Annotated in this window: 223 protein-coding genes, 7 tRNA genes and 8 pseudogenes (2 of these 238 cut by a window edge); 93 read left to right on the top strand and 145 right to left on the bottom strand. The window is 56.3% G+C overall.

From position 1 onward, the window contains the following. The 3 genes in view from P5706_RS29705 to P5706_RS29695 are tightly spaced (at most 18 nt apart) and all read left to right on the top strand, a layout consistent with a single transcriptional unit that may run on beyond the window. Window positions 1–696, top strand: partial view of a TolC family protein gene (locus P5706_RS29705; protein ID WP_285683798.1) — the 3' portion only. It extends 525 nt beyond the left edge of the window; 696 of the gene's 1221 nt are visible here — the last part of the coding sequence; the start codon falls outside the window, past its left edge; the stop codon is at window positions 694–696. An 18-nt stretch (window positions 697–714) separates the two neighbouring features. Beyond that, window positions 715–1821 carry an efflux RND transporter periplasmic adaptor subunit gene (locus P5706_RS29700; protein WP_285683796.1) on the top strand — a complete coding sequence of 369 codons (1107 nt, stop codon included), beginning with the start codon at window positions 715–717 and terminating at the stop codon, window positions 1819–1821. An 18-nt stretch (window positions 1822–1839) separates the two neighbouring features. Next, window positions 1840–4974 carry a CusA/CzcA family heavy metal efflux RND transporter gene (locus P5706_RS29695; protein WP_285683794.1) on the top strand — a complete coding sequence of 1045 codons (3135 nt, stop codon included), beginning with the start codon at window positions 1840–1842 and terminating at the stop codon, window positions 4972–4974. A 651-nt stretch (window positions 4975–5625) separates the two neighbouring features. Here the strand turns inward: P5706_RS29695 and P5706_RS29690 are convergent. The 3 genes from P5706_RS29690 to P5706_RS29680 form a co-directional block, all read right to left on the bottom strand. Then, on the bottom strand, window positions 5626–7020 hold the full coding sequence (locus tag P5706_RS29690; RefSeq protein WP_285683792.1) for a heavy metal sensor histidine kinase: 1395 nt from the start codon (window positions 7018–7020) through the stop codon (window positions 5626–5628). Continuing rightward, window positions 7017–7691: a heavy metal response regulator transcription factor gene (locus tag P5706_RS29685; protein ID WP_017137677.1), complete on the bottom strand. Its 675-nt coding sequence runs from the start codon at window positions 7689–7691 to the stop codon at window positions 7017–7019. Before P5706_RS29685 ends, P5706_RS29690 begins: the two co-directional genes overlap by 4 nt. Window positions 7692–8033: 342 nt before the next feature. Continuing rightward, window positions 8034–9353 carry an OprD family porin gene (locus P5706_RS29680; protein ID WP_285683789.1) on the bottom strand — a complete coding sequence of 440 codons (1320 nt, stop codon included), beginning with the start codon at window positions 9351–9353 and terminating at the stop codon, window positions 8034–8036. Window positions 9354–9579: 226 nt separating this feature from the next. Here P5706_RS29680 and P5706_RS29675 point away from each other — a divergent pair, with 226 nt between their 5' ends. From P5706_RS29675 to P5706_RS29665, 4 genes and pseudogenes are all read left to right on the top strand, one after another. After that, window positions 9580–9912 carry a DUF2790 domain-containing protein gene (locus P5706_RS29675; protein ID WP_285683787.1) on the top strand — a complete coding sequence of 111 codons (333 nt, stop codon included), beginning with the start codon at window positions 9580–9582 and terminating at the stop codon, window positions 9910–9912. After that, window positions 9912–10745 (top strand): annotated as a pseudogene (locus tag P5706_RS37320) (PAS domain-containing protein); the annotation flags it as partial. The gene P5706_RS29675 and the pseudogene P5706_RS37320, both read left to right, overlap by 1 nt. A gap of 156 nt (window positions 10746–10901) precedes the next feature. Further along, a complete protein-coding gene (locus P5706_RS37315; RefSeq protein WP_370589429.1) occupies window positions 10902–11333 on the top strand; it encodes a methyl-accepting chemotaxis protein in 432 nt (143 codons plus the stop codon). A gap of 60 nt (window positions 11334–11393) precedes the next feature. Continuing rightward, window positions 11394–11969, top strand: a complete 576-nt coding sequence (locus P5706_RS29665; RefSeq protein WP_285683784.1) for a flavin reductase family protein — start codon at window positions 11394–11396, stop codon at window positions 11967–11969. A gap of 3 nt (window positions 11970–11972) precedes the next feature. Here P5706_RS29665 and P5706_RS29660 read toward each other — a convergent pair whose 3' ends face one another. Next, window positions 11973–12857, bottom strand: a complete 885-nt coding sequence (locus P5706_RS29660; protein ID WP_285683782.1) for a LysR family transcriptional regulator — start codon at window positions 12855–12857, stop codon at window positions 11973–11975. Window positions 12858–12978: 121 nt separating this feature from the next. Between P5706_RS29660 and P5706_RS29655 the strand changes: the two genes are divergently transcribed. Beyond that, the gene (locus tag P5706_RS29655; RefSeq protein WP_455930066.1) at window positions 12979–14316 is read left to right on the top strand and encodes an MFS transporter; all 1338 of its coding nucleotides are present in this window, start codon (window positions 12979–12981) and stop codon (window positions 14314–14316) included. Between the two features lie 801 nt (window positions 14317–15117). On the opposite strand, the gene P5706_RS29650 is transcribed toward P5706_RS29655, so the two are convergent. Beyond that, on the bottom strand, window positions 15118–15927 hold the full coding sequence (locus P5706_RS29650) for an AraC family transcriptional regulator (RefSeq protein ID WP_017137672.1): 810 nt from the start codon (window positions 15925–15927) through the stop codon (window positions 15118–15120). Between the two features lie 137 nt (window positions 15928–16064). Between P5706_RS29650 and P5706_RS29645 the strand changes: the two genes are divergently transcribed. Together P5706_RS29645 and ddlA are read left to right on the top strand one after the other, a co-directional pair. Continuing rightward, a complete protein-coding gene (locus tag P5706_RS29645) occupies window positions 16065–16703 on the top strand; it encodes a LysE family translocator (protein ID WP_138816965.1) in 639 nt (212 codons plus the stop codon). A gap of 44 nt (window positions 16704–16747) precedes the next feature. Next, the gene (ddlA, locus tag P5706_RS29640) at window positions 16748–17842 is read left to right on the top strand and encodes a D-alanine--D-alanine ligase (protein ID WP_285683777.1); all 1095 of its coding nucleotides are present in this window, start codon (window positions 16748–16750) and stop codon (window positions 17840–17842) included. A 179-nt stretch (window positions 17843–18021) separates the two neighbouring features. Here ddlA and pgeF (P5706_RS29635) read toward each other — a convergent pair whose 3' ends face one another. From pgeF (P5706_RS29635) to P5706_RS29605, 7 genes are all read right to left on the bottom strand, one after another. After that, window positions 18022–18744: a peptidoglycan editing factor PgeF gene (gene pgeF, locus P5706_RS29635; protein ID WP_285683775.1), complete on the bottom strand. Its 723-nt coding sequence runs from the start codon at window positions 18742–18744 to the stop codon at window positions 18022–18024. A 25-nt stretch (window positions 18745–18769) separates the two neighbouring features. Continuing rightward, a complete protein-coding gene (ggt, locus tag P5706_RS29630; RefSeq protein WP_285683773.1) occupies window positions 18770–20599 on the bottom strand; it encodes a gamma-glutamyltransferase in 1830 nt (609 codons plus the stop codon). A 35-nt stretch (window positions 20600–20634) separates the two neighbouring features. Then, window positions 20635–21414, bottom strand: a complete 780-nt coding sequence (locus P5706_RS29625) for a PhzF family phenazine biosynthesis protein (protein WP_285683771.1) — start codon at window positions 21412–21414, stop codon at window positions 20635–20637. Window positions 21415–21510: 96 nt separating this feature from the next. Beyond that, window positions 21511–22344, bottom strand: coding sequence for an EamA family transporter (locus P5706_RS29620; RefSeq protein ID WP_285683769.1), 834 nt, complete (start codon window positions 22342–22344; stop codon window positions 21511–21513). Then, window positions 22341–22907 carry a ribosomal protein S5-alanine N-acetyltransferase gene (rimJ, locus tag P5706_RS29615; RefSeq protein ID WP_285683767.1) on the bottom strand — a complete coding sequence of 189 codons (567 nt, stop codon included), beginning with the start codon at window positions 22905–22907 and terminating at the stop codon, window positions 22341–22343. The genes P5706_RS29620 and rimJ overlap by 4 nt, the downstream gene beginning before the upstream one ends. 95 nt (window positions 22908–23002) lie before the next feature. Next, window positions 23003–23079 (bottom strand) — tRNA-Met (locus P5706_RS29610). A 336-nt stretch (window positions 23080–23415) separates the two neighbouring features. Next, entirely contained in the window at window positions 23416–23967 is a 552-nt protein-coding gene (locus P5706_RS29605) for an RNA polymerase sigma factor (RefSeq protein WP_200432574.1), read from the bottom strand. Window positions 23968–24230: 263 nt separating this feature from the next. Between P5706_RS29605 and P5706_RS29600 the strand changes: the two genes are divergently transcribed. The 11 genes from P5706_RS29600 to sctU are packed head-to-tail and all read left to right on the top strand — an operon-like array spanning window position 24231 to window position 34398. Further along, entirely contained in the window at window positions 24231–25328 is a 1098-nt protein-coding gene (locus tag P5706_RS29600; protein ID WP_285683764.1) for a TyeA family type III secretion system gatekeeper subunit, read from the top strand. Next, a complete protein-coding gene (gene sctV, locus P5706_RS29595; protein ID WP_200432576.1) occupies window positions 25325–27418 on the top strand; it encodes a type III secretion system export apparatus subunit SctV in 2094 nt (697 codons plus the stop codon). Before P5706_RS29600 ends, sctV begins: the two co-directional genes overlap by 4 nt. A 37-nt stretch (window positions 27419–27455) precedes the next feature. Further along, window positions 27456–28355, top strand: coding sequence for an FHA domain-containing protein (locus tag P5706_RS29590; protein ID WP_285684927.1), 900 nt, complete (start codon window positions 27456–27458; stop codon window positions 28353–28355). Beyond that, window positions 28352–29707 (top strand): FliI/YscN family ATPase, encoded by a 1356-nt coding sequence (locus P5706_RS29585; protein WP_285683761.1) that lies wholly within the window; start codon window positions 28352–28354, stop codon window positions 29705–29707. Before P5706_RS29590 ends, P5706_RS29585 begins: the two co-directional genes overlap by 4 nt. Continuing rightward, complete coding sequence (sctO, locus tag P5706_RS29580) at window positions 29694–30122, top strand: type III secretion system stalk subunit SctO (protein ID WP_200432577.1); 429 nt, start codon at window positions 29694–29696, stop codon at window positions 30120–30122. The genes P5706_RS29585 and sctO overlap by 14 nt, the downstream gene beginning before the upstream one ends. Then, window positions 30119–30574, top strand: coding sequence for a type III secretion system HrpP C-terminal domain-containing protein (locus P5706_RS29575; protein WP_200432578.1), 456 nt, complete (start codon window positions 30119–30121; stop codon window positions 30572–30574). Before sctO ends, P5706_RS29575 begins: the two co-directional genes overlap by 4 nt. Beyond that, on the top strand, window positions 30574–31584 hold the full coding sequence (locus P5706_RS29570; protein ID WP_285683759.1) for a FliM/FliN family flagellar motor switch protein: 1011 nt from the start codon (window positions 30574–30576) through the stop codon (window positions 31582–31584). Before P5706_RS29575 ends, P5706_RS29570 begins: the two co-directional genes overlap by 1 nt. Beyond that, window positions 31581–32234 carry a type III secretion system export apparatus subunit SctR gene (gene sctR, locus P5706_RS29565; protein WP_138816951.1) on the top strand — a complete coding sequence of 218 codons (654 nt, stop codon included), beginning with the start codon at window positions 31581–31583 and terminating at the stop codon, window positions 32232–32234. The genes P5706_RS29570 and sctR overlap by 4 nt, the downstream gene beginning before the upstream one ends. A 7-nt stretch (window positions 32235–32241) precedes the next feature. After that, window positions 32242–32505, top strand: a complete 264-nt coding sequence (gene sctS / locus P5706_RS29560; RefSeq protein ID WP_200432580.1) for a type III secretion system export apparatus subunit SctS — start codon at window positions 32242–32244, stop codon at window positions 32503–32505. A gap of 10 nt (window positions 32506–32515) precedes the next feature. Further along, on the top strand, window positions 32516–33304 hold the full coding sequence (sctT, locus tag P5706_RS29555) for a type III secretion system export apparatus subunit SctT (protein ID WP_200432581.1): 789 nt from the start codon (window positions 32516–32518) through the stop codon (window positions 33302–33304). Then, entirely contained in the window at window positions 33301–34398 is a 1098-nt protein-coding gene (sctU, locus tag P5706_RS29550) for a type III secretion system export apparatus subunit SctU (RefSeq protein WP_200432582.1), read from the top strand. The genes sctT and sctU overlap by 4 nt, the downstream gene beginning before the upstream one ends. On the opposite strand, the gene P5706_RS29545 is transcribed toward sctU, so the two are convergent. The 19 genes from P5706_RS29545 to P5706_RS29455 all read right to left on the bottom strand — a co-directional run bounded on the left by P5706_RS29545 (window position 34399) and on the right by P5706_RS29455 (window position 49809). Then, on the bottom strand, window positions 34399–34770 hold the full coding sequence (locus P5706_RS29545; RefSeq protein WP_285683755.1) for a transcriptional regulator: 372 nt from the start codon (window positions 34768–34770) through the stop codon (window positions 34399–34401). Beyond that, window positions 34767–34970: an HrpT family type III secretion system protein gene (gene hrpT / locus P5706_RS29540; protein WP_244657825.1), complete on the bottom strand. Its 204-nt coding sequence runs from the start codon at window positions 34968–34970 to the stop codon at window positions 34767–34769. Before hrpT ends, P5706_RS29545 begins: the two co-directional genes overlap by 4 nt. After that, entirely contained in the window at window positions 34967–37105 is a 2139-nt protein-coding gene (sctC, locus tag P5706_RS29535; RefSeq protein ID WP_200432584.1) for a type III secretion system outer membrane ring subunit SctC, read from the bottom strand. Before sctC ends, hrpT begins: the two co-directional genes overlap by 4 nt. 14 nt (window positions 37106–37119) lie before the next feature. Beyond that, complete coding sequence (locus P5706_RS29530) at window positions 37120–37509, bottom strand: type III secretion protein (protein ID WP_285683752.1); 390 nt, start codon at window positions 37507–37509, stop codon at window positions 37120–37122. A gap of 214 nt (window positions 37510–37723) precedes the next feature. Then, on the bottom strand, window positions 37724–38686 hold the full coding sequence (locus P5706_RS29525; RefSeq protein ID WP_017846754.1) for an IS30-like element ISPsme1 family transposase: 963 nt from the start codon (window positions 38684–38686) through the stop codon (window positions 37724–37726). A gap of 242 nt (window positions 38687–38928) precedes the next feature. After that, window positions 38929–39465 (bottom strand): type III secretion system stator protein SctL, encoded by a 537-nt coding sequence (gene sctL, locus P5706_RS29520; protein ID WP_244657826.1) that lies wholly within the window; start codon window positions 39463–39465, stop codon window positions 38929–38931. Window positions 39466–39499: 34 nt separating this feature from the next. After that, a complete protein-coding gene (locus tag P5706_RS29515) occupies window positions 39500–39958 on the bottom strand; it encodes a type III secretion protein (protein ID WP_285683749.1) in 459 nt (152 codons plus the stop codon). 118 nt (window positions 39959–40076) lie between these two features. Then, window positions 40077–40856, bottom strand: a complete 780-nt coding sequence (gene sctJ, locus P5706_RS29510) for a type III secretion system inner membrane ring lipoprotein SctJ (protein WP_200432589.1) — start codon at window positions 40854–40856, stop codon at window positions 40077–40079. Window positions 40857–40863: 7 nt separating this feature from the next. After that, a complete protein-coding gene (locus tag P5706_RS29505; RefSeq protein ID WP_285683746.1) occupies window positions 40864–41229 on the bottom strand; it encodes a hypothetical protein in 366 nt (121 codons plus the stop codon). Between the two features lie 66 nt (window positions 41230–41295). Beyond that, complete coding sequence (locus tag P5706_RS29500; protein ID WP_200432591.1) at window positions 41296–41472, bottom strand: hypothetical protein; 177 nt, start codon at window positions 41470–41472, stop codon at window positions 41296–41298. Between the two features lie 162 nt (window positions 41473–41634). Then, a complete protein-coding gene (locus P5706_RS29495) occupies window positions 41635–42579 on the bottom strand; it encodes a sigma 54-interacting transcriptional regulator (protein WP_200432592.1) in 945 nt (314 codons plus the stop codon). 316 nt (window positions 42580–42895) lie between these two features. Further along, a complete protein-coding gene (ychF, locus tag P5706_RS29490; protein ID WP_200432593.1) occupies window positions 42896–43996 on the bottom strand; it encodes a redox-regulated ATPase YchF in 1101 nt (366 codons plus the stop codon). A 21-nt stretch (window positions 43997–44017) separates the two neighbouring features. After that, window positions 44018–44602: an aminoacyl-tRNA hydrolase gene (gene pth / locus P5706_RS29485; RefSeq protein WP_010213318.1), complete on the bottom strand. Its 585-nt coding sequence runs from the start codon at window positions 44600–44602 to the stop codon at window positions 44018–44020. Between the two features lie 168 nt (window positions 44603–44770). Continuing rightward, on the bottom strand, window positions 44771–45370 hold the full coding sequence (locus P5706_RS29480) for a 50S ribosomal protein L25/general stress protein Ctc (RefSeq protein ID WP_200432594.1): 600 nt from the start codon (window positions 45368–45370) through the stop codon (window positions 44771–44773). A 139-nt stretch (window positions 45371–45509) separates the two neighbouring features. Continuing rightward, a complete protein-coding gene (locus tag P5706_RS29475) occupies window positions 45510–46451 on the bottom strand; it encodes a ribose-phosphate pyrophosphokinase (RefSeq protein ID WP_003208392.1) in 942 nt (313 codons plus the stop codon). 46 nt (window positions 46452–46497) lie between these two features. Beyond that, window positions 46498–46572: transfer RNA gene (locus P5706_RS29470), tRNA-Gln, on the bottom strand. Window positions 46573–46609: 37 nt separating this feature from the next. Next, on the bottom strand, window positions 46610–47413 hold the full coding sequence (gene ispE, locus P5706_RS29465) for a 4-(cytidine 5'-diphospho)-2-C-methyl-D-erythritol kinase (RefSeq protein ID WP_207161068.1): 804 nt from the start codon (window positions 47411–47413) through the stop codon (window positions 46610–46612). A gap of 49 nt (window positions 47414–47462) precedes the next feature. After that, window positions 47463–48080, bottom strand: coding sequence for a lipoprotein insertase outer membrane protein LolB (gene lolB, locus P5706_RS29460; RefSeq protein ID WP_200432596.1), 618 nt, complete (start codon window positions 48078–48080; stop codon window positions 47463–47465). A gap of 4 nt (window positions 48081–48084) precedes the next feature. Next, window positions 48085–49809: a tetratricopeptide repeat protein gene (locus P5706_RS29455; RefSeq protein WP_200432597.1), complete on the bottom strand. Its 1725-nt coding sequence runs from the start codon at window positions 49807–49809 to the stop codon at window positions 48085–48087. Window positions 49810–49991: 182 nt separating this feature from the next. Between P5706_RS29455 and hemA the strand changes: the two genes are divergently transcribed. The 6 genes from hemA to P5706_RS29425 all read left to right on the top strand — a co-directional run bounded on the left by hemA (window position 49992) and on the right by P5706_RS29425 (window position 55348). Beyond that, entirely contained in the window at window positions 49992–51281 is a 1290-nt protein-coding gene (gene hemA / locus P5706_RS29450; protein WP_056859135.1) for a glutamyl-tRNA reductase, read from the top strand. After that, a complete protein-coding gene (gene prfA / locus P5706_RS29445; RefSeq protein ID WP_285683738.1) occupies window positions 51278–52360 on the top strand; it encodes a peptide chain release factor 1 in 1083 nt (360 codons plus the stop codon). Before hemA ends, prfA begins: the two co-directional genes overlap by 4 nt. Then, window positions 52361–53191 (top strand): peptide chain release factor N(5)-glutamine methyltransferase, encoded by an 831-nt coding sequence (gene prmC, locus P5706_RS29440; protein WP_285683736.1) that lies wholly within the window; start codon window positions 52361–52363, stop codon window positions 53189–53191. Continuing rightward, window positions 53185–53940 (top strand): molybdopterin-synthase adenylyltransferase MoeB, encoded by a 756-nt coding sequence (locus P5706_RS29435; protein ID WP_200432600.1) that lies wholly within the window; start codon window positions 53185–53187, stop codon window positions 53938–53940. Before prmC ends, P5706_RS29435 begins: the two co-directional genes overlap by 7 nt. Then, window positions 53933–54727, top strand: coding sequence for a glutamate racemase (gene murI / locus P5706_RS29430; RefSeq protein ID WP_200432601.1), 795 nt, complete (start codon window positions 53933–53935; stop codon window positions 54725–54727). The genes P5706_RS29435 and murI overlap by 8 nt, the downstream gene beginning before the upstream one ends. 102 nt (window positions 54728–54829) lie before the next feature. Then, window positions 54830–55348, top strand: coding sequence for an acyloxyacyl hydrolase (locus P5706_RS29425; RefSeq protein WP_200432602.1), 519 nt, complete (start codon window positions 54830–54832; stop codon window positions 55346–55348). 372 nt (window positions 55349–55720) lie between these two features. On the opposite strand, the gene P5706_RS29420 is transcribed toward P5706_RS29425, so the two are convergent. The 12 genes from P5706_RS29420 to P5706_RS29365 all read right to left on the bottom strand — a co-directional run bounded on the left by P5706_RS29420 (window position 55721) and on the right by P5706_RS29365 (window position 65714). Then, window positions 55721–56026: a YkgJ family cysteine cluster protein gene (locus P5706_RS29420; RefSeq protein WP_285683730.1), complete on the bottom strand. Its 306-nt coding sequence runs from the start codon at window positions 56024–56026 to the stop codon at window positions 55721–55723. 54 nt (window positions 56027–56080) lie between these two features. Next, window positions 56081–56572, bottom strand: coding sequence for a DUF2878 domain-containing protein (locus tag P5706_RS29415; RefSeq protein WP_200432604.1), 492 nt, complete (start codon window positions 56570–56572; stop codon window positions 56081–56083). After that, window positions 56565–57836 (bottom strand): SAM-dependent methyltransferase, encoded by a 1272-nt coding sequence (locus P5706_RS29410; RefSeq protein ID WP_285683728.1) that lies wholly within the window; start codon window positions 57834–57836, stop codon window positions 56565–56567. The genes P5706_RS29415 and P5706_RS29410 overlap by 8 nt, the downstream gene beginning before the upstream one ends. Then, on the bottom strand, window positions 57823–58632 hold the full coding sequence (locus tag P5706_RS29405) for a DUF1365 domain-containing protein (RefSeq protein WP_285683725.1): 810 nt from the start codon (window positions 58630–58632) through the stop codon (window positions 57823–57825). Before P5706_RS29405 ends, P5706_RS29410 begins: the two co-directional genes overlap by 14 nt. Beyond that, entirely contained in the window at window positions 58629–59876 is a 1248-nt protein-coding gene (locus tag P5706_RS29400; RefSeq protein ID WP_285683723.1) for an NAD(P)/FAD-dependent oxidoreductase, read from the bottom strand. Before P5706_RS29400 ends, P5706_RS29405 begins: the two co-directional genes overlap by 4 nt. Continuing rightward, window positions 59873–60655, bottom strand: a complete 783-nt coding sequence (locus P5706_RS29395) for an SDR family NAD(P)-dependent oxidoreductase (protein WP_285683721.1) — start codon at window positions 60653–60655, stop codon at window positions 59873–59875. Before P5706_RS29395 ends, P5706_RS29400 begins: the two co-directional genes overlap by 4 nt. Then, complete coding sequence (locus P5706_RS29390; RefSeq protein ID WP_200432608.1) at window positions 60652–61074, bottom strand: nuclear transport factor 2 family protein; 423 nt, start codon at window positions 61072–61074, stop codon at window positions 60652–60654. Before P5706_RS29390 ends, P5706_RS29395 begins: the two co-directional genes overlap by 4 nt. Continuing rightward, entirely contained in the window at window positions 61067–62509 is a 1443-nt protein-coding gene (gene phrB / locus P5706_RS29385; RefSeq protein ID WP_285683719.1) for a deoxyribodipyrimidine photo-lyase, read from the bottom strand. The genes P5706_RS29390 and phrB overlap by 8 nt, the downstream gene beginning before the upstream one ends. Then, window positions 62510–63439 (bottom strand): MerR family transcriptional regulator, encoded by a 930-nt coding sequence (locus tag P5706_RS29380; RefSeq protein ID WP_285683717.1) that lies wholly within the window; start codon window positions 63437–63439, stop codon window positions 62510–62512. It lies immediately after the preceding gene. A 3-nt stretch (window positions 63440–63442) separates the two neighbouring features. After that, on the bottom strand, window positions 63443–64402 hold the full coding sequence (locus P5706_RS29375; protein ID WP_285683715.1) for a YbgA family protein: 960 nt from the start codon (window positions 64400–64402) through the stop codon (window positions 63443–63445). A 113-nt stretch (window positions 64403–64515) separates the two neighbouring features. Continuing rightward, window positions 64516–64731: a TIGR02450 family Trp-rich protein gene (locus tag P5706_RS29370; protein WP_200432612.1), complete on the bottom strand. Its 216-nt coding sequence runs from the start codon at window positions 64729–64731 to the stop codon at window positions 64516–64518. Then, window positions 64728–65714, bottom strand: a complete 987-nt coding sequence (locus P5706_RS29365) for an NAD(P)/FAD-dependent oxidoreductase (RefSeq protein WP_200432613.1) — start codon at window positions 65712–65714, stop codon at window positions 64728–64730. The genes P5706_RS29370 and P5706_RS29365 overlap by 4 nt, the downstream gene beginning before the upstream one ends. A gap of 238 nt (window positions 65715–65952) precedes the next feature. Here P5706_RS29365 and P5706_RS29360 point away from each other — a divergent pair, with 238 nt between their 5' ends. Beyond that, a complete protein-coding gene (locus tag P5706_RS29360; RefSeq protein ID WP_285683711.1) occupies window positions 65953–66852 on the top strand; it encodes a TIGR01777 family oxidoreductase in 900 nt (299 codons plus the stop codon). 14 nt (window positions 66853–66866) lie between these two features. Continuing rightward, on the top strand, window positions 66867–67892 hold the full coding sequence (gene hemH, locus P5706_RS29355; RefSeq protein WP_200432615.1) for a ferrochelatase: 1026 nt from the start codon (window positions 66867–66869) through the stop codon (window positions 67890–67892). Window positions 67893–68764: 872 nt separating this feature from the next. Here the strand turns inward: hemH and P5706_RS29350 are convergent. The 3 genes from P5706_RS29350 to algW all read right to left on the bottom strand — a co-directional run bounded on the left by P5706_RS29350 (window position 68765) and on the right by algW (window position 72856). Then, on the bottom strand, window positions 68765–69484 hold the full coding sequence (locus P5706_RS29350) for a DUF4198 domain-containing protein (protein ID WP_285683708.1): 720 nt from the start codon (window positions 69482–69484) through the stop codon (window positions 68765–68767). Between the two features lie 12 nt (window positions 69485–69496). Continuing rightward, window positions 69497–71593: a TonB-dependent siderophore receptor gene (locus P5706_RS29345; protein ID WP_285683706.1), complete on the bottom strand. Its 2097-nt coding sequence runs from the start codon at window positions 71591–71593 to the stop codon at window positions 69497–69499. A gap of 108 nt (window positions 71594–71701) precedes the next feature. Then, window positions 71702–72856, bottom strand: coding sequence for a Do family serine endopeptidase AlgW (algW, locus tag P5706_RS29340; protein ID WP_285683704.1), 1155 nt, complete (start codon window positions 72854–72856; stop codon window positions 71702–71704). A gap of 102 nt (window positions 72857–72958) precedes the next feature. Here algW and P5706_RS29335 point away from each other — a divergent pair, with 102 nt between their 5' ends. The 3 genes from P5706_RS29335 to cysN all read left to right on the top strand — a co-directional run bounded on the left by P5706_RS29335 (window position 72959) and on the right by cysN (window position 76812). Continuing rightward, entirely contained in the window at window positions 72959–73717 is a 759-nt protein-coding gene (locus P5706_RS29335) for a Nif3-like dinuclear metal center hexameric protein (RefSeq protein WP_200432619.1), read from the top strand. Window positions 73718–73986: 269 nt separating this feature from the next. After that, a complete protein-coding gene (gene cysD / locus P5706_RS29330; protein WP_003171640.1) occupies window positions 73987–74904 on the top strand; it encodes a sulfate adenylyltransferase subunit CysD in 918 nt (305 codons plus the stop codon). A 9-nt stretch (window positions 74905–74913) separates the two neighbouring features. Then, window positions 74914–76812 (top strand): sulfate adenylyltransferase subunit CysN, encoded by a 1899-nt coding sequence (gene cysN, locus P5706_RS29325; protein WP_285683700.1) that lies wholly within the window; start codon window positions 74914–74916, stop codon window positions 76810–76812. A gap of 189 nt (window positions 76813–77001) precedes the next feature. On the opposite strand, the gene yihG is transcribed toward cysN, so the two are convergent. The 3 genes from yihG to P5706_RS37310 form a co-directional block, all read right to left on the bottom strand. Then, a complete protein-coding gene (yihG, locus tag P5706_RS29320; protein WP_285683698.1) occupies window positions 77002–77901 on the bottom strand; it encodes a 1-acylglycerol-3-phosphate O-acyltransferase, YihG family in 900 nt (299 codons plus the stop codon). Beyond that, window positions 77902–80001: a phosphate acetyltransferase gene (gene pta, locus P5706_RS29315; RefSeq protein WP_285683696.1), complete on the bottom strand. Its 2100-nt coding sequence runs from the start codon at window positions 79999–80001 to the stop codon at window positions 77902–77904. A 79-nt stretch (window positions 80002–80080) separates the two neighbouring features. Beyond that, the gene (locus P5706_RS37310; RefSeq protein ID WP_244658025.1) at window positions 80081–80371 is read right to left on the bottom strand and encodes a DUF3565 domain-containing protein; all 291 of its coding nucleotides are present in this window, start codon (window positions 80369–80371) and stop codon (window positions 80081–80083) included. Between P5706_RS37310 and P5706_RS29305 the strand changes: the two genes are divergently transcribed. After that, window positions 80370–80855 carry an FKBP-type peptidyl-prolyl cis-trans isomerase gene (locus P5706_RS29305; protein ID WP_003188398.1) on the top strand — a complete coding sequence of 162 codons (486 nt, stop codon included), beginning with the start codon at window positions 80370–80372 and terminating at the stop codon, window positions 80853–80855. The genes P5706_RS37310 and P5706_RS29305 overlap by 2 nt on opposite strands. A gap of 310 nt (window positions 80856–81165) precedes the next feature. On the opposite strand, the gene rpsT is transcribed toward P5706_RS29305, so the two are convergent. Next, the gene (gene rpsT / locus P5706_RS29300) at window positions 81166–81444 is read right to left on the bottom strand and encodes a 30S ribosomal protein S20 (RefSeq protein WP_003171647.1); all 279 of its coding nucleotides are present in this window, start codon (window positions 81442–81444) and stop codon (window positions 81166–81168) included. Window positions 81445–81697: 253 nt separating this feature from the next. Here rpsT and murJ point away from each other — a divergent pair, with 253 nt between their 5' ends. The 6 genes from murJ to ispH all read left to right on the top strand — a co-directional run bounded on the left by murJ (window position 81698) and on the right by ispH (window position 89242). Then, entirely contained in the window at window positions 81698–83236 is a 1539-nt protein-coding gene (gene murJ, locus P5706_RS29295; RefSeq protein ID WP_200432623.1) for a murein biosynthesis integral membrane protein MurJ, read from the top strand. A 119-nt stretch (window positions 83237–83355) separates the two neighbouring features. Continuing rightward, window positions 83356–84294 (top strand): bifunctional riboflavin kinase/FAD synthetase, encoded by a 939-nt coding sequence (ribF, locus tag P5706_RS29290; RefSeq protein ID WP_016971190.1) that lies wholly within the window; start codon window positions 83356–83358, stop codon window positions 84292–84294. Between the two features lie 14 nt (window positions 84295–84308). Next, window positions 84309–87140: an isoleucine--tRNA ligase gene (gene ileS, locus P5706_RS29285; protein ID WP_285683690.1), complete on the top strand. Its 2832-nt coding sequence runs from the start codon at window positions 84309–84311 to the stop codon at window positions 87138–87140. Further along, window positions 87133–87645: a signal peptidase II gene (lspA, locus tag P5706_RS29280; RefSeq protein ID WP_138816904.1), complete on the top strand. Its 513-nt coding sequence runs from the start codon at window positions 87133–87135 to the stop codon at window positions 87643–87645. The genes ileS and lspA overlap by 8 nt, the downstream gene beginning before the upstream one ends. Before the next feature lie 7 nt (window positions 87646–87652). Continuing rightward, the gene (gene fkpB / locus P5706_RS29275) at window positions 87653–88090 is read left to right on the top strand and encodes an FKBP-type peptidyl-prolyl cis-trans isomerase (RefSeq protein WP_010213263.1); all 438 of its coding nucleotides are present in this window, start codon (window positions 87653–87655) and stop codon (window positions 88088–88090) included. Window positions 88091–88294: 204 nt separating this feature from the next. Further along, window positions 88295–89242, top strand: coding sequence for a 4-hydroxy-3-methylbut-2-enyl diphosphate reductase (gene ispH / locus P5706_RS29270; RefSeq protein ID WP_138816903.1), 948 nt, complete (start codon window positions 88295–88297; stop codon window positions 89240–89242). On the opposite strand, the pseudogene P5706_RS29265 reads toward ispH, so the two are convergent. After that, window positions 89196–89782, bottom strand: a pseudogene (locus P5706_RS29265) (GspH/FimT family pseudopilin). The gene ispH and the pseudogene P5706_RS29265 sit on opposite strands and share 47 nt — an antisense overlap. Before the next feature lie 213 nt (window positions 89783–89995). Between P5706_RS29265 and pilV (P5706_RS29260) the strand changes: the two are divergent. From pilV (P5706_RS29260) to thiO, 5 genes are all read left to right on the top strand, one after another. Continuing rightward, a complete protein-coding gene (gene pilV / locus P5706_RS29260) occupies window positions 89996–90481 on the top strand; it encodes a type IV pilus modification protein PilV (protein ID WP_285683686.1) in 486 nt (161 codons plus the stop codon). Further along, window positions 90478–91185: a prepilin-type N-terminal cleavage/methylation domain-containing protein gene (locus P5706_RS29255; RefSeq protein WP_285683685.1), complete on the top strand. Its 708-nt coding sequence runs from the start codon at window positions 90478–90480 to the stop codon at window positions 91183–91185. The genes pilV (P5706_RS29260) and P5706_RS29255 overlap by 4 nt, the downstream gene beginning before the upstream one ends. Window positions 91186–91191: 6 nt before the next feature. Then, window positions 91192–91716, top strand: a complete 525-nt coding sequence (locus P5706_RS29250; protein WP_285683683.1) for a pilus assembly PilX family protein — start codon at window positions 91192–91194, stop codon at window positions 91714–91716. Between the two features lie 14 nt (window positions 91717–91730). Further along, window positions 91731–92132, top strand: coding sequence for a type IV pilin protein (locus P5706_RS29245; protein WP_200432628.1), 402 nt, complete (start codon window positions 91731–91733; stop codon window positions 92130–92132). A 62-nt stretch (window positions 92133–92194) separates the two neighbouring features. Then, window positions 92195–93304: a glycine oxidase ThiO gene (gene thiO, locus P5706_RS29240; RefSeq protein WP_285683680.1), complete on the top strand. Its 1110-nt coding sequence runs from the start codon at window positions 92195–92197 to the stop codon at window positions 93302–93304. Here thiO and P5706_RS29235 read toward each other — a convergent pair. Continuing rightward, window positions 93291–93524, bottom strand: a complete 234-nt coding sequence (locus tag P5706_RS29235) for a PP0621 family protein (RefSeq protein WP_285683678.1) — start codon at window positions 93522–93524, stop codon at window positions 93291–93293. The genes thiO and P5706_RS29235 overlap by 14 nt on opposite strands. Before the next feature lie 126 nt (window positions 93525–93650). Beyond that, window positions 93651–94676, bottom strand: a complete 1026-nt coding sequence (locus P5706_RS29230) for an outer membrane protein assembly factor BamD (RefSeq protein ID WP_200432631.1) — start codon at window positions 94674–94676, stop codon at window positions 93651–93653. 149 nt (window positions 94677–94825) lie between these two features. Here P5706_RS29230 and rluD point away from each other — a divergent pair, with 149 nt between their 5' ends. The 7 genes from rluD to P5706_RS29195 all read left to right on the top strand — a co-directional run bounded on the left by rluD (window position 94826) and on the right by P5706_RS29195 (window position 100036). Then, window positions 94826–95788, top strand: a complete 963-nt coding sequence (gene rluD / locus P5706_RS29225; protein WP_110622036.1) for a 23S rRNA pseudouridine(1911/1915/1917) synthase RluD — start codon at window positions 94826–94828, stop codon at window positions 95786–95788. Next, the gene (gene pgeF, locus P5706_RS29220) at window positions 95785–96510 is read left to right on the top strand and encodes a peptidoglycan editing factor PgeF (protein WP_285683674.1); all 726 of its coding nucleotides are present in this window, start codon (window positions 95785–95787) and stop codon (window positions 96508–96510) included. The genes rluD and pgeF (P5706_RS29220) overlap by 4 nt, the downstream gene beginning before the upstream one ends. Before the next feature lie 149 nt (window positions 96511–96659). Next, window positions 96660–99224: an ATP-dependent chaperone ClpB gene (gene clpB, locus P5706_RS29215; RefSeq protein ID WP_200432633.1), complete on the top strand. Its 2565-nt coding sequence runs from the start codon at window positions 96660–96662 to the stop codon at window positions 99222–99224. Between the two features lie 303 nt (window positions 99225–99527). Continuing rightward, a tRNA-Asn gene (locus P5706_RS29210) sits at window positions 99528–99603 on the top strand. A gap of 10 nt (window positions 99604–99613) precedes the next feature. Next, window positions 99614–99690: transfer RNA gene (locus tag P5706_RS29205), tRNA-Pro, on the top strand. A 5-nt stretch (window positions 99691–99695) separates the two neighbouring features. Next, window positions 99696–99771 (top strand) — tRNA-Lys (locus tag P5706_RS29200). Between the two features lie 188 nt (window positions 99772–99959). Beyond that, window positions 99960–100036: transfer RNA gene (locus tag P5706_RS29195), tRNA-Pro, on the top strand. Between the two features lie 169 nt (window positions 100037–100205). On the opposite strand, the gene P5706_RS29190 is transcribed toward P5706_RS29195, so the two are convergent. Next, window positions 100206–101525: a site-specific integrase gene (locus tag P5706_RS29190; protein WP_008432853.1), complete on the bottom strand. Its 1320-nt coding sequence runs from the start codon at window positions 101523–101525 to the stop codon at window positions 100206–100208. Continuing rightward, window positions 101522–103408 carry a MobH family relaxase gene (gene mobH, locus P5706_RS29185; RefSeq protein WP_008432854.1) on the bottom strand — a complete coding sequence of 629 codons (1887 nt, stop codon included), beginning with the start codon at window positions 103406–103408 and terminating at the stop codon, window positions 101522–101524. Before mobH ends, P5706_RS29190 begins: the two co-directional genes overlap by 4 nt. Before the next feature lie 205 nt (window positions 103409–103613). Between mobH and P5706_RS29180 the strand changes: the two genes are divergently transcribed. Together P5706_RS29180 and P5706_RS29175 are read left to right on the top strand one after the other, a co-directional pair. Next, window positions 103614–104102 (top strand): hypothetical protein, encoded by a 489-nt coding sequence (locus P5706_RS29180; RefSeq protein ID WP_019821334.1) that lies wholly within the window; start codon window positions 103614–103616, stop codon window positions 104100–104102. Window positions 104103–104337: 235 nt separating this feature from the next. After that, window positions 104338–104661 (top strand): Ac45/VOA1 transmembrane domain-containing protein, encoded by a 324-nt coding sequence (locus P5706_RS29175; protein ID WP_008432855.1) that lies wholly within the window; start codon window positions 104338–104340, stop codon window positions 104659–104661. Window positions 104662–104693: 32 nt separating this feature from the next. On the opposite strand, the gene P5706_RS29170 is transcribed toward P5706_RS29175, so the two are convergent. From P5706_RS29170 to P5706_RS29150, 5 genes are read right to left on the bottom strand one after another with little or no spacing between them, the layout of a single operon-like run. Next, on the bottom strand, window positions 104694–106208 hold the full coding sequence (locus tag P5706_RS29170) for a conjugal transfer protein TraG N-terminal domain-containing protein (protein WP_008432856.1): 1515 nt from the start codon (window positions 106206–106208) through the stop codon (window positions 104694–104696). Further along, on the bottom strand, window positions 106205–106585 hold the full coding sequence (locus P5706_RS29165) for a hypothetical protein (RefSeq protein WP_008432858.1): 381 nt from the start codon (window positions 106583–106585) through the stop codon (window positions 106205–106207). Before P5706_RS29165 ends, P5706_RS29170 begins: the two co-directional genes overlap by 4 nt. Before the next feature lie 8 nt (window positions 106586–106593). Beyond that, a complete protein-coding gene (locus tag P5706_RS29160; RefSeq protein WP_024073345.1) occupies window positions 106594–107955 on the bottom strand; it encodes an integrating conjugative element protein in 1362 nt (453 codons plus the stop codon). A gap of 20 nt (window positions 107956–107975) precedes the next feature. Next, window positions 107976–108917, bottom strand: a complete 942-nt coding sequence (locus tag P5706_RS29155; RefSeq protein ID WP_008432863.1) for a TIGR03756 family integrating conjugative element protein — start codon at window positions 108915–108917, stop codon at window positions 107976–107978. After that, window positions 108914–109342, bottom strand: a complete 429-nt coding sequence (locus P5706_RS29150; protein ID WP_008432865.1) for a TIGR03757 family integrating conjugative element protein — start codon at window positions 109340–109342, stop codon at window positions 108914–108916. Before P5706_RS29150 ends, P5706_RS29155 begins: the two co-directional genes overlap by 4 nt. Before the next feature lie 948 nt (window positions 109343–110290). On the opposite strand from P5706_RS29150, the gene P5706_RS29145 reads away from it, so the two are divergent. The 5 genes from P5706_RS29145 to P5706_RS29125 all read left to right on the top strand — a co-directional run bounded on the left by P5706_RS29145 (window position 110291) and on the right by P5706_RS29125 (window position 113879). Further along, the gene (locus P5706_RS29145; protein ID WP_008432869.1) at window positions 110291–110623 is read left to right on the top strand and encodes a DUF2790 domain-containing protein; all 333 of its coding nucleotides are present in this window, start codon (window positions 110291–110293) and stop codon (window positions 110621–110623) included. A 217-nt stretch (window positions 110624–110840) separates the two neighbouring features. Beyond that, on the top strand, window positions 110841–112166 hold the full coding sequence (locus P5706_RS29140; RefSeq protein WP_008432871.1) for an OprD family porin: 1326 nt from the start codon (window positions 110841–110843) through the stop codon (window positions 112164–112166). 219 nt (window positions 112167–112385) lie between these two features. Continuing rightward, window positions 112386–112661 carry a metal/formaldehyde-sensitive transcriptional repressor gene (locus P5706_RS29135; RefSeq protein WP_024073346.1) on the top strand — a complete coding sequence of 92 codons (276 nt, stop codon included), beginning with the start codon at window positions 112386–112388 and terminating at the stop codon, window positions 112659–112661. A gap of 11 nt (window positions 112662–112672) precedes the next feature. Continuing rightward, the gene (dmeF, locus tag P5706_RS29130; protein WP_008437453.1) at window positions 112673–113638 is read left to right on the top strand and encodes a CDF family Co(II)/Ni(II) efflux transporter DmeF; all 966 of its coding nucleotides are present in this window, start codon (window positions 112673–112675) and stop codon (window positions 113636–113638) included. Between the two features lie 43 nt (window positions 113639–113681). Continuing rightward, window positions 113682–113879: a DUF1289 domain-containing protein gene (locus tag P5706_RS29125; protein WP_008437450.1), complete on the top strand. Its 198-nt coding sequence runs from the start codon at window positions 113682–113684 to the stop codon at window positions 113877–113879. Window positions 113880–114182: 303 nt separating this feature from the next. Here P5706_RS29125 and P5706_RS29120 read toward each other — a convergent pair whose 3' ends face one another. From P5706_RS29120 to P5706_RS29100, 5 genes are all read right to left on the bottom strand, one after another. Beyond that, on the bottom strand, window positions 114183–114650 hold the full coding sequence (locus tag P5706_RS29120) for a DUF411 domain-containing protein (protein ID WP_008437448.1): 468 nt from the start codon (window positions 114648–114650) through the stop codon (window positions 114183–114185). A 162-nt stretch (window positions 114651–114812) separates the two neighbouring features. Then, window positions 114813–115865 carry a copper resistance protein B gene (locus P5706_RS29115; protein ID WP_008437443.1) on the bottom strand — a complete coding sequence of 351 codons (1053 nt, stop codon included), beginning with the start codon at window positions 115863–115865 and terminating at the stop codon, window positions 114813–114815. Then, entirely contained in the window at window positions 115837–116082 is a 246-nt protein-coding gene (locus tag P5706_RS29110; RefSeq protein WP_024073347.1) for a hypothetical protein, read from the bottom strand. Before P5706_RS29110 ends, P5706_RS29115 begins: the two co-directional genes overlap by 29 nt. Before the next feature lie 12 nt (window positions 116083–116094). Continuing rightward, entirely contained in the window at window positions 116095–117999 is a 1905-nt protein-coding gene (locus tag P5706_RS29105; protein ID WP_008437439.1) for a copper resistance system multicopper oxidase, read from the bottom strand. 177 nt (window positions 118000–118176) lie between these two features. Then, on the bottom strand, window positions 118177–118383 hold the full coding sequence (locus P5706_RS29100; RefSeq protein ID WP_019821302.1) for a co-regulatory protein PtrA N-terminal domain-containing protein: 207 nt from the start codon (window positions 118381–118383) through the stop codon (window positions 118177–118179). Between the two features lie 386 nt (window positions 118384–118769). Between P5706_RS29100 and flgB the strand changes: the two genes are divergently transcribed. Further along, window positions 118770–119183, top strand: coding sequence for a flagellar basal body rod protein FlgB (flgB, locus tag P5706_RS29095; protein ID WP_008437437.1), 414 nt, complete (start codon window positions 118770–118772; stop codon window positions 119181–119183). Window positions 119184–119213: 30 nt separating this feature from the next. Here the strand turns inward: flgB and P5706_RS29090 are convergent, their stop codons facing one another. The 5 genes from P5706_RS29090 to P5706_RS29070 all read right to left on the bottom strand — a co-directional run bounded on the left by P5706_RS29090 (window position 119214) and on the right by P5706_RS29070 (window position 123281). After that, complete coding sequence (locus tag P5706_RS29090) at window positions 119214–119414, bottom strand: heavy-metal-associated domain-containing protein (RefSeq protein ID WP_008437435.1); 201 nt, start codon at window positions 119412–119414, stop codon at window positions 119214–119216. A 111-nt stretch (window positions 119415–119525) separates the two neighbouring features. Next, window positions 119526–121883 (bottom strand): heavy metal translocating P-type ATPase, encoded by a 2358-nt coding sequence (locus P5706_RS29085; protein ID WP_024073349.1) that lies wholly within the window; start codon window positions 121881–121883, stop codon window positions 119526–119528. Window positions 121884–121885: 2 nt separating this feature from the next. Next, window positions 121886–122131 (bottom strand): DUF2933 domain-containing protein, encoded by a 246-nt coding sequence (locus P5706_RS29080; RefSeq protein ID WP_032899631.1) that lies wholly within the window; start codon window positions 122129–122131, stop codon window positions 121886–121888. A 94-nt stretch (window positions 122132–122225) separates the two neighbouring features. Beyond that, complete coding sequence (locus P5706_RS29075; RefSeq protein ID WP_008437431.1) at window positions 122226–122762, bottom strand: cupredoxin domain-containing protein; 537 nt, start codon at window positions 122760–122762, stop codon at window positions 122226–122228. A 165-nt stretch (window positions 122763–122927) separates the two neighbouring features. Then, window positions 122928–123281, bottom strand: coding sequence for a co-regulatory protein PtrA N-terminal domain-containing protein (locus P5706_RS29070; RefSeq protein WP_008437430.1), 354 nt, complete (start codon window positions 123279–123281; stop codon window positions 122928–122930). Window positions 123282–123486: 205 nt separating this feature from the next. Here P5706_RS29070 and P5706_RS29065 point away from each other — a divergent pair, with 205 nt between their 5' ends. From P5706_RS29065 to P5706_RS29030, 8 genes are all read left to right on the top strand, one after another. Beyond that, complete coding sequence (locus tag P5706_RS29065; RefSeq protein ID WP_008437429.1) at window positions 123487–124182, top strand: heavy metal response regulator transcription factor; 696 nt, start codon at window positions 123487–123489, stop codon at window positions 124180–124182. Next, a complete protein-coding gene (gene copS, locus P5706_RS29060) occupies window positions 124179–125567 on the top strand; it encodes a copper resistance membrane spanning protein CopS (protein ID WP_008437425.1) in 1389 nt (462 codons plus the stop codon). The genes P5706_RS29065 and copS overlap by 4 nt, the downstream gene beginning before the upstream one ends. 359 nt (window positions 125568–125926) lie before the next feature. Continuing rightward, window positions 125927–126310, top strand: coding sequence for a copper homeostasis periplasmic binding protein CopC (gene copC, locus P5706_RS29055; protein ID WP_008437424.1), 384 nt, complete (start codon window positions 125927–125929; stop codon window positions 126308–126310). A gap of 3 nt (window positions 126311–126313) precedes the next feature. Continuing rightward, window positions 126314–127252 (top strand): copper homeostasis membrane protein CopD, encoded by a 939-nt coding sequence (gene copD / locus P5706_RS29050; RefSeq protein ID WP_008437423.1) that lies wholly within the window; start codon window positions 126314–126316, stop codon window positions 127250–127252. A gap of 74 nt (window positions 127253–127326) precedes the next feature. Further along, complete coding sequence (locus P5706_RS29045) at window positions 127327–127668, top strand: hypothetical protein (RefSeq protein ID WP_073844967.1); 342 nt, start codon at window positions 127327–127329, stop codon at window positions 127666–127668. 99 nt (window positions 127669–127767) lie between these two features. Beyond that, window positions 127768–129024 carry a TolC family protein gene (locus tag P5706_RS29040; RefSeq protein ID WP_008437421.1) on the top strand — a complete coding sequence of 419 codons (1257 nt, stop codon included), beginning with the start codon at window positions 127768–127770 and terminating at the stop codon, window positions 129022–129024. Beyond that, window positions 129021–130505: an efflux RND transporter periplasmic adaptor subunit gene (locus tag P5706_RS29035; RefSeq protein ID WP_008437420.1), complete on the top strand. Its 1485-nt coding sequence runs from the start codon at window positions 129021–129023 to the stop codon at window positions 130503–130505. The genes P5706_RS29040 and P5706_RS29035 overlap by 4 nt, the downstream gene beginning before the upstream one ends. Further along, window positions 130502–133660 carry an efflux RND transporter permease subunit gene (locus tag P5706_RS29030; RefSeq protein ID WP_008437418.1) on the top strand — a complete coding sequence of 1053 codons (3159 nt, stop codon included), beginning with the start codon at window positions 130502–130504 and terminating at the stop codon, window positions 133658–133660. Before P5706_RS29035 ends, P5706_RS29030 begins: the two co-directional genes overlap by 4 nt. 105 nt (window positions 133661–133765) lie before the next feature. Here the strand turns inward: P5706_RS29030 and P5706_RS29025 are convergent, their stop codons facing one another. From P5706_RS29025 to P5706_RS37055, 22 genes and pseudogenes are all read right to left on the bottom strand, one after another. Next, complete coding sequence (locus tag P5706_RS29025) at window positions 133766–134422, bottom strand: DsbA family protein (RefSeq protein ID WP_099313236.1); 657 nt, start codon at window positions 134420–134422, stop codon at window positions 133766–133768. A 23-nt stretch (window positions 134423–134445) separates the two neighbouring features. Next, the gene (locus tag P5706_RS29020; protein ID WP_008437414.1) at window positions 134446–134742 is read right to left on the bottom strand and encodes a hypothetical protein; all 297 of its coding nucleotides are present in this window, start codon (window positions 134740–134742) and stop codon (window positions 134446–134448) included. Continuing rightward, window positions 134739–137702 carry a conjugative transfer ATPase gene (locus tag P5706_RS29015; protein ID WP_024073351.1) on the bottom strand — a complete coding sequence of 988 codons (2964 nt, stop codon included), beginning with the start codon at window positions 137700–137702 and terminating at the stop codon, window positions 134739–134741. The genes P5706_RS29020 and P5706_RS29015 overlap by 4 nt, the downstream gene beginning before the upstream one ends. Further along, a complete protein-coding gene (locus P5706_RS29010) occupies window positions 137702–138130 on the bottom strand; it encodes a TIGR03751 family conjugal transfer lipoprotein (protein ID WP_008437412.1) in 429 nt (142 codons plus the stop codon). Before P5706_RS29010 ends, P5706_RS29015 begins: the two co-directional genes overlap by 1 nt. Beyond that, window positions 138108–139598 carry a TIGR03752 family integrating conjugative element protein gene (locus P5706_RS29005; RefSeq protein ID WP_024073352.1) on the bottom strand — a complete coding sequence of 497 codons (1491 nt, stop codon included), beginning with the start codon at window positions 139596–139598 and terminating at the stop codon, window positions 138108–138110. Before P5706_RS29005 ends, P5706_RS29010 begins: the two co-directional genes overlap by 23 nt. Further along, window positions 139588–140490, bottom strand: coding sequence for a TIGR03749 family integrating conjugative element protein (locus tag P5706_RS29000; protein WP_008437410.1), 903 nt, complete (start codon window positions 140488–140490; stop codon window positions 139588–139590). The genes P5706_RS29005 and P5706_RS29000 overlap by 11 nt, the downstream gene beginning before the upstream one ends. Further along, on the bottom strand, window positions 140490–141143 hold the full coding sequence (locus tag P5706_RS28995; protein WP_020302977.1) for a PFL_4703 family integrating conjugative element protein: 654 nt from the start codon (window positions 141141–141143) through the stop codon (window positions 140490–140492). The genes P5706_RS29000 and P5706_RS28995 overlap by 1 nt, the downstream gene beginning before the upstream one ends. After that, window positions 141140–141520 carry a TIGR03750 family conjugal transfer protein gene (locus tag P5706_RS28990; RefSeq protein ID WP_008437403.1) on the bottom strand — a complete coding sequence of 127 codons (381 nt, stop codon included), beginning with the start codon at window positions 141518–141520 and terminating at the stop codon, window positions 141140–141142. Before P5706_RS28990 ends, P5706_RS28995 begins: the two co-directional genes overlap by 4 nt. 13 nt (window positions 141521–141533) lie before the next feature. Continuing rightward, window positions 141534–141872 carry a TIGR03745 family integrating conjugative element membrane protein gene (locus P5706_RS28985; RefSeq protein ID WP_008437401.1) on the bottom strand — a complete coding sequence of 113 codons (339 nt, stop codon included), beginning with the start codon at window positions 141870–141872 and terminating at the stop codon, window positions 141534–141536. 18 nt (window positions 141873–141890) lie between these two features. Next, window positions 141891–142130: a TIGR03758 family integrating conjugative element protein gene (locus tag P5706_RS28980; protein WP_008437400.1), complete on the bottom strand. Its 240-nt coding sequence runs from the start codon at window positions 142128–142130 to the stop codon at window positions 141891–141893. Next, window positions 142127–142435, bottom strand: a complete 309-nt coding sequence (locus P5706_RS28975) for an integrative conjugative element protein, RAQPRD family (protein ID WP_178110642.1) — start codon at window positions 142433–142435, stop codon at window positions 142127–142129. The genes P5706_RS28980 and P5706_RS28975 overlap by 4 nt, the downstream gene beginning before the upstream one ends. 157 nt (window positions 142436–142592) lie before the next feature. Further along, the gene (locus tag P5706_RS28970) at window positions 142593–142904 is read right to left on the bottom strand and encodes a hypothetical protein (protein WP_008437393.1); all 312 of its coding nucleotides are present in this window, start codon (window positions 142902–142904) and stop codon (window positions 142593–142595) included. Between the two features lie 75 nt (window positions 142905–142979). Beyond that, a complete protein-coding gene (locus P5706_RS28965; protein ID WP_008437391.1) occupies window positions 142980–144458 on the bottom strand; it encodes a UvrD-helicase domain-containing protein in 1479 nt (492 codons plus the stop codon). 9 nt (window positions 144459–144467) lie between these two features. Further along, window positions 144468–145223 carry a TIGR03747 family integrating conjugative element membrane protein gene (locus P5706_RS28960; RefSeq protein WP_008437388.1) on the bottom strand — a complete coding sequence of 252 codons (756 nt, stop codon included), beginning with the start codon at window positions 145221–145223 and terminating at the stop codon, window positions 144468–144470. A gap of 18 nt (window positions 145224–145241) precedes the next feature. After that, on the bottom strand, window positions 145242–147458 hold the full coding sequence (gene traD / locus P5706_RS28955) for a type IV conjugative transfer system coupling protein TraD (RefSeq protein WP_024073353.1): 2217 nt from the start codon (window positions 147456–147458) through the stop codon (window positions 145242–145244). A 3-nt stretch (window positions 147459–147461) separates the two neighbouring features. Further along, window positions 147462–147872 carry a hypothetical protein gene (locus P5706_RS28950; protein WP_008437384.1) on the bottom strand — a complete coding sequence of 137 codons (411 nt, stop codon included), beginning with the start codon at window positions 147870–147872 and terminating at the stop codon, window positions 147462–147464. After that, a complete protein-coding gene (locus tag P5706_RS28945; RefSeq protein WP_024073354.1) occupies window positions 147832–148116 on the bottom strand; it encodes a hypothetical protein in 285 nt (94 codons plus the stop codon). Before P5706_RS28945 ends, P5706_RS28950 begins: the two co-directional genes overlap by 41 nt. A gap of 7 nt (window positions 148117–148123) precedes the next feature. Beyond that, window positions 148124–148627, bottom strand: coding sequence for an integrating conjugative element protein (locus tag P5706_RS28940; RefSeq protein ID WP_008437383.1), 504 nt, complete (start codon window positions 148625–148627; stop codon window positions 148124–148126). Next, complete coding sequence (locus tag P5706_RS28935) at window positions 148624–149181, bottom strand: lysozyme family protein (RefSeq protein ID WP_008437382.1); 558 nt, start codon at window positions 149179–149181, stop codon at window positions 148624–148626. The genes P5706_RS28940 and P5706_RS28935 overlap by 4 nt, the downstream gene beginning before the upstream one ends. Further along, window positions 149166–149918: a TIGR03759 family integrating conjugative element protein gene (locus tag P5706_RS28930; protein ID WP_024073355.1), complete on the bottom strand. Its 753-nt coding sequence runs from the start codon at window positions 149916–149918 to the stop codon at window positions 149166–149168. The genes P5706_RS28935 and P5706_RS28930 overlap by 16 nt, the downstream gene beginning before the upstream one ends. A gap of 40 nt (window positions 149919–149958) precedes the next feature. Beyond that, on the bottom strand, window positions 149959–150675 hold the full coding sequence (locus P5706_RS28925) for a hypothetical protein (RefSeq protein WP_024073356.1): 717 nt from the start codon (window positions 150673–150675) through the stop codon (window positions 149959–149961). Between the two features lie 159 nt (window positions 150676–150834). Then, window positions 150835–151066 (bottom strand): annotated as a pseudogene (locus tag P5706_RS37055) (DEAD/DEAH box helicase); the annotation flags it as partial. 191 nt (window positions 151067–151257) lie between these two features. Here P5706_RS37055 and P5706_RS28920 point away from each other — a divergent pair. The 5 genes and pseudogenes from P5706_RS28920 to P5706_RS28900 all read left to right on the top strand — a co-directional run. Beyond that, window positions 151258–151563, top strand: coding sequence for a transposase (locus P5706_RS28920; RefSeq protein ID WP_093235877.1), 306 nt, complete (start codon window positions 151258–151260; stop codon window positions 151561–151563). After that, complete coding sequence (gene tnpB, locus P5706_RS28915; RefSeq protein ID WP_024073357.1) at window positions 151560–151895, top strand: IS66 family insertion sequence element accessory protein TnpB; 336 nt, start codon at window positions 151560–151562, stop codon at window positions 151893–151895. The genes P5706_RS28920 and tnpB overlap by 4 nt, the downstream gene beginning before the upstream one ends. A gap of 61 nt (window positions 151896–151956) precedes the next feature. Next, window positions 151957–153264: pseudogene (gene tnpC, locus P5706_RS28910) on the top strand (IS66 family transposase); the annotation flags it as partial. 578 nt (window positions 153265–153842) lie between these two features. Then, window positions 153843–155504: a group II intron reverse transcriptase/maturase gene (gene ltrA / locus P5706_RS28905; protein WP_024073359.1), complete on the top strand. Its 1662-nt coding sequence runs from the start codon at window positions 153843–153845 to the stop codon at window positions 155502–155504. 104 nt (window positions 155505–155608) lie between these two features. Next, a pseudogene (locus P5706_RS28900) lies at window positions 155609–155830 on the top strand (transposase domain-containing protein); the annotation flags it as partial. A gap of 38 nt (window positions 155831–155868) precedes the next feature. Here the strand turns inward: P5706_RS28900 and P5706_RS28895 are convergent. After that, the gene (locus P5706_RS28895; RefSeq protein ID WP_024073360.1) at window positions 155869–156831 is read right to left on the bottom strand and encodes an arsenic resistance protein; all 963 of its coding nucleotides are present in this window, start codon (window positions 156829–156831) and stop codon (window positions 155869–155871) included. Window positions 156832–156924: 93 nt separating this feature from the next. Between P5706_RS28895 and P5706_RS28890 the strand changes: the two genes are divergently transcribed. From P5706_RS28890 to P5706_RS28875, 4 genes are all read left to right on the top strand, one after another. Continuing rightward, window positions 156925–157359 carry a MerR family transcriptional regulator gene (locus P5706_RS28890; RefSeq protein ID WP_024073361.1) on the top strand — a complete coding sequence of 145 codons (435 nt, stop codon included), beginning with the start codon at window positions 156925–156927 and terminating at the stop codon, window positions 157357–157359. 265 nt (window positions 157360–157624) lie between these two features. Beyond that, on the top strand, window positions 157625–157756 hold the full coding sequence (locus P5706_RS28885; protein WP_024073362.1) for a hypothetical protein: 132 nt from the start codon (window positions 157625–157627) through the stop codon (window positions 157754–157756). Between the two features lie 514 nt (window positions 157757–158270). Beyond that, complete coding sequence (locus tag P5706_RS28880) at window positions 158271–160730, top strand: heavy metal translocating P-type ATPase (protein WP_024073364.1); 2460 nt, start codon at window positions 158271–158273, stop codon at window positions 160728–160730. Between the two features lie 46 nt (window positions 160731–160776). Next, window positions 160777–161175, top strand: a complete 399-nt coding sequence (locus P5706_RS28875) for a TFIIB-type zinc ribbon-containing protein (RefSeq protein ID WP_073844972.1) — start codon at window positions 160777–160779, stop codon at window positions 161173–161175. A gap of 124 nt (window positions 161176–161299) precedes the next feature. Here P5706_RS28875 and P5706_RS28870 read toward each other — a convergent pair whose 3' ends face one another. Next, a complete protein-coding gene (locus P5706_RS28870; protein WP_181125140.1) occupies window positions 161300–161581 on the bottom strand; it encodes a DUF411 domain-containing protein in 282 nt (93 codons plus the stop codon). A 227-nt stretch (window positions 161582–161808) separates the two neighbouring features. Between P5706_RS28870 and tnpC (P5706_RS28865) the strand changes: the two are divergent. Next, window positions 161809–162659: pseudogene (gene tnpC / locus P5706_RS28865) on the top strand (IS66 family transposase); the annotation flags it as partial. A 761-nt stretch (window positions 162660–163420) separates the two neighbouring features. On the opposite strand, the gene P5706_RS28860 reads toward tnpC (P5706_RS28865), so the two are convergent. Together P5706_RS28860 and P5706_RS28855 are read right to left on the bottom strand one after the other, a co-directional pair. Continuing rightward, window positions 163421–164095, bottom strand: coding sequence for a heavy metal response regulator transcription factor (locus P5706_RS28860; RefSeq protein ID WP_019818115.1), 675 nt, complete (start codon window positions 164093–164095; stop codon window positions 163421–163423). A 495-nt stretch (window positions 164096–164590) separates the two neighbouring features. Continuing rightward, a complete protein-coding gene (locus P5706_RS28855; RefSeq protein WP_024073368.1) occupies window positions 164591–165934 on the bottom strand; it encodes an OprD family porin in 1344 nt (447 codons plus the stop codon). A 392-nt stretch (window positions 165935–166326) separates the two neighbouring features. Between P5706_RS28855 and P5706_RS28850 the strand changes: the two genes are divergently transcribed. From P5706_RS28850 to P5706_RS28820, 7 genes are all read left to right on the top strand, one after another. Continuing rightward, window positions 166327–167598, top strand: coding sequence for a TolC family protein (locus tag P5706_RS28850; RefSeq protein ID WP_131672237.1), 1272 nt, complete (start codon window positions 166327–166329; stop codon window positions 167596–167598). Between the two features lie 67 nt (window positions 167599–167665). Continuing rightward, a complete protein-coding gene (locus P5706_RS28845) occupies window positions 167666–168910 on the top strand; it encodes an efflux RND transporter periplasmic adaptor subunit (protein ID WP_024073370.1) in 1245 nt (414 codons plus the stop codon). A 24-nt stretch (window positions 168911–168934) separates the two neighbouring features. Beyond that, window positions 168935–172087 (top strand): CusA/CzcA family heavy metal efflux RND transporter, encoded by a 3153-nt coding sequence (locus P5706_RS28840; RefSeq protein WP_024073371.1) that lies wholly within the window; start codon window positions 168935–168937, stop codon window positions 172085–172087. 149 nt (window positions 172088–172236) lie between these two features. Further along, on the top strand, window positions 172237–172563 hold the full coding sequence (locus P5706_RS28835) for a DUF2790 domain-containing protein (protein ID WP_019818112.1): 327 nt from the start codon (window positions 172237–172239) through the stop codon (window positions 172561–172563). Window positions 172564–173352: 789 nt separating this feature from the next. Continuing rightward, window positions 173353–173772, top strand: a complete 420-nt coding sequence (locus P5706_RS28830) for a GtrA family protein (RefSeq protein ID WP_024073372.1) — start codon at window positions 173353–173355, stop codon at window positions 173770–173772. After that, complete coding sequence (locus tag P5706_RS28825) at window positions 173738–174721, top strand: glycosyltransferase family 2 protein (protein ID WP_024073373.1); 984 nt, start codon at window positions 173738–173740, stop codon at window positions 174719–174721. Before P5706_RS28830 ends, P5706_RS28825 begins: the two co-directional genes overlap by 35 nt. Beyond that, window positions 174715–176154 (top strand): ArnT family glycosyltransferase, encoded by a 1440-nt coding sequence (locus P5706_RS28820; protein WP_019818109.1) that lies wholly within the window; start codon window positions 174715–174717, stop codon window positions 176152–176154. Before P5706_RS28825 ends, P5706_RS28820 begins: the two co-directional genes overlap by 7 nt. A gap of 187 nt (window positions 176155–176341) precedes the next feature. On the opposite strand, the gene P5706_RS28815 is transcribed toward P5706_RS28820, so the two are convergent. The 4 genes and pseudogenes from P5706_RS28815 to P5706_RS28800 form a co-directional block, all read right to left on the bottom strand. Then, window positions 176342–176572, bottom strand: coding sequence for a hypothetical protein (locus tag P5706_RS28815; protein ID WP_019818108.1), 231 nt, complete (start codon window positions 176570–176572; stop codon window positions 176342–176344). Between the two features lie 605 nt (window positions 176573–177177). Next, window positions 177178–178593, bottom strand: a complete 1416-nt coding sequence (locus P5706_RS28810; RefSeq protein WP_019818107.1) for a heavy metal sensor histidine kinase — start codon at window positions 178591–178593, stop codon at window positions 177178–177180. Beyond that, window positions 178590–179264 carry a heavy metal response regulator transcription factor gene (locus P5706_RS28805; protein ID WP_019818106.1) on the bottom strand — a complete coding sequence of 225 codons (675 nt, stop codon included), beginning with the start codon at window positions 179262–179264 and terminating at the stop codon, window positions 178590–178592. The genes P5706_RS28810 and P5706_RS28805 overlap by 4 nt, the downstream gene beginning before the upstream one ends. A gap of 486 nt (window positions 179265–179750) precedes the next feature. Then, window positions 179751–180657: pseudogene (locus P5706_RS28800) on the bottom strand (cation diffusion facilitator family transporter). Window positions 180658–181490: 833 nt separating this feature from the next. Between P5706_RS28800 and P5706_RS28795 the strand changes: the two are divergent. Beyond that, the gene (locus P5706_RS28795; RefSeq protein ID WP_019818104.1) at window positions 181491–182246 is read left to right on the top strand and encodes an NADPH-dependent F420 reductase; all 756 of its coding nucleotides are present in this window, start codon (window positions 181491–181493) and stop codon (window positions 182244–182246) included. 485 nt (window positions 182247–182731) lie between these two features. Here P5706_RS28795 and P5706_RS28790 read toward each other — a convergent pair whose 3' ends face one another. From P5706_RS28790 to pilL2, 18 genes and pseudogenes are all read right to left on the bottom strand, one after another. Beyond that, the gene (locus P5706_RS28790; protein ID WP_019818103.1) at window positions 182732–182956 is read right to left on the bottom strand and encodes a hypothetical protein; all 225 of its coding nucleotides are present in this window, start codon (window positions 182954–182956) and stop codon (window positions 182732–182734) included. An 83-nt stretch (window positions 182957–183039) separates the two neighbouring features. Continuing rightward, window positions 183040–183645: a DUF3275 family protein gene (locus tag P5706_RS28785; RefSeq protein ID WP_019818102.1), complete on the bottom strand. Its 606-nt coding sequence runs from the start codon at window positions 183643–183645 to the stop codon at window positions 183040–183042. Window positions 183646–183722: 77 nt separating this feature from the next. Next, window positions 183723–184058, bottom strand: a complete 336-nt coding sequence (locus P5706_RS28780; protein ID WP_019818101.1) for a hypothetical protein — start codon at window positions 184056–184058, stop codon at window positions 183723–183725. 74 nt (window positions 184059–184132) lie between these two features. Continuing rightward, window positions 184133–184633: a hypothetical protein gene (locus tag P5706_RS37305; RefSeq protein ID WP_440462038.1), complete on the bottom strand. Its 501-nt coding sequence runs from the start codon at window positions 184631–184633 to the stop codon at window positions 184133–184135. A gap of 108 nt (window positions 184634–184741) precedes the next feature. Then, complete coding sequence (locus P5706_RS28770; RefSeq protein ID WP_019818099.1) at window positions 184742–185278, bottom strand: STY4534 family ICE replication protein; 537 nt, start codon at window positions 185276–185278, stop codon at window positions 184742–184744. 95 nt (window positions 185279–185373) lie between these two features. Next, the gene (locus tag P5706_RS28765) at window positions 185374–185625 is read right to left on the bottom strand and encodes a hypothetical protein (RefSeq protein ID WP_008437363.1); all 252 of its coding nucleotides are present in this window, start codon (window positions 185623–185625) and stop codon (window positions 185374–185376) included. 304 nt (window positions 185626–185929) lie between these two features. After that, entirely contained in the window at window positions 185930–186229 is a 300-nt protein-coding gene (locus tag P5706_RS28760) for a hypothetical protein (protein WP_073451708.1), read from the bottom strand. Window positions 186230–187160: 931 nt separating this feature from the next. Continuing rightward, the gene (gene pilM / locus P5706_RS28755) at window positions 187161–187601 is read right to left on the bottom strand and encodes a type IV pilus biogenesis protein PilM (protein WP_019818097.1); all 441 of its coding nucleotides are present in this window, start codon (window positions 187599–187601) and stop codon (window positions 187161–187163) included. 57 nt (window positions 187602–187658) lie between these two features. Next, window positions 187659–188096, bottom strand: coding sequence for a hypothetical protein (locus tag P5706_RS28750; RefSeq protein WP_124356003.1), 438 nt, complete (start codon window positions 188094–188096; stop codon window positions 187659–187661). Continuing rightward, the gene (gene pilV / locus P5706_RS28745; protein WP_019818096.1) at window positions 188029–189345 is read right to left on the bottom strand and encodes a shufflon system plasmid conjugative transfer pilus tip adhesin PilV; all 1317 of its coding nucleotides are present in this window, start codon (window positions 189343–189345) and stop codon (window positions 188029–188031) included. The genes P5706_RS28750 and pilV (P5706_RS28745) overlap by 68 nt, the downstream gene beginning before the upstream one ends. Further along, on the bottom strand, window positions 189335–190276 hold the full coding sequence (locus tag P5706_RS28740) for an ATPase, T2SS/T4P/T4SS family (RefSeq protein ID WP_008437359.1): 942 nt from the start codon (window positions 190274–190276) through the stop codon (window positions 189335–189337). The genes pilV (P5706_RS28745) and P5706_RS28740 overlap by 11 nt, the downstream gene beginning before the upstream one ends. 10 nt (window positions 190277–190286) lie before the next feature. Continuing rightward, entirely contained in the window at window positions 190287–190802 is a 516-nt protein-coding gene (locus tag P5706_RS28735; RefSeq protein WP_019818095.1) for a type 4 pilus major pilin, read from the bottom strand. Window positions 190803–190827: 25 nt separating this feature from the next. Beyond that, window positions 190828–191967: a type II secretion system F family protein gene (locus P5706_RS28730; protein ID WP_285683591.1), complete on the bottom strand. Its 1140-nt coding sequence runs from the start codon at window positions 191965–191967 to the stop codon at window positions 190828–190830. Then, a complete protein-coding gene (locus P5706_RS28725; RefSeq protein WP_019818093.1) occupies window positions 191957–193516 on the bottom strand; it encodes a GspE/PulE family protein in 1560 nt (519 codons plus the stop codon). Before P5706_RS28725 ends, P5706_RS28730 begins: the two co-directional genes overlap by 11 nt. Window positions 193517–193528: 12 nt before the next feature. Continuing rightward, complete coding sequence (pilP, locus tag P5706_RS28720) at window positions 193529–194101, bottom strand: type IV pilus biogenesis protein PilP (protein WP_008437355.1); 573 nt, start codon at window positions 194099–194101, stop codon at window positions 193529–193531. Further along, window positions 194091–195422 (bottom strand): annotated as a pseudogene (pilO2, locus tag P5706_RS28715) (type 4b pilus protein PilO2). The gene pilP and the pseudogene pilO2 overlap by 11 nt, the downstream one beginning before the upstream one ends. Window positions 195423–195425: 3 nt before the next feature. Next, window positions 195426–197240, bottom strand: a complete 1815-nt coding sequence (gene pilN, locus P5706_RS28710) for a PilN family type IVB pilus formation outer membrane protein (RefSeq protein ID WP_019818091.1) — start codon at window positions 197238–197240, stop codon at window positions 195426–195428. After that, complete coding sequence (pilL2, locus tag P5706_RS28705) at window positions 197240–198397, bottom strand: PFGI-1 class ICE element type IV pilus protein PilL2 (protein ID WP_019818090.1); 1158 nt, start codon at window positions 198395–198397, stop codon at window positions 197240–197242. The genes pilN and pilL2 overlap by 1 nt, the downstream gene beginning before the upstream one ends. Window positions 198398–198853: 456 nt before the next feature. Here pilL2 and P5706_RS28700 point away from each other — a divergent pair, with 456 nt between their 5' ends. Genes P5706_RS28700 through P5706_RS28680 form a run of 5 tightly spaced genes read left to right on the top strand, consistent with a single transcriptional unit; the run spans window position 198854 to window position 202298 of the window. Next, on the top strand, window positions 198854–199204 hold the full coding sequence (locus tag P5706_RS28700; RefSeq protein ID WP_008437351.1) for a metalloregulator ArsR/SmtB family transcription factor: 351 nt from the start codon (window positions 198854–198856) through the stop codon (window positions 199202–199204). Between the two features lie 22 nt (window positions 199205–199226). After that, entirely contained in the window at window positions 199227–200516 is a 1290-nt protein-coding gene (locus P5706_RS28695; protein WP_008437350.1) for an arsenic transporter, read from the top strand. Between the two features lie 9 nt (window positions 200517–200525). Next, window positions 200526–200996: an arsenate reductase ArsC gene (locus P5706_RS28690; RefSeq protein WP_008437349.1), complete on the top strand. Its 471-nt coding sequence runs from the start codon at window positions 200526–200528 to the stop codon at window positions 200994–200996. Continuing rightward, window positions 200996–201730, top strand: coding sequence for an arsenical resistance protein ArsH (gene arsH / locus P5706_RS28685; RefSeq protein ID WP_008437348.1), 735 nt, complete (start codon window positions 200996–200998; stop codon window positions 201728–201730). Before P5706_RS28690 ends, arsH begins: the two co-directional genes overlap by 1 nt. Window positions 201731–201749: 19 nt before the next feature. Further along, a complete protein-coding gene (locus P5706_RS28680) occupies window positions 201750–202298 on the top strand; it encodes an arsinothricin resistance N-acetyltransferase ArsN1 family B (protein ID WP_008437347.1) in 549 nt (182 codons plus the stop codon). Between the two features lie 255 nt (window positions 202299–202553). On the opposite strand, the gene P5706_RS28675 is transcribed toward P5706_RS28680, so the two are convergent. The 22 genes from P5706_RS28675 to P5706_RS28570 all read right to left on the bottom strand — a co-directional run bounded on the left by P5706_RS28675 (window position 202554) and on the right by P5706_RS28570 (window position 222602). Beyond that, the gene (locus tag P5706_RS28675; protein ID WP_024073377.1) at window positions 202554–204509 is read right to left on the bottom strand and encodes a DEAD/DEAH box helicase; all 1956 of its coding nucleotides are present in this window, start codon (window positions 204507–204509) and stop codon (window positions 202554–202556) included. After that, complete coding sequence (locus P5706_RS28670; protein ID WP_019818088.1) at window positions 204506–206386, bottom strand: hypothetical protein; 1881 nt, start codon at window positions 206384–206386, stop codon at window positions 204506–204508. Before P5706_RS28670 ends, P5706_RS28675 begins: the two co-directional genes overlap by 4 nt. 110 nt (window positions 206387–206496) lie before the next feature. Beyond that, entirely contained in the window at window positions 206497–208401 is a 1905-nt protein-coding gene (gene topA, locus P5706_RS28665) for a type I DNA topoisomerase (RefSeq protein ID WP_008437341.1), read from the bottom strand. Between the two features lie 99 nt (window positions 208402–208500). Next, complete coding sequence (locus P5706_RS28660) at window positions 208501–208698, bottom strand: CrpP family ICE-associated protein (RefSeq protein ID WP_073845721.1); 198 nt, start codon at window positions 208696–208698, stop codon at window positions 208501–208503. 178 nt (window positions 208699–208876) lie between these two features. After that, on the bottom strand, window positions 208877–209302 hold the full coding sequence (locus P5706_RS28655; RefSeq protein WP_008437339.1) for a hypothetical protein: 426 nt from the start codon (window positions 209300–209302) through the stop codon (window positions 208877–208879). A 110-nt stretch (window positions 209303–209412) separates the two neighbouring features. Beyond that, entirely contained in the window at window positions 209413–209877 is a 465-nt protein-coding gene (locus tag P5706_RS28650; RefSeq protein WP_008437336.1) for a single-stranded DNA-binding protein, read from the bottom strand. Window positions 209878–209892: 15 nt separating this feature from the next. Beyond that, complete coding sequence (locus tag P5706_RS28645) at window positions 209893–210432, bottom strand: DUF3158 family protein (RefSeq protein WP_008437334.1); 540 nt, start codon at window positions 210430–210432, stop codon at window positions 209893–209895. 5 nt (window positions 210433–210437) lie between these two features. After that, window positions 210438–211163: a PFL_4669 family integrating conjugative element protein gene (locus P5706_RS28640; RefSeq protein ID WP_008437331.1), complete on the bottom strand. Its 726-nt coding sequence runs from the start codon at window positions 211161–211163 to the stop codon at window positions 210438–210440. A gap of 68 nt (window positions 211164–211231) precedes the next feature. Continuing rightward, the gene (locus P5706_RS28635; RefSeq protein ID WP_124356005.1) at window positions 211232–211822 is read right to left on the bottom strand and encodes a hypothetical protein; all 591 of its coding nucleotides are present in this window, start codon (window positions 211820–211822) and stop codon (window positions 211232–211234) included. 203 nt (window positions 211823–212025) lie between these two features. Beyond that, window positions 212026–213327 carry an STY4528 family pathogenicity island replication protein gene (locus P5706_RS28630; RefSeq protein ID WP_019816979.1) on the bottom strand — a complete coding sequence of 434 codons (1302 nt, stop codon included), beginning with the start codon at window positions 213325–213327 and terminating at the stop codon, window positions 212026–212028. Then, entirely contained in the window at window positions 213324–214019 is a 696-nt protein-coding gene (locus tag P5706_RS28625; RefSeq protein ID WP_008437329.1) for a DUF2857 domain-containing protein, read from the bottom strand. The genes P5706_RS28630 and P5706_RS28625 overlap by 4 nt, the downstream gene beginning before the upstream one ends. A 28-nt stretch (window positions 214020–214047) precedes the next feature. Then, window positions 214048–215814 (bottom strand): ParB family protein, encoded by a 1767-nt coding sequence (locus P5706_RS28620; protein WP_008437328.1) that lies wholly within the window; start codon window positions 215812–215814, stop codon window positions 214048–214050. Beyond that, on the bottom strand, window positions 215811–216047 hold the full coding sequence (locus P5706_RS28615; protein WP_008437327.1) for an Arc family DNA-binding protein: 237 nt from the start codon (window positions 216045–216047) through the stop codon (window positions 215811–215813). The genes P5706_RS28620 and P5706_RS28615 overlap by 4 nt, the downstream gene beginning before the upstream one ends. Before the next feature lie 33 nt (window positions 216048–216080). Then, a complete protein-coding gene (yejK, locus tag P5706_RS28610; protein ID WP_008437326.1) occupies window positions 216081–217082 on the bottom strand; it encodes a nucleoid-associated protein YejK in 1002 nt (333 codons plus the stop codon). Then, entirely contained in the window at window positions 217082–217321 is a 240-nt protein-coding gene (locus P5706_RS28605; protein ID WP_008437325.1) for a type II toxin-antitoxin system HicA family toxin, read from the bottom strand. The genes yejK and P5706_RS28605 overlap by 1 nt, the downstream gene beginning before the upstream one ends. Continuing rightward, the gene (locus tag P5706_RS28600) at window positions 217318–217839 is read right to left on the bottom strand and encodes a hypothetical protein (RefSeq protein WP_008437321.1); all 522 of its coding nucleotides are present in this window, start codon (window positions 217837–217839) and stop codon (window positions 217318–217320) included. The genes P5706_RS28605 and P5706_RS28600 overlap by 4 nt, the downstream gene beginning before the upstream one ends. 180 nt (window positions 217840–218019) lie before the next feature. Next, window positions 218020–219369, bottom strand: a complete 1350-nt coding sequence (gene dnaB / locus P5706_RS28595) for a replicative DNA helicase (RefSeq protein ID WP_008437319.1) — start codon at window positions 219367–219369, stop codon at window positions 218020–218022. After that, window positions 219366–219584 carry a hypothetical protein gene (locus P5706_RS28590; protein WP_008437317.1) on the bottom strand — a complete coding sequence of 73 codons (219 nt, stop codon included), beginning with the start codon at window positions 219582–219584 and terminating at the stop codon, window positions 219366–219368. Before P5706_RS28590 ends, dnaB begins: the two co-directional genes overlap by 4 nt. Continuing rightward, complete coding sequence (locus P5706_RS28585; protein ID WP_020301295.1) at window positions 219568–220287, bottom strand: HNH endonuclease signature motif containing protein; 720 nt, start codon at window positions 220285–220287, stop codon at window positions 219568–219570. Before P5706_RS28585 ends, P5706_RS28590 begins: the two co-directional genes overlap by 17 nt. Beyond that, complete coding sequence (locus P5706_RS28580; protein ID WP_008437315.1) at window positions 220284–220985, bottom strand: DUF2786 domain-containing protein; 702 nt, start codon at window positions 220983–220985, stop codon at window positions 220284–220286. Before P5706_RS28580 ends, P5706_RS28585 begins: the two co-directional genes overlap by 4 nt. Then, on the bottom strand, window positions 220982–221740 hold the full coding sequence (locus P5706_RS28575; protein WP_008437314.1) for a hypothetical protein: 759 nt from the start codon (window positions 221738–221740) through the stop codon (window positions 220982–220984). The genes P5706_RS28580 and P5706_RS28575 overlap by 4 nt, the downstream gene beginning before the upstream one ends. A 1-nt stretch (window position 221741) precedes the next feature. Beyond that, a complete protein-coding gene (locus P5706_RS28570) occupies window positions 221742–222602 on the bottom strand; it encodes a ParA family protein (RefSeq protein WP_008437313.1) in 861 nt (286 codons plus the stop codon). A gap of 242 nt (window positions 222603–222844) precedes the next feature. Between P5706_RS28570 and P5706_RS28565 the strand changes: the two genes are divergently transcribed. Beyond that, window positions 222845–222921 (top strand) — tRNA-Pro (locus tag P5706_RS28565). A gap of 191 nt (window positions 222922–223112) precedes the next feature. On the opposite strand, the gene P5706_RS28560 is transcribed toward P5706_RS28565, so the two are convergent. The 3 genes from P5706_RS28560 to P5706_RS28550 form a co-directional block, all read right to left on the bottom strand. Then, window positions 223113–224411, bottom strand: a complete 1299-nt coding sequence (locus P5706_RS28560) for an NAD(P)/FAD-dependent oxidoreductase (RefSeq protein WP_017134502.1) — start codon at window positions 224409–224411, stop codon at window positions 223113–223115. Window positions 224412–224471: 60 nt separating this feature from the next. Next, window positions 224472–224645, bottom strand: coding sequence for a DUF3094 family protein (locus P5706_RS28555; protein WP_017134503.1), 174 nt, complete (start codon window positions 224643–224645; stop codon window positions 224472–224474). Window positions 224646–224734: 89 nt separating this feature from the next. Continuing rightward, entirely contained in the window at window positions 224735–225364 is a 630-nt protein-coding gene (locus tag P5706_RS28550) for a DUF1780 domain-containing protein (RefSeq protein WP_053254334.1), read from the bottom strand. Window positions 225365–225493: 129 nt separating this feature from the next. Here P5706_RS28550 and P5706_RS28545 point away from each other — a divergent pair, with 129 nt between their 5' ends. Both P5706_RS28545 and P5706_RS28540 read left to right on the top strand, forming a co-directional pair. Beyond that, window positions 225494–226183, top strand: a complete 690-nt coding sequence (locus P5706_RS28545) for an energy-coupling factor ABC transporter permease (protein ID WP_285683546.1) — start codon at window positions 225494–225496, stop codon at window positions 226181–226183. 74 nt (window positions 226184–226257) lie between these two features. Further along, complete coding sequence (locus tag P5706_RS28540; protein WP_003171680.1) at window positions 226258–226473, top strand: hypothetical protein; 216 nt, start codon at window positions 226258–226260, stop codon at window positions 226471–226473. Here P5706_RS28540 and yacG read toward each other — a convergent pair. Together yacG and coaE are read right to left on the bottom strand one after the other, a co-directional pair. Further along, on the bottom strand, window positions 226470–226670 hold the full coding sequence (gene yacG, locus P5706_RS28535; protein WP_200432635.1) for a DNA gyrase inhibitor YacG: 201 nt from the start codon (window positions 226668–226670) through the stop codon (window positions 226470–226472). The two genes, P5706_RS28540 and yacG, sit on opposite strands and share 4 nt — an antisense overlap. Continuing rightward, window positions 226667–227134, bottom strand: partial view of a dephospho-CoA kinase gene (gene coaE / locus P5706_RS28530; protein ID WP_200432636.1) — the 3' portion only. It continues 156 nt past the right edge of the window; only the last 468 of its 624 coding nucleotides appear in the window; its start codon lies off the right edge, out of view; it ends in the stop codon at window positions 226667–226669. Before coaE ends, yacG begins: the two co-directional genes overlap by 4 nt.

Below are 227134 nucleotides of genomic sequence, written 5' to 3'. Positions count from 1 at the left end.
TTGTCGGAGATCCGCCTTGAACTGAACCGCGCGCAGATCGGCCTCACGGATGCCTACCGCCGCCTCGCCGCCAGCACCGGCAGCGCCACCCCTGACTTCCAGGCGGTCGCCACGCAAAGCCAATCCGCACCACCGTTGCCGCCCTCGGCACAATTGCTGGCGCGCCTTGAGCAAACCACCGAGTTACGCCTGGCTGAACTGCAAATTCAGCAAAACGAGGCCAGCGTGGGCCTGGAAAAAGCCCAGCGAATTCCCGACCTCGACGTGTCGATCGGCAGCCAGTACGACGCCAGCGTGCGTGAACGTGTGAACGTGGTGGGCGTGTCCATGCCGATCCCGTTGTTCAACCGTAACCAGGGCAATGTGCTTGCCGCCAGCCGACGCGCCGACCAGGCCCGCGACCTGCGTAACGCCGCCGAACTGCGCTTGCGCACCGAGACCCGCCAGGCCCTGGACCTGTGGCAAACCGCCAATACCGAAGTCAGTGCGTTTAACCAACAGATCCTGCCCGCCGCCCAAAGCGCAGTGGACAGCGCCACCCGTGGCTTCGAGATGGGCAAGTTCAATTTCCTCGACGTGCTCGACGCCCAGCGCACCTTGATCGCCGCACGCACCCAATACCTCATGGCGACCGCCCAGGCCACCGATGCCTGGGTGCGTATCGAACGGATTTACGGCGACCTCGCCCGGTTTTGATTTTTTCTGGAGTCCTCTATGAAACATAAACATGGCGTGGCGCTCGCCGTCGCCCTGGGCCTGATGCTGTCTGGCTTTGCCGTCGCCGATGAAGAAGAAGGCGCGCTTGAACTCACTGAACAGCAGATCCAGGCCGCCGGTATCCAACTCGCCCAGGCGCAACCGCGCTCGATCAGCACGGTGCTGACGCTGCCGGGGGAGGTGCGTTTCGACGAGGACCGTACCTCGCACATCGTCCCGCGTGCGGCCGGTGTGGTGGAGGCGGTGAAGGTCAACCTTGGCCAGTCGGTGAAGAAAGGCGAGCTGTTGGCGGTCATCTCCAGCCAGCAGATTTCCGACCAGCGCAGCGAGCTGGCGGCCAGTGAGCGCCGGGTCGAGTTGGCGCGCACCACCTTCCAGCGTGAACGCCAATTGTGGAAGGACGAAATCTCCGCCGAACAGGATTACCTGCTCGCACGCCAGACCTTGCAAGAGGCCGAAATCGCCCTGAACAATGCGCGCCAGAAGATGACCGCCCTCAGCGGCAGCGCGGTCCTGGTCGGTGGCAATCGTTATGAACTGCGAGCGCCGTTTGCCGGCGTGGTGGTGGAAAAACACCTTGGCGTCGGCGAGGTGGTCAGCGAGACCAGCAACGCCTTCACGCTCTCGGACCTGTCCCAGGTGTGGGTCACCTTCGGCGTGTTCCCCAAGGATTTGAACAAGGTGCGGGTCGGCAAACCGGTGAAGGTCATCTCCACGGAAATGGGCACCGAGGTGCAGGGCACCGTGGCCTACGTGGGCAATTTGCTTGGCGAACAGACACGTACCGCCACCGTGCGCGTGACCGTGCCCAACCCCGACGATGCCTGGCGCCCGGGCCTGTTTGTGACAGTGCAATTGGCCACCGACACCTACCAGGCCAAGGTCACCGTACCGCAAACCGCGATCCAGACCGTCGAGGACAAACCCTCGGTGTTCGTGCGCACTGCGCAGGGTTTTATCACCCGTCACCTCGAACTCGGCGTGAGCGAAAACGGCTACGTCGAAGTGCGTCAGGGCCTTGAGGCCGGAGCGCAGGTGGCCACCGTCGGCAGCTTCATCCTCAAGTCCGAACTGGGTAAAGGCTCGGCCGAGCACGCCCATTGATCCTGCGAGTGATTCCCCATGTTTGAGCGCCTTATCCAATTCGCCATCGAGCAGCGCATCATTGTGCTGCTGGCGGTGCTGTTGATGGCCGGTGTCGGCATCGCCAGCTATCAGAAGTTGCCCATCGACGCGGTGCCTGACATCACCAACGTGCAAGTGCAGATCAACTCGGCGGCGGCCGGTTTTTCGCCGCTGGAGACCGAGCAACGCATTACCTTTCCGATTGAAACCGCCATGGCCGGGTTGCCGGGTTTGCAGCAGACGCGTTCGCTGTCGCGTTCGGGGTTGTCCCAGGTGACGGTGATTTTCAAAGACGGCACCGACCTGTTCTTCGCCCGCCAATTGGTCAACGAGCGCCTGCAAGTGGCACGCGGGCAATTGCCGTTGGGTATCGAAACAGCGATGGGGCCGATATCCACCGGCCTTGGCGAAATTTTCCTGTGGACCGTCGAGGCCGAAGACGGCGCGCGCAAGGACGACGGCACGCCCTACACGCCGACCGACCTGCGCGTGATCCAGGACTGGATCATCAAGCCGCAACTGCGCAATGTGCCGGGCGTGGCCGAGATCAACACCATTGGTGGCTTCGCCAAGGAATACCAGATAGCCCCGGACCCCAAGCGCCTGGCGGCCTACAACCTGACGCTGGGTGACCTGGTCACGGCGCTGGAGCGCAACAATGCCAACGTCGGCGCCGGTTACATCGAGCGCAGTGGCGAGCAATTGCTGATCCGTGCGCCGGGGCAGGTGGCGTCGATTGAGGATATTGCCAACATTGTGATCACGACCTCGGACGGCACGCCGATCCGCGTGCGTAATGTGGCGCAGGTGGAAATCGGCCGTGAGTTGCGTACAGGCGCGGCCACTGAAAACGGGCGTGAAGTGGTGCTGGGCACGGTGTTCATGTTGATCGGCGAAAACAGCCGCACCGTGTCCCAGGCGGTGGCGAAGAAACTCGAGGAAATCAATCGCTCGCTGCCCGCCGGTGTGGTCGCCGTGACGGTCTACGACCGTACCAACCTGGTGGAAAAAGCCATCGCCACCGTGAAGAAAAACCTCTTCGAAGGCGCGCTGCTGGTGGTCGCGGTATTGTTTCTGTTCCTGGGCAATATCCGCGCTGCGTTGATCACGGCGATGGTGATCCCGCTGGCAATGTTGTTCACCTTTACCGGCATGTTCACCAACAAGGTCAGCGCCAACCTGATGAGCCTCGGCGCGTTGGACTTCGGCATTATCGTCGACGGCGCGGTGGTGATCGTCGAAAACGCGATCCGCCGTCTGGCCCATGCGCAGCAGCGACATGGGCGGTTATTGACGCGCAGCGAGCGCCTGCATGAAGTGTTCGCGGCGGCCAAGGAAGCACGGCGGGCGCTGATCTTCGGGCAACTGATCATCATGGTGGTTTACCTGCCGATCTTCGCCCTGACTGGCGTGGCCGGGAAGATGTTCCATCCCATGGCCTTCACCGTAGTGATTGCGTTGCTGGGCGCGATGATTTTATCGGTCACGTTCGTGCCTGCCGCGATTGCGCTGTTCGTGACCGGCAAGGTCAAGGAAGAAGAAAACCTGGTGATGCGCACTGCACGTCGGGTCTATGCGCCGGTGCTGGATTGGGTCATGACGCGCCGCTCTTTGGTGTTCGGTTTGGCGGTACTGACCATCGTCGCCTCTGGCGCGGTGGCCAGTCGCATGGGCAGTGAATTTATCCCCAGCCTCAGTGAAGGCGACTTCGCCCAGCAGGCTTTGCGCGTACCCGGTACCAGCCTGTCGCAATCGGTACAGATGCAGCAGCAGCTGGAAAAAATACTGATCGCCAAAGTGCCGGAAATCGAGCGCGTATTTGCGCGTACTGGCACGGCCGAAATCGCTTCCGACCCGATGCCGCCGAACATTTCCGACAGCTATGTGATGCTTAAACCGAAGGACCAATGGCCGGATCCGAAGAAGTCTCGCGAAGCGCTGATCGCCGATATCCAACGCGCCAGTGCGATTGTGCCGGGCAGTGCGTATGAACTGTCGCAACCGATCCAGCTGCGGTTTAACGAGCTGATTTCCGGAGTGCGCAGTGATGTGGCGGTGAAGGTGTTTGGCGATGACATGGCGGTGCTCAACAAGACCGCCGGGGAAATCGCCGAGACCCTGCAAAAGCTTGATGGCGCCTCGGAGGTGAAGGTGGAACAGACCTCTGGTCTGCCGGTGCTGACGATCAATATCGACCGTGACAAGGCCGCACGTTTTGGCCTGAACGTGGGTGATGTGCAGGAAACAATTGCCGTGGCCGTGGGTGGGCGCCAGGCCGGTACGTTGTACGAAGGCGACCGGCGTTTCGACATGGTGGTGCGGTTGTCCGATGCGTTGCGCACCGATATCGAAGGCTTGTCGCGGTTGTTGATTCCGGTGCCTGCGTTGGCCGGCAGTGCGGCGGGGCAGTTGGGCTTTATTGCCTTGTCCCAAGTGGCGAGCCTGGACCTGGTGCTCGGCCCGAACCAGATCAGCCGCGAGAATGGCAAGCGTCTGGTGATCGTCAGCGCCAACGTGCGTGGGCGTGATATCGGCTCGTTTGTCGAAGAGGCCGAGACGGCCATCAGTACCCAGGTGAAGGTGCCTGCCGGTTACTGGACCACCTGGGGTGGCCAGTTCGAACAGTTGAAGGAAGCCTCCGAGCGTTTGCGCATCGTAGTGCCGGTGGCGTTGCTGCTGGTGTTCGGGTTGCTTTTTATGATGTTCAACAACCTCAAGGATGGCTTGTTGGTGTTTACCGGAATCCCGTTCGCCTTGACTGGTGGAATCATGGCGCTGTGGTTGCGCGATATTCCGCTATCAATCTCGGCGGGCGTGGGCTTTATCGCGCTGTCCGGTGTGGCGGTGCTGAACGGCTTGGTGATGATTGCCTTTATCCGCAACCTGCGTGAAGAAGGGCGCTCGTTAGCGTTGGCGGTCAACGAAGGCGCGCTGACACGCTTGCGCCCGGTGTTGATGACGGCGCTGGTAGCGTCACTTGGGTTTATCCCCATGGCGCTCGCCACCGGCACCGGCGCCGAAGTGCAGCGGCCGCTGGCAACGGTGGTGATCGGCGGGATTATTTCCTCTACGTTGCTGACCTTGCTGGTGCTGCCGGCGCTGTACCAGTGGGCGCATCGCAAGGAAGAATGACGCGCATGAGCTGAGCGGGCTTGATACTGAAATCACCAAAGCTCCCACAGGGGATCGGCTTTGTTGGTTAGGTCTTGGTCAGCAGGGCCATCGCGTCGAACGCAGATTTTGCCAGCGACAAAGCTCAAATGTGGGAGCTGTCGAGCCCCGGCGAGGCTGCGAAGGCGGCGGCACAGGCGAGATATAAGGTGCCTGACCCACCGCTTTCGCAGCCTCGCTAAAGCTCGACAGCTCCCACAGGGGATCGGCTTTGTTGCTTGGGTCTCGGTCAGCAGGGCCATCGCGTCGAACGCAGATTTTGCCAGCGACAAAGCTCAAATGTGGGAGCTGTCGAGCCCCGGCGAGGCTGCGAAGGCGGCGGCACAGGCGAGATATAAGGTGCCTGACCCACCGCTTTCGCAGCCTCGCTAAAGCTCGACAGCTCCCACAGGGGATCGGCTTTGTTGGTTAGGTCTTGGTCAGCAGGGCCATCGCGTCGAACGCAGATTTTGCCAGCGACAAAACTCAAATGTGGGAGCTGTCGAGCCCCAGCGAGGCTGCGAAGGCGGCGGCACAGGCGATATATAAGTTGCCTGACCCACCGCTTTCGCAGCCTCGCTAAAGCTCGACAGCTCCCACAGGGGATCGGCTTTGGTTTGAAGTTCGCATTCCCTATTCAGGCAGTACCCGAGGAAACACCAGGCGAAACAAGGTAAAGCCACCGGGCAGGCTGCGCACGTCAGTCTGCCCCTGGTGCAGGGCCATGATGGATTGCACGATGGCCAGGCCCAGCCCGGTGCCGCCTTCGGTGCGGGCGCGGCTGCTGTCGACGCGGTAGAAACGTTCGAACAGGTGCGGCAGGTGCTGCGCTTCGATCCCTGGGCCGGGGTTGCTGACCGACAGCGCAACCTGATTGCCATAGGCCTCCACCAGCAGCGAAATATGCGAGGCCGCCGGGCTGTGGCGGATGGCGTTGGACAGCAGGTTGGACAGCGCACGTTGAATCATCAGGCGGTCGCCCTGCACCTGGGCATCGCCGCTGAGGGTCAGGGTCAGTTGTTTGTCTTCGGCACTCAGGGCAAACAAATCCATCACGCGATGGGCTTCGTCCGCCAGCGATACTTGGGTAAATGAGCCTCGCGCTGCCGGATGGCTGACCTGGGCGAGAAACAGCATGTCGGAGACGATGCGCGCCAGGCGCTCAAGCTCTTCGGTGTTGGATTCCAGCACCGCCTTGTACTCCTCCGGTGGCCGCTGGCGGGACAGCGTCACCTGGGCCTTGCCCATCAGGTTGGTCAGTGGCGCGCGCATTTCGTGGGCAAGGTCATCGGAAAACTGCGACAGCTGTTGCACCCCCGCGTCCAGACGGTCGAGCATCACGTTGAAGCCATGGGCCAATTCGCCCAGCTCATGGGGCAGGTTGTCGACGGATAAACGGTGAGTCAGGTCCTGGGTGGTGACTTTGGCCGCCACATGGCTGAACTGCTTCAACGGCGCGAGCCCGCGTTGCACCAACCACCAGGCACCCATGCCAATCAGGATCAGCAGCATCGGCAAGGCAATCAAGGTGGCGCGCAGGTAGGCACTGAGCAACGCCTGGTCGTCCATGCGGTCCAGCGACAGCAACACGCGCACCCTTTCGCCATTGGCCAGGCGCATCAGGCTGGAGGCGCTGAGCACCTGGTTGCCATTGCTGTCGGCCCAATTGAGGTAGCCGAGGGTTTCCTTGGGCGTGAAGTCCGTCAACAAAGGCTCTTGAGGCTTGGCGCCGATGCTCAGCAGGACGCTTTCATCCGGTGCGGTGCCGACGATGGTCAGGTAGAAATTGTCGTGGCCGATCACCAGGTCCATCAATGAGTGCGGGCGAGCGCGGATGCGGTTGGCATCCAGGCCTTGGGCCAGGCTGTGCTGGATCTGCTCCATCTTGCTTTCCAGGTTCTTGCGCGCCAACTTTTCCAATTCGTGGGTCAGCGCCACGTACGCCAGGGTCGCCAGCAACAGCACCAGGCCTGCGCCCATCAGGCTGACCGTCAAGCCGAGGCGCATCGACAAACTGCCGGTTCTCATCCGCGTGCCTCCAGCACATAACCCACGCCGCGAATGGTGTGGATCAGCTTGACCTCGCTCTGGTCATCGACCTTGGCCCGCAGGCGGCTGATGGAGACTTCCACCACATTGGTGTCGCAGTCGAAATTCATGTCCCACACCAGCGAAATAATCTGCGTGCGGGTCAGTACTTCGCCGGTCTGGCGCATCAGCACCTGCAGCAGCGCGAATTCCTTGGTGGTCAGGTCGATGCGCCGGGTGCCGCGATAGGCGCGATGGCGGCGCGGGTCCAGTTCCAGGTCCAATACGCGGAACACGTCCGGCTGCGGGATATGTTCGCTGCGCCGCAACAGGGTACGCACCCGCGCCAGCAGCTCGGGAAACTCGAAGGGTTTGACCAGGTAATCATCGGCGCCCATGTCCAGGCCCTTGATCTTGTCGGCCAGGCGGCCACGGGCAGTCAACATCATCACCCGTTGCGTGCCATTGCGGCGCAATTGCTCCAGTACTTCCCAGCCATCCTTGCCCGGCAGGTTGACGTCGAGAATCACCAATTCATAGGCGTGCTGCCCGGCCAGGTGCAGGCCGTCGATGCCATTGGACGCGCAGTCCACCACATAGCCGCTTTCATTCAGGCCCTGTTGCAGGTAGTCGGCGGTTTTTTGCTCGTCCTCAACCACAAGGATACGCATGGGGATTTACCTTTTACTGAGGGAGAAGGGCTCCATTTCCTTATGGAATCAGTTGTTTTGGGAGTAGGAAAAGTCTGAACCGTGAAGTAGCTTCAGGGTCAACTGCGACCATTGGTCGCTGTTAAACCTGCCTGCAAAAAAAAACGCCCCGAGGGGCGTTAAAAATTCATCTCTTTCCAAAGGAGCTACAAAAAAGCTTCTAGAGACGAATGTTGCTCGGTGCAAATAAGTTGATGCGAGTATAGGAAGTTCAACTTAACGAGAAGCTGAGCTCAATATTACAGTTTTGATAACTGGCTATTTGTGAACAGATGTTAGTTAACGGCAAGCGAATGTAATGACTCACAGTGCAACCAGTGGGTATTCGGCGATCAAGCGAACTTCCTCCAAGTCTGACTCGAACGCACTGGAGCGCACCGTGGCCTGGCGTAAACGCAAGGACAAATCCTTGAGGCTGCCACTTTGCACCACGTACTTGGCCTCGATATCCCGTTCCCATCGGCGTTGATCGGTCAGCGGGTTACCCGCCGCATCGCGGCGCATGTACACCGCGTTGGCATTGCTGTAGTCGGCGCCGGTGCCTTTGGCGTAGCGGGTCATGAATGACAGGCCGGGAATGCCGAAAGCCTGCATGTCCAGGTCGTAGCGGGCCATCCATGAGCGCTCCTTGGGCGAGTTGAAATCGCTGTACTGGATCGAGTTGTTGAGGAAGATCGAGTCCGACTGGCGCAGGTAATCGAAGTCGTCATTGCCGTTGTTGCGCTGGTGCGAAAGCGCCAGGCTGTGGGCGCCGACCTTGACCCCAAGCCTGGCACTCCAGATGTTGTTATTGAATTCGCCGAGCAGTTTTTTGCCTTCGTCCACGGCCTTGTAATAGTTGACGTCGCCAAACAAGGACACGTCTTCGCTCAGCGGGTAACTGGCGTTGGTGCCGACGTAGTACTGGTCCCAGGCGTCTTTTAAACGGCTGCTGTACAGGCTGACGCTCAGGTGTTTGTTGACGGTGTAGTCGCCACCGAAATAGCCGATCCAGGGCGAGTCGACTTTGCCCGCATAGAAGGTCGCAAAGCCTTTGTTCATGCCGCTTTCACTCGGCTGGCTCATGCCGCTCAAGCGCCCGCCTTGCAGGCTCAGGCCCTCAAGGCTGGTGTTCTGCGCGGTGACGCCGCGAAAGCTTTCCGGCAACAAGCGCGAATCGCCAGCGGCCACCACCGGTGTGGCGGGGAACACGTCGCCGGCTTTGATTACCGTATCCAGCACCCGCAGTTTCGCCGCGCCGCCGAATTTGCTGTAACCGCTTTCGGGGTGGTTGTCGCTGTCTACTGGCAATACGCCGAACGAACCCTTGCCGCCGCTGCGACCGGTGCCCGAGTCGAGTTTGAGGCCGTACATGGCAAACGCATCCAGGCCAAACCCTACGGTGCCTTGGGTAAAGCCCGACTCGAATTTGCCGATCAAGCCTTGCGCCCAGGCTTCTGAGTAACCATTGCCTGTGGGGCTGGACTGGCCCTTGCGGTCGTCGCGGTTGAAGTAAAAATTGCGCGCCAGCACGTTGACGCTGCTGCCCTCGATGAAACCTTCGGGCTTGTCCTCTGCGGCCGCGGCCGCCAGGGGCAACGCGGCCAATAAGGAAAAGGGAAGGGTGTAGTAAGCAATATGCATGTTTCGCTCCTGGGTAGTGGCAGTTTTCGGCTTCTTATAGAGGCGGGCGTTCTTATTGATCTGGCCCGGGCTGATAGTTGCAAACCGTGGATAACGAACTCATGGCGTGAACATTACAATTCTGGAAACTCACCGCCACCTAACAAATAAGTAATGTTTTGGTGAACATTGCGTCAGGGTTGCTTGATTAATCTCGTCACTGAACTTTTCAAACGAGGAACTAATGATGAAAGCTTATAAAGTTGCCCTGGGTGTGTTGGTTGCGGCCTTGTCTTTTGGTGCGTTGGCCGAAGGCGGCGGGGACCGCACTTTTGCCCTGATGATGGAGCGCAATGAAAAAGCCATGGCTGCTTACGCCGAAAAGAAGGGCAAGCCCGCGCCCGAGGTGCAGGCCTACCGCTATGGCATGAAGTTGGACATTGAGAAGGTGGTGAACGTGACGCCGCCGATCCGCTCTTGCGAAGCGGTGCCTTCACGCATGACCTATGAAGACTCCACCGGCAAGCTCAATACCCTTGAATATCAAGTGATGGGCGTGTGTCGAAACAACGGCGGTTAATGGATCCAAAAAAACAGTTGGCTGCGGCGAAAAAAGCGCTTCAGAAAACGCCGGCAGCGCCGATGCAGGTCAGATCCACCTCCCCAAATGCCCATCGGTGCCCCATGTTCAATACCCGCCTGAAGCAAGAGCTGTCTGCTCTTCGCGAAGAATTGTCGAGCTTGCAACAGGTCAAGGAGAGCCTGGAAAGTGAAATGCTGTGCCTGACGCTGGATGCCGACGGTCGGGTGGAGTGGGCCAATGCCAACTTCCTGCAGGAACTGGTGTACCAGGCCGGCAACATTGTGGGGCGTCACATTGATGAGCTGGTGCCGCCGCATGTGCGCCAGGACGAATTCCAGCTGCGCTTTAAAAATGCCCTGGTGCGCGGCGAACACTTCGCCGGTGCCGTGCGCCTGATGCGTGGCAACGGCAAGGAAGCGTGGCTGCGCTCGATCGTGCAGCCGGTGCGCAACGCTGAGGGGCGCATCAAGCATTTTTCGATTTACTCAAGCGACCTCACCCGCACCATCGAGGCGTCGCGCGAGCATGAAAACCTGATTACCGCGCTGGTGCGTTCCACGGCGGTGATCGAATTCGACCTCGACGGGCATGTACTCACGGCCAATGATCGCTTTCTCGGCGGCATGGGTTACAGCCTGGCGCAGATCCAGGGCAAGCATCACCGCATGTTCTGCGAACCGCAAGAGTACAACAGCACCGAATACCAACAGTTCTGGAAGCGCCTGAACGCCGGTGAATTTGTTGCGGCACGCTTCAAACGGGTCGACAGCCATGGCCGCACGGTTTGGCTGGAAGCCACGTACAACCCGGTACTGGACGCCAATGACCGACTGTACAAAGTGGTCAAGTTCGCCACGGTGATTACCGATCAGGTCAATCAGGAGCAAGCCGTGGCCGAGGCTGCCAACATTGCCTACAGCACCTCGTTGCAAACCGACAACAGTGCCCAGCGCGGCACTACCGTGGTGACCCAGGCGGTGGATGTGATGCGTGACCTGGCCAAGCATATGCAACAGGCCGGTGATGGCATCGAGGCGCTGAATGCCCAGTCCCAAGTGATCGGCACCATCGTCAAGACCATCAGCGGTATCGCCGAGCAGACTAACCTGCTGGCGCTCAACGCAGCCATCGAGGCGGCGCGTGCCGGTGAGCAGGGCCGTGGTTTTGCGGTGGTGGCCGATGAGGTGCGTCAGCTGGCGTCACGTACCAGCAAAGCCACCGAAGAAATCGTCGGTGTGGTGCGCCAGAACCAGGACATGGCCCGCGATGCGGTGACCTTGATGAACGACGGCCGCCTGCAAGCCGAGCAAGGCTTGGCCCTGGCGGCCGAGGCGGGCACGGTGATCGTGGAAATCCAGGACGGCGCGCAAAAAGTCGTCAGTGCGGTGGGGCAGTTTGCCAATCAGCTGTCGAGCTGACCCGCAGGGCTTGTGCTTGAGGTATCGTAGGTTTTTTCTTGCTTGAAGAGCCGACCCTCCATGAGCCCGACCCACCGTCGTCCCGTTCCGCTGTCCAAGGCCTACCGTTTGCTCAACCATGGGCCGACCGTGCTGGTGAGTGCCGCCCACGACGGCAAACGCAATATCATGGCGGCTGCCTGGGCCATGCCGCTGGATTTTGAACCGCCGAAGGTCGCCGTGGTGTTGGACAAGTCCACCTGGACCCGCCAACTGCTGGAAGGCGCCGGCACGTTTGTGTTGCAAGTACCCTGTGTGGCGCAGGCCGATCTGGTGCAGACAGTCGGCAATACCACCGGTTCGGAAACGGACAAGTTCGCCGCCTACGGCCTGCACACCTTCAGTGGCGAGCACACCCAGGCGCCGCTGCTGGAAGGCTGCGTGGCCTGGCTGGAGTGCCGTTTGCTGCCCGAGCCGCACAACCAACAGACCTACGACCTGTTCCTCGGCGAAGTGGTCGCCGCCTATGCCGATGAGCGTGTGTTCAGCGAGGGGCATTGGCACTTCGAAGGGCAGGACGAATTGCGCACCTTGCACCATATCGCCGGCGGGAATTTCCTTAGCATCGGCGCGCCGGTTGTCGGGCGCCAGTTGTAGGCCTTACCAGCGCGCGTTTGCCAAGGCTTCGGCAAACGCCATGAGCTTCGGCGAGTATTGCCGGGACGGTGGGTAGACCAACGAGATCGCCCGACTGCGCCCGGCAAACGCTTGCAGTATGGGCACCAGCCGCCCGGCAGCGAGGTCATCACGCACGGCAAAATCCATCACTTGGGCGATGCCGAAGCCGCCCAGCGCGGCGTCCACCATCGCGTCACCGATATCAAAGATCAACCGACCTTCGACGTCTGCGTCCTGCACCTTGCCGTCGCACATGAATTGCCAGTCGACCAGGCGGCCGTTGCGCAGATTGCGTACGGTAATGCAGTTGTGATCCTTAAGATCCTCAATGCTGTGCGGGGTGCCGAAACGTGCAAGGTAACTGGGCGCGGCGACCGTAACCCAGCGCAACGGCAGTAGTGCGCGGGCGATCAGGCGCTGGTCCTGGATTTCGCCGGTGCGCAACAATGCATCAAAACCTTCGTCGACAATATCCACCAGGCGGTCGGTCATCACCGCTTCAATGCGCAGCTCGGGGTAACGCAAGGTCAGCTCGCCGATCACCGGCATCACCACTTTGCGCCCGAACAGCGACGGCGTGCTGATCTTCAACAGGCCGGATGGACTGCTGCGCCGGTCGAGCATCAACTTTTCGGTTTCGGCCAATTCCGCCAGTAACGGCGCGCAGCGTTCGTACAACATTTGCCCGTCGGGTGTGAGGCTGACGCTGCGGGTGTTGCGTTGCAGCAGGCGCACGCCCAGCTCGCTTTCCAGCCGCGAGATGGCGCGCGACAGCCCGGATTGGGTGAGCCCCAAGTCGCCCGCAGCACGCGTGAAGCTGCGAGTTTCGGCCACACGGGCCAGCAGGCGAACAGCGTTCAGATCCATGATTAAAGTCATTACTGAAAGATTAATAGCGCTATTTATCATCTGCTGCGCATAAAAGACACTGGCAGCCTCTTATCTTGGACAGGACGCTGTGATGTCTTCCGCTCAACCCTCTGGCTGGATGCTGGTGTTGCTGGCCACTGCGCAACTGATCATCGCCCTGGATGCCACCATCGTGTTCGTGGCCTTGCCACAGATCGGCACCCATTTGGATTTTTCCGCCCAGCAATTGCAGTGGGTCGTCAGCGCCTACAGCGTGGCGTTTGGCGGTTTCTTGCTGCTGGGTGGCCGGGCAACGGACCTGCTTGGCAAGCGCCGCTTGTATCGAGTTGGCCAGTCTCTGTATGCGCTGGCGTCGCTGGCGGCAGTGCTGGGCGGCAGCGCGGTATTGCTGGTGCTGGCGCGGGCGGTGCAAGGCGTGGGCGGGGCGTTGTTGTTCCCGGCCACATTGGCGCTGATCAATACGCACTATGCCGAAGGCCCGGCGCGCAACCGCGCGTTTGCGGTGTGGAGCGCGGCGTCGGCAGCAGGGTTGGCCCTCGGCGCGTTGCTGGGTGGCGTATTGACCCAGGCGTGGGGCTGGGAAGCGGTGTTTCTGGTGAACGTGCCGCTGGCCGGCGGCTGTGCGTGGGCGGCGCGCTATTGGATCCCGGCCGATGGCGAGCGTGCGCGCGGGCGCAAGTTTGATCTCGCAGGCGCACTGACCGTGACCGTTGGCGGCACCTTGCTGGTGTTCTCGCTGGTGCAAGGCCCGGAATGGGGTTGGGCCGCCCCCTCGACGTTGGGTTGCATCGTCTTGGCCGTGGCGCTGCTCGGGGTGTTCGTCTGGATCGAACAGCGCGGCCGCGACCCGCTGATGCCGCTGCGGCTGTTTGCCTATCGTGAACTGCGCATGGCCATGGTGCTGACGGCAGTATTTATGAGCAGCTTCGGCGTGCAGTACTACTTCCTGGCGCTGTATTACCAGCAGGTCTACGGCTACAGCGTGTTGCAGGCAGGGTTGGCGTTTTTGCCGGCGACCCTGGTGTGCACGTTCGGCATCTGGCTGGCGGAGCGCTCGCTGGCAAGGCTCGGGTTGCGCAACACCTTGGTCATCGGGCAATTGGCGGGAGCGGTGGGCATTGCGCTGGTGTGCTGGGCGTTGCCGACGGGGGTGGGGTTCTGGTCGTTGTTGCCGGGGATTTTTATTTTGAGCATCGGCCAAGGCATGACTTGGACCGCGATGTGGGTGGCGGCGGGCTTGGGTATCCGGCCAGGCGAGCAGGGCGTGGCGGCGGGCATGGCCTCGACCAGCCAGCAGATTGGTGGGGCGTTGGGGCTGGCGGTGCTGGTGTCCGTGGCCAATAGTGGTGGGATCGAGCTGGCGTTGTGGTGGAGTGCGGCGATTGCCTTGATAGGCGGCGTGTTGGCGCTGCGCCTCAAAGCGCCCGCGCCGAGCGTGATTTTAACAACCACATAGGTCAAATGTGGGAGCTGGCTTGCCTGCGATGGCGGTCGTTTGGTGGGGTACATATCCGTTGCTGCAGTAACGGCGGCTTAGGGTTCCGCTCTTACAGCGGGTCACTTTTGGAAAGACCGGAATGCCGGCCCAGCCAAAAGTAACCAAAAGGTCTTCGCCCCAACACTCGGTGCCTCGCTTAGGCTCGGCATGCCCGCAATCCGCCAGTGATTTGGGGCCATCGTGTTTGACGGGGCGATTTCAGATCAAGATCAAGATCAAAAGCGCAGATCAAAAGACCGCTGACTTCGTCATCGAAAAGGATGTAAGGGCCAGAGCAACAGCAACAGCAAAGCCATGCTCGGTCTAATGTGGGAGCTGGCTTGCCTGCGATGGCATCAACTCGGTGTGCCTGATGTACCGAGGTGTCTGCATCGCAGGCAAGCCAGCTCCCACAGAAAAGCGGCTCTTCAGTGTATGCAAATCCGCTTTAGCTTTTGATTCAACCACTCAGGTCGGCTTTCAGGCCGCCGTGCTGTAGATCTTGATCTTGATTTTGATCTGAGACGCCCCGTTAACCACGCTGGCCGGAGTGAGGGCACACCGAGCCTAAGCGAGGTGCCGAGTGGTGGGGCGAAGACTTTTTGGTTACTTTTGTGTCTTTACAAAAGTGACCCGCTGTAAGAGCGGAACCAATAGCAGCCGTTACCGCAGCAACGGATATGTACTCCCTCACCCCAGACGCCAATAGTTGTGCAGATGCCTATGGCCATCGCAGGCAAACCAGCTCTCAATGGTTTAATCGCATTTCAGGTGGGCCAATCAGCGCCCGAGCATCTTCACCCACCGCGACGGCGGCATGCCGTAGGTGCTGCGAAATTGCCGGGTCATATGGCTCTGGTCGGTGAACCCTGCGGTCAGGGCCGCGTCCACCAGCGATTGGCCTTGGGCCAGCAAGCTGCGCACCAAATCCAGCCGCCGCATGGTCAGGTAGCGGTAGGGGCTGGTGCCGAACAACAGACGAAAGTCCCGCGACAGCGCCCAGCGATCGCGCCCGCAGTGGTCGGCCATTTCATCCAGGGTGATGCTGCGGCCCAGGGCGCTGTGGATAAACTCGCGAGCGCGCTCGGCAGCCACATAATCGAACGACTTGCGGCTGATGATTGCGCCCGACGCCGCGTTCAGCGCGTGTGCCAGGTCGAACAGGGCGTCCTGTTCCTGCATCGGGTCAACCGGGCAGTCGAGGTTTTGCAGCAACACTTCGCTGGCGCGAAACAGGCGTGGGTCAGTCGACAAGCCGTTGTGGATAAACGGTAAAGGCCGACCGCCGAGGATCTGTTGGATCAGCGCCGGCTCCACATAAATCATCCGGTACTTGAAACCCTCCACGCTGCTGGCGCGGCCATCATGGGATTCATCGGGGTGAATCACCATGGTCCGGCCCGGCAGGCTATGGGTCATGCAGCCGCGGTAGTGGTAGCTTTGCACGCCAAACAAGGTGCGGCCAATGGCGTAGGTGTCATGGCGATGCGGGTCGAACGCAAAGCCGGCAAAGTACGCCTCGATACGGTCCAGGCCGCTGGCGTGCGGGGCGCGGTGCAGCCAGTCGAGGGTGGAAGTGGGTTGGCCCATGATGACTTGTCACATGTAGAGGTGGAAACACGTTAACCGAGTCTGCAGCGGTTGTCTGCCGGGGTCTTGTACGATTGTGCAAGCGTGAGCCGAGGCCTATGATCCGGGTTCGTGCACTGCGCTGACGGAGCTGCCCCATGGATTTTTTCAACCCCGCCTATGTGGCACCGTTGGTCTCGCTGGCGCTGCTGTGGACGGTCGCTGTCGTAACGCCTGGGCCGAACTTTTTCAACACCGCGCAGTTGGCTGCCAGTTGCTCCAGGCGCCATGGCGTTGTGGCGTCGGCGGGTGTAGCCAGCGGCACGATCATTTGGGGCTTGGCGGGCGGCTTGGGCATCAAGTCGCTGTTTACCGCCGCGCCAATGCTCTACCTGGCGTTCAAGATCATCGGCGGTTGTTACCTGATTTACCTTGGGCTCAAGTTGTTCAAACGCTCGGCTCCGTCTGTGGGCCAGGCCGTGCTGCCCGACGAACCGCAGCGCTCATTGTTTTCCGCCTGGCGCTTCGGGTTGTTGGGCAACTTGTCCAACCCCAAGGCTGCGCTGTTCGTCGCCACGGCCTTTGCCTCGACCATGCCGCCTTCGCCTTCGCCGGCCTTGTTGACCCTGGCGGTCATCACCATGGCCACCTTGTCGTTCAGTTGGTATTCGAGCGTTGCCCTGGTGTTTTCCAGCGAGCGCATGGCCAACCTTTACGCGCGTTCACGCAAATGGCTCGACCGCTTTGCCGGTGGTTGCTACCTGCTGTTCGGCGCACATCTGGTAGCGAATCGCTGACCGCTCATGGTAAGAAGCCTTACTTTCAACAGTGAGGCCGGGTCATGAGCAAGGTGCGGGTAGGTATTATTTTTGGTGGCCGTTCGGCCGAGCACGAAGTCTCGTTGCAGTCGGCGCGCAATATCGTCGATGCGCTGGACCGTTCGCGCTTTGAGCCCATCTTGATCGGCATCGACAAGGCTGGCCACTGGCACCTCAACGACTCGTCGAACTTTCTGATCAATCAGGAAAACCCGGCGCTCATCGCTCTCAACCACTCCAACCGTGAACTGGCGGTAGTGCCGGGCAAGGCCAACCAGCAAGTGGTGGAAACCTCCGGGCAGGGCCTGCTGGAACACATCGATGTGATCTTCCCCATCGTCCACGGCACCCTCGGCGAAGACGGTTGCCTGCAAGGCCTGCTGCGCATGGCCGACCTGCCTTTCGTCGGCTCCGACGTGCTGGGTTCGGCGGTATGCATGGACAAAGATGTCAGCAAGCGTCTGCTACGCGATGCCGGTATTGCCGTGACACCGTTTATCACCCTGACTCGACGCAATGCGGCGCGTACTTCGTTCGAAACGGCTGTGAATAAGCTTGGCCTGCCAATGTTCATCAAGCCCGCCAACCAGGGTTCTTCGGTGGGTGTGAGTAAGGTTGGCAACGAAGCCGAATATCACGCCGCCGTAGCACTGGCCTTGGGCTTCGATGAAAAAGTGCTGGTGGAATCTGCCGTGCAAGGCCGTGAAATCGAATGCGCCGTATTGGGCAACGACAACCCCATCGCCAGCGGCTGTGGCGAGATTGTGGTGAACAACGGTTTCTATTCCTACGACAGCAAATACATCGACGGCCAGGCGGCCCAAGTGGTGGTGCCAGCCGATATCAGCGTCGAAGCCAGCGAGCGCATTCGCCACCTGGCTATCGAAGCGTTTGAGGTATTGGGCTGCGCGGGTTTGGCGCGGGTTGATGTGTTCCTCACCGAGGACGGTGAGGTGTTGATCAACGAGATCAACTCATTGCCAGGCTTCACACGTATCAGCATGTACCCGAAGCTGTGGCAGGCGGCGGGGATGAGTTACAGCGAGCTGGTAAGCCGGCTGATCGAGCTGGCGCTGGAGCGGCATGCCGGGCGTAAGGGGCTTAAGATCAGCCGATGAAATGACTCGAGTAAAATGTGGCCTCTGTGGCGAGGGAGCTTGCTCCCGTTGGGGCGCGAAGCGGCCCCAAAACCAGACAGCACGGTTCTACCCTGAAATAACGTAGTGGCTAAATTGGGGCTGCTGCGCAGCCCAACGCGGGGCAAGCCCGCTCGCCACAAAAGCACCCTTGGCACTGATCAGGGGTTGCGAGCAATCCACGAATAGATCAACGTCTTCGCTTCTTCAGGGTGATGCGTGCGCCTGCGATAGCTGGCGAAGGTGGAGGAGGTGCAATACGTACACACTTCACTGACTTCGATCTGCTCAGGCTTAAGCCCTGCCGCTTGCAGCAACATCACTCCGTAGCCGCTCAAATCAAACCAGGCACTTCCCGTTTGCCTGGCATAGGACGGGGCAATTTCGGGGGGCAGCAAAGACGCCGGTTGCAGCAAGCTCCACGGCGCCCGACCGTCACGCCACAGGTGGCCTTGGTCCGCCTGAAACTGCGCAATAAAGTCCTCGCTCACTTCATAGCAGCACGCTTTGATTGACGGCCCGATTGCCACTTTCAACTGGTCCACGGCAATCCCTTTAGCGGCAAATTGCTGCACTGCGTTGGCGATAATGCCGCCTTGCAAACCCTTCCAACCACCATGCACGGCCGCGACCATCGCACCGTCTTCAGCCGCGATAAGAATGGGCAGGCAATCGGCCGTGATCACCGCAATCGGCTGATGCTCGTGCGTGAACACGCCATCTGCGGCCACGCTGTTGGACGCCTGATCCGCCTGCCATTCAATCACCTTCGCGCTGTGCACCTGCTTGCAGATGAACACCGCGTCCGGGCGCTGTGGATCATTGATTGAACAAAAACCATGGTCGACGCCGGGGAGGGCGCCGAGGTTATCAGCCTGTTGCACGGCACTCTCTCCGTTCGTAGGACATTCAGTCGCCGACCGCTTCGCCTTCACGCCGAGGGTCGGCGCCGCCGCTCAGGGTGACCTTGCCTTGCGCATCGCGCGTGCGAACGATGGCCTGGATGCCGCTGGTCATATCGATTTCGCTCAATGCGTGGCCCTTGTCACGCAGCGCTTGTTTCAACGCCGGGCTGAACAGGCCGGCCTCCAACTCGGTCGCACCATTGCGGCTGCCAAAGTTGGGCAGGCTGATGGCGGCTTGCGGGTCGAGGTTCCAGTCGAGCATGGCCACCAGGGATTTGCTCACGTACTCGATGATTTGCGAACCGCCCGGTGAACCCACCGTTGCCAGCAGTTCGCCGCTCTTGCGGTCGAACACCAGGGTCGGCGCCATGGCCGAGCGCGGGCGCTTGCCGGGCTCGACGCGGTTGGCCACCGGCTGGCCGTTTTCTTGCGGGATGAATGAAAAGTCGGTCATCTGGTTGTTGAGCAAAAAGCCCTGGACCATTACGTGGGAACCGAACGCCGCTTCCACCGTGGTGGTCATCGACACTGCACCACCCTGGTCATCCACCGCCACCACTTGCGAGGTGGAGATGCGCAGCGGCGAGCGGTCCGGCGCGTAGGCCACCTGGATGCCCGCAGGTGTGCCCGGCTTGGCAATGCCCATGCTGCGTTCGCCAATCAATATGGCGCGCTGTGCCAGGTAGTTGGGTGCGACAAGGCCCGCGACCGGTACCGGGGTGAAGTCCGAGTCAGCCACATACAGCGCACGGTCGGCAAACGCCAGGCGGCCCGCTTCGGCGATCAGGTGCACGGCTTCGGGTGTAGGCTCAAGGCCGGCAGGCGATGCACTCTTCAGCGGTTTCATCGGCGCGATGGCCAGGCGCGGGTCGCGGGCTTCCACTGCCTGCAAGGTGCCGAGGATCTGCGCGACGGCTATACCGCCCGATGACGGCGGCGGCATGCCGCATACCCGGTATTGCTTGTAGTCGGTACACAGCGGCGTACGTTCCTTGGCGGTGTAGCCCTTAAGGTCAGCCTGCGAGAGGCTGCCCGCATTGCGATTGCCCTGGACCTTGCGCGCGATTTCATCGGCAATCGGCCCTTGGTACAGCGCGTCTGGCCCTTCCTTGGCGATGCGCTTGAACACAGCAGCCAGTGCCGGGTTTTTCAGCAGTGTACCGGTGGCTTTAGGCGAGCCATCGGCGTTCAGGAAGTAAGCCGCCATTTCCGGCGACTGGGGAATGTAGCGGTCGGCAGCAATCAGCGCGTGCAGGCGTGGGGAAATTGCGAAGCCTTGCTCCGACAGTTTAATCGCCGGTTCAAACAACTTGGCCCATTGCAGGTGCCCGGTCTTTTGATGCGCCATCTGCAATGCCCGCAAAACGCCCGGCGTGCCGACCGAACGCCCGCCAATCTGCGCTTCGGGAAACGCCATCGGCGTGCCGTCGGCCTTCAGGAACAAGCGCTCGGTCGCGCCGGCGGGGGCTGTTTCACGGCCGTCATAGGCGTGCACGTTTTTGCCATCCCACAGCATGATGAACGCGCCACCGCCGATGCCGGAAGACTGCGGCTCAACCAGGGTCAGCACCGCCTGCATCGCAATCGCCGCGTCAATCGCCGAACCGCCCTGGCGCAACATCTCGCGCCCGGCTTCGGCTGCCAGCGGGTTGGCGGCGGCGGCCATATGGCGTTCGGCGTGGCGGGTGGTGAGGTCGGTGCGGTAACCCGAGCCCAGTTCCGGTGCCGGAGGTTGTTCGTTGACGGGGGTGTGGCAGCCGGCCAGCGCCAGGGCTGCGGCAACCATCGACAGTTGACGGCGGGAAATCGAAAACACGCGCTGAACTCCGTTCATTTTGAGAATGATCTGTTGTCCTTGGGCAATCCCTTTTACACGTAAATCGTGCCTTGCAGGTAGAGTGCTGCATGGCCCGAGATGATCACTCGGTCACCTGTGAGCTCACACCGCAGTTGCCCACGGCGCTTACCGCCCTGTTCGGCGCTCAAGTGTGACTTGCCCAGGCGCTCGGCCCAGAACGGTGCCAGCGAGGTGTGCGCCGAACCTGTGACCGGGTCTTCATTGACACCCACGTTCGGACCAAACCAACGGGAAATAAAATCAAAGCGCGTGCTTTTGGCTGTCACTGCTATCCCGCGTTTGGGCAGGCCCTTGAGGCGTGCAAAATCTGGTGTGAGTGCAGCGACCTGGGCCTCGTCATCGACCAGGACGATGTAGTCGTTAGTGGCATACACCTCGGCGTGTTCAAGCCCCAATGCGCTCAACAGGCCGGCTGGCGGCTCGCAACGCTCGGGCTGTTTGGCCGGGAAGTCCATCGCCAGTTCGTCGCCATTGCGCGTCACGCGAAGCTCACCGCTGCGGGTGGCAAAGCGCAAGACCTCAGGCGCATTCGGCAGCTTGTGAATCAACACCCAGGCGGCAGCCAACGTCGCATGGCCACACAGGTCCACTTCGACTTCGGGGGTGAGCCAGCGCAACTCATAAACCTCGCCACGGGGCACGAAAAAGGCCGTTTCCGAAAGGTTGTTTTCGGCGGCGATGTGGTGCAGTTGCTCGGTGGGCAACCACTCGGTCAGCGGGCACACGGCCGCGGGGTTACCACCGAACACCTGTTGGCTGAACGCGTCGACTTGATAGATGTCCAGTTTCATCGCAGGCACTCCATATTGGGAGGCAGGACACTAGCAGTGGGTTACGTGGAGCGTCAAAGTACAGATCCTCTGTTTTTTTGTGCGCATGTGTCCTGGTCAGCCCAGGCGCAACACCATCGCCCCTAGCGCAATAATGCCGGCGGCAATGATGCGAGCCCGCGTGAGATGCTCTTTGAGCACCCACGCCGAAATCACTACGCCGAACAGGATAGAGGTCTCACGCAAGGCCGAAACCGTCGCGATGGGCGCGTGTGTCATCGCCCACAGCGCCAGGCCGTATGACGCCACAGTGCCGGCGCCGCCGACGGTGCCAAGCCGCCAGTTGCGGGCGACGTAGCGACAGAACGCTGCTCGCCGGGCGGCTAAAGCCCACGCGGCCAGCGGGATGCCGGTCAGCAAAAATATCCACAGCGTGTAAGCCGCTGGTGCGCCGGACTTGCGCACGCCCAAGCCATCGATCAGCGTATAGCCGGCTATCACCAAGGCGTTTATCAGCGCCAGCACCAGCCCTTTGTTATGCCCGGCCGAGGGCGCTGCGGCCATGCTCAAGATACCCAGGCAGATCACGCCAATGCCGAGCCAGGCAAACGCCGAGAGCGGCTCGTGCAACACCAGCACGCTTACCAACGCCACCAGCAGCGGCGCAGTGCCACGCATGATCGGATAGGTCTGGCTCATGTCGGCAATGCGGTAGGTGGAGGCCACCAGCACGAAATACAGCACCTGCAAAACCACCGATGCGCCGATGAAGGGCCAGCTCTCTCTGGCCGGTAGCGCCAGAAACGGGATGGCCGCCAGTGCAATCAATGAAGCGGCGGACGCAATCATGCAGGTGGTCAGCAGCTTGTCGACGCCGCCTTTGACCACCGCGTTCCACGTGGCATGAAGGGCGGCGCCCAGCATGATGATTGCGAATACGCTCAGGCTCATGCGTCACCGTTCGTGGGGTTGATCAGCGACGTCAATACATGGTCCGCCCACACGCCATTGATCTTCAGGTAGGCCCGCGCGTGGCCCTCACGCTCAAAGCCCAACCGCTCAAGCAGGCGTGCGCTGCGTTGGTTTTCGGGCCTGTAGTTGGCCATGATACGGTGCAGTTTCATCTCTGCGAACACATAGTCAATCGCGGCGCTCAGCGCTTGGCGCATCAACCCTTGGCCTTGGGCCGTCTCATCAAGTGCGTAGCCCAAATGGCAGGCCTCGAATGCGCCGCGCACGATGTTGCTGAAGTTGCAGCTGCCGATTATCCGGTCGTCGCGCAGTATCAGCAGATGCAAGGCTTCACCGCTGGTGGTTTTCTCGGCCATGGCTTCGAGGCGCTGGGTAATGGCGCCGAGTTCGAAGAAGTCATCATCGCGAGTCGGTTCCCAGGGTTGAAGGTACGCGCGGTTTTGCACCAGGTGCGCTTGCAAGGCTTGAGCGTGACGAGGGTGAGCTGCGTGCAGTGTCAGCCGTTCGGTGGTGATGCCATGGGTGGGGAAGAGGGGGTTCACGTATCGCCTCCTTGTGGTTGGGGGCGAGTATGCCTGAGGGCTTTTCTGCAGGCATAAAAAAACGGCCTACCTTTCGGTAAGCCGTTTTTAGTACTTGGTGGCTACGCAGGGACTTGAACCCCGGACCCCAGCATTATGAATGCTATGCTCTAACCAACTGAGCTACGTAGCCAAGTGGCGCGCATTATTCGCGTAGAACGCATATGCGTCAAGCGTTTATTTCAAAATTTTATCTACGCTTTCAACTGTTTAAACAAAGTCAGGCCGAACGGCGACGAGTGGTGTGGCGGATACGGGTATTTCAACCACGAAGATCCCACATGGGTTTTGCGCTGTTCTGCTGACTGTATTGAATGTGTGATCGCAAGGGTGTGGCGCTGCAAGCCATTTGACGATGATCCTCAAGGTGCCATTCGGCGCGGCTTGTGATCCTGTTTGTGCGCACGGTAAAGCGTAGTTCGGTTGGGCAGATATCCCTGCCGCCCAACGCTTGCCCCCTAGGGCCAGCTTACGGTTGCGACGGGTTGTGCGTGACGCGTTTCAAGTGCTCGCGCGCCCGTGACAGGCGTGAGCGAACGGTGCCGATGGGGATGTCCAGCACGTCGGCGGTGTCTTGGTAACTGCCATCGGTCTCCAACGAGGCGTAGAGCGTCTTGCGCATTTCCGCCGGTAAGTGATCAATGGCGCTCAAGGTTTTTTCGAGTCGGCGGTTGATCTCGAACTCCCAATCCAGATTCTTGTTTTCCTCTTGGCCATGCCAAAGCGATTCATCGAATTCGCAATGCACGGGTTTGGCATACAGGCGCCGGAAATGGTTGCGGACCAGGTTCTGCGCAATGCCGCACATCCAGGTACTGAGGGTGGCCTGGCCACTGAACCGCTCTCTGTTGCGCCAAGCCTCCAGGTAAGTCAGTTGCAGGATGTCGTCGGCGTCTTCGGGGTTGAGTACGCGTTTATGAATAAAACGCCGGAGTTTTTTCTGCTGGTCGTCCGTCAGTTGGTGCATGAATTGAGGCGAGTCGCCAACGAGCTGCGCTAAAGCTTCAATAGGGATATTCACGATTTTTTCCTCAGGGTAGACGCTATCGAAATAAGTTCGATGGGAACCCCGTTTGCACTGGCTGTGCCAAATGAAAAAATCGCTTAACTCTCTGATTTGTATATATAAATATATTGAAATAGTGTGATTTTGCGCAGGTGCTTGCAAAACGGCAGGTGGTTTTGTGCGGGTATTTTCAAAGCAGAGAGTATTTGTGGTTTTGATGGAACTGTATGGCAGGGGGTTGCCACATAGAGACACAAACTCCCTGTCCTGGCATGCCCATGAAAGTCGAATTCAACCCCGATCTGCACAGAATCCAGCGCTTGGAGCCATCCGTTTCCGAGAAGGTCGCTCCGACCCGATCGCCGGATGCTGCGCCAGGTTTTGATGCGCTCGCCGGCATTTTCAGCCAGGAAGCCGTCGCTCAAAGCACCGCGTTGACCCGACGCGCCATTGGGGGGCCTGCCACACCTGTCGAGCAGCTCGCGCAGCTCTATGATCGGCTCGGCCATCCCGCCCAGAAAAGTCTGGCAAAGATGGTCATCGTGGCCAGGCAGTATCTGGAGCGCCAGCAGAGTCTCGAAAAGTTAGTTGACCTCACGGGCGGCGACCCTGCACGTACCTTTGTTGTGCTTCGTCAGCTGACGGCGCAAGCCGAAGCACTGGTGCGCCAGACCCAGGCAGCGTCGACGCGTGACGCGCAAGTCAAAAACGAGGCAGCGCTGGCACGTGCTGCGCTGGCCAAGCTGGAGATTCAGTACAAGAGGGAGATCCAGGCGGGCCTCAATATTGCCCTGGCCCTGCAGTCAGGCAGTGATGATGCTGCGCAATGCCAGGCGATACGTACGCTCTACTACGCCAATGTGGTCTTGCGCCAATCCCTGGCCAGCATGATGCAGGCGCTTTTGAAAGAGTACGGTGGCGAGCAGTTTGCGGTCGGGCTCAATCTAATGCGTCGGGCGCTGGCGGATGATATTGCGGCGTACGTCTCGTCGATTCCCACCGCCAGATTGCGCACGCTTTTGTTGGGGTTGCAGAGCTGTGGTCAATTGGGCGGAGTATTGTCTAGTTGCAAGGAATTGGTTCAGCGTCTGAACGTTGAACACGACGCCGTTGACCTGTTGCAGCGTCTATTGGGTTATGCCGGCAATGGCATTGCCCCCTCCGAGGTTCAACTGCTGGCGGATGAAATCGCTGGGGATGCGGCGGGCCGCCAACTGGCCTTTCTCAATGCGCTCTATACCGTGATCAAAAGTTTGCCTGCGGCCTTATGGCGCGACTCGCGGGGGCGCGAGGAGGCTTTGCATAACTTGCTGTTGGTGATGGATGAGTTCACGCGCCGGGAGAAGGGCCAGATTGAGCCGAGGGCGTTGATGTGACAGCGCTGGGGTTTATCAACCACTGGCTGCTCAAGGTCGCACAACGTGCTGAAGTCCTTGGTGCTGTAGTGGTACTGGCCATTGTCTTCATCTTCATCGTGCCACTGCCGACTTGGCTGGTGGATATCCTCATCGCGCTCAACATCTGTATTGCCTGCTTGCTGATCGTACTGGCGCTTTACCTGCCGGGGCCTTTGGCGTTTTCGTCGTTCCCCTCGATTTTATTGCTGACCACGATGTTTCGCCTGGCACTGTCGATTGCGACCACGCGGTTGATCCTGCTGGAACAAGATGCCGGTGACATCGTCGAGGCGTTCGGCAACTTTGTGGTGGGTGGCAACCTGGCCGTAGGGTTGGTGATCTTCATGATTCTTACCCTGGTCAACTTTCTGGTCATCACCAAGGGTTCCGAGCGGGTTGCCGAAGTGGCCGCACGCTTCAGCCTGGACGCGATGCCCGGCAAGCAAATGTCTATCGACAGCGACTTGCGTGCAGGACTGATCGACGGCAATCAGGCGCGGGACAAGCGCGACCAGTTGTCTCGCGAGAGTCAGCTGTTCGGGGCCATGGACGGCGCCATGAAGTTCGTCAAAGGCGATGCCGTTGCAGGTCTGATCATCGTGCTGATCAACCTGTTGGGCGGCTTTTCCACGGGTATGTTCCAGCATGGCATGACCGCCGGCGAATCCATTGCGCTGTATTCGGTTTTGACCATCGGTGATGGTTTGATTGCGCAAATCCCTGCGCTGCTGATCTCGCTGACGGCGGGCATGATCATCACCCGCGCCGCGCCGGATGGGCGCCGGGGCGTCACTAACATGGGCGCAGAAATTGCCCGTCAAATGACCAGCGAACCCAAGAGCTGGATGATTGCGTCGGTGGGCATGCTCGCGTTTGCGGCATTGCCCGGCATGCCGACCCTGGTATTTATTCTTATCTCACTGATAACGGGTTCCCTGGGCTATTACCTTGTTCGCCAACGTCAACGGCAAGAGGCTCCCGAGCCCGAGGCCACGCAGGCCGTGCGCCCGGAAGAAAACGGTGAAGAGGACTTGCGCGGGTTTGACCCGTCGCGTCCTTATCTCCTGCAGTTTTCTCCCGTCTTGCGTGGAACCCCTGAGGTGGTTGATCTGGTTCATGGCCTTCGTCAAACCCGGAATGCGCTCGTTGCGAATATCGGGTTGACGCTGCCGCCGTTCGAGGTCGAACTCGACGACTCGTTGGCGGACGACGAAATGCGCTTCTGCGTACACGAAGTGCCGATGATCAAGGCTTCGGTTGTGACGCAGGTGGCCGTGGAGCGTACAGCCTTGGCGCAAGTACCGGAGCACGCGATACCGGGCCTGGCCGAACGCGATGAGCAGGATTGGGTGTGGTTGGCGCCAGATGATCCTTTGCTGGACGATCCCGCGCTTGAGCGCTTCACTTCGACGAACCTGATCGTCGAGCGCATGAAGCAGGCGATGATGCTCTCCGGCCCCCAGTTCCTGGGGATCCAGGAGAGTAAGTCGATTCTCAGCTGGCTTGAACACAACCAGCCGGAACTGGTGCAGGAACTGCAGCGAATCATGCCGCTGTCGCGTTTCTCGGCGGTCCTGCAACGCCTGGCAGGCGAAGGCGTACCGCTGCGTGCCGTGAGATTGATTGTCGAGTCGCTGATTGAATACGGCCAGCATGAGCGTGAGCCGGACGCTTTGGCGGACTACGCGCGCATTGCGCTCAAATCGCAGATTTTCCACCAGTACAGTGAAGCCGACGGCTTGCATGCCTGGCTGCTGTCCCCACAGACCGAAAACGTGCTGCGTGAATCGCTGCGCCAGACCCAGACCGGGGTTTTTTTCGCCCTCGATAGTGATAGCAGCGCGTCACTGATCAACCTGCTCAACCAAGCCTTCGTGACTCGCCCCAAAAGCAAAAGCGTGATGCTGGTGGCGCAGGATTTGCGCAGCCCCTTGCGCACTTTATTGCTCGAAGAGTTCAACCATGTCCCCGTGATGTCTTTTGCCGAATTGGGAAGCACCTCAAAGGTGAAAGTGTTGGGCCGGTTTGATCTCGGCCAAACCGATCTGATGCGCGGTACGGCGGCATGAAGACTGCGCCAGTTTCAGCACAGGGGAGCGCTCAATGATGTTCGAGCTGCGCGTTCTCGATGGCCTGCACCAAGGCGCTGCGTTGCCGCTGTTCGGTGAGCAGTGGAGCATCGGTGCTCATGCGGAGGCTGACTTGGTGCTGAGCGATCCGGGGATCGCCGAGCAGCATGCGGTGTTGCGGCTGGTCGGCTCCACATGGTCGGTGCAGGCCCAGGCGGGGTTGTTGCAGGACGCAAAAGGGCAGGTTGTCGCACAGATCACGGCTTTGGTGGTGGGCGAACAATTTGGTGTGGGCGCCATTGGGCTGTATGTCGCCCTCGCGGATCAGCCTTGGCCCGAAGCACCCGTGCCGGCAACGCCAGCCAAGGTTACGGCCAAACAAGCGCCCCAGATGTTGAAGTTGTCGGCCCTCGGGCACACGCAGCAAAAGCGTCTGATCAGTGTGGTGCTGGTGGTTGCAGTCATCATCATGGTGGTAGGCATCGCCTCTACCGGGGAGCGTGATCCGCAGGCCTCGTTGATGCCAACAGTGCCCCAGAAAATTGAACTGGCCTCGCCGTTCGAGGTGCGCCAGCAGTTGCTGAATATGCTCAGTGAGCGTGATTTGAGCCAGCGGGTCAGTTTGCAGGTCATCAATGGCCAGGTCGCGCTCAACGGCGATGTTTCCGACGAGGATGTGGCGTTGGTGGCGCGCATGCTCGGCCGTTTTGGTGAGCAGTTCGACAGCGTTGTGCCGGTGATCAGCCGTGTGCGCGCGCGCGACAACGAGTTGCCCTTCAAGATCGTTCAGATTATCGGAGGGGCGAATGGTCACGTCGTGCTGGAGGATGGAGCCCGACTGTTTGTGGGGGACGAAGTGGACGACTTGCGCCTGGTGATGATCGACAACAGCAAGGTGGTTTTCGAGGGCGCGCAGCGCTACGAGGTGCGCTGGTGATTAAGGATTTGCAGGCACGCCTCGACACTTGGCAGCGGCACCAGTCCCAGACGCTGGCAGGTTTTGCGCCGGTCACGATGCGTGGGCGCGTGCAGCGCGTGAACGGCATGTTACTGCAATGCCGGCTGCCTCAGGCACGCATAGGCGACTTGTGCCAGGTAGAAAAACAAGGCGAGCACATGCTCGCCGAAATTATCGGTTTCGATCAGCAGGACGCGGTGCTCAGTGCGCTGGGCAACCTGGAAGGTGTGCGTGTGGGGGCCAGCGTAGAGCGCCTGGGCATATCCCATCAGGTACAGGTCAGCGAGAAGTTGCTGGGCCAGGTGCTGGATGGATTTGGGCGGCCGATTACCGGCGAAGGTGCCAGCGCTTTTGCGCTGGCCGACACGTCGGACACCAGCCCCGTTTTGTGCGAAGCGCCTTTGCCCACCGATAGGCCGCGAATCAACCGCGCGCTGGCCACCGGCGTGCGTTCGATCGATGGCCTGTTGACGCTGGGCGAGGGGCAGCGTGTTGGCCTGTTTGCCGGGGCTGGCTGCGGCAAAACCACGTTGCTGGCGGAGATAGCCCGCAACGTTGAGTGTGACGTGATTGTGTTCGGCCTGATTGGCGAGCGGGGTCGAGAACTGCGCGAGTTTCTTGATCATGAGCTTGATGATCAGTTGCGCGCCAAAGCCGTACTGGTGTGTGCCACCTCTGATCGTTCGAGCATGGAGCGGGCACGCGCGGCCTTCACCGCGACAGCCTTGGCCGAAGGCTTCCGACGCAAGGGCAAGCGCGTGCTGCTTCTGATCGATTCCCTCACGCGGTTCGCCAGGGCCCAGCGAGAAATTGGCCTTGCCGCTGGCGAGCCTCTGGGCCGTGGTGGCCTGCCACCTTCGGTATACAGCCTGCTGCCGCGGCTGGTCGAGCGTGCCGGGTTGACGCGCGAAGGCGTGATCACGGCGATCTACACGGTGCTGATCGAGCAGGACTCCATGAGCGACCCGGTGGCCGATGAAGTTCGCTCGCTGCTCGATGGCCATATCGTGCTGTCTCGCAAGCTGGCCGAGCGTGGGCACTATCCGGCAGTGGATGTATTGGCCAGCCTTTCGAGGATCTTGAGCAACGTGGCCGAGCCTGGGGATATCCAGGCCGGCACGGCGCTACGTCGGCTGTTATCGGCGTACCAGCAGATCGAGCTGATGCTCAAGCTGGGCGAGTACCAGCCGGGCAGCGATGCATTGACTGACTTGGCGGTAGACAGTCGCAGCGCAGTCGACAGTTTCCTGCGCCAGGACTTGCGTGAACCCTCGCCGATGGCGGCCACACTGGAGCAACTCAAGGAGCTGACGGCCTATGTCCCATTCTGACGTGTCGATGGCGGATATCGAGACCTTGCGACGCCTGCGCCGTCATCGGGCCGACCGCGCTGAACGGGCCTTGCGTGAGGCCAAACGAGCGCGGCAAACCCTGCAGACCCATATTCAACAGGCCCAGCAAGCCCTTGAGCAAACCCGCCAGGAGGAGGCTCGGCAAAGTGCGCAATTGCTCAGCGAACATCAGGGCCAGGTGCTGACGCTTAAAGCATTGAAGTCTTGGGGATTACAAGAGCGTTCGTTATCGGCAAGCACCCTGCGCGACGAAGGCCAGGTCCAAGCCCTGCAAGCGCAGCACAAGGACAAGGACATCCAGGTGGGCAGTGCCCAGAAGTACGCCACGGAGTGTTTGCGCCAGGTGGAAAAACTTCAGGAACTGTCCAATTTGCTTGCGCAGGAATCGCTATGACACAGGTTTCTAATACCGCGCCTGAACACCGCCGCCCGCGTGAGTTGCGGGAGGAACGCGAGCCTGGCGTGGGAGCCTACGTGCCCTTGGAGCAGGGGCGAATGTTTGCGTATTTGCTTGCAGGCGGTGCTGCAGAGAAACGTTTCGGGCATTCGCGCCTGGATATCAAGGCCTCAGTCGAGGCCGCCAGGGCCGATGTATTGGTCGAGCAACTCGTGGCGCCTGTTCAGGCTGGTACACAGTGGCCGCTGCAATTCGTATTGAGCTTGCCGCGCCTGGGGCGGATCAACGCCTTGGTGCACCGTGAACAGAATGCCTGGGCCATAGAGTTGGATGCGCAAGACGATGCCACCAACCATTGGCTGCGCGGTGTGCGGCAGCAATGCCAGCAACGATGTACGCAAGCCTTGGGGCAACCGGTCAGGTTCTACCTGCCAGGTGACTGTTCGTGATGAAGGTGCCCTTTTTAGCGTTGCCGGTGGTCAAGCAGAGCACGGTGGCTGCACGCCGCAGGCTGGGGCGTGGGCTGCGTTTGCCGTTTCAGGTTGCAGGGCAAAAGGGAGAGTTGCTGATCGAGCCCGGGCGTGCCCCTGTTGGCGGCGAGGTGCTGTGTTTCGAAACCGTCCTCGGTGTGTTGGCGCTCGCTGAGGCGGGGCCACTGTTGAGCCTGCTGGGCGAATGCCCTGTGCCATTGGCCAAGGCAGGAAACGATCCACACTCATGGTTCTGGCCGCTGTTTGAGCAACACCTTAGCCCCCAAGTCAAAGCGCTGTTTGGCTATATGCGATTGCTGGCGACTGCGCCTCCCGCAGGTTTCGGCTGCAGGTTGAGCGTGACGTTGGGAGCCTCTCGGGTCGTGGGTTATGTGTGGCTGGCTCACCAGAGTTTTCTGGCGTTGTGCGATGCCGCACCTTGGCGCCCTATCGCCGCGCCGATGCCGGCGCAGTTCAAGCTGGCAATTGCCGTGCCCCTTGGGCGCGTGCAGTTACCGATAGCACAAGTGCGCAACCTTCGGGCGGGTGATGTGTTGGTGCTTGAACAGGCCTTTTTTCAACCTCAGGGCAATGGCTACGTGCAGGTTGGCAGGCAGCGCCTTCATGGCTGTATTGACGATGACACCGGGCCGCTGTGCCTGACCCTGATTTCTATAGAGGACACGAGTGTGGACGAGGACTTTTCAGCAGACTATTACGCTGAGCCGGAAGATGAACCTGTGGCGGAAGTATTCGGGCACGAACCGTTCGATGAGTTGAGCATGGCGTTAAGCGTACGTTGCGGCATGCTCAACTTGACGCTGGGCGAGCTGCGCAACCTGGTTGAGGGTTCGGTACTAGGTATTACCGGTTATGCGCCGGGAATGGCCGGGCTGTACTACGGTGATCGGCCGATCGGCCAGGGGCAGTTGGTGGAAGTGGATGGACGTTTGGGCCTGCAGGTGACTCGAGTGGTTTTTTCTCGATGAGTATTCAGGGCATAGACCCTTTCGTACTTGCACTGTTCCTGGGCGCACTGTCGCTGATGCCCATGCTGTTGATCGTGTGTACGGCCTTCTTGAAGATTGTCATTGTGCTGATGATCACCCGCAACGCGATAGGCGTGCAGCAAGTACCACCCAGCATGGCCATCAATGGCATCGCGCTGGCGGCGACGCTGTTTATCATGGCGCCGGTGGGTTACGAGATCGCCGAAACCGTCAAGGTATCGCCGCTGGATTTGAGCAGTGTACAGATGGCTCTGCACACCGGCGGGGAGGCGATCAAACCGTTGCGCGCATTCATGCTGCGCAATATTGATCCGGATGTGTTGACGCACCTGCTGGAGAACACTGGGCGCCTATGGCCGGCAGCCATGGCGCAGGAAGTTCAGCGAGAAGACTTGATTCTGTTAGTGCCTGCCTTCGTGCTGTCGCAATTGCAGGCGGGGTTCGAGATCGGCTTCCTCATCTACATTCCGTTCATTGTGATCGACCTGATTGTCTCCAATTTGCTCCTGGCACTGGGCATGCAAATGGTCTCGCCGATGACCATCTCCCTGCCGCTCAAACTGTTGTTGTTCGTGATGGTTTCCGGGTGGTCACGGCTACTCGACAGCCTCTTCTTTTCTTATCTCTGAGTGGCGTATGGAACCGATCGTGCTGTTCAAGCAGGGCATGCTGCTGGTCGTGGTGTTGTCGGCGCCGCCGTTGATTGTGGCGGTGATAGTCGGGGTACTGACCTCTCTTGTACAGGCGCTGATGCAGGTACAGGACCAGACCTTGCCGTTTGGCATAAAGCTGGTGGCAGTGGGGATCACGCTGGTCATGACCGGGCGCTGGATCGGTGTGGAGTTGATCCAACTGATCAATCTGACATTCGACATGATCTCTCGCTCCGCGCTCAACTGAGGTCTTGCCTGTGTTGCAGTACTTTGACTACCTGCCCAGCCTGTTGGTCGGCATGGCGCGAATCTACCCTTGCGCCTTTCTGGTCGCGGCGTTTTGTTTTCAACATATCCGTGGCATGCCGCGCCACACCATTGTGGCGGCGCTGGCGCTGATGCCTGCGCCGGGTATCTATGCAACCTTCGCCGACCAGGAATTCTCTACGCTGATGCTCAGCGCGTTGGTGCTCAAGGAGGCGGCCTTGGGGACCTTGCTGGGCTTATTACTGTCGATGCCGTTCTGGATGTTCGAGGCGGTGGGGGCGCTGCTGGATAACCAGCGGGGAGCTTTGGCCGGTGGCCAGCTCAACCCTTCGCTTGGTCCGGATGCGACACCCATCGGGCATTTGTTCAAGGAACTGACGATTTTTTTGTTGATGGCCACCCTGGGGCTTGGGGCACTGACACAGGTGATCTGGGACAGTTACTCGATCTGGCCGCCTACCGTATGGTTTCCACTTCCGCATGCCAATGGGTTTGGCGTTTTTCTCAACCTGCTCGGCGACACGTTCACCCACATGATGCTCTACGCCGCACCTTTTATTGCGGTACTGCTGTTGCTGGAGTTTGGCATTGCACTGTTGGGGCTTTATAGCCCGCAGTTGCAGGTGAGTACGCTGGCTCCGCCGGTCAAATGCCTGGCGGGTATTGGCATTTTGCTGTTGTATTTTGAACTGTTGCAGGACCTGATCGTCGGCCGCTTAAGCCTGCTGACTGAACTCAGGCACGCCCTTGGGCTGATGTTCAAGGTGGGGATGCCATGAGTGATTCCGGTGAGAAAAAACACCCGGCCAGTGCCAAGAAACTGCGCGATCAACGCAAGAAAGGCCAGGTTGCCCAAAGCCAGGATGTCGGCAAGCTTCTGGTGCTGACAGCTATCAGCGAGCTCGCGCTATGGACCGCTGACCGCAGCCTGCAGCGGTTTCAGGAAATGCTGCTGCTGCCCATATCGCGCCTCAGCCGACCGTTTGTGTCAGCCTTGGAAGAGGTGTTGCTCGACGCCATGGTGATGTTTTTTTCCTTTGCGTTGTTGATGGTTTCAGTGGCGATCGCCGTCAAGCTGATCAGTAGCTGGATGCAGTTCGGCTTGCTGTTCGCGCCAGAAATCCTGAAGTTGGATTTCAAGCGTCTCAACCCCCTTAATCAGCTCAAGCAGATGTTCTCCGCGCAGTCGCTGATGAACCTGCTGATGGGGGTCGCCAAGGCCGTGCTGATAGGCGTGGTGTTGTACGCGGTGATCGGCCCCTCCCTTGGGGCTTTGATCAATTTGGCCAACAGCGACCTGCCCTCCTATATCCTGGCGCTGATCGAGCTGTTTCGCTACCTGCTGCATGCGTGCCTGGGCCTGTTGCTGGTGCTGGCACTTATCGACCTGACGCTGCAGAAGCACTTCTTTGCCAAGCGCATGCGCATGACCCAGGTCGAAGTCGTCAAGGAATACAAGGACATGGAGGGCGACCCCCATGTGAAGGGCCAGCGCCGTTCGTTGGCGCAGCAATTGGCTCAGGAAGAGCCGAAGGTCAAGCTGCCCAAGCTGGAAGAGTCCGACATGCTAGTCGTCAACCCAACGCACTTTGCCGTCGCATTGTATTACCGCCCCGGCAAGACACCGCTGCCATTGCTGGTGGACAAAGGCACGGATGCCAATGCGCGTGAGCTGATCAAAAGGGCTAAAGCGGCTGACGTGCCGGTCATTCAGTGTGTATGGCTGGCCCGTACGCTCTACACCCATAAGCTTGGCGCCAGTATCCCCCGTGAAACCCTGCAGGCCGTCGCGCTGATCTACCGCACCTTGCGTGAGTTGGATGATGAAGCCAAGCGTGAAACCCTGGAATTGCCTGAGCTGGAACAGCGCTGATCAACGCGCGGCGTGAGCATCCAATGCATCAAGGTTGGCCAGTGACAGCAGGCGGTTGATGGCACTATCAAGCGCGTCGAGTTGAGCAGGCAGCGAGCGCCAGATGAGCAAATTGCCCTGCGCGTCGAGATAGACAAAACAACCGTCATACCTCACTGCTTGTTCAAACCGTTGCTCCAGTGCCCGTTGCACCTGCCCGGCTTGCAACGCTTCGCGCGCAACCTGCAAGGCCAACCCCTGGCGGGTGCCGGCTTGCAGCGTACACAGATGGATACCTGGGAGGAGTTGCAGGTGAGCGGCACCGCCACTGCGCACGTCGGCCAAAAAAACCTGACGATGCAGTGCATCGTCAGGCTGTATCGTTAGGCTCATCGTTCCAGGGAAATGGTCTGGTGGTCTGCCCGTTCCCCAGAGGGGCCGGTGTCTACGCGCATTTCTGGCGGCCACCAGACCACCATTTTGTCACTGCTCGATTGCGGGCGCGTGCAGGAGTCGCCCTTGCAGGTTGGTGTACAACCCGCGGCGCTAAGTGCTGAGCCGATCAGGATAATGCTCAAGAATGCGTGCTTCATGGCTTGGTCTTCGATGGGGCGGTGAGGAGGGAAGGGCGCGGTACGCCAATGTGTTCATCTTTCACGACGGGCCGCATGGCAATAAACACTTCAGCTTCTTCACCCGGTTTGAGCCAGGCGCGCGGCCAGACACTGACCGCCAACGTTTGTGAGTTGCTGCATTCTTTTTCATCGATGCGAACGTTGCGTTTGATCTCGTTGCGTAGCACCACCACCGCCACATTGAAGTGTGGGCCGGTGTACCACTGGCTGCGCTCGCTGTTGAGCGCCAACAGGTTGCGCGTGGCGCACAGGGTGTTCAACTGCAGGGGCATTGGCCCTGCCTTGAAGCCATTGGGGACTTCGCCGCTGACCAGGTGCGCCAGGGTGCTGGTGATATCGCTGCGGTTTATGGGCGGCTGGTGGGCGGCTAGCCGGCGCGCCAGGGGCTTGAGGGCTGCCTGCAACTGGGCCTGGTCTTCCTGGGGCAAGTAACGCGAGGGATCAGACTGGTCGCCGATGACCCGTGGGGTGAGGATGAACAGGCGCTCGCGTCGACTGTTTTGTCGTTCTGTCGAGGAGAACAATGCCTTGCCCAGCAACGGAATATCGCCCAGGAGCGGCACCTTGCTTTTTTTGTCCTTGTTATCTGTGACATGGAAACCACCGACCACCAGTGAGCGCTTTTCCGCCATCACGGCCTGGGTACTGACCTTGCCGCGACGAACATCAAGGTCATTGGGCTCTGTGCGTGAGTCGTCGAAGTTACCGTCTTCAATATCCACCACCAAATGGATCTGGTGGCCACCACGGCTGGTGATCACCCGTGGCACCACCTGAAAGCTGGTGCCGACGGTCACGGGTAAAATGCTTGGGTTGTCCCGCCCGGCCGTCAGGTACCGCGTGCGGTTGAAGTCGATAACCGCCGGCTGGTTTTCCAGGGTGAGTACCGAAGGGTTGGAGACCAGGGTTGCCAGCCCTTGGGCTTCCAGGGCACGTATGTGCGCGTAGAAGCGCCCAGGGTTGCCAATCGACAATTGAGAGGTCGTGCCCGGCGCTACATTGACACCGCCGCGCCAACGGCTGTTTTGAAAACCCCATTCAATCCCGAACTCTTGCAACTTTGTGCGTTCGATGTCGAGGATGATTGCGTCGATCTCCACCAGCTTGCGCGCAACGTCAAGTTGGGTGATCAACTCGCGGTACATGGTTTGGCGCTCAGGCAGGTCGTAGATCAGAATTGCGTTATTGCGCACGTCGGCTTCAACCCGGATTCGGCTGGTAGTGCGTGGGGCGCGAGGGCCAAGTGAGGCGCCCGTCGAAAGTGCATCTGAGTTCCCGGGGTTGGCGAACATCTGCTCCAGCAGCGGATTGTTCAGCCGCGGGACGTTAGGCGTGATCAAGCCTGGCGGTGAAGCCACGCCGGCAGATTGGGTGGCGTTGGAGACTGCGGAGGAACGGGGTTCCAGCAACCCACGCAGCACGCTGGCCACCCCCGCGATGGTCAGCTTCTCCCCGCGATAATCAATGATACGATCCGCCGCGTTGGCGTACTTGAGCGGGTAAGTCAGTACGCTCTGTTTCTCATCCGGGGATCTGCGCTGGCTGCTGAATTGTTTGATCTGCTCGATATAGCGTTTAGGACCGGAGACAAGTACGACGCCTTCATCCAGTAATTCACCCCAGCCAAAACGGCTGTCGAGCAGGCCGATATCGGTCAGGGCCTTTTTGAGGTCTGGGATCGACTCCGACGAAACCTCCAGCCGCGCAGACTCTTGCTGATCCAGCGTGCTGATGTACAGGGTGTTGTTGTACAAATACCACTGGAAGCGGTGTTCGACCCCCAGCCTGTCGAGCATGGACTGGGGCGTGTTAGCGCGTATTTTGCCATTGACGACGCCCTCCAGCAGGCCTTCGATTTGCAGTTGAGTGCCGAAGGTCTGGGCGAAGTCTTCGAGCACTTCGCGCACGGGCTTGTACTGGGTTTCATAGGCATATGCCGTGTTTCGCCATTCCGCGGGAATGGCGGCAAGGGGGCTTTGCAGAGGCATCAGCAGGCACGTCAGAACCACAGGAATACGCCAGCCGGCGTGTTTCAATCGCGCACAGGGCGAGCTGATAGACAAGCGTAAACGCTTGTAAATGGGGTTGTTCATACAGGGTTCTCTAGTTAATAAAACTGCGCACGCAGCGGAGTGGGCCCAAGCTTTTTGGGCGTTCTGGCCAACCGCTTGGCCGTGGAGCGCCAGGTGTCGCGCTGATTGAGAAGGGATTCGAGTTGGTTAAAAAGAACAGCCTGATTGGCTTCTTGCCAGACGCATTGAAGTAGCCAGAGTTGCCCAGTGGAAGGCTCGACCGAAAGCGCTCCCTGAAAATGCGCCAGGCTTGCCCCGCCCAGTCGTAGCCATGTTTCCATTGCTGTTTGTGTGGACGGTGGTTGATGGGTAAGTTGGGCACTGAGCAAAAAACACTGCCGATAGCGACGCAGGTTTATGGCGTCGTCGCCCTCCAGCAGGGTGATTTCTTGCTCTGTCCCCACCAGCCACTGAGTGAGCCGCACGCTGAAACTCTCAGGTCCCATTGAAAATGATTTTTCCCATCTCGGCCCGGTGGCCGAGAACCGCTCCGGCGGCAGTTGTCTGGAGCATCAAGTCTTGTTTGAGCCTCAAGTGTTCACCCATCAGTGATGAAAACTCTTTCGAAGATAATTCGTCAGGGACGTCTTGACCGAGCTGTTCGAACTGCCGGTTGTTTTTGCTTATATCCCCCTGAATTCAACACATAAGTGCAACGCTCACCCCTGCATAAACTTCGTACGGCGTCTTCCAGCCCAGGCGTTTTCGCGGGCGTAAATTGATCTTCGTTACCACGCGACTGACCGCCTCGACGGTCAGCTTGCTGAAGTCGCCGCCCTTGGGAAAATACTGCCGGAGCAGGCCGTTGGTATTTTCATTAGTGCCTCGCTGCCAGGATGAATAGGGTTCTGCAAAAAAGACTTGGCACTGGCTCCGATGCGCAATGCGTTCATGCCCGGCAAACTCCTTCCCGTTATCCAGCGTCAGCGTGTGAACAGCATGCCCCTTGAGCAACAGATTGATCGCCCGCGTTACCTGCCGGCGCGTCCTGCGCTTGACCGGATAGGCGCTCAGGTAGCCGCTTTTACGATCAACCAGCGTGACCAGATTGCCGCCTACGCCATGCACCGTGTCACCCTCCCAATCACCTAGACGCTCGCGGGCTTCGACCTCAGCAGGGCGCTCGGTTATCGATACGCGATTACGCAACTGTCCGCGCCGGTCGTGGCTTCCGTAGCGTTTTCGGTACAGCTTCCTGCGGTGCCGCAAATACTTGTATAACTCGCCACCTGCGTGTTTGTCGGTGGCGATAAACCGATAAATCCACTCGTGACTGACCGCGCGCTCCGGCTGCTCTTGCTTCAGGCGCTGAGCAATCTGCTCCGGGCTCATACCGTGTTTTAGCCAGAGCGGCAGATAATGGCTGAACCACGTTAATGGCTTGCAGTGCTTGCGCGCCTGCGCTCGACGGGCATCACTTTCATGGGTCGCAGCAACCGCTTTGTAGGTCTTCTGGGAGCTGTTGCGGCGAACCTCACGACTGATCGTCGAGGGATGTACGCCAACCTGTTTCGCGATGCTTGCCTGGCTTTTTCCGGCGCTCAGACCGGCCTCAATCTGGTAACGTTGGCCCTGAGTCAGCTGCCGGTAATGCGTAGTCATCTGCGCTTGAATCCTTCGGTGTGAGAGCCTGGATTCTACCGGTGGCTGACTCTCTGCCTATCGTTTCAAACGTTGCACTTATTCTATGAATTCAGGCCCTGAAGATTTGCCCGCCCTCGCGTGCGTCGAGTTTCATATGCTGATCTCCGTTGAACGTGTATTTTTTATGTGGTTTGCATTTGGGATCCGTTCCACGATTTTTTAAATATCCGGTAAAAAAATGCAGCAGGTCGGTTGAGAGGTTATTCCTCTGAAACAAAGTCTGAGTGAGGCACCAACAGCGCATTGACCGAAGAGGTCCAGTCGATACGGAAGCTGCCTTCCTCCGCCTCCAGGATCAGCACCTGTGGCTCAATGGACTCGTCACACTGCAGACGCCAGGGCGCCTCGGTATGTTGATCCAGCCACTGCTCTACATCAGCCTGATCCTGTGGGTTGCAGACCAACTTTGCGCGGATCGCCGGGGCCTGGGCTACGAGCATTTGCTTGAGCATGGCTGACACCCGCTGAGTCGTCGGAGTGTCCTCGAGCAAACTGCGAATTGCGCTATGGGTGACTGATGTGGCGATGCGTTCGATGTTGTCGAGGATCGCTTGCTGTTGCGCGTGCCACAGGTGCAATTGGCGATTGGCGCGTTGCCAGAACTCATGTTGTGCCTGCAGCAGCAATTGGTCGCGTTGTGCATGGGCCTGGCGCAGGATGTCATCGGCCTGATCCTGCGCGCTGGTTAACAATTCGCTGTCGCGGGCGCAGTCCGCCAACGTTTCCAAGGGAATCAACGAGCAGGTCCGTGAAGGAAGCGGCTTGCGTAGCTCAATCGTGCGTTTGCACAACATCGTCCTGGGACTCCTCTGCGAAGGAAAACACCGGCTCGTTGTTTGACGCACCGGTGCGCCATATCGCGGCCTTCCAAATAGTTTCGAGCTTGTCGTGGGTCTCACTCAGTCGAGGGGTCACCTCAAGTGCGAGCACCCGTTGGCGGTCAAAGCTCAACCGCAGACGCTGCCATACAGAGGGTTCTACCCAGGCGCGTAAATAGTGCAGGGGGTCTTGCGTGCTGATTTGCAAGGTGTTGGGCATCAGTGCCTTGGTAAGGCGGACACACCAGAGTTGCAAGTCCTGGCTCAATGGCGTGCTGGCCTTGACCTGGTAAACAGCGCCGACCAGCGCGAGGATGAGGTCTCTGCGCTGCGCAGGTTCAAGGACCAACTGCAACAGTGCCGCAGACGGTGCGACAGGCAGGCATGGGTCAATTCCCAATGACGTTGCCATAGCCGCATGTTGGCTCTGGCAGAGTGTTTTCGAATAGGGCAATGACGGGGTGAAAGGCGGCCAATCGTGGGGTGAATCGAGCCAGGGGCAAGCCCACCACTTGGCCCAGGTGAGGCTGTCATGCGTCATTTGCGTTCGGCTCGACTCGTTGGGCATCGCGTGCCTTTTTCAGCCAGAACCCCGCTGCTGCGCACCCCGCTACCAGGACGATAAAGAATATTGTAAGCACGGTGTGCCAAAAAGTGAGATCACTCGGCTTAACCAGAAATGGCCCGAAGTAGGCGAGTTGCTGCTTCTCCTTATAAGCGGTAGCCGGAACGAAGATCACGGTCAGCTTTTGCGGGTTTGCAACGGCCGTTGTCATGCCCGGTATGCTACTGGCGACCATCCGTCGAATGCGCGGCAGCAGGCTGTCAGGTTCCAGCCGTGGATCATGTTTGATGAAGACCGATGCCGAGGCCGGTTGTACCGGCTCTCCCGGTGCGACCCGCTCAGGCAGTACCACGTGTACCCTGGCGATAAGCACCCCGTCGATATTGGACAAGGTCGCTTCCAGCTCCTGAGACAACGCATAGATATAGCGGGCACGTTCCTCAAGGGGTGTGGAAATGACACCTTCCTTGCGAAATACGTCGCCCAGCGTGGACCGTGCAGTCTTTGGCAACCCGGCGGCTGCAAGCGTGTGGACGGCGGCAGCAATATCATCTGTGCGCACGCGAACGGCCACGCCGTCTTTCTCCAGCTGTTTTTGTGCCCGAATGTGCTTGTCCGCCAATTCAGCGATCACCTCATTGGCTTCCTGCTCGGATAACTTGCGGTGCAGTTCGACGCTTTCACCGCATCCGCTCAGCACCGATAAGAGGGTGAGCCATAAGAGAATAAAGCGGCAACGGCGCATGGTTTACCTATTGCAGGTTAGTGGCTTTCTCAACGAACGAAGCGCAGTGTTTTATGACCTTGACGCCAATGTTGAGGATTTCTTTTGATTCAATAATGGTCTGTGTCGCGTTCGCCATTTTCAATTCGTTATGGGTCTTGGAGTATTCACGCAGCAGCTTGGGGATTTTTTCGTTGTTGGATTTCAACCGCTCTGATTGGTCCACCAGCGACCGATTGTTTCCTGGGGCGGGGGGAACCGACGGGTAAGTGATGTTCTGCTCCAGTGCCGCACTGAAGAAATGCGCGTCGTGGGCGCTATCGCTGCTTTTTTCGGCGGAAAACCCAGGGGCACCTGAATAGGCTCCCCGCTCTTTTTCAAGCGTCGTGCGCATAGAAATATCCCTCAGGAAAATAGTAAGGCTTTCTCTATTTGGCAAACTAGAGAAAGCCTGTGCTACTTATTGTACTTTGTTAATTATTTGGCCCCACTTGCTGGCAATCGACGCATCTTTGTCCAGCTTTGCCATCTCGAGCGTATCTTTGTTTTTCTCCTCGGTCAGGGTTTTCATTTGGCCGAAAAGCTCTTGACTGCTGATGCCGCCACCGCCGCCACTGCCGCCGATTCCATTACTCATAATTTCACCTTGGGTTTCATAAGTTGGTAAGTATTTGCAATAAGCCTTTCGATTGATCGTGCTACATCGTTATTCGATAATCGACGCTCGTACACTGAGTGGCGAAGCCTGTGGTAACAGTTCCATCGGTTGAGGGCTACTTGTTTCCATGTGTTTCATAACTTATTGGGCTGCCTGAAGCGGTGCGCATGCGTTAAGTGCAACACCCAGCTGTTTCATTCGATAATAGAGGGTGCGCTTGGCGACACCCAGTTCCAATGCGACGCAATCCACGCTGTAAGTGTGACGATGCAGAGACTCTTCAATGAGTGTTTTCTCAATACGCTGCAAACGGTCTTTCAGGTTCAGTTCCAAAGGTTCGGCATTCGATGCCGATAAAGGCGGCAGCCCAAGGACGAAACGCTTGGCTGTGGAGCGTAGTTCGCGGACATTGCCCCGCCACGGATGGCACAGCAACTGCTGGAGCAGTTCGCTGGTGGGAGGAGGGGCCGTGCAGTTGAAGTGCTGCGCTTCTTGTTTAATCATCTCCAGAAACAACGGCACGATGCGCTCACGTCGGTCACGCAGTGGCGGGAGCTTGATGTTAATAACGTTCAGGCGAAAATACAGGTCGCGCCTGAAGCTGCCTTGCTCAACCATGTCATGCAGCGATTGTTGAGCGGACGCGATGACGCGCATGTCGACTGGGATAAAGCGTGTTGAGCCGAGCCGTTCAACGCCGCGTGATTCGAGCATTCGCAATAGCTTGGCTTGAAGCGAAAGCGGCATGCTGTCGATTTCATCCAAATACAATGTACCCATGTGAGCCGCTTCGATAAAACCTGCGCGTGACTGTACAGCCCCGGTATAAGCACCACTGTTGACACCGAACAATTGGCTTTCGGCAAGGCTCTCCGGAATGGCTGCGCAATTGACGGCAACAAAGTTGCCTCGACGGCCGGACAGTCGATGCACACGTTGTGCCAGGGTATCTTTACCGGTGCCGGTCTCCCCCAGCAATAAGATGTCAACATTAAGTGTCGCTGTGCTATTGATCGTGTTCTCAATATCCGAGCCATCAATGAATGGCGTATCGGTTTCGCGTTCTTTGTGATCGGCGACCGACATCGGATGGGTGCTCCACTATCGTGATTGTTATGACTAAAAGACCGTTATTCTTAACGTGCTTGGGTAGAACCTAAAGTATAAGATTTCTCATCGAGTATGCAGGTAAGAGTAAGCCAGGCTTGCGTAGGAAAAGTCATTAACTTGTCGGTTAACGTCATTCAAAGGGGTGGAGCTGTTGTGTGCGCAATAAATAGGAAATATCTTAAGTTTCCAAATAAACAAGCAGAGGGCTATAACCGATAGACAAACACTCGCCCACAAAAAAGCCGATGCAGTGCATCGGCTTTTTTGTGGGCGGTAAAACCGCAGAGGGCGCTTATACGTTGAAACGGAAGTGCATCACGTCGCCATCCTTGACGATGTACTCTTTGCCTTCCAGGCGCCATTTACCGGCTTCCTTGGTACCGGCTTCACCCTTGTATTGGATGAAGTCGTTGTAGGCGATGACTTCGGCGCGGATAAAGCCTTTTTCGAAGTCGGTGTGGATTACGCCAGCGGCCTGTGGTGCGGTGGCACCGACCTTGACGGTCCAGGCGCGGACTTCTTCGACACCGGCGGTGAAGTAGGTCTGCAGGTTGAGCATTTCGTAACCGGCGCGGATAACGCGGTTCAGGCCAGGCTCTTCCAGGCCCAGGGCCTCGAGGAACATGTCCTTTTCTTCGCCGTCATCCAGCTCGGCGATTTCTGCTTCGATCTTGTTGCACACCGGCACCACGATGGCGCCTTCTTCATCGGCAATGGCCTTGACCACGTCAAGCAGTGGGTTGTTCTCGAAGCCGTCTTCGGCGACGTTGGCGATGTACATCACAGGCTTGGTGGTCAGCAGGTGGAAGCCTTTGATCACGGCCTTCTCGTCGACGCCCATGGTCTTCATCAGGCTGCGTGCCGGCTTGCCTTCGGTGAAGTGTGCGATCAGTTGCTCCAGCAGGCCTTTCTGAACCACTGCATCCTTGTCACCGCCCTTGGCGTTACGCGCGACTTTCTGCAGTTGCTTCTCGCAGCTGTCGAGGTCGGCGAAGATCAGTTCCAGGTCAATGATCTCGATGTCGCGTTTCGGGTCGACACTGTTGGAGACGTGAATCACGTTCTCGTCTTCAAAGCAACGGACTACGTGGGCGATGGCATCGGTTTCACGGATGTTGGCCAAAAACTTGTTACCCAGACCTTCACCTTTCGACGCACCGGCCACCAGGCCTGCGATGTCGACGAACTCCATGGTAGTCGGCAGGATGCGCTTGGGGTTGACGATGGCTGCCAACGCGTCCAGGCGCGGGTCCGGCATCGGCACGATACCGCTGTTGGGTTCGATGGTGCAGAAGGGGAAGTTCTCCGCCGCAATACCGGACTTGGTCAGGGCGTTGAACAGGGTGGATTTGCCGACGTTGGGCAGGCCGACGATGCCGCAATTGAATCCCATGGTGTTTCCCCTCGGTAAGAGTCAGGCCTTCTGGCTGTGCAGGTTTTTCATCGCGCGGTTCCATTCACCGGCGAAGATATCCGGCAGCACGCCGAGGGCAAAGTCGATGCTGGCATCGAGTTTTTCCTGTTCGGCGCGTGGCGCACGACCCAGGACGAAATTTGAAACCATACTGGCAACGCCTGGGTGGCCAATGCCGAGCCGCAGACGGTAAAAATTATTCTGATTACCCAACTGCGCAATGATGTCGCGCAGGCCATTGTGGCCGCCATGCCCGCCGCCTAACTTCAGTTTGGCAACGCCGGGTGGCAGGTCCAGTTCGTCATGGGCCACCAGGATTTCTTCGGGTTTGATCCGGAAGAAGCCCGCAAGCGCCGCGACAGCTTGGCCGCTGCGGTTCATGTAGGTGGTAGGAATCAGCAGACGAACATCCTGACCCTGATGCGAGAAGCGCCCGGTCAGGCCAAAATACTTGCGATCGGCCACAAGGTTCACACCTTGCGCGTGGGCGATACGCTCAACAAAAAGGGCCCCCGCGTTATGCCGGGTCTGTTCGTATTCGGCGCCTGGATTTCCCAGGCCAACGATCAGTTTAATGGCAGTCACGACAGGGGCCCTTCCTTTGGAGTTGTGGATAACATCGCCGCAACCTGTGTGCGGCGAAAGCGGTCAACAAAAGATCATTTACTCAAGAGTAAACGCCGCGTTATCGCCCGCTTTCTCGCTACGTTCCGGTCCGCGATGTTTCCTCAAGCTCCGACATTACAGAGTGAATTACTCTGCAGCGCCTTCTTCAGCTTCTGGTGCAACGCGTGGAGCGTGAACGTTTGCAACAGCTTTGTCATCACCGTGAGCCAGTGCAACAAACTCAACGCCTTTAGGGGCTTTGAGGTCGGACAGGTGGATGATGGCGCCGATTTCCAGAGCCGACAGGTCGACTTCGATGAACTCAGGCAGGTCTTTCGGCAGGCAGGTCACTTCGATTTCGTTCAGGACGTGCGAGATTTCGCCGCCTTTCTTGACCGGAGCTTCTTCGCCGACGAAGTGTACTGGAACGATGGCGGTCAGTTTCTGACCGGCAACAACGCGTACAAAGTCAGCGTGCAGCACGTGGCCTTTGGCCGGGTGACGTTGCAGCGCCTTGATGATTACGTTTTGCTTTTTGCCGCCAACGTTCAGTTCGATAACGTGGCTGTAAGCAGCATCGTTTTCGAGCAGTTTGGCGATTTCTTTGGCCAGCATGCTGATGGATTCAGGGGCTTTGTCGCCACCGTAAACTACAGCTGGAACCAGGCTTGCGAGACGACGCAGGCGGCGGCTCGCACCTTTCCCCAGGTCGGAACGCGCTTCAGCATTCAGAGTAAAATCGTTCATGTTGTATCTCCAAAATAACCACATTCGCCCCAGCGTTTGCGACCAGCGCTAAAGGCGATATGGGCAAAAAAGCCCCGCCCCAACAGAATGCTGGGGCGGGGCGCTTTTCGTCAGTGGGATGTTTCGTAAGGTTTGACCCTTATCGGAACATCGCGCTGATCGATTCTTCGTTGCTGATGCGGCGAACCGCTTCGGCAACTACCGGTGCGATATCCAGTTGACGGATACGCGAACAGGCTTGAGCTGCTGCGGACAACGGGATGGTGTTAGTCACCACCAGTTCGTCCAGCATGGAGTTCTCGATGTTCTCGATCGCTCGGCCCGACAGCACTGGGTGTGTGCAGTAGGCGAAGACTTTTGCTGCACCGTGCTCTTTCAAGGCTTTCGCCGCGTGGCACAGGGTGCCGGCGGTGTCGACCATGTCATCAACCAGAATACAGGTACGCCCTTCGACATCACCGATGATATGCATCACTTCAGAGTGATTGGCTTTCTCACGGCGTTTGTCGATGATCCCGAGGTCCACGCCCAAGGATTTGGCAACAGCCCGTGCACGCACGACGCCACCAATGTCCGGGGACACGATCATCAGGTTTTCAAAGCGCTGGTCTTCAATGTCATCCACCAATACTGGGGAGCCGTAGATGTTATCTACCGGAATATCGAAGAACCCCTGGATTTGGTCAGCGTGCAGGTCAACCGTGAGAACACGGTCGATGCCTACCACGGTCAGCATGTCAGCAACGACTTTCGCGCTGATAGCCACACGTGCGGAACGCGGACGGCGATCCTGACGGGCATAACCAAAGTAAGGGATTACAGCTGTGATTCGAGTCGCTGAGGAGCGGCGGAAGGCATCAGCCATCACGACGAGTTCCATCAGGTTATCGTTGGTCGGAGCGCAAGTCGGCTGAATAATGAAAACATCTTTACCGCGGACGTTTTCATTGATCTCGGCTGTAATTTCGCCGTCGGAGAATTTACCGACAGAGATGTCACCGAGAGGGATATGCAGCTGACGTACGACACGTCGAGCCAGATCGGGGTTGGCATTCCCCGTAAAGACCATCATCTTGGACACGCGCAGTACCTAGAGGCTGAGGGTAACCTGGATGAGTATTAGAAAATGGCAGGGGCGGCTGGATTCGAACCAACGCATGGCAGGATCAAAACCTGCTGCCTTACCGCTTGGCGACGCCCCTGTATCTGTTGCAACGAGTACCCAGTACTCGGTTCCTTTTAGAGCAGACTTTGCAGCTTGCGATGCAACATCGAAACGTTGCTTCCCTTTGCTACAAACCCTGTAAGGGTCTCTGTAAGAAGGGCCGAGACTTTATCAGCTTCAGCTTTGCTTGGGAAGCCCCCAAACACACAACTTCCAGTTCCGGTTAATTTTGCTTCGGTAAATTTACCTAACAAATTCAAAGCGTTACGTACCTCTGGGTAACGCCTTGCTACAACCGGTAAGCAGTCATTTCGACTGTTTCCCTTGGGAACGGGGCGCACTTTAATGGGAGGAGAGTTACGTGTCAACAGTGGATCTGAAAAAATTTCTGCTGTACTTACAGATACTTGCGGAACAAGCACGACATACCAAGGCTCTTCGGGGTATTCCGGGGTGAGTTTCTCCCCAACGCCTTCGGCAAAAGCCGCGTGCCCACGCACGAAAACCGGTACGTCGGCGCCCAGTGTCAGGCCCAGCGCGGCCAGGCGATCGTGGTCCCAGCCCAGTTGCCACAAGTGATTCAGACCGAGCAGCGTGGTCGCGGCATTTGAGCTGCCGCCACCGATGCCGCCGCCCATGGGCAAAATTTTATCGATCCAGATGTCGATGCCGAGTGAGCAACCGGATTGCGCCTGAAGTTTTTTTGCGGCCCTGACGATCAGATTGCTGTCGTGAGGCACGCCTTCGAATTCGGTATGCAGCTGGATCACGCCGTCGTCGCGTATGGCGAAGGTGAGTTCATCGCCGTAATCGAGAAATTGAAACAGCGTCTGCAGTTCGTGGTAGCCGTCTTCACGGCGACCAAGAATGTGCAGCATCAGGTTGAGTTTGGCGGGAGAGGGCAGCGTCAAGCGTTCTGAGGTCACGTTATTGCCCCAGCTTGCGCGGTTGCCATTCCTTGATCACCAGCGTGACGTCAAGGTCGGTGCCATGCAATTTGATGCGCTCAGGCAGCCAGTAACCGCTCTGTTCTACGTAGCTCAGATACTCGACCTGCCAGCCATCCTGCTCAAGCGTGGCCAGGCGGCTGTCGCCGTTAAGGCTCAGGCGGCTCTTGCTGTCCGGCGCAGGCAAGCCGCGTACCCACCACACCAGGTGCGAAACCGGCAGCTTCCAGCCGATCTGCTGCTCCAGCAGTTCTTCCGGCGAGGACGCCTCATAGCGGCCCTGGTTAGCGACTTCCAGGCTCACTTGCCCCGGTCGGCCGGTCAGGCGTGCTGCGCCACGGCCCAGCGGGCCGGACAGACGAATATCGTAATAGTCCTGACGTTGCAGCCAGAACAAAGTACCGCTGCCGGAATCTTTCGGTGCGCGCACCCCGACTTTGCCGTCGATCTGCCAGCCGTCAATGCTGCTGAGCTGATCCTTGTGCTGCTTCCATTGCGCCTGGTTGCCCTGGCCTTCAACGGATTCACGGCTGCCGATGCCCGCGCAACCGGCGAGCAGGGCGATAAAACTGAAAACAATAACGTGGCGCAAGAACATAAGCTTAAAGGGTCTCGGATCCGGTCAGGCGCTTGATGGTGCTGCGCAGGATTGGGCTTTCGGGTTGTTCCTTGAGGAACTTCTCCCAGATTTGGCGTGCTTCGCGCTGTTTGCCGTTGGCCCACAGCACTTCACCCAGGTGAGCCGCCACTTCCTGATCCGGGAAGCGTTCGAGAGCCTGACGCAGCAAGCGTTCGGCCTCGTCGAGGTTGCCCAGGCGGTAATTCACCCAGCCCAGGCTGTCGAGTACAGCCGGGTCTTCCGGGTTGAGCTTGTGCGCTTGTTCGATCAATACCTTGGCTTCGGCGTAGCGCGTGGTGCGGTCCGACAGGGTGTAGCCCAGGGCGTTGAGCGCCATGGCGTTGTCCGGATCGCGCTTGATGATCAGGCGCAGGTCTTTTTCCATCTGCGCCAGGTCATTGCGTTTTTCCGCCTGCATGGCGCGGGTGTACAGCAGGTTCAAATCGTCGGGGTATTGCAGCAAGGCTTGTTGCAGCAGTTTCCAGGCGCGTTCGCCCTGCTTGTTGGCCGACAGCGTCTCGGCCTGGATCAGGTACAGCTGGATCGCGTAGTCCGGCTCGGCATCACGTGCCGCCGCCAGGCGTTTTTCGGCTTCGTCGGTGCGGCCGTTGCTCATCAGGATATCGGCCTGACGCAGTTGGGCCGGCAGGTAATCGTTGCCGGGGCCGACCTGGGCGTATTCAAGCAGCGCAGCCTGCGGGTCATTGCGTTCTTCAGCGATGCGGCCGAGGTTCAGGTGAGCCGAATCCACGTGGCTTTCGCGCTCGATCAGTTCTTCCAGATAACCCTTGGCCTCGTCCCAGGCCTTGGCTTCCAGGCACACCAGCGCCAGGGAGTAACGCAACTCGTCGTCGTCAGGGTATTGCTGGACCAGGTTGGCGAACTGCACTTTGGCGTCTTCCATGCGGTCTTGCTCAACCAGCGTTCGCGCATAGGTCAGCAGCAAACGCTTATCGCCCGGATACTTCTTGATGCTTTTTTCCAGCAGTGGAATGGCTTCCTTGCCGCGATTGAGGTTCTGCAGCAGGCGGGCGCGCAGCAGAATAGGGGCGATCTCGCCGTCTTCCGGCGGGTTCTGCTCCAGCAACTTGAGCGCAGCGTCGGCTTCGTCATCCTGTTGCAGCAGCAAAGCCTTGCCGAAAATCAGCTGGCTGTTCTGCGGATGTTTTTGCAACAGGCGGTCAAAACTTTTCATCAAGCCATTGCGCGTGTCCTGGTCGGTGTCGGCCGCTGACAGCGCGAGGAAGTCGAAATGCGTGTCGCCCTTGCCCTGCAGCACTTTCTCCATATAGACCATGGAGTCGTCATAACGCCCGGCGCGTGCCAGTTGCACAGCCGCCGCGCGTTGCGCTTCCAGGTCGTCCGGGGCGTTTTTCGCCCAGATCAGCGAGGTGTCCAGCGCGGCCTGGTCAGCCCCCAGGTATTCGGCGATGCGAAACGCACGCTCCGAAATGCCCGGGTCCTGGGTATTGATGGCCTGGGTCACGTAGTTATCCAGGGCAATATCGAAACGATTGCGCTGGCCGGCGAGTTCCGCCGTCAGCAAGCTATAGATCGTTTCTTCATTGAACGAGGAGTAAACCTTGGGCTTTTCAGGGGCTGGGGTGCTGTCTTCGACCGGCGGCGTACCGTCCGGCGACACGGGTGCCAAGGCCTGGCAGCCGCTGAGGAAGACAAAAGCAAGGAGCAACGCGGAAGATCTATTCATATAGGAAGAGGACGACTAACCTGCGGTCGGATCATCATGACACAAGCCTTCGGCCAAACATAACCGAGTCTCAGTGGGCGCCTTTATAGGCACAAGCTACTAGGACAATAGACGACGGTGGTTGTTCTGGATCTATCGAAGTAGGACAATTGTCGGCTTCCCGACATCATCAGCGATATTGAATGGCCTTCCTCGCACTCGGTATTAACCACAAGACTGCAACCGTAGACGTGCGCGAGCGCGTGGCGTTTACGCCAGAGCAGTTGGTTGAGGCCTTGCAGCAGCTCTGCCGGCTCACCGACAGCCGCGAAGCTGCGATCCTTTCGACCTGCAATCGCAGCGAGCTTTATATAGAGCAGGAACATCTTTCGGCGGATGTGGTGCTGCGCTGGCTGGCCGATTATCACCATTTGGACCTCGATGACCTGCGCGCCAGTGCTTATGTGCATGAAGAGGATGCGGCAGTTCGTCACATGATGCGCGTCGCCGCAGGGCTGGACTCGCTGGTGTTGGGCGAGCCACAGATCCTCGGTCAGATGAAATCCGCCTACGCCGTGGCCCGCGAGGCCGGCACCGTCGGCCCGTTGCTTGGCCGTTTGTTCCAGGCTACGTTCAATTCGGCCAAGCAGGTGCGCACCGACACGGCCATCGGCGAAAACCCGGTGTCCGTCGCATTCGCCGCTGTCAGCCTGGCCAAACAGATTTTCAGTGACTTGCAGCGCAGCCAGGCGCTGTTGATCGGCGCCGGTGAAACCATCACCCTGGTCGCCCGCCACCTGCATGACCTGGGCGTGAAGCGTATTGTGGTCGCCAACCGCACCCTGGAGCGCGCGAGCATCCTGGCCGAGCAGTTTGGCGCCCACGCCGTGTTGCTCTCGGATATCCCGGCCGAGCTGGTGCGCAGCGATATCGTCATCAGCTCCACCGCCAGCCAGTTGCCGATCCTGGGCAAAGGCGCGGTCGAGAGCGCACTGAAGCTGCGCAAGCACAAACCGATCTTCATGGTGGATATCGCCGTTCCCCGTGATATCGAGCCTGAAGTCGGCGAGTTGGACGACGTTTACCTCTATAGCGTCGACGATCTGCACGAAGTGGTCGCCGAAAACCTCAAGAGTCGCCAGGGCGCCGCCCAGGCCGCCGAGGAAATGGTCAGCACCGGTGCCGAAGATTTTATGGTGCGCCTGCGTGAGCTGGCGGCGGTCGATGTGCTCAAGGCGTATCGTCAGCAGGGCGAACGCCTGCGTGATGAAGAATTGATCAAGGCCCAGCGTTTGTTGGCCAACGGTAGCAGCGCCGAAGAGGTGCTGATGCAACTGGCGCGCGGCCTGACCAACAAGTTGCTCCACGCCCCCAGCGTTCAGTTGAAAAAGCTTACCGCCGAAGGCCGCCTCGATGCGCTGGCCATGGCCCAGGAACTCTTTGCCCTCGGTGAGGGCGCGTCAGATAGCTCTTCGGATAAAAAACCGCAATGAAAGCGTCACTGCTCAATAAACTGGACGTGCTCCAGGACCGTTTCGAAGAACTGACCGCCTTGCTCGGCGATGGCGAAGTCATCTCGGATCAGGCCAAGTTCCGCGCCTATTCCAAGGAATACGCCGAAGTTGAGCCGATTGTGGCCACCTACAAAAGCCTGATGAAAGTGCAGGCCGATCTCGAGGGCGCCCAGGCGCTGCTCAAGGACAGCGACCCGGACATGCGCGAAATGGCCGTGGAAGAAGTCCGCGAAGCCAAAGACAAGCTGGTCGAGCTCGAAGGCGACCTGCAACGCATGTTGCTGCCCAAAGACCCGAACGACGGGCGCAACGTGTTCCTCGAAATCCGCGCCGGTACCGGTGGTGACGAGGCGGCGATCTTCTCCGGCGACCTGTTCCGCATGTATTCGCGCTATGCCGAGCGACGTGGCTGGCGGGTCGAGATTTTGTCCGAGAACATCGGTGAGCACGGCGGCTATAAAGAAGTCATCGCGCGGGTTGAAGGTGACAACGTCTACGGCAAGCTCAAATTCGAGTCCGGCGCGCACCGCGTGCAGCGGGTTCCGGCAACTGAATCCCAGGGCCGTATTCACACCTCGGCGTGCACCGTGGCCGTGTTGCCTGAGCCGGACGAGCAGGAAGCCATTGAGATCAACCCGGCAGACTTGCGTGTCGACACCTACCGCTCGTCGGGCGCTGGTGGTCAGCACGTGAACAAGACCGACTCGGCCATCCGCATCACCCACTTGCCGTCCGGCATCGTGGTCGAGTGCCAGGAAGAACGTTCCCAGCACAAAAACCGCGCGCGGGCGATGTCCTGGCTGTCGGCCAAGCTCAACGACCAGCAGACCAGTGCCGCCGCTAACGCGATTGCCAGCGAGCGTAAGTTGCTGGTGGGCTCGGGCGACCGCTCCGAACGCATCCGCACCTATAACTTCGCCCAGGGCCGGGTCACCGACCACCGGGTCAACCTCACCCTGTACTCCCTCGACGAAATTCTCGCCGGCGGCGTTGATGCGGTGATCGAGCCTTTGCTGGCCGAATACCAGGCCGATCAATTGGCGGCGATAGGTGAGTAAATGACCATTATTGCCAGCCTCCTGCGCGCTGCTGACCTGCCTGACTCGCCCACCGCGCGTCTGGATGTGGAATTGTTACTGGCCGCTGCCTTGGGCAAATCGCGCAGCTACCTGCACACCTGGCCGGAAAAAATCGTCAGCAGCGAAAACGCGCTGACCTTCGCCGATTACCTGCAGCGTCGTCGCGCGGGTGAGCCGGTGGCCTATATCCTCGGCCAGCAGGGTTTCTGGAAGCTCGACCTGGAGGTCGCGCCGCACACGCTGATCCCGCGTCCGGAAACCGAACTGCTGGTGGAGGCCGCCCTTGAATTGTTGCCGGCCACGCCTGCCAAGGTGCTTGATCTTGGTACCGGCAGTGGCGCCATCGCCCTGGCCCTGGCCAGCGAACGCCCGGCCTGGCAGGTCACTGCCGTTGACCGCGTACTCGAAGCCGTGGCCCTGGCCGAACGCAACCGCCAGCGCCTGCACCTGAAGAACGCCACGGTGTTGAACAGCCATTGGTTCAGTGCGCTGCAAGGCCAGCGCTTTGACCTGATCATCAGCAACCCGCCTTACATTGCCGATAACGATCCGCACCTGGTGGCAGGCGATGTGCGCTTTGAACCCGCCAGCGCCTTGGTGGCGGGCCATGATGGGCTGGACGATTTACGGTTGATCATCGCCCAGGCCCCAGCCCACTTGAATGCCGGTGGCTGGCTGCTGCTCGAACACGGTTACGACCAAGCTGCGGCGGTACGTGATTTGTTGTCGGGTGAGGGCTTTGAAGAGGTCCACAGCCGCGTCGACCTCGGTGGCCACGAACGCATCACGTTGGGGCGCCGCCCGTGCTGACCGACCAGGAGCTGTTGCGCTATAGCCGACAGATTCTGTTGCAACATGTCGACATCGACGGCCAGTTGCGTCTTAAAAGCGGCCGCGCGCTGATCGTCGGTCTCGGTGGGCTCGGCGCACCGGTGGCGCTGTACCTGGCCGCCGCCGGTGTGGGCGAGTTGCACCTGGCAGACTTCGACACTGTTGACCTGACCAACCTGCAACGCCAGATCATCCACGACACCGACAGCATCGGGCAGACCAAGGTCGATTCGGCCATGCGTCGCCTGGCCGCCATCAACCCGGAAGTTACGTTGGTCGCCCATCGCACCGCGCTGGATGCCGATTCACTCGCCGCCGCAGTGGCTGCGGTAGACGTGGTGCTCGATTGCAGCGACAACTTCTCCACCCGTGAAGCCGTCAACGCCGCTTGCGTTGCGGCGGGCAAGCCCTTGGTCAGCGGCGCGGCCATTCGCCTGGAAGGCCAATTGTCGGTGTTCGACCCGCGCCGCGCCGAAAGCCCGTGCTACCACTGTTTATATGGGCACGGCAGCGATACCGAACTGACTTGCAGCGAAGCCGGTGTGGTCGGCCCGTTGGTCGGGCTGGTCGGCAGCCTGCAAGCCCTGGAGGCCTTGAAGTTGTTGGCCGGTTTTGGTGAGCCCCTGGTGGGGCGCTTACTGCTGATCGATGCCTTGACCACGCGTTTTCGCGAACTGCGCGTCAAGCGCGATCCCGGCTGCAGCGTTTGCGGGACGGCCCATGGTTAAGGGCGCGCCCATCGGTGTGTTCGATTCCGGCGTCGGCGGCCTGTCGGTGCTGGATGAAATCCAGCAATTGTTGCCCCATGAGTCACTGCTGTACGTGGCTGATGGCGGGCACATTCCTTATGGCGAGAAATCCCCAGCCTTTATTCTGCAGCGCAGCCGTTTGGTCGCAGCGTTTTTTCGCGAACACGGCGCCAAAGCCTTTGTGATTGCCTGCAACACTGCGACCGTCGCCGCCGTGGCCGATTTGCGCCAGGACTATCCCGACTGGCCTTTGGTGGGCATGGAGCCGGCGGTCAAACCAGCCGCGGCCGCCACCCGCAGTGGCGTGGTCGGCGTGCTCGCCACCACCGGCACATTGCAAAGTGCCAAGTTCGCAGCGTTACTCGACCGCTTTGCCACCGATGTGCGGGTGATTACCCAGCCGTGCCCGGGCCTGGTGGAGTTGATCGAAACCGGTGACCTCAACAGTACGGCGCTGCGCCAGCTGTTGCAGGGCTATGTCGCCCCGCTGCTGAGCGCCGGTTGCGACACCATCATCCTTGGTTGCACCCACTATCCCTTCCTCAAGCCACTCCTGGCGCAGATGCTTCCCCCCAGCATCGTCCTGATCGACACCGGCGCCGCGGTAGCGCGTCAGCTCAAACGCTTGCTGGGCGAGCGTGACCTGCTGGCTGTCGGCGATCCACTGCAGGCGCAATTCTGGACCAGCGGTGATCTGTACCACCTAAGAAATATCCTACCGACACTATGGAAACATTCCGGAGTTGTGCGAAGCTTTGGCGCGTGAAAAATTCGTGAAAATTCGCTGAACTTCTGCTTGTGTGTCAGCTTCTATAGCGAGTTAGCCTGTTTAAAACCATACAACTTCGTTCTCAAAGGATGTGCTCTTATGAAGCGCTTGTTCTGTTTGGCCGCGATTGCGGCCGCAGTGGTGGGACACTCGGTTTCGGCTCAGGCCGCCGGCCTGGAATTTGGGGTGGGGGGCACCAGCGATTCGACCATGACCTATCGTCTTGGGCTGACGTCGGACTGGGATAAAAGCTGGTTTCAGAGCGATACCGGGCGACTGACCGGCTACTGGAGCGGCGCTTACACATACTGGGACGGCGACAAACGCGCGAGTGTCAGCAGCCTGTCGTTCTCGCCGGTGTTCGTTTATGAGTTTGCGGGAGAGAAGGTCAAGCCTTACATAGAAGCGGGTATCGGTGTAGCGGTGTTTTCACGCACGCGGGTTGAAGACAACAACATCGGCCAGGCTTTCCAGTTCGAAGACCGCCTGGGCTTTGGTTTACGCTTTGCCGGTGGGCATGAAGTCGGTATTCGCGCCACGCACTATTCCAATGCTGGCATCAGCAGCAATAACGACGGGGTCGAGAGCTACTCGTTGCACTACACCTACCCGTTGTAATCTTCAAGCCTGCGCATAACCATGTGGGAGCAGGCAAGCCAGCTCCCACAGGTTGATCGCGTTTGGCCCGCTGTGGCTCTACATGGCTTGATGTGAAACACAGCCAAAACTGTGGGAGCGGGCTTGCTCGCGAAGACGGAGTATCAGACACCTGATGCATCGCCTGACACGGCGCTTTCGCGAGCAAGCCCGCTCCCACAGGTTGATCGCGTTTAGCCTGTTGCGGCACTGCATGGTTTGATGTGAAACACAGCCAAAACTGTGGGAGCTGGCTTGCCTGCGATAGCGTCGGGTCAGTTGGCACGTTGGTCACTGGCAGACCGCCATCGCAGGCAAGCCAGCTCCCACAGTTTATATTCGCCACATTTTGGCTCAGCGATACGCCGTCGCAATGGCTTGGCGCTCTTCGAGGCACTCCGGTGCACCCATCTCGAACTCCCGACAGATCAACGGCCGCCGCTCGTAGATCGTGCACATCATCGTGTCCCGGTCCAGCGCCGCGCACCAGCCGTCATCCAGGCGCAGCATCACTTCACCGCCCCAGTCATCGGTATCGATATAGCGTTCCGGCACACCCGTGTCGGTAATCAGCATGACTTCCAGCTGGCAGCAGCAGGCCGCGCACGTCGAGCAGGTGACGGCGGGTTCGGTGATTTGAGTGTGGGGGATGTTGGTCATAGGCGCGCAGTGTAAGGCAAGCGCGTTGCCTGCGCATGAATGCTCTGACGGACGTCAGTGCCCAAGCTGCCGCGCTACCCAGTGCATGACGGGGAACAGGACCGCCCAGAGCAGCGCCAGGCCGATCAGCGTCAGCGTTGTGTCGTAGCCGAAGCGCACACCGGCCAATTGGCTACCGGCGTAATAAGACATCGGCCCGCCCATTGCGCCCAGCAGACTGGCGCGCCACCAGGGGCGCGCACTCCAGGCCAGGCAGTGACGCAGGGTGGTGGCGAGCAGTGCCCAAAGCATGATCAGCCAGAAGGGAATCAGCGGCCCAGGAAAACCAAAGTGAAACACGCCAAAGGTGCGCAACGAGGTATCGACCACGGTGCCCAACAGGGTCACGGCCAGAATCACTTGGCCTTCTGCAGACCATGAGCTTGTCCACAGCAGGTGGATGGCCAGCACGCCAGCGCCCACCCATAACCAGCGGCTGTCACCGCCGAGCACACAGGCAAACCAGCCGCACTGGAACAGCGCGGCATTGGCCAGCGGTTTAAGCACTGAAACGCCCGAGTAACGGCGGGTTGATCGCCGCAGGCTTGGCCAGCAGCAACTGCGCGGTACCGATCGTTCGCTCCATAAACCCACCTTCGCAGTAGCACAAGTAGAATTCCCACAGGCGCAGGAAGTACTCATCGTAGCCCAACTCGGCAAGACGGCCATGAGCACGACGGAAGTTCTCATGCCACAGGCGCAAGGTGCGCGCGTAGTGCAAGCCGAAGTCTTCCATGTGCAGCAGGTTCATGTCGGTGTCGCGGCTGACGATTTGCAGCATGTTCTGCACAGAGGGCAGGGCACCGCCGGGGAAAATATAACGCTGGATAAAGTCGACACTGTTTTTGGCCTGCTCAAAACGCTGCTCACGAATGGTGATGGCTTGCAGCAGCATCAGGCCGTCGCTTTTGAGCAAATGCGCGCATTGCTTGAAGTAGGTCGGCAGGAAGCGATGGCCGACCGCTTCGATCATCTCGATGGACACCAGCTTGTCGTACTGGCCGGTCAGGTCGCGGTAGTCCTGCAACAACAGCGTCACTTGGTCCTTGAGCCCCTGGGCCTCGATGCGTTTTTCGGTGTAGGCAAACTGCTCTTTGGACAAGGTCGTGGTGGTGACCTTGCAGCCATAGTGCTGCGCTGCATACAACGCCATGCTGCCCCAGCCGGTGCCGATTTCGAGCAAATGGTCAGTGGGTTTGAGCGCAAGCTTCTGGCAGATGCGTTCCAGTTTGTTCAGTTGCGCCTGTTCCAGGCTGTCGTCGGGCGTCAGAAACTGCGCCGCCGAATACATCATGGTCGGGTCGAGGAATTCCTCGAACAAATCGTTGCCCAGGTCATAGTGAGCGGCGATATTTTTCTGCGAGCCCTTGCGGGTGTTGCGGTTAAGCCAGTGCAGGCCTTGGGTGAACGGCCGCGCCAAGCGCGCCAGGCCGCCTTCCATTGCGTCAAGCACATCAAGGTTGCTGACCATCACGCGTACCACGGCGGTAAGGTCCGGGCTGCTCCAGTAACCGTGGATAAACGCCTCGCCGGCGCCGATCGAGCCATTGGCTGCCACCAAGCCCCAGACCGCCGAATCGTGAATCTGGATTTCGCCCAACAGGTGCGCTTCGCGGGCGCCGAACACTTGGCGCTCGCCGTCCTCGATCACCACCAACTGGCCGTGGCGCAGTTGGCTGAGTTGGCGCAGCACACCTTTGCGCAACAGCGCACTGGTCACGCCGTTGACGTTCAGACGGTTGGTCTTGACCGATAAGCTAGGGGATTTCATGGCGGCGATCCTTGGTATACCCGACTGCGGTGCGAGAGGCGCCATCGGCGGCCTGATGGGAAAAAATCGGTGTGCGTTTGAGCAACAGGCGCATGGCCTGCCAGTAAATCGCCAGGCAGGTTTTGGCGGTCATCCACGGAAAGCGCCACAGGTAGCGATGCAGGCTGGCGCGGGTCAGCGCTTCTTTTTGCAGGCTTAAGGTGGCGTCGAAGACTTTTTGCGTGCCCTGCCAATCGGCCATGTGCACACCCAGCCTGTTGGCCGGCGGGCTGAAACTCATGCGGTATTCCAGGTCGCGGGGTAAAAACGGCGACACATGGAACGCCTTGGCCACGGCGAAGTGCTGGTGTTCCTCGGCGCCGAGCGCTTGGGCCGGCAGCACATAGTGGTAGCGCTCGCGCCACGGGGTGTTGGTCACTTCACACAGAATCGCGGCCAGTTGCCCATCGGCCTCGAAGCAGTAGAAGAAACTCACCGGGTTAAAAGCCAGGCCCCAACTGCGGGCCTGGGTCAGTAGGCAGATAACGCCCTGGGGCTTGCGCCCCAGTGCCTTGCCGACTTCCTGGCGCACGGCATCGCTCAAGCTGATGCCGTGACGCGTAAATTCACGCAGGTAGTCCTGCTGGCGAAAGCCGAAGGGCGCCAGGCGGCTGTTGCCGGCCAAGGGCGATAGGCCGAGCACCTCGTCTTGTTCGCTCAAGTCCAGGTACAGCAGGCCGATGCGGTAGCGAAAGGCGTGGGCCTTGGGCGCAAACCGGCGATGGGCGATCCAGCCGCTGTACAGGGCGCTGTTCATAGGGATTCGCCAAACGCCTGGGCCACGCGCAATGCGCTGGTCACGCCGTCTTCATGAAAGCCGTTGGCCCAATAGGCGCCGCAATAAAAAGTGTTACGTGCGCCGTGCAATTCTTCCCAGCGGTTTTGTGCGGCCACTGCCGCCAGGCTGTATTGCGGATGCGCATAGGTGTAGCGCGCAAGAATCTTCAGCGGGTTGATCATCGGCGTCTGGTTGAGGCTGACGCAAAAGGTGGTGTCGCTGTGGATGCCTTGCAGGATGTTCATGTCGTAGGTGACGGCCGCCTGGGTTTGCGCGGTGCCGGTCAGGCGATAATTCCAGCTGGCCCAGGCCAGTTTGCGATCGGGCAGCAGCCGCGTGTCGGTGTGCAGCACCACGTCATTGTCGGCGTAGGGCAGGGCACCGAGGATCTCCTGCTCAGCCTGGCTCGGGTCGGCCAGCAACGCCAAGGCTTGGTCGCTATGGCAAGCGAACACTACGCGATCAAAGGTTTCGCTGCCGGCGGGGCTGTGGATAACCACACCATCGCCTGTGCGTTCGACTTTATCCACAGGGCAATTGAGGCGGATCTGCTCGCGAAAGCTGCGGGTCAGCGGTTCGATGTAACGGCTGGAGCCGCCTTCGATCACGCACCATTGCGGCCGATTGTTCACCGACAGCAAGCCGTGGTTCTTGAAGAACCGCACAAAGAACTGCAACGGGAAACCGAGCATGTCCGCCAGCGACATCGACCAGATCGCCGCGCCCATCGGCACGATGTAATGGCGGATAAAGCGTGGGCCATAACCCCCGGCTTCGAGGTAGTCGCCCAGGGTCATGTCGGCGCTGATGCGTTGCTCTTGCAGGTCCAGCGGAGCCTGGCGGTTGAAGCGCAGAATGTCGCGCAACATACCCCAGAACCCCGGCGACAGAACGTTGCTGCGCTGGGCAAACAGGCTATTGAGGTTATTGCCGTTGTACTCGAAGCCGGCGTGCTGGTCGCACACCGAAAAGCTCATTTCGGTGGGCTTGAAGGTTACGCCGATCTGCCCGAGCAGACGGATGAAATTGGGGTAGGTCCAGTCGTTGAACACGATGAAACCGGTGTCCACGGCATAGCTTTGACCTTCGACCGTGACATTGACGGTGTGGGTATGCCCGCCAATGCGCTCGCCCGCCTCAAACAGCGTGATGTCGTGGCGGCGGCTGAGCAGGTAAGCGCTGGTCAGCCCGGCAATACCGCTGCCGATGATGGCGATCTTCACTGGTCGTCCTTCTTCGGTGGCGGGCTGCGCAGCATGCGTTTGCCGATAATCAGTTGCGCGCGGTTGGGCAGCTTCGACAGTGGCCACAGGGTGGCGATAAACATCGCCGGGAAAGCGATTTCCAGCGGGCGCTTTTCCAACTTGGCGAAGATATGCCGTGCAGCCTTCTCGGCGGACCAGCTCAGCGGCATCGGGAAATCATTGCGCTCGGTCAGCGGCGTGTCGACAAACCCCGGGCTGATCACCGTGACGTCGATGTTCTCCGGCGACAGGCTGATGCGCAGCGATTCAAACAGGTAACGCAGCCCGGCCTTGGACGCGCCATAGGCTTCGGCGCGTGGCATTGGCAGGTAGGTCACGGCACTGGCAACGCCCACCAGGTGTGGGGTGCGGCCTTTGCGCAACAGCGGCAATGCAGCTTCGATGCAATAGCTACTGGCAAGCAGGTTGGTGCGCACCACGTGCTCGACGATGGAGGAATCGAATTGCCGGGCGTCGACATACTCACAGGTGCCGGCATTGAGGATCACCGTATCCAATGAGCCCCAGACCTCGCCGATATGCTCGCCGATCTCGCGCACGGTCTGGCTGTTGGTCAGGTCGCCGGCTACCACCAGCACTTGGCCTGGGTAGCGCAGGGCGAACGCTTCGAGCGGGCCTTTGCTGCGCGAACTGAGCGCCACGTGCGCGCCACTGTCGAGCAGTTCGACGGCCAGGGCGGCACCGATGCCACTGCTGGCACCGGTCAACCAATAACGTCGGGGCGGTACAAGGCTCATCCGATTCTCCTTTTTAGCCAACTGACCACACGGCCGACTACCGGCAAGTGTTCATAGAGCAACGCGCCGGCATCGAAATAATCACGATGGCGGTAGACCTTGTCGCGCCACATCAGGTGCGAGCAACCTTCCACCCGAATCACCTTGCCATTGGCCAGGCGCGGGTGGCAAAAACTCATTTTCCAGCGCAGGTAGCCTTCACCTTCGGCGACTTGGTCGAAGCCATGGAAGTCAAAACGCAACTGGCTGACATTGCTGTACATCTCGGCGAAGTAACCGCGCAAAGCGGGTAGCCCATGCACTTCGTGCAGCGGATCGGTGAAGGCGATGTCCTGGCTGTACAAGCTGTCGAGCAGGTGCAGGTTGTGCTTGTCCAGCGTGGTAAAGGCCTGGGCGAACCGGTGCAGGAAGTCACTCATGTTCGGCGACCTCCTGGCGTGAAGGCAGGTTGCGAAAGGCGGCGAGCGCGCGTTCGCGGGATTTTTTCAGGTCGACAATCGAGCGTGGGTAATCCGCCACGCCGAACAGGCCACCGGCGGCTTCTGGGTTGTGCACTTCTTTCTTGTTCAGCGCCGCCAACTCTGGCAGCCAGTGCTTGATGAACAGCCCTTCGCTGTCGAACTTTTCCGACTGGCTTAATGGGCTGAAAATCCGGAAATACGGTGCCGAGTCGGTGCCGGTGGACGAACTCCACTGCCAGCCGCCGTTATTGGCAGCCAGGTCGCCGTCGATCAAGTGGCGCATAAAGAAGCGCTCACCTTCACGCCAGTCGATCAGCAGGTTCTTGGTCAAAAACATCGCCACCACCATGCGCAGGCGGTTGTGCATCCAACCGGTTTCCAGCAGTTGGCGCATGGCCGCATCAATGATCGGCAGGCCGGTGCGCGCTTGCTGCCAGGCGGCCAAGTCCTTGGGCGCATCGCGCCAGGCCAGCGCCTCGGTTTCGGGGCGGAAGGCGCGGTGGCGCGAAACCCTTGGGTAACCGACCAGGATGTGCTTGTAGAACTCCCGCCAGAGCAACTCGTTGATCCAGGTGACGGCGCCGATATCGCCGCTTTCGAATTCGCCTTGGTTGGTTTGCAGGGCGGCGTGCAGGCACTGGCGCGGTGAAACCACACCGGCGGCGAGGTAGGCCGAGAGCTGGCTGGTGCCGGGTTTGGCCGGGAAGTCGCGTTCGTCTTTGTAGTAGCTGATCTGTTGGTCGGCGAAGACGTCGAGGCGACGGCGTGCTTCTTCTTCACCGGCGGGCCAGAGGGCACGCAGGGTGTCGCTGGGTGTTGCGAAACCTTCGACCTGATCCGGGATGGTGTCGCTGTTCACCTTCAGCGGTGCCTGTTGTTGCGGCGTGGCCACCAGGCGCGGCAAGGCGCTGTGCAGGCGGCTGTAGCAGACCTTGCGGAACTGACTGAACACCTGGAAGTAAGTGCCGGTTTTGGTCAGCACGCTGCCGGGTTGGAAAAGCAATTGGTCAAGGTAGCTGTGAAACGTCACGCCGTCAGCTTCCAGGGCCTTGGCCACGGCCTCATCACGACGGCTTTCATGAATGCCGTATTCCTCGTTGACGTGCACCGAGTCCACCGACAGTTCCCGGCACAGTTTGCCCAGCACGGCGGGCGCCTGGTCCCAGGTGGGGGCGGTGCGAATCAGCAAGGGAATGTTCAGTTCACCAAGGGCCTGGCTCAAGTGCTTGAGGTTGCGCAGCCAGAAATCGACTTTGCAGGGCGCATCATCATGGGCCAGCCATTGCTGCGGGGTGATCAGGTACACGGCGACAACCGGGCCGCGCTGGCAGGCGGCGGCGAGGGCGGTGTTGTCGTGCAGGCGCAAGTCGGTGCGCAGCCAGATCAAATGCATTTAGACAATTCCACGCTGGATCAATAACTGGTGAGCCGACAACGGGTCTTCGGCCACGAACAATTCAGGAGTGTCACGGGTTAATACGGCTAACTCGTCCTGGTGGATGCATACCGTTGGTCCGGCAATCAAAATTGGGCAACTGATGCCGCCTAAAAGTTTGCTGAGTGCCGACAGGTGGAGGGCTTTGCTTGAATACAGCAGCACCGCACGCGGTTGCAGGTGTTCCACCGCCAGGGCCAGTTCGCCGACCGGCAATGGCCAATCAAAGACTTCCACAGGGCAGTCGGCACTGCTGGCCAGCCAGGCGCTGAGCCACAGGTGCGGCTCCAGCGGCACGTCGGACTGGTTGACCAGCAACAGCGGCGCGCCTTGGAGCTGGCGGTTGTTGTGGTAAATGCGCGCGCCGAACTTGCTGCGCAGCCAGGACAGAAAAAACACTCGCTCCATTTGTGCGCCGAACTGGCCCTGCCAGCGTTGCTCCAGCGCGTTGAGCAGCGGCAGCATCAATTGCTCACACAAGGTGCGCGGCGGGTACAGCGCCATGGCCTGGTTGAACAGGTCGTCGACCCGGCGTTCGGCCAGTTCGCTGATTGCGCTGAGCAGTTTATGACGTAGCACATGCCATTCATTTTCGACGCTGTCGGGGCTGGTCTGGGTGGAATCGATCAAGCCTTTGACCTGGCTGACCGGCACGCCACGGTTGAGCCAGGTCAGAATGGTGTGGATGCGTTGCACGTGTTCGGCGCTGAACAATCGATGGCCCTTGGGTGTGCGCTGGGGCACGATCAGGCCATAACGGCGCTCCCAGGCGCGCAGGGTCACGGCGTTGACGCCGGTCTGGCGCGCCACTTCGCGAATCGGCAACCAGCCGTCTTCGATGGCTTGGGCGATGTCTTCGACAGGGTCGTCTTGCAGGGCAGGTGTCATGGTCTAGATCGCATTACGCAGGCTGAGGTTTTCCGGGTGCGGCTGCAGGTAAGCCTGCTGCGCGATGTAGCGGTCCGGGTGTTGGCGAAAGTGATGTTTGAGCAAGGTCAGCGGCACCACCAGCGGCACGATGCCGGTGCGGTATTGGCCGATGACGGTTTGCATTTCCTGCTTGTCATCGGCGCTGATGGCCTGCTTGAGGTAGCCGCTGATGTGTTGCAGCACATTGGTGTGGGTGCCGCGGGTGGCGCACTTTTTAAGGCCGCTCATCAACTCGCTGAAATAGCCGGCGGCCAGTTCATCCAGGTTGACGCCCTTGCCCATGCTACCCAGCAGGTGGCCAAGGCTTTTGTAATGCACGGGGCTGTGGGCCATCAGCAGGTATTTGTAGCGGGCGTGGAACGCCAGCAGGCGGTGACGCGTGAGGCCCTCAACCAGTAATTGTTGCCAACTGGCGTACACGAATACACGGGTGAGGAAATTCTCGCGCAGCACCGGGTCATTCAATCGGCCGTCTTCTTCCACCGGCAGGTTGGGGTGGCGTGCGCAAAATGCCTGGGCATAAATGCCGCGACCGCCGCCATCGACGGGCGTGCCGTTGTCGCGATAGACCTTGACCCGCTCCAGCCCGCACGACGGCGACTTCTGCATGAAGATGTAGCCGCACAGGTCAGTGTGTTCGGCAGCCATCTGTTGGCCGTAATCATCCAATGGCTGCGTCACATTGAGTTCACGGTGCACAGTGCCGACGGCCTGCGGGTGGGCAGGGTCACCTACCAGGCGAATCGGTTCGCGCGGAATGCCCAGGCCGATCGCCACTTCGGGGCACAACGGCACGAAGTCGAAATAGTCGGCGAGGGTTTGGCTGCACAGCATGGATTGTTTGTGGCCGCCGTTGAAGCGCACGTTCTCGCCCAACAGGCAGGCGCTGATAGCGATCTTCGGTTTTGCGATGCTGGACATGGCCGAACCTCTGCAAGATTCCTGTACAACTTTTAAAGTTTGTACAACTAAACCTCATCATAGGTTTGATGCTGTACAAGTCAAATGGTTTGTACAAGTATTTGCAGCGAAAGCTATTTCCAGCCGATGCGCCAGTCTTCGGCGTTTTGCAAGGTCTGCCAGGCGAGGCGTTCGGCGCGGCGGGTCATGACCGCTTGCAGCTCGATTTCGAGCACGGTGCCTTCATCATCACGGAACAGTTCGGTGACGAGGAAGTGTTTTTCCTTGTTGCGCGGGCGTGCTGCTGTCCACTTCGACAGCAGCAATTTCGTCGGGTTGATGCGGTTCATTGCAGGTGCTCGATCAGGCGGCGTGCGGCTTCCTGGCCGCTGAGCCACGCGCCTTCGACCCGCCCGGACAGGCACCAGTCACCACACACATACAAGCCCAGGTCGGCGTCGGCCAGCACGCCGAATTCATGCCGCTCCGATGGCCTGGCGTAGAGCCAACGGTGGGCCAGGCTGAAGGACGGCGCGGGCATGGCGCTGTGCAGCAGTTCGGCGAAGGCACCGTGCAGGTGTTCGATCACTGCTTCTTTGGGCAGGTCCAGGTTGGCCTTGCTCCAGGCGCTGGTAGCGTGCAGCACCCAGGTGTCGAGGGTGGCGTCACGCCCAGGTTTGCTGCGGTTGCGCGCCAGCCAGTCGAGCGGGCTGTCTTGCACAAAGCAGCCTTGCATCGGCGTATCCAGCGGCGTGTCGAAGGCGAGTGCGACGGCCCAGGTCGGGTCCATCTTCACTCCGGCGGCGGCACTTGCCAGCTTGGGCGCGGCAGCCAGCAGGGCAGTGGCCTGGGGCGCAGGCGTGGCAATCACCACGTGGCTGAACGGGCCATGATTGCCGCCGTCGGCATCCAGCAGGTTCCAGTGCTGCTGGCCTTGGAACACTTCGGTGATGCGGCAACCGAATTCCACCGGCAAGTCGTCAAGCAATGCGCGGGTAATGGCACTCATGCGCGGCGTGCCAACCCAGCGGATCTGCTCGTCGGGGGAGGGCGTGAGCTGGCCGGACTTGAAGTTGTACAGCTGCGGCTTCCACTGTTCTGCCCAGCCGTTGCTTTGCCAGCGCTGTACTTCGTTGACGAAGCGCCGGTCGCGGGCCGTGAAGTATTGCGCGCCCATGTCCAACGCGCCGGCATCGCTGCGCTTGCTGGACATGCGGCCACCACTGCCACGGCTTTTATCGAAGAGTTGTACAACGTGCCCCGCGTCTCGTAACGCTCGGGCGGCGGAGAGACCGGCGATGCCGGTGCCGATGATCGCGATGGGAACAGTCATGGGGGGCCTCGTTTTACCTTTGGGTACAGACTACGCCGACACCCATAGCTGTACAATATTGTTTTTTGGTATAAGTTTTGGCGTACCTGTTCTAACGGTGTGACCTATGGTTAAGGTTGAGGGGTTAAGGGTGAGGCTTGAATCGGCCTCTGAAACCAACGTAACGCCCACTTACAAAAGATCCCTGCTTATAAAATAGACTAGTGATGGGCGGCAAACGTTACATGAGGAGAAACCCATGCATATTTTGCTGACCGGCGGTACGGGTTTGATCGGACGCCAACTCTGCCTGCACTGGCTTGCCCAAGGGCATCGCCTGACGGTGTGGAGCCGCGAGCCGGATACCGTGGCCAAATGGTGCGGTGCCGAAGTGCTCGGTGTTGGCCGTTTGCAAGACGTGATCGGCACTGTGGATGCGGTGGTCAACCTGGCGGGCGCGCCGATTGCCGATCGTCCGTGGACCAAAAAGCGCAAGGCATTGCTGTGGAGCAGCCGTATCAGCCACACCGAAACCTTGCTGGCATGGATGCAAGGCCTGGCGCAAAAGCCGGCGGTGCTGATTTCGGGTTCTGCGGTGGGTTGGTACGGCGGCGGCGGCGAGCGCGAACTGACCGAAGCCAGTGGCCCGGTGCAGGATGATTTCCCCAGCCAGTTGTGCATCGCCTGGGAAGAAACTGCGTTGCGCGCCGAGGCCTTCGGCACCCGCGTGGTGTTGGTGCGCACGGGCCTGGTGTTGGCGGCCAAGGGCGGCTTTTTGTCGCGGCTACTGCTGCCGTTCAAATTGGGGCTGGGCGGGCCGATCGGCAATGGTCGGCAGTGGATGCCGTGGGTCCATATCAAAGATCAAATCGCCCTGATTGATTTTCTTCTGCACAACGGTGACGCCAGCGGTCCTTATAATGCCTGCGCGCCACACCCGGTACGTAATAGCGAGTTCGCCAAGACCCTGGGCCAGGTGCTGCACCGCCCAGCGTTCATGCCGATGCCTGCGTTTGCCTTGAAGGTCGGCCTGGGCGAGTTGTCCGGGTTGCTGTTGGGCGGGCAGAAGGCCGTCCCCGAACGGTTGCTGGCCGCCGGTTTCACTTTTCAGTTCACTGAGTTGCACGCGGCCCTGGAAGACTTGTCCAGCCGCCTCTAGCCATAGGATGTTGCATGACGGATCACGCGTTGTTACTGGTCAACCTGGGTTCACCGGCGTCCACTTCGGTGGCCGATGTGCGCAGCTACCTTAATCAGTTCCTGATGGACCCTTACGTGATCGACCTGCCGTGGCCGGTGCGGCGCTTGCTGGTGTCGCTGATCCTGATCAAGCGCCCTGAGCAATCGGCGCATGCCTACGCTTCGATCTGGTGGGAAGAGGGTTCGCCGCTTGTGGTCCTGAGCCGGCGCTTGCAAGCGCAAATGACCCAGCAATGGACCCACGGCCCGGTGGAGTTGGCGATGCGCTACGGCGAGCCGTCGCTTGAAACCACCCTTACGCGCCTTGCGGCTCAAGGCATTCAAAAAGTCACCCTGGCGCCGTTGTATCCGCAGTTCGCTGACAGCACCGTGACCACGGTGATCGAAGAAGCCAAGCGTGTGGTCCGCGACAAGAAGCTCAACGTGCAGTTTTCTATCTTGCAGCCGTTCTACGATCAGCCGGAATACCTCGACGCCTTGGTCGCCAGCGCCCGGCCGTACGTGGCGCAGGAATTCGATCACTTGTTGCTGAGCTTCCATGGGTTGCCTGAGCGCCATCTGAAAAAACTCGACCCCACAGGCCAGCATTGCTTCAAGGATGCTGACTGCTGCAAAAACGCTTCGCCCGAGGTGCTTGCCACCTGCTACCGCGCCCAGTGCTTCAGCGTGGCGCGCGACTTTGCCGCGCGCATGGGCTTGCCGGAGGGCAAGTGGTCGGTGGCGTTCCAGTCGCGGTTGGGCCGCGCCAAGTGGATCGAACCCTACACCGAAGCCCGCCTGGAGACTTTGGCCCAGCAAGGTGTGAAAAAGCTGCTGGTGATGTGCCCGGCGTTTGTCGCTGATTGCATCGAGACGTTGGAGGAGATTGGCGATCGCGGGCTGGAGCAGTTTCGCGAGGCAGGGGGCGAGGAGTTGGTGTTGGTGCCGTGCTTGAACGATGACCCGCAGTGGGCGGCGGCGCTCAATACGCTCTGCGAGCGGGCGCCGGTAGCGCTGTAATCCGAGTGTACTGTGGGAGCCGGGTTTGCCCGCGATGGCGGTTTGTCGGTGTATATATCCGTTATTTTTGTAACGGCGGCCTATGGTTCCGCTCTTACAGCGGGTCACTTTTGTAAAGACACAAAAGTAACCAAAAAGTCTTCGCCCCACCACTCGGTGCCTCGCTTAGGCTCGGCATGCCCTCACTCCGGCTTGAATCCGTGGGCCGCCGCGATGGGCCATCCTTGGCCCAGCGCGGCTAACCCGGCGTCCTGCCGGGTTACCCACGGATTCAAGCCTGCGTTCGGCCATCGTGGTTAACGGGGCGTCTCAGATCAAAAGCAGATCAAGATCAAGATCTACAGCACGGCGGCCTGAAAGCCGACCTGAGTGGTTGAAGCAAAAGCCAGGTCAAGTGCAAAGCAAAAACCTATCTGAATACACTGAAGAACTGCTTTTCTGTGGGAGCTGGCTCTGCTGTTGCTTTGCTGTTGCTGTTGCTGTTGCTCTGGCCCTTACATCCTTTTCGCTGGCGAAGTCAGCGGTCTTTTGATCTGCGCTTTTGATCTTGATCTGAAATCGCCCCGTCAAACACGATGGCCGGAATCTGACAGGGATTTGGGGGGTAAACCGGCAGGGATGCCGGTTTAGCCGCGCTGGGCCAAGGATGGCCCATCGCGGAGGCCCCCCAAATCACTGGCGGATTGCGGGCATGCCGAGCCATAGCGAGGCACCGAGTGTTGGGGCGAGGACCTTTTGGTTACTTTTGACTGGGCCGGCATTCCGGTCCTTGCAAAAGTGACCCGCTGTAAGAGCGGAACCAATAGAAGCCGTTACCGCAGCAACGGATATGCCCCCCCGCGCCCGACCGCTCCCACAGTTTTTTGTAGTGTTTACTCGTGGTGCGGTTCACCGAGGAAGGTCAGCGAAGTAAACAGCCCACGTGTCGCCACATCCGCATTGTCTTTCAGCGGCACTTCAACCTGCGCAGCAATCACATTCAACCCTTCATTACGCACCAGCACCTGAGCGCGGCCGTCCTTGTCGGTCTCGGTGCTCAAGGTATTCGGCGCATTGCGATAATCACCCACCAGCTTGATCCCCGCCGCAGGTCTGCCGTCCAGCAACACCCGCACCGGCAGTGACTTACCCGGCCCTACGGTCAGCGGGTCGACTTCCGGCAGAATCACGAGCTTGAGCTGATCCAGCTTGGGCAGTTTCGCCCCCGGCTGGTAAATCGCCAGGCTGTACTTGAAGGTCTGGGTCGACTCAATCGCCCCTGGCACTTGACTGCGGCCCTGGTTGATCCATTTTTTGTCCGCCGTCTGCGACCACATGCCGTTATCCAACGCCACCGCCAGCACGGCCGGTGATTTGAGCGGCTTCAGGCGTGCGTGGTCGGGCAGGCGCTCCACGGTCACCGGGATCATCTTGCCGCTGGCGTCATACGCCCAGGCACCGCTGATTTTCTGGGCCTTGAACGCATTGTCCTCGGCACCGTGGCCGTAGATCACTTCGATATTGCCGCGCCGCTGTTCGGTCCACAGGCCGTGGGCCGAGACTTGGGTGGCAAACAGCAGGCCGATGACGGCCAGGGATTTGAAGGCTTGCATGGTGGCGTCCTGTTACAGGTTGAGGGTCAGGCTGACGGTGAAGTTGCGCGGCTCACCGGGCATGACCCAGTAATTGCTGTAGGAGCGCTCGTAGTACTTTTCGTCGAATAAATTATTGAGGTTCAGGCCCACGGTGACGTGCTCACTGGCCTTGTAATGGGCCAGCAGGTCGACGGTGTGATACGCCGGCAGCTCAAAGCTACCGCCAGCCTCGCCGGAGCGATCGCCGACGTAGGTAAACGCCGCGCCCAGATCTGAGCCGCGCAATGCGCCGTCCTGAAACTCATACACGCCTAGCAGGCTGCCGCTGCGCTTGGCCACGCCGAGAATCCGGCTCCCGGTGGGGATGGCCTTGTCGCCTTTGGTCACCTGCGCATCGATGTAGGCAAAGGCGCCGATCACGCGTACCGCGTCCGTCACTTGCCCAGTCAGTTGCAGGTCAAAACCCTGGCTGCGCGCCTTGCCCATGGCGCGGTTGGTGTCGGTGGCCGGGTCAAGCGCCAGCACGTTTTGTTTGTCGATATGGAAGGCGGCCAGGGTGGTGCTCAAGCGGTCGTCAAACAGCTCGCTCTTGATCCCCACTTCATAGCCCACGCCTTCTTCCGGCTTGAAGGATTTGCCACCGGCGTCCAGGCCGTTGTTGGGTTTGAACGAGGTGGAGGCGTTGGCGAACACGCCGATTTGCGGCGTGAGTTGGTAGAGCAAACCCGCTCGCTGGGTGAGGGCATCATGGGTCTGGCGGCTCTTGGCGTGGTTGCGGGTGAAGTCATCGGTGCTTTGCTCGAAATGCTCAAAGCGTGCGCCGACCATGCCGCGCAGGCGGTCGGTGAAGATGATCTGGTCTTGCAGGTTCAACGCCTGGCTTTTCACCTGCTCGTAGAAGTCAGTGCCGGAGCGTTCGCCGTTGGGTTTGGGCTGGCCGTAGACGGGTTTGTAGATGTCGATGGGGTAGACGCTGCCGCCGATCGCGGTGACGCGTTCCTTCTTGCGGTAGTCCTCGTATTCGGTGCCGATCAGCAACTCATGCTGCCAACTGCCGATATCAAACATGCCGCGTAATTCAAGCTGGGTGATGCTGTCGTGCCAACCCGTGGAGCGTTCGCGGTAACGGCGATTGACGGTGTGGCCGTCTGCATTCAGTGCGCGGCTCTCCGAGGCGTCGCCCCACAGGCTGCCCTGTTTGTAATGGCTGGCCAGGCGCAGTTGCCAGGCGTCGTTGAGGTGATGTTCCAACGCGGCCTGGATGCGGTTGTTGTGGTTGCGGATGTTGCCGTCATTGGGTTCGCCGAGGAAGGTTGAGCGCGACATGCCATGCGGCGCGACGATGCCACGGTCGAAGGTGGAGCTGTGGCGCACGAATTCGCTTTCCACCAGCAGGCGGGTGTCCGGGTTGAGTTGCCAACTGAAAGACGGTGCGACGAACACGCGCTGGGCGTCGACGTGATCACGGAAGCTGTGGTTGTCTTCCACTGCCAGGTTGACCCGCGACAGCACGCGGCCTTCGTCATCCAGCGGTGTGTTCACATCCAGCGCCGTGCGGTAGCGGTCCCAACTGCCGGCGCTGGTTTGCACGGTGGTGAAGGCTTCAGGCTGCGGCTTCTTGGTGACAATGTTCACCGTGCCGCCAGGGTCGCCACGGCCATACAGGCTGGCGGCGGGGCCTTTGAGCACTTCGATGCGCTCGATATTGGCCGCGTCCGGTGTGCTCGGGTAGCCACGGTTGGCGCTGAAACCGTCTTGGTAAAACTCCGACGTGGTGAAGCCGCGCACGCTGTATTCATAGAGCGTGAGGCCGCCGAAGTTGTTTTGCCTGGAGACGCCACCAGCAAACTCCAGGGCGCGTTCCACGTTGGTACTGCCCAGGTCCTTGAGCACCGTGGCCGGAATTACGCTGATCGATTGTGGGATATCGCGCAGGGCCGTGTCGGTCTTGGTCGCGCTGGCGGAACGGGTGGCGCGGTAGCCTGTTACCGGGCCGGTGGCAGATTCATAGGCGTCGGTGGTGACGCTGATAGTGTCCAGTTCAACGCTGTTGTCTTCGGCGTAGGCGGGGTCGAGCAACAAGCCCATGGCCAGGCCAGCCAGGGAGGCAAATCTTCGAGACGGCATGATAGAACGTTCCAATAGCGATATTGAAACAATATAACATGACTAATGAGAATGAATTTCTTTGGAAATATTAGGTTACAGGAGCCCGCGCGCGGGCTCCCACAGCCGTTATTCCTCTTCTTTGACCGGAGCCGGCGGTGGCCGCAGGCCGATTTCCGCCACCAGCTTGAGCTCTTTGCCGTTGCGCATCACCTGGATGACCACCTTGTCGGTCGGCTTGATCCGCGCCACCTGGTTCATCGACTTGCGGCCATCACCGGCAGGTTCGCCGTCGATGCTCAAAATCACATCGCCCAATTGCAGGCCGGCTTTTTGCGCCGGGCCATCGCGGAAAATCCCGGCGACCACAATGCCTGGGCGACCGGTCAGGCCGAACGACTCGGCCAGTTCCTTGGTCAAGGGCTGAACTTCAATGCCCATCCAGCCGCGAATCACCTGGCCGTGTTCAATGATCGCCTTCATCACCTCCATCGCCAGCTTCACCGGGATCGCAAAGCCGATGCCCTGGGAGCCGCCGGACTTGGAGAAGATCGCAGTGTTGATGCCGGTCAGGTTGCCATTGGCATCCACCAGCGCGCCGCCGGAGTTGCCGGGGTTGATGGCCGCGTCGGTCTGGATAAAGTCTTCGTAGCTGTTAAGCCCCAACTGGTTGCGCCCGGTGGCGCTGATAATGCCCATGGTCACGGTCTGGCCAACACCGAACGGGTTGCCGATGGCCAGTGCCACGTCACCCACGCGCAGCCCTTCGGAGCGGCCGATGGTGATGGAGGGCAGGCTTTTCAAATCGATCTTGAGTACGGCGAGGTCGGTTTCCGGGTCGCTGCCGACCACACGGGCCAGGGTCTCACGGCCGTCGCGCAGGGCCACCACAATCTGGTCGGCGCCGCTGGTCACGTGGTTGTTGGTGAGGATGTAGCCTTCCGGGCTCATGATCACGCCCGAACCCAGGCTCGATTCCATGCGGCGCTGCTTGGGGCCGTTGTCGCCGAAATAGCGGCGAAATTGCGGGTCTTCAAACAACGGGTGCGCCGGTTTGTTGATGACTTTGGTGGTGTACAGGTTGACCACGGCGGGCGCGGCGATAACCACGGCGTCTGCGTAGGTGACCGGGCCTTGCACCACGGAGCTGGTTTGCGGGGCCTGTTGCAGGTTCACATCCAGGCTGGGTAAGCCCACCCATTGGGGATAACGCTGAATAATCAGCATCGCGATCAGCACGCCAGCCAACAATGGCCATCCAAAAAAACGCAGTGCCTTGAGCATCAAGTAAGTCCTGACAGGTTGCAGGGGGCGGGAGAGCGCCCATAATGTCGCGCATTATACGAGGCTGCGAGCGCCTCGGAACGGGATATTTAGGAGTCTTTTATGGCTGTCCCCCTTAGCACCCTGGTCGAGGAAGCGGACCGCTACCTTGGCAGCGCAAAAATTGCCGATTATTGCCCCAATGGCTTGCAGGTCGAGGGGCGCCCGCAGGTGATGCGCATCGTCAGCGGCGTCACGGCCAGCCAGGCGTTGCTGGACGCAGCGGTTGAAGCCCAGGCCGACCTGGTGCTGGTGCACCACGGTTATTTCTGGAAGGGCGAAAACCCGTGCATTACCGGCATGAAGCAGCGCCGCCTGAAAACCCTGCTCAAGCACGACATCAGCCTGCTGGCCTACCACCTGCCGCTGGACCTGCACCCGGAAGTGGGCAACAACGTGCAACTTGCCCGTCAGTTGGACATCACCGTCGAAGGCCCGCTGGATCCGAACAACCCGAAAATCGTCGGTCTGGTCGGCTCCCTGGCCGAACCCTTGTCGCCGCGTGATTTTGCCCGCCGCGTGCAGGATGTGATGGGCCGCGAGCCACTGCTGATCGAAGGTAGCGAGATGATCCGCCGTGTGGGTTGGTGCACCGGCGGCGGGCAAGGGTACATCGACGATGCGATTGCCGCTGGCGTCGACCTGTACCTGAGCGGCGAAGCGTCCGAGCAGACCTTCCACAGCGCGCGCGAAAACGACATCAGCTTTATTGCTGCCGGGCACCACGCCACCGAGCGTTATGGCGTGCAGGCATTGGGTGACTATTTGGCACGGCGTTTCGCGCTGGAGCATTTGTTCATCGATTGCCCTAACCCAATCTAAAGAACACAAAGGCTCAAATGTGGGAGCTGGCTTGCCTGCGATTGCATCACCTCGGTTTGCCTGAATGACCGAGGTGATGCAATCGCAGGCAAGCCAGCTCCCACACAACCCAGCTCCCACAAGCCTGGTCCTACAGCCAAACTCGGGGGCATATTCATATACCGTTTCGATCTAGCTGGCTCCCTGAATAGAAGAAGGTGCTGTGCTAGCATGCCCCGCTCGAACACGGCCCGCTGGCCGTCCATAAGATCGTTTTTCCGTGAGTAGCCATGGTCGACAAACTGACGCATCTGAAACAGCTGGAGGCGGAAAGCATCCACATCATCCGCGAGGTCGCCGCCGAGTTCGACAACCCGGTGATGCTCTACTCGATCGGTAAAGACTCCGCCGTGATGCTGCATCTGGCGCGCAAGGCCTTCTTCCCGGGCAAATTGCCGTTCCCGGTGATGCACGTCGACACCCGCTGGAAATTCCAGGAGATGTACAAGTTCCGCGACAAAATGGTCGAAGAGCTGGGCCTGGACCTGATCACCCACATCAACCCTGATGGTGTGGCGCAGAACATCAACCCGTTCACCCACGGCAGTGCCAAGCACACCGACATCATGAAGACCGAAGGCCTCAAACAGGCCTTGGACAAGCATGGTTTCGACGCAGCCTTCGGCGGTGCCCGTCGCGATGAAGAGAAGTCCCGCGCCAAAGAGCGCGTGTACTCGTTCCGCGACAGCAAACACCGCTGGGACCCGAAGAACCAGCGCCCGGAGCTGTGGAACGTCTACAACGGCAACGTCAACAAGGGTGAGTCGATCCGTGTGTTCCCGCTGTCCAACTGGACCGAGCTGGACATCTGGCAGTACATCTACCTCGAAGGCATCCCGATTGTGCCGCTGTACTTCGCCGCCGAGCGCGACGTGATCGAGAAGAACGGCACGTTGATCATGATCGACGACGACCGCATCCTCGAGCACTTGTCCGACGAAGACAAAGCCCGAATCGTCAAAAAGAAAGTACGTTTCCGTACCCTTGGCTGCTACCCGTTGACGGGCGCGGTGGAGTCCGAAGCCGAGACGCTGACGGACATCATTCAGGAAATGCTCCTGACGCGAACTTCCGAGCGCCAGGGCCGGGTCATCGACCACGATGGCGCAGGCTCGATGGAAGATAAAAAACGTCAAGGCTATTTCTAAGGGGCTGTCATGTCGCACGTATCTGATTTGATCAGCGAGGACATCCTCGCCTACCTGGGCCAGCACGAGCGCAAGGAAATGTTGCGCTTCCTGACCTGCGGCAACGTCGACGACGGCAAGAGCACCCTGATCGGGCGCCTGCTGCACGACTCCAAGATGATCTACGAAGATCACCTGGAAGCCATCACCCGTGATTCGAAAAAATCCGGCACCACCGGCGATGACATCGACCTGGCCTTGCTGGTCGACGGCCTGCAGGCCGAGCGTGAGCAGGGCATCACCATCGATGTTGCCTACCGCTACTTCTCCACCGCCAAGCGCAAATTCATCATCGCCGACACCCCCGGCCATGAGCAGTACACCCGCAACATGGCCACCGGTGCGTCCACCTGTGACCTGGCGATCATCCTGATCGACGCCCGCTACGGCGTGCAGACCCAGACCCGTCGCCACAGCTATATCGCCTCGTTGCTGGGCATCAAGCACATCGTGATTGCCGTCAACAAGATGGACATCAATGGCTTCGACCAAAGCGTGTTCGAGTCGATCAAGGCCGATTACCTGAAGTTCGCCGAAGGCATCGCCTTTAAGCCGAGCACCATGGCGTTCGTGCCGATGTCGGCGCTCAAGGGTGACAACGTGGTGAACAAGAGCGAGCGTTCGCCCTGGTACACCGGCCAGTCGCTGATGGAAATCCTTGAAACCGTCGAGATCGCCAATGACCGCAACTACACCGACCTGCGTTTCCCGGTGCAGTACGTCAACCGTCCGAACCTGAACTTCCGTGGTTTCGCCGGCACCCTGGCCAGCGGCATCGTGCACAAGGGCGACGAAGTGGTGGTGTTGCCGTCGGGCAAGAGCAGCCGCGTCAAATCCATCGTCACCTTCGAGGGTGAGCTGGAACACGCAGGCCCAGGCCAGGCCGTGACCCTGACCATGGAAGACGAGATCGACATCTCCCGTGGCGACCTGCTGGTGCATGCCGACAACGTGCCGCAAGTCACCGACGCTTTCGACGCCATGCTGGTGTGGATGGCCGAGGAGCCGATGTTGCCGGGCAAGAAATACGACATCAAGCGCGCCACCAGCTACGTGCCGGGTTCGATCACCAGCATCGTGCACCGCGTGGACGTGAGCACCCTGGCCGAAGGCCCGGCAAGTTCGCTGCAATTGAACGAGATTGGCCGGGTCAAGGTCAGCCTCGACGCCGCCATTGCGTTGGATGGCTATGACAGCAACCGCACCACCGGTGCGTTTATCGTCATCGACCGTTTGACCAACGGCACCGTGGCTGCGGGCATGATCATCGCGCCGCCGGTGGGCCATGGTGGCACTGCGCAACACGGCAACCTCGCCCATGTAGCCACCGAAGAACGCGCCCTGCGCTTCGGCCAGCAACCGGCCACCGTGTTGTTCAGCGGCCTGTCCGGCGCCGGCAAAAGCACCTTGGCTTATGCGGTTGAGCGCAAGCTGTTCGACATGGGCCGTGCGGTATTCGTACTGGATGGCCAGAACCTGCGTCACGACCTGAACAAGGGCTTGCCGCAGGACCGCGCCGGGCGTACCGAGAACTGGCGCCGTGCTGCTCACGTGGCGCGTCAGTTCAACGAAGCCGGCTTGCTGACTCTGGCGGCCTTCGTTGCTCCGGATGCCGAAGGCCGTGAACAGGCCAAGGCGCTGATCGGCAGCGACCGCTTGCTGACGGTCTACGTGCAGGCATCGCCGCTGGTGTGCGCCGAGCGTGATCCGCAAGGCTTGTACGCCGCGGGTGGGGATAACATCCCTGGCGAGTCTTTCCCGTACGACGTGCCGTTGAATGCCGACTTGGTGATCGACACCCAGGCCACGTCGCTGGAAGACAGCGTCAAGCAAGTGCTGGAGCTGTTGCGTCAGCGCGGCGCGATCTAAACCTCGCCGCGACAAAAAAGCCCGCCACCGATGACTCGGTGGCGGGCTTTTTACTTTCTCAAGGTCTGGCGCGGTCACTGTGGGAGCTGGCTTGCCTGCGATAGCTGACTATCAGTTGATACAGCTGTTGCTGACCCACCGCTATCGCAGGCAAGCCAGCTCCCACATTAAATTGCATCCACAGGTCGATCAGTGGCGGTCTGGGTATTCTGTGTGCAGTTTGGCCAGCAGCTGGTCTTTGTCTTCCCACAGCTGGTTAATCCACCCCTGGAACGCCAACCGATACTCCCCATCCTGCTCATAATTCTTGCCGATAAACCCGGCCGGAATCTGCACTTCCTCAAACTGCACCACCACGTCCTTCACATTCCCGCACAACAAATCCCAATAACCTGGGCGTCCGCCTGGGTAGTGGATGGTCACGTTCACCAATGATTTGAGCTGCTCGCCCATGGCATCCAGCACAAACGCAATCCCGCCCGCCTTAGGCTTGAGCAGGTAACGGAACGGTGACTTTTGTTGTGCATGCTTGCCCGGCGTAAACCGCGTGCCTTCGGCAAAGTTGAAAATGCCCACCGGGTTGTCGCGAAACTTCGCACAGGTTTTGCGCGTGGTTTCCAGGTCTTTGCCTTTCTTTTCCGGATGCTTTTCCAGGTACGCCTTGGTGTAGCGCTTCATGAACGGGAAGCCCAGCGCCCACCATGCCAGGCCGATCACCGGCACCCAGATCAGTTCTTGCTTGAGGAAGAACTTCAGCGGCCGAATCCGCCGATTGAGCACGTATTGCAACACCATGATGTCGACCCAGCTCTGGTGGTTGCTGGTCACCAGATACGAGCGCTGATAGTCCAGGCCTTCAAGGCCCGTAAGGTGCCAGCGCGTGCGCCGCACCAGGTTCATCCAGCCCTTGTTATTGGTCACCCAGGCTTCGTGCGTATGGTTCATCAGCCATTCGCTGAAGCGTTTGGCAAATGGCAGCGCCTTGAACAGCGCGACGATAAACAGGAACGAACACAGCAGGATCGTGTTCAGCGCCAACAACAAGGACGCGATTACCCCGCGCATGGCGGCAGGTAGAAAATCCAGCATTTAGATATCCATAGGTCGGTTGGCGGCTTGGATCGCCGTCAGGGCGATGGTGTACACGATGTCGTCCACTTGTGCGCCGCGCGGCAGGTCGTTCACCGGTTTGCGCAGGCCTTGCAGCATTGGCCCGAGGCTCACGCAATCGGCGCTGCGCTGCACGGCCTTGTGCGTGGTGTTGCCGGTGTTCAGGTCCGGGAACACAAACACCGTGGCCTTGCCGGCGACCAGGCTGTTGGGCGCCAGCTGCCGTGCGACGGTTTCGTTGGCGGCGGCATCGTACTGCAACGGCCCGTCGATCAGCAGCGAGCTTTGCTGTTCGTGGGCGAGCAGGGTGGCTTCGCGGACTTTTTCGACTTCTTCGCCGCTGGCCGAATCACCGCTGGAATAGCTGATCATCGCCACCCGTGGCGTGATGCCGAAGGCTGCGGCCGAGTCGGCGCTTTGCAGGGCGATTTCCGCCAGCTCCACGGCGCTTGGGTGCGGGTTCATCACGCAGTCGCCGTACACCAGCACCTGCTCGGGGAACAGCATAAAGAACACCGACGACACCAGGGTGCAGCCCGGCGCCGTTTTGATCAATTGCAGGGCAGGGCGGATGGTGTTGGCGGTGGAGTGAATAACCCCGGATACCAGGCCGTCCACTTCATCCAGCGCGAGCATCATGGTGGCGATCACCACGGTATCTTCCAGCTGTTGCTCGGCCATCGGCGCGTTGAGGCTCTTGCTCTTGCGCAGTGCGACCATCGGCTCGACGTAGCGTTGGCGAATCAGGTCAGGGTCGAGAATCTCCAGGCCTTCGGGCAACTCGATGCCGTGGGCGCGGGCGACGGCTTCCACGTCGGCTGGTTTGGCCAGCAGCACGCAGCGCGCGATGCCGCGGGCCTGACAGATGGCGGCGGCCTGCACAGTCAACGGCTCGCTGCCTTCGGGCAACACGATGCGTTTGTTGGCGGCCTGGGCGCGCTGGATTAATTGGTAACGGAACACCGCTGGCGACAGGCGCATTTCCCGAGGCGTGCCGCAGCGTTGGTGCAGCCAGCGCGCATCGAGGTGGCTGGCGACGAAGTCGGTGATGATCTCCGCGCGCTCGCGGTCATCGATCGGGATTTCTTTGTTCAGGCTGTTGAGCTGGTTGGCCGTGTCGTAGGAGCCGGTGCTTACCGACAACACCGGCAGCCCGGCCTGGAAGGCGCCACGGCACAGATCCATGATGCGCGGGTCGGGCAGGGTGTCGCTGGTCAGCAGCAGGCCGGCCAAGGGGACGCCGTTGATCGCGGCGAGGCTGACGGCCAGGATGATGTCGTCACGGTCGCCCGGTGTTACCACCAGCACGCCCGGCTTTAGCAGCTCTACGGTGTTACGCATGGTGCGCGCGCAAATGATGATCTTGGTCATGCGCCGGGTTTCGTAGTCGCCGGCGTTGAGGATCTGTGCGCCCATCAGGTCAGCCACGTCGCGGGTGCGCGGGGCGTTGAGTTCGGGCTGGTAAGGGATGCAGCCGAGCAAGCGGAAATCGCCGCTGCGCAACAGGGGCGAATGCTCCTTGAGGCGCGCCGAGAAGGCTTCCATGCTTTCGTCGGTGCGCACCTTGTTAAGGATCACGCCCAGCACTTTCGGGTCTTTGGGGCCGCCGAACAGTTGGGCCTGCAACTCCACGCGGCCCGATAGCTCGGTGAGCACTTCGTTCTCCGGCGCCGACACCAGGATCACTTCGGCGTCGAGGCTCTTGGCCAGGTGCAGGTTGACCCGCGCCGCATAGCTGGCGCTGCGGGTCGGCACCATGCCTTCGACGATCAGCACGTCCTTGCCCACGGCGGCTTGCTGGTACAGGGTGATGATTTCTTCGAGCAACTCGTCGAGCTGGCCGTCGCCGAGCATGCGTTCCACATGGGCCAGGCCCAAGGGTTGTGGTGGCTTCAGGCCGTGGGTGCGCGCCACCAGTTCGGTGGAGCGCTCGGGGCCGGTGTCGCCGGGATGTGGCTGGGCAATCGGTTTGAAGAAGCCGACTTTCAGCCCGGCCCGCTCAAGTGTACGCACCAGCCCAAGGCTGATGGAGGTCAGACCCACACCAAAATCGGTGGGCGCGATAAAAAAAGTCTGCATGCGAATTCTCTGGAGGTGCATGGCTTCGGTGGCGCTCTATGGCTGAGCGTCTACCGGGAATCAGGCACCAAGGTTATCGTTATTCAGGCGCTTGCGCACACCAGCCGCATGTAAAGGGTTGGCCTATTTTTTCAAGGCGTTGCGCAGCATCGAGTACCCAGGCGCGCGACTGCCATGGCGGCTGGTGGCGCAGGTGCTGGGTGTGGCCGCAGGTCAGCTCGGCCACCCAGTGGCCGTCGCCATCCTGGTGGAAGCCGATGATGAAGGATGCCGTTGATCGGCTCCGTCTGTCCGGGTTCTGTTCGCTTTCGGGCAAATCCTTGTTTAGACTTGTCCGTTCTTCATTCTTATGCAAAAGGTCTCGCCCCATGACGATCGCCGCTAACAAGGCTGTCTCCATCGACTATACCCTGACCAACGACGCTGGTGAGGTCATCGACAGCTCCGCCGGCGGCGCGCCGCTGGTCTACCTGCAAGGCGCAGGTAACATCATCCCGGGCCTGGAGAAGGCTCTGGAAGGCAAGAACGTCGGTGACGAACTGACTGTCGCCGTAGAACCTGAAGATGCCTACGGCGAATACTCCGCCGAACTGGTCAGCACCCTGAGCCGCAGCATGTTCGAAGGTGTTGATGAACTGGAAGTAGGCATGCAGTTCCACGCATCCGCTCCGGACGGCCAAATGCAGATCGTCACCATCCGCGATCTGGACGGCGACGACGTGACTGTCGACGGTAACCACCCTCTGGCTGGTCAGCGCCTGAACTTCCAAGTGAAGATCGTTGCCATCCGCGACGCTTCCCAGGAAGAAGTGGCCCACGGCCACGTCCACGGTGAAGGCGGTCATCACCATTGATTGTGGTTTGATCAATAGGTAGCAAAAACGCCCCGACTGGTTCGGGGCGTTTTTTTTTGCGCCTGAAAATGTGTCCCGTCGAATTGCCGGGTTTCCTGTGGCGAGGGAGCTTGCTCCCGTTGGACTGCGTAGCAGTCCCATGCTTTTAAAGCAAAGAGCAGGGGCCGCTACGCGACCCAGCGGGAGCAAGCTCCCTCGCCACATAAGGCTTCCATTGTGATTGGAGCACAAACAAAAATGCCCCGGACCTTTCGGTACGGGGCATTTCTTAACTGTTACGTAACCTGAGTTACGTGGCAGTTGTTACCACTTAGGCTGCTGCAGCGACGTTCAGAGCCTTGATGTGGCCATTCAGGCGGCTCTTATGACGAGCGGCTTTGTTCTTGTGGATGATGCCTTTATCGGCCATACGGTCGATAACAGGCACAGCCAGAACGTAAGCAGCTTGAGCTTTTTCAGCGTCTTTGGTGTCGATGGCTTTAACTACATTCTTGATGTAGGTACGAACCATGGAACGCAGGCTGGCGTTGTGGCTGCGACGCTTCTCAGCCTGTTTTGCACGTTTTTTGGCGGAAGGTGTGTTGGCCACCGTCGAGCTCCTCGAAAGACTTTTTAGGAAATAGCAAACAAAATAGGCCGCGAATCATGCCGATGACTTGATGGGTTGTCAAGGGCGGCTGATGCGAACTGCTGAGTGGTCGATCTGAAGAGGCGGGTGATTTATTTCCGGCGCTTGACCTGTAAACTCGCGAGCTTTGGCTCTGTGCTGTTGCAGGCGCGCAGTATCGCATAAGTGGGCGCTTTGTTCGCCTGCTCTTTATCTAAAGGCGCAAACTCTTTCAATGAATCTGCTCAAATCGTTGGCTGCCGTCAGCTCTATCACGATGATCTCCCGGGTTTTGGGGTTTGTGCGTGACACCCTGCTGGCGCGCATTTTCGGCGCCAGCATGGCCACGGATGCGTTCTTTATTGCCTTTAAACTGCCCAACCTGCTGCGGCGGATCTTCGCTGAGGGCGCATTTTCCCAGGCATTTGTGCCGATCCTGGCCGAATACAAAACCCAGCAGGGCGAAGAAGCGACCCGTACCTTTATTGCCTATGTCTCGGGCCTGTTGACCCTGGTCTTGATGCTGGTAACCCTCGTCGGCATGCTCGCCGCGCCCTGGGTGATCTGGGCCACGGCCCCCGGTTTTGCCAATACCCCAGAAAAATTCGCGCTGACCACTGACCTGCTGCGCGTGACCTTTCCTTATATATTGCTGATTTCGCTGTCATCCCTGGCCGGGGCGATCCTCAATACCTGGAACCGCTTCTCGGTGCCGGCCTTCGTGCCGACATTGCTGAACGTCAGCATGATTATTTTCGCGCTGTTCCTGACCCCGTACTTCGACCCGCCGGTCATGGCCCTGGGCTGGGCCGTACTGGCCGGCGGCCTGGCGCAGTTGCTGTACCAACTGCCGCACCTGAAAAAAATCGGCATGCTGGTGCTGCCGCGCCTGAACCTCAAGGACACCGGCGTCTGGCGTGTGATGCGCAATATGCTGCCGGCGATCCTGGGTGTCTCGGTGAGCCAGATTTCCCTGATCATCAACACTGCGTTCGCGTCCTTGCTGGTTTCCGGTTCGGTCTCCTGGATGTACTACGCCGATCGCTTGATGGAATTGCCGTCGGGCGTACTGGGTGTGGCCTTGGGCACCATCTTGCTGCCGACGCTGTCGCGCACCTATGCCAGCAAGGACCGCCAGGAGTACTCGCGCATCCTCGATTGGGGCTTGCGCCTGTGCTTTATGCTGGTACTGCCGTGTTCTCTGGCCCTGGGCATCCTGGCTGAGCCGTTGACCGTGTCGCTGTTCCAATACGGCCAGTTCAGTGCGTTTGATGCGTCGATGACCCAGCGTGCGCTGGTCGCCTACTCCGTCGGCTTGCTCGGCATTATCGTGATCAAAGTGCTGGCGCCGGGCTTCTACGCTCAGCAAAACATCCGCACGCCGGTCAAGATCGCAATCTTCACCCTGGTCGTTACGCAACTGCTCAACCTGGTGTTTATCGGCCCGTTGGCCCATGCCGGCCTGGCGCTGGCCATCAGCGCGGGTGCCTGTATCAACGCGGGCCTGCTGTTTTATCAACTGCGCAAGCAGCAGATGTATCAGCCGCAGCCGGGCTGGGGGATGTTTGCCCTCAAACTGCTGGTGGCGGTGGCGATGATGTCGGCGGTGTTGCTGGGCCTGATGCACTTCATGCCCGCCTGGGATCAAGGCCATATGCTTGAGCGCTTCATGCGTCTGGGGGTTTTGGTGGTGGCGGGTGTAGTGGTGTACTTCGGGATGTTGCTGCTGCAAGGCTTCCGTCTGCGGGATTTCAATCGAAAGTCGCTTGGCTAGAGACTTTGCCGTGATAAAACGGTTGTTTTATCGATTCGATCCATTTGGCCTGCGCTGTTGCCTGTCGTCCGGGGCCGGGTGTGGTTATAATCGACCACTTTATGAGCAAGAAGCGCGTTATGCAGCTGGTTCGAGGTCTCCACAACCTGCGCCCCGAGCATCGGGGCTGCGTCGCCACTATTGGCAACTTTGACGGTGTTCACCGTGGCCACCAGGCTATCCTGGGCCGGCTGCGTGAACGTGCGGTCGAGTTGGGCGTGCCCAGCTGCGTGGTGATTTTTGAGCCACAGCCGCGGGAATACTTTACCCCCGAGACGGCTCCGGCCCGCTTGGCCCGCCTGCGCGACAAGCTGCAACTGCTGGCTGAAGAGGGCGTGGACCGTGTGCTGTGCCTGGCTTTCAACCAGCGCTTGCAAAGCCTCAGCGCCGCCGAGTTTGTCGACCGCATCCTGGTGGACGGCCTGGGCGTGCAGCACTTGGAGGTCGGCGACGACTTCCGTTTCGGCTGCGACCGCGTCGGCGATTTCGACTTCCTGCAACACGCCGGTGTGAATCAAGGTTTTACCGTCGAAGCCGCGCAAACCGTCGAACTGGACGGCCTGCGCGTGAGCAGTACCCAGGTACGTAATGCCCTGGCGGCTGCCGACTTCGCCTTGGCCGAGCGTTTGCTCGGTCGCCCGTTCCGCATTGCCGGGCGGGTATTGCACGGCCAGAAGCTGGCGCGCCAACTGGGTACGCCAACCGCCAATGTGCAGCTCAAACGTCGTCGTGTGCCACTCACCGGGGTTTACCTTGTGAGTGTCGACATCGACGGCCAATCGTGGCCGGGAGTCGCCAACATAGGCGTCAGGCCCACGGTTGCAGGTGATGGCAAGGCCCACCTGGAAGTTCACCTTTTGGATTTTGCCGGTGATTTGTATGACCGGCGTTTAACGGTGGTTTTCCACCAGAAGCTGCGTGAAGAGCAGCGTTTCGCCTCCCTTGAGGCGTTGAAAACGGCGATCAATGCGGATGTCGCCGCCGCCCGTGCACTAGCCGCACCTAGCGCCCATCGCTAACCGAAGAGCCTTAAATGACCGACTATAAAGCCACGCTAAACCTTCCGGACACCGCCTTCCCAATGAAGGCCGGCCTGCCACAGCGCGAACCGCAGATCCTGCAGCGCTGGGACAGTATTGGCCTGTACGGAAAGTTGCGCGAAATTGGCAAGGATCGTCCGAAGTTCGTCCTGCACGACGGCCCTCCTTATGCCAACGGCACGATTCACATCGGTCATGCGCTGAACAAAATTCTCAAGGACATGATCCTGCGTTCGAAAACCCTGTCGGGCTTCGACGCGCCTTATGTTCCGGGCTGGGACTGCCACGGCCTGCCGATCGAGCATAAAGTCGAAGTGACCTACGGCAAGAACCTGGGCGCGGATAAAACCCGCGAACTGTGCCGTGCCTACGCTACCGAGCAGATCGAAGGGCAGAAGTCCGAATTCATCCGCCTGGGCGTGCTGGGCGAGTGGGACAACCCCTACAAGACCATGAACTTCAAGAACGAGGCCGGTGAAATCCGTGCCTTGGCCGAAATCGTCAAAGGCGGTTTCGTGTTCAAGGGCCTCAAGCCCGTGAACTGGTGCTTCGACTGCGGTTCGGCCCTGGCTGAAGCGGAAGTCGAGTACGAAGACAAGAAGTCCTCGACCATCGACGTTGCCTTCCCGATCGCCGACGACGACAAGCTGGCCCAAGCCTTTGGCCTGTCGAGCCTGCCAAAGCCTGCAGCCATCGTGATCTGGACCACCACCCCGTGGACCATCCCGGCCAACCAGGCACTGAACGTGCACCCGGAATTCACCTATGCCTTGGTGGACGTCGGTGATCGCCTGCTGGTGCTGGCTGAAGAAATGGTCGAAGCCTGCCTGGCGCGCTACGAGCTGCAAGGTTCGGTCATTGCCACTACCACCGGCACCGCACTGGAACTGATCAATTTCCGTCACCCGTTCTATGACCGTCTGTCGCCGGTTTACCTGGCTGACTACGTCGAACTGGGCTCGGGTACTGGCATTGTTCACTGCTCGCCGGCCTACGGCGTGGATGACTTCGTCATCTGCAAGAAGTACGGCATGGTGAATGACGACATCATCAACCCGGTGCAGAGCAACGGCGTATACGTGCCGTCGCTGGAATTCTTCGGCGGCCAGTTCATCTTCAAGGCCGACCAGGCGATCATCGACAAGCTGAGCGAAGTCGGTGCGTTGGTGAAATCCGACACCATCAAGCACAGCTACATGCACTGCTGGCGTCACAAGACCCCGCTGATCTACCGCGCTACCGCGCAGTGGTTTATCGGCATGGACAAAGAGCCGACCAGCGGCGACACCCTACGTGTGCGCTCGCTCAAAGCCATCGAAGAGACCAAGTTCGTCCCGGCCTGGGGCCAGGCGCGCCTGCACTCGATGATCGCCAACCGCCCGGACTGGTGCATCTCCCGCCAGCGCAACTGGGGCGTGCCGATCCCGTTCTTCCTGAACAAGGAAAGCGGCGAGCTGCACCCACGCACCGTCGAGCTGATGGAAGCAGTGGCGCTGCGTGTTGAACAGGAAGGTATCGAAGCCTGGTTCAAGCTGGACGCTGCCGAGCTGTTGGGCGACGAAGCGCCGCTGTACGACAAGATCAGCGACACCCTCGACGTATGGTTCGACTCGGGTACCACCCACTGGCACGTGCTGCGCGGTTCGCACCCGATGGGCCACGCCACCGGCCCGCGTGCCGACCTGTACCTGGAAGGCTCGGACCAACACCGTGGCTGGTTCCACTCGTCGCTGTTGACCGGCTGCGCCATCGACAACCACGCGCCGTACCGCGAACTGCTGACCCACGGCTTCACCGTCGACGAGACGGGCCGCAAGATGTCCAAGTCGCTGAAAAACGTGATCGAGCCGAAAAAGATCAACGACACCTTGGGCGCCGACATCATGCGTTTGTGGGTCGCGTCGACCGATTACTCGGGTGAAATCGCCGTGTCGGACCAGATCCTGGCCCGCAGCGCCGATGCCTACCGCCGTATCCGTAATACCGCACGCTTCCTGCTGTCGAACCTGACCGGTTTCAACCCGGCCACCGACATCCTGCCGGCCGAGGACATGCTCGCCCTGGACCGTTGGGCCGTGGACCGTACCCTGTTGCTGCAGCGCGAGTTGCAGGAACACTACGGCGAATACCGCTTCTGGAACGTCTACTCCAAGATCCACAACTTCTGCGTGCAGGAGCTGGGTGGTTTCTACCTCGATATCATCAAGGATCGCCAGTACACCACCGGCGCCAACAGCAAGGCGCGCCGCTCGGCGCAGACCGCGCTGTACCACATCTCTGAAGCGCTGGTGCGCTGGATCGCACCGATCCTGGCCTTCACCGCCGACGAACTGTGGGAATACCTGCCGGGCGAGCGTAACGAATCGGTGATGCTCAACACTTGGTACGAAGGCCTGACCGAATTGCCGGCCAACTTCGAACTGGGCCGCGAGTACTGGGAAGGCGTAATGGCCGTCAAGGTCGCGGTGAACAAGGAGCTGGAAGTTCAGCGCGCGGCCAAGGCCGTTGGTGGCAACCTGCAAGCCGAAGTCACCCTGTTTGCCGAGGAAGGCCTGAGCGCCGACCTGGCCAAGCTGAGTAACGAACTGCGCTTCGTGCTGATCACCTCGACCGCAAGCCTGGCACCATTTGCCCAGGCGCCAGCGGACGCCGTGGCCACTGAAGTACCGGGCCTCAAGCTCAAAGTGGTCAAGTCGGCCTTCCCTAAGTGCGCCCGTTGCTGGCACTGCCGTGAAGACGTCGGCGTGAACCCGGAGCATCCGGAAATCTGCGGTCGTTGCGTCGACAACATCAGCGGTGCTGGCGAGGTTCGCCACTATGCCTAATGCTTCCAGTCGTTTCGGACGTCTGGGTTGGCTCGTGCTGAGCGTGCTGGTCCTGGTCATTGACCAGGTCAGCAAGGCTCACTTCGAAGGCTCCCTGCAGATGTTCCAGCAGATCGTGGTCATTCCTGACTACTTCAGCTGGACTCTTGCCTACAACACTGGCGCAGCCTTCAGCTTCCTGGCTGACAGCGGCGGCTGGCAGCGCTGGCTGTTTGCCCTGATTGCCGTGGTGGTCAGTGCGGTGCTGGTGGTGTGGCTCAAACGCCTCGGCCGCGATGACACCTGGCTGGCAATCGCCCTGGCCTTGGTGCTGGGCGGCGCGCTGGGCAACCTGTACGACCGCATTGCCCTGGGCCATGTGATCGACTTTATTCTGGTGCATTGGCAGAACCGCTGGTATTTCCCGGCGTTCAACTTTGCCGACAGCGCCATCACCGTCGGTGCAATCATGCTGGCGTTGGATATGTTCAAAAGCAAGAAAACCGGAGAGACCGTCAATGACTGATCAGGTATTGGCTGAGCAACGCATCGGCCAGAACACGGAAGTCACTTTGCATTTCGCATTGCGCCTGGAGAATGGCGACACGGTCGACAGCACGTTCGACAAAGCCCCGGCGACCTTCAAGGTCGGTGACGGCAACCTGCTGCCGGGTTTTGAAGCGGCACTGTTCGGTTTCAAGGCCGGCGACAAGCGCACCCTGCAGATCCTGCCGGAAAACGCCTTTGGCCAGCCCAACCCGCAAAACGTGCAGATCATCCCGCGCTCGCAGTTCCAGGACATGGACCTGTCGGAAGGCCTGTTGGTGATCTTCAACGATGCGGCGAACACCGAGCTGCCCGGCGTGGTTAAAACCTTCGATGACGCGCAAGTGACCATCGACTTCAACCACCCGTTGGCCGGTAAAACCTTGACGTTTGACGTTGAAATCATCGACGTTAAAGCGCTCTGACTGAAGAATTCGGCCTAATGTAGAGGCGGGCTTGTTGTGGCGAGGGAGCTTGCTCCCGCTGGAGTGCGGAGCACTCCCAAAGGGTTCACCGAGAGACACCAGATGTCTCTCGAACACCCAGGTTGGGACTGCTTCGCAGCCCAGCGGGAGCAAGCTCCCTCGCCGCACAAGCGCGTTTGCACAGGGCAAGACACGAGGCACAGCATGCAAATCAAACTCGCCAACCCCCGTGGCTTCTGCGCCGGTGTGGACCGGGCGATCGAAATCGTCAATCGCGCCCTGGAAGTGTTCGGGCCGCCGATTTACGTGCGCCATGAAGTCGTCCACAACAAATTCGTGGTTGAAGACCTGCGCGCGCGTGGGGCCATCTTTGTCGAAGAACTCGACCAGGTGCCGGACGACGTTATCGTCATCTTCAGCGCCCACGGTGTGTCCCAGGCCGTACGTACTGAAGCGGCCGGCCGCGGCCTCAAAGTGTTCGACGCCACCTGCCCGCTGGTGACCAAGGTACACATCGAAGTGGCGCGCTATAGCCGCGACGGCCGTGAGTGCATCCTGATCGGTCACGCCGGTCACCCGGAAGTCGAAGGCACCATGGGCCAGTACGACGCCAGTAATGGCGGCGCCATCTACCTGGTGGAAGACGAAAAGGACGTGGCCGAGTTGCAGGTGCGCAACCCTGATCGCCTGGCCTTCGTAACGCAAACCACGCTGTCGATGGACGACACCAGCCGTGTGATCGATGCACTGCGCACACGCTTCCCGGCGATTGGCGGACCACGCAAGGACGACATCTGCTACGCCACGCAAAACCGCCAGGACGCGGTCAAGCAACTGGCCGACGAGTGCGATGTGGTTCTGGTGGTGGGTAGCCCCAACAGTTCCAACTCCAACCGCTTGCGCGAACTGGCGGAACGCATGGCCACTCCGGCCTACCTGATCGATGGCGCTGAAGACATGCAGCGTAGCTGGTTCGATGGCGTTGAGCGCATCGGCATCACCGCAGGTGCTTCGGCTCCAGAAGTATTGGTGCGTGGTGTGATCCAGCAACTGCAGGCCTGGGGGGCCACCGGCGCGGATGAATTGGACGGCCGCGCAGAGAACGTCACGTTCTCGATGCCCAAGGAACTACGGGTTCGTTCGCTGCTCTGAGTGCAACGGTGCTGGAGCCCTTCTCGCACAGCGCCTGTTCGGTGGCCTCACTGCGCAGGCTGATGCGCCCACTGGGTGCCAGCACCACTTGATAGAGGCTCTGTGCCGGGTCTGTGCCGCAGATGTGCACCGTACCGTACCGGCGCGGAAGCCACCTCCCGCAAACACCGGCTCACCCATGCCGCTGAAGCGTACCTGGCTCTTGACTGGCCCATTGCCGGCCATTGTCACGCCCCCGTTGTTCTGTCGTTCCAACACTATCGGGTTGCTGGCGTCCTGCTGGCCGTGCCCGCTCATGTCCACAATGACCTGCCATCCCTGGCCCCAATCGTTCGCAATGGCCTGAATGATCACCGCGCGATTGCGTGTGATCGCCTCAGTACGCGCCAATCGCAGGCCTTCGGCAAGCGAGTGGGCCGCCCCGCGTTGCTGCTGCGACGCAAGCAAACCCTTGAAGGCGGGCACTGCCATTTGCGCCAGGATACTGCCGAGGAACAGGCCGAACAGTAGTTCGATCAAGGTGAAACCGCGCTGTTGCATAGGCTGGTGCATAGTCTGTCCCTCCATGGACAAGGTAAATAGTTGGGGCAGACGTAGGTATAGCCTCCGGTAGCTGCGCCGAATGATGGCCTTTATGTCCAAAGTATTTCCCTTTGTTCCGATCGCAGCACAAGCCAAAAACCGGCGCTAGTCTTGGGACGCACAGCAGCTCTGCGCTGCTTTTTTCGGCCTTCGACACGGATGACGACGGTAATGCTTGCCTTCCCGAACAGACTTTTTCTCTGCGTGTTGCCTAGACAGCAAACCGGCATGACCCTGATCGAAGTGCTGGTGGCGGTGCTGATTCTCGCCGTCGGGCTACTGGGCGCCGCAGTGACCCAGCTCAATGCACTCAAGTACACCGACAGCTCAAGGATGACCAGCCAGGCCAGTTTCATTGCCTACGATATGCTCGACCGAATTCGCGCCAACTCAGGTGCCGACTATGCATGGGGGCTCGCACAACGTGCTCCCGCCAACAGCGCGACCGCCAGCGTGCGCGACCTGGACCTGCATGACTTCGAAGCCAATATCATCGGTTTCGCCGGCGCGGACGCCAAAGGCTCGGTGGTGATCAACGGTGGCGAGGTGACCGTTAGCATCAGTTGGGACGACTCGCGTGGGGCCAATACCCGTGGGGCGCGGGAAACCTTCACCCTCACCAGCCGCATTACCAGCGACCCGCAGGCGCCTCTATGAGGCGCTTTGTCCGTGGCTTCAGCCTGGTGGAGTTGTTGCTCGCGCTGGCCGTCGGGCTGCTGCTGGTGCTGGGTACCAGCCAGGTGGCCATCAGCGTTCGTGCGACTCAGGCCAGCCAACAGGCCGCCATGGCGCTGCAGGATGATGCGCGGTTTGTGCTGGGCAGGATGATCCAGGATATCCGCCAGGCGGGTATGTTCGGCTGCCTGGCGACAGCCGCTATCGACAACGCACCGGCAGCCTTCGATCAACCTGTCAGCTGGCATTCTGCTGGCAGTTCCTGGTCGCTGACGCTGGTTACTGCCGATGTTGCAGGTGAGGGCGGCACGCCTGACTGGACAGTGCTCTCTGACTGCCTGGCCACGGCCCAAGCCTACGCGGGTCGTTCACCGCCACCGATGCCCGGGCAGCTCCGGTTTGCGCTGCGCCAGCTCACCTACACCTTTGAAACGGGGCACTTGAAGGTCAGTACACCTGCGGCACCGGCCAAGGCAGTGCTGTTGGATAACGTGCAGGCGTTCGACATCAGTTTCGGCGTAGCGGGCACACCGGATTCACTTCAGACCGTGCGCTACGACGCCAGCCCTGCGGATGCATCGCTGATCCGCAGCGTACGCCTGCGCCTGACACTGCAAGACCCGACCGGGCGTGTGAAAGATCAGGCCTACAGCGTCGTAGCTGCCCTGCGAAACCGGTTGGGATAGCGCAGCATGCTCAATTATCAACGCTTTTATGCAGGGCAAACCGGCATGGTTTTGCTGATCAGCCTGGTGTTTCTGCTGGTGCTGTCACTGATCGGCCTGGCATCGATGCAAGGGGCGGTGTCGCAACAAAAGATTACCGGCAGCGTATGGCATCGAAACCAGTCATTCCAAAGCGCCGAAAGTGGCCTGAAGTTGGGTGAGTCGGTGATCCGACGGGCCGGCGCGACGCTGCTGGTGTGTCGGTCGATCAATACCTGTGCGCCGCCAGTGGAGTCGTCGCAGGTGGTAGAGGCTGGCACACACCCTGTTTCAGCGGTCACCTGGGTTGCCCTGAAGGGCGGCCTGTATGGCGTGCAATCCCTGGGAATGGGCAGGGGGATGGCGGGTTTGCCTGCCGAAACACCGGCCGCTTCGTACCGCGTGACGGCGGTTGGGAGCAGTGGTCAAGTGCGCACGGTACTGGAGGCAGTCTATGCGCAGGCAGAGGGAGACCTGAGCGTTCATCGAGTGCTATGGCGACAACTTCACTAATAAGGAGCGTATCAATGGGCAAGGATTGCCAAGGTTTTACCCTGATCGAGTTACTGAGCGCGGTCGCCATCATCGCGTTTCTGGCTGCAATTGCTTACCCCGTGTATACCGGCCAGGTGAAAAAAGCCTACCGCGCGCAAATCGTTGCACTACTGACTGAGCAGGCTCAGCACCTCGAACGTTTTTACACGCGCCACGGCACTTTTATTGATGCAACCAGCGCCAGTGCCGGCAATGATCACTATAGAATCAGCACTGCATTGAGCCCCGAGGCATTCACTTTGGTCGCCTCGCCTGCGGTCGGCGCCCTTATGGCGAATGACCCGTGCGGTGAGTTCAGCTTGTCCAGCACCGGGATGCGCAGCAATCCGGGCGCGATACCTGAAATGTCGCGCCAGGCGTGTTGGGGGCAATGATGAGAGTGCTGGATGAATGGGCGCCGGGTGCGCTTATCCCTTTTTATCGGCTGGATCAAATGATGGCTAAGCAACAGCAAGTGGTGATTGTCGGTGGCGGTGTTATCGGCTTGTTGACCGCGTTCAACCTCGCCACACAGGGGCAGGCCGTGGTGCTGCTGGAGCGCTCGGGTCTAGGGCAGGAGTCTTCCTGGGCGGGTGGCGGTATTGTTTCGCCGCTGTATCCATGGCGCTACAGCCCGGCGGTCACCGCACTGGCCCATTGGTCGCAGGATTTTTACCCGCAGTTGGCGGAGCGGCTGTTTGCAGCCACCGGGGTTGATCCAGAGGTTCACACCACAGGCCTGTACTGGCTGGACCTGGAAGATGAAGCCCAGGCGTTGGCCTGGGCTGCCCGCGAAGGCCGACCGTTGAGCAAGGTGGATGTGTCGGCCGCCCATGATGCCGTGCCGGTGCTGGGGGGTGGGTATTCCCAGGCAATCTACATGGCGGACGTGGCCAATGTGCGCAACCCGCGGCTGGTCAAATCCCTCAAGGCTGCGCTGTTGGCGTTACCGGGCGTAACCCTTCATGAACAGTGCGAAGTGCAGGGGTTTGTTATTGAAGGTGGCAACGTCGTGGGTGTGAATACCGCTGCTGGGCCGATCCTGGGCGACCAGGTGGTGCTGGCGGCGGGCGCCTGGAGCGGCGAAATACTCGGCAAACTGGGCCTGTCGCTGCCAGTGGAACCGGTCAAAGGCCAAATGATTTTGTACAAATGTGCGTCGGATTTTTTGTCGAGCATGGTGCTGGCCAAGGGGCGTTATGCGATCCCACGGCGTGACGGGCACATTCTGATCGGCAGTACGCTGGAGCATGAAGGTTTCGACAAGACCCCGACTGACTCGGCCCTGGAAAGCCTCAAGGCATCGGCGGTGGAGTTGATTCCCGCGTTGGCAGATGCGCAAGTCGTAGGCCACTGGGCCGGTTTGCGTCCCGGTTCACCGGAAGGTATCCCTTATATCGGTGAAGTGCCCGGTTTCAAAGGGCTCTGGCTCAACTGCGGGCATTACCGCAATGGGCTGGTGCTCGCGCCGGCATCCTGCCAACTGTTTGCTGACTTGCTGCTGGGGCGCACACCGATCATCGACCCGGCGCCCTATGCGCCCGCCGGTCGGATCAACGCTGGATAGACTTCGGCCCTTGTTCCAGGTGCGCCTGGGTGCAGTACCACTCCTGGCGTGAACTGAGTGCGCGATCCTGCGGCAGGTGCACGCCGCAGTGGGCGCAGCGCACCATCAAGGCCGCGCCTGGCTCGGCGGAGCGTTGCTGCTTGGCCGCCGGGCTTTTGAATTTGCGCCAGAACCATACCGCGGCAGCAATGACGGCAATCCAGAACAGTAGACGAAGCATGATGGGCAGTTTCTCGACAGGGAATGCGCCAGTTTAGCCAAGCGCGTGGCCAGCGCACAGTGCATTAATACGACGCCCACAAAAAAGGAGCCCCGAGAGGCTCCTTCTTGATGACGCAGTGTGCAATCAGTCGAACACGCCGAAGGTCATGTAGCTGAACCACGAACGGTCTTCATTGTTGCCCAGGGCCTGCGGTGCTTCTTCTTCGATCACGTCGCCATTGGCGTCATGCGGCTTGAGCTCCGAAGGAATGGCTTCCTTGGCGTCCTGGAACTGCTTCATCACGTCCTGGTTGGCGCGGGTTTCGCCCGGCGGCAACGGTGGACGGGAACTGATCAGGCCCAAGGTGTATTTGCTCAGCCACGAACGGTTGTCCGCTTCCGCAACCCGAGGCACGAACTGGCCGTCATTCAGGCTTGGGGAGTCTGGGTAGTTGAGCTTCAGGGTTTCCAGGCTGGTGGCTGCCAATGCATCCAGGTGCAATGCCTGGTAAGCCTGGGTCATCACCGCCAGGCCATCACCCACGGATGGGGTTTCCTGGAAGTTTTCCACCACGTAGCGGCCACGGTTGGCGGCAGCTACATACGCCTGACGGGTCAGGTAGTAGTCGGCCACGTGAATCTCGTAGGACGCCAGCAGGTTGCGCAGGTAGATCATGCGCTGCTTGGCGTCCGGCGCGTAGCGGCTGTTGGGGTAGCGGCTGGTGAGCTGGGCGAACTCGTTGTAGGAGTCGCGGGCAGCGCCAGGGTCACGCTTGGTCATGTCCAGCGGCAGGAAGCGCGCCAGCAGGCCAACGTCCTGGTCGAACGAGGTCAGGCCTTTCATGTAGTAGGCGTAGTCCACGTTCGGGTGCTGCGGGTGCAGACGGATAAAACGCTCGGCAGCGGACTTGGCAGCTTCCGGCTCCGCGTTCTTGTAGTTGGCGTAGATCAGCTCGAGCTGTGCCTGGTCGGCGTAGCGCCCGAACGGATAGCGCGACTCCAGGGCCTTCAGCTTGGCTGTGGCACTGGTGTAGCTATTATTGTCCAAGTCTTTTTGAGCTAATTGATACAACTCGACTTCGCTCAGGTTTTCGTCGACGACTTCCTTTGTTGACGAGCAAGCAGCAGTCATGGCGAGGATGGCGATCAGCAGCAGGTGTTTCACTTGCATGGCGGCTTGCGTCCCTATGACGGCCGCTGTCTTGGGCGGGGCCGTCCTGTTATGATGAGCGCCCCGTTGAAAGCCTCGGGGCAAAAGACGCCGTATTTAACCACAAGCGCGCAGCCGAAACCAAAGGCTGTGCCACGCCTAGTCTGAGCATGTCCGATAAAATTGAACTTCGCGCAGAGGTGCCGTCCGAATTGGGCGGCCAACGCCTCGATCAAGTCGCCGCACAATTATTCGCTGAGCACTCGCGCTCGCGCCTTTCCGCCTGGATCAAAGACGGCCGCCTGACTGTGGATGGAGCGGTTATCCGCCCGCGAGACATAGTCCATGGTGGTGCGATTCTTGAGCTGACTGCCGAGCAGGAAGCCCAGGGAGAATGGGTCGCCCAAGACATCGAGCTGGATATCGTCTATGAAGACGACGACATCCTGGTCATCAACAAACCCGCAGGCCTGGTGGTTCACCCGGCGGTCGGGCACGCTGATGGCACTTTGCTCAATGCCTTGTTGCACCACGTGCCGGACATCGTCAACGTGCCGCGCTGCGGCATCGTGCACCGCCTGGACAAGGACACCACCGGCTTGATGGTGGTGGCCAAGACCATTCAGGCGCAGACGCAGTTGGTCACACAATTGCAGGCCCGCAGTGTCAGCCGGATCTACGAATGCATCGTGATCGGCGTGGTGGTGGCGGGCGGCAAGATCAACGCTCCGATTGGCCGTCACGGCCAGCAGCGCCAGCGTATGGCGGTGATGGAAGGCGGCAAGCCGGCCGTCAGCCACTACCGTGTGCTGGAGCGTTTCCGGTCCCACACGCATGTGCGGGTCAAGCTGGAAACCGGCCGTACGCACCAGATTCGCGTGCACATGGCGCATATCAACTTCCCGTTGGTCGGAGATCCGGCCTACGGCGGCCGCTTCCGTATTCCGCCAGCGGCCAGCCAGACCATGGTTGAATCGCTGAAAACCTTCCCGCGCCAGGCACTGCATGCACGCTTCCTGGAACTGGATCATCCGACGAGCGGTAAGCGGATGAGCTGGGAATCGCCTCTGCCGGACGATCTGGTCTGGTTGTTGTCGCTGCTCAAGCAGGATCGCGAGGCGTTTATCGGATGAGTGACTGGCTGATTCCTGACTGGCCCGCGCCGTCGGGAGTCAAAGCCTGCGTCACCACCCGTGCGGGCGGCGTCAGTCTGGCGCCGTTCGACAGCCTTAATCTGGGTGATCATGTCGAGGATGACCTTGGGGCTGTCCTTGAAAATCGTCGTCGCCTCACCGATACCTTTGATATTCAACCGGCCTGGCTGCGCCAAGTCCACGGGGTGACCGTGGTCGAGGCTGATCCTTCGCGTATCGCTGAAGCCGATGCCAGTTGGACCAGCACGCCCGGCATCGCCTGCACCTCAATGACCGCCGACTGCCTGCCCGCGTTGTTCTGCAACCGCGCCGGTACCCGCGTGGCGGCTGCCCATGCCGGTTGGCGCGGGCTGGCGGCCGGTGTATTGGAAGCTGCCTTTGAAAGCTTGAATGCCGAACCCGACGACGTACTGGTCTGGCTGGGTCCTGCCATCGGCCCGCTAGCGTTTGAGGTCGGCCCCGAAGTGCGTGAAGCCTTCATGCAGCAATTGCCAACCACGGCCGAGGCCTTTGTACCCAGCCGCAACCCTGGCAAGTACATGGCCGATATCTACCAGCTGGCGCGCCTGCGCCTGGCCGCGCGCGGTGTCACTGCTGTATACGGAGGCGGTTTATGCACCGTCACCGATCCACGCTTCTTTTCCTACCGTCGCAGCCCGCGCACCGGTCGGTTCGCCTCCCTTATCTGGCTTGAGCGCTAGACTCTCCTGACTTGGATCTAGGCTGATCCACATCAACGATCAGCTGCTTGAATCTTGCAGAATCCACCCCATCTATAAGGGTATCTGGCAGGTTTCTTCATTCAGGATGTGTATTTCTAGCTCCGGCCTGCTCAAAAGGAAGGTGACTAATGCGTATTGATCGTTTAACCAGCAAATTGCAGTTGGCACTCTCGGACTCCCAATCCCTGGCGGTCGGCCTCGACCATCCGGCGATTGAGCCTGCGCACTTGATGCAGGCGCTCCTGGAACAGCAAGGTGGTTCTATCAAACCCTTGTTGATGCAGGTGGGCTTTGACGTCAACAGCCTGCGCAAGGAGTTGGGCAAAGAGCTCGACCAACTGCCGAAAATCCAAAACCCTACCGGCGACGTGAATATGTCGCAGGACTTGGCGCGCCTGCTTAACCAGGCCGATCGCCTGGCCCAGCAAAAAGGTGACCAGTTCATCTCCAGCGAACTGGTGCTGCTCGCCGCGATGGACGACAACAGCAAGCTTGGCAAATTGTTGCTAGGCCAGGGAGTGAGCAAAAAAGCCCTGGAAAACGCCATCAACAACCTGCGTGGTGGCGAGGCGGTGAATGACCCCAATCATGAGGAGTCGCGCCAGGCCCTGGACAAATACACCGTCGACCTGACCAAGCGCGCCGAAGAAGGCAAGCTGGACCCGGTGATCGGCCGTGACGACGAAATTCGTCGCACTATCCAGGTGTTGCAACGCCGCACCAAGAACAACCCTGTGCTGATCGGTGAACCTGGCGTGGGTAAAACCGCGATTGCCGAAGGCCTGGCCCAGCGCATCATTAATGGTGAAGTGCCGGACGGCCTTAAAGGCAAGCGCCTGTTGTCCTTGGACATGGGGTCGCTGATCGCCGGTGCCAAGTTCCGTGGCGAGTTCGAAGAACGCCTGAAGTCGCTGCTTAATGAACTGTCGAAGCAGGAAGGGCAGATCATTCTGTTTATCGATGAACTGCACACCATGGTCGGGGCCGGCAAAGGCGAAGGTTCGATGGATGCCGGCAACATGCTCAAGCCGGCGTTGGCTCGGGGTGAGTTGCATTGCGTTGGCGCGACCACGCTCAACGAATACCGCCAGTACATCGAAAAGGACGCAGCCCTTGAGCGCCGCTTCCAGAAAGTATTGGTGGAAGAACCGAGCGAAGAAGACACCATCGCCATCCTGCGTGGCCTCAAAGAGCGTTATGAGGTGCACCACAAGGTGGCGATCACTGACGGCGCGATCATTGCGGCGGCCAAACTGAGCCATCGCTATATCACCGACCGTCAGTTGCCGGACAAGGCCATCGACCTGATCGACGAAGCGGCCAGCCGCATTCGCATGGAGATCGATTCCAAGCCGGAAGTGCTCGATCGCCTGGATCGGCGCCTGATTCAGCTGAAAGTTGAATCTCAGGCCCTGAAGAAAGAAGAGGACGACGCAGCGAAGAAACGCCTGGAAAAACTTCAGGAAGAAATCCTGCGTCTGGAACGCGAGTATTCGGACCTCGAAGAAATCTGGACCTCGGAAAAAGCCGAAGTGCAGGGTTCTGCGCAGATCCAGCAAAAGATCGAGCAGTCCCGCCAGGAACTGGAAGCGGCGCGCCGTAAAGGCGACCTGAACCGCATGGCCGAGTTGCAGTACGGAGTAATCCCGGACCTGGAGCGCAGCCTGCAAATGGTCGACCAGCACGGCAAGCCCGAGAACCAACTGCTGCGCAGCAAGGTGACCGAGGAGGAAATTGCCGAAGTGGTCTCCAAGTGGACCGGCATTCCCGTGTCGAAAATGCTTGAAGGCGAGCGCGACAAGCTGCTGAAGATGGAAAGCCTGCTGCACCAGCGTGTCATTGGCCAGGAAGAGGCCGTGGTGGCCGTATCCAACGCGGTACGGCGCTCGCGGGCTGGCTTGTCCGACCCGAACCGTCCGAGCGGCTCGTTCATGTTCCTCGGCCCAACCGGCGTGGGTAAGACCGAACTGTGCAAGGCCTTGGCCGAGTTCCTCTTTGATACTGAAGAGGCCATGGTGCGGATCGATATGTCCGAGTTCATGGAGAAACACTCGGTGGCGCGCTTGATCGGTGCTCCACCAGGCTATGTGGGCTATGAAGAAGGCGGTTACCTGACCGAAGCCGTGCGGCGTAAGCCTTACTCGGTGATCCTGCTGGATGAGGTCGAGAAGGCTCACCCGGATGTGTTCAACATCTTGCTGCAGGTGCTGGAAGATGGCCGGTTGACGGACAGCCACGGGCGTACGGTGGACTTCCGCAATACGGTGATCGTGATGACCTCCAACCTGGGCTCGGCGCAGATCCAGGAGCTGGTCGGTGATCGTGAGGCCCAGCGCGCTGCCGTGATGGATGCACTGACCTCGCACTTCCGCCCGGAATTTATCAACCGGGTCGACGAAGTGGTGATCTTCGAGCCACTGGCACGGGATCAGATCGCGGGTATTACCGAGATCCAGCTGGGCCGCCTGCGTAGCCGCCTGGCCGAGCGTGAGCTTGACCTGGAGCTGAGCAGCGAGGCGTTGGACAAGCTGATCGCGGTGGGTTACGACCCGGTGTATGGCGCACGGCCTTTGAAACGTGCGATTCAGCGCTGGATCGAAAACCCGTTGGCGCAGTTGATCCTGTCGGGCAGCTTCATGCCGGGGACCAGCGTGGCGGCCACGGTGGAGAACGACGAAATCGTCTTTCACTAAGCCCAGCCTGTAAGGCGATAAGAGGAGGCCCCGCATTGCGGGGCCTTTTTTTTCGATAGGGCGTTGAACTGTAAGGCAAAGGCTTGTAAAGTGCGCCCCGCAGCAACGTCAGCCCACGGGTTTCTTCTCCCCAAGAAGAAATCAGAAACAAGCGCAAATCATTGTCTTAAAAGCAATTTAAAGGGTTGACAGGGGTTTTTAAGATTGTAGAATAGCGCGCCTCAGAGACGTGAACGTAGCGATACGGACAAGTCGAAGAGAAGGTTGTAAAGCAGTAGAAGTTGTAAATTTGAAATATGTAGTTCCGTGATAGCTCAGTCGGTAGAGCAAATGACTGTTAATCATTGGGTCCCAGGTTCGAGTCCTGGTCACGGAGCCAATTTCAAAACCGGGGTATAGCGCAGTCCGGTAGCGCGCCTGCTTTGGGAGCAGGATGTCAGGAGTTCGAATCCCCTTACCCCGACCATTTTTGGGTCGTTAGCTCAGTTGGTAGAGCAGTTGGCTTTTAACCAATTGGTCGTAGGTTCGAATCCCACACGACCCACCATTTTTGAAACCAGTTGACGCTGGAATCAAATCTTAGAATCAGAGGTTCTAGCTCTGATAGAGGCGGTTTTACGGTTTTGGAAAGTGTTACAGCACTTAGATATCGCCGTAGACATGCAGCCGTCTGAGGCGAACAGTAGTTTCGGTTCGTCATGATGTCAATGTGCATAGGCTTTGCGATGCGCATTCCGGGGTATAGCGCAGTCCGGTAGCGCGCCTGCTTTGGGAGCAGGATGTCGGGAGTTCGAATCCCCCTACCCCGACCATATTTAATGAAAAAGGCGTCTTTATGACGCCTTTTTTTGTGCCTTGAGCAAAGTCGTACCGTTCGTCTGGAAAAAATCCGGATTTCGACCTGGTTCTTTATTCCGGGCATGCGAAAGCCTCTGGCCAACCAGAATTCCCTATAGCCAGTGCGCTTTGATTATGAGCGTACTAGGGCGATGCTCTGGAAAATGATGAGCTTCGCATTGAATGCTCAGTTGAGGTGCGTTTCCTGAATGTGCCGACACCAAGCCCGCTCGCCATTAGCGTCAATAGTAGACTCTGCTCTACTTGATCTACTGGTGGGTCCATAGAGCATGTCATTGACTCGCGATGCAGTTGCGCAGATGCGAGCTCGAGAGCCTTCTGTAGCGCGCTTCGGCCAGTCGACTTGGTCCGCCGATCAATACTGACCTCTGTGCTGCTAGATTGTTGTGGAGCTGGCAGCTTCTTGGGCTCTGGTTGAGCGGTTTCCTGTGAATGCACACCTATTTTGGCGGGTAAGGGGGCAGAGGGTTTGCCACTTGGATCAACCCGTGTCACTCGGCTCAGAGCGCCCTGAGCCCGACTCCGCTCATGTAGAACAGCACGCATATGGTCGTAGTCCGCCTCTATGTAATTCATCGTTGTCGCTAGATTCGAATGATTCAGCAGGCTTTTCGTGAGATGAATGTTTCGCTCAGGCTGCTTCATCAAGTCTGTTGCTAATGTGTGCCTGAAGCGGTGAGGGGTCATGCGCACGCCGATCTTATCGGTGAGCTTGCCGTACATTGACTCCACCTGGTCGATGTTCATTTCCTTGCCATGGAAGTGACGAGAGAATCTGTTGACGTTGAACAGCTGATCGTCTGGTGAAAAACCGATTTTCTCGGCCTCCCCCAAGATCCTGGATAAGTGTGGAGCGAGTCCTTCCATAATGGGGAGGAAAAACTCCCGATGGGTCTTCTCTGTTTCACCGCGGACCAAGATCATCTGGCTGTCCCAGTCGATATCTTTGTAACGCAGGCACAGCAGGGCATTCAGACGTATGCCTGTGTAATAAAACATCTCGAAGACGCTGAGCCAGAACCAGGCAGGTGTGATCTGGCTACGTTCATGCGTACAACGTTCTTGGCCTACAAGGGATATGAGCCAGTTGCGTGCTCGTTGGATGGCGTCTCCATTGATTGTCTTGCTGGCTCGCTTTGGTGGGATAACGCTGGTTTTCTTGAATGGGTTGATCGTGGTATGGGTCATCAGGCCGTGTTCTATGGCGTAGCCCCAAACAGTTCGAAGGTGATTTGAATAGGTGTTCCAGCTGCGTTTGGATAATCCGTTCTCAAGGACTTTTTTTCGCCATGTCAGAACCGCACGATGATCGATCTCCTCAACTGAGGCCGTTCGGAAATGCTTGAGTAGTGCTTTGGTCGAGGCGCGATAGATCTTTGCACTGGCAGGCCGCAGATCATGGGCAAAGATGTATTCCTCCGTCAGATTCGAGGGCGTCGTCATTGTGGCGGCTCCGTTGCTTCTGACTTCAAGGACAGGCTGATATTGTCGAAAGGGACCTCAGAGAAGATTGTTCGCGGGTCTAGTAGTAAGTACCCCTTGAGCTGCTTGGATTTTCGAGGTCCAACAACGTCACAGGTCCAAATATTCAAACTCTTATGCGTTTTTCGATGAAGTTTCTGTTTCTCGAAACTACGTTGAACCAGCTGCCAGGCGCTGACTTGCTGTACTTTGGCTTGCTGTTCGATATGGGGGAATTCAAGGACGTAGCGTTTGAAAATTCCAGGCGTTACCAGCATAGCGGTCCCTGCTACGGTATGAACCAGCGCTTTGGTATCGTTGATAATGATGGTCCGGGATGCGATGCCTTTCTTAAGCCATTCAACAAATCCCTGACCGATCTCGGTGTTATTGCTAGGCATCGGAGTGACTTCTTCGATTATTGCTAAAGGCGCACCTCCTTGATTGGAGGTTTGGGAAGGCTGGATTTCATCCAGTTTCGGAGGCGCGGTATGTGCCGCTGAGACCGCTTTGTTTTTGGTGTCTTCTGATGGCTCATTGATGTTACCAAGGAGCGCCAGTAGCTCGTCAAATTCATCTGTACTGCTCGAGGAATGCTGAGGTAGTTCGAACGGTGATGGCTGTGCCGGTGCTAAAGGCGCCGGCACAGGGCTGGATTGAATTTCCGAAGGCAACTTTTTGGCCGGTGTGGCGACGGTATTTTCAGCTGCAGAGTCTTCTACCGGGTTGCCAGCTTCTACCTCAAGAGTCCCAGCGTAAGCTGTGGGCCGATCACTTGGATCATTCCAGATCAGTGCCGGTGAGAGCTTCAGCAGGGTGAAGGTGTTTCGCCAGCCACGACCATTGTCTATCGTGGCTTTCCAGATTGCCTTGTCTTGGGCATTGGTTTGGATTACCCCCTGATCTTGCAGCATGTTGAAGAAAGGCGCATTCGTACTGGGTACACCTTCAACGCCTTTGGTCAGCAAATAGGCTCGCAATTGATCAGCAATAGGCTTGCTAACCAGCCAAAGAGCATCCTGTGTCAGCCATCCATCTGACGGTCCATCGGGTTGATTCAGTTTGAATGTATCTCGGACCAGGTGACGCAACCCATCTGCTAATTGACGCTGCAAAGACTGTTTGGGCGCGGACAGCGCGCGGGCTGGATTTCCACCGAGCTCCTGTGCGACGGACGCCTGATCGGCCTTGACCACGATCTCTCCCAAAATGCCGGCATGTTCGTACTGACCAGCCAAAATGAAGATTAACTGCGACCACACTTCGGGGAAATTACTGAGCCAATCTAAGATTTCTGAGGAGAGGATCTGCGCGTAGATCAGTGCGGCAGCGGCTCCGTGAAGTTGGTAGTTGCGTCCTTTCACGTAACGGAATCGATAGGGACGATCGATTGGGCCGTGCCACGGGTGCCAGGTTTTACCTCCTGCCAGCTCGACGTGCACGTCGACGGCGATCTTGCCGAGGTCGTGTATCAGAGCGCCGTAAGCCGCGGCGGCAGTCCAGGCCTCAGCCTGTGCTGATTGAGACTCCGGCGGTGCGCCTATAGGAAGCAGGTAGCTCTGTCGAATTTTCAAGGCATAGGCGACGATTTCAAGCCCGTGATCCAGCATGCCGCCAGGGTGTGCATGATGGTGGTTTTGCGAAGCAGGGAGCTGCTGGACCAACTCCGCGTAGCGCTCAAGTGGACGCCTATAGAGCTCGACAAACTGTGAGCGAGATAACGATGCGCGCTGCCAAATGTTCTCCAGTAGTTTCTGACGGCGCGGCGATGCCAGTAGTGCTTGGCTAGAGGCCGGCTGTATAAAACCGTTAGGGGAGGGGCTTTGGGCGGGTAGCGCTTTATTGCGGCGGAAAATAGAGAACATCGCCTGCTCCGTAAATGATTCATGGGGCAGGCTTTTCTCCTATCAAAGGGGGGGCGAGCAAGGGGAAAGGATCACTGGTTGCCTCGGGTATTTCTTTTGGCGAAGAGCCATCTTTCTATGGTGGTGACGGAGAAAGGAATGCAGAATTATCGTCGTTTCGGTCTAAGGGCACGGGGCCGCAGATCGACTATGTGAGGAAAAAATGATGGTTTCACTTCGCTACGCTACGAAATCAACCTCAGATAATGTTTGGGCACTTTGTGATTTGATACGTGACAATAAGTGTGATGAGATCATTCTTTTTGCTAGTGTAGGGAATGATCTTGATGATGAGGAAGCAAGGTGGGACAACAACCTTCCTCTGGTTGTCGCCTTAGCTAAATATATTATTCCTCACGTTGATAGCGTCTTGGTCATTTTTGATGGAGTGTTTCTAACCGCTGCGCGTTCCGCTCGTTATGGTGAAGTACGTGAACTGCTGGATGTAGCTATTGCGTCTGACAAGGTTTATTACTCTGGGCAGAGAGCCCCACTTACTAGCGAAATGACTCCTGACGAGGCTGTTTCAACTCTTATTAATTTAGGTTCTATCCAACCGTTGACGGTTGAGTCCAGAGCTGAATACTTTTCTTTGCTTAGTAATTTTACAGAAGACGAGTTAGTTGAAGTTTATTCGACTCGCGAGATGCGTTGATGAGATTGGACCTTTTTCCCGCTGAAAGCGGCCCTTTCGGGTAAGGCTTTTACCCTTGTGAACCATTCCATTCGCTTCTACAAAACCTTTTACCTTTTGGGCCATTTTTGTTGTGAAAGGGGGGCATCTGGTGCTGAAGGCAAAGGCCGTTTGTCTCATGATCTTGCAGCATAGAAAAATCGGTATTATAAGTAATGTCAAATCGCCCCTAGACCGGGTAAGAAGGAGACGCACCATGACCGCACAGACCTCTCAGGGAGTAGCAAGTCGCTTAGGCTATGGCCTGGGTCAGGCTGCGCGCCTCGTTTGGTGCAGTCAGAACCGTACCCTGCGTTGGGTCAAGCGTCTGGTTGTGGCTGCCGTACTCCTATATTTTTCTGCAGACATTTTCAGCGGGATTATCAGCGTTGCAGTATTTACCTTGGTTTTGGGTGGAGGGCTCTGGGCGTTGAATCACAGACCTACGCCTCGCAGAAACCAGATAGAGTATGGTCAATGCTATGGCCCCGATGGCTATGGGTACTATGTTGCTGGTCAACGTGTAGACGACGATGATTAAGGGTCTCATATCAATGATATGAGACCCTTACGTTACATAACGCTACGTTTGACAGTATTCACCCCTTCCTGACCTGCCTTTTGAACATCTTTTGTTCCGCTGGTAAGGCCTTCCAATGCTTTTCCTGCGCTCACCCCTGCCCATCCCAGCGCGCCCATCCAAAACACTGGCAGGATGATGAACATCGAGCCCATCACGAAGTTTAAGATTGCGTCCTGGGTGGCAGTGTTCAAACCCATCACAGGATCAAATGATAAATGCGGAGAACCGGCTCCATATAAAGCGTCCAATATCGTGGTATCGACCCATCTAGCCAGTTGAAACCAAAAGTCCACGAATATCAGAGCGAAAAAAACAACGGACATAGTCATGGCCACTTTTAGTTGGTAAGCCCCGACGATTAGCACCAAGGGAATGCAAATCACCATCGCCATTTTCAAGAACGCCATGACCATCGGTAGCGCCTGGCGAACCATGTCCATCGCTGGAAAATAGGCCATAGATCCTAATGCAACCCCGAGAGTCCCCGCTGCCCGGGCTGCACCATTCCACACAGTTCCGTCGATTTGTCCCCCGTAGTCCGTATAAACATCCCCTTTCACCTGGTTCGACGGCGAGACCAGTTGCCGGACAAGCGAGTCAGTGACTTCGTCCGGGGACAACCACTTTGCCCAGCCGAGCATTTTGGTCATGAGGTCCGGCGACACTTGAGCCTTGATACGGTCCCGCAGTCCCACTCCGCTATCTGACCACCATTGTTTGCAAGTTGGATAGCCCCCACCTCCACCCACTTGTGGTAAACCCACATCACGAGATGCGTTATAGGGCCATGATGCCCTTGGAGTTTTGGAGTAGTCCGTGTCGTAATAACCCGAGGTGTTCAATAAATAGTGCGAACCAATCCAGCTGAGTTCCTGCGCAAAACGAGGGTCATTCCCTTGCGCTCCCAATTCGGGTTGGCGCATGAATAATCTGGCACGGGAGGGTCCATAGCAATCGTGCGTAAAGTCGCCAATTTCCTGAGCCAATAGCGGGTTGTTGATCTTGGTGTTGCTAACTTCCATGCGTACTTGCCGTAAATCAGTCCCGCAGGGAATTGCTGCTACAGCGCCATTGGTTAATCCCTTTGATAATGCATGCATTAATGCCCACCACATGGGCATCTGGGCACTCTTTCCTGCCAGTGAGCTGAATGTTGTGTTCCAGCCTGTGTCTGTGGGTTTAGGTAAGTTGTATTGACATTGCTGAGCTCTACTCTGGTCAAATGCCAAGGTATCAAAACTCACATTGACGGCTGGTACAGCGAAGAATGCGACTACGATGTAGCCAACGTAGATATTGGTTTCGATACGTGCCAGTGAGAGAACGCCTTTGTTGCCCTCATCGGCCCCCTCACCACGGACTTTCAGCCACTCTCGAATAACGATGATGCAGAAGGGGAGGGCGAATAGACCGGTATCTGAAATCATCGCCCAGATACCATTGTTGATGATCCAACCGACCAACGTCAGGTAGTACTCTAAATAGTCATTGGTGTAGAGCGTCACAGAACACCCCCTGCCTGATACAGCACCTTGCTCAGTTCAACCATCAGAAATAATAAGATCACCATTATCTCGATCTTCAACAGGCCTTTGCGCCGTTTCGAGCGTTCTGAGTTCGATAACCGTACCTTGAATTTGAACCAGGCAACGGTCAGTGCGATATAAAGCATTAGGCGCCAGGTAAAGAGCGGCCAATAGTGGTCGGTGCGCCAGGCTTGCCATTGCTCGGCGCTGTCGAACATGTTCATCAGGACAGCGCTGAGTAGGACTACGAGGGCGGCAGTCGCGAGCAAAACACCCAGAACAAGCAGAATGCTCCTCCCGGTTCGTCGAACCAGCGAACGGTTGGGAGCGGCGACAGGCTCCTGTATTTCGGTCATGGCCTTTCTCACTGTTTGTTCTGGGCGGGTGACTGCAACTGGTCCAATCGATTCGTTTCTGGGGCTCCCGGGGACACGCCACGAGAGTCTTCTGCCCGTGCTTTGCTGCGTTCAATGATGGTCAGAGGCGAGTTCTTCGCGAGCTGCTGACGCATGTCCAGTTCCATTTTGAGGTTGCCGATCTCCTGTTGCAGCGAGGAGCTCTGCTGGCCGACTGCCTGGACGGCGAGGTCATTAGCCGCGACGTTCGGTTCCCGACTGCCTGCCATCAAGGTGCGCTGTAGGGTCAGAGCTTTCTCCAACACATCGGACAACGCGACTTCGGAGGCAAGCCGGCGAGCGAGTACGTCCTGGTCGCGCTCATCCTTGAGTGCTGCTACAACGCCTCGGGTGATGGGTAACGAGTTGCTGCTCGCTGCTTCCAGGTTTTCTAGCGACAGCGTTTTGCTTCCGCTCAGCAGTTCCTGCAGGGCCTTCAGCTTGGTGTCGTACGTTTCCTGGATCAGCGGCGTGAGGCCGACGCCTGCGGCTGTCACCGTTTTAGGGCAACTGTCACAGGTCTGCTGTTGTTGTTCACCCAGGACACGATTGGCAAAGGTGGTGGCTTCCTGGGGCGATGACCAGACATTGCACACCATGCCGTTGTTGCAGTTCGCTTTACTGATGGATGCGGTGTCGCCGGCCGCGCGCTTGTTCAGAAGGTTGTAGCCCGCCTTGGTGACGTCGCCTACGATACGAATTGGCTTCTGACCGGAACCACCTGCTCTATCACCACCAACCCAAGTGACGCCATCGTTTCCACCTTTCTTTTCGACTTGTTCCACCGCCGACACTGCGTCTGTGTTGGATGTTAGCGCCTGACTCATAGCCTGACCTTCAGCAAGCTTGCCCCAGCCCATTTGGTTACCGGCGATATCCGCCATCTTTTCGCCAATGGCGCGGCAGGTGCCTTTGGAGCGGTCGAAGTCCAGGCGGGCCTGCAAAATGCCGTTGGTGATGAGGTTGTATAGCGCCGGGTTCGCACGTTGAAGAATCAGTGCCGGCAGCGAAGCCACGGCGCTGGTGGCGCTCTGTACCACCGAGCTCATGATGTTTTTGAAGCCGGAAGTGGCACCATTCAATTGGTTTTCAAGGGTTGTGCTCAGGCTCATGTTTCCGCAGATTAGATTGGTATTCCAACCGCCTCCCACAGAAATACTATCCATGTTGCCTGCGCTCCCCATGGTGACTGCGTTGCCGCCGCCAATGCTATACAGCACGTTGTCCCCAATGACGCTTCCGGAGGAGGAGACGTTGATTGGATCAGCAGAGAGCGCTATTGCACTGCTGAGGCTGCAGGCGAGCCCTATCGCCAAGGTAGTGAGTTTCATGCTTTGCTCCGATCGCTGTTTCATTGGAAGTCCGTACTGCCGAGGAAGGTCTGTCCTCGACGCTGGCAACACGAATAAGGGCGCCAGAGTGCCCAGGCGTAGCCGCCATCCTGCGCATCGATGTTCGGATCGATGGTGGGAAAGGTTGCGCAAGTCGGGTTGAGGACTGGGGTGAGCTCTTGCCACTTACCAGTGGAGGCGTCACCTTCGCGTAGCGGCCCTGCGGGCCAGTAACCGGGGTAGGGAAGGGCGAGCATCGGCAAGTAGACATGGACCTGGCCTGGGCGGGTAACCACGTCGCCGGCACGCTGCGCAATAACTGCGCCCGTTTTGTAGTCGTCAGTCTGGTTAAGGAAGCCGCTACGCGGGTAGACGTTCCCCCAGCTGCTTGCTGAGAGCAGGCTACCGACTTCGCGCATGCCCGGAATGAGTGCTTCGGGGTATACGGATTCCGGGACGCCGTATCGCCAAGCAATGGGGTCAAGGGTGCTCAGAAAGTAAGGCACAAGCGGTAAGGTTGCGCCTTTGCATACATAGCCCGAGGCGCTGGCAAACTGACTCAACGCCGCACCACCTGGATGGCCGATGACATCGGCTTCCTTAAATTTGATGATGTTGTTCTCTGCAACGTGATTGGTAGTGCCGTCGTTGCCCGCTTGGGCCATCGGATTCGGGGTGCCAAGAGGTGACATCTCTATCCAAGGGTTCATCCCGGTATTCGCATATGCAGACACCACAGCGTCCGGTACGTAGTGACGAACCTTGGTCGAGGTTTTGACTTTGCATCCGAATGGCGTGCAGAGCAGCCAATAGCAGATGCCGACCACTTTGTACTCCAGGCAGGTTGGTGACAGGGTCGAGGCAATAATCGCTGCCGAGTTGATCGCAGCCGATGCACTGAATGACAGGCTGAAAGTGATAGCCAGCGACAAAGGCCGGATCGCAAAACGTGAGCGTCTCATCGTGACAGGCTCCGTGCTCGTTCAATCAACGCGACGGCTTTAGCTGCGTCAGGCTCGCCGTACACGACGTAGCGACGATCTACGACCACGGCTGGGAGTTTTTCGACTCGCAGGCTCCAGGCGTCTATGACGCCCTGCTGGGCTTGGGCCAACTCGTTTTGCAGATGCTTCCCTGCAGGGCTGACAAGGTAGCGTTGAATGGCCGCTTCTGCCTGGCGTGGATCGGCGGGTAGTTGGTTGGAAAGTTGTTCTTCAAGGCGCTGCTGATCATCCAGGAAGATGACGCGAGCGCCAGAAGGTGCGGATACTGGATGTGCTCGGTTTGTAATGACCCACGTCTCCGCGTGGGACGCAGTTGACAAGAACAGTAGCAGTGAAAACAGCCAGCGCCGCGTTTCGCTAATGTGGGTAAGGATCTGGAGCATGGCACCGTACCTGATATGGATTCAGGTACAGAAGACCGGATGGCTGTCTTGAGCGCAGTAAGAAATAGGAATTTGGAAGCTTTGGGTATTTGAGAGCGACGAATTCGTGTGGGTTGGATTAGAGATGGCACTTGGTCGGCTCAAATTGACGACGCAGTGAGTACGCAGTTAACTGGCTATCCACACAGCAAGAGTTCAAGCCAAGTTTATGAGGCGACCCTTCTTGGCCCCATCGCCGCCGATGGTCCACAGTACGCCAGTCGGACGAGTCTCGCCACCGCCCCACGACATAACGAAAAATCACTTCTATTGAAGCTTCGGGCGACATCAACGGCAAAATGCTCGCCCTGCCGATATCGTCAGCGGGTTTGGTCGTGCTGGAGAAAACAACCTCAAGATTCGAAGGCTTTATCTTTATCCTTGGGCAGGCAGTAGTTTGTGCTGTCCTGCTTGAGATCCTTCACGATCAAATGTTGCAAACGGAGCGCCTGCTGCACAGCTTCAATGTCATCTTCGATGACGTTAAGGATAAGATAAAAACCTATCCTCCGAGACCGTATTGCTGTTAAAGACCATCCTGCCGATTGCGTTTTCGGTGCTCTACGTAGTGCCTAATTTCCGCAGCCCATGAGGCTTTTGTGACACGTTCGTAGTCTCATTTAGCTACGCCCAAACGATTCATCCGCCTGTAGCGGTCAAAGCCGCTTTTCATAATAGGAAGATATGCATTTTTATAAAAAATCTCTAGATGCTCCAGGTGGGATACGAGTTGATTTCTGATGGTCGTATGATGCATTCAGCGTGCTCTGCCAATAAAGCTAAACTTTAAATAGTTGAACTCACGAGCTCTACGAGAGGCCTTACAGATATGTAATATTCGCGGCCGCTTCCTGAAAGGCATCACTGGTTATCCTCTAGTCAGAAGTAAGTGAGCACTAGGAGAAAATCATGAAATTATTAAAAGTTGTTTTTGCCGCTTCCATCTTGACCATGTCTTCTTTGGCCATGGCTGAAGGAGGTGGTGACCGTGTTTATGGTCGAATGATGCAAGAGAACCAGAAGGCGATGGAGCAGTACGCCTTAGAAAACGGAAAGGCGACACCTGAAGTTGTTCATTATGAATACGGAATGAACCTCGATGTCCAGAAGGTAATCAGTACCACTCAAGCCAATAAAACCTGTGGCGTAGCCCCTTCGCGCATGACCTATGAAGATTCGGCGGGCAAGCTCAACACCTTGGAATACAAGGTTATGGGTACTAACTGCCCTCACGGAAGTTAATTAGCGTTAGCCCTGACTGCGCAAGGTTGTTCGGTATGTTTTGAGCCTGCTTGCTGTTCGCTGACACAGAAGTAATTTTCAGGTCACGCTGGAGTTATCTATTGTATGAAATTATGTCTGCCGGCACGTAGGAGAAATCCTCACGTGCTGGTGGCTTTTATAATTATAAAAAATATTTCATAAAGAAACTCTGCCAAGCTAAAGCCTGGAGTGTTAAATGAACAATAAAAGCATTTATGGTCTTTCTCTCATTTCCCTTGGCATGAGCATGGGGCAAGTTGCAGTAGCTGTGGAGCAAAAGCCTGAAGGGTTCATTGAGGGGAGCACCTTTAGTATTCTCAATCGGAATCTCTATCTCAATCGTGATTATCGAAAGGGTCAATCAAGCCCCACGGGCAATGGTTACTCAGCCGAATGGGCTCATGGCATCATTGGCCGATTCGAATCAGGCTTTACTCAAGGTACCGTAGGCTTCGGCATTGATGCGTTTGCAATGGAAGGCCTCAAGCTCGATTCAGGTGATGGTCGCTCGGGAGCCCGTAGCTCAGTCGATGTCTTGCCGCACAATAGCAAAGGCCAACCTGAAGACTCCTACTCAAAAGTAGGCGGGGCCGCAAAAGTGCGTTTCCTGGATACAGTCGTCAAGGTAGGCGACGTATTTCCATCGACGCCTGTCGTTGCCTATGGGGATTCCCGACTTCTCCCGGAGAGTTTCCGGGGTGCAACGTTCACTAATACCAGCATCAAAGGCCTGACCCTTCAGGGGGGCCGGCTGCATGCGATGAGCCAACCCAATTCCAGTAGCATGCGTGACGGCTTTTCAACTTTTTACGCCGGTGTAGTAGATGCTCCATGGATCGCTTATCTAGGGGGCGATTACACGGTCAATGAACACGTAGGTGTGAGTCTTTACACCAGCCAATTCAAGGATGTGTGGAACCAATACTACGCGGGCACCACATTGAGCTATCCACTCTCAGAAAGCGTATCGCTAATTGGCGGCTTTAATTACTACCGAGCGGTTGATGAGGGTGAAAAACTTCTGGGAAGCTTCGATAACAAGATCTGGAGCGGCAAGACCGGGGTCAAATTCGGAGCGCACGCCGTGACCGTTGGTTACCAGCGCAATAATGGTAACGACGACTTTGACTACCTTCGCCAGTCCGACTCAATTTTTTTGGATAACTCCATTCAGTACAGCGATTTCAACTCACCGAAAGAGCAATCCTTGCAGCTGCGCTACGATCTAGATATGCAGGCTTTCGGCATCCCCGGTCTGAGCTTCATGACCCGCTACGCTAAGGGTTGGGATGCGGACTATTCCAACGCAAACAGCGTGTACATGCGTCGCGGAGCGGACGGTGCCCCATTGCAGGACCAAAAGCGTTGGGAGCGAGACATCGAGGCTAAGTATGTCATCCAGTCAGGCTCACTGAAGGACATGTCTTTACGTGTCCGCCAAGCAACGACACGAGCTACCGATTTCGAATCTGATTTGGACGAGGTCAGACTGATTGTTGAATATCCACTGCAACTCCTTTAACGGGCATTAGCCATCGGCATCAACTGTCCGGTATCCCCGATACACCCCGTCTCCTTGTTTCTCCTTTGGTTTGGAGACGGCTTAGGCGCCCTAGTGGCGCCTTTTTTTGTGGATTGAAGAAACTGTTGGTATATCCATCCCGGCGGCGAGCGTCCCTGGGGTTGTATGGCTGATTGGAACGTGTGAACATACTCTCAATATAGGTAGGGGGGGTATGGTATGGGTCATATGAGATCAAGCAAAGACAATCTTCTTAAGCGTGTAAAGCGAATCGCTGGGCAAGTCCAGGCGATTGAGCGAGCACTCGACTCTGATGATGACTGCTCGAAAACCCTGCTTTTGGTCGCTTCTGCCCGTGGCGCTATCAATGGGCTGATGGATGAAATTATCGAAGACCACGCTCGTGAACACGTTGCGAATCCGACACTCAGCAACGAAGAAAGAGCGAAAGGCGTCGATGAGCTTCTCGAAGCCATTCGCCGCTATTCCAAATAGGATTTGCCCAGATGAGTAATTCGTACACCGACTATTCCCACGACCATATGTTCCTGGGGAAATCACATGAAGAAAACGCCAAGCGAACCTTGTGGGTAGTGGCTCTGACCGTCGTAATGATGGTTGCTGAAATCACCGCAGGTTATCTCACTGGCTCAATGGCGTTGCTTGCTGATGGATTTCACATGGCAACACACGCTGGAGCACTTGGCATAGCCGCAGCTGCTTACGGTTACGCAAAAAGACATGCCTCAAATGCTCGCTACAGTTTTGGAACTGGCAAGGTTGGAGACTTGGGTGGCTTCGCATCTGCTCTGATTTTGGGACTGGTCTCTTTGGGAATTGCCGGAGAGTCGCTATTTCGTCTCTTTCAACCGACTCAAGTGCAATTCGGGACAGCGACTCTTATCGCAATTGTCGGATTAGCAGTGAATGTGGTGAGCGCGCTTTTGCTGTCTGGCGGTCATAATCATCACCATGGGCATGACCACGGCCAAGATGAATCTCACCATGCACATGGTCATGACAATAATCTGCGCTCTGCTTATATTCACGTCATTGCAGATGCACTGACTTCGGTTCTGGCCATCGCAGCACTGCTTGCTGGTCGTTACCTTGGTTGGGTCTGGCTCGACCCTGCAATGGGGATTGTGGGTGCAGTTGTCATCGCACGCTGGGCTTGGTCGTTGATGCGGGTGACTGCGAGTGTATTGCTAGACCAGACAGATGATCATGTCGCTGAAGAGATTCGTGAACTGGTTGAGCGACAGGGAGATGCTTCGATCATAGATCTTCATGTCTGGCAGGTAGGGCCGCAAGCCCGCGCCGCTATTGTGAGTGTTCTAGGCAGCCCAGCAGTGAATGCACAAAACATACGAGAACGGCTTGCGACAGTTCATGAGATCACTCATCTGACAGTTGAGTACCGCACGAAGCCGGGCGCTGTTTCACCCGATCAGGTCGCCGTTCAGGCTTAGCAATGAGCCCGTAGTTCGCATAAGTTCGCCGAGGAATTGACCAATGGCCAAGGACATCGAGAATCCGTGTACTTCTGTCTGCCAGTTGAACAGCGAACTGTGCGTCAGCTGCGGTCGCACCAAGGAAGACATCAGAAAATGGAAACGAATGAAGCGTCCAGAAAAAATGGCCGCTGTACAACGCGCGACCCTGCGTCTGAAAAGCCTGCAAAAAAAGAACTCTCAAACCACTGTAATTTAACTTTTCTACGCTTTCAGCCGAGACAGATGTCCAGATTCGGAAAGGCAAGCTGAGTGGCAACGCCACCCGAACTTAGCACTATCGTGGTCAGATGCGCAGTGCTTGTCAGCAGACGGAGCATGGCGTCATCTCAAATTGTTATTGAGGACAGCGGTACGGGGTTATCCGATTCGGCGCAGGCGCGCCTTTACAGCTTGTTGCTGATCGTCCTTTGCGTATTGCTTGAGAATGAAATCAACATAGCATGTCCCGCTGCATGGCCATGAGCTGGGACCATGCTGTGGCCGAATGGATGAGGTGGGATTAGTTTGCGGGGTATTCAGCAATGACCTGATCTACGCCGGCTTTGGTCAGGCCGATTATTTGGTAGGTCTCATGTACTCCGTCGACTTCCATTCCTGGAGAACCTGCTGGCATTCCAGGAGCAGCGATCCCGAGAAGGTCGTCACGCTTACTCATCGCAATTATTTGCTCAACTGGCACATGACCTTCAACAAACTTCCCGTTGATCATCGCAGTGTGACAAGACGAGAGTCGTGGAGCGACACCTAGATCTTGTTTGACAGCACTCATGTTGGTTTCTACATGATCAATGACGGTGAAGCCATTGGCCTCAAGATGCTGAATCCATTTTTTGCAGCATCCGCAGTTTGCATCTCGATGCACATCGATGGTCAGGGCCTGCGCCGCTTGAGCCGTTGAGCCGATGAACAGCGCAGCGAATGTTGCAATACGCAGAAATCGACTTGAAAGTCGGAAGCTACCTGTCATGAATATTTCCTTTTCCCTTGGAGACGGCGAGATGTTCTACGAAGCAATAGAACCCCACTCAAGCGTTCATGCCGCTGCAAAGGTTACATTGAAGGATCTACTTTAGAGTCGGGGAGCCAACTCCCCGATCATTTGAATTCGTAGGGCTAGTGCTCAAATCGCTCAGAACCACATCCGAATACCAGCTACAAACCGGGCCTCGTTTGTCTTTTCCCCTTCATCGCTGGCTAGGTCAGCCGTCTTACCATATGAGCGATTCCAGCTAACACCAATGTAGGGTGCGAATTGACGAGTAATTTCGTAGCGCAACCGCAGGCCTAGTTCGGTGTTGGCCAATCCAGATCCTATGCCGCGCTGAGGATCATTTTTCCCGTACAAGTTTACTTCGGCGGTCGGCTGCAAGATCAGGCGATTGGTCAACAGGATGTCGTAATCGCCTTCAAACCGAGCTGCGGTTTGACCGTTCTCACCAATATAAGCAGTCGCTTCAGCTTCAAAGTTATAGAGGGCCATGCCCTGAATACCGAGCGCTCCCCATGTTTGAGGTGACCCAGGTTTGAAGTCTTGTCGAATGCCGGTGACGACATCCCACCAAGGACCGATGGCGTGTCCCCACAGAGCCTGAAGTTCAGCGTTCTCGGTTACGCCATTGGTACGTTCGCCTTCCGAACGCAACCATAGGCGATCGACGTCACCGCCGATCCACCCTTTTGCATCCCAAGCCAGCGCACTACCGTTGTCAGCGTCTTGGTACTCAAATTTATCCAGGAGGATGAACGAGTTAATTTTTTTATCGTGCACACCATGGCCTGGTAAGTCTGGAAAAGCGGCGGCCCGGTCAGCGTCGGTAAGTACGGGGATTGGGGTTCGGCTTGTGGTAGTCGCCCCTCCATCCATGCTTTCCATACCGTCCATTTGCCCGTTATCGCTGTGATCCATAGCCCCCATCTTGCTATGGTCCATGGCTCCCATTGAGCCGTGGTCCATCTTGGAGTGATCCATCGCGGCATCTTTCGGTTTGGCGGGTTTGGATTTTTGTGCAGTTGAAGACTTTGCGTCCGCACTTGATGGCATCGCCATCGACGGATCCATCTCTTCAGCGGCTTGAGCCATGAAAAAGAATGCTGGACCGGTAGAGACTGCAAGTGCCATCAGCGTTGGGCGTAAAAACTTACTGGTCATGATCTCAATCTGCCTTTTTGGTTTTTTGGTCATGATCCATCGACTCATGGCTCATCTGGCTATGGTCCATCGCCCCGTGATCTAGCTTCGAATCGTTTGCCGTTGCTGGCTTGTCCGTTGCTGTAACAGGAACAGTGGTTGAATGGTCGCTGCCATTTTCCTCTGCCAGCACCGTGGACGAGAGTCCACCCAGCAGGACAGCGGCAAAGAGGCAACCCACGAGGGAATTACGATTTCGGTATGTGCTCACAGATCGTCTCCTTTACTCATCAACCCGTACTTCACGGAACATGCCCATTTCCATATGGAAAAGCAGGTGACAGTGATATGCCCAACGGCCTAAGGCATCAGCGGTGACTCGATAGCTGCGTTTGGTACCTGGTGGCATATCGATCGTGTGCTTGCGCACCATGAACTTGCCGTTCTCGTCCTCAAGGTCACTCCACATGCCGTGAAGGTGGATGGGGTGTGTCATCATGGTGTCGTTCACCAAGGTGATGCGCAGACGCTCGCCATACTTCAGGCGCAGCGGTTCGGCGTCAGAGAATTTGATGCCGTTGAACGACCACGAAAACTTCTCCATGTGACCGGTCAAATGAAGCTCGATGGTACGATTTGGCTCGCGGCCGTCAGGGTCTTGGAAAGTGCTTTTCAAGTCGGAGTAAGTGAGCACTCGACGACCATTGTTCCGCAAGCCTATGCCCGGATCACTTAGCTTTGGCGTTGGATTCATGGCTTGCATATCAACCAGGGGATTGTTGGTTTCAGAGGCAGGGTGTGTCTGCATTTCTCCACCCATACCACCCATGCCAGCCATCCCTGACATATCACCATTGCCCATCCCAGCCATCTTGCTGTGATCCATGCCCGCCATGTTAGTCATGTCACCGCTGTCCATGCCGGTCATCCCGGTCATGTCACTTTGGTCCATACCGGTCATCTTGCTGTGGTCCATGCCCGCCATGCCCGCCATGCCGGACATGTCACCTGGTGTCTTCTCTGCGCCGCCCATACCAGCCATGCTGCCATGGTCCATACCAGCCATACCGCCCATCCCCATGTCATCCATAGTGACGATTGGACGTGGATCTATAGCAGGTACCTGAGCAACTAGCCCTTCACGAAGAGCGAGGGTTCCGCGTGCATAACCCGTCCGATCCATAGACTGGGCGAAGATGGTGTAAGCCTCTTCACTGGCAGGCTCTACGATCACGTCATACGTTTCAGCTACGGCGATGCGGAATTCGTCAACACTCACTGGGTTGACGTGTTGGCCGTCGGCGGCCACAACGGTCATTTTCAAACCAGGAATGCGGACGTCGAAATAGCTCATCGCCGAGCCGTTGATAAAGCGTAGTCGTAGCTTCTCACCCGGCTTGAAAATACCGGTCCAGTTACCGTTTGGCGCCTGGCCATTCATGAGATAGGTGTAAGTATCTGCGCTGACGTCTCCAAGGTCGGTTGGGCTCATGTTCATTTCAGCCCACATCTTCCTGTCAGCTACTGTAGCTGACCAACCTTGCTTACTGACATCGTCGATAAAATCACCAACGGTGCGTTTATGGTGGTTGTAGTAGCCCGACTGTTTCTTAAGCTTGGCCATGACGCGACTAGGATCTTCATCGGTCCAATCAGTCAACATCACCACATAGTCGCGGTTGTATTGAAAAGGTTCAGGCTCTTTCGAGTCGATAACGATTGGCCCGTAAACCCCTGCCTGCTCCTGTAAGCCCGAGTGGCTGTGGTACCAGTACGTACCATTCTGATGAACCTTGAACTTGTACTCGTACATGCCGTCGGGTGCGATGCCATGGAAACTCAAGCCAGGTACACCGTCCATATTGGCCGGCAGAATGATCCCGTGCCAATGGATTGAGGTGTCTTGGTCCAGGCGGTTTTTTACACGCAGGGTGACTGTCTCTCCTTCGCGCCAACGCAGCAAAGGTCCTGGCAATGATCCATTGATGGTCATGGCTGTTCGCGGCGAGCCGGTAATGTTTACAGGTGTTTCACCAATAAACAGATCAAATTCATTGCCGGTGAGTACGCTCGGCAGACCTGGACTTGTCACCGCCCATACTGGAGTGCGCCAAAGGCCAAAGCCGCCGAGAATGCCACCAGCGGCCAAGCCTTTTACGAATGTCCGTCTAGAGGTTTTGGAATGCATGCCGTTTATTTCCAATCAGTCAAAAGGGAAGCCGTGCGAAACAACCGATCATGAGTTGCCCGGATCAGCTTTGCCCACCGTCACAAAAGACAAACTCTTACGGCAAGCGAGCTCAGAAATTGCCACATTTAAACCACCGCAGTGATTACATTTCTGTCAGCTTGGAGGGCTAGCTATTTAGCAATTCTTGTGATCCATCGCCTTGGCTTTGCTTTCAGCGACGGGATGTTGGGCATTTTGCGTTTGAGCTACTCGGTACGATTCCATCGAATTATTCCTGGCCACTTCCATGCGTGCGAAAGTCCGGTCACCACCCCCTTCAGCCATAGCCAAAGAAGAGACGGTCAGAGCCGCGATGACGAACAAGGTTTTGATAGGGTTCATTTGGGGGGCCTCGGATGATTATTGGTGACCCCTGAATCCACATCAGTCGTTGACTCTAGGGGGTGAGCTTGAGGCTCAATAGGACTATAAGACTCATCCCCTGTCAGGAAGCTTAGGCCAATATTACAGTTGTGTCAGGTTGCGATATTTCTCTTGAGATGCAGAGTGATTAGTCCGTAAGGTCTAAGCTATCCAACGACACATAACCTCCATCCACCATCTAAAATTTACCTGTGCGGCGTTGTAAGTTTCCGGTCACTGCACGATGGCGTGGCGTTTTTTGAGTTTTTCGCTGAAATCATACATCGGCTCGGACGCACTACGTTAAGCACTTGAGTGTTCGATAGGTGGGAATTAAATGGCAGCGTAACTAAAGGTGGCCACCGGTGAGTATTAATTTTGACAAAGCGCTTGGCTCCGCAGAAAGAGCATTACGTTTTCGCAGCCAACGAGCTGAGGTACTTAGCAATAATATCGCTAATGCCGACACTCCTAACTTTAAGGCCAGGGACTTGGACTTTTCTGCTGTACTGGCTAGCCAAACAAAAGGAGGTTTGGCTACTCCGTTCTCTTTAAAAACAACAAACCCAAAACATATTGCCGTAAACGAATTAGTAAGTGATATTCACGGCGGTGCTTTGCTTTACAGTACGCCGAACCAACCTTCCATTGATCAAAATACTGTGGATCAACAGGTCGAGGTCGCAAAGTATACGGAAAATGAAATTCATTTCGAAACCGCCTTTACTAGATTAAATGGAGCATTTAAGGGGCTACTTAAAGCTCTGCGAGGTGAATAATAAACTTTACCCAGCGAGGGAATCAGCGCCTCAGGCGCTGATTTGGGAAGGGAAACCGAGTGCTTCGACAGTTTTACGGACTTGCTCTGGGTTTTCACTGCTTTCAACGCTTACCTTACCTGCTGCGCGATCCACGGAAATCATAGCCTCGCTGTCCAGTGACTGAATTGCTTTGGTGATTTTGCTGACGCAGCTACCGCAACCAATGCCTGATACGTTTAAGACGAACATGGTTATTCCTCTTGTGCTGAGCAGTCTATTTTCACCGCAACAACAAGATCAACGTTGACACCACGGTAAGGTCAAGAGTTATGTATAGCGGGCTGTGAGCATCGGTTACGCTCATTCAATTCGGGTATTCCTCAGCCTCAAAGCATTGAAAACTACAGACGCAGAACTGACGCTCATGGCTAACGCAGCAATCATTGGAGACAGAAGGTGCCCCGTCAGTGGATAGAGCAGGCCTGCGGCGAGGGGAATACCCATTGAGTTGTAAAGGAAGGCGAACCCCAAGTTTTGCCGCATGTTTTTTACCGTTGCAACCGAAAGTGCCCGTGCCCGTAAAATCCCCATCAGGTCGCCTTTTACCAGCGTGAGCTGCGCGCTATTCATCGCGACGTCAGTCCCTGTACCCATGGCAATGCCCACATCTGCTCGCGCCAAGGCCGGTGCGTCGTTGATACCGTCGCCGGCCATGGCAACCTTTCGACCGGATTGCTGGAGGTCCGCCACCAGGCGCTCCTTGTCCTGAGGTTTCACTTCACCATGAACCTCTTCAATACCCATCTCCTTGGCGACAGCACGTGCGGTGGTGAGCCCGTCTCCCGTGGCCATGATGATTTTTACGTTATCAGCCTTAAGCTTGGTGACTGCTTCTTTAGAGGTCGGTTTTATCGGGTCTGAGACCGCTAGTAATCCTGCCAAGACCCCGTCAACTGCTAGATAGATGATGCTGATGCCTTCAAGGCGCAACAACTCTGCACGTTCTTGTAAGACCTTTGTGCTCACGCCGGCAGCTTCCATCAGTGCAGTGTTGCCCAGCTGTACTTTCTTGCCATCAACGAGACCACTCACCCCAATCCCTGAGCCGGACTCAAACGATTCAGGCTTGGTGAGCGCAATATTTTCAGTTCGGGCGTGATCGACGATGGCGTGTGCCAAAGGATGTTCGCTGCCTTGATCAAGGCTAGCGGCCAGTTGAAGCACATCGCGTGGGTTGAAATCTGGTGTGGCCTCCACACTGTGAAATACCGGCCGTCCCTCTGTCAGGGTTCCCGTTTTATCGACAATCAGTGTGTCGATCTTGCAAAGGTTTTCGATGGCACTGGCATCTCTGAACAGCACACCCATACTGGCGGCTTTACCCGTCGAAACCATGATCGACATGGGCGTTGCCAGACCCAGAGCACAGGGACAAGCGATGATAAGCACGGCGACAGCGTTGATCAGGCCGAAGACCCAGCTGGGTTCCGGGCCGAACAGTCCCCAACCTATGAGGGTCAGCAACGCAATCGCGATAACCGCCATCACAAAGTAGCCGGCGATCGAGTCGGCCATTCGTTGCATGGGCGCTTTGGAGCGTTGGGCTAGTGCGACCATTTGTACTATCTGCGACAGCATGGTGTCAGCGCCGACCTTTCGCGCCTCCATCACCAAGCTTCCATGAGTATTAAGCGTGGCACCGATCAGACTATCCCCTGCTCTTTTCATGACCGGCACAGGTTCACCAGTGAGCATGGATTCATCCACCGCACTTTCTCCCTCGAGTACAGAGCCATCAACTGGCACTTTTTCACCAGGTCTGACCCGCAAATGGTCTCCCAAGTGAACATGGGTAAGAGGAATGTCTTCCTCCTGACCATCGGCGTTGATCCTGCGTGCAGTCTTGGGAGATAGGCCAAGAAGGGACTTAATGGCGGCGGAGGTTTGTGACCGTGCTTTGAGCTCAAGAATCTGCCCAAGCAAGGTGAGCGAGATGATGACCGCAGCGGCTTCGAAGTAGACGCCGATGCGTCCATCTTGCATGAAGGTGGTGGGAAAACTTTGGGGAAATAGGGTTGCCGCGACGCTGTAAAGATAGGCTGCGGCAGTACCTAAACCAATCAGAGTCCACATGTTTGGACTGCGATTTCTAACGGATGCTATGCCTCTTACAAAAAAGGGCCAACCTGCCCATAAGGTGACCGGAGTGGCAAGAGCGAACTCGATCCAGTTTTGAACCGAACCATGGAAGATTTGTAATGAGTGACCCGCCATGGCTAGAAGGGCCACCATTACGGTTAAAGGCAGCGACCACCAAAAGCGGCGGGTGAAATCCAGGAGCTCGGGTTTGTCATCGTCATCAAGCGCGGGCATGACGGGCTCTAATGTCATGCCACATTTAGGGCAATTGCCGGGCCCTGGCTGTCTTATTTCCGGGTGCATAGGACAGGTAAACTCAGTGGCTACCTGTAGCGTGGGCTCTATAGCGGCGCTGCTGGGTTCAGCGCTGGGATGATTACCAATGTAGCGTTCTGGATCTGCCCGAAATTTCTCTTGGCATTTCTGGCTACAAAATTGATACGTCTGTCCTTGGTAAGACTCGCCAAATTTACTTGGAGGTATAACCGCCATACCGCACACCGGGTCGCGTAGACCACCGTCATTGGGTGAGGCAGCGTGGGCGGGACCGTGATCGTGGTGGCTCGGTGGAGTGGGCATAGCTATTTCTCTTCCTTGTTGGTTCCTGCCTGATCGCCATGGTCATGTCCGCCATGTCCATGTCCAAAAAAATGCATCAATGGACAGATCAACAGGATGAGGTAGGGCAAATACGGATAAACGTGGGTGAAATGTTCCCGCACCCCGTAAAAGGCACCGATCGCAATGAGCATGATCAGTACAACGCCTGTTTTGCGCCTCCAAAATGGTGGGGAGGTGCTTCCAGCCGGATGCTGATGCTTATCCATGATCTAGACCCCGTGTGTGAGCGTGTTGCTCTGATCTCTGCCTCAGAGCATAGCGAACTCTTGCGTCGACGCGGTTTTAGCGGTCGGTTCAGGCTTACTTCAAGTCAAATTGACCGACCATCCCCGACTGGTAATGACCTGGCACGTTGCAGGCAAATTGAAGTCCAGTTGTGTTGTTGAAGGTCCAGATCAACTCCTTGGTTGCCCCTGGCTCGATCAGCACGCTATTCGGGTCGTTGTGTTCCATTCCAACCATCTTCATGCCTCCCATGCTATGGCCCATGTTGCCCCACATTTTTCCAGTTCCGGTGGGTGTAAGCGTTCCATTCTGGAACATGCTCGCCATTTCTTTTTGGTGCGCCGCGTGAGCAGCGGCTTGGCCGATATTGAACTCGTGCAGCAACGCCCCTTTGTTGTGAAGTACAAAGCGAACCGTTTCACCGGGCTTTACGTCGATGCTTTTAGTTTTGAAGAAAATATCACCCATCTCTACATCAACCGTGCGAGTGACCTCTGAGGCGACTCCAGGCTGACCGATATCCTCTTTCCCATGACCTACGCTGGCCATCGCCGTAGCGCCGAGGAGTAGGGTGATTGCCGCAATAACTGGAGTAATGAGCTTAGTTTTCATGGTGACCTCGAGAGCCAGTGGAAAATACTAGCTATGCTAAAGGGATAGAGCTGAGCGTTAACTGACTTGAACACTACATTTCTGTCAGTTTTCCTGAGAAAACACGGCGCCCAGATGACGCCGTGTCTAGTGGGCGGTTCAGAGAGCCCCGTAGGAGTTATTCGGTTACTGATGGTTCTCAGAAAGCATCAGTTTGTGCTCGCGCTGCATTTGGTTCAAAACGTCATCAACCATGGCGTCGTGTTTTTCCATCCAGGCGAGATGTTCCTGAGGTGACATTGATGCTTTTGGATGATCTAGATGAAGCTGGCCCATGATCTCGCCCAGTATTTTCATATGCTCGGCCATGTGAACATGGCGCTGCCCTTCAGGAGCTTTTTCAGCTTGTACCAAGGTCGCTTCGGCTTTATCGCGCAGGCTTTCCATGCGCTCCATAATCCGATCTGCACCACCTTCAGCCAACGCAGATGCTGAGATGAGTATCGAACTAGCAAAGAATAGGACTTTTAAACGGTTCATGAGGAAGCTCCTTTTTGATTTGTTTTCCGGCTCCTCTAGCTTTCATGGTTAAGAGTCGGTCGAGCACCAGAAAGTACTCATGCTCGAACCCTAGACAGCACTCGCTGACATCTACCTGAAGCCAATATTACTTTTCTGTCAGTTGCTGGTTGGCAGAGGCATTTCATTGCAGACTCAGCCTCACAATTATTCGAGAGCCATCCCCATGAGACTTCTGGTTGCGGAAGACGAACCCAAAATAGGTATTTATTTGCAGCAAGGACTCACCGAGGCGGGGTTCAATGTTGATCGTTTTACCAATGGCAAAGACGCGCTTCAGCACGCCTTGAGCGAGGCGTATGACCTGCTGATTCTCGATGTGATGATGCCTGGGCTGGATGGCTGGGAAGTACTTCAGAAAGTGAGAGCATCCGGAAAAAATGTCCCTGTGCTTTTCCTCACGGCGCGAGACCGAGTTGAGGATCGGGTAAAAGGACTTGAGCTGGGGGCTGACGATTACCTGATCAAACCCTTCGCATTTTCTGAATTGCTGGCTCGCGTCAGAACGCTGCTGCGTAGAGGTACCACTGCCCCCTCCCAAACCCATATGAAATTGGCTGATTTGGAGGTGGACCTCCTCAAACGCAGGGTTATCCGCGCAGGCAAACGTATAGATCTAACGGCCAAAGAGTTTGCGTTGCTCGAATTGCTGCTCCGTCGTCGAGGTGAGGTTCTGCCCAAGTCGCTTATTGCTTCCCAGGTCTGGGACATGAACTTTGACAGCGATACTAACGTCATCGAGGTTGCTGTCAGGAGGCTCAGAGCAAAGATTGATGATGATTTTGAGGTCAAGCTTATCCACACCTCTCGAGGCATGGGGTACATGCTGGATGCGCCGGATTCGGGGACGGGGTCGGAATGAAGCGAATGTCCCTGACTACGCGCATGAGCCTGATGTTCATGCTAGCTGTAACGGCTGTGCTCACCGTCGCTGGACTCAGTTTTAACAACCTCAGCCGGCATCATTTCAAGATGCTGGATCAGCAGGCGCTGAACGAAAAGCTTCACTCGACGCAAAGAATTTTGACTGGGTTGAACAGCATTGATCAATTCAGTGATGTTAAGCCTGAGCTGGAGGCACTGCTTGGTGCTCATCGTGATTTGACAGCTCTTATCATCGATGGTGACGGTAAGCTCCTGTTTGCTGACCCAGGTCCGATCGTAGTTCCTGAAGACTTCCGAACGGTCACAAACAGCAATGTCTGGGAGTGGCGAGACCAGGAGCAGATATTTCGAGGCGTGACGGCGCAAGCCATAGTGACGGGGCAGGACAAGCCATTGACAGTGATGTTGATCTTTGATGTTACTCAACATATGGCCTTCTTCGAGACGCTTGAACGATGGTTTTGGATAGGACTGGTGATAAGCGCGCTGGTCAGTGCTGCACTGGGCTGGATGGTAGCGCGTAGTGGACTACGACCTATTCGCCTAGTCACTCAGGTAGCAGCTTCGATGTCAGCTAAATCGCTCAAAGAGCGTATTCCATTAGGTCCCGTTCCCCAAGAGCTCCAGCAGATGGTGCTCTCGTTCAACGCAATGTTATCTAGACTGGACGATGCGTTTGTTCGTTTATCGAACTTCTCTGCGGACATTGCTCACGAATTACGGACACCCGTTAGCAATTTGATGACTCACACTGAAGTGATTTTATCTAGAAAAAGAAATATTGAGGACTACGAGGACAATCTGTACTCAAATCTTGATGACTTGAAACGTATGGGACGTATGATTGATGACATGCTTTTTCTAGCGAAATCAGATAACGGTCTAATTACACATGAAAACAAACCGATTGACCTGGTAGCAGTAGTAGAGAAATTACTCGAGTACTACCGTTTGCTGGCTGATGAGCGAGGGATCGACCTGAAGGTCACAGGCAGGGGTAGCGTCCGAGGTGACGTACTCATGCTCGACAGGGCCATCTCTAATCTGCTCTCAAATGCGCTCCGGTACACCCCCGAAGGAAAGTGTATTACTGTCGATATTCGGCAGAAAGGAACTTCAATATCAGTCTCTGTGGAGAACCCGGGAGAGCCCATTGCGTCCGAGCATCTTGAAAAGCTGTTTGATCGATTTTATCGCGTGGACCCAGCTCGCAGAGAAGGAAGTCCAAGTAATGCAGGGCTAGGTTTATCGATTACTCGATCTATCATTGAAGCGCATGACGGAAAAATATGGTGTACGTCGTTAAACGGAATAACAGCCTTTCATATTGAACTCCCATGTGCTGATGCAAGAAAGGTCTAAGACACCTTGTTCATATGTATGCAGGCAACATGTGGTTAGCTCAATAGGATCGTTTTTGGATGAGAGAAAACTCTTGGAGCGTTCCAAAGAAAGTCGCGTATTTGGCGCCGTATCCGGGCAGATCAGTGCCAAAAACCCGCCCCAAGCTGACTGAAATGTAATCGAACAGTTTGCGTTCATGTGGCATCGTGTACTCGCACTGTGACGTTGGAAATCTTGTGATTCCTCCCTGTCCAGCCGGCCCTAGAACACGGAATTTGCTAGGTATTCGTCAGTGGTTTTAACGAGCGTCAAAAAGTAAAAAACTAGATATTCCCTAAAAACCTAGAACCAACAGCTTTTGCTGTCAGGAGTCTTGCATGTCATTCCTTAAAACTACCACCGTAGCTGTTGCGCTGACTGCGGGTTTGCTTCTGAGTGCAGTTGCTCAGGCGCATCCAAAGCTGGTTTCTTCTACTCCCGCTGAAGGATCGGATGCGGCGGCTCCGTCTAAAATCGAACTGCACTTTTCTGAGAATCTAACGACTCAGTTCTCTGGTGCAAAGCTGATTATGACCGATATGCCTGGTATGCCGAATTCACCTATGGGCGTAAAAGCTAACGTGGCAGGTGGCGGTGATCCGAAGACGATGGTTATTACACCCGCATCGCCATTGACCACGGGTACTTACAAAGTCGAATGGCGTGCCGTTTCCTCGGACACTCACCCGATTACCGGCAACTTTTCTTTCAAAGTGAAATGATTCATGAGCGACTCATTAAATATCGTTGTTCGCTTTGCTCTTTATTTCGACCTGATGCTGTTATTTGGACTGGCAATTTTTGGTCTTTATAGCCTCAGGGGAAAAGAAAGAATATCGGGAACAGTTTTGAATTTTGAGTCGCTTCTTTACAGTACTTCTGCTGTAGGTGTAGCTCTGTCCCTTGCCGCCATGTTGTTACTTGCGAAAGCAATGAGTGGCGTGTCGGGTTTCATGGAGCTACATCACCATATCTTTCAAATGGTTCTCATGGGGACTGACGTCGGTTTGACCTGGATGGTCCGAATAGGGGCGTTGGTGACGGCCATTATTGGCGTTTCCCTGAACAAGCGCTTTCCAACACTGAGTCTTTGGATTGTCACTGTCTGTGGCGCGATTGCGCTAGCGACGCTGGCATGGACAGGGCACGGAGCAATGGACGAGGGGAGCCGTCGCTACTGGCACTTTATTAGCGATATCTTCCATCTTTTGGCCGCAGGCGGTTGGTTGGGTGCGCTAGCGGCATTTGCCCTGCTGCTGCGTTTGAAATCACTGAAAGGTGAGCGAGAAGCACGAATTCTTGCTCGGGTACTGACAGGGTTTGAATCGGCCGGCGCGGTGATTGTAGTGATCATCAGCATTACGGGAGTGGCGAACTACCTATTTATCGTTGGGCCAAATCTGGATGAGGTGATGCTCAGCACTTATGGCGAGTTGCTATTTTTGAAGGTCCTGCTCTTTGCCGGGATGATCGTATTAGCGACGCTCAACCGTTTTCACCTAAGCCCGCTCTTGGAACGTTCTGTTCGAAATGGAGACTATGCTGTCGCGGTCAATGCCTTGCGCCGTAGCATGAAGCTCGAATTTTCAATGGCAGTCATCATTATTTGTCTAGTCGCATGGTTAGGTACTTTAAGCCCGGTCATGGAAATGAGCGCGGCATAGCGGTTGGTGATGGCCGACTAAGGAGTCTCAAGGGTGAATTGTAAGGGCCATTTGCACCGTCTACACTCCAGCTCATGAAACGCTACCTGCGGTTTTGCCTAATTTTCCTGATTAGCTTGGCGCTTCCCCTCAGCGGGATGGCGGGTGTTCAGACATCGATTGAACCATGCCCGATGAAAACCATGGGCATGGCGATGATGGATGGTATGGGGCAAGACTGCTGCCACGACATGAAAAGTCCCACCGAGCATGGCAAACCTTGTAAGCCCGGTCAGGAATGCAAAACTGGCGGCATGTTGCAAGTATCGATCATCAAGCCTCCTATCACCCTGTCCAGTCCTCTCATTCTATCATTCTCCAGCCATTTCCCGCTCGTACAAACCTCTTCAGGGGTATGGCGACCCCCACGTACTTGATTCCTGTACCACACTGAGCCTCATTCCGCGTTAGCGGGATGGCATATCTGCGCGCATGTCTTATGAAGCGCGCGGTGGATCATCACAGGAATCGTGAACATGAACTCCAAGTGCTGTTGCACAGGTTGGTCCTTCCTGGCCGGCCTGGCGGCAAGCGTACTTGCATTGCCGAGCTTCGCTAGCGCATTGACATTCGATGAAGCGCTGCGTCTGGCCGAAAACAATGCACCATCGTTGACCGCACAAGACGCCAAAATTCAAGCAGCCACTAGCGCGGCCATTCCCGCCGGCGAACTACCCGATCCCAAGCTACTGCTGGGCGTGCAGAACTACCCCATTGGTGGACCCGACAGATGGAGCATCGACCAGGACTTCATGACCATGCAAGTGGTCGGGATTAGGCAGGAGATGCCCAACAGCGACAAGCGCAAAGCACGTATCGAGGTCGCGGATGCGGCTGTTGATCGAGCGTCAGCCGAGCGTCGAGTGGCGCGTCTGAACGTCCGACAGTCCACGGCATTAGCCTGGATCAGAAGCTACTCGGTTGAGCGTAAAGATGCGTTGTTCCAGGACTTCTACAAAGAAAACCGTCTTCTGACCGATACCGTCAGAGCTCAGATTGCGGGTGGCCGAGCCCAACCCGCCGATGCGGTGACACCTAAACAGGAAGCTGCTCAACTGGCTGAGCAGCAGGATGATTTAGTTCGTCAACGTGCACAGGCCCGGGCCGCCCTCAAGCGCTGGATTGGCCCTGCCGCCGATGACAAACCGGTAGGCGGTTTGCCTGATTGGCCTATTGAGACCTCAGGTTACTCCCATAAGCTGCAACATCACCCCGAATTAGCGGCTTTTGTGCCGATGACCCGTGAAGCACAAGCCAAGATCCGTGAAGCTGAGGCGGAAAAGCAGTCTGACTGGAGCTGGGAATTCGATTATCAGCACCGAGGCCAACAATTCGGTGACATGGTCAGCGTGCAGTTTTCATGGGATCTCCCGCTGTTCCCTAACTCTCGGCAAAACCCCAAGATTGCGGCCAAGCACGCCGAACTAAACCAGCTTGAGGCTGAGCGCGAAGCCCTGTCACGCGAGCATACCCAGCAACTGGAGGATGAGTTGGCTGACTACGAGCGCCTCAATCGTGCAGTCAGCCGTAATCAGGAAAGCTTGTTGCCGTTGGCTAAAGAAAAGGTCGAACTCACGATGGCCAGCTACCGCTCCGGCAAGGGTGATTTGAACTCGGTTGTTGCCGCCCGACGCGAACTCATCGAAGCCCGTCTCAAGCAGGTTGACGTTGAAGAGCAACGTGCCCTGACCAGCGCTCGCCTGTATTTCTCTTACGGGGAGTCCGCTCAATGATTTTTAAATTATGGAAAGGGACTTTAATCATCGGCATCTCGATTGCCTTGGGTGTTGCCGGGGGTTACTGGTTAGCCCAACCGCGAATGAGCGGAGTAGCTGGTGTCGTACCGGATCATGAACCCAAAGCCTCTGCCGATCGAAAAGTTCTGTATTGGTATGATCCCATGTACCCACAACAGAAATTCGATAAACCGGGTAAGTCACCCTTCATGGACATGCAGATGATCCCTCAATACGCAGATACCAAGGGGGACAGCGCTGCCATTCGAATTGATCCAAGCCTGACTCAGAACCTTGGTGTGCGACTGGCTAGTGTCAGTCGAGGCGTATTTGCCTCGACACTGAACGTGGTAGGTGTGCTGGCCTTCAACGAACGGGACGTTGCAGTCATTCAGGCCCGTACAGCGGGTTTTGTCGAGCGTGTGTATGCCCACGCACCTGGTGATGTGCTGAAAGCGAATGCCGCCTTGGCAGATATCTTGGTGCCGGAGTGGGCAGCTGCTCAGGAGGAATTTCTCGCCCTCAAGCGTAGTGGCGATGCTGGCTTGCTGACAGCGGCCCGGCAGCGACTGCGGCTAACCGGAATGCCACTTACGTTAATTGCTCAAGTTGAGCGCACTGGCAAAGTTCAATCGAACCTGACGCTGACCAGCCCTATTGGTGGTGTGCTTCAAGAGCTGAGTGTGCGTGAAGGTATGACGGTGGCCGCAGGCGAGACGTTGGCTCGTGTTAATGGTTTGAGCAGTGTCTGGCTGGCCGTGGCTGTACCAGAGGCGGAAGCTGGGTCAATCGTAGTAGGGCAAGCAGCTGAAGCGCGTTTATCCGCATTCCCTGGAGTTGTGCTCAAGGGCGTCGTCAGTGCGATTCTTCCGGAAACCAGTTCGGACAGTCGCACACTTCGCGTTCGAGTTGAGTTACCCAATCCAGATGGCCGACTCAGACCAGGTTTGACCGCACAGGTAAGCCTCAATCGTTCAACGGAGCAAAGTGTTCTGTGGGTGCCGAGCGAGGCCGTCATTCGTACCGGTCGACGTGCGTTGGTCATGCTCTCTGAAGACGCTGGTCGATATCGCCCGGTGGAGGTGCAGCTAGGCCAGGATAACGATGGCAAGACGGCGATATTGAAAGGCTTGGAAGAGGGGCAGAAAGTGGTGACCTCTGGCCAGTTCCTGCTCGACTCGGAGGCCAGTCTCAAGGGCGTTGTCGCAAGCTCATTGGACGTTTCGCCATCTACTATGCCCGTTGGCGCTTTGCATGAGGCCGATGGTCAGATCGTTGAGATCAACGACAAAGAAGTCACGCTCGCCCACGGTCCCTTCAAGACATTGGGTATGCCAGGCATGACGATGACTTTCCCTCTCGCCACTCCTGCTCTGATGAAGGGCCTAAAAACGGGCGACAAGGTTCGGATCGCTGTTAGCCAGACGGACGATGGTCTGCGTGTTGAACGTCTGGAACGCTCTGGGGGCCAGCCATGATTGCGGCCCTTATTCGCTGGTCGGTGGCCAACCGCTTTCTTGTGTTGCTGGCGACGCTGTTCGTCACGGCATGGGGGATCTGGGCGGTTCAAAGTACGCCCATCGATGCATTGCCAGACCTGTCGGATGTTCAGGTAATTATCCGTACACCTTACCCAGGCCAAGCCCCACAGATCGTCGAAAACCAGGTGACCTATCCACTGGCAACCACCATGCTCTCGGTACCTGGGGCCAAGACTGTGCGCGGTTACTCCTTCTTTGGCGACAGCTTCGTTTATGTGCTGTTCGAAGACGGAACTGACTTGTACTGGGCCCGCTCGCGGGTGTTGGAATACCTGAGCCAGATACAAAGCCGCCTACCAGCCAGTGCTAAGCCAGCCTTAGGACCTGATGCCACTGGCGTTGGCTGGATTTTCCAGTACGCGTTGGTTGATCGCAGCGGTGGGCACGATCTGGCGCAACTGCGAGCCCTACAGGACTGGTTTCTCAAATTCGAGCTCAAGACGCTGCCGAACGTTGCGGAAGTTGCCACCGTAGGTGGCATGGTCAAACAGTATCAGGTCCAGCTCGATCCGCTAAAGTTGGCGAACTTGGGTATCACGCAGTCTGAGGTGACCGAGGCGATCGGCAAAGCCAATCAGGAAACCGGTGGAGCCGTGCTGGAAATGGCGGAGACAGAGTTCATCGTACGAGCTTCCGGCTACCTAAAGACGCTCAATGACTTTCGCGCCATCCCGCTCAAACTGGGCGCGGGCAGTGTGCCGGTCACGTTGGGCGATGTTGCCACGATTCAGTTAGGGCCTGAGATGCGTCGAGGCATTACCGAACTCGACGGTGAAGGTGAGACCGTCGGCGGCGTGGTGATTCTGCGCAGCGGGAAGAATGCTCGTGAAACCATTGCGGCGGTCAAAACCAAACTCGACGAGCTGAAAAGCAGTCTGCCGGCGGGGGTTGAAATCGTCACCACCTACGACCGCAGCAAGTTGATTGATCGTGCCGTGGAAAACCTCAGCCACAAGCTGATCGAAGAGTTCATCGTCGTCGCGTTGGTCTGCGGAATCTTTCTCTGGCACCTGCGTTCATCTCTGGTGGCAATCATTTCCCTGCCGGTTGGGGTGCTGATCGCCTTCATCGTGATGCGCTATCAGGGTATCAACGCCAACATCATGTCCCTTGGCGGGATTGCCATCGCCATCGGCGCTATGGTCGACGCTGCCGTGGTGATGATTGAAAATGCCCACAAGAAGGTCGAGGCTTGGCACGTGGCCAATCCTGGGGAGGAACTGAAAGGTGAACGTCATTGGCACGTGATGACTGAAGCGGCTGCCGAGGTAGGACCTGCATTGTTCTTCTGTCTGCTGATCATCACCCTGTCGTTCATTCCGGTGTTCACGCTGGAGGCTCAGGAAGGACGTCTATTCGGTCCATTGGCGTTCACCAAAACCTACGCTATGGCCGCAGCGGCTGGACTGTCGGTAACTCTCGTACCGGTGTTGATGGGGTATTGGATTCGTGGACGAATTCCCAATGAGCAGCAGAATCCGCTAAATCGCTGGTTGATCCGGATCTACGAACCCGCTCTGGACGCCGTATTACATCGACCTAAAATAACGCTGCTGGTTGCGTTGCTAGTCTTTGTCAGCGCGTTGTGGCCGATCTCTCGTCTGGGTGGTGAGTTTCTTCCCCCGCTGGACGAAGGGGACCTGCTCTATATGCCATCAGCTCTGCCTGGATTATCGGCGCAGAAGGCCGCGCAACTGCTTCAACAGACTGACCGTCTGATAAAGACAGTTCCAGAGGTCGAACACGTTTTCGGCAAAGCCGGCCGCGCTGAAACCGCGACTGACCCAGCACCTTTGGAAATGTTCGAAACCACCATCCAATTCAAACCACACGAACAGTGGCGCCCAGGCATGACCCAGGAAAAGCTCGTTGAGGAGCTAGACCAAGCGGTGCGTGTCCCAGGATTGACCAACATCTGGATACCGCCGATTCGTAACCGCATCGACATGCTGGCCACTGGCATAAAAAGCCCTATTGGTGTGAAGGTTGCCGGTACCAACCTGACGGAGATCGATGCCGTCACCCAAGCCATCGAACGTGTTGCCAAGGATGTCTCAGGTGTGAGTTCAGCGTTGGCCGAACGACTGACCGGTGGCCGCTATATTGATGTGGATATCGATCGTAAAGCTGCGGCCCGCTATGGGTTAAATATTGCCGATGTGCAATCGATCGTGGCCGGCGCAATCGGCGGTGAAAACGTCGGGGAGACGATTGAAGGGTTGGCTCGTTTCCCAATTAACGTACGTTACCCTCGTGAGTGGCGGGATTCACTCGGCGCTCTGGAGCAGTTACCTATCTATACCCCTCTAGGCAGCCAGATCACTCTTGGCACCGTTGCGAAGATCAAGGTCAGCGATGGTCCGCCGATGCTTAAGAGTGAGAACGCCCGACCTTCAGGCTGGGTGTATATCGACGTGCGGGGACGGGATATTGCTTCGGTAGTCGCCGATCTACGACGGGTCGTCAGCGAGCAGGTTAAGTTGCAGCCTGGTATGAGCCTGAGCTACGCAGGACAGTTCGAATTTCTCGAAAGGGCCAACGCACGACTCAAGCTGGTGGTGCCTGCCACGCTGTTGATCATCTTCGTGCTGCTTTATTTAACCTTTGCTCGCTTCGATGAGGCCTTGCTGATCATGGCCACTCTGCCATTCGCACTGACTGGTGGGGTATGGTTTCTCTATCTATTGGGATTCAACCTGTCGGTCGCCACTGGTGTCGGCTTTATCGCTTTGGCCGGTGTTTCTGCCGAATTTGGCGTAATTATGCTGCTTTATCTGAAGAACGCCTGGGCTGAGCGTGAAGACCTCGGCGATAGGACCGAGCACGGGCTGATGGCCGCGATTCGTGAAGGCGCTGTCCAGCGCGTTCGGCCCAAAGCCATGACTGTGGCTGTCATCATTGCTGGCTTGTTACCCATTTTGCTGGGCAGCGGGACCGGCAGCGAGGTGATGAGCCGAATTGCGGCACCCATGGTTGGAGGCATGATTACCGCGCCCTTGCTGTCGCTGTTTGTCATTCCGGCAGCCTATCGACTGATGCGTCGCCGGCACCTCTCAGTTGAGCCCATCAATCCTCAAGAAAAAGTCGTATGAAACTGACCCTGATTGCAGTTGCAAACACCGTATTTGCGCTGTCTCTTTCGGCCCACGCGTAGGACATGCCGGGCATGAAAATGTATGAATGGAATGCAAGCTCATTTAATGACAATGGCTAAGTGATTTAACGTTCGACTTTTGCAGAGCGTCGCAGCTCTTTTTTTGAGCCAGCCAATCACGAGCTGATAATAACAATACCCCGTCAGCTGGTCCCTCAAGCTTTACGGAGCTGCCAGTCGTGTTGTCTTTAATTATCACAGTAGGAGTTGCCGTAATGCCCGCTTTGAGGGCCTCCTCGACCTGTTGGCCAACATGCCGGGCGATCACTTTGTCGGTAGCTGCACAGGACAATAAGTCCTGGTAAGTAACATCAACGACGTTCAGATGCCCATTGAAACCCTCACCGTTGCTACGGGTCCGGTCAAAAATCTGGTCAATGGCTTGCCAGAAGGCAGGTGCGCCACCAAGCGCCCCCGCACATTCAGCGAGCTTGGCTTCGTGTAATGCGGTCGGACCGTGCACATCCAGTGGCAGATGATGCCACTGCAGGTTTACATCCTTCTGCTGCTGTATCCAGGTTTTCAACGCAGGTGTGTACGTCTTGCAGTAGGGGCACTCCAGATCCGCGAACTCAGTCACAGTCCAGCGTGCTTTGGAAGGACCAAACAACCACGGGCCTGTGTTGTGCGGGGATGGTATCTCACTTCGAGTGAGGGCTAAGCAGGCCATCGATGTGCCTGCCAAAACGCACCCCAGCATCAACCAATATTTGCGAAGGCCTATCATGCCCGAGCCTCTGCTGGCTTCGATGAAAGCAGCGCTTGTTTACGAAGGGCCTCAAGAAGAGCGTTCTCAGCATTCTCGGGTTGTGGGTGCTGTAGCAGCCAATTGGCTAACACCGCGTGAAGTTGGGACTCGATGTCACGACGATCCACCGCACGAACCAAAACCTGTTGCAGTTGCTCTATCAAAACGGGGGCACACACCTCAAGGGTTTGAAGGGCGTCTTCACCCGGTTGTTCAAGCAGCTGGGTCAGACTTTCTATAAGGTTCTGGGTCAGGGAATTCAATGCTCTCATGCTTGGCGCTCCAAGGCCGTGACTTGCTCGGGGAAAGTAATGATGTGAGGTTCGATACCGCGATAGCGGTCAAGCGTTGCAGCAACTTCAATGGCCGCATCCAGCTCGCTGCAGCCTTTGGCTTGCATGATGTCGAAGCGTTGCTTTTTCTCTTCCGGCTCGGTCATGGCCAGGGCCAGATACAAACTCGGTGGTACCGCCCGGAATAACATTTCCATGCTTTTGGACAACACGACGCCCTCGGTGAATTTGCCGCTTTCTTTACGCGCTGACAGCATCATCGACTTCTGTGCAGGAGTCAGTTCACGAAACCGCGCGATCTTCTCCACCTCATCAGGCGGCATGTTTAAGCACATCCACCACTCGATCATGTTGAGCAGGGCTGAGGCCTCTGGCGGCACGTCGTCAACGTTCTGGGTGGCCATCCAGAACCAGGCGCCGAGCTTTCGCCACATTTTGGTAATCTTGACGGAGTAGGGGGATAGGAGTGGGACCTTCAACTGGATGTGGCCTTCGTCGGTGAAGCAGATCAGCGGACGGCCTTTAAACTGGTCACGCTCGGCAATGTTGTTGACCGTGTTGAGCAGGGAAATATAAGCGATGGCCATCTGTGCGCTATAGCCTTCTCGCGCATAGGTGGCAAGGTCGACAATGGTAATGTCCGCTTCTGGCCATGGGGTGCCAGGACGGTTGAACATGTCGCCTTCGGTGCCCATACAGAACATGGACAAGGCTTCCGCCATCTCCAAGAATCGTGAGCTTCGGGCGTCTGGAATACCGGGCTCGAGTCCCATTTCTCGCAGCGCTTCACGGATATCTTCCGGCAGAACGATACGTTGCTCCGTCACGCATTTTTTCGCTGCATTCAGTATGCATTGGCGGATGGCGCTACGGTCGGCACGAGTAAGACGGGCATCCTCTTTTTCTTCACCACCGGTGATCATCAGCCTGGCCGCAATTTCCATCTCGCCCAGGATGTCGCGTTGTTCATCCTCGGTCTGGCTAGTCAGATGTTCGTCCGACGCCTCAAGATCATCAGCTTGGATAATCTTCACGTTTTGGCTGGGTTCGATGAGCTTCACGGCATCAGCGAATGGCGCGAGGCTGACACCCGATCCAGGTGCAAGTCGAACCCGGTTTACCGTCAAACCCAACTTTTTGGCGAAATCACCGAGTAAGCCGAAGCTGTTGCCAGCCTCCACAATGAATAGACGTGGCCGATAGATGGCGATGATTTGGCTAAGGATGTTTGTCGCGCTGGCCGATTTACCTGAACCCGTAGGCCCGAAAATGAACAAATGCGCGTTCATCTGCCGGTCCAGCTTGTTCAGCGGGTCGAAGGTTATCGGCGCTCCCCCACGGTTAAACAGGGTAATACCCGGGTGCCCGGTTCCGGTCGACCTACCCCAGACGGGGGCCAGGTTCGCAATGTGTTGGGCGAACATCAGTTGTGCGTACCACTCCAGTGCTTTGCGCGCATTGGGGTCGAAGTTGCCGGGTAGCCATCTAAGGTAGGAGTTCAGCGGTGCCACTTCATCCCGAGGTTCCACCGGCTCCATGCCCGCACCCAGCAATGCGCTGCTGAGTTGCAAACTGCGTTCGTGCAGCTGGGCATCATCTTTACCCCGCAGGTAAAACGCTACGCTACCTCTGTACAGCTTGTGCTTGCGCCCGAGCAACTGACGGGCGGTGGCGACGTCTTCGCGTGTCAGGATCGAGGCCTGAGTGTCTCCAACTGCCTTGCGTGAAAGCTGTTCCAGATGCCCTTCGAGAATGTCCTGCGGGGTGATCACGAGAGTGATACAGAGAATGGTGTCCTCTGGCATTTTGTCGAACAGTGCGTTGAGCGCATCACCGCCCTTTCGGGTTTCACCGGTTAAGTGCCCGGTCTTGGGAGCATCCCTCAAGCGGTCAAGCATCACCACCTGATGGGGAAGGCCGTCGAAATACCACAGACCTTTCTCTATATCTGACAGTGGTTCGCGATAAAACAGGTTTTGCGAGAAGTCAGTGCCGCTGGCGAGCGGCAGCTCGCCCTCTGCAGCACCAGGTGCTTGCTTGCACACCAATTCGTAGAAGCGGCGAATATCTGCATCGGCAGGGCCAAGATGATCGGGACGTGGATTGAACCAATGAATCAGCCAATGGCGAATGGCGTGGCCATCCATGCGATGGGTTTTAATGCCGGCGTTCGCCAAGCCGCCCACCAAGCGATCGCAGATGATTTTCAGGTAAGGACCTGGTGCCTGGCCTCGCACATCCGCTTGCGCGCCTTGGGTACGGCGGTAGACAACAACACGGACGCGGCGCTGTTGGCCCCTCCAGGGCAGTTGGCTGACCTTGGTGTCTTCAAACAGCCCGCCTGGTTTGGAGATGGATTCCAGGTGTTGCTTCATCAGCTTCAAATAAAGCTCGGTGAATGCACTGCCTTGTGCGCGTGGTTGAACGTAGTCATGCAGTTGCTGAAGGTAATCGTCCCAGCTGGTTTCGTCCTGGGCATAGAGCTGAACCACCCAGGGTGAGGTTTCAAGCTCGTCGAAGGAGTCCTGGAGGGCGTTTTCCAGGGCGTCGCGGGCCTTGCGTAACCATTCGGGATCCCGACCTTCAGTACCAATCGGTGTCAGCTCAAAAAAGGCAGCACGAGACACGCCGTCTTCCAATAGCATGGCTTTTTCTGCAGGCAGGTAATCTACCCACGGCAGTAGGTCTACGAAGGAGGGGTTGACGTGGTATAGACGGTCAGCATCAGCGGTTGTGGCTGGCTTTTTCTTTGGGTTACGCCAATCGCTCGGCGAGGGAATACCCATGGCAGCAAGGCGTTCGTAGTAACGCTCTGTAGCAGCCTCAAACGTCTCGGTTGCTGGTCCCTGCACATCGTCAGATAACGGCGAACCTGGTGTTACGCCAGGTTCCACACGCTCTGTCGCCCGTCGCGTTTTGAATCGTTCAAAAAAACCCATCAATATGCCTCCGTGCGTTCGCCAGGCATGGCGTATTGCACCCGCTGATACAGCGGAAACACCGTGGTGTAGCCTGGGATCGGTGCCGGGTCTGAACCCGCTAAATGAGGAAAGACGTACATCACCAGGTCGGGATTGGGTAGGCGTTTAAATTGGCTGTAGATCTCGTTTTGTGCGGTACGTGTGAACATGGTGTTGTCTGTTTCCCTCGTCTCCAGAGGCCGACGAAGATCTTGGCGTGCATCGAGCAATTGGCGGCTGCTCGAGCTGCTTGAGCCGCTGGAGCCTTGATCCCAAACGTCCATCATTGTGCGGTCCCCATGGGGGAGCAATTCGTCTTTGTTGGTGGAACAGGCCGAGGCGAGTAGGGCGATGGCCAGGTATGCACCTAGTTTTAAGCCATGATTAGTCAAGCGCAGTCGAAACATGACGGGCTCCTGAGCGATAGTTGACCTTGCGGCCATTGAGTTCGTAATCGATGGTCAGTTGCTGGTCCAGGTGCACAGCTATCTTTGCCCCGGGTTGTACATACACCGCTGCGAAGGCTTGCCCGTAGAGTTTGTTGACCCAGCTGGAGACGTCATTGACGCCCTGGCCAATAATTTTGCCCATGGCTTCACTGCCCGAGCCGCCGACAGAACCGATGGTCCCGGACTGAGGGTTTATAAAAGAGCCGCTGTTTCCATCTGACTTGATGAGGGAGGCAGCACCTGCGCCGGCGGCGGTAATCAGTACCTGCGAGCCAATGTATTGCGAGGCGTTGCTTTTGCGGTCGCCACTGATACAAGGAATGCCATAGGCATCGCTTATCCAGCCCAGGCCACCCTGAATGGTGGTTTGGTTGCCATTGTTCTGATTGTTACTATTTTGACTGCTATTCGTTTCTTCCTGAGGTTGTGGCAGCGTGCGCACAGTGCCGTCATTGAAGACGAACGTCAGGCTTTTGATCTGACCGCGTACGCAAGACAGGGTCCAATCGCCGGAAGCCGTTCCGCTGGCCACCGCGCCGGCGACGTCGGGCAAGTCGATGCCGTTGGCCGTGAGATTGTCCGGCCCGATCAATACCTTGAACGGGTAGGGGTCGTTGACAGTGCCGTCAATGGGCACCCGGCCGATCAGCGCGGACATGGCCACCGAACCCATCAATGTCGAGTTCTGCGGCAAGGTGTAGACCTTGCGCACCTGTTTGCGGGCCTCCTGTGGCGAGATTTCATTCGCAACACTTTGAGCGCCCGTGCGCAGTGCATTTTGTCCTCGGTCCACGGACTCGCCAAAAGAGGTCGGGAAGTTGAAGCCGCTTGCCGTTTGATTTGTCCCTGCAGCGATGGGCTTGCCGTTGACATCGACCGGCGTTGCGTCCTGCGGCTCTATCCAAACAACGTCCGCGCCAGGTCCGCCTTTGAAGCCTTGACCGTCACCTGGCTGAACGCCGAAGCCGATCGGCAAATCAGATCCAGACTCATTGCCACTGCCCGATTTGCTGCTCAGGGTATTGTACTGCTGCTGCAGTGTGTCCAAGAGGGTTTGGCTCTGTTGTTGCGCCTCCTGCTTCATCGTTTGCTGAACGTTCTGCAGTTTGTTATCGACGTTGAGGTCGATGTTCTGCAGGCGTTTTTGCAGCTCGATGTTCTGTTGCTTTAGTTCGTCATTGTTCTTCAAAGCATTGGAGACTTGGTCCTTGAGTTGTCTGCTTTCCACGACAATGGTGCGCAATGTGTCGCTGGGTGTATCTCCGTCAACCCCAAGCTTTTTAGCCTCCTTCGTACTAAGTACAACCGTTTCCGGCGCATGAACCTGTTGGTCGGCACTTTCGCGATTGAATAATTTGACCACTACGTATATCGCCAGGATCGCGAACGGTATGACCAGGTATTTAACAAGTGGATTACTCTTCACGACGGCCTCCCTTCGGATCGATCTGGCTGATGGCGGCCGGCAATAACGATTCGGCTAGACCATGACCACGGGTCACCAAGTAGACCGTCGAGGTGTCGCTGGAATCACCTTTGGCGCCAAGGTAGGGATGCTGAAAAGTCGCGGTGACAAAGTCACCCATCAGGTCACGCGGATCCAATGTGAGGTTTTGGGCGCTTGTGTTACGTAGCTTCACCGCCGTGACCCAATACTCGTCTAACCGCCACGACCCCAACGCAGAGGCTTCGACCGGCAATATCGGCATTAGGGTGGTGAGGTCCAAACCGCGCTTCAGATTGATCTGAGCAATCCCCTCCACGGGCTCAACGGTGCGTAGGGGCGCGTAAAGCATCTGTGCGGCATAGCGCGTCATGACCACCGGAAGAGGGGTCTCACGACGCGGTTTCGGCGCGTCCTCATCCTCCTCGGCTTGAGCGCTGGCTTGGGCCGTGGAAGAAGTTGAATGGTTGCTTGTAGGTTTGGCGTTGACTTGGCCGTAACGCGGGGCGGGACTGTCCCCGGCTACAATTTTAGCCGGCTCGGATGCGACCTGATTTGGTTTCCCTACCGTTGCGATGATATCCACGAGCATGATCTCACCGGAGTTCATGTTCTGCAGCTGTAAGCGAGTCGGTTCAATCGGCTCTTTCGCCAACAGGTAGAGGGCACCACCGGTGCTCTGCACGCGCAGTTTGTCGACGAGGTTACGAGGCAGACCCACCCGTACGTTTTGGTCCACAAAGACAATACGCTCCTGACCCACGATCAAGGGCAGTGCTATAGGGATACGATCCCAGCGCAGGATTTCGACGGCGTTGGCCAACCCGCAGAAGTGAAGGGCTACGAGCCCGATGATCAGTAGGCGGCGTGTCATCATTTGCCTCCTGCTCTGGTCGTTTCTGCGGAGACTTCGATGCGTTGTGGATTACTGCTATAACAGTCCCAGGCCAAGCCGAATGGGTTTTTTTCGGGATCGACGTCGAATCGGATAATTCTTAACGGATAGCGAGCAAATGCCCGCTTTACGCGCTCCCCGCCGTAGTGCTCGTCAGCGGTGATGTCCAGGTTGACGGTCCAGTCATTGATGCTGTGCTGTTCAATATGTTGCTCAGACTTATCGTCGATGCCTCTGCCTGGAATTTCAAATACACCCCGCTCACGTTTGCGCAGTTCCCCGCTATTGCGGCGTAGCTCGAAATCTTTCTGCAAGTAGGCTTTGCAGCTGGGAGTCAGGTAGCTTTCCAAGCGGGTAATGTTGTCCTCGTAGTCGGTTTCACCGTCAACGGGCCAACGGTTCATCTGCTGAAAAATGTACAGACCGAAGGCGTATACCGACTCCGGTGGAATATCCCACCACTTACGGGTGCTACCTGAACGTAGATCTGGAGGTACATGAACAGTTAGGTCACGCGGTGCGCTCTGCCAGCCATAAGCCATGTACAGACCCAGGGCAATGAGAAAACCAATGACCATGCGCAGGCTGTTAATGTGGGCCAGTTGGGCGTCTACTTTTTTACGGTAAGTCATTGAACCTCCGTTCGATGACAGGTCCACGCACCTGTACGAGTAATCAGCAGGGCTTTATTCCAGGTAGGAAAGAACCGCGCGATGTTCAATTGCATCTGGCGGTATAGCCATGTATCAGGTCGGCCGCGTTTCCACCGACGCAAGAAACGACTGGCAAGAAACAGCCCTAGGACAGCACAGAGCATGGCGGCGCCGATGATAAGTGCCCAAATCTGGGTCAATATCGCGGCCGGAATACCGATAACCAGCCCTGCGCCGGTGCTCAACGCCAAGGTGGCCCACATTTCGTCAGCGGTAAGGCCGCCCATGATGACTGGCTGATTGTTCAATCGCACAGGGAGGAAAATCAGGGTCCCATCGTCTGAGAGTTCTGTCATGGCCACGGCTCTTTTAAAGAATATTTGAAGCCTTGGTGACCAGAAAAATGGCGACACCGAGGATGGCGACGCCAACGGCGGCTGTCGCCCCCAGATCTCCCCATTTTTTCTTGCCAAGTTGAATTTCGTGGTAGGTGCCGAAGGCATGCCAAGCAACGCCACTGAAAATGACTGCGCAGATGATGAGGCCAAGCAAAGTAAAACCGTCAAAGGCGTAGTTCTGCATGGTTTGCATCAGGTTAGAGCCTTCCCCCCGGGTAGGAGGCTGAGACTGCGGAAGAGCCGCCATGGCCAGTTGGGGGAGAGCAAGCAACCCGATCAGCATGCGGCCCGGTTTTAAGAATGAAGTCATGGTGTATCTCCCATAGGGTCAACTAAGAACAAATGTGGTGAGGATCATGCAAAGCAGTAGGATGCGGACGAGCGAGGTCGAGGCAATCGTTCGATCAAGGTTGCCAGTGGCCCATCCTCGGTAGCAGCTCCAGATAGCCCAGGCGCCCCACATAAAGATGATGGCTACAGCGACGCCGACGAAAAACAGGTAGCTCGTCGAGGCAGGAAATCCTCCTGCCGCTTGAAACGCAGCAGCCTGAGCGCCGCTCATGCTCATGGCTTGCGTCCTTCGGTCGTGTATTGGCCTGACAGCTCAACAGGATCACGAGGCTGGGCTCGGGTTGGGGTTAGATAGCCCTCCAACCCATGACGAATTCGAGCGATATCACCTGCTAGACGCTGGTAATCGAAGAAGTAACGCTTGCCAGGTTCGTCGGCCACTTGAGCGCTACGACGTGCGGTGTCCTCTAAGGCATTCAACTGGCGGATCATCACGTCCAGGTTGGCCTGTTCGGAGGCTGAAGCAGCGGTCGCATGAGAGACAGGCAGGCCGCATCCAAAAAGTGCGATGAGGCCTGGCAAGGCAAGTCGGCAAGTGAGTGCAGTGAGACGCGGGTACTGGATCACGGCTGGGCTCTAGTCATTCCTGATGCCGTCAGCTTGCCGTGATCAAGCTATGGTCGCCGCAAGAAAACCATATTCAGGACTGTAAGGATTTCTTCTGACGGTACTGACACCATCAATCACAGTGGATAGGGCGTTTGAAGAACAGCAGATACCCGATGGGCAAGGCGAATCCGTAAGCCCAGCCTTGGGCGTTTTGATTGCCAACCTTGACTTCTCCTTTGACCACGGGCTGCACGCTGACCAGCTCCCAGCCTTCGCTGCCTAATTGAGCAAGGCGGTTTTGACGTTCAGAATCTTCCAGAAAACCCTGGGTGTCGGGTTCAGTGGTGGGCTCTTCGGACTTGAACATGAAGAGCTTTTTGGTTCTGACAACGTACTGAAAGGGAGAGAACTCAGTGTGGTATTCAAATTTCTGACGGCCCATGGCGACGTCCTCAATGTGCAGAGCTACCAGGGTTTCAATAATAAGCGCGTGCCAGCAATCTGAAATAGTTTGTTGCTAAGCGCGTGATTTCTGAGGTTGGAGTGCAGAGGTCCGAGCATCGACATAGCGCTGCATGATAGAAAGCACCATTGAGTTCAACGCTAGGATCTTCATCCCTCGCGTCACCGCCACGTACAGCAAATTCAACTCGTCATCTTTACGACCTTGATCGATATCGGGTGAAAGCGGATCAGCGCTAAAGTCGTCATACAGGCTGACAAAGTCCCACTCCAGCCCCTTGGCCTTGTGCCCAGTCGTGAGTGTCACGGTGGCGTCGAGCTCGTTATCTACAGAGCGGGAACGTAGGGTTTGGATCCGCTGGGGCAGGTCCGGATAGGCTGTAATGATCTTGATCGATCGCAACATCTCCGTATCCTGGCTTACCTCGGCTATTTCCACGTACTGTGAAAAGTCCCGGTAATCTCTCAACAGCCTGCGGTTCTGCACCTCATGGTTACGGTTGCGGCTGAATAGGTATAAATCTTCCAGATCGCGTAGCGAGTAGCTGTCGATACCGCCGACCCAGAAAATCTTGGGGTTGCTTGCGACCAGCTGCAGGGCGTTCTCGATGACGCCGGTCACGGTACGATGGATAAACGTGCGATGCGGTAGCTCTTCAGGCAGAGCCCGTTTAACCAGGGTATTGCAACCTAACCCCTGCAGCTTTCGTGTCTCACCCTTGTAAAAAAGAATGATGTTGGCCACATGCGCGACGGCAGGGCCGAAGCGAAAGCTTTGGGTCAGGTAGTGACGTTCGGCGTCGGCCATCCAGTCGCTGTTGAGCGCATCTTCTGCGCCGCGGAAGCGATAGATCTGCTGGTGGGGATCGCCGACTGCCACCTTGCGGACCCGTTGTATTTTTACTATGTCGGCAATAACTGGGTTCACGTCTTGACCTTCGTCGAGCAGAATGGCGTTAAATCGTTCGCTCAGGTCGGGCTTGCTTAGCTGATACAGCTTCAAGTAAGCGTCATGGGTGATCGACATTGCTGTGTCCTGCAGATCGATCATCCGGTTCCAGATGGTTTTAGCCACGTTTAAAGCATTGTTCAGGAAACGTTCCTGGGCACTTGTGAGCATTCGTTGCCCCTGGAATCTGGGAAAATGCACACGGCCCAACTCGTCATCGGCGCTGGCCATGAAGTTGTTAAGCGTGCTGAGGACATCCCGCACGAGCTCCCAGTCCTGGGTGTTGATGGCCCTTGCGATGTCCGTCAGGCGTAAGTTATTGGTCTGCTTGGTGGCGTACTGACTGCCATAGACTGCATATGCGAGGCCATGCGCCGTCTTACACACCACGTTTCTGCGTGGAAAGCGGCCCCTGGCAGCGAGCTCGACGGATTTGTTGTAGCAGAGGTAGAGCATTTTCACCGAGGCGTGTTGTGTGGCGTAGCCCACCAGTGTGGTGGTTTTGCCGGTACCGGCAAAAGCCTGAACCAGTAGCTTGTCAGCCGTGGAATGGATGATGGGCTGCTGTTCTTGTGTCCACTGCATGGGCAGCTCCTAAAGGTATTTTTTGAAGCTTGAAACGGTGATGTAAACGGACACACCCAACAGCACGGCGCAGGGCAACAGAATCAAAAGGGGGCTGATGCTGATGGGGATGGCCAGGTAGACCGTCCAGGGCACGATGGTCAGCGGAATGATCGTCCCCCGGGCTTTGTGATACAGGTAACTTGACTCGCGGCCGGAGCCGAATTTTCGTAGATCACGCCGCACCAGGCCATCGACCAAGCCAGTGAACGCCGCCAGTGCGAACAGCGGAATCGTCAACGTCAGAATGACCATTCGCACACAGAAGGTCAGGACTGTGTATAACGCGGCTAAGCCATAGTCCTGGAATTTGATCATCGCCCGACCGAGTTCGTAGCGAAGGTTCAAGGTTCCCGTTTGTTGTGGTGATGTTGAGCGAGCGTACTGTGTCAGTGCATTTATATTGTCCTGCATGCCGGTTTTCACCATCAGCCAGTCATAGACCGTTTGTGCCAGCCAGGTTGCCGTACGCCCCGGTTCTTTGATGACAACGCTGTGCAGCAGATCCTGGGACAGCCAGCCCAGTTCATGTTGGAACATCTGCTGAGCATGTTTCCAGCCGGCATCCGGCCAGAACGTGTACATGCAAAGCCATTCAACGACGATGGCGCCGAGCAAGGAGCCGAACATCACCCCCAAGAAATGAAAAGGGGTAGAGAACAGCATGCCCAGGAAGTTTTTTTGACCTTCCTGCTGTTGCTGGGCTTTTTCCGCGATATCGGCCATGGCTCTGTTCCTTCAAGCCTATGCGGCTTTTCCGTTATTGGCCATCTGGCGGAAGTCGTCTACCAAGTCATCAGGAAGCGACTCACTTAGTGCGTCATATCCCGGTGCTTGCCACCAGTCGCTGCTGGTTCCGGATCCTTTACGCATGCCCTCAACCAAGGCCTGAAGATCCTTGGGCATCACTTCATCGGGATCGCTTGCCGGCAACGGCATACGAATCTTCCACAAATTCCCGCCCTCTATCAGGGCAAAGCATTGCCCCTTGGGTAGGGCAACCACATGCGCCGGTTCGATCATCGGTACGCTGACACTTTGGATCTGATCGTGAGTGTTAGAGGTGAAAGCGGTGTTGCCGTTAATAGCGTCGTTTGCACTGCTTGCTGGTGTACTGGTAAACACCTGGACCTTTGGCAACTGGTTGGTCAGCAGCTCGGCGGTTGCAGTCTCACGTACACGTAACATGAACAGGTTGTTGAAGTTACCGATGACTTGGCCAGCTTTAGCCCGGTTACCGATTTTTGCCTCAATATCGCTCATGGTTTGGGTATAGGCCGTGACCTGCATGCCGGCACCACCGCCTTTGTTGATCATCGGTATGAATTCATCGCCCATCAGTTCGTTGAATTCGTCCGCATGTACGTTAATTGCTACCTTGCCGCCGGTGGCCCCGGGCAAGCCATCATCGATGCCAAACTTATAGATGTGACCCGCAACTGACACCAGGTCGCTGAACATCGAGTTGCCCACCGCTGCAGCTACCTCTGTATCAGATAAAGCGTCCAGGCCGACATAGACCACTGCCCGTTTGCGGATGATCTGCATCCAGTCAAAGATTGGTCGTGGGTCCTCAAGATCCATGTAGTCGGGAGATAGCAGCTCTGCAATCCGGCCTGTGGTCAGTTTTTCCAGCAATGGCAGAAGGCTGGCCACGATCTTGTCGAAATAGGTTTTGTCATAGCGTACGGCTGATCGCAGACCCTCCATCACTGGGTCGGAGATGCGTTGCTGAGTGAGGTACATGTCCAGGGCCACCACGCGTAGCGGTCGATCCTTCATGGCGAAACTGAGGTTCTTACGATCGATCTTTCCTTCCAGCTCAACGATGGTTTGCCAGGCTTTGGGATCATTTTCAGCAAAGTGCTTCTGCGCATACTCAATAAACAGCGCGTCAATGTTTGTCACATGCTTGAGGATCTGTTCATAGTCCGGCCGACGTCCCAGTGCCACGAGGGCGCGCGCGATGATGTTGACGAAACGCCAGGCGAATTCCCGGAATGCCGCGGAATTGCCTTCCCCCGAAAGTTGGCCGGCAATGCGGGTGGCAACCTCCGAGATCCGACCAAACCGGCCGACGGCGTTGTAGCGAGCGGAGTGATCGGGCCAGCCTAGGTGGAACACGTAGAATTCCTCCAGTCGGTTTGCGCGCTTGCATTCGATGTACATGCGCTTCAGGAGGTCTGCGTCGCCTTTAGGATCGAAGACAATCACCACTTCGCGGTCCAGGTCCATTTCTACATTGCGCTGGCTTCGATGAACGGGTTGCACGCGGCGCCCCATATGAACGCGGCGCCGGGGGCTACGGCGGGTACGCCTGATGTCTTGGGTGATAAACAACTCTGCCAAGCGGGTTTTTCCAACACGAGTAGTCCCCAATACAAGGGAGTGTCCAACCCGCTCACCCAGTGGCAGGCTGACATCCGCTTCGTTCGGCTCTATACCGTGTAAGCGCGGTAGCCCCCCGACTGGAGGAAGTGGACGCGCCGGGTTAAATGGCACATCCCACGAGGTAGCCTTTGACAGCAATTTGAGTGGAAAGGGTGCGAACTCCAGACGCTCCTCAATTCTGCGAGCAAAGGTATAGATAGACGTGGGCTCGACATACTCGGCGTACTTTGGGAGGTAAGTCTCCATCAACCGCTGAGTATGTTTTTGGGTCCAGCGAAAGCCTTTACCGATGAATAGCCGCTCATTGCTGACCGGCATGTCTTTGCTGGTCATGGTGTAGTGGGGTAGGCGCCGAATATTGCGCCGGTAACGCAGCACTACCAACGCTTGTTTGAGGCGGACGAACCCTAGACCCAGAAAGCCTGTACCGGCAACCATGCCGAATAAAGGCGTCAGAGCAACCGCCCAGGGCGCGAAAATACAGAGCAACGCCGCAGCGGCACATACGCAAACTGTGTACAGCTCAACAGCAGGGCGTAGTAACGACTCAATGGTGTAGGAGGTGGTCATGGATCACTTCCTATGAGTGAAAGGGGACAATGGCCCCACTGTTTCGAAATGGAAAACGACTGGCTTGCCTGTCTCAGCGATCAGCCCATAGGACTTGGCCAGGCGGTATATGGGGTGGTAGCTGTTAAGGGAGTTGACGTGTCCAGCAATGCGCTCTCGCCAGACTTCTAGTGGCATCGCTGCCTTGCTCAAATTACACGGCACGCACGCGGGCATCATGTTGCTGATGGCGTGGTTCTCTGGCCGCCCCAAAATGATGGCACCGGAGTACTTGCCGTCCACCCTCTCTGGTTCTCGCCATACTGCTTCCATGTGGTCCGCATGCCACCGGTCACCCAACAGCACACCGCAGTATGCGCAATGGCCCGCGAATTTAGCGTGAAGCTCGCAGCGTTGCTTCTTGGTCAGCTTCATGGGGCCGGGATCCTCCTTTCATGCGTGATGATGAATTGGCCAACTCTTGCCTCGCTTGCTCAACTGCCTCGGGCAGTCGTTCTTTTAGCCGCTGACATAGCTCCACCTCGTCACCAGGTACGCGGGCGATGACGGTGCCGCCATAGAGCTTGGCGACATAGGTGACCTGTTCAAAAAGCAGTTGGCCTGCTCGTGGGTCATCTGGTTGCTTGATGACCAAGGTGATGTGCGTAAGAGAGGCCATACCCTGGTTACTGCTGGATCGTTGTGGCAGTGATCAACAGCGGGTAATGCTGGACTCCCAAGCGCTGTGCCAGATCATTTGATGGAGCCGGGACCAACTGTAGATTTCCTGCCCATCGTTGGATTTCGGCAAACCGCTCGGCGCTGGCCACGTTAACCACAAGGCCCACTGCCTGCAGTTGCTGTAACTGATCGCGGCGCTGTGATAACCACTTTCTGGAGCTTTCATCGTCGCCTACAAGAAACAATGGTTGCAGGCCAGGTGCATTGATTACCCGGCCCTGTACCTGCCCGGGTGTCAGTTGGTCAGAGCGCACTGGAAACGAGCCTTGCCCACGCACACCAATATTCTCTGACTGTGCTGACTGCTCAGTAGGTTCTGGAGCCAAGTACTGGTAGTAGGGCAGAGCGGAAACACCCCCTCGGTCTTCAACAACAATCAGCGAGGTGGCATGCACTGCCATGGGGGAGGCCAAAGACAGCAAAACAGGCAGATGCAGCAATCTATTCATGGATTATTCGCCATCAGGTTGATACCGGTGACCCGGCTGAGGTGTTTGGCAAAAGCTCGTCGGTATCGGGCAGCGGGTTCGCCTCCGGCAGGGCGGTGGTACCGACCAGCAGCGGTGATCCAGTCGCCTCCTTTGGCTTTTTGCTCAGCCAGGATCTGGGCCGTAACCGAGAGGTTTTTGTACGGATCCAGCCCTTCGCAGGGATAGCTATAACGGTGGCCGTTGGCACCGATGTTGGTTTGTCCAAGCCCGACGTCGACTCTATTTGGGCCTGCGGTCTGAAGGGCGATCATCAACGCTCTGCAAGCATCGCTGCGTGTCGCAAAGCGATATCCGGCGCCGGCGACATTCAACGTCCAGGGCCAGGGGACGATCTGGCCGCGAAGTCGGGTGCCACTCTCTTGCAGTGCAACGGAGTACAGCACCTCGGACGGAACGCCGGCAGGCAGGGCAATCAACTGATAGGCCGGTGGCGGAACCTCGGCACCGTTAGCAAATGCCGCGGTGAGCAGTAGCCCCCCCGTTAAAGCCGCGCGAATTACAGACGCTGCCATTGTCCATTCACCTCGCGTACCACGGCCGGCAGCTCACCGCCGAGTCCAAGGCCAAGCCATCGACCGGCATCGTGATTCAATGTGATCTGTCGGCTTCTCACGCTGGCCGGTTCGACTCCAGCCAAGATGGCCCAGCGGCGAATTATTTCGTCATCACCTTGACTACCAACGAAGTACAGATCAAAGGACTGTTTCTGGTTTTGTAAGTCTTTGACGCGGTCAATACATGCGTTGCAACTGTCTTGAACAAAAACGGCTAGTCGTCCAGTGCCTTTCACAGCAGTTAACGCTCCCGAGCCAGGAGCAGATGCAGGGTTGGACGATAGTTGGATGACTTTTTCATTGGGGTAAAGACGTGCGAAGGCTTGGTCATAGGCCCTTTGGTACGCCAGTTCCTTATCGATACGCTGTCGCTCGGCTCGCACCTGCAGCTCTGCATAGCGTCGCCGCTCCTCCTCCGACTTCGCTTCGATGCCAAGTGCTGTCAGAGGATCCAGGCCTGGCGAATAGATTCCGCGAGGACCCTCCATCACAGTTTGAAAACGGGACCATTCTTGGGGGGTCAATCCCCACTCGCGGGCGAGTTCTGTCTGACTTGCTCCTTGAGAAGAGTTGTGAACTTCACTGTTCTGAGTGTTCGAGATCGACGTTGATTGCCCCGAAGCCGCATGACAGCCGTATGCAAACGCGAAGGTGGCCAAGCCTGCAATGAAACCCAAAATGTTCCTGGGCTTCATTGTTTTCGAGGAAGTGGTAGGGGAGTGCATAAAGGAGGTCCTATTGCGCGACGGTTACGGTTTGAGGTGTTCCGGCCACGTCAAAGCGTGCGGATCTTCCGTCCAGCGCGTTGAGTCGCCAGGCGGTGCCCGCCACAGCGTCACCAGGTCGGATAAGGTAAATTTGATTCAACTGCGTGCTGCCAGGCGGTGCTACGGACAAAAAGCGTTCACCGCCGCGATACTCGATACCGACAACGGTAAAAGGGGGTGTTTGCGGTGTGACAGTGGCGGTAGCGGGCGGTTTTGGCCGCTTTGGTTGGCGGGCAACGGGCTTAGGCTTGGGCTTGAGGGGCACAGCAGTGGTTTGTTTGATGCGTGACTGACTGAGTTCTTGAAGACGGCTATCGAGTGTTTCGACGCTGGCTTTGAGGACTAGCAATTCACCAGCAGACGCAGCATTTTGAGAGATTTCTTGCGCTGACTCCGTCGCTTGCTTTGCATACGCTTGTGCGGCATCAATTCGATTCGATAAAGCCTGCTGCCCGGCTCGGAAGTCCTCGTTGGTCACCAGGTGGTTGCCGGCTACCGTGCCCAGTCGCTCATCGACTTTGCCAAGCCGCGTCAACAACGCATCGAGCGACTCTTTGTCTGCAGTCGCAGCCAAGCTGGTGCGGAGTTGGGAGAGTTGATGATGCTCATAACACAGAATGCCTGCCAATAATGCAAGGCACAGACTGAGTATCGCTGTGGTTCGAGTAGGGCGTGGTAGGTTCATGGGCGTCCTCGCGCAAAAGCGAATACACCCTCTCAAACCAGTCTCTTAGGTGCATCAGGAAATAGGTTTTCCAGGACGCATGGTTTTTGAAGTGTCGAGTTGGCCGCTGGTAAATTGGGATCGTTATAAAAAAATGGCCACCCGAAGGTGGCCGTCAAACTATGAAGCAATGAGCTGCCTTGCAAGTGTCATTTCAACTGAATCACCATCTTGGTTCAGCGAGTCGAGACCAGAATCTGGCACATCTCCCGACGTGCTTTGAATCACGGCGATTTTCTTGGCCATCAACTGCAGGCAAGTAATCTGAGAGCTGCCGGCATAGCCAAAAAAACACCCTCACTGGCTGCTTTTGCCCAATCCGCCATCACCGTCGAAATGCCTGTTGCAAGGTGTTGGGTAAAGCCATATACCGTAGCCCCACTGCGCGGAGTAAAGTCTTAAAAACCCGTGATAATGATCTGCGGAGTCAGAATAAAGTGGGTAACCGTCCGGCCAGGTCATCTACCCAGCTCTGCAAAGCGAAGACATGGTGTGCATTTAAATTAAGTGGACACCAATTCTAGCCTTTCAAGCGGGTATTTCATGCAGCCAACACGCCGTTCCTATTCCAAATCCTTCAAAGCCCAGATCATTCAAGAGTGCGCCCAACCAGGCGCTTCGATTGCCAGCGTCGCGCTCGGCCATAGCCTCAACGCAAACCTCGTCCACAAATGGATTCGGCTGCAAACGCAGAAAATTCCGGCACACCCACCTGCGGGGGCGAACTCCCATCCAGCATCATCGAATATCTGCGTTGAAATACAGCACCCGCGCGCCATCATCAAAGTGGACTGGCCCACTGAAAGTGCTGCCGCCTGCGCGACTTTTCTTCGAGATATTCTGCGATGATTCACATCGACTCCATCTGGCTCGCCACCGAACCGATGGCCATGCGCGCAGGCACCGAAACGGCGCTAGCCAAGGTGATCGCGGTGTTCGGTGCGGCGCAGCCGCACTGCGCTTATCTGTTCGCCAACCGCCGCGCCAATCGCATGAAAGTGCTGGTGCATGACGGCTTCGGAATATGGCTGGCGGCGCGCCGGTTAAACCAAGGCAAGTTCCACTGGCCTGGCATCCGCCATGGTCCTGAGATGGAACTGGATGCCGAGCAACTTCAAACGTTGTTGCTGGGGCTGCCATGGCAACGCGCAGGTTCTGGAGGCTCGATCACACTGCTTTAACGGCAGCCATTAGCCTATCGGTCTATCGTCGCGAAACGCCCGCTCTGGCAAAGTCCGGCGTATGACTTCTTCGCCCAATCTCGACCAACTGTCTCCCAATCAACTGCGCGTCCTCGCAGCGCAGTTGCTCTCGCAAGTCGACACTATGGGCAAGAAAATCAACCGTGATCAAACAGTCATTGAGAAACAGACCCACGAGATCGCCCAGCTCAAGCGTTTGAAGTTTGCCAAGCGCAGCGAGCAGATGAATCCTGAACAGGCCAGCCTGCTAGATGACCTGATCGATACTGATATCGCGGCGATTGAGGCCGAGCTTCAGGCGTTGCAAATAGCACCAGAGGCGACCGAGGAAAAGCTAAGGCCCAAGCGCACGGCATTGCCGGCAGAATTTCCGCGAACGTTGATCCATCACGAACCGGACAACACTCACCGCCCATGCGGCTGCGCCCTGAAGCGCATCGGTGAGGACGTTAGCGAGAAGCTGGACTACACGCCCGGCGTGTTCACCGTCGAACGCCATGTCCGTGGCAAGTGGGTCTGCGATAACTGCGAAACGCTGATCCAGGCACCGGTTCCGCCGCAGGTCATTGATAAGGGCATCCCGACTTCGGGCCTGCTCGCACACGTCATGATCGCCAAGTTTGCTGACCATCTGCCGCTTTACCGTCAGGAATCGATCTTAGGTCGAGCGGGCTTGGCGATTCCACGTTCAACCTTGGCTCAATGGGTTGGCGTGACCGGAGTTCAGTTGCAGCCGCTGGTCGATGCGCTGCGCGAAGTAGTGCTTGGGCAACAAATCATCCACGCAGATGAAACACCGGTGCAGATGCTCATGCCGGGAACAAAGAAAACCCACCGCTCCTATGTGTGGTCCTACGCTACCAGCCAGTTCTCGGATGTGGCAGCGGTGGTTTATGACTTCAGCCCCAGTCGCGCCGGAGAGCATGCTCGCGACTTCCTTCAGGACTGGAATGGCAAGTTGGTCTGCGACGATTTTGGCGGCTACAAGGCCAGCTTTGAACTCGGCGTGACCGAGATCGGCTGCATGGCCCATGCACGGCGCAAGTTCTTTGAACTGCACGCTACGAATAAAAGCACGCTCGCCGAGCAAGCCCTGCGCTATATCCAGTTGTTGTACGAAATCGAAAGAGAAGTCAGAGACCTGGAGCCGGATTTACGGCGCCGAATACGGCAAGAAAAAGCCGTACCGGTGAAGGATAGGCTGCATGCCTGGATGAACGCGCAGCGTGATCTTGTGCCCGAAGGTTCGGCCATCAGCAGAGCGCTCGATTACAGCCTTAAACGCTGGGCAGCGCTGTCGCGCTACCTCGATGACGGGGCGGTTCCCATTGATAATAATTGGGCGGAGGTGCGACACGAAGTCGCTTAATGAAGTTGTTCCCCCTTGGTGGGAACCACCCGTGTCACCGGGTGAATCTAGAAGGCTGAATCAAGAGCGCCTTCGACAATGTTACGAGGCGCCGCAAGGTGCGGGGTACCAATCGTGAGAGGCGTACCCTTCTGGCAGCCATGGCCGGACAAGTGCTAGATAGTTGGTATGGTGAACACACGTGAATCTGCGCAACGATCGTTAAATTAAGCGAGCGGAAATGGCTTACACGCTCGAACCAAAATGGTAATGGAGGTGGGAACTGCGTCTTTCTACTACGCATTCGTGACCCACATGCCTCCCGGTCGATAGCAGGCACCTAACCCGACGCACTTCAGTAAGCGGAACGTGGAAATCCCGTATCGCTCCCGTCAGGGAAAGCCGTTTGTAAAAATTGCCCATGGCGGTGCGGGCGAAGGAACGAGGAAAAAGCGAACGCCGTCCTGTAATGGGTTGGATAGAGGTTGAAACATCACTTCACGCGAAAGCGGGCAGACGTCCTCATGGTCTCTCTTCACACGAGAGTAGGTAGAACCCTTTCAACGGAAGGAGAGCAAATGAACGCAGCAGCATTGGCGTGTGCACCTTCCGGCACGTCGTGGGACAGCATCGATTGGATCGCCGTACAACGTCGTGTCAGAGGGCTGCAAGCGCGTATTGTGAAGGCTGTACAAGATGGCAGACATAACAAGGTGAAAGCCCTGCAATGGCTGCTGACTCACTCGTTCAGTGGCAAGGCATTTGCTGTGAAACGGGTGTCTGAAAACAAAGGCAAAAATACCCCCGGCGTGGACAAGGTTACTTGGAATACGCCTAGGGCCAAGCTCGGCGCGATAGAGTCGTTGACGCGGCGAGGTTACTCGCCGCTCCCGCTTCGGAGAGTGCTTATTCCGAAGAAAAACGGCAAAACGAGACCTCTTGGAATTCCCGCGATGAAATGCCGGGCCATGCAGGCGCTTCATCTGCTGGCTCTGGAACCGATAGCGGAAACTACCGGCGACCCGAACTCTTATGGGTTCAGGCCGGAACGCTCAACTGCGGATGCCGTCGCACAGTGCTTTGGTGTGCTGTCACGAAAAGCAAACGCGGAATGGGTGTTAGAGGGCGACATTCAAGGCTGTTTCGACAATATCAGCCATGACTGGTTGATCGCCAACATTCCCATGGACAAGGCGATTTTGCAGAAATGGCTCCGGGCTGGTTATGTCTACCAAAAGCAGCTATTCCCCAGCCACGCCGGAACCCCGCAGGGAGGCATCATATCCCCGGGGTTGGCGAACATGACGCTGGATGGGTTGGAAGCGATGCTGGCGAAGAGATTTCCCAACGCGAAGTGGACAGCCCGAAAAATGCGCGTGGTGCGTTATGCAGATGATTTCATCATCACTGGTTGTTCGAAAGAATGGCTGGAGAATGAAGTCAGGCCCGCCGTGGTTGAATTTCTGGCAGAGCGTGGACTTGTCCTCTCTCCGGAAAAAACCAAGATAACGCACATAGGGGACGGGTTCGACTTCCTCGGATGGAACCTGCGCAAGTACAACGGCAAGCTCCTGATCAAGCCGTCCAAGGCGAACATCGGGGCTCTACTTGCCAAGCTGCGAGAGTTGATCAAGACCAACAAAACGATACGACAGGCTAACTTGATAGGTTTGCTCAACCCGGTTCTACGGGGCTGGGCGAACTATCACAGTCATGTCGTCGCCAAGAAGGTCTTCAACCAGGTGGACAGCGCAGTGTGGGAAATGCTCTGGCGATGGGCGGTACGTCGCCACCCTCGCAAGACACGCCGATGGGTGAAGGATCGGTATTTCAAAGTACAAGGGGCGCGCCGTTGGGTGTTCTCGTGTACTGAAAAATCCGCCGATGGTCGGAAGCGTCAGTACACGCTAGTAGACGCCTCAGACACACCGATTGTGCGACATATCAAGATTAAGGCTGCTGCCAACCCTCACGACCCTGCATGGGATGAGTACTTCGAGTCCCGCTGGGGCAAGAAGATGCTCACTTCCGTTAAAGGTCGAGCCAAGCTGTATCGGGTATGGGTGCAACAGGGCGGCAGGTGCTGCGCCTGCTTCAAGCCGGTGACCAAAGACACACCGTGGCACAGTCGCCATATTGTGAAGCTAGGTCATGGCGGGACGGACGCTGCGGCTAATCTTGAGATTTACCACCTGCGTTGCCCACGAGATGTGCAATTTGCCAATGTCGACGATGTATAACCGGGTGCCCAATGGCGCCTTAGCAGAGGCTTGAGCCGTGTGCTGGGAAACTCGCATGCACGGTTCTTAGGGGGTTGGACGCGGGCAACCGCGTCTGACTACCCGACAACCAGATCCGGCCATGGGCTCTTGGGCGCAAGAACTGGCTCTTCGCCGGGTCGCTACGCAGCGGAAAACGGGCTGCGGCGATCATGAGCTTGATCCAGTCAGCGCGGCTGAATGGCCATGATCCGTACGCCTATCTAAAGGATGTTCTCACGCGCCTGCCGACGCGGCGCGCGAGTGAGATTAACAAGCTGCTGCCGCACAGGTGGGCACCTGTTTAATCGCGCAGGGTGTTTTGTGCTTATGTCTTCCCTGGCATCTACATTTTGCGCCACACCAAAGCAGGAATTGCTCGGATGTAAATTAGTTCGCTGACCAACTCAATCAGCGTTTGAGTAATCACTGCTGCCGCAGCGAGCCCTCTGATTTCCTCGGGCAAGGCCAATGCCAATGGTAGAACTACCAATGAGTTTCGTGTCGAACTGCTGAAAGCGACAGATCTTGCCGTGCTAGCCGGTAACTTAAACGCCCGAGCCACCAGCGCACCCACCACGGGTGCCAAGAGCATGAAACCAATGTAGACGGGAATAACAGGCAGCAGCTTGTCCATGTCTCTGACCACCGTTGAAATCTGAGAGCCGATCACTACGACCAATACAGCCGCCATAGCTGGCACAGGCATCCAAGCCCATACATTGTTCCAGCCCTCAACGATGCGTGACCCCTTTGCCCCGGCAGCTGTTGCTACTGCCAAGACCAAGGGTAAAGCGATCAGCACTACGAAGGCCTCAACAAATGGGCCGACCGATATAACCACCGCCGAGTCATCACTCACCATGAAGGCTAGATAGAGGGGTAGTAGCACAAGCTGAAGCACGAGTAGTAATGGTGTTGCCGCCAGAGTCAGTTTGGAGTCGCCCTTACCGATATGGGTAAACACAACAACATAATCGATACAAGGCGTCAGCAAGACCAATAGTGCGCCCACCAAAATCGCCGGGTGGTCGGCTAGGCCCATCGTCAACGCCCAAACCAACAGGGGGATGGCGACGAAATTGGCGGTCAGCAGCGCGGTCATGAAACGCTTGTTTGCAAGCCCTTTGCGAAGATCCAAGAATGGGATCTGCAGAAACATGGCGTACATCAGCACAGCGATGGCTGGTGTCACCAACGCACCTAACGCTTGAGAGGCATCAGGTGCGAGCAGGCCCCCGATAGCCGCGACAATGACCGCGACGAAGTAAACGGGAATCTGGTTCTTCTCTAGCTGTTCTCTGTCCACGGAATGCCCTTAAAACGCGTGAAATCATTTTTCGATTGAGCAGGTTAATATCTGTAGCTACTACAGGTTCAAGAAAATGCTTGGGGAGTTTGGATGTCAGGAATCGGAGCGCTGTCGAAATCAACGGGTTGCCACATTGAAACGATTCGCTACTACGAGAAAATAGGCCTTCTCCCTCCGGCCCTACGGTCGACAGGGCGGCATCGAATCTATACCGAAAAGCATCGGTCACGACTCATCTTCATCAGGCAGAATCGTGAACTGGGCTTTCCACTCGACGATATCCGCGAACTCATTGCGCTCGCGGCAGATGCTGATCGTCCGTGTGCTGATGCGTTGTCGGTGGTCAAGAAGCACTTGGCAGAAGTGGAATCTAAGGTAGCTAAGCTCCTGCAGATCCGGATAGAGCTGCTCTCAATGGCAGGCACGTGTGAGTCAAGATGCCTAGGCTCGAACACTCCAGACTGTACGATTATTGAGTCACTGTTCGAACCCGCTGCTGGGGCTCGCTCTGGTTGCTGCTCCTAGACGAGTCAAGAGCATAGGGGAGCAAGCTGCCATTGAAACCGAATAGCGCGATAGTCTCGACAGGGTCTTTCGAGCGTCCGTCTACACCAAACGGGCTGGTGCAAGATGTGTTCGGCAGACGCTTACTAAAGTGGTGCGCCACTGCTGGCATAAAAATATCAAGCTATAGTGTTTGGGGCCCTCAATCTCGTGACCGTACTGAGCGAACGCTTACACGGCAGACGTTTGCCAGGGCATATACCTATCAACTGAAGGAGCAAGTTCTATGGCCATCAAACCTGGGCCCAAGCCAATTGCCGAATCAACCGGCAAGACAGACCAGCGTCGCCGTGTAACCCCCGAGAACAAGCCTAAGCATCCCGACCTGGACGTGCATAAGCACAAGAAGGGTGATTGATGAGACCCCGCCAGACATGGCGGGGTTTTATTCTCGGTTAGCAGGTGTCACCGGATTTCCAGTGGGCATCTCCTAATTAATGCCGAAAAGCTTGTAGTAGGGTTGTTGAGGAGGACATGCTGGTGCGACTGTGTCGAGGAGCTTTCTGGATATTTCTACCCTTAACCCTGTCGGCTACCGATGGTAATGAGCGCTTAGAGAGGTCTACAGCCGACACATGCCAATGGCGTCGAAAACCATCATGGCGGATTTCTCCAAACGTTTACTCGTAGGCTTCACAACGCGATTGACGACTTGCTCGATATGCATGACTCCCAGGGTGAAAGCTGAGTGGGCATTTGAGGTGCTGACCAACCTGGCTGATGCATCGCAGCATGCAGCTATCAGGCGCTCGCACTGAGGGACGTAGACTCGAGCGGCGCCCTCGGCCCAGTCGAAATTTCAAACTCATTGCTTGACACTGTAGCTACTACAGGCTGTTCAATGACGCCATATCCTTATTGGTAGATGCGTCATGAGCCAGGAAAACCCGTCGAAAGCCAAATTGCACCTCGTGCCGAAGTCGGACGATTGCTGTTCTGCTGACCCCCGCGAGACCTTCGCCAAACAGGTTCATTCTCGTGCACATCATGTTGAGCATGGGCCTGATCACGCCGAGAGCTTGGGCAGAACGGGATCGCATGCGTGCGGTTCGAAGGATTCTCAGCCTTGTGGAGCCAAGTCCACCGACCATAATCAAGACCATAGCGCACACGATCATGGCACTTCAGCTCAAGCCCATTCCGATGCCGACCATTGCTGTTTGAGCAAAGTGGATTCCGCAGGGGCGGTGACTTCACATTCGGCCATGGCTGAGCCAGAAGGCACGACCCTGGTTCGGTATCGCATTGATAAGATGGATTGCCCTACCGAAGAGCGGCTAATTCGTAATCGCTTAGAGCCGATGCCTGGCATCGCACGACTTGATTTCAATCTGTTGGATCGTGAGCTGACAGTGCATCATCGCTTGGATGATCCGAAGGCGATAGTCATCGCTTTGACCGCGCTGGATATGGGGCCCAATCTCATCGAGGCCGGCGCAACCCCGAATGCCATTTCACCTGCTCTGACGACGCGCTTGAAAGGGCTGCTGGCGGTCAGCGGTCTAGCTGCCATCGCCGCTGAAGTGATCGCTTGGACGACCGGACAGGAGGGTTCTTTGCCTGTAATGTCCTTGGCTGCGCTGTCCATTCTTACTGCTGGTCTACCAACTCTGAAGAAGGGGTGGATCGCTGTAAAGAACTTCACATTGAACATCTACTTCTTGATGTCTTTGGCTGTCTTGGGTGCCATGGTGATTGGCAAGTGGCCGGAAGCCGCGATGGTGGTTTTCCTTTTCGCTATTGCCGAAGCCATCGAAGCACTCTCACTTGAGCGAGCGCGTAACGCGATTAAATCGCTGACTGCATTAGCTCCTGAGACTGCGGAAGTCATGACCGAAGCTGGCTGGAAAGAACACCCGGTTGAGAATGTCGTTCTCGGCAGCCGTATTCGTGTTCGCACAGGGTCGCGGGTACCGCTGGATGCGAGGGTGGAATCTGGTCGTGCTGCTCTCGACCAAGCCCCTATCACTGGTGAAAGCTTGCCAGTAGATAAGGCAGAGGGGGATCCGCTATATGCTGGCAGTATCGTGACAGACGGCGTCGTGGAGGCGACTGTCACGGCAGTCGCTGGCGAAAGTACGCTCGCTCGTATTGCTGCCGCGATTCAGGATGCGCAGTCTCAGCGGGCGCCGACGCAGAGGTTCGTTGACCAGTTCGCACGGTATTACACCCCAGCCGTAGTGGCGGTGGCATTTCTTGTTGCCGTTTTAGGCCCAGTGCTGCTTGGTGGTACGTGGGGTGAATGGTTGTATGAGGCCCTGGTGTTGTTGGTCATCGCGTGTCCTTGTGCCTTGGTCGTCTCAACGCCTGTCACTGTTGTGAGTGGTCTTGCCGCAGCCGCACGGCATGGAATCTTGATCAAGGGTGGTGCCTACCTGGAAAGCGGGCGCCTGCTGAAGGTGGTTGCTCTGGATAAAACAGGCACGTTGACTCAGGGCAAGCCAGTTCTGACTGACTCAGATATATTCAGTGACTTGTCTATCGAGAAGGCAACTTTGATTGCTGCGAGTCTTGATGAGCAAAGTACCCACCCAGTAGCGAAAGCATTGGTCAATGGGTGGAAATCGCAGCAGCCTGGCGCTGTGGCTCTGCCTGTCAGTGACTTCAGTGTGCTAAATGGCCGAGGCGTGAAAGGCACGATCGACGGTCATCTTTGGCATCTAGGCAACCATCGTTTGGTTGAGGAGTTGGGCGTGTGTTCTTCGGAGCTGGAGGCCAGACTTTCACGGCTTGAGGAAACTGGCAAAACGGTGATCGTGCTATGCGGCAATAGCGGCCCCGCCGCGATATTCGCGGTCGCAGACACAGTCCGACCGGAGAGTGTTGAAGCTGTGGCTGCTTTGAAGGCTTTGAACGTGGTTCCAGTAATGCTGACTGGGGATAATCCTGCGACGGCGAGGTCGATCGCTGAGCAATTGGGCATCGAGGATGCCCGTGGAAATCTGATGCCAGAGGACAAGCAGACTGCAGTCGCTGAACTCAAACGCAGATATGGCGCCGTTGGGATGGTTGGTGACGGCGTTAATGACGCCCCCGCCTTAGCGCAATCCGATATAGGTTTCGCAATGGGAGCCGCAGGGACAGCGACAGCTCTCGAAACAGCTGACGTTGCGATCATGGACGACGACCCTCGAAAAATCGCGTACTTTATCAGCCTGAGTCGCCGATCCGCCTCGGTTCTAAAGCAAAACATCATTTTGGCTCTGGGCATAAAAGTTGTCTTCTTGGCGTTGGCTCTCTCTGGTTTCGCGACATTGTGGATGGCCGTTTTCGCCGACATGGGGGCGAGCTTGCTCGTCGTATTCAATGGCTTGCGGCTGCTGCGTCGGTGAAATGGCTGCTGCGTTTTATATAGCTCATTCGCTGGAGGAGAGAACCATGCACTGCCCAGTTTGCAAAGAAGTACTGTTGGTAATGTCGGAACGTCAAAACGTTGAAATCGACTATTGCCCGCAATGTCGAGGTGTTTGGCTTGACCGGGGAGAACTCGACAAGATCATCGAGCGTAGCCAGCAGGAAGAACAAGAAGCTCGTTTTCTTCCACAGAGCGTATCTCAGTCGCTGCAAGGTACACCTCCGTCTGAACCTGTGTATGCCCAGCCGTCTTCTGGCCACCATGACAACAAACGCGGCACTAAGCACGGCCACTCCGCGCCGCAGCCTGGTCACGGTGGTGGTTGGCGGGACGGATATCAGAACGGCCATCAGAATCAGTCGAGGCATCAGGAAGAGCAGGTTTATCATAAGAAATCGTTTTTACGGGAAATTTTCGACTAATATTTGCTTGGATACAGCGATCCGCTAATCAGACTCCAGCCGGAAGATTTGATCAGCCGGCTGTAGCTTTTTCGAAACCCGGTATCCGGTATTCAACCAGTTTAGTAGAGCGGTTCCTCAGCCACTAGCGGGCCCGAAAATCCTGTAAAACCGTCTCTCCCCTTGACTTGCTCATCCCAATTACCGGGTAGGCGCTGCGTCGGTCACCTGACTCCATTCCGAGCGATCCCACGGGCATACCGAAGGCAGCTATTCCGTCCAGATTGGCTCGTCGACTTAGTTCAGCAATTTGTGTGACCGGAACATGGCCTTCGACGAATTTCCCACTTACAACTCCCGTGTGGCACGACGCCAGATTTACGGGTACGCCGAGCTTCTCGTTCATATCGCTAATGTTGTTTTCCATATAGTCGACCACTCCTTCAGATAAGCGATCCACCTGGTCCAGCAGCCACAGTTAGGGGCTTTGTAGACGGCAATTGATTACGCTGCCTGTAACAATGAGGCTGCATTTAGCGTTGCAACGAGTGCAATGACTTGAACGGTCTTTTTGAATGAATTCATGGCTGATGCTACTTAACGAAGAGAAAGAGAGGAGGAGTTAGCGTGCATAGCCTCACCGACGGTGGCCAGATGGCCGTGACTGGGGTTCAGTTCCAGCCGCTGGTTGATGCGCTGCGCGACGTGGTTCTCGGGCAGCAGATTATTCAAGCCGATGAGACACCTGTGCAAATGCTCATGCCGGGAACTAAGAAAACCCACAGTTCTTATATTTGGTCCTATGCCACCAGCCAGTTCTCGGACGCGGCAGCGGTGGTTCACGACTTCAGCCCTAGCCGCGCCGGAGAACACGCTCGCAACTTCCTGAATGACTGGAAGGACAAGCTGGTCTGCGATGATTGTGTCGGTTACAAAGCCAGCTTCGAACTAGACGTGACCGAGATCGGGTGAATGGCTCATGCGCAACGTAATTTCTTTGAGCTGCACGCTAAGAATAAAAGCACGCTTGCGGAGCAAGCTCTGCGTTATATCCAGTTGTTGTACGAAATTGAAAGCGAAGTCGCGATCTGGGGCCGGATTTACGACTCCGAATACGGCAAGAAAAAGCTGTACGGGTGATGAATATGCTGCACGCCAGGTTGATTGCCTAGCGTGACCTCGTGCCTGAAGTCTCAGCCATCAGCAGAGCACTCGATTACAGTCTCGAACGCTGGGCAGCGCTGTCGCGCTACCTCGATGACGGGGCTGTACCCATAGACAATAACTGGGCAGAGAACCAGATCCGATCATAGGGCCTTGGGCGCAAGAACTGGCTCTTTGCAGGGGCCTTACGCAGCGGAAAACGTGCGGCAGCGATCATGAGTCTGATCCAGTCTGCGCGCCTGAATGGTCATGATCCGTATGCATATCTGAAGGATGCTCTCACGCGGCTGCCGACGCAGCGGGCGAGTGAAATCGATCAGTTGCTGCCGCAATCTTTTTAATCACGCAAGGCGTGATGCCCGGACGCTTATGGCGATACTCAAGCTAATGCAAAAGTTCTGACGATTGAGCAAGTGTGACGGCTTAACCCGACGGCAAGGGGAGGTGTCGAATATCGTCAACCATCAACGCAAAACGCCGTAATCGTTTCAATATGTAGCTTTCACTGTAGAGTTTAAAAGCGTTATGCAATGAGCTTGCAAGGTATCTAGAGAGCCGGAGTGATTCACTTGCTCGCCTTCAGAGATCATAGAGTATGCGACCTTTAAGTCACGACCGTATTGTCCACTCCATGGCATGCTTAGGCTTCATGCCCCGGTAGATTTATCATATCCACACGCAACTACATGGATATGTGCGCCGTGGCACCGTCACGTAGTTCGTCTCACCAGATTATGAGAGTATCAACTGATAAAAATCCACGTTCCTTGAACTACACTTTATCATCGGCAACTACGTTACTCACAAATACCTAAAGTGAAAGCGGGTCTGAACGCTTCCACATACATTGGACACTGAAATCCAGCTTGTGGATAAGCATTATCGAGCGCTGTTTCGGGGGGGTATGGTGTTTTTTCGCACCACGGTTTTGGACCGGTAGGCGAGTTGAAAGCTTCGATTAGCAAGTTTTTTGCGCGCCGAAATGTATATCCGACGCGGTAGGCCAGAAGCGCCAAGTGAAAGACAAACTTGGATGAAACCTGAAGTGCCCGTGAGTCGGCGAAATCACAGGAGCGTATGTGATTGCTTCAAGAACAGCACGCTAGCGTTTTTCTAGAACATATCCTACGCCTCTGAGTGTATGTATCAGTTTGTTTTCAAAAGGATCATCCATCTTGGCTCTTAATCTTCTAATTGAAACTTCTACAACATTTGTATCGCAGTCGAAATTCATGTCCCATACCTGAGATATGATCTGTGTACGACTCAGGACAATTCCCGTATTTCTCATTAAATAGTGCAGAAGTGCGAATTCCTTCGTTGTTAAGTCGATACGCTGACCGTCTCTAAACGCCCTATGACGGCTTTGATCCAGCTCCAGATCGGCTACGCGAATGATCTCAACAGATGCTGGATTATCAGACCTGCGCATCAGTGCGCGAACTCGAGCAAGCAGTTCCGGGAATTCAAAAGGCTTAATTAGGTAATCATCTGCACCATTCTCTAGTCCTCTGATTTTATCAACCAAGCGACTTCGAGCAGTAAGCATCATAATTCTACAAAGACAATTGTTTCTTCGCAACAATTCAAGTACCTGCCACCCATCCATCTCCGGCAGGTTGATATCTAGGATGATTAACTCGTACATATGTTGTTTGGCCAGAAAAAGCCCGTCGTATCCGGTATGTACGCAATCCACGATATAACCGCTCTCCGTAAGGCCTTGGCGCACATATTCGGCAGTTTTTACTTCGTCCTCAATTACCAGAATTCGCATTGGATTTTGTCTCGATATGACTGAGCTGTTTTAACTACGCGAATGCGCTGTCATCATTGGCAGGAATGATAATTCAAAACCACTTGGGTGGGGGCTAAATAACGTACTTGTAATCAGTGAGCAATACACTTGATAACATCGCGATATATTATATCGTGGCTCGGACCAACCAGTTGCGGGTTATTTCTCTACTGCTGAATTGACCTTATGAAATGTTGGGTTGTTTTTTTTATTATGGCCATTTTATTCCGTGCAGATGAGGGCGATTTTTCTCATGCTGAAGAAGGCGGTCACTGGTGCAGTCATGAACTCCATCGGGACGCGGTGCGCGTACTCGAAGATTTACTCGAATTTTAGGTAAAAAAAAGCGCCCCAGGGGGGCGCAAAATATTCACCTTTTACCAAAGGAGCATTTAAGCAACTCAAGGTGAATTCTTTAAGCTCGCTATTTTTGTTTTAGGCGAGTCACATGAATAAATCGATCTTGTTTAGGGCTCACAGTATCGAAAGTGGATATTCAACGATCAGGCGTACTTCATCCAAGTCCGATTCGAATGCAGTGGCACGAGTATTTGCTTGACGTAATCGCAAGGAAAGATCTTTCGCCGCACCTGTTTGTACGACGTATTTGACTTCAATATCACGCTCCCAACGTTTTTGATTCGTGAGCGGATCGCCGTTACCATCAGTGCGCATATAGAATTGATTGGCGTTCGAATAGTCTGCACCAGAACCTCTGGCATAACGAGTCATGAACGATAGCCCCGGAATACCGTAGCTGGTCATGTTCAAGTCGTAGCGCAGCATCCAAGAGCGTTCCTTCGGTGAGTTGAAGTCGCTGTACTGTATTGAGTTGTCAACGAAGATTGAGTCTGATTGACGAAGGTAGTCGAAGTCGTCATCGCCATTGTTTCGCTGATGAGACAGTGCAAGAGTATGCGCACCGTACCGGACGCCGAGCTTGGCGCTCCATATATTGTTGTCGAATTCGCCCAGGCGCTTCTTGCCTTCATCTACAGCTTTGTAGTAGTTGAATCCGCCGATAAGCGTCAAATCATCGCTGAGTGGGTAAGTGAGGCTGCTACCGGCATAGTATTGATTCCAAACATCCTTCAATTGGCTGGCGTAAAGGCTCACCGTGATGTTGTCGTTGACTTGGTAATCACCGCCGCCGTACCCAATCCAAGGCGAGTTGACCGGGCCGGCATAAAATGTGGCAAAGTTATCGTTCAAGTTGCTGGAACCAGGCTGGCTCATCGCATGCAGTCGACCACCCTGCAAGGTTAGGCCTTGAATGCTACTATTTTCGACCGTCACGCCGCGGAAACTTTCAGGGAGTAAGCGAGAATCTCCCGATGCCACGACGGGTGTTGCGGGGAAAACATCTCCAACCTTTACGACAGTATCAAACAGCCGAAACTTCGCTGCTCCACCCACCTTAGTGTATTCATCACGTGCTTCGCCGTCACCGTTAACAGGCAGCACGTCAAAGCTGCTACGGCCACCGTTGCGCCCGCCACCAGTATCAAGCTTGATGCCAATCATTGCAAACGCATCTATACCAAAGCCCACAGTGCCCTGCGTAAAACCAGAGTTGAATTTAGTGATTATCGCATGTGCCCAAGCTTCGGAATAACCGTTGGTATTGCCTTTGCCGCTGTTGAAAGTCGGCGCAGATGCATCACGATTATCACGATTGAAATAGAAGTTGCGGTTTAGAACAGTAAGGCTGCTACCTTCAATAAAACCTTCTGGTTTACCTTCCGCTTGTGCCGTGAGGGCATAGCTTCCAGAAAAAGCTGAAACCGCAGCCAAATACAAAGTTACTTTGTGTCTCATGCGATGCTCCTTTGATTACGGCAGTTTTTATTATGATTTACCTACGCGGGTATAGTCTGTTGTTTTGGCCCGGTGGAGCACTTAGAATAGCGCCTGGGTCATATTTGCAGATCAAAGATAACGAGTCGGTGACGGGGTGATTACAATTCTGTTATCAGGTATTTCCACCGTTGCAGGGCTTCCAGAATCTTTTTCACTAAATCCCTGCGTTTCGCCTGAAAGCTTTCTATTTCGACTATCCCCCCAGGGTTTCTAACGAAATTGTAATTTTATAGCCACCCCTCTGATAGTGATCGCTGATTAGAGTGCCATCACCTGATCCAGAGGAGCTTGGCAGCTGTTTAGGCGTTCTCGCCAAGCTTTATCAAAGTTTGTGCATGAGGACTATCAAAGTGCCCTGGTATAATCACATTGCTTTATCTAAAACCCCCATCTTTCCTTTGAAAGTCTTTGTGTTCTGTATGGTCTTGTCTGGATTGTGGGTGCCTGCCGCATTTGCCCAGAGTCTCAGTCTGGCTGAAGCGCTTTCGACGGCAATAGACGCTAACCCCGATCTTGCAGCAGCACGTCAAGAGATCGGAATCTCTGAAGGAGTGCGCAAGCAGGCTGGACTCATCCCCAATCCTGAAATTTCTTATCAAGTAGAAGACACCCGTCGTAATACCAGCACGACGACTGTCGCGCTTAGTCAGCCGTTAGAGTTGGGTGGCAAGCGACGTGCTCGTGTCGAGGTTGCAACCTACGGTCAAAGCGTCGCGCAGTTAGAGCTGGACCGTCGAGTCAATAGCCTTCGTGCAGATGTTGTTCAATCTTACTACGCTGCTTTGAGAGCTCAGACCGGCTTGAATCTGGCAAAACAATCATTGGAGCTCACCGAACGCGGTCTGCGCATCGTCGATGGACGGGTGCGTGCCGGTAAGTCCTCGCCGGTGGAAGCCACGCGCGCTCAGGTGCAACTGGCTGAAGCCAAGTTACAGGTAAGGCGCGCTGAAACCTTGAAGTCAACGGCTTACCAGCAATTGGCCCAGTTAATAGGCAGTTCGGTCACTGCATTTGATCGTCTTGACTCGCCAGACCTATCTCCCGGCAAGCCGCCGCAAGCTACAGAATTACTGGCGAAGCTCGATCAAACCGCAGATATGCGTCAAGCGCTTGCTCAAATAGATAAGAGCGATGCCTCACTAGGCGCGGAAAAGGCGCAGCGCATCCCGAATCTCACCGTGAGTGTTGGTAGCCAATACGACCGCTCTATTCGCGAGAGGGTCAATGTCGTGGGGCTGTCGATGCCTTTACCGCTGTTTGATCGCAATCAGGGCAACATTCTTTCCGCTTCTCGCCGCGCAGATCAGGCCCGAGACCAGCGAAACGCTGTTGAGCTCAGGCTACGTTCCGAAACTCAAACCGCAGTGAATCAGTGGGCTACCGCCATGCAGGAGGTCGAGTCCTATGACAAGACGATCCTGCCTTCAGCTCAACAGGCCGTGGATACCGCAACTCGTGGATTTGAGATGGGCAAATTCGGTTTCATCGAAGTGCTGGATGCTCAGCGCACCTTGATAGTTGCTCGTGGCCAGTACCTCGACTCTTTGGCGGCTGCGACCAATGCGCGTGCTCAAGTGGAAAGGGTGTATGGCGACGTCGGCTTGACTGCCAATACGCGCTGAACAGGCCAGGCATTTTCCTTGTATGCGTCTTTGAATAAGCCGGTACCTAAGATCAGCAGGAGTAGCAATGGATAACAAACGCAAGATCGCGCTCGCGGTAATCGCTGTGGCAGTCCTCGGATTTGGCAGTTTCGCCTGGAACTCCAGTTCCGAGCAGCCTCCAGTCAGTAAGGCCGAACATGGCACTGAAGATGGCCATGAGAGAACTGCTGTAGCACCTGCTAAAGACGGGGGGGATGAAGGTCACGGTGAGGAAGGCCACAGCGAAAATGCCAATGAGGAAGAGGGCAAGATGACGCTTAGCGCCGAGCAGATTGAGGCTGCGGGCGTCGTTCTGGAAGCAGCTGCTCCCCGTGAGATTAGCACTATTGTGACTTTTCCTGGCGAAATACGGTTTGATGAGGACCACACCGCACATGTGGTACCTCGCGTTCCTGGAGTTGTTGAAAGCGTTCAGGCGAACCTGGGCGAGTCGGTCAAGAAGGGCCAAGTCCTTGCGGTGATTGCCAGTCAACAGATCTCGGATATGCGCAGTGAGCAACAAGCTGCACAGCGACGTGTTGAGTTGGCACGCTTGACTTTTGACCGCGAGAAGCAGTTGTGGCAGGACAAAATCTCCGCCGAGCAAGATTACCTTCAGGCGCGACAAGCTTTGCAAGAAGCTGAAATATCACTGGCCAACGCTAAGCAAAAGGTCGGAGCAATCGGCGCTTCGGTCAATTCTGCAGGCGGTAACCGCTATGAACTGCGTGCGCCTTTCGACGCAGTTGTAGTGGAAAAGCACCTGACCGTCGGTGAGGTGGTCAGCGAGGCAACCAATGCTTTCATCCTGTCCGATCTTAATCAGGTGTGGGCAACTTTCGCGGTTCCTCCTGGCGATCTCGGAAAGGTCGTGACTGGCCGCTCGGTAAAGGTTTCTTCTCCTGACATGAAGGCTGAGGTCGAGGGCAAGGTGGGTTACGTAGGCAGCCTTTTGGGCGAGCAGAATCGTGCAGCGCCCGTCCGTGTCACTCTGACCAATCCCAATGGGGCCTGGCGACCGGGGCTGTTCGTGAGCATCGCAGTCACGTCACAAACTGATCAAGTTGCTGTAGCTGTTCCAGAGTCAGCGGTGCAGACCGTCGAGGAAAAAACTGCAGTTTTCGTGAGGACCACTGAGGGCTTCGACACTCGCAGGGTAACTCTAGGTCGCCGTGCCGGTGGCTATGTGGAAATAACCGAAGGCCTCCAATCGGGTGCCCAAGTGGCAACCAGTGGCAGCTTCACGCTCAAGTCTGAGCTTGGCAAAGCGTCTGCCGAGCATGGCCACTGATGCGAATTTACAGGATGATTTCTTATGTTTGAACGTATCATCAGATTCGCCATTGAGCAGCGCATCGTAGTAATGATCGCAGTTCTAATCATGGCCGGTATAGGTATCTACAGCTACCAAAAACTGCCCATTGATGCGGTGCCTGATATCACAAACGTCCAGGTGCAGATTAACACTGGCGCCCCTGGTTACTCGCCGTTGGAAACCGAACAGCGGATCACGTTTCCAGTTGAAACGGCCATGGCCGGTCTTCCGGGCCTTCAGCAAACCCGATCCCTATCTCGCTCCGGCTTGTCACAGGTCACCGTGATCTTCAAAGACGGTACTGACATCTTTTTTGCCCGCCAACTCATTAACGAGCGTTTGCAGGTTGCAAAGGAACAGTTGCCAGATGGGGTCGAGGCCGTCATGGGGCCTGTATCCACCGGGCTTGGTGAAATCTTCCTGTGGACCGTTGAAGCGGAAGATGGCGCACTCAAAGAAGATGGTACTCCTTACACTCCCACCGACCTGCGAGTGATCCAGGATTGGATTATCAAGCCGCAGCTGCGCAACGTCCCTGGTGTTGCCGAGATCAACACCATCGGTGGCTTCGCCAAGCAGTTTCTGATTGCGCCGGACCCGAAGCGGTTGGCTACCTACAAGCTGACACTTAATGACCTGGTAGTTGCATTGGAAAGCAACAACGCCAACGTGGGCGCCGGTTACATCGAGCGTAATGGTGAGCAGTTGCTCATTCGTGCGCCGGGTCAGGTAAGCAATATCGAAGATATTGCCAACATCGTAATTACCAGTGTAGATGGCACGCCGATTCGCATCAGCAACGTTGCTGAAGTCAGCATCGGTAAAGAACTGCGAACGGGGGCTGCTACTGAGAATGGTCGCGAAGTAGTACTCGGTACCGTATTTATGCTGATTGGTGAAAATAGTCGTACAGTGTCCCAAGCTGTGGCCACCAAATTGACCGACATCAACCGCACCCTGCCGAAGGGCGTGGTTGCTGTGACCGTTTATGACCGTACCAACTTGGTTGAAAAAGCCATTGCGACGGTGAAGAAGAACTTGGTGGAAGGCGCGATTCTGGTAATTGCTATTCTCTTCCTGTTCCTCGGCAACATCCGCGCAGCACTGATCACCGCAATGGTGATCCCGCTGTCCATGCTATTTACCTTCACAGGTATGTTCAACAACAAGGTTAGTGCAAACCTAATGAGTTTGGGAGCACTCGACTTTGGCATTATTGTAGATGGTGCCGTGGTTATAGTAGAAAACGCGATCCGCCGACTGGCTCATGCGCAACACAAGCATGGTCGCATACTCACCAAAGCAGAACGCTTCCATGAAGTCTTTGCCGCTGCAGGTGAAGCTCGCCGGCCACTGATATTTGGCCAGTTGATCATCATGGTAGTGTATCTGCCGATCTTCGCCCTAACCGGCGTCGAAGGAAAAATGTTCCACCCCATGGCATTCACTGTCGTAATGGCGCTGCTGGGGGCAATGATTCTTTCCGTAACCTTTGTTCCTGCTGCTATCGCCATGTTCATCACTGGCAAGGTCAAGGAAGAGGAGGGCGTGGTAATGCGCACCGCCCGACAGCGCTATGAGCCGATACTGCAATGGGTTCTTGGGCACCGGAACATTGCGTTCTCGGCTGCAGTAGCTCTGGTCGTACTTAGCGGTATACTTGCAAGTCGTATGGGTAGCGAGTTCATTCCCAGCCTTAGTGAGGGCGACTTTGCGATGCAGGCTATGCGAGTGCCCGGAACGAGCCTTACTCAGTCCGTCGAGATGCAACAGCGCCTGGAGAAAGCGGTAATAGCGCAGGTCCCAGAAGTAGAGCGGATGTTCGCACGCTCGGGTACTGCAGAAATCGCATCTGATCCAATGCCGCCTAACGCCTCTGACGCCTACATAATGCTTAAGCCTCAGGATCAGTGGCCAAATCCCAATAAGCCTCGTGATGAGCTGATCGCTGAGGTGCAGAAAGCCGCAGCAGGTGTCCCGGGAAGCAACTATGAGTTGTCCCAGCCGATCCAGTTGCGTTTCAACGAGCTGATTTCGGGCGTGCGTAGTGACGTTGCGGTGAAAGTTTTTGGCGATGACATGGACGCGCTCAACAGCACCGCCAACAAAATCGCGGCATCGCTTAAAGCGGTACCGGGCTCATCGGAGGTCAAGGTTGAGCAGACTTCCGGCCTTCCTGTGTTAACCATCAACATCGACCGCGAAAAAGCAGCACGCTACGGTTTGAACATCGCGGATGTGCAAAACTCAATTGCTATTGCTGTGGGTGGCCGCCAGGCAGGTACATTGTATGAGGGCGATCGTCGGTTCGATATGGTGGTGCGACTGCCTGAGACCGTGCGCACTGACGTAGCGGGTATGTCCAGCTTGCTGATTCCTGTGCCTGCTAATGTTGCTCAGGATGCTAATCAGATAGGGTTCATTCCTCTGTCCCAAGTCGCTAATCTTGACTTGCAGTTGGGCCCGAACCAGATCAGCCGCGAAAATGGGAAACGGCTGGTAGTAGTTAGTGCAAACGTTCGAGGCCGTGACCTAGGCTCGTTCGTTGAAGAAGCGACTAAGTCGCTGGCTACTGTGCAGATCCCAGCAGGCTACTGGACTACCTGGGGTGGCCAGTTTGAGCAGTTGCAATCAGCAGCCAAGCGTCTGCAGATCGTTGTTCCAGTCGCATTGCTTCTGGTCATGACACTGCTGTTCCTGATGTTCAACAACTTGAAGGATGGCATGCTGGTCTTCACCGGAATTCCATTCGCACTCACCGGCGGTGTAGTTGCACTGTGGTTGCGGGATATCCCGCTGTCTATCTCGGCGGGAGTTGGCTTCATTGCGCTGTCCGGTGTGGCAGTTCTAAACGGCCTGGTTATGATTTCTTTTATCCGCGGGCTGCGGGAGGAAGGACGTACCCTCCGGCAAGCGGTAGATGAAGGCGCGTTGACACGGTTAAGGCCCGTTCTGATGACAGCCCTAGTCGCATCCCTCGGATTTATCCCGATGGCTCTCGCAACAGGTACCGGTGCTGAAGTTCAGCGGCCACTGGCGACAGTGGTGATTGGCGGGATTCTTTCGTCTACCGTGCTTACTCTGTTGGTGCTTCCTGCTCTGTATCAATGGGCACACCGCAAAGATGATGATGGTGATGAAGCGGGTAGCTGATAGCCCATAACAGAAGCCCACAGCAACGTTGTGGGCTTTTCATTCTGGATATTGTTGTCACCTTTCAAAATTGTAAGTTTACCGTCATGCCGGTGATGCCTGTGAGTTGATAAGGTTACTCCCAATAAGATTGATATTGAGAGGACCTTATGAAAAAGCTTATCATTGCGGCAGCCCTAGCTGTTTTGCCTATAGTTTCACAAGCTACTACGTTTTCCGAAAAGAAGCAGTTGCAATATATTCAGGAACATCAGAACGCCGTGGCTAGCTATGCGGCGAAAAATAATAAGCCAATACCAGAGATTCAGGACTACAAGTATGGAATGAAGATTGATGTTGCAAAATTTGTGCGTCAGTCCCAGGATCCCCGTACTTGCGAGGTGTATCAACGGTTGATGACCTACGAAGACTCGCGGGGTGAGCTTAATACGATTCGTTATTCTTTGTTTTCCCAATGTGTCAACAACAAAAATTGAATGCATCGATAGGATTTTTAGAGGCCATAGAAAAACGCCAGGCGATGCCTGGCGTTTTCTATGGTCCTTGACATGTTTTAACCAAAGATTGTCAGTCCTTGCCCCCCTCCCCAAAAGTAAGTCAAGTCCAGCTAAAAAATTTAGGCCGGCGAATTTGCACTCAGAAGCAGCGAATTTTGAAAAAAACTGATTTCTGTGACATCCAGGCAAAGCATGAGCACTGACTCAGTCGAAGTGCGGCTTGATAAGGGTGTTTATTGGAAAGTTTATAATTGGCTCGGGGCTTAGGCTTACTTAAAGACTTAACTCCGGATAATTGCTTTAGGTGAGTCCTCAGGCTTTGAACGAAAAACGAAAGTCGATGGTGTGGCAGCAAGTTCTGGGTCGTACTAGCTTGCTACCCAACCAAAAATAAACACTGAATATATGGGCTTAGCTCGACGACACGTACGTTTAGCAGGTTGCTTCTTGTTTAAACTGATGGGCGCTCGTGAGAAAATGGATCACTGGTTGGTAAGTTGATACTTAATTGGTGTAATTATTGGTGTCGTTACTGGTTTTCATGTTTTGAGAAAGTGCTTAATTGTCCAAGATCTAAAGTGCCATCATGTATATGCTCTTATCAGAATTGTAATCTCTGGATCATGCTAGAGTTATTTGTTCAGTTTATTATTAGGGTTTTTTGGTGTTTGTTGGGTGGCACAGCTATTGTCGAGGTGCTGCATCATTTAGTTCTGAAATTACATGCAGTTCACTTTTTTTTCACTTCGGGTTGTTTAGTCTTTGTAGATGGAAAATACAAGCATGTCGATCATAGCTTTGCTTATTCGTTATCTAGGCATTGGATTCGTAGCAACCGGGGGGCACTATTTTGTATTTCTCCTGCTTATTGTAAATGGAGTTACTGATCCAGTGTTAGCCAGCGTTGGCGGAGGCGTGATAGGCGCTATTATTAGCTATATTGGTAATAGAAGGCTCAGTTTCGTGGCGACGGGAATTTATAAGCTTCAACCTATCAGGTTTGTACTTGTCTCGTTGGCAACTAATATCGGTAATGGTGTAGGTATGTGGGTTCTGATTAAATTCAATCTCTCACCGCTTGTCTCTCAGATTTTAGTGACTTTAACCCTAACTGCGCTCGGATTCACTGCGCATCGTTTCTGGACATTCAATCATGCGGACATCACATCGGCTTTCCGAACGCGCTGACCCCTTGTTAACAATAGTGGTTCCTTGCTTTCAAGAAGAGCAAACCATTCCGGAATTTCACAAGCGCATCACCAGAGTTGTAAAGCGCCTGCCTGTTTCGTGCGAGATTCTCTATGTCGACGATGGTAGTAGCGATCAAACTGCAGACCTACTTCGACACTATCAAGATGGATCAAATGTACGATGCCTGTTCCTAAGTCGGAACTTCGGAAAAGAGGCTGCGTTAAGTGCAGGGATCGACCATGCACGCGGTAGCGCATTGATCTTCATTGATGTCGACCTTCAGGATCCACCTGAACTCATCTCGAGTATGGTATATCATTGGCAGATGGGTTACGACGTTGTGAACATGCAACGCGACTTGCGAACTGGCGACTCCTGGCTAAAACGCACGAGTGCACGTAGCTATTACTGGATCATGCAGCGCCTGGTGGAGAAAGTTGATCTTCCGGTGGATGTCAGTGACTTCCGTCTGATTGGTCCTGCTCCATTGGCCGCCTTAAGAGCGCTGGACGAACGCTCCAGAATTCTTAAGGGTTTGATCGGCTGGGTAGGCTTTCGCACCATTGAGTTACCCTACAATCGCACTTCCCGTCATGCCGGCAATACCAAGTGGAACGCCGCTAGCCTGCTGGACCTAGCCATCGAAAGTATTCTCAGCTTCTCCCGCAAGCCGCTTCGTATATTCAGTCTCATTAGCTTCAGTTTCTTTGTCTCCAGCATCTGCTACCTGCTCGCAGTACTGGTAGCAGGCTCCTTTGACATCCATCACCTGCTTGTCGGAATTGCTTCATTCATGTGCGTGGGTGTTGCACTGGTGGGCGAGTACGTAGGCGTAACGCTCGCGGAGGTCAAACGCCGCCCCCTTTATTTTCTAAATAGTAATAATGAAGCGCGACCCATGACTATTCATCCTCCGGCTTCCTCACTCGAGGGTAAGAAATGCTGAATTTGAAAAGCGAGCGAACATTGTGGTTCATCCTGAGTTCGATTCTGCTTTTGCGTCTCCTGGGGCTGGGCGTATATCCCCTGATGGATACCTCTGAAGCACGCTACGCTGAAATGGCACGCAAGATGGTTGAACTGAGTGACTGGGTGACTCCGATGTTCGATTACGGAGTTCCATTTTGGGGCAAGCCACCGCTGTCTTTCTGGACCCAAGCGGCGAGCATGACGGTATTCGGCACCAATGAGTTTGCTGCTCGATTCCCAGCCTGGTTTCTCCACTTGGCAAGCTGCTTCATCATCATCAGGCTCGCGACACAGGAGGTATCGCGCAAGGCGGGCATTTGGGCAGCCATCATCTTTTCCGGCACGGCGCTGGGCTTGGTGTCCAGTGGTGTTGTGCTGACTGACCCCGTTTTATCGTTCTCGATCCTGTTGGCCAGCTATGGTTTCTGGCGTTGGATGAAGTGCGCAGGCAAAGGGGATGCCTACCTTATGTTCTTAGCTCTCGGCTTGGGCCTGCTTGCTAAAGGGCCACTGACCTTGGTACTGATGGGCGCGCCAGCATTTTTTTGGATCGTCATCTACAAGCAATGGAATCGGGTATTGAGGCTTCCTTGGGTAACGGGGATTGCTCTCATGTTAGGTATATCAGTGCCTTGGTACATTGCAGCCGAAATGAAGACGCCGGGTTTCCTTGAGTATTTTTTTGTCGGCGAGCACTGGAGCCGATATGTTGTAAGTGATTGGGCCGGGGATCTCTACGGGAGTGCTCACGCCAAGCCCTACGGCACCATATGGATTCAGCTTGGCTTAGCGTTGCTTCCTTGGACTTTCTTTCTACCCCTCGTTATTAGCAGGCGTGGGACGATGCAGCGCTTCGATGTATACCTTTGGCTTTGGGCATTGGCGACACCTGTTTTCTTTACTTTCTCTGGTAACATTCTCTGGACCTATCTTCTTCCTGCTCTGCCTGCATGGACGCTACTCCTTGCCGAATGTATCAGCGAAGTGGGCAGAAAGACTGCTTGGGCTGCTGCAGCGAGCGCTCTGATGCTGCCAGTCGCGGGCGCCGGTATTATCTATAACGGTGTGCTTGAGGATCGTCCTCAGAACCAGCGAGATTTAGTGCAGGCCTGGCTGGATGTGCAGTCGTCTCAATCGGGCCCCCTGATTTATCCTGGCCGCCGCTCGTATTCGTCGGAGTTTTATAGCCGGGGAATGTCCAAAAGCATCAAAGATCCTGACAAGTGGCCTCGCGACAGATCGTTCTACCTTTCCAGGCGTTTGCGCGACAGCGATTCTGATCTACCTGTAGACGTTGGTTGCAAAATAATCACTGAAACGAACGCGAGCCAACTGCTTCTATGCCGCTGGAAGGACACTGCACAGGATGGTGAAAATATTCTAGGAGATAGTGCTACTGGCTCCCGTTGAAAGTAAGAGCCCGGCGAAGAGAGTATTTAAATTTCTAGCTGCTTTTCAGTTTAAAGTGAATAATCCATCTCAGGATTTATCTTTGATGCTGAAAAATTATTTAATAAGTACAATTAGGGAGAGGTTGCTAAAAAGCCAGATATTAATCTGGCTTTTTGTCGATGGCTTTGATCGTGTTAATTGTTTTTTACTGTCTCTTAGTTGTCGACTTGCTGCTAATGCCCTTAGGTTCTTTCTGTTTTTCTTGAGCAATTTTCTGCTTACTTTTCTCCGATACATCAGGACCCCATAGACGAGCTTGCTCGGCTCGGAAGTTATCTTTGAAATTTTTGGTTCGCTCGAAACCGTCTTCAGCAAAAGCGGAACTCATAAATCCAGTCAGTACGATACCAATAGAGAGGAGTTTTATGAATTTCATTGTGCCCTCGATGTTTACTAGGTCTGCTTAACTAGCAGCCTTTGTGGTTTGATAGTTTAGGATTTTGAAGCTAACAGCAGGGTGAGGGAATCATTACAATTTCGTAATTTATGCGTTTGGTGAAACGGTATAAATTTTGTGTTTGTGAAAGCTCCGAAGCAGGCTATTTTTCTTTCATAACCTTTAATGTGATATCTAAGCCATTGATGTTTTTGGATTTTTTGCCACTAGTGGAAGCTAGCCATAAACGATCTAAAGACTGTGTAGCAGCGATTGGATATTTTTGTTTACGCATCGAAGCTAACGGCTAGATTAGCTGGCATCTCAAATGCGGCGCCGTTGGCGGTTAGTCAAACTGGCTGTCGAATTTTTTTGACTCCGTCTGTGGTTCACTCAGAGGGGCGTGAAAGAGTTTAAGGCGGGGGGGGGGGGGGCGTGCCGATAAGGTCGCGTTATATGTGGCTGCTCGCCATATTTTCGGGTAGGGCTGCCTTCCCCTCTAGACGTCGAGCTAAAGACCAAAACAATACGGCAGCCCTCAGGCATTAAAGCTTTCAAGTAAAAAAGAGAGCTCTTCTAAAATCGGCCCCCTCCATATACGGGACCTAGGCTGCGCCCATTTGCGTTTGCTTCATTTGGGTGTCGGGAAAGTTGAGGTGAAACCAGGTAAAATTCTGATCAGTCACTTCTACGCTCGCAGAACCCTGATGCAATCCCATAATTGACTGTACTATAGCTAGGCCCAGACCCGTACCACCTTCATTTCGTGCTCGGCTTTTGTCTACACGGTAGAACCGCTCGAACAAATGCACCTGGTGTTCCTTGGCGATTCCGCGCCCCGGGTTACCAACACTCAAGGTAGTTCCGTTAGCACCGCGTTGAACTTTCACGTAAACCGTCCGGCCTCTTGGGCAGTAGCGAATCGCGTTCGAGACAAGGTTCGAGATGGCTCGTTGAATCATTATCTGATTGCCACGCACCACGCCATTTCCTGTGAGCTGGAGTTGTATTTCGCCTTCTTCGGCCGTAATGCTGAAGAGGTCGCAGACCCGCTGAATTTCGTCGAGCAAACAGACATTTTCGAATTCTACCATTGACGCGGGGTGGCTGACCTGGGCTAGAAATAGCATGTCGGAAACCATTCGACTCATGCGGTCCAACTCTTCCGTGCACGACTCCAAGACTTCTCGGTACTCAGGAAGAGACCTTTCCCGGGTCAGCGCAACCTGAGCCTTACCCATGAGATTGGACAAAGGTGCACGCAGTTCGTGAGCAAGATCGTCCGAGAACTGCGATAGCTGCTGAACCCCATCATCTAGACGCATCAGCATGATATTGATTCCATCGCCGAGCTTCTTCAGTTCTGCCGGCATCCCCTTCGTTGGTAGGCGATGATCAAGGCTCTCGGTGGAAATTTTCGAGGCAATCCTCAAGAACTTGGTCAGAGGCAGTAGTCCTCTGCGCACAGTCCACCATCCAATGGCCAAGATCAGCAAGAGAATAAGAGGCGAGACCATCAGCGCCCAGGTTAGCAATGCATCGAGCAGGGCTTGGTTGGCTGACTGGTCCATGGTCATGAACACACTAACTTCGGTTCCATCGCCTAGATTCATTACTCGCGAAGCGCTAAGTAGCGGGCGACCCGTGGAGTCACGCCACTCGTGCTGTTTAACCTGCTCGGTTGGCTTGAACTTGTGCACTTCCAGGTTGACTGCCTTCGAACCTATTGAGAGCAGTGGAGTTTGCGTTTGTCCTGACTCAAAGATGCTGACGTACAGATTATTGTGCCCCATGACCAAGTCAACTAGCTGGTGCGCGTCTGGATTGACATCAGCGATACTAGTGATAGCGGATAGGTTGTGAGTCATACCCGCCATTTTCACTTCGAGGTCCATTCGGGAGTTTCTCTCGAGAGCTTGGCTCACCATCACATACCCAAAGGTGGCGAAAAGGAGGAGCAGCGCTGCGCTCATCAAACCGACTTTGAATCCCAGCTTCACAGCCAGACTGAACGGCCTCATGCGCGCTCCTCCAGAACGTACCCTATGCCTCGAAGTTTATGTATGAGCTTGGTCTCAAATGGATCATCGATCTTCGAGCGTAATCGCCGGATAGAGACGTCAATAACGTTATTATCGCAGTCAAAGTTCATGTCCCATATCAGCCAGATGCTCTGAGAGCGTGTAAGTGCTTTGCCAGCTCGACTAATGAGAAGGTGCAGGAGAGCAAATTTCTTGGTGTTGAGGTCTATGCGTGTAGATCCACGGAACACCCGATGGCGCACAGAGTCGAGCTCTACATCCGAAATTCTCAGCGCGTTTTTCTCAAAAAGCTCGTCGCCACGTCTTTGCAGCGAGCGCATGCGAGCAAGCAGCTCGGGAAACTCGAAGGGCTTGACGAGGTAGTCATCTGCGCCACCGTCCAAACCCTTGAGCTTGTCGTTGGTTCGTCCCCAGGCAGTCAGCATAATGACGCGGACCCGGCTGGTTTCTCTAATGACTTCCAAAAGGTCCAAGCCATTGATGTCAGGGAGGTTCACATCGAGAAGCAGAAACGAATAAATATTAGTATTGAATAAGTGAGCGGCATCAACACCATTGTTTGCTATATTTACGATGTACCCGCTTTCAGAAAGGCCCTGCTGAAGGTATTCTACGTTTTTGGTTTCGTCTTCCACAACTAGAACGCGCATAACTTATCTCAGGATGTGAGTAAAATAATAGTCCAATCGGCCGCCAGTGTGGTTATACGCTGATTGGTAGTACTGCTGTGTGCTTGGTGTTTAATTTCATTATTTATTTTCATGCGCATTACATTAACTCAATAATAACTGATCCTAGCGCGAATTGGCTAAATGCGCGTAAGCTTTGCAAATTTGTAATTTTTGCGCAATATTATTGATAGTTATGATAAATTGATTGTTTGGAATAATCGAGAATCTGTCAATGGTAAGGTTTTTAAGGCCAAAGCTGGCGGATGCCTTCAGTGCGCGTAGCAGGCGAATCTGCCTGAAGGCTCCTTTAATATTGGCCGCCGGTCAACTCGATTAGTCGTTAAATTTAGAGGTGGCAGTAATGCATATTTAAAAGCGCGTATAGTCTTGGGGAACGCATCTTAAGTCGATTTTTCTTAGGGCTTCTGCCTGCAAATACAACAATTAGCGTCATCAAAAAAACGACTAGTGTGAAGGCTTCGGAGCATTATCATGAAAGGCTGCTTGCTCCATTTGAATCGTGCAGTGATGAATTTCGAACGATTTACTCACCGCGTCAATGACTGATGCGAGAATAACATCTCGATTTAATGAATCTCGCACGACTACGTGCGACGTCAGGATATTGCGGCCACTACTTAGAGCCCAAACATGCAGATCATGGACCTCCATGACCCCATCTACTCCAAGTATCAGGGACTCTATTTCCGCAATATTGAGATTGTCGGGTACCCCTTCCATAAGTACCCCCCAAGCTTTCGCGCAACAACTGCCAAGTACGTGGAAACACCCATATACCGATTGCTACGGCGACAATCGTATCGACCCAGCTCCAACCTGTAAATCGGATGACAAGTGCCGCTATGATCACGCCCAATGAACCAAGCATGTCGCTCCAGACTTCAAGATAGGCTCCCTTGAGATTCAGACTTTCACTGCTGGCAGAGGAGAGCAGACGCATCGATATCAGGTTCACAAAAAGACCCCCAATTGCGATCCACATCATCGCACCGGTAGCAATCTCCGACGGTACTAGCAAGCGCTGATACGCCTCGTACAAAATGTAGGCAGCGACCATAAAGAGTAATAAGGCATTGAACGTTGAGGCTAGGATCTCTATGCGAGCATATCCAAAAGTCCGTTTCTGGTCCGCTGGCCGCTTGGCTATTTGGAGAGCAATCAGTGAAATTGCCAGAGCAGCAGTATCTGTGAGCATATGTGATGCATCAGACAGCAGGGCTAGGCTGCCGGTAACGCATGCTCCGATAACCTCCGCAATCATAAAAATACCAGTCAGGGCAAGCGCCATGAGTAGTTTTTTCTGGTGTCCTTCACGTAGAGCGGCACCGCCATGAGCGTGATTGGATCCCACATGCTTCTCCTTGCCTAATGTAGTGGTTGGCTTCAATCTAGATTCTCATCGCTACAAACAAAAACACAAATATGGATCCTACCTTTCAGAACGGCTAATAAAACTCATTTAAACTAATTGTAGTTTAGGATGAAAGTATGTTGTTGGTATGCGATTTTTTGCAGACCTGCGTCTCCTCTAGCCGGCGATACGGTGCTAGTCAACAGCCTACTTTGACACGGCTCAAAAAAAGAAGGTTCCGCTGGGATTGTGTCAGAATTGTAATTCTGCTGTAGCTATCTCGTTATCCGTCGTCAAAAATAATACGGCTAGCTAAAAATTTACGCTACGTAGCGGTGTCGCTAAGCACAGACACGAAATTACCTCAAACTCCTCGCAACGCTGCTGAGTAACATAATTACCTAGTTTTTTAACGCCGGCCGCGGTCAATATTTTCATCGCAAATTCTGATTCCTTAATCACTGAACTATCTCGTAAGGAAGAAACCGCGGGTTTTGAAATGATGCTCGGCGATACGGAGCTCGAGAGTGCCGTTCGATGTGAGGGGTTAGGTCGATGACACCGTTGAGATGCGGAACGGACTGAGGCTTAACCATTAACACCGATTGTCGAAAGTGGTCGTCGCTACCGACCCAAAAGGGGCGAATGGCGGTAATTTGGATGCCGCTAGACGCTGGCATCGTGTGCCGATTACCGACAGCGTAACCTTTCATTCTTGAAGAGTCGTATTTACCTGAGTCAAGCGACATGCGTGCTCACCCCAGATCGCAGCGGCTTTGCGACACGCTTGATTCATTCGCACACCTAGCCAGGTAGCAACTTGAATATTGGTTGTGGGTGAGGAGGTTATTGAAGTGAAAATCGGAGTTAGCGGCGCCGGCAATATTGGGGCTACCCTTGCCCGCAAGCTCGTCGCGTGCGGCCATGAAGTTAAGCTGGCAAATTCGAAAGGCCCCGAAAGCCTTCAAAACCTGGTCAGTGAAATCGGCGCACACGCTGTGACCAAGGAAGAGGCAGTGTCCGAGGTAGGCGTTGTGATCCTCTCGATACCCTTCCCAAAATATCCAGATCTCAAACAGACGTTAAAGAATGTCCCCGAGAAAGTCGTTGTCATTGACACGTCCAATTACTATCCGGGACGCGACGGGGCAATCATAGAAGTTGACGACGGCAAGCCCGTGAACGTTTGGGTAAGCGAGCAGTTTAGCCGCCCGGTCATTAAGGCTTGGAACGCCGTCCTTGCAGCGACTCTTGCCGACAATCGGCAACCAACTGGATCTTCGACACGCATTGGCTTACATGTAGCAGGGGATGACACTCATGCAGAGGCCGTCGCGCAGGATCTCGTTGAGGATACGGGCTTTATCGCGCTTGCCGCTGGTAGCCTTGAAGATTCGTGGCGTCAGCAACCAGGAACACCAGCCTACTGCACCGAGCTAACATTGCCGGAGCTGAAGATGGCGCTGGAGGCGGCAGACAAGGTACGGGCACCTCAAAACCGAGACGCACTTATCGCAAAATTTATGGTTCCCGGCAGTCAGTTTACAGATGAGCAAATTGTTGCCACAAATCGCGCTAGGACGGCCTGACTACCGGATTAGGCGGGATTCTTTGCTAGAATTTCGCCTAATTGATCTAGTCGCTAAACTCATCTCTTTACGTAAACAGGGCACTGCAGACGCGTGCCTAACTCAGCGTCTGGATGAGGCCGCGAATTTCCTAACCTGTCCTGTATCGCGGCCTAGGCCACGTCACGTTGTTCAAGCATCCGCTCAATCTCAGCGCCAGCTAAAGCGTCGCAAGCGTGCGGCGTGGTCTACTACCGATCTCAACTATTAAGGCGTTGGCGTCAGGAAGGCGTGTTTACCGGACGCTTACCTTCAAGGAATTCCGGGCAACACAGAAACAAGAACGCCGATTTGATTGATGATGTTCGTGCGAGCAAACACATCTAACAAACCGGCGTTCTTATGTGCGATATTATACTTTTCTTCCTTTTTGGGAGGGCTTTTCTGTCGTTAACACAAAGCCTGATGGTGATGCCCTCCAGATCGATCTGACTCCCCGCGCCAAACTAGACCGTCTCGTTTTGAAATAGTGGGCTGTGCCCAGTGAGAAAGATTTGCCCCAGGTATTTGGGGCGAAGGGCAACGGCGCCATCGGCTTGTTCTGCCGTCATTTCGAGCTCCTCTACGAAGAAGTCCCAAAGCTCCTCATTCGTCGATACCTCGTTATTGGCGAGCTGATCTTCGATGTTTTCAAGGATTTGTTGGGTCAGGTTATTGAAGATTAGATTCATGTGCTGCTCCTGTTGAGTCGAGGAGCGCCCAGGAGGGAGCCTCTCATGAATGTGCCGATTGGCTTGGCGTATCGCCGGCATCGTTAGGTATTGGAGATATTCCATACCTGCAGTTTGAAGTTGTGTAAATAGCCGAGCTCCGAGAGCCGACTGCACTGTTGGCGTAGTTGCTGACGATCAACAGTTGTGTCCAGCCTGACTGTATAGCTTAGAGGCCAGATTGTGCCGAACAACTCGGCATCTGCCTCGAGGTCGTTGGTTGCGCCGGTCGGGGTCATCCCGAACGGGGCATCCTCTTTTGATACCTGTTTATTGGTGGCCGGTAGGGCGGGCGGATTATTACGCTGCACAGGCTTGGAGAGGTTGGAAGAAGACTCTTCATCCATAGGGTCAGGCTCGTTTGGCGAGAGCCTGGCGGCGTCTTCTGGTGTCAGATTGTCGACGTCGTCGAGGCTCATGCTTTCCAGCCTTGCACGGATCTCAACGATCAGGCGGCCTGCTGTGGAGTAATACGAAGGACGGATCTCCGTTATCAGAAAGTCGCCTCGGTATTTGCCTTCATCGTACTGATCGAGGAGTGCGTCTTTGATCACGAACTCACCGATAGAGGTCGAAAGCCGTCCGACGTTGAATTCGCCATTACGGCCGCTGATGGTACGGATGGCCAGTTGGCCGGGGATGTTGATCATGGGCAGCTCCACACTGCTACGAATGAAAAAAGCCCGACAGGTGTCGGGCTTTGGGCAGTGCTGTGATTGTCGAAGGATTACGGGCAAGAAGTATGAGTTTCTTCCTTGAGTGAGATGTACAGATAGAAAACGCCTGGCGGTGATTCTATACGGTCAAGTTTTAGGTCCAGCCAGACTCGATCAGTGCTATTGCCGGCAGGCAATAAACGATAGAGGCCGAAATGGATCTGTGTGCTGTCAGGTTGCAAGTGCAGTTCTCGGTAGGCCTCCAGGACAACTTCGCCCAGTCGCTCACTGACAACACTTGCATCCTGAGGGTTTTCAATATGCACCGCTTCCTGCCAGGCCCGGGGTGTTAAAACGACCGGGAGCTTGAGCAGGTCAGACGACACGAGGTTAGTGGTGCTTTGCATGTTTATCTCCAGGTGTGAGAAACCACCCGGCCCGTCCGGGAAGTGGTTTCCCGGTTAGGTATGTTTTGGTTATGTCAGGACCAGCACACGTGGCGTTGTGTCCAGAGGTTGAGGTCAAAAGCTTGTTTCGCGGCATATTCGCTGCGGTAGTATTCTTCGGACTCCCTTGATACCGGTTCAAACTCATCAGCGGTACCAATGTAATAGCCCGCAGCGCTCTTCAGTATTTGGAGGGGGTACTCGATACCGCACTCGGCGAATGCAAGTTTCCCGTATGCAAAATCCGACACAATGTATGGTTCCGGTGTTATTAGCTGCTGCTGCTGGTCTTCTTCAGTAAAGCGTGACCAACCGCCACCATTAATGGCCGCGTTCACTCCTTCGCCCCAAGCTCGACTGAGCGCAGGAACGGTTTTGAACAGCTCGGGTACGATCGGCTGGCCGGCGCGGTACGCGTCGGCACCCAGAATATGAGCCTCGATCTCAGCCTCATATTGGGTAATCTCGTCGCCATAGATTTCCGCTTTTGCATAAGCAACGCGTATATCGAGAGATTGCGTAAATAACGTGTTCATAAAGGTGAGTCTCCAACGGACGAGAATCACCGTGCCCGGAAGGGAGGTGTTCCCTGCGGACTTTGATAATAATGAAGGCACCCGAAGGGTGCCTTTCAACAAAGTGAATCAAGATGCCGTACGCTGCTGTTTAGCGGGCGTTGGCTTGGATTGTTCCTCTGCTACTGGCTCGGATGCTTCTTCGCTTGCGAGCTGTGCTTCAGGTTCCGCTTCGCCGTCTTCAACAACTGGTTCTACTTCACGAGGCTTTGCTTCATAGACGGTTTGGCCATCCACCTTGATCCAGCCGATAAACAACAGGCGTCCCTTGAGGCTTGCTCCAGGTTGACCTTTTTTATCGCCTTTCTCGTAGGTAAATGCGTCGGTCCAGATATCACCGATGCGGAAGCTCACAAGGACCTTCTTTCCGGCTTCAACGGCTGCTTGGCTGCGACGAATCAGCTTTTCAGCTTCAGCGCCGACCACGTTGCAGTCGATATAGGAATACTCGGCATCATCCATCGAGCCGCGCAGAGCCGCAACGGTAACTGCCATGAATGGCTTACCTTTGCCGCGAGGTTTCACTTCACGGATACGGTTGAGATAACCGATACCAGTGGTGTGAAGGTCGAAGAATTTTGCTTCGTTGGATTGATTAGTGCTCATGGTGATTCTCCAGTTTCGAAATAACAGAAAGCGGAGAAACACTTCGCCCTAGGGGGAAAGTATTCCCCGCGAGGGTGGGTGGAGCTTAAGGTTGTTTAATGCATCAGCTTCATTGCAGCAATCATTACACCGACAGCTGCAGACAACATGACGCCCATGCGAATGGTGAGCTTGACTTCAAGCTGTGAAATCTCAGATTTGAACTCTGCAGCAAGAGCAGTTAAATCTGCCTTGGTAGCCAAACGTGAAAGCATGTCGGTCTCCAAAGCTTCAATAACAGCATTTGCCTTCTGTTCCGGGACGTTAATCGAAATCAACGCCTGGTAGAGAGCCAGTTCAGTTTTCATCAGACCTCCAAAAGTGAGAGGCCTGCCCTGACGGGGTAGGCCCGTCATGGGTGGGAAAGGTGCTTCCATCGACTAAGTCGACTGATCGCGCTACCGGAAGCTATGGCGATCTTGGGAGTGGATCAATGCAGAAAACCGCATCGTAGTCTTGCGGATCCAGACTACTTGGGCATGTTGCTGACGACGTCAGCGATACATGTGCAGATCATGGAAATACGATTGTCGCTTGTCAAGCCCCTACCGTGAAAACTCTGAGGAAACCTTCCCTTTGGGAAGGCTCCCTACAGAGGCGAAGGACGCAGACTTAGCAAGTTGCTGGCACCAACGAGCGTGCAGCTGGCTTCTTACGCGGTTTCCGAGCTGGCTTTTCGACCACTCGAGTGTTAGCCGCGTACCAAAGGTTCAGGTCGACACCTTTACGAGTTATTGCCGGTACATGATCCATCTCACGTACGAGACGCTCAGGTACGCAGGGCGGTGGAAGCAACGGAGCTGCTTTGGTATGGATAGCTGTGGGCGCAGCGCTGGTTTTCTTTACCGCACGCAGAAACTGTCGCGTGATGGTGCCAAGCGCGAAACCGAAGCCATAAGCAAGTTTGGACATGGTGATTCTCCTGCAGGTTGAATGCGGAGAACCCACTGACCCCGTTGGGGAAGTGATTCCCCGCGAGGTGAGTTGCATAAGGTGCTTCCATCGACGATTGTCGACCGACCGCGCTACCAGAAGCTCAGCGGTCTTGGGCGGATCTGACACGAACATCGTGTCGCAGTCTTCAAGATCCTGACTGCCTGGGCATGATGCTGACGACGTCAGCAAAGCACGTCCATATCATCGAAGGGGGGATGGTGATGTGTCAAGCGGAGAGGGATATTTCGCGGAGGGCAAAGAAGGTTCAGGTCGACAGGAGAAGCTACCGAGAGTAGCTGGGTCAACAGTCACTCTCGGATGTAGTAAGTAGCGTCTTTCAGAAAAAAATACCACCTGTGCGGGATGAAGGCGTTGTTGATCCCTGGGCTGTGATCTGAACGTCTTACTTCCAACACCTGGCCGATTATCGTGGCTGAGGCCAGCTAGCATAAGGCACGCATCCGCGCACAAAGGGAGCCCTGCGTTTCGCCGGCGGGCCACCGGCAAGGAAAAGCAGCTACCAATAGGTAGCCTGATCATCCTTTGCAAGATGATCAGGCTACCTATTGTGTGAGCTTTAAAAAGTGTGGGCCACAACACCAGTGTGGCCCTTAGACTACGGTGCTTCGAACCTCAACAGAGCCCTATGTGCCTTTGAACTCGCAATTCACGAGTTAGACGGCTGCGTGTCTGGCTTGAACAGGGAGACACAGGGAGAGCTCTGAACCAGGTCCGCACGCCCTTCCCGGAGCTATGCGTGCTTTGGGGTTGGTGATGAGGCAAGCCGCATCACCGGGCGCTACTGATGACCGCCAGTAGCCAACGGGGTGGAAACGTTGTTGTGATCATTATGTTGATAGGCCGGAGCTTATGCAACCCGGCGCCTTTCAAAGTCGGTCGACTCAGACTAATTGACTGCGACGACCGCACCTTCGGGAACAGGGGACGGAATTGCTATACCGGTCGCCCCAGTTATCTGTGAAATCAGCATTCCTGAACGCTTTAAACCAACGGTAGTTGTCTTTGTCAGGTCTACCAGCACAGAAGGCAAGCCTGACGGTGCAACCCCATCAAAATAAGTATAGGCCGTTCCTGATGAGATGTAAGAACCTACGCCCACAGGTTTCACAAACCACCCAGGTAGGTTGAGCGCAGAATCGCTCGGTACTCCGCTGAAGCCCGGGTTGGCCTGGGCATATTCGGTAGCGGCAGATCGGTACACCAGAAAGCCGCGACCCAGTGAGTCGAGGGTAGCGTAGTCGGATGTACGTTGGTCCTGATGTTGGTTCTCCATGAAAATGCTGGAGGCAATGAGCACAATCATCAAAACGAGCCATTGCATTGTCATGATATGAGCTCCATCCACAAAATGGTGGTTGTTACCACCTACGCGTCAATAACAAAACTATTTCGTGAGGATAATCAATGTTAAGCAAATTCCTACTAGGCCAAGCGCAATGACAGTCCACTTTGCGGCTCGCTTGATGCTCATTGGTTTGCGTTGTGGATTGATTAATTCCATAGTGGCGATCTTTTTTACTAAATAACGACCAGAGGCCGTTGGTTGTAACTTGTAAGTGAACTCGCCGACCTCGAATGCCTCTTTTTCTTCTAGTGCGCGACGCCATAGCACAGTTGAGCATATCCTGCTTCGGGTGCTTAGCCAGGTCTGTAATTCTCCAGCACTATACTCAACGTTATTCTCAAGCGTCTGCACTGCAATAATCCCCATAAACATACTATAAAACGTTTTTGAAATTTTATAAATGGATGCTTTATTTGAAGCAGCTCCAATAGAAAAGACCTGGCCAGGAAAGTCGAGATGTGGAGAGAAACCATCCACTTGCATTTCTGAAGATGTACCCAGTCTCACTATCCCCGATGCCAAAAGCGCCAGTTAAAGAGCATGACTTCCATGTAGTGTCGCCAAGGGAGCAGGTCACACTTCCTCTGGCAGGCGCCTGGCAGGTGCCCTGGATCAGCTGGAATTCCCACCCACCTGGTCTTTTCCATAAGCCTTGTTCGCAGGACAACGTTATTCCCGCGGCGCTTTTTGCAAGAAGGGTTCGGTCACTGCACTGTTGCCCCTCGGTAGCTATGCCTCCCAGGGACAAATATTCATTTGTCTGAATGCGATCATAGGCCGTTATCTTGCCCGTCGAGGTTATCTTTCCACCCCATAGTTCACCTCCGGTTGAAAAGTTTTTGTCGTTATAAACTTGGACCCAGTTGGGGCTATTTTGATAAATTCCGCCTCCCCATTTTTCGCTGTACCAGCCTGTGTCACCACGTGTTCTGAACCAACCACCTGTGCTGGTATCACCGGTAATGGTTGCAGTAGCGGCATTAACATTGGCTGTGGCGATAACGTTTCGAGCTGTAATGTCGGCGTTAGCTGTTATGTTGCCTGACGCTGTGATACTTCCTGCGTTGTTAATATTGTGGTTGCCCATCGTGATATCAGTATTCATCGTGTTGAATTCTGGATGATTGGGCACTGCGTTTCGATATAGATAGTCATTAGCCAACGCTCCATCCATAAGAAAAAGTGCGCTAGCTGTATGTCCTGGGCCAGGAGCTATAGCATAGTTACTTAGTGCTACCTGCCATCCACCCCGCACGCCCTGGACGATGTTCGGATTGGCAGAAGAGATGAACCCACCAGGTCCTCCGAGATTTTCAGCGATGGTTCGAATACCCATTTCAGGAATCGTCTGCCCACCTGTAGTAACCACAATCACTTCCAGTTGATTGGCGTTGGGTTTCCGGGCGAGGCCGACAATGGTCTGCCCAAAGGCGTTAGTGGGGCTATAACCTGCAGGAAGGTAGTTGGTGTTGACGAGCATCGGAACGGTTATTTGCACCGGTACGGTTGCTGCCGCGTTGGCCAGCACCACGCTGTAGTTATCCTTCAGATATTTGGCCAATGCCTCTGAAATGGTTCTCTGTTGATCAGCCGCAATTCGATAGTCCTGAGAATCCATCTGCTTGATTTGCCATGCGATCGCCAAAGTGACGACAACGGAGAAAACGGCCAATCCGATCGCCATGTCCAAGCTCAAGAACCCCCGCTGCTTGATCCTACTGGTCATTCCAGAGACTCCTTGATGATTGGTGAGCGATGTCGTGATCGAGCATCGTGATCTTTCCTGCATGGACTTTCTCTCGGATGCCCGGTCCGTCATCGCCTGTGAAAAGCAGGCTCTGCAGGGTTAATCGACGACTTCCTTCGTTGCCACTTGATAAGGACTGGTGAAGAACAGCCACCAACCCCTTGGAGAGCAGCTCTCGGGCGTTATTGAGTAACGGCTGAGCCAGGGCTGATATACGTTCAATGCCTTGAGTAACGCTGCCGGCATGACCTGTGCTGATAATGAGATGGCCATTGATCGAGGCTTGAATTACTTGTGCTGCTGTCGAGCTGTCGCGAATTTCTCCCACGAACAGGAAATCGGCTCTTGTGCGCAGCGCTAGGATCAAAGCTTCCTCGTATCCCCCCATCCGGCGAGAGACCGGAACTTGAATGCAGCGCCCACTCCCATGCCTGCCATTCAAAAATGGTTCTGGAGGATCCTCTACAGCCACACAAATGCCTCCCCAGGCCTCGAGACGTGCTTTCACCAGTGATGCAGCACTTGAGGTTTTCCCTGTGCCCATTTCCCCACAAATAAATATCAGGCCGCGTACCGTGTCGCTCATCAGCGCGTCCTGCAGATAGTCGGGCAGACCCAGCATGTCCAATGGACGGATCTGGACTGAGGATTTGCTTACGACAAACACAGGCTTGCCATTCAAATCCAGCAACTGGGTTACACGAAGGACGACGCCATCTTCAATTAGGGCGAACTCTGGATCCTGGGTTGCCTTGTGCTTTTCCTCGCACTGCGCCCGTAAGCGCTCAAGGTCTGCCCGCCATTCGGCGGGCGCTTCAACCCTTCGTGCCTGCCCAGGGAGACCTTTGGCGTCGGCAAATCCATCGCCGAGGTACAGGTCGACGAATTCAGCATCAGAGATCACGCTCACACTGAGTTCCTTAGTACGAAGTCCAAGCGATGGTATTGGCGTCCGAGGAGCAGCTGGTCGCAGCTGCCACCGCAGTGATTTCGCCGGCAATTGCAGTGCCGCCATTGATCGCCGTCGTTGTCTGTTTGTCCTTGGCCATGTTCGAGGCAAGGGTGATGCAGGCATTTTTCGGAAGGTTGGATTCTGTGATGGTGAAGGTCATGCCGTTGCTCATTACGGTCACTGCGCCGTTCCAGCGGTTGGACAGGGCATTACCGTTGATGCTCATGCCGCCAGTTGCCTCGAGGTTGATCAAAGAAGGCGCCAAGTTGGTGCCTGCCGTGGCGTAGCCCGTGGTGCTTTTCAGTCGTTTGGTATTGCTCAGCAACGTGCCGAGATTGCTCTGTTCAATGGTGACGTCCGAGCTGCCGAACGTTCTGTAGCCCATGAACACGATGAAACCAAGTGCCACCGCGATCAGCATCAACCAGAACATCCCGTCCAGGGAGAGAAATCCGCGTTGGTTGTTTTGAGTGTTTGTTGGCATTTCCAGTACCTCATTTAGGTTTGATTTAAAGCGTTGCAGTCACATTGCCGGCCAACTGGAAGATCCCGACCACTACCAGAATCATCATGACCCCCATGGCCATGGAGGACATGCCGATAAGAGATTTGGCGATGGCTTCGACGCGCTGAAGCGTTTGCTCCAGCCACCGGTTGGAAAACCGTTCCATCGACTCAGCGAAGCCTTTGCGGGTGGCGAGCACTTCCAGAAAATGCATCGCCATGGGGTCTGGGAATTGATGACCCGCAAGCTTCAATGCGGTACCGAAGTTTTTGCCGGCGCTCACTCCGTAATGAATGGCGCTCAGGCGCTCTTTCAACCATGGAGAGGCATTGCGTTGAAGAGAGGTCAGCGCATCTAGTTGGTTGATGCCGGAGCGCAGCATCACAGCCATGTTGAGCAGAAAGATCGATCCGTGGAGCGCCTTGTAGACTGACCAAGGCGGGAGCCTCTCTGCTCGGACTCGCAGGACCTGGAGCAGCTTGTTCAACTGCAGCTTCCACGAAGGGCTGACGGCCGTAATCTGAAGGCCGCAAAACACGGGTAGAGTGATGATCGATATGAGGATAAAGACGATTACAGCTATCAGCGTCACTAGCCCGTAGTGGGTCACGAAATTCGATAGGGCATAGAGGAAGGCCGGCACGCCGGTCCACGCCTCGGGGTTGGAGCGTCGTGTCATGGAGGGCACCATCCACACTGCAATCACATACAGCAACGCCGCCATGACGCTCCACACCATGGAGGGGAAAACGGTGGCGGACGCTACGAGTTTGCTGATCCGCTGACGTACTTCGATGATCCTCACGCAGTCCCGAAATGCCTGCACCAGGTTGCCGGTGTCTTCCCCGGAAGCGATCAAAGAGTTCTCGTCATAGGGAACCCAGCCTTCGCAGGAAATGCTCAGCGATTTCCCACCTTTTACCGATTGCGCGATATCCCTGCAGGCAAGGGACACTGGATGGAGCTTCTGCCCGTTATCGCTGAATGCTCTGGCCACCGTGTGCAGTGCGTCTTCAAGCGACACACCATCCTCAAGGATGCCCATCAGGCTCTCGTAGAACTGGATTCTTTCGTTTTTGCCAAACTGCTTGGCATAGAAGGTCTCTGCCCAACGATTCAGCATCGCTCTGACGTCACTCAGCATGAGCGAGCTCCAGGATTTGCCGGTCAAAGTCCAACGGCCCCACCGTCATTTCGGCGTGGCGGGGGTCTACTAATCCTTGTTTCAGTTTGATGATCGTGTGTGCGGTCTTGGTAATACCGCCCATTTCCTTGACCCAGTGGCGACGTGCCGCACTTGCACCCTGCCCATTGAAAACGCGCATGAATTCAAGGTCGGTGAGCAAAGTTTCCGCAACCACCGTGCGACCGGTGATGCCCAAGCCTTTGCAATGCGGGCATCCCGGTCCTTTGAGGTAGGTCTCATCAATCGCTTCCAAATCGCGCAAGTGCTGCACCAGCGCACTGTTGAGCTGCCCGAGATGCTCGCGTGCGGGGACGCGGCAGTGGGAACACAGCACGGGCAAGAGGGATTGATTGACCACGCTTGTCATCAGTGCAGGATCAGTAACCAGGTGTCGGTCTACACCCATGTCGATCAGTCGTTGAAGAGCTGCTACAGCGTTGTTGGTGTGCAGTGTCGTCAGCACCAGGTGACCAGTCATACCGCCGCGGAAAGCCGCTTGTGCTGATGCAAGGTCCCGGATCTCCCCATACATGAGAATGTCAGGGTCGAGTCGCATGGAATTGGTGATCCCGTCATTCCAGGTTTCACCGGCGCCCAGCGGTGACTGATTGGCGAGAAGTGGATATTCAGGTGGATCTTCCATCGTCAGAATGTGTTTTGTTCCACCGCACTCTTCGTGCAAGAGGTTCAGGTTTACCTGCAGCGACTTCGATTTGCCGGAACCGGTGGGTCCAGTGATCAGGTTCACCCCATAAGGCAAGCTGCGGATGCGGCTGAATGCATCAATTTGCTGCGTCAGGAAACCGAGATCACTAAGCGTCATTTTGGTTTTGTCGTCATACAGCAGACGCAAAACCATCAGAGGGCCATCTACGAGCGGCCGAGTGGCGACTCGGGCACCGAACAAACCGAGTTGGTCGACATAGGCGCGTTTTACCCTGGCGTCCTGGCTCACCTGCGGCTGGTAGTGGTCTTTCGCGACATCGCACATGCTGTTGTAGAGGGACGAGCAGAGCTCCATGCCCACCTGGCTCTGGTGCTGTTCTGCCTCCCACAAGAGCCCGTGGATGCGAAAGAAGATTCGAGTGATATCGTGACCTACGACAAAGTGGACGTCGCTGGCATTGCGCCGGTGGGCTTCTCCTAAAAGCTGCACCACCTGGGCCTGGCGCTTCGTCTCAGTCGCCGATAGTGCTTTACCATTTGCATCATCATTGGCGCGGTAGAGTGCCTTGATTGTGCTCATCGAGCAGACCTTGACCTCAAAGTGGTGATTTTCGTGTTCCAGCTGGTCCTCGAATGCCATGACATAGGCATCCGTTTGGTGTTGGGCTGACACATACAAAATCCCATCGCTGGTCAACGCACATAGTTGACGCAGCTCGGGTTTCAGCTCAAACGGTCCACCAGGGGCCGTCAGCAGTATTTGGTGCGACGTCAGTAGGACTGCAGCAGACTCATCACTGTCAGGCTCTATGACATCTGGTTTTTCAGTCAGGATCGTCATCGAACTTCTCAATCAACGTTGGCCAGGGATCAGCCCAGGCGGCATAGGTGCTGATGGGGTAATGCTGGGGGCTGAATTGTTAACGTTGCTCAAGCTGGCCGGGGGCGTACTGGAAAAGCCGAGGGGGTAGCGCTTACCGCCACGCTCGAGGGTCACGTTTTCGACGGAGAGGATGGCCATGCGATAGCCACCGGGTAACTCCCGAGATGAGGCATCTGCGTCTACTTCAAATCCGCTGCTGTAGAGCAGAGTCGCACGCAGCCGTTTTGCTGAGCCGAATACCGCTTTCACGACAGGCAAGTCAGACTGTGTATCACTGCTGTGCGCCGAGGCTGCAGCCGGCTGTGTGAGGTTTCCTTGAGAAAAAAACACAGTTGACGGCTGCGTCGTCGCACTTTGGTCTTCGCCCTTGATCGATCTTTCGGCCTTGGCCTTCTCGGCTTTGGCATTCAACAAGATCGTCTGGCTTTGAATCTGGGCCAGCTCGCCGACGTTCACCCCAGATAGGGTGTTCTCATCTGCCCAGCTCGATGGTGCCCCTAACGCAAGGATGGAGCACAAAAAGCACAGCGCTTTATTTCGCATATAGGTCACCTATTACTGACCAGACAAGGTGGCCGGTCTCATATTTGGTTGTGATTTCGCGCAGCCGTAAGCCCTGACTGGGTGCGCCGGATAATGAGTCCAGCGGCGTAATGCCAGTGGCATAGCTCAGCTCGAATTGCTTCCATTGAGGCGGTGGGGGCGGCGGTGGCGCAGGTTGGCCCGGTATCGCTGGTTGAATGGGCACAACGACCGGCACTTCTTTCAGCACTGGGGTTTGAGTGAAGCTGTGCAGCCAAGACGACAGGTTCGCCAACATCACGATGGCGTCTTTTAGAGGCTCATCACCGGCTGCGGGTAGAGAGATGTCGAATTTCAACGTGGCCGAGTTGCCCTCGTCAAAGAAGGCCGGCCGATCAGAAAAGTGGCCCTGCGTCGCCTGTATCAGTTTGTCGGCCGTGCTATTGCCCGAGCGCTTATAGGAGGACAAAACCTGTGCGCCGTCGCAGACGGCACTCGTGAACTGCCATCCCTGAATGGACAGAGGCAACTGATAAATGACGTTGCTGCAACCCTCCAGGAAATCTGCAACAGATGGACGTTTGGCCCAAGGGTGTTCAAGCGCTTGGGGCGTCTGTTCCATACCGGATTCTTTTTGCAGTCTGGCCAACTCTGCCAGGCGTTGCTGTTCAGCCTGGAAAGCCGCCTCTTTGGCTATCTGGTCCTGATGGTTCTGCCATTGAGCCCATCCGATGATGCCGGCAGCGATCAGCACGCCAAGAACCGCCAGCTGTACAAGTTCTGGTTTGGATAGCCCAAAGACGAGTGGCCGTAGCCGGTACTCGCGTTTTAGATGCGACGGCTGAAGCAGCTCTGCCACGTCCAGTGGTTGACCGCCCATATCGAACTCTGGGGGCAGGTACTCGTTGTCGAAGTTGATCCCACGACTGCGTTGTTGCGCGACTCGGCGGCGGACCTCAGCACCAGTGCCGATCATGTCGCAGCCAGAGATCACGCCACCTTGATACACAGCAACGAGGGCATATTAGTCAATCTCGCTTTCAGTTTTCCAGGCCGCGATCCATGAGTCCCCCAGCTGTCCAGCCAGGGTGGCCGCGAGCGAGTACATCCCTTTGATGACCTCCTCGCTGCGCGCTACAAAACCTGCCTGAATAATGGCTGGTGTTCTTCTAATGGCGACAATGTCGAGGTGGTGCTCACGACCGTACTGGCGCGCTTCCTTCATGTGCCCGGTGACACTACCCAGCGGATGCCAGCGCAGACCGGTGACAAATGATTTTCCACGATACTGGAGTACCTGGACTCGAGCAGAGCGTGCATTTTTTGAGGTTTCCGCAACCATGGCTTACCCCTTGGAACCTGTGCAATGCAGCAGTGGGGTAGGGCAAGAGCCCCAAGGCTCGTTGGCAGCAGGTGAAATCACCGCGCTGGGGCTGCCTGTGTCGCTATCAACAACAGGAGTAATCAGCACTACGAGTACGCTGTGCCCTGTGGTGCGGACACGGCTGCCGCCCAAACCGAAGAATCCAGGATCCCCTACGCCAGACTTGGTTGCGTTTTCGCTGTTCTCCTCAAAACCAGTCAGTACGAGGGTTTGACCGCTGCGCAATTTGACCTTGGGCGACAGATTCTTGGTGTCGTAATCCGCTGTCTGGACACTGGAGCCGTTGCTCGTAAAAGTGGTGAAGGTCGGTTTGCTACTCATGCTCAGGGTGATCATCAGCAACATGTTGTCCTGGTCGATGATTCGAGGGAGCAACATCATGTTGAAGCCGCTGGTGATAGTCGCGGGGGTGAGCGAAGTAGACGATCCAACGGAAGCCGTAGTGGTTGTCGAGCTTGATGCGACATAGCTCTTTACGTTGCCGATCTGGATGGGTGCCGGCTGCAGATTCAGCGTGGTGACCGACGGCGAGCGGACGTTCGAGATTCGGCCCTGTTCGGAAAGTGCTTTGATGATTAAGTTGGAGCCAGCCCAAGGAGACTTCGACGTGTCCAAAATACTCAACGAGCCCGACACCGCGCCCGTGCTTATGCCGGTGGTGGCATTCTTCAGCGAAAAGCCCCATTTGTTGCTCAAGGACGTATAGACAGCCGTCCAGTCCAGGCCGGTCTGGTCTGTGTCGGTGAGAGTTACCTCGAAAACTTTGACGTTGAACAACACCTGACGGGTGATACTGCTGTTGATCGAATTCAGGTATTTAGCAACGTTTGAGAGTACTTCTGGTCGATCACTTACCGTCAGGGTGCCAGTGGAACGCGAGAGGAACATCCGACCTTGGGGCTGTTGGCTCAGCATCGCCTTGACGTTTTTTTCAATGTCTCCGATCAGCGAGGTCTTGATGGTAACGGTGGTGCTCTGGTTGCTGCCTGATTCACCCGATGCACCTGTCGACGAAGATCCGCCGCCACCACCACCGGAACTGCTCCCGCTGCCTGTAGCGGTCAGCAAGCCCGACTTCACTGTGCTTTCAATGACCTGGTCATCACCAAATGCCCAGACGTCGAACGTCTTGGTGTCGAAGTAAGTGACATGCACGCTTCGATCATCGGAGGAATAATTCCACGCTAAGCCCAACTGGGAGGTCGCTTGATTCAACAACCCTGACAGCTTGCCGCTGTACTTAATGGGGAATGTGTTGGGTGCAGTCAGCCCAATCGAATTCATTGAGCGGGCGTTGCTCGGAACATTGCCGATGACGCCGGCGGGCATGAAGTTGGTCAGGTTGTCGGCAGAGCCCAAACCAGGTGGAACTGCAGGTCCTGAGTTGCCCTGCGTCGAACTGGAAAGGACACTTGGGTCGATTGCGTCAGGGGCTACGATGACCGGTACACCACATTCACTAGTGATGTACTGCGCGATCTCAGCGATCCCAACGTTATATGAGGGGCGATAGGTGATGTCGCAATCCATGGTCAGCGGTAAACCACGCTTGGCGACCAGCGGTTTTTTGGACACCCATGGTTTGTCGCTGAACACCACCGTAGCGCGCGCGGACTCTTGCTGCTGATTTCTCAGAAATCGGCTGTATTGAGAGGCTGTCGCAGCGTCATTTTCAGCTCGGCTGGCCGATTCATTCACACGCTGCAGCGAACAGGAACTCACCAGTGCGACGATAAGTGACAAGGCTGTGCTTTTGATCCAGAGACGAGCAGTCATCATTTGTTCCTCTCTGTAATAAAAATCAGCCGCTGTGAGGAGTTACTGTCGACCACATCGACCAGAAAGGACCGTGGAGCCGAGTCGTAGAGAGGGAAAATCGACCCAATGGCTTCTTGGAAACTGCCCTCAAATCGAAGTGGAGCGTCAATTGAGTAATCCAAATCATCGACCTGCCACATCAGTTTCCAGCCCGCTTTTTCAGCCCAGCCTTCGACGGTTTGACGAAGGGTTGAGCCAGTTGAAGCCGTCCATGTCTGGGCCAGCGGCTTCGGCGCTGCAATGTCCGTCGCAACCGGCTTTGGCGCTGCAGAAACTGCGGACGGCGCGGTGACCAGTTTCGGAGTTGAAGCGGCCTTGGCATCTGGGTTGCTGGACGAAGTCGAGGCCGGACTCTGAGTCGGCAAGGCAGACGTTTGTTTTGTAGAGCCATCCTTGGTAATCACCGTAGGAGGGGCCACGGTTTTGGCTGGTGCAGCGTTCGCCACAGGGGTAGCGGCTGATGCCGTTGTTGTGAAAGGCGCTGTTTGGGGAACGGCGGCGACTACTACTTGGCTGCCCGCATCATTGTTATTGCTCTTCGCTGCGATAGGCTGTGCAGCTGTCGATGTGTTGAGTTGAGCAATCTGAGTTGATGCAGGACGTGGAGAGTCCGGGAGCTGGTAGCCAGGGCGCAGGACGTAGCACACCTGACGGTTGACCTCGTCGACCTTCACCTGCCAGGCCGGACCTGCGAGCACCTGCAGGGTGTTACGCAGGGTCATAGGGCCAAGTTTATATTGGGCTGCTGGGAGTGGTCGGGTGTAAAGGATGTTGACGTGGCCAGAGTCTGCCGAGCAAAGCGTATAACCTGAACGGTCCACCACGTACTGCATGGCCTCATGCACATTTGGGTGCATGTTGGCTGGAATGCTGATGTCGATAATCTGAGCCATCAGGTCACGTTGGCCAGAATCTGGCAGCGTGCTGACGAGGGTGTAGCGGCCATAGCGCACTACTGGTTCTTTTTCAGGAACGGCGCCGCCAGGATAGAGGTCTGGCGTCAACATGTCCGGATTGCGACTGCTGTCGAAAGCGGGCTTGGGTGTCTGCGCCGTTTGGGTCGTGCAACTGGCGATTAACGCTAGAAGCGAGAGCGTGGTGACGTGCCTGATCATGTGCCGAGAGGCCCCCTGTAATGATAGGGGAACGGTGACAGGCTGGTACCAGCTGCGCAGTAGGAAATAGAAAACTACGTCTATAGGTATTTATAGGCTATACAAAGATGACGCGACCGAGGTGGAAAATTACCTAGTATCTGATCACCCATTTCCATTCACGCTGAGCATTCATTTGCATTCACGCTGACCACTCAATTGCATTCGACCTGACCAGCTATCCTGCCATTACGCCTAGAGTAATGAATCCAAAATCGCGTTCAGCGAACATCCATTCGAACATCAAATCTCCGTCCGCGTGCTGAGGCGATTGTTAATCCCTCCTGGTCGTTACCCTGTGGTCGACCGGTGAGCATTGATCCCCATCGTTAACTCCCGCCACAGGCATTTGTGCAAGCAGGCTGAACGTGGTTAAATCTGCATATTCGATTATCCACATATGCAGAGCGATTGCTTATGAGCCTTACACCACACACATTCTTCAAGTGCTTGGGTGATGAAACTCGCGCCCGGATCATGCTCATGCTTTCGGCTGAGGGTGAGTTGTGCGTGTGCGAGTTAATCTGGGCACTGGACGATAACCAGTCGAAGGTCTCCAGGCATCTTGCCCAACTGCGTGCTTGCGGGTTACTCGCAGATCGGAGGCAGGGTCAGTGGGTTTACTACCGGCTGCATCCCGAGCTTGAACAGTGGGCACTGGATGTTCTGAACGTCACTACGCAGGCACACCAGTCCTGGGTTAACGACCATCAAGGACGGCTGGCTTCCATGGAAGACAGACCCGTGCGCCAAGCCTCCTGCTGCTGACATCCTGATCTGGAACATACTCATGCTCATCGCAGCATCGATTTTCGTAGTTACGCTCGTCTTTGTTATCTGGCAACCCAAGGGGTTAGGTGTCGGCTGGAGCGCGGCAGCGGGTGCCGTTCTGGCACTACTGACTGGCGCCGTAAGTCTAGGGGATGTGCCGGTTGTGTGGCACATCGTCTGGAACGCTACCGCGACCTTCATTGCTGTGATCATCATCAGTTTGTTGCTCGATGAAGCGGGATTCTTCAAATGGGCGGCGCTTCATGTCGCTCGCTGGGGTCGGGGCAAAGGCGGACGTCTGTTTGCGCTGATGATCCTGCTCGGTGCAGCCGTTTCGGCACTGTTCGCCAATGATGGAGCCGCACTGATTCTGACCCCAATCGTCATCGCGATGCTGACGGCGCTTCGCTTCAGCCCGGCATCCACCTTGGCATTCGTGATGGCCGCAGGCTTCATCGCTGATACCGCCAGTCTGCCGATGGTGGTGTCCAACCTGGTGAACATCGTTTCGGCAGACTTTTTTGGCGTGGGTTTCGGTGAATACGCTTCTGTCATGTGGCCAGTGAACCTAGTGGCCGTGGCCGCGACACTGTTCATGCTCTGGATGTTCTATCGCAAGGACATTCCCGCCCAGTACGACGCGGATCAGCTTGAGGCCCCGGAGTCGGTGATTCGAGATCGGGCGACCTTCATTGCTGGCTGGTGGGTACTTGGCCTGCTGCTGGTTGGTCTGTTCGCACTGGAGCCGTTAGGTATCCCCATCAGCGCTGTTGCTGCTGCGTGTGCAATGATCCTGCTGGTCATCGCAGGTAAAGGCCAAATCATCTCCACGAGAAGGGTCATCAAGGACGCGCCCTGGCAAATTGTCGTGTTTTCGCTGGGCATGTATCTGGTGGTCTATGGCCTGCGTAATGCTGGCCTAACCGACTCGCTCTCGGGGCTGCTGAACATATTTGCCGAGCATGGCCTATGGGCCGCTACCTTGGGCACCGGTATCACCGCTGCGCTGTTGTCCTCGATCATGAACAACATGCCGAGTGTGCTTATCGGCGCTCTGTCCATTCAGGGCAGCGACGCTACAGGACTGGTACGTGAGGCCATGATCTACGCCAACGTCATCGGTTGCGATCTTGGCCCCAAGATCACGCCCATCGGAAGCCTGGCCACGTTGCTGTGGCTGCATGTGCTAGCGCAGAAAAATATCCGCATCACCTGGGGTTACTACTTCAAAGTCGGCAGCATCCTCACCCTCCCTATCTTGCTGGTAACGCTGGTGGCACTGGCGTCGCGGCTGAGCATCCCTGTCTAGGAGAAACCCATGAAAGTGCTATTTATGTGTACGGCAAACAGCTGCCGGAGCGTTCTCTCGGAGGGGTTGTTCAACCACCTGGCCCCGAGCGGTTTTAACGCCGTCAGTTCGGGCAGCTTCCCAAGCGGACAACTGAATCCACGCGCCGTGAGTACGTTGCAAGCGCTTGGTATCGACACCACAGATCTCTACAGCAAAGGCTCAGAGGTGTTTTCGGACTCACCACCGGATGTGGTGATCACCGTGTGTGATAAGGCTGGAGGCGAACCCTGCCCGGTCTATTTCGGGCCTGCTGTCAAAAGCCACTGGGGCCTCGCCGACCCTTCCGATGTAGAAGGCACAGACAGCGACATCCAAGCCGCATTTGACGCGACCGTCGTCCAGATTAAAAAGCGTTTCGAGGCATTCTTCAGCTTGGATCATTCGGCGCTCACACCGCAGGAACTGAAGCGCGAGCTAGATCAAATAGGTGAACTGTAATGGACGAATTTTCCTCGGAAAGCAGCCTGGATCTACCTAATCTGGATCAGTCGCTAATCGACTTCGTCACACTGGATCGCCTGCAAGGCAACGAGCAACCGACTCACAAACCACGCATCTTGTTGCTGTATGGCTCAACCCGTGAGCGCTCTTTCAGCAGGCTGCTGACCCAAGAGGCCGCGCGCATCCTGACCCTAATGGGAGCCGAGACCGTCATCTTTGATCCCTCGGGTCTGCCTCTCCCTGATGACGCTCCGGAAGACCATCCAAAGGTTAAAGAGCTGCGGGATCTGGTTCTGTGGTCAGAGGGACAGGTGTGGTGTTCGCCAGAGCGTCACGGTGCAATGTCTGCTGTATTCAAAGCCCAAATAGACTGGATACCTCTCACGTTGGGCGCTGTCCGCCCCAGCCAGGGCAAGACGTTGGCCGTCATGCAGGTCTGCGGTGGATCACAGTCCTTCAACACGGTAAACCAGCTTAGGATCCTCGGGCGCTGGATGCGGATGATCACCATCCCAAACCAGTCGTCAGTACCCAAAGCCTTTCTGGAGTTCGACGACGCAGGGCGTATGAAGCCATCCGCCTACTACGACCGTGTTGTGGACGTGATGGAGGAACTGATGAAGTTCACGCTGATGGTTCGGGGCCGGGAAACGTATTTGGTAGACCGCTATTCGGAGCGCAAGGAAAGCGCCGAAGCACTCTCGAAACGAGTCAATCAAAGATCGATTTGAGCGACCAAGGGGATAGAGGATGAGCAACACCACAGTAAGGATTGCGCAGATTTCGGACGCTCAAGCCATCCAGGCAATTTACGCACCGATGGTTGAGCATACGGCGATTTCGTTTGAGCTTGAGCCGCCCACAGTCGAAGAGATGGCCAAGCGGATTGGGTCGACTTTGCCGACTTACCCGTATCTGGTAGCGGAGCGAGACGGCCAGCTCATCGGCTATGCATATGCCAGTCAGCACCGGGCTCGTGAGGCCTATCGCTGGTCGGTCGACGTCACCGTTTATATATCGCCAGAAGCGCACCGTAGCGGGGTCGGCCGGGCACTGTATGGCGTGTTGCTGCCGACATTGAAAAGGCAAGGGTTTCACGCAGCCTTTGCCGGGATCGCGCTGCCAAACGATGGCAGCGTGGGGCTGCATGAAGCACTAGGCTTCGCTCACATCGGTACGTATCCAGAAGTAGGATTCAAGCATGGCGCTTGGCATGATGTTGGATATTGGCGTATCGCGCTGGATTCAACGAGTCCGCCAAAACTGTCCGTGCCTTTCAGTGAGATCAGTCTCTTCTGAATGGGTCTCGACGGCCATTATGAGCGATGGGAAGATTCTAATACGTAACAAAGTCAATTATGTTCGACTCCTCGAAATGAATACGAGCAAAGTGGGTAAAATCGAAATAGATTTGCCACTTTCGGAAGTTTGCAGATATCGAACGAAACTATTGTTGCCGATGGGGAGGCCTATTAGATTCCAGAAAACAAAAGTAATGGTTCCAAGTACGTTTACAAGGTCTCAGCCACTAAGAAGCAGTGATATACCGCAGATCTACAAATTGGTCGCCAATGCTTGTCTCGCGTTGCCGGCCGCGTCGGGCTCAATGAGGTCACTTGCCAACTGACGCTTATCCTGCAGCATTTGCCAAAGCATCTGGTCGATTGTGTTTTCCACCAGCGGGATTTTCACCACGACCATGCGCAATTGCCCATTGCGGTAGGCCCTGTCCTCAGCCTGGTCCTGCAGTCCAGGCGTCCAGGGGAGGCCCAGGAACATCACATAGTTGGCCGCAGTGAGGTTGTTGCCGGTGCCGGCAGCGGAGGTAGTGGCGGCAAAGACGCGGGTTTCTGGATCACTTTGGAATTGATCGATCGCCTTCTGCCGTTTGCCTACAGAGTCACTGCCGACAACCGTGACGCACCCGTACTCAGCTTGCTTGCACCGAGTGCGAAGTGTTCCTACCGTATCCTTGAACTCACAGAACAAGATTACTTTGTCCTCCGCGTCCAGTTCGCACAGCAGATCCATTACGACACGAATCTTTACCTGCTCAAGCAACTGACGCAGTGATCCCAACCTGGCGAGGCTAGGCCTGTCTTCGAGCCGAATTTGATCGTATTGCTTGCGCTCTTCAGCAGTGAGTTCGATGGGTAAAGTTTGGCGCTGTTTGCCCTTGAGACCGGGCAAGACATCCTTGCGTCGACGGAGCATCCAATCGCCGATTGCGCCCCGCAGATTCATGCGGAAATCCTGACTGCCGGCGAACTGTTCGCAGAATTCTTTCAAGGGCAGTTTCCCAACGGGGTGGCCGGATAGCCGTAGCAGCGTGTGCAGCTCAGATTCTCGGTTGAGGACTGGCGTACCCGTCAGCAGGTAACGGTTGGGTATCTTGGCGGCAATGTCGAAGCCGTGACGTGTCCACGCGGCGGTCGGCTCTTTCAGGCGGTGCGCCTCGTCGATGATCATCACTTCAAAGTGTCCTGCATGCAGAACAAAATCGCCAAGGCGTTCGTAGTTGGTGATAATCCATTGCGAAGAGGGATCAAAGACCTGTTGGCCGATAGTGGCCTTGGGATACACCATCTGGATTTCGCGTTGCCAGTTGATGATCAACGTCGACAGGGTGATAACCAAGATGGGTCTATTAGCTGCTCGGATTGCAGCGGCAATGATTGCTTGGCGAGTTTTACCAAGCCCCATGTCATCCGCAAGCAAGGCGCTTGTGCGCTGTAGCAAGTGCCGGATGCCTGCCGGTTGATGGTCCAGTAAAGAATAACCAGCCAATGCCTGGTTAATCTGTTCGGTAGTGGACCCGGTGCGCTCGATTGAGGGCACCGCGGCTAAATACACATCGGTTGAGGTGCTATCGTCAGCCGCTTTTGCTGCGCGCTCTTGTGGCGGTCCACCAAGACTGATGCGGGTGATTTCATCAGCTGGAACAACGGATCCGTCGGTCAGCAGCTCTTGCACGGTGTCGAGGATTTCGAACTGATCCTCCGACAATCCAAGCTCCAGGATCAAGTTGCTTCGCACCACTTCCGCACCAGCGTCAATGCGCCAGGACTTGGAATGCCCGAGAAACACGCCGTGCATGCGCCTTGAAACGGCGACCGCGCCAGGATGGTAGTCACCTGACAGCAGGATCCCGCCCTGAACGAGTGGAGCTATCCGAAAGGTCAGCCCCCACGTGAATGCCTGCCGATCTGGGTCGTTTTGTGCGGCTGTGATTTTATGTGAAAACGTCTCCCAACTTTCATTGAAACGGTCCTCGGACAACTCCATCAAACGGTGGAAGAGCACATCCAGGTCATCCAGCAACTTGCCTTTTGGTAATCGCCAATAGCGATGTTGAGGATGCTCGGCACGCCGAATATAGAAACCATTACGTTCGAGAAACAGCCGGTTCGCACCCTCAACGTATTGCATTAAGACCCCGAAGTCATAGCCGTCAAAAATGACTTTTTCGACCAGGTCCTGCCGGCGGTTCATCAGACGTGGACGACTCATGTCCTGCTCAATCGTTGGTTGATCCATTCCGCACAGGCCTGGGCATGCATTTTTTTCCGGTTTCGATTTGTATAGCGCGACATGGATAGTGTTTGGTCGGGCCATTCCAGGTTAATGGCGAGCTCACCCGATTTGATCTTTGCCCAAAACCATTGATAGGCCCGGTCAACCCTGGAGCCCGACTTAGGTGTGCGATTGCGGAGCCCTCTCAGTTGTATCGTCACCAGGTGTTTGGGAGTCAATTTTGCTAACGTTTCGCCCCAGGCACTTTCATCCATTTGGATTTCTGCAGAGGCCAACGATTTCCCGTTTTCGCGAACCGAAAAAAGACGGCAGATGCCCCGATAAGCACTGTAGTCGTAACCATCAATGCAATGGCCCAGCGCTCGATGTTCCGCATCAAGATCGGCGGGGCACTTCAGTTCGATAATTTGCAGCCCATTTGGACTCACGAGGGGTGTGCTGGTTGAATAAAGCAGCGGCTTCCAGGGCGTTAAAGAGTCTGTTCTTGTTTGTGGATCTACTGCATCTAAAGCCTCACGGATGTCTATCAACGCGAGGTGAAAGCCATTCACCAAGCTGGCGATCTGGTGATAGGAAGCAGTAGCAATGAAGCTTTTGAGTTTCTGCAGTGCTTCACCAGAAGCTGGTCCGTCGCTCTCATCAACGTTGTTAAAGAGCTCGTTCAGGTCTCGAAAGTCGTCGGCGATTTTGGACCAATTGTCGTCCGACCAATCAGTTGGACACCCTGACAGCAGCCTGTTCCAGTCCTGCGTTTGATCCAGCAGTTGATACGGGATTTTATCCAGCAGCGCGAAGAGAGTGATCCAGTGCGCTTTTTTAAGAGGACGGCGATTGCCCAGTGAGGCTCCCAGCAGCAGTCGATGCCAGGGTCCTTGTGGCCCCTCGCGGCTGATACGGGTCAATGCACTGCCGGTATCGAATACCCGCTGTTGACCCAGGTAGCGCACTGCAGCGCGCGGCGCCTGTAGCAGCCAAGCCAGTGTGTCGGAAAGGGGGAGGCCCGCGTCGGCTATGCGACCTACCAGGCACTCTTCAGCGGAAATCAAATAACGGTCCTCACTCCAGTATGGGCGCCACGCCTGAAGTTCATCCCATGGGCAGTTCATGTATACCTGCTGCTGCCCATCCCACGGCCACGGCCATTGATCTGCTAGTACCAGAAGTGGAATCAGTACTGGCTGGGCTTTTAGGGCCTGAAGGCGGCGTTTTCGGTCACCTTGAGCCAGCCAGTTATAGAGCTTGGGTGAGGGACATTGCGCTGAACGAATGGCGAATAAAAGCTCTTGGTCCAGACACTGGCAAAACTGCTTCAGCGTGCTGCCAATCTGCTTCAGGTAAAATCGGGTGCGGGGATTGAAGTACCGATTGTTGCTCGCCGTCCAATCGAAGCCGCGGCGATTAAAGCTTCCTAGATCTTCAATCGAAAGGGCTTTCGCCCTCTCTCCAGCAGACTTGCAGAAGGAGGTCAGTAGGACGTCTGCATACCAGCGTTTTTCAAACCTGAGCAGTAGCTGCTGGGCCACCATTGCGGTGGGTTTTCTCTTATGCACGCGGTCCTTGCTGAAGATTTTGCAGGCCTTAACCTGATGACCATCGAAGTACTGGAGGTGATCGCCGATTCTGGCCAGGAGCCGCCGTGTTTGATCATCTGTAGAGGGCAGGGCTACGCACCAGCAACGAGTATGGACAGTGGAACTCAGATAGGTATCGATGAAGGAGGTCAGCTGGGAGGGCGGTACGTTAAATTGTAAAGCCCAGGTCTGGGCGACTTCAATTTGCCGGTCTGAGAACTTCTCCAGCTTCGGCGCTAAGATGCGCAGCCCCACCACCGATTGTCTCTTCTGTACGCTCACCCATGACCTCCTCTGCAATTTCGCAGAGGACTGTCAGGTATAGGAATGGTGGGCTTCTAGGGTTAATGCGTAACGGCGTTGTCGGTGATTTATATCGGCAATGGCAGAAGTCACACCCCTCTGGGTTTATTGAGATCTGGTTTGCCATTCAAGTTTGGAAAACTCACCTTGCATCCATTCGATTTGAAGCCTGTGCAACCCCAAAAGTCATAGCCACCGCCCCCTTTTTTTTGTCGCCTTGCGAGGGGTTGATTGCACTTGGGACAGTTGAAAGCGCCACCTGCTGTGGCTGGGCGTGGAGCGGACGCCATCGGCACACTCGGCATTCCACGTTGCTGAGACAGTTCCTCTTCCAGGCGTCTATGCAGACGCGCAACGACAGCTCCATAGGTGTCTTGGCCCTGGGCGACTTTGTCCAAATCCCGCTCCAGCTCTCTCGTAAAATCGAGCTCCACGAAACTGTAGAACCCTTCCAGCTTCGCGATTGTTTCCTCCCCCAGCGGCGCCGGTACCAGCTTGCGGCTTTTTTCCTCAATCATTCCTTTGCTGGTGATGTTCTTCAAGATCGAGGCGAACGTGCTGGGACGACCAATACCGCGGCGCTCCATTTCTTTGATTAGACTGGCCTTGGTGTAGCGGGATGGCGGCTGAGTTTTCTTCTTCAGCAGTTCTCCGTTGTGCACAGAGATGATCTGTTTTGGTGTGAGTGCAGGAACTGGGTTGCTCGCTGCTCCATCTTCCTCATCGTCTGTGTCATCGCCCTTGAGCAGTTTCCGCCACCCAGGATGAAAAAGGGTTTCACCAGTTGCATTGAATCGCAAAGCCTTACCATTTGGGCCAACCGCGAGCAGTTTTACAGCACGCACGTCGAATACCGCCGCTTCGATCTGGCTGGCCAGCGCCCGGACCCAAATCAACTTGTACAGGGCGAGTTCCTCGTCGTTCTCACCAGCTTTTGTATCAGCCCAATGCGTCGGGGTAATAGCGGGGTGGCCTTCCTGCGCGCCTTCGGCGGCCTTGAATGTACGTCGCTCGTCGACGGTCTTCAATCCGATAGATCTAGCTACGGTTCTAATATCCTCCATGGCCTCGTCTGGTACGTTGGGATTATCCGTCCTGTGGTAGGTGATCACGCCTTGTTCATACAATCGCTGGGCGACTTGCATGGTCTTGTCCGGGTCCCATTTCAAGGCGTTGCTGGCTGCTTGTTGAAGGGTGGAAGAGATGAAGGGCGCGGGTGGGTGGCGCTCGGCCTTGCGGTCTTCACAGGACTCGACGACGACATTACGTGTGCCGGCGACGAGTCGGGCCAGGTTGGCATCTTGAACGTAAGGAAAGTCTTTGCTCGCGAAATCCGGTACCGGTTGCCAGTCTGCATACCAGGTGGTGCCCTGATTCATATCCACAAAGTTCAGACGCACACCGAAGTGGTTGATTACCTGAAAGTTGCGGATCTCGCGCTCGCGCAAAACCACCAGGTATACGGCAGGCGATTGCACGCGGCCTGCAGAGGTGGGCTTGCCCATCAGTCGGCGTAGCTCCTGAGTCACCAGGTAACCCACCAAACGATCAAGTACACGCCGGCATTCTTGTGACGCGACTCTGTTCAAATCGATTTGGCGAGGATTGGCTAGAGCCTCTGCGACACGCTTCAGGGTGATTTCATTGAAGGTGATGCGTTTGTAGGATTTGACCGCCAGTACCTGCTGGATGTGCCAGCTGATGCTTTCACCTTCGCGATCCGGATCGGTTGCGAGGTAGATTTCATCGGCCTGTTTAGCTGCGGCCTTGATGGTCCGCACGGCCTTGGCGCTCTTATCCAGGATCTCGTACACCGGTGTGTAATTTTTGCGGACGCCTGTGGTGATCATGCTGTCGTCCTGCCCTCTGGCGGGCAAGTCACGTATGTGCCCACCACTGGCGACAACCAACCAGTGTTCGCCTGGGCGCAGTTTCTTCATCATTGGCTGAAGCTTTTTCAGCTTCCCAGGTGCCTCGATGATCAATAGCTTCACGGTGTGCCCCTTCTCAATTATGCAGAGCGGGACTGTCACGTCATGGCAGGTAAGGCTTCAATGGGAAATGGTCAATGCACAACGGGAGGCTTTTAGCGGCTAGAGGTCCAGCGTCAGCTGCTGTTCCTGGGCAAAGCCCTTTAGCCACGACGCGCGCATCGCAGGATGGTGGTAAGGGCAGTCATACACCCGTAGCCCTTTTCGGGCGGCGTCAGCACCGGCTATTTGAACGGCAGTATGGGGGTTATTGAATTGCCGCCTATCTGCTGGTTTCAAAGAAGTTCGAGATTGCGCCATTGGCTATCGGTCCCCGAAGAACAGATCTATCAGACAGTAACATCACGAATAGCGCATTTTTTTGCATCAAAAACGGAAGTTTTAAACTTCTGTGCTTGAGATAGCCGAATGGAAGTGTGACTCAACCTGAAAGTTAACGAATGGCGCGATTTTTTGCCAACCAATTGGCGGTTTGATGTCAATTCGAAGCTGGCTCGTCCGTCCAGTTCGCAACTCTGATCCACGCGATGAAGTCCTGAGTGGATTGTCCGCTTTGAACACGTAGTTGTTCCAGCTTGCCGTATAAGTGTTCAGTCATTTCGTCGTCGTCGTCAAAGTCGACGCGGTATTCAGTATCTAAGCGGTATTCATCGAGCAAGGTGTTGATAAATCGGCGGGCTTGCCAGGTATCAAGGTCTGTCTCTCCACGGCCCCCCATCAGATACTCTCCCGTTCGCCACCCAACTGGAGCCCATGATGCTCGGTTTATGTCCAGGGTGAGCCCGTAGTAGTCCGGAGCATTCACCTCGCTTTCATCAAAGTAAGCCCAGTAAACACGGCCTAAAGCTGGGTGCTCTGCGCCAATGACAACGTACCCTGTTGGGTCCCTCAAAACTTCATCCATCGGCACGTCCTAATTTGTAGTGGTTCTCTAATGAGGTCGGGGGAAACGATGAGCTGTTTCCCCCAACACCGACAGCTACACGAATGGGCCGAAAAATTAAGCCCCTGTTTTCAGAATTGCGGTGGATCGGTATCTGGATATTCATCCGGGCCTGGAGCTGGCTGCGGCCGCGATTCGGGTCTGTTGGACTGTTGCGAATTCTGGTTTTGCGAAGGCGCCAGATTCACCATGGTCACGCGGTGTGGCAGCATGCCGACCCGGCTGGCCTGGATTTTCAAAGCTTCGAATTCGCCATCGTCGTTCTTCCAACGGTCCATAACGGCGCGACCGGAAACCAGCACTCGCATACCTTTCTGGAACAGTTGCGAATAATGCTCGGCGTCCTTGTGCCACCACTCCACATTCGCCCAAAAACCGCCACGATCTTCGTAGCCGCCTTTGCCATCCGGAATCGAATTGTCGAAGTAAACGTTGGCTCGCATGAGTCGACGTGGGTCTTTATTGCCGTTGGGGAATTCTTTGAATTCCGGTGCAGAACCGATATTGCCTTCCCAGCCTTGTACGGGCGTGCCCATGAGTATTCTCCGAGGTTATTGGTGTTGCGTTGGGTTGTTGAGCTGCTGCAGGCGAGCGGTATACACGGCCTCTGCCTGGCCCATTTTTTCTGCGCACTCGGCGGCCTGTTTGGTGATCGAGTGCAGCAAACTCATTTGCATATTCAAGGTGATGCGCTGCAGCTCCATCACGTAAAGATCCTGCAGCATGGATTCCGGTGTTCTGGGTGAGCCCATCATTTCTGCCCAAACCCCTACGCCCATCCGCCGATCTGTCACCTGCTGCCATCTCAAAAACTGGGTGCCGGCTTGGGTGTTCTGCTCAGTCAACCGCACTGGAACTAGGGTGAATGGATATCGGCGGGCCTGGCTCAGCACTTCCTGGGCAAGAGCTTTTAAGTCCGATTCTTGAGCTCGGCAAAGATCGGCAAATTGGGTCAGCTCCCCCTTACCTTTAAAAGGCTTTAAAAGGCCCTTTAGTGAGGCAGCCTGTTGCAGTCGCTGAAAGGCTTCCTGTTGCAGTGGCCGGAAGGCGGTCTGTTGCAGCGACCCATCATTGGAGGGAATCTGGCCCATGCTCTTTAACCCTCAACGGGGTCATCGAGATGATCATCCGTCTCGGTTTGCTGCTGACCGCGGATGATCGGTGGCGCGAAATTCGAACGGCGGGTGCCTTCCAGGATGTCTTGTGGCAGCTCACCGTACCGCTCGTACATTTTGCGGGCTGCTTCAGCCTTGGCATTGTTTGCAGCGAAGTCGTCGCGGGCAGCGCCTGAGTACTTATAGATCTGGGCCAGACCAAACAGTCTCCGCAGTACCGCTGCGCCTTCGTCGATCCAGGTTTCCATATCGTGGCGCCCGACAAGGCCAACGTGCTGGGCCAACAGAATGCGTCTGACAATTTCGTCGTAGTTCGTCAGCAGGTACACAGCCTGAAATCCCAGGGGATTGGAGATGTACAGCGGGAGGCTGACAGGCTGGATCGAGAGGTTTTCGCTAATGCTGATGGCCGGTGGAAGAGAGGCCATGGCTGTGTCCAGGCGATCTTCGATGGTCTTTAACGCTTCCTTGGAATCGTTGATCTTTTCCTCGAGGAGGATCATCCACCAGTCAGAGTAGGGATCATCCTGTTGGGCGCCTCGAGACATTCGATTGACGACAGTGCAGAACCCTGACAGACCAATGATGCCGGCTTTGAGGTCATTTTTAGGGCGCCCCATCCATATACGAGCGGCGTGGTGAGTGTGAAGGGTGAGCTTCACATCGCTGCGCAGTGAACCGATGTTGAGCCGGAAGTTATCAGCCATGGTGCAGTGTTTCCTTGGGAAGAGGATTGACGTACCCATGCTGCAATTTGGCTATAGGAGACGCAGCATTAAATACGTAGCCCGATGGAAGGGGATTTGTTGAGGCTTCTATATAGGAAGAGCTGAAACTCGCCGGTGCGGACCGAATCCCTTGCGTGGCGGCCACCTCCGGTGCCGGATGCTGTCAGGGTGTTGTGGGCCACAACACTTGCCATGTCGCCGGCACGGATGCCGGATCCTGCCAAGGTGGTGCGGGCCGCACCACTTATATGGCTGCCACCTCCGGTGCCGGATGCTGTCAGGGTGTTGTGGGCCACAACACTTGCCATGTCGCCGGCACGGATGCCGGATCCTGCCAAGGTGGTGCGGGCCGCACCACTTATATGGCTGCCACCTCCGGTGCCGGATGCTGTCAGGGTGTTGTGGGCCACAACACTTGCCGTGTCGCCGGCACGGATGCCGGATCCTGCCAAGGTGGTGCGGGCCGCACCACTTATATGGCGGCCACCTCCGGTGCCGGATGCTGTCAGGGTGTTGTGGGCCACAACACTTGCCATGTCGCCGGCACGGATGCCGGATCCTGCCAAGGTGGTGCGGGCCGCACCACTTATATGGCGGCCACCTCCGGTGCCGGATGCTGTCAGGGTGTTGTGGGCCACAACACTTGCCGTGTCGCTGGCACGAATGCCGGATCCTGGGCAAGTGATTTGGGCCGAGTCACTTGCGTGGCGGCCGCGGCGTATTTCGGTTCCTGTCAGGGTGTTGCGGGCCGCAACACTTGCTGTGTAGCTGGCACAGATTCCGGTCACGACCGCTTCGCTCTGGGCCGCGTTACCACGATATTCTGGTTGTCCACCTGACATCATGGATGTGTACCCCGATTAGGCTTCAGCAGATGCAGCATTCCGCTGAGTGTGTGTTTTGCGGTTTGTATCGACTCAGGGCTACGCGTCTGCGTTAGCGTCTTCGTCGGCTGCTCTGCGCCCTCTGGCGGGGCTGAAGCGTCTTGACGCTCGGGGCTCGCTTTTGCCTTGTCGTCAGGGTTCCATTGGCTGTTGAAATCGCCGCGAACGGCCATGCCGACGAGCGTCATTAAGTATCCAAGCGGGTTTCGGACCCCTCCCGAGTCACAGCGGTGGACCCATTGTTTGATGAGCGCGGTTTTCAACTCTGCTGGAACCTTTTGCAGCGCCAGGACCGCGTTCTGTTTTTGCTCGACCGGTAGTCGATGCAGTGCACCGAGCAAATCGGCAGCGATGTCGTTTGGTGTGGGCGGTACATGTACAGAGCTTTTACAAACATCTTTGTGTGTATCTGTATACGTACTATATGAGTTCGGATGCCGAACTAAGTCCGAACTCAGTGATTTACGGCTGAGTTCGGCATCCGAACTCTGCTCCAAAGCGATTCGCTCTTCGCCTTTTTCACTGAGTTCGGTATCCGAACTCAGTGGAGATAGAGCTATATTTTGCTGAGTTCGGATTCCGAACTCAGTCGCTTTAAGAACGACTGGAGCCTGCGCTTTGGTCCAGGCCTGGCTATTCATGCGGGATTCGATGATGTCCAGCCTGCTAGGTAAGCGTTGGCCAACATCAGGATCAGCTGCAAATTCCTTCCAGGCAATTTCTGCCACTTCGCGAATCACCTTGGTCTGGTGCTGCATTGACTGCGCGAGTAGCTGCAAGTAGTCCTTGTCGAACTCTATAGCTTCGGCCGGTGTGACCGGTTCGTCGTGAAGCAGGTAGACGTTGCCTTGCACTTGTCCACTCAGATCATTGCGCACCCGTCGCCCCAGGCTAAGCCAACGGGTGAGACGTAAGGTCACTAATGCTTTTGATACAGTTTCACGCGAGGCAGGCCTACCGGGTTGCATACCCAAATATGGCCGCAGTTGGTCATAGGTAGGGAACGCCGTAAGGCCGTCGTCATTGATCAGTAGGCGAAATACCTGCCAGGTGTTTCTTTCAAGCGGGGTTAAGCGATCATCCAAAAGCAATCGGCGAGGAACCGTTTCGTGTGGGTTCCCGCTGAAAATAATTCCGGAGTAGGGGGAAGACCCTTCAATCCCCGGAGGCGCCGACTCTTTTTTCTGAAGCAAATGAGCTTCAAGGTGACCCGAGGCCGAGTCTAAAAGCGTCGACAAGGGAAGCCGAGACAACCTCATAATACAGAGTCACCTTCCACCGATGTCGCTGCAGGCTGTGCAAGTCGTTGAGAAGACACAAGCTGTAGCCTTCTCGGAAGGCCAGGGTTTGCAGGAGGGTAAAGCCCTTCCTTTATCCAGGACTGAATGCGATGCCAGATGATGGCCAGGCTGAGGTTTTCGTGGGTCTCATCTGGGCTAGTATCCTGTGGAGCATTGAGTTCCTCGGCGACCAACATGGCGATGTCCAGCAACGCGAGACTGTCGCCAAGCTCTACCTGATGCTCTTGCATTAGGTGCGTCCATCGGTACCAAAGCTGAGCGTCCATCTCCTCACTGAATTCGCGCCAACGGCCACGACGTGCCGTCACGCCGATCATTAGGCGTTGAAGGGCCACATCCTGCGGAGACAGCCCGAAGAACTGTTGCAGCATTTGAGTGGTCGCGCCAAGTCGCAGCGCACGTTCAATCATGCGCACTTCTTCATCAGAACGCTGCGCGCCTGACAGTAGTTTTTTTACCATGTCCCCATCAATGGTGACGTTGCACCAAGACACGGGAGTGTTAAGCAGCAAGCTCAGTACTGAAGGTTGTTGGAGCTGAGCCAATATCTCTGGCTCCAGGCCCATTTCGATGCAGCGCCGAAGTTGGCCATTACGCATGTGATGAAGCACCTGTGACAGGATTGCTTCATTTATTGGTGTCTTGGACATGACGACTCCCCCTTGTAGAGTCCGTGTGTTAACTGGCTGAATTCGGACCGTTGTTGGCGACTGACTGGATTTCCAGGTCAATCAAACGTCTTGCGAGACGAATAATGCGGAACAGCTTCACTAGAGCGCCGTCGCTGAGACGGCATTCACTTTCAGGGGGCTGATCTTTTGTGTGAGGCTGGCCCAGTAAGATCTGGCCCAGTCCGGCTGCGAACTCAAAGTCAGCCAACGCGTCGATTTGAAGCTTGGGTTGCTGCTGAATCATTTTCAGTACGATGGCCATCGAGCCGCTCAAAGACTGGAGCAGCGTCAAGGTATGTTGGGCTGTGGCAGTAATTTCGACTTCCGCTTCGGGGTGTCGGTAGCTGAACCCGACGCCACCATCGATATCGATAAATTGACCTGGGGCTTTGACCGAGCTGGCTATTTCGCGAGCCAATTGAGCGATGTGCTGACGCAGGGTCGCGGTATTGTCTATTTCGCGTTCGATGTACCAAAGGTCAGAAATGGGATTGAGTCCGCCAGCTTGAACAGGGATGGCCACCAAGGCATTGGAGGCGAAGTCGGGCAAGACCTCACCGTCAAGCGCAGCGAGCTCCCGTTTCATCTTGTCGACTCTGGGAGAAGTCTTCACAGGGCTCGCAACGTGCCCATCGATACGTGCTTGGCGCTCTTGTGGGCTCATTTGCTCCTGCGGAGTTGGGGCCAGTTGCTGTTGCACCCCTTGAGGTGAAGGACTCTCTTTGGAGGGCGTCGTCTTATGTGTGCTGCCCCCCGAAGTAGTAGGGGGTAGTTGTAGAGGGTTCTGATTAGCCTCAATGCCATTGTTCGAAACGTTAAGTTGAGTCCCCCCCTCAAATTGCGATGCAGGGTACTGTGGCAGCTCAAGAACCGGCGTAGACCGGCGCAATTGGTCCTGGTTCTGAGTGATTTCCAACAGTATTTGCTCGTAGCCGAGGTTCAGCGGCTTTTTAAGGTGATCTATCAGTTCGTCCTGAAATCGCTGGAATAGAAATTCTTCAGCGTCGCCCTCAAACTGGGACAGTACATCTTGGAAAAGCGTATCGAAATCAAGGTGCTGCTCCTGCTCTTGATAATTGCGATCCCAGCACTGAAGAGCTGTTTTGCGCAAAGACAGAAGCTTTATGATTCTGTCTACTCCCAGTCCAGAGTACAGCGCGCCTGGAATTGCTGGCAGTAAGTACCGAATGGTGTCGTGCATACGACTCAAGTGAGACGCGGAGACCGGGTAGCCATCCGCTGACAGCCGCCGTGAAAGCTCACGTAATGAGATAGACTCCCCTGCCTCTGTTTCATACAGCGCTCTCGCTTTGTCGACCCCAATAGCCCGCTCAATGAACAGGAGCTGGCCTTGGAGGTCGTTTTCAGCCAAGTGGCCGGTGAGCGAGATGATTTCGCCCCGAACGGCGTCCCAGGGTCGAAATAGGCAGTGAAACTTGAAGTACTTCTCGTCGCCGGTCTCACGATACAACTCGTTTAAAATTGCCAGGCGAGTGTTGCCGCCGTTGCGGATCCGGTACTTATCTTCCCCAGGTTTACGAGTGACGGGAGGTGGCGTATCGAGTCCCCGATTTCGTATCGACTCTTTAATTTCATCGTACTTCGGGTTACGAGTCGTCCTTGGGTTTTCGTCATACGGCAGCGTTTCGTCGAGAGTCAACAGCATGGGGGTATCGACGATGGGGTCGCTCATTCGCGCTGCCACCGGCGACTTCGATTCAAACGCCGGCAGCAACAGCTTATCTTTCATGGTTTGGGCCAAAGACGCTTTCATACTCTGGCTCCTGGCTGCTCATAAGCCGGGCTTGCCGCCAAAAGCTGGTCAATGATTTTCAAAGCACGATCCAGAGCAGCTTCAAGTTCGGCAGTTGTCTCCAGCCGATAAACAATTTCTGAGTTCATCGACCTGGCGTTTTCACGTGCTTCCAACGCGATGCGTTCGCGCATCCCGTCGGGCAGGCGAATAACGAATTTTTCTTCATGCAGACGCTGTGGTTTGTTACTCATGGTGGGCTCCGATGCCTAGGGTAGAAAGTGTGTTCAGCGACGTTTCAACTGATCAGTGAGTTGGGTAGGTAACCCCTTGATGACTAATGAATTGGACGCCTCGTCGTACTCGATCTTGTCCCCTAGCAGATGCGCTTCAAAACTGATGGACAAGCCTTCGGCACGGCCGGTGAACCGACGGAATTGGTTGAGAGTGCGTTTATCCAGGGGGATTTCCGGCGACAGGCCGTAGTCCTTATTGCGGATATGGTCGTAGAACGCCTTGGGGCGATCTTCATCGATCAAGCCTGACAGTTCCTCCAGGCCCATGGGTTCACCGAGCTTGGCCTGGCTGGTGGCGTAGTCCACCAGGGCCTTGGTTTTCTCGCGGGCCGATTCGTCTGGCAGGTCTTCGTTTTCAACGAAGTCGCTGAACGCCTTGAGGAGGGCGCGGGTTTCGCCCGGGCCGTCGACGCCTTCCATGCAGCCAATGAAGTCGCTGAAATACCCCGAGATCTTCTTACCGTTTTTGCCTTTGATGTACGAGATGTACTGCTTGGATTGCTTGTTGTTCTGCCACTCGGACAAGTTGATACGCGCTGCCAGGTGCAACTGGCCAACGTCCAGGTGGCGTGAAGGAGTGACGTCCAGATCGTCAGTAACCACCACGCCTTCACTGTGGTGGAGCAGGGCGACAGTTAGGTAGTCGGTCATGCCTTGCTGGTAATGGGCAAACAGTACGTGGCCACCGGTGGAGAGGTTGGACTCTTCCATCAGCTTTTGCAGATGCTCGACCGCCGTGTGGCTGAAGGCGGTGAAGTCCTGGTCACCTTCAAAGTACTGCTTTAACCAGCCGCTAAACGGGTGCGCGCCGGACTCGGCATGGAAGAAACCCCAGGCCTTGCCTTGTTTGGCGTTATAGCTCTCGTTGAGGTCGGCAAGCATGTTCTCGATGGCGACCGATTCGGATAGCTCCGAATCGCGTGCCTGGAGAACAGCAGGTGTGCCATCGGGTTTTTTGTCGATCAGGTGGACGATGCAATGACGGATAGGCATTAGATTGCCTCCTGCGAGTGTAGGGTTTGAGCTCGATCAGCACGACGAATACGGGCTTTGGCGTTGAGGCCTGAGCGGTAATCGCTTGCGGTTGATGAGGTGTAAATCGATCCAAGGCCAGATTTCGTGAACTTGATATGGCCACCTTGAGTGCGAGACACCGTCCAGCCATTCGCTTCAGCAAACTTCACGAGTACACGAAGGCTCTCGCTTTTTCCGCGTAGGAGATTGGTGGTCATAGCTCTGCATCCCTGTCTGCCAGAACGTTACCGGTCTGGATCGCGATGATTTCAGCCTGATCGCCAGGAAACTTGGTACCGAGCTCATGCAAAAAGTGACGCGTAGCCTCACGTGCTCCAGGCACGCGGAACACCACGCTGCAGTGCTGAACTTCCGCGGGGTGTTGCAGGTGAGACATGACGGCCACTTTCAGCGAGCAGCACTGGAGGTAGCGGGGCACCCAAACCGACCAGAAGTAGCTGGATAGCAAGGCGCCCGCACAGAGCAGTTCAACGGTAATTGTTGCGCTGGGCGTGTTGGTCAGCTCGACGTAGCCGAGCTTCTCAAACTCCAACAGATCCTCACGCATGCTCATTGGGACCACGGTGCTGTGGTCACGAGCAAGGCGGCCGATCGCTTGAGCTAATGCGTCGAGCTCCACCGGGTTGATCCCAGATTTATGGGCATGAGCCACAGCAGAGGCTTCGAACACGGCACCGGCATGGATACTAGGAAATAGCTCGGCGCTACTGTGCATCCGACACCTCCTGAAGCTCCTCGATGTCATAGCTATTGCAAGTAGGGCAAATAAGCTCGTCCACTTCACCGCCGGGTAAGGCTGGAGCGCCACTCACTTGATGTTTCGGGTGGTGGCTATCGCATTGAAGGCACCAGTGAGTGATGCGTACGAGAGTATTCATCGCTGAGGTGTGCTTTTTCATAGTTGAGCCCCTTGCCAGCCGGCGTTGGGACTGAGGTTGGCAAACCGGGTCTGATTGGCGATGAAGGCTGTTCGTACGGTCCCAGTTGGGCCGTTACGCGCCTTGCCGAGAATGATTTCTGCAATGCCTTTGTGTTCGCTCTGAGGGTGGTACACCTCGTCCCGGTAGACGAACATAATCAGGTCCGCGTCCTGTTCAATCGCACCGCTATCACGCAGGTCTGCGTTGATCGGACGCTTATTTGGCCGTCGCTCCAGTTCTCGGTTGAGCTGGGAAAGCGCAACCACCGGGCAATTCATCTCTTTCGCTAGGGCCTTGAGGGACTGGGATATAGCGCTGATCTCGTTGGCCCTGTTTTCCTGACCTGGGCAGCGCATGAGCTGCAGGTAATCGATCAGGATCAAGCTCGGGTGTCCGAAGCGACGAGCTGCTCGACGAGATTTAGCTCTGATTACTGCAGGCGTGAGCGCTGATGAGTCGTCGATGACCAGCCGCTCTCCATAGCCATTAATACGAGAAACCGCTGCAGTCAGCTTCGGCCAATCATCATCATCGAGCTTGCCCTTCAATAGCCTGCCCAGATCGATATGGCCTAGGATGCCCATCAATCGATACATCAGTGCTTTGGCCGGCATTTCCATGCTGAAAACCTGAACTGTACGATCAAGCTTTGCCTGCAGAGCCGTATCTATGAAGTTCAAGGCCAGAGAGGTCTTCCCCATAGACGGGCGCGCGCCGAGGATGATCAGGTCGGCTTCTTGAAAACCCGACGTCAGCTCGTCCAGGTCCTCCAGGCCTGAAGGCAGGCCGGTCACGGTGATATTGCCGTTGAAATGTTCGTCTATTTGTTCGACGACGTTCGTCAGGCATTGGTTGATATTGACGAATTCCGTTGCGCTCTTGCCTTCACCCAGAGCGAACAGTTGCTGTTCAATTGATTCTTGAACATCCTCCGCACTTGCCAACGGGTCTGTCGCCTCGCGAGAGCATTGGTATCCAAGGGACATGAGCTGTCTGAGCCGAGAGCGATTACGCACGATGGATGCGTAATGCTCGATGTTGGCTACAGACGGCGTGTTTTTGGCCAGCTCGCCCAGATAGCTCAGCCCTCCGGCTTCGTCTGGCTCCTCCAACGCGTTGTGGACGGTGACGATGTCGAACGGAATGGACTTGTCAGCAAGGCTTGCCATTGTCCGGAACAGCAACCGATGGTCGTGTCGGAAAAAATCAGAGGCATCCAGTTTGTCTGCGACGAGATCCCAGGTGTTGTTGTCGAGCAGTAGCCCACCTAACACACCTTGTTCAGCCTCTACGGAGTAGGGAGGTGAGAGGTCAAGGTGATTCATTTCCCAGACTCCTGGCCTATCTGAAGAAAACCACTCCCGTTGCGTGCCCCCAGGGCTTTGACCATGTCGACTTCAACCTTCGCTGAATTGATCATGACCTGAGCAACCTCGGCAACCGCTTTGGCCCGTTCGATTTCCATTGGTCTTTCTGGGTCCAGGAGGCTCTCGATCGCGACGAACAGGTGATTACGTAGATCTTCAATCTTGTTCTTCATGTTCAACCTCCCGGATGGTGCGTTTGAGTTTGCCGATAGCGCGTATTGCGGATTTCAGCTCTTCCGGATACCGATGAATGGTGTTCCGACGCATACGTTCTGCTCTCGTCAGCAACTCCAGGTTATTCAGGGCTATATGGGCCTTGTTGCCGTCCTTGAAGCACACGCACATGTTTATAGGGACTGGTCCGTGATGCTCCTCCCAAAGCAGTACATGCACGGCTTTCCAGTCAACGGGTGGGTAACCGGTATCGGTGATTTTCTTCTGCTGATAACCGTCAGGAGTTGTGCGCAGGCTGCCAATAGGCAGCCAGTTCCCCGGTTTATTGCCGGCCTTAAACTGCGTCTGAGTCATACGGCCAGAGGAGGGGAGCCCCTTAAGGCCCTTATTCCATGGGACGGATCCCTTGGGAAAGCGGAATTCTGCGCCCAACTTGCCGTCAAGCCGGCCACAGAGACTACTGCGAAGAAACTCGGCGCTTTTGCTCAAGCCCAGCCGTTTGGCTTTGGCATAGACCTGATAGACGCTGAGCCCCAATTCGGCGGCTAGGACCTGAGTCGGTTCATTGGGATAGCGGGCAATGAGCGAGCGCTCTTCTGCCTCACTCCAAACATGGTGTTTGTGAACCGGGGCAAGCCCAAGTTGGGATCTGGCTTGTTCCAGCGCCGCCATGGCCAAAGGTGAAAGCGAATGAGTTCTCATTGGCTCCCTCCATGCCCAAGGGCTCCTTGTGACTGCTGTCCGACACCACGATGCAGCCTGGCATGCTTGCCCTGGTCCCATCCCGCTTGCAAAGAGCGGGTGTCATGACCTTTGGCTTCGATGGGCTTGATAATGGCTAGCGTTAGTTTTGGATGATGCCATTCCAGGTAGGCTTGGATCTCCAGCGCAGTGTTTTCGTCTATCCCACCTGCAAACTGGTTCACCTTAGAGGCGACGGCATTGAGCCAGCCCTCGGCAAACAGTTGGCCGCGGTGACGTTTGGTTTTCAGTTGGCAGCGCTTCTGCTGGGCAACATGAGCTCGTCGGGCTGCGACAAGCTGGTGATGCAGCGTTGAATAGGTGTGAGCTGCCAGATCGGGTGAAATACCTTTCCCCAAGAACTTGAAGGACCAGCCAAGTAGCGGATTGAAATACGCCAAGTGGCTGCAATCGAAGGCTTGGGAACAGATTGAGGCCAGGTTGTGCAGCCAATCCTGCGGTGCCCGACGGGTTTTGGTACCCACAATGGATTCTTCGATTGTATGGGCAGCGACTTCGGTGTGTTCCAAGTTGTACTGATTCATCAAATGGCGAGCTTGACGAAGTGCAATTTCCACTTCGTTTGGGGCAGCGCCTTGTGACTTGGCCAGCGCCATGAGTTTGGCGACCTTGCTGAGGACTTTTTGCTTGTCCATCATTCACCCCCTTCCTGTTGGAGGCGGGGGGAGAGCGCCTCTGACCACAGGCGAAGTGTTTCTTCCTCATCAGCAGAGAGGTGAGTCCGGGCAAGGCAGTCCGCAACCTTCTGTTTCAGGGCATCAAGGCGGTCTTGAACACTTGACCCATCGTCGTAAGCAATCTCTTGCTCAACAGCTTGCACAACGTCATTACGAAGAGAGAGAACCGTGCTTATCCAAAAAGCACTTGGGCTGGTCCAGCCAATGAGCTTTCGAGTTCTGGCAGGCGACAGGTAATCACGGAGCCTGAGATTGAACTCCCTAGGGGAATAACCATTCCTGAAAACGTCTGCTCGATTAAGCGTCAGCGCTGTTTTAAGAATATCTAGAAGAGGGTCCAAAGCCGTTGGCTCAGGAGCAAAGGGTTCTAAATATGTTTCAGCTACCAGGCGTTTGGCTTCGGCATATCGACTTTGCTGACGGCGTTTGGCTTGGTTTTCGTCGCGGCCGCGCTTTTCCTTCGCGTGCTTAATGTTCGAGTTCACTGACTCGATAAGCTTCGCGGCGTCCTGCAAAAGCTGAAGCTGGTCAACGCTCAACTGAGCGCCAATCCGACCGGGTAATTGGTAACCGCTTGTCAGGGCTCGGATTTCTCGTGCGGTTCCACTGAGCTTGGCTTGCAAGCTGCGCAATTGCTGAGCGCTGTAGTACTTGCCAACCTCTAGGATGAGGTTTGCAGTAATACTGCGGGCGTCGGTAATGGAGGGCTTCGCCATTTCAACGACCCTCCCTCACCAAGTTAGCTACCTTTTCCTCGGTCATGGCCTCGAAGCGGTCACGCCATTCTGGAAAAAGCTCAATGGCCAATTGGCGGATCACGACAAGGGCTGCAGGGGATATGCGGTTGGAAGGCTGTCTGTATTCCAAGCGGTGTACTGGGACGCCCAGGGATGAACTGTTACGAAACACCACTGCGGAGGGGACGACGCATTCCAGAACGTTGATTTCGTCATTGTCCTGGAAAATTTCCCGTACCGACTGCTCGATCATTTGCGCGTCGGTGGTTTGGTCGAGATTGTTGACGACGATCCGCACAGGAGGGATTTTCATGCCCAGGCGCCCATAGGCGCGCAGGCCGTCCAGCATCTGCATGGATCCCCGGCTGAACTCCCGTGCAGCGAGCATATTGGGCGGAAGTGGGGATATGACCAAATCAGAGGCTAGGACCACCATTTCGAGCATTGCCGACCTGGCGCCTTGGGTGTCAATCAGTACCAGGTCGAAATGATCTTTGAAGCCCGGCATCAGGTTGGCGAGTCGCAACCGTCCGTCAGGTGCTTGCAGGATCAGGCTGTTCAGTTGGTTGTTGATGTCGTTGGAAATGACAAGCGACAGGTTTGGTATCGTGGTGCTGGATATGATCTTGGCTGATTCGGTGATATTGAATGCCAGCAGGTCGTAGATGCCTCCTTGAGCTTCATCGACCAATTGGTAATACGAGGAGAGCGAAGGCTGTGCAGGATCTAGGTCGATCATGAGCACGCGCAGGCCTGCATCCGCACAAAAAGCGCCGAGGTTGGCCTCGATGGTAGTTTTGCCTACGCCGCCTTTGGTCGAAACGACCGCAGAGATTTTCATGGTTTGGAGCCTCTAATGTGGGTTCATTAGAGGCTGCGAGGCCACGGAAACAGCTATGTGTAGCGAACACGATCCTGGGCTATGAAGCACTAAAACCAATTGTCTTTTAACCAATTGGTCGTAGGTTCGAATCCCACACGACCCACCATTTTTGAGACCAGTTAACGCTGGAATCGAATCTTAAGATCAGAGGCCAAAAGCCCTGATCGAAGAAGGCGACTGAGAGGTCGCCTTTTTTTTACCGGGGTATAGCGCAGTCCGGTAGCGCGCCTGCTTTGGGAGCAGGATGTCAGGAGTTCGAATCCCCTTACCCCGACCATATTAAAAATCCTCGTATCGAAAGATACGGGGATTTTTTTTGTGCGCGAAAATCTTAAATATTACGCAAAAAAATGTGGGAGCTGGCTTGTCGAATCGTCGCACCGCTGCGATAGCGGTGTATCAGCCTGTGCATCTTGTGCTGATCGATCGCCATCGCGGGCAAGCCCGCTCCCGCATTAGTTTGTGCTGTTAATGGAGCTTGAGCCGCGGCTCAGTCCCGCGCCCAATCTTGCTGCCCAGCATCAGCATTGCCGTGCGGAAGAACCCGTACAGCGCCATCTGGTGCATGCGGTACAGCGACACGTAGAACATCCGCGCCAGCCAGCCTTCGAGCATCACGCTGCCCGTCAGGTTGCCCATCAGGTTACCCACCGCCGAAAAACGCGACAGCGAGATCAGCGAACCGTAGTCGGTGTACTTGTAGGATGGCAGGTCCTTGCCTTCGATCCGCAGTTTCAGCGACTTGGCCAACAGTGAAGCCTGCTGGTGAGCGGCCTGGGCGCGTGGCGGCACATTGCGGTCGGTGCCCGGCTGTGGGCAGGCGGCGCAGTCGCCAAAGGCGAAGATGTTTTCATCGCGGGTGGTTTGCAGCGTCGGCAATACCTGCAATTGATTGATGCGGTTGGTTTCCAACCCGTCAATGTCCTTGAGGAAGGCCGGTGCGCGGATACCCGCAGCCCAGACCTTGAGGCTCGCTGGAATGACCTGGCCGCTGCTGGTGATCAACGCATCCGCGGTCACTTCGCTGACCGCCGAGTTGGTCAGTACCGTCACCCCAAGTTTCTCCAGGGTTTTGTGCACAGGCCCGCCGATCCGCTCCGGCAGCGCGGGCAATACCCGTGGGCCGGCTTCGATCAGGGTGATGTGCATGTTTTCCGGTTTGATGCGGTCCAGGCCATAGGCCGCCAGTTCATGGGCGGCGTTGTGCAACTCGGCAGCCAACTCGACGCCCGTCGCACCGGCGCCGACGATGGCGACGCTGATGTTCTCTTCCACATCGGTCTGGCCCGCATGGGCGCGCAGATAGTGGTTGAGCAACTGCTGATGGAAGCGCTCAGCCTGTTTGCGGGTGTCGAGGAACAGGCAGTGCTGCGCCGCGCCCTCGGTGCCGAAATCGTTGGTGGTGCTGCCGACCGCGATCACCAGGCTGTCATAACCCAGCACGCGCGCAGGCACCAGCTCACGGCCTTCTTCATCAAGGGTCGCGGCCAGTTGGATTTTCTTCTGTTCACGGTCAAGCCCGCTCATGCGCCCCAGTTGGAACTCGAAGTGGTTCCATTTGGCCTGGGCGACATAATTGAGCTCGTCTTCCGAAGAGTTCAGCGAACCGGCGGCCACTTCGTGCAGCAGCGGTTTCCAGATATGGGTGAGGTTGGCGTCCACCAGCGTGATGCTGGCGGTGCCGCGCTTGCCCAGAGTCTTACCCAGGCGGGTAGCCAACTCCAGGCCGCCGGCGCCGCCGCCGACGATAATAATACGATGGGTCATGGGGATATCTCGCAAGGCTAAAAGAAATCGGAGCAGTTACCCTCGCGAGCGCGATGCAGCTCATAGCGTCAGGTAACTCAAAAGGCGGCTCAGCAGGCCGAGCCCGATTACCACCAACAGCACCACACCCAGGAGCAGCCACGGCCGGAAAGGCTTGCGCTCGACTCGGTTTTGGGAGAGTTGCAGGTACTCTTCGACATGCTGTTGGTCATCGGGGTTCAGGCGGCTGGTCATAAAGGCCTCGTCAGGTAGACGTTGCAAAAGGGCGCCACGTTACAGTCAGGAGGTGGGCGGGCTCGCCACAAGCGTAGCCGGTGCCCGCGTCACAGGCTGATGCCCACGTCGAATACTATGCTGCGCCCCAGGTTGTTGCGCAAGAAGTCCGGTGCGTCCGGGTGAGCAAACAGCACGCGCGCAAAGGTAGGGCCTACCAACGACAGCGAGCGCCAGCCCTGGCGCAGGTATTCGGTAGGTGGTGGGAAATGGCTGTTGAGGTCCAGCACTTCACGCTTGAGGCTCGTGAAGGCAATCAGGTCCAGCTCGCCCAGGTCCATGCCGCGTTCTTTATAGTTATGCGCCTTTTTGCGCAATGTCGGCGCCAGGCGCAGCAAGAACTCATGGGCCGGGATACGCCGTGGTTTGGCTTCGCGCCGCACCAACTGGCTCAAGGAAAACGCACTGCGCCGGCGCAGCAACTCATCGCGCCATTCGTCGTTCAGGCGCCGGCCTTCATCCAGCACGAAAAATACTTCGAAACTCGCGTCGCGAAACAACACGTCCGGCGGCTCTTGCCCGGCGGGGTGAAACTCTTCGGCACGGTAGGGCACGTTCAAGCCTTGCAGCAGGCGCTGGCAGACCCAACGCTCACGCTCCCATTTGCGGGCATTGGACAGGAACGCATTGGCTTGTTCGGCCGCTACGGTGAGCAGGCGCAAATAATCTGAGTCATCCATATTGGCAGCTTAGCGTCCAATTGATGACCGCAGGAAGTCTTGCTTTGAAACGCCGGTGTAGACTGCTCATTCAACAGCAACTGCATGGACGAGGTGTGTGGTGAGGTTTTCTGCAAAGGCATTACGCTCGTGATCAGCGCTGCAGTGTTGGCGCCGGAAACGCTCATCATCGGCTGGCTGTTGTACGCGCCGTTGGTCATGTGGGCGATCCTGCGCGCGCCGTGGGTCGAGCTGTTTGCCGACCGGCGGCGCCAGCATTTGTTGTTCGGCACCGTGTTTGCCCTGTTTATGCTCTGGCTGGTACGGCGGGATTTCGACACCGGTGTGTCTTACCACTTTATCGGCATGACCGCCGTGACCCTGCTGCTGGATTGGCCCCTCGCTATCGTCGGCGGGTTGGTCGCGCAATTGGGTTTGGTGCTGCTGGGGCGCCAGGACCTGGCGGCGGTCGGGGTCAATGGTTTGCTGCTGATCGGCTTGCCGGTGCTGGTCACCGAGACCTGCGCGCTACTGGTGGAGCGGGCGCAACCGCGAAACCCCTTTGTGTATATCTTCTGTTCCGGTTTTTTCGCCGCGGCGCTGTCGGCACTGCTGTGCCTGCTGGCTGCGTTGGGGCTGCTGTGGTTTGACGGCCGTTTTGCCATGCCCGAGTGGCTGGAAGATTTTGTCGGTTACCTGTGGCTGATCATCTTCCCCGAGGCGTTTATCAACGGCATGGTCATTAGCGCCCTGGTGGTGTTCTGCCCGGAATGGCTGGAGACCTTCAACCGCACGCGCTACCTGTCGGCACCGTGGAAGGATGACGATTCGCGGCGTTGATCCAGATCAAACCCCAGGCGGCCGTGCAGGCCCATGCTCTGCGAAATTTTACTGAGCAGGGCGGGGCACGGACTATGAGTGTGTACGAATGGGCGCGGCAAGAGTTGCGCAGAAGCCAGGATGCGGCACAGGAAATCGGCTTTGACCCAGGCCTTACCCTGCGCGCCATGCTCAGTGCGGTGGTGCAGCAGAGCAAGGGTGTGCGCAGTTTTGAAGACCTGGCCGACGAGCTGCAATACCTTGCAGAGAATCTCGACGACCAGCAGGAGTACGCATTTATGCGGCCTTAGTGACGCGGCGGCAGGTCTTCAGAGAACAGTTCGTCCTCGGCATCCGGGCTCACCGGAATCTTGTGTTCTTCCGCAGCCCAGGCACCGAGGTCGATGAGTTTGCAACGGTCCGAGCAGAACGGCCGGTTGAGGTTGTCTGTTTTCCATTCTACGGGTGCGCCGCAGGTTGGGCACTCGACGGTCAAGGGTTGGCTCATGATCGGCCTCCACGCAAAGTAAGGTAAAAGTGGTGCAGTCGCTCGACCTCGCTGTGCAGCCAGGCGAGGTCCTTGTCGTTGACCAGAACGTCATCGGCATGGTTCAGACGGTCTTCACGGCTGGACTGAGCCTTGAGGATCGCCTGCACCTGCTGTTCGCTGATGCCGTCGCGCTGCAGGGTACGCTGAATCTGCAGTGATTGCGGCACGTCGATCACCAGGATGCGCTGGGTCATGCTGTACTGACCGGACTCGATCAGCAGCGGCGAGACCAGGATCGCGTAAGGCGACTGGGCGCGCGCCAGATGGCTGCGAATTTCCTCGCCAATCAACGGGTGCAGCAGGGCTTCCAGCCAGCGACGTTCTTCGGGAACTTCAAAGATCAACTTGCGCAGGGCCGCGCGGTCCAACTGGCCGTCCGGCTGCAACACGCCTGCACCAAAATGCTCGGCAATGCGTGCGAG

The organism is Pseudomonas sp. ChxA (genome assembly GCF_030263855.1).
Classification (GTDB): domain Bacteria; phylum Pseudomonadota; class Gammaproteobacteria; order Pseudomonadales; family Pseudomonadaceae; genus Aquipseudomonas; species Aquipseudomonas fluorescens_CB.
Note: the sequence above shows the minus strand (reverse complement) of the source record. Positions and strands in the feature narration are given on the sequence as shown.

Excerpts from the sequence above, each read along its gene's own strand:
- rluD (WP_110622036.1), top strand. The coding sequence starts at position 94,826 with ATGTCCGATAAAATTGAACTTCGCGCAGAGGTGCCGTCCGAATTGGGC.
- P5706_RS28985 (WP_008437401.1), bottom strand. The coding sequence starts at position 141,872 with ATGACTTCATTCTTAAAACCGGGCCGCATGCTGATCGGGTTGCTTGCT.
- yacG (WP_200432635.1), bottom strand. The coding sequence starts at position 226,670 with ATGAGCCAACCCTTGACCGTCGAGTGCCCAACCTGCGGCGCACCCGTA.
- copC (WP_008437424.1), top strand. The coding sequence starts at position 125,927 with ATGTCATTCCTTAAAACTACCACCGTAGCTGTTGCGCTGACTGCGGGT.
- copD (WP_008437423.1), top strand. The coding sequence starts at position 126,314 with ATGAGCGACTCATTAAATATCGTTGTTCGCTTTGCTCTTTATTTCGAC.
- P5706_RS29180 (WP_019821334.1), top strand. The coding sequence starts at position 103,614 with ATGGTTTCACTTCGCTACGCTACGAAATCAACCTCAGATAATGTTTGG.
- yihG (WP_285683698.1), bottom strand. The coding sequence starts at position 77,901 with ATGCTGGATTTTCTACCTGCCGCCATGCGCGGGGTAATCGCGTCCTTG.
- pta (WP_285683696.1), bottom strand. The coding sequence starts at position 80,001 with ATGCAGACTTTTTTTATCGCGCCCACCGATTTTGGTGTGGGTCTGACC.
- P5706_RS29100 (WP_019821302.1), bottom strand. The coding sequence starts at position 118,383 with ATGAACCCTATCAAAACCTTGTTCGTCATCGCGGCTCTGACCGTCTCT.
- P5706_RS29165 (WP_008432858.1), bottom strand. The coding sequence starts at position 106,585 with ATGACCGAAATACAGGAGCCTGTCGCCGCTCCCAACCGTTCGCTGGTT.
- P5706_RS29700 (WP_285683796.1), top strand. The coding sequence starts at position 715 with ATGAAACATAAACATGGCGTGGCGCTCGCCGTCGCCCTGGGCCTGATG.
- dnaB (WP_008437319.1), bottom strand. The coding sequence starts at position 219,369 with ATGAATCACCTTGACCTCTCACCTCCCTACTCCGTAGAGGCTGAACAA.
- P5706_RS28880 (WP_024073364.1), top strand. The coding sequence starts at position 158,271 with ATGAGCCAGGAAAACCCGTCGAAAGCCAAATTGCACCTCGTGCCGAAG.
- P5706_RS29625 (WP_285683771.1), bottom strand. The coding sequence starts at position 21,414 with ATGAAACTGGACATCTATCAAGTCGACGCGTTCAGCCAACAGGTGTTC.
- P5706_RS28885 (WP_024073362.1), top strand. The coding sequence starts at position 157,625 with ATGGCCATCAAACCTGGGCCCAAGCCAATTGCCGAATCAACCGGCAAG.
- P5706_RS28550 (WP_053254334.1), bottom strand. The coding sequence starts at position 225,364 with ATGGATGACTCAGATTATTTGCGCCTGCTCACCGTAGCGGCCGAACAA.
- P5706_RS28590 (WP_008437317.1), bottom strand. The coding sequence starts at position 219,584 with ATGAAGAACAAGATTGAAGATCTACGTAATCACCTGTTCGTCGCGATC.
- P5706_RS29455 (WP_200432597.1), bottom strand. The coding sequence starts at position 49,809 with ATGAATAGATCTTCCGCGTTGCTCCTTGCTTTTGTCTTCCTCAGCGGC.
- P5706_RS28925 (WP_024073356.1), bottom strand. The coding sequence starts at position 150,675 with ATGAACCTACCACGCCCTACTCGAACCACAGCGATACTCAGTCTGTGC.
- P5706_RS29080 (WP_032899631.1), bottom strand. The coding sequence starts at position 122,131 with ATGGATAAGCATCAGCATCCGGCTGGAAGCACCTCCCCACCATTTTGG.
- P5706_RS29145 (WP_008432869.1), top strand. The coding sequence starts at position 110,291 with ATGAAATTATTAAAAGTTGTTTTTGCCGCTTCCATCTTGACCATGTCT.
- P5706_RS29375 (WP_285683715.1), bottom strand. The coding sequence starts at position 64,402 with ATGTCCAGCATCGCAAAACCGAAGATCGCTATCAGCGCCTGCCTGTTG.
- P5706_RS28785 (WP_019818102.1), bottom strand. The coding sequence starts at position 183,645 with ATGATCAACATCCCCGGCCAACTGGCCATCCGTACCATCAGCGGCCGT.
- P5706_RS28780 (WP_019818101.1), bottom strand. The coding sequence starts at position 184,058 with ATGCAAAGCACCACTAACCTCGTGTCGTCTGACCTGCTCAAGCTCCCG.
- P5706_RS28560 (WP_017134502.1), bottom strand. The coding sequence starts at position 224,411 with ATGACCCATCGTATTATTATCGTCGGCGGCGGCGCCGGCGGCCTGGAG.
- P5706_RS28540 (WP_003171680.1), top strand. The coding sequence starts at position 226,258 with ATGAGTGTGTACGAATGGGCGCGGCAAGAGTTGCGCAGAAGCCAGGAT.
- copS (WP_008437425.1), top strand. The coding sequence starts at position 124,179 with ATGAAGCGAATGTCCCTGACTACGCGCATGAGCCTGATGTTCATGCTA.
- P5706_RS29645 (WP_138816965.1), top strand. The coding sequence starts at position 16,065 with ATGGATTTTTTCAACCCCGCCTATGTGGCACCGTTGGTCTCGCTGGCG.
- sctO (WP_200432577.1), top strand. The coding sequence starts at position 29,694 with ATGTCCCATTCTGACGTGTCGATGGCGGATATCGAGACCTTGCGACGC.
- hemH (WP_200432615.1), top strand. The coding sequence starts at position 66,867 with ATGACGGATCACGCGTTGTTACTGGTCAACCTGGGTTCACCGGCGTCC.
- P5706_RS28990 (WP_008437403.1), bottom strand. The coding sequence starts at position 141,520 with ATGACAGAACTCTCAGACGATGGGACCCTGATTTTCCTCCCTGTGCGA.
- arsH (WP_008437348.1), top strand. The coding sequence starts at position 200,996 with ATGGACGAATTTTCCTCGGAAAGCAGCCTGGATCTACCTAATCTGGAT.
- P5706_RS28825 (WP_024073373.1), top strand. The coding sequence starts at position 173,738 with ATGCGGACATCACATCGGCTTTCCGAACGCGCTGACCCCTTGTTAACA.
- P5706_RS28815 (WP_019818108.1), bottom strand. The coding sequence starts at position 176,572 with ATGAAATTCATAAAACTCCTCTCTATTGGTATCGTACTGACTGGATTT.
- prfA (WP_285683738.1), top strand. The coding sequence starts at position 51,278 with ATGAAAGCGTCACTGCTCAATAAACTGGACGTGCTCCAGGACCGTTTC.
- P5706_RS28580 (WP_008437315.1), bottom strand. The coding sequence starts at position 220,985 with ATGATGGACAAGCAAAAAGTCCTCAGCAAGGTCGCCAAACTCATGGCG.
- P5706_RS28995 (WP_020302977.1), bottom strand. The coding sequence starts at position 141,143 with ATGACTTACCGTAAAAAAGTAGACGCCCAACTGGCCCACATTAACAGC.
- P5706_RS29150 (WP_008432865.1), bottom strand. The coding sequence starts at position 109,342 with ATGCTCCAGATCCTTACCCACATTAGCGAAACGCGGCGCTGGCTGTTT.
- pilV (WP_019818096.1), bottom strand. The coding sequence starts at position 189,345 with ATGACCAGTAGGATCAAGCAGCGGGGGTTCTTGAGCTTGGACATGGCG.
- P5706_RS29410 (WP_285683728.1), bottom strand. The coding sequence starts at position 57,836 with ATGAAATCCCCTAGCTTATCGGTCAAGACCAACCGTCTGAACGTCAAC.
- clpB (WP_200432633.1), top strand. The coding sequence starts at position 96,660 with ATGCGTATTGATCGTTTAACCAGCAAATTGCAGTTGGCACTCTCGGAC.
- P5706_RS29390 (WP_200432608.1), bottom strand. The coding sequence starts at position 61,074 with ATGAGTGACTTCCTGCACCGGTTCGCCCAGGCCTTTACCACGCTGGAC.
- P5706_RS37315 (WP_370589429.1), top strand. The coding sequence starts at position 10,902 with ATGCGTGACCTGGCCAAGCATATGCAACAGGCCGGTGATGGCATCGAG.
- P5706_RS29495 (WP_200432592.1), bottom strand. The coding sequence starts at position 42,579 with ATGTCGGTCGCCGATCACAAAGAACGCGAAACCGATACGCCATTCATT.
- sctC (WP_200432584.1), bottom strand. The coding sequence starts at position 37,105 with ATGAACAACCCCATTTACAAGCGTTTACGCTTGTCTATCAGCTCGCCC.
- P5706_RS28695 (WP_008437350.1), top strand. The coding sequence starts at position 199,227 with ATGCTCATCGCAGCATCGATTTTCGTAGTTACGCTCGTCTTTGTTATC.
- murJ (WP_200432623.1), top strand. The coding sequence starts at position 81,698 with ATGAATCTGCTCAAATCGTTGGCTGCCGTCAGCTCTATCACGATGATC.
- P5706_RS29155 (WP_008432863.1), bottom strand. The coding sequence starts at position 108,917 with ATGAGACGCTCACGTTTTGCGATCCGGCCTTTGTCGCTGGCTATCACT.
- ispE (WP_207161068.1), bottom strand. The coding sequence starts at position 47,413 with ATGCTGCACATTCTTGGTCGCCGTGAAGACGGCTACCACGAACTGCAG.
- P5706_RS29620 (WP_285683769.1), bottom strand. The coding sequence starts at position 22,344 with ATGAGCCTGAGCGTATTCGCAATCATCATGCTGGGCGCCGCCCTTCAT.
- P5706_RS29230 (WP_200432631.1), bottom strand. The coding sequence starts at position 94,676 with ATGCAAGTGAAACACCTGCTGCTGATCGCCATCCTCGCCATGACTGCT.
- P5706_RS28585 (WP_020301295.1), bottom strand. The coding sequence starts at position 220,287 with ATGAGAACTCATTCGCTTTCACCTTTGGCCATGGCGGCGCTGGAACAA.
- P5706_RS29045 (WP_073844967.1), top strand. The coding sequence starts at position 127,327 with ATGAAACGCTACCTGCGGTTTTGCCTAATTTTCCTGATTAGCTTGGCG.
- P5706_RS29650 (WP_017137672.1), bottom strand. The coding sequence starts at position 15,927 with ATGGGCCAACCCACTTCCACCCTCGACTGGCTGCACCGCGCCCCGCAC.
- P5706_RS29255 (WP_285683685.1), top strand. The coding sequence starts at position 90,478 with ATGAGGCGCTTTGTCCGTGGCTTCAGCCTGGTGGAGTTGTTGCTCGCG.
- mobH (WP_008432854.1), bottom strand. The coding sequence starts at position 103,408 with ATGTTCTCTATTTTCCGCCGCAATAAAGCGCTACCCGCCCAAAGCCCC.
- P5706_RS28820 (WP_019818109.1), top strand. The coding sequence starts at position 174,715 with ATGCTGAATTTGAAAAGCGAGCGAACATTGTGGTTCATCCTGAGTTCG.
- phrB (WP_285683719.1), bottom strand. The coding sequence starts at position 62,509 with ATGCATTTGATCTGGCTGCGCACCGACTTGCGCCTGCACGACAACACC.
- P5706_RS29590 (WP_285684927.1), top strand. The coding sequence starts at position 27,456 with ATGTTCGAGCTGCGCGTTCTCGATGGCCTGCACCAAGGCGCTGCGTTG.
- P5706_RS29515 (WP_285683749.1), bottom strand. The coding sequence starts at position 39,958 with ATGGCAACGTCATTGGGAATTGACCCATGCCTGCCTGTCGCACCGTCT.
- P5706_RS29015 (WP_024073351.1), bottom strand. The coding sequence starts at position 137,702 with ATGGGTTTTTTTGAACGATTCAAAACGCGACGGGCGACAGAGCGTGTG.
- P5706_RS28970 (WP_008437393.1), bottom strand. The coding sequence starts at position 142,904 with ATGGGCCGTCAGAAATTTGAATACCACACTGAGTTCTCTCCCTTTCAG.
- P5706_RS29125 (WP_008437450.1), top strand. The coding sequence starts at position 113,682 with ATGGCCAAGGACATCGAGAATCCGTGTACTTCTGTCTGCCAGTTGAAC.
- P5706_RS29655 (WP_455930066.1), top strand. The coding sequence starts at position 12,979 with ATGCTGGTGTTGCTGGCCACTGCGCAACTGATCATCGCCCTGGATGCC.
- P5706_RS28770 (WP_019818099.1), bottom strand. The coding sequence starts at position 185,278 with ATGAGCACTAATCAATCCAACGAAGCAAAATTCTTCGACCTTCACACC.
- P5706_RS29105 (WP_008437439.1), bottom strand. The coding sequence starts at position 117,999 with ATGCATTCCAAAACCTCTAGACGGACATTCGTAAAAGGCTTGGCCGCT.
- P5706_RS29500 (WP_200432591.1), bottom strand. The coding sequence starts at position 41,472 with ATGAGTAATGGAATCGGCGGCAGTGGCGGCGGTGGCGGCATCAGCAGT.
- yejK (WP_008437326.1), bottom strand. The coding sequence starts at position 217,082 with ATGCCTATCCGTCATTGCATCGTCCACCTGATCGACAAAAAACCCGAT.
- P5706_RS28725 (WP_019818093.1), bottom strand. The coding sequence starts at position 193,516 with ATGACGATCCTGACTGAAAAACCAGATGTCATAGAGCCTGACAGTGAT.
- lolB (WP_200432596.1), bottom strand. The coding sequence starts at position 48,080 with ATGTTCTTGCGCCACGTTATTGTTTTCAGTTTTATCGCCCTGCTCGCC.
- P5706_RS28830 (WP_024073372.1), top strand. The coding sequence starts at position 173,353 with ATGGAAAATACAAGCATGTCGATCATAGCTTTGCTTATTCGTTATCTA.
- P5706_RS29065 (WP_008437429.1), top strand. The coding sequence starts at position 123,487 with ATGAGACTTCTGGTTGCGGAAGACGAACCCAAAATAGGTATTTATTTG.
- P5706_RS29075 (WP_008437431.1), bottom strand. The coding sequence starts at position 122,762 with ATGAAAACTAAGCTCATTACTCCAGTTATTGCGGCAATCACCCTACTC.
- P5706_RS28660 (WP_073845721.1), bottom strand. The coding sequence starts at position 208,698 with ATGGCGCAATCTCGAACTTCTTTGAAACCAGCAGATAGGCGGCAATTC.
- P5706_RS28575 (WP_008437314.1), bottom strand. The coding sequence starts at position 221,740 with ATGGCGAAGCCCTCCATTACCGACGCCCGCAGTATTACTGCAAACCTC.
- P5706_RS28840 (WP_024073371.1), top strand. The coding sequence starts at position 168,935 with ATGTTTGAACGTATCATCAGATTCGCCATTGAGCAGCGCATCGTAGTA.
- P5706_RS29480 (WP_200432594.1), bottom strand. The coding sequence starts at position 45,370 with ATGAACGATTTTACTCTGAATGCTGAAGCGCGTTCCGACCTGGGGAAA.
- P5706_RS28645 (WP_008437334.1), bottom strand. The coding sequence starts at position 210,432 with ATGGGCCAGATTCCCTCCAATGATGGGTCGCTGCAACAGACCGCCTTC.
- P5706_RS29235 (WP_285683678.1), bottom strand. The coding sequence starts at position 93,524 with ATGCTTCGTCTACTGTTCTGGATTGCCGTCATTGCTGCCGCGGTATGG.
- P5706_RS29395 (WP_285683721.1), bottom strand. The coding sequence starts at position 60,655 with ATGAGCCTTGTACCGCCCCGACGTTATTGGTTGACCGGTGCCAGCAGT.
- sctJ (WP_200432589.1), bottom strand. The coding sequence starts at position 40,856 with ATGCGCCGTTGCCGCTTTATTCTCTTATGGCTCACCCTCTTATCGGTG.
- murI (WP_200432601.1), top strand. The coding sequence starts at position 53,933 with ATGGTTAAGGGCGCGCCCATCGGTGTGTTCGATTCCGGCGTCGGCGGC.
- P5706_RS29140 (WP_008432871.1), top strand. The coding sequence starts at position 110,841 with ATGAACAATAAAAGCATTTATGGTCTTTCTCTCATTTCCCTTGGCATG.
- P5706_RS29160 (WP_024073345.1), bottom strand. The coding sequence starts at position 107,955 with ATGAAACTCACTACCTTGGCGATAGGGCTCGCCTGCAGCCTCAGCAGT.
- P5706_RS29090 (WP_008437435.1), bottom strand. The coding sequence starts at position 119,414 with ATGTTCGTCTTAAACGTATCAGGCATTGGTTGCGGTAGCTGCGTCAGC.
- P5706_RS29525 (WP_017846754.1), bottom strand. The coding sequence starts at position 38,686 with ATGACTACGCATTACCGGCAGCTGACTCAGGGCCAACGTTACCAGATT.
- P5706_RS28680 (WP_008437347.1), top strand. The coding sequence starts at position 201,750 with ATGAGCAACACCACAGTAAGGATTGCGCAGATTTCGGACGCTCAAGCC.
- P5706_RS28570 (WP_008437313.1), bottom strand. The coding sequence starts at position 222,602 with ATGAAAATCTCTGCGGTCGTTTCGACCAAAGGCGGCGTAGGCAAAACT.
- sctR (WP_138816951.1), top strand. The coding sequence starts at position 31,581 with ATGAGTATTCAGGGCATAGACCCTTTCGTACTTGCACTGTTCCTGGGC.
- P5706_RS29420 (WP_285683730.1), bottom strand. The coding sequence starts at position 56,026 with ATGACCAACATCCCCCACACTCAAATCACCGAACCCGCCGTCACCTGC.
- P5706_RS29030 (WP_008437418.1), top strand. The coding sequence starts at position 130,502 with ATGATTGCGGCCCTTATTCGCTGGTCGGTGGCCAACCGCTTTCTTGTG.
- P5706_RS28950 (WP_008437384.1), bottom strand. The coding sequence starts at position 147,872 with ATGAAGCTGACCAAGAAGCAACGCTGCGAGCTTCACGCTAAATTCGCG.
- pilL2 (WP_019818090.1), bottom strand. The coding sequence starts at position 198,397 with ATGATCAGGCACGTCACCACGCTCTCGCTTCTAGCGTTAATCGCCAGT.
- P5706_RS28845 (WP_024073370.1), top strand. The coding sequence starts at position 167,666 with ATGGATAACAAACGCAAGATCGCGCTCGCGGTAATCGCTGTGGCAGTC.
- cysD (WP_003171640.1), top strand. The coding sequence starts at position 73,987 with ATGGTCGACAAACTGACGCATCTGAAACAGCTGGAGGCGGAAAGCATC.
- P5706_RS28690 (WP_008437349.1), top strand. The coding sequence starts at position 200,526 with ATGAAAGTGCTATTTATGTGTACGGCAAACAGCTGCCGGAGCGTTCTC.
- P5706_RS28805 (WP_019818106.1), bottom strand. The coding sequence starts at position 179,264 with ATGCGCGTTCTAGTTGTGGAAGACGAAACCAAAAACGTAGAATACCTT.
- P5706_RS28875 (WP_073844972.1), top strand. The coding sequence starts at position 160,777 with ATGCACTGCCCAGTTTGCAAAGAAGTACTGTTGGTAATGTCGGAACGT.
- P5706_RS29175 (WP_008432855.1), top strand. The coding sequence starts at position 104,338 with ATGACCGCACAGACCTCTCAGGGAGTAGCAAGTCGCTTAGGCTATGGC.
- P5706_RS29070 (WP_008437430.1), bottom strand. The coding sequence starts at position 123,281 with ATGAACCGTTTAAAAGTCCTATTCTTTGCTAGTTCGATACTCATCTCA.
- prmC (WP_285683736.1), top strand. The coding sequence starts at position 52,361 with ATGACCATTATTGCCAGCCTCCTGCGCGCTGCTGACCTGCCTGACTCG.
- ggt (WP_285683773.1), bottom strand. The coding sequence starts at position 20,599 with ATGAACGGAGTTCAGCGCGTGTTTTCGATTTCCCGCCGTCAACTGTCG.
- ltrA (WP_024073359.1), top strand. The coding sequence starts at position 153,843 with ATGAACGCAGCAGCATTGGCGTGTGCACCTTCCGGCACGTCGTGGGAC.
- P5706_RS28630 (WP_019816979.1), bottom strand. The coding sequence starts at position 213,327 with ATGAGGTTGTCTCGGCTTCCCTTGTCGACGCTTTTAGACTCGGCCTCG.
- P5706_RS29360 (WP_285683711.1), top strand. The coding sequence starts at position 65,953 with ATGCATATTTTGCTGACCGGCGGTACGGGTTTGATCGGACGCCAACTC.
- P5706_RS37305 (WP_440462038.1), bottom strand. The coding sequence starts at position 184,633 with ATGAACACGTTATTTACGCAATCTCTCGATATACGCGTTGCTTATGCA.
- ychF (WP_200432593.1), bottom strand. The coding sequence starts at position 43,996 with ATGGGATTCAATTGCGGCATCGTCGGCCTGCCCAACGTCGGCAAATCC.
- P5706_RS29660 (WP_285683782.1), bottom strand. The coding sequence starts at position 12,857 with ATGGATCTGAACGCTGTTCGCCTGCTGGCCCGTGTGGCCGAAACTCGC.
- P5706_RS28760 (WP_073451708.1), bottom strand. The coding sequence starts at position 186,229 with ATGTCCAAACTTGCTTATGGCTTCGGTTTCGCGCTTGGCACCATCACG.
- P5706_RS29000 (WP_008437410.1), bottom strand. The coding sequence starts at position 140,490 with ATGACACGCCGCCTACTGATCATCGGGCTCGTAGCCCTTCACTTCTGC.
- P5706_RS28790 (WP_019818103.1), bottom strand. The coding sequence starts at position 182,956 with ATGAATCTAATCTTCAATAACCTGACCCAACAAATCCTTGAAAACATC.
- lspA (WP_138816904.1), top strand. The coding sequence starts at position 87,133 with ATGCCTAATGCTTCCAGTCGTTTCGGACGTCTGGGTTGGCTCGTGCTG.
- P5706_RS29575 (WP_200432578.1), top strand. The coding sequence starts at position 30,119 with ATGACACAGGTTTCTAATACCGCGCCTGAACACCGCCGCCCGCGTGAG.
- ddlA (WP_285683777.1), top strand. The coding sequence starts at position 16,748 with ATGAGCAAGGTGCGGGTAGGTATTATTTTTGGTGGCCGTTCGGCCGAG.
- P5706_RS29190 (WP_008432853.1), bottom strand. The coding sequence starts at position 101,525 with ATGACGACGCCCTCGAATCTGACGGAGGAATACATCTTTGCCCATGAT.
- P5706_RS29545 (WP_285683755.1), bottom strand. The coding sequence starts at position 34,770 with ATGAGCCTAACGATACAGCCTGACGATGCACTGCATCGTCAGGTTTTT.
- tnpB (WP_024073357.1), top strand. The coding sequence starts at position 151,560 with ATGATTCACATCGACTCCATCTGGCTCGCCACCGAACCGATGGCCATG.
- pilN (WP_019818091.1), bottom strand. The coding sequence starts at position 197,240 with ATGACTGCTCGTCTCTGGATCAAAAGCACAGCCTTGTCACTTATCGTC.
- ileS (WP_285683690.1), top strand. The coding sequence starts at position 84,309 with ATGACCGACTATAAAGCCACGCTAAACCTTCCGGACACCGCCTTCCCA.
- sctS (WP_200432580.1), top strand. The coding sequence starts at position 32,242 with ATGGAACCGATCGTGCTGTTCAAGCAGGGCATGCTGCTGGTCGTGGTG.
- P5706_RS28555 (WP_017134503.1), bottom strand. The coding sequence starts at position 224,645 with ATGACCAGCCGCCTGAACCCCGATGACCAACAGCATGTCGAAGAGTAC.
- P5706_RS28625 (WP_008437329.1), bottom strand. The coding sequence starts at position 214,019 with ATGTCCAAGACACCAATAAATGAAGCAATCCTGTCACAGGTGCTTCAT.
- P5706_RS28650 (WP_008437336.1), bottom strand. The coding sequence starts at position 209,877 with ATGGGCACGCCCGTACAAGGCTGGGAAGGCAATATCGGTTCTGCACCG.
- pilP (WP_008437355.1), bottom strand. The coding sequence starts at position 194,101 with ATGCGAAATAAAGCGCTGTGCTTTTTGTGCTCCATCCTTGCGTTAGGG.
- P5706_RS37310 (WP_244658025.1), bottom strand. The coding sequence starts at position 80,371 with ATGGGGCGAGACCTTTTGCATAAGAATGAAGAACGGACAAGTCTAAAC.
- P5706_RS29680 (WP_285683789.1), bottom strand. The coding sequence starts at position 9,353 with ATGCATATTGCTTACTACACCCTTCCCTTTTCCTTATTGGCCGCGTTG.
- hemA (WP_056859135.1), top strand. The coding sequence starts at position 49,992 with ATGGCCTTCCTCGCACTCGGTATTAACCACAAGACTGCAACCGTAGAC.
- P5706_RS28615 (WP_008437327.1), bottom strand. The coding sequence starts at position 216,047 with ATGAGTAACAAACCACAGCGTCTGCATGAAGAAAAATTCGTTATTCGC.
- P5706_RS29365 (WP_200432613.1), bottom strand. The coding sequence starts at position 65,714 with ATGACTGTTCCCATCGCGATCATCGGCACCGGCATCGCCGGTCTCTCC.
- P5706_RS29690 (WP_285683792.1), bottom strand. The coding sequence starts at position 7,020 with ATGAGAACCGGCAGTTTGTCGATGCGCCTCGGCTTGACGGTCAGCCTG.
- P5706_RS29035 (WP_008437420.1), top strand. The coding sequence starts at position 129,021 with ATGATTTTTAAATTATGGAAAGGGACTTTAATCATCGGCATCTCGATT.
- P5706_RS29040 (WP_008437421.1), top strand. The coding sequence starts at position 127,768 with ATGAACTCCAAGTGCTGTTGCACAGGTTGGTCCTTCCTGGCCGGCCTG.
- P5706_RS29305 (WP_003188398.1), top strand. The coding sequence starts at position 80,370 with ATGACGATCGCCGCTAACAAGGCTGTCTCCATCGACTATACCCTGACC.
- traD (WP_024073353.1), bottom strand. The coding sequence starts at position 147,458 with ATGACCACCTCCTACACCATTGAGTCGTTACTACGCCCTGCTGTTGAG.
- P5706_RS28870 (WP_181125140.1), bottom strand. The coding sequence starts at position 161,581 with ATGGAAAACAACATTAGCGATATGAACGAGAAGCTCGGCGTACCCGTA.
- P5706_RS29370 (WP_200432612.1), bottom strand. The coding sequence starts at position 64,731 with ATGAACCGCATCAACCCGACGAAATTGCTGCTGTCGAAGTGGACAGCA.
- P5706_RS28600 (WP_008437321.1), bottom strand. The coding sequence starts at position 217,839 with ATGCACAGTAGCGCCGAGCTATTTCCTAGTATCCATGCCGGTGCCGTG.
- P5706_RS28620 (WP_008437328.1), bottom strand. The coding sequence starts at position 215,814 with ATGAAAGCGTCTTTGGCCCAAACCATGAAAGATAAGCTGTTGCTGCCG.
- P5706_RS28980 (WP_008437400.1), bottom strand. The coding sequence starts at position 142,130 with ATGAGCATGAGCGGCGCTCAGGCTGCTGCGTTTCAAGCGGCAGGAGGA.
- P5706_RS28735 (WP_019818095.1), bottom strand. The coding sequence starts at position 190,802 with ATGCCAACAAACACTCAAAACAACCAACGCGGATTTCTCTCCCTGGAC.
- P5706_RS29600 (WP_285683764.1), top strand. The coding sequence starts at position 24,231 with ATGAAAGTCGAATTCAACCCCGATCTGCACAGAATCCAGCGCTTGGAG.
- P5706_RS29675 (WP_285683787.1), top strand. The coding sequence starts at position 9,580 with ATGAAAGCTTATAAAGTTGCCCTGGGTGTGTTGGTTGCGGCCTTGTCT.
- P5706_RS29115 (WP_008437443.1), bottom strand. The coding sequence starts at position 115,865 with ATGACCAAAAAACCAAAAAGGCAGATTGAGATCATGACCAGTAAGTTT.
- P5706_RS28855 (WP_024073368.1), bottom strand. The coding sequence starts at position 165,934 with ATGAGACACAAAGTAACTTTGTATTTGGCTGCGGTTTCAGCTTTTTCT.
- algW (WP_285683704.1), bottom strand. The coding sequence starts at position 72,856 with ATGCTCAAGGCACTGCGTTTTTTTGGATGGCCATTGTTGGCTGGCGTG.
- pilV (WP_285683686.1), top strand. The coding sequence starts at position 89,996 with ATGCTTGCCTTCCCGAACAGACTTTTTCTCTGCGTGTTGCCTAGACAG.
- P5706_RS29245 (WP_200432628.1), top strand. The coding sequence starts at position 91,731 with ATGGGCAAGGATTGCCAAGGTTTTACCCTGATCGAGTTACTGAGCGCG.
- P5706_RS28930 (WP_024073355.1), bottom strand. The coding sequence starts at position 149,918 with ATGAAGCCCAGGAACATTTTGGGTTTCATTGCAGGCTTGGCCACCTTC.
- P5706_RS28675 (WP_024073377.1), bottom strand. The coding sequence starts at position 204,509 with ATGAGTCGTCCACGTCTGATGAACCGCCGGCAGGACCTGGTCGAAAAA.
- P5706_RS29685 (WP_017137677.1), bottom strand. The coding sequence starts at position 7,691 with ATGCGTATCCTTGTGGTTGAGGACGAGCAAAAAACCGCCGACTACCTG.
- P5706_RS29505 (WP_285683746.1), bottom strand. The coding sequence starts at position 41,229 with ATGCGCACGACGCTTGAAAAAGAGCGGGGAGCCTATTCAGGTGCCCCT.
- P5706_RS28945 (WP_024073354.1), bottom strand. The coding sequence starts at position 148,116 with ATGGCCTCTCTTACGCACATCACCTTGGTCATCAAGCAACCAGATGAC.
- P5706_RS28810 (WP_019818107.1), bottom strand. The coding sequence starts at position 178,593 with ATGAGGCCGTTCAGTCTGGCTGTGAAGCTGGGATTCAAAGTCGGTTTG.
- P5706_RS29010 (WP_008437412.1), bottom strand. The coding sequence starts at position 138,130 with ATGTTTCGACTGCGCTTGACTAATCATGGCTTAAAACTAGGTGCATAC.
- P5706_RS29345 (WP_285683706.1), bottom strand. The coding sequence starts at position 71,593 with ATGCCGTCTCGAAGATTTGCCTCCCTGGCTGGCCTGGCCATGGGCTTG.
- P5706_RS29570 (WP_285683759.1), top strand. The coding sequence starts at position 30,574 with ATGAAGGTGCCCTTTTTAGCGTTGCCGGTGGTCAAGCAGAGCACGGTG.
- P5706_RS29380 (WP_285683717.1), bottom strand. The coding sequence starts at position 63,439 with ATGACACCTGCCCTGCAAGACGACCCTGTCGAAGACATCGCCCAAGCC.
- ribF (WP_016971190.1), top strand. The coding sequence starts at position 83,356 with ATGCAGCTGGTTCGAGGTCTCCACAACCTGCGCCCCGAGCATCGGGGC.
- P5706_RS28640 (WP_008437331.1), bottom strand. The coding sequence starts at position 211,163 with ATGGCTGATAACTTCCGGCTCAACATCGGTTCACTGCGCAGCGATGTG.
- P5706_RS29020 (WP_008437414.1), bottom strand. The coding sequence starts at position 134,742 with ATGAGAGCATTGAATTCCCTGACCCAGAACCTTATAGAAAGTCTGACC.
- P5706_RS29120 (WP_008437448.1), bottom strand. The coding sequence starts at position 114,650 with ATGACAGGTAGCTTCCGACTTTCAAGTCGATTTCTGCGTATTGCAACA.
- P5706_RS29350 (WP_285683708.1), bottom strand. The coding sequence starts at position 69,484 with ATGCAAGCCTTCAAATCCCTGGCCGTCATCGGCCTGCTGTTTGCCACC.
- P5706_RS29425 (WP_200432602.1), top strand. The coding sequence starts at position 54,830 with ATGAAGCGCTTGTTCTGTTTGGCCGCGATTGCGGCCGCAGTGGTGGGA.
- hrpT (WP_244657825.1), bottom strand. The coding sequence starts at position 34,970 with ATGAAGCACGCATTCTTGAGCATTATCCTGATCGGCTCAGCACTTAGC.
- ispH (WP_138816903.1), top strand. The coding sequence starts at position 88,295 with ATGCAAATCAAACTCGCCAACCCCCGTGGCTTCTGCGCCGGTGTGGAC.
- P5706_RS29335 (WP_200432619.1), top strand. The coding sequence starts at position 72,959 with ATGGCTGTCCCCCTTAGCACCCTGGTCGAGGAAGCGGACCGCTACCTT.
- P5706_RS28730 (WP_285683591.1), bottom strand. The coding sequence starts at position 191,967 with ATGCTGAGTGACGTCAGAGCGATGCTGAATCGTTGGGCAGAGACCTTC.
- P5706_RS28605 (WP_008437325.1), bottom strand. The coding sequence starts at position 217,321 with ATGACCACCAATCTCCTACGCGGAAAAAGCGAGAGCCTTCGTGTACTC.
- P5706_RS28700 (WP_008437351.1), top strand. The coding sequence starts at position 198,854 with ATGAGCCTTACACCACACACATTCTTCAAGTGCTTGGGTGATGAAACT.
- P5706_RS29405 (WP_285683725.1), bottom strand. The coding sequence starts at position 58,632 with ATGAACAGCGCCCTGTACAGCGGCTGGATCGCCCATCGCCGGTTTGCG.
- P5706_RS28965 (WP_008437391.1), bottom strand. The coding sequence starts at position 144,458 with ATGCAGTGGACACAAGAACAGCAGCCCATCATCCATTCCACGGCTGAC.
- P5706_RS29085 (WP_024073349.1), bottom strand. The coding sequence starts at position 121,883 with ATGCCCACTCCACCGAGCCACCACGATCACGGTCCCGCCCACGCTGCC.
- P5706_RS28920 (WP_093235877.1), top strand. The coding sequence starts at position 151,258 with ATGCAGCCAACACGCCGTTCCTATTCCAAATCCTTCAAAGCCCAGATC.
- sctU (WP_200432582.1), top strand. The coding sequence starts at position 33,301 with ATGAGTGATTCCGGTGAGAAAAAACACCCGGCCAGTGCCAAGAAACTG.
- P5706_RS28860 (WP_019818115.1), bottom strand. The coding sequence starts at position 164,095 with ATGCGAATTCTGGTAATTGAGGACGAAGTAAAAACTGCCGAATATGTG.
- P5706_RS29025 (WP_099313236.1), bottom strand. The coding sequence starts at position 134,422 with ATGCTGGGGTGCGTTTTGGCAGGCACATCGATGGCCTGCTTAGCCCTC.
- P5706_RS28940 (WP_008437383.1), bottom strand. The coding sequence starts at position 148,627 with ATGAATAGATTGCTGCATCTGCCTGTTTTGCTGTCTTTGGCCTCCCCC.
- P5706_RS28655 (WP_008437339.1), bottom strand. The coding sequence starts at position 209,302 with ATGGATGAAGTTTTGAGGGACCCAACAGGGTACGTTGTCATTGGCGCA.
- P5706_RS28960 (WP_008437388.1), bottom strand. The coding sequence starts at position 145,223 with ATGGCCGATATCGCGGAAAAAGCCCAGCAACAGCAGGAAGGTCAAAAA.
- pgeF (WP_285683674.1), top strand. The coding sequence starts at position 95,785 with ATGAGTGACTGGCTGATTCCTGACTGGCCCGCGCCGTCGGGAGTCAAA.
- P5706_RS28835 (WP_019818112.1), top strand. The coding sequence starts at position 172,237 with ATGAAAAAGCTTATCATTGCGGCAGCCCTAGCTGTTTTGCCTATAGTT.
- cysN (WP_285683700.1), top strand. The coding sequence starts at position 74,914 with ATGTCGCACGTATCTGATTTGATCAGCGAGGACATCCTCGCCTACCTG.
- thiO (WP_285683680.1), top strand. The coding sequence starts at position 92,195 with ATGGCTAAGCAACAGCAAGTGGTGATTGTCGGTGGCGGTGTTATCGGC.
- P5706_RS28765 (WP_008437363.1), bottom strand. The coding sequence starts at position 185,625 with ATGAAAACTGAACTGGCTCTCTACCAGGCGTTGATTTCGATTAACGTC.
- dmeF (WP_008437453.1), top strand. The coding sequence starts at position 112,673 with ATGAGTAATTCGTACACCGACTATTCCCACGACCATATGTTCCTGGGG.
- P5706_RS29250 (WP_285683683.1), top strand. The coding sequence starts at position 91,192 with ATGCTCAATTATCAACGCTTTTATGCAGGGCAAACCGGCATGGTTTTG.
- P5706_RS29135 (WP_024073346.1), top strand. The coding sequence starts at position 112,386 with ATGGGTCATATGAGATCAAGCAAAGACAATCTTCTTAAGCGTGTAAAG.
- P5706_RS29665 (WP_285683784.1), top strand. The coding sequence starts at position 11,394 with ATGAGCCCGACCCACCGTCGTCCCGTTCCGCTGTCCAAGGCCTACCGT.
- P5706_RS28890 (WP_024073361.1), top strand. The coding sequence starts at position 156,925 with ATGTCAGGAATCGGAGCGCTGTCGAAATCAACGGGTTGCCACATTGAA.
- P5706_RS29695 (WP_285683794.1), top strand. The coding sequence starts at position 1,840 with ATGTTTGAGCGCCTTATCCAATTCGCCATCGAGCAGCGCATCATTGTG.
- P5706_RS28935 (WP_008437382.1), bottom strand. The coding sequence starts at position 149,181 with ATGGCAGCGTCTGTAATTCGCGCGGCTTTAACGGGGGGGCTACTGCTC.
- pilM (WP_019818097.1), bottom strand. The coding sequence starts at position 187,601 with ATGACAATGCAATGGCTCGTTTTGATGATTGTGCTCATTGCCTCCAGC.